The sequence below is a fragment of the Pseudomonas sp. JS425 genome (assembly GCF_018223845.1).
Taxonomy (GTDB): Bacteria; Pseudomonadota; Gammaproteobacteria; order Pseudomonadales; family Pseudomonadaceae; genus Aquipseudomonas; species Aquipseudomonas asiatica.
Map to the genome: position 1 here is coordinate 2619014 of NZ_CP073661.1, position 222167 is coordinate 2841180.

At 59.3% G+C, this 222167-nt stretch carries 234 protein-coding genes and 9 pseudogenes (2 of these 243 running past the window's edge); 114 read left to right on the forward strand and 129 right to left on the reverse strand.

The window, feature by feature from the left end:
• The 4 genes from KDB76_RS11960 to KDB76_RS11975 form a co-directional block, all read left to right on the forward strand.
• Positions 1 to 510: the final stretch of a sugar ABC transporter substrate-binding protein gene (locus tag KDB76_RS11960; protein ID WP_038410395.1), read on the forward strand. The gene continues 732 nt to the left of window position 1, outside the view; only the last 510 of its 1242 coding nucleotides appear in the window; the start codon falls outside the window, past its left edge; its stop codon occupies positions 508 to 510.
• A 53-nt stretch (positions 511 to 563) separates the two neighbouring features.
• Positions 564 to 2075 carry a sugar ABC transporter ATP-binding protein gene (locus KDB76_RS11965; RefSeq protein WP_013972196.1) on the forward strand — a complete coding sequence of 504 codons (1512 nt, stop codon included), beginning with the start codon at positions 564 to 566 and terminating at the stop codon, positions 2073 to 2075.
• On the forward strand, positions 2068 to 3108 hold the full coding sequence (locus tag KDB76_RS11970; RefSeq protein ID WP_013972197.1) for an ABC transporter permease: 1041 nt from the start codon (positions 2068 to 2070) through the stop codon (positions 3106 to 3108). Before KDB76_RS11965 ends, KDB76_RS11970 begins: the two co-directional genes overlap by 8 nt.
• A gap of 118 nt (positions 3109 to 3226) precedes the next feature.
• A complete protein-coding gene (locus KDB76_RS11975) occupies positions 3227 to 3904 on the forward strand; it encodes a GntR family transcriptional regulator (RefSeq protein ID WP_013972198.1) in 678 nt (225 codons plus the stop codon).
• 171 nt (positions 3905 to 4075) lie between these two features.
• On the opposite strand, the gene KDB76_RS11980 is transcribed toward KDB76_RS11975, so the two are convergent.
• Complete coding sequence (locus KDB76_RS11980; RefSeq protein ID WP_013972199.1) at positions 4076 to 4864, reverse strand: formate/nitrite transporter family protein; 789 nt, start codon at positions 4862 to 4864, stop codon at positions 4076 to 4078.
• A 912-nt stretch (positions 4865 to 5776) separates the two neighbouring features.
• On the opposite strand from KDB76_RS11980, the gene KDB76_RS11985 reads away from it, so the two are divergent.
• Complete coding sequence (locus KDB76_RS11985; protein ID WP_038409376.1) at positions 5777 to 6391, forward strand: hypothetical protein; 615 nt, start codon at positions 5777 to 5779, stop codon at positions 6389 to 6391.
• A gap of 472 nt (positions 6392 to 6863) precedes the next feature.
• Here the strand turns inward: KDB76_RS11985 and KDB76_RS11990 are convergent, their stop codons facing one another.
• The gene (locus KDB76_RS11990) at positions 6864 to 7094 is read right to left on the reverse strand and encodes a hypothetical protein (protein ID WP_003257675.1); all 231 of its coding nucleotides are present in this window, start codon (positions 7092 to 7094) and stop codon (positions 6864 to 6866) included.
• 292 nt (positions 7095 to 7386) lie between these two features.
• Here KDB76_RS11990 and KDB76_RS11995 point away from each other — a divergent pair, with 292 nt between their 5' ends.
• Positions 7387 to 7629, forward strand: coding sequence for a hypothetical protein (locus tag KDB76_RS11995; RefSeq protein WP_003257678.1), 243 nt, complete (start codon positions 7387 to 7389; stop codon positions 7627 to 7629).
• Positions 7626 to 8420 carry an exodeoxyribonuclease III gene (gene xth / locus KDB76_RS12000; protein WP_013972201.1) on the forward strand — a complete coding sequence of 265 codons (795 nt, stop codon included), beginning with the start codon at positions 7626 to 7628 and terminating at the stop codon, positions 8418 to 8420. The genes KDB76_RS11995 and xth overlap by 4 nt, the downstream gene beginning before the upstream one ends.
• An 18-nt stretch (positions 8421 to 8438) precedes the next feature.
• On the opposite strand, the gene KDB76_RS12005 is transcribed toward xth, so the two are convergent.
• The 8 genes from KDB76_RS12005 to KDB76_RS12040 all read right to left on the reverse strand — a co-directional run bounded on the left by KDB76_RS12005 (position 8439) and on the right by KDB76_RS12040 (position 12622).
• Positions 8439 to 8867: a hypothetical protein gene (locus tag KDB76_RS12005; RefSeq protein ID WP_013972202.1), complete on the reverse strand. Its 429-nt coding sequence runs from the start codon at positions 8865 to 8867 to the stop codon at positions 8439 to 8441.
• Positions 8868 to 8893: 26 nt separating this feature from the next.
• A complete protein-coding gene (locus KDB76_RS12010; protein WP_013972203.1) occupies positions 8894 to 10003 on the reverse strand; it encodes a mechanosensitive ion channel family protein in 1110 nt (369 codons plus the stop codon).
• Between the two features lie 86 nt (positions 10004 to 10089).
• Positions 10090 to 10233 (reverse strand): hypothetical protein, encoded by a 144-nt coding sequence (locus KDB76_RS12015; RefSeq protein WP_024086842.1) that lies wholly within the window; start codon positions 10231 to 10233, stop codon positions 10090 to 10092.
• 45 nt (positions 10234 to 10278) lie between these two features.
• On the reverse strand, positions 10279 to 10524 hold the full coding sequence (locus KDB76_RS12020; RefSeq protein WP_013972204.1) for a hypothetical protein: 246 nt from the start codon (positions 10522 to 10524) through the stop codon (positions 10279 to 10281).
• Positions 10524 to 10988, reverse strand: a complete 465-nt coding sequence (locus KDB76_RS12025) for a hemerythrin domain-containing protein (RefSeq protein ID WP_004376291.1) — start codon at positions 10986 to 10988, stop codon at positions 10524 to 10526. Before KDB76_RS12025 ends, KDB76_RS12020 begins: the two co-directional genes overlap by 1 nt.
• Positions 10989 to 11136: 148 nt before the next feature.
• Entirely contained in the window at positions 11137 to 11580 is a 444-nt protein-coding gene (locus KDB76_RS12030) for a YetF domain-containing protein (RefSeq protein ID WP_004376294.1), read from the reverse strand.
• A gap of 9 nt (positions 11581 to 11589) precedes the next feature.
• Entirely contained in the window at positions 11590 to 12096 is a 507-nt protein-coding gene (locus KDB76_RS12035; RefSeq protein WP_013972206.1) for a hypothetical protein, read from the reverse strand.
• A gap of 22 nt (positions 12097 to 12118) precedes the next feature.
• Positions 12119 to 12622: a CinA family protein gene (locus KDB76_RS12040; protein ID WP_013972207.1), complete on the reverse strand. Its 504-nt coding sequence runs from the start codon at positions 12620 to 12622 to the stop codon at positions 12119 to 12121.
• Between the two features lie 186 nt (positions 12623 to 12808).
• Between KDB76_RS12040 and KDB76_RS12045 the strand changes: the two genes are divergently transcribed.
• Entirely contained in the window at positions 12809 to 13042 is a 234-nt protein-coding gene (locus KDB76_RS12045) for a PLDc N-terminal domain-containing protein (RefSeq protein ID WP_004376302.1), read from the forward strand.
• A 297-nt stretch (positions 13043 to 13339) separates the two neighbouring features.
• On the opposite strand, the gene KDB76_RS12050 is transcribed toward KDB76_RS12045, so the two are convergent.
• Positions 13340 to 14539, reverse strand: a complete 1200-nt coding sequence (locus KDB76_RS12050; protein WP_013972208.1) for a zinc-dependent alcohol dehydrogenase — start codon at positions 14537 to 14539, stop codon at positions 13340 to 13342.
• A gap of 218 nt (positions 14540 to 14757) precedes the next feature.
• On the opposite strand from KDB76_RS12050, the gene KDB76_RS12055 reads away from it, so the two are divergent.
• Entirely contained in the window at positions 14758 to 15453 is a 696-nt protein-coding gene (locus tag KDB76_RS12055) for a DUF2238 domain-containing protein (protein WP_038409378.1), read from the forward strand.
• Between the two features lie 200 nt (positions 15454 to 15653).
• Entirely contained in the window at positions 15654 to 16139 is a 486-nt protein-coding gene (locus KDB76_RS12060) for a YMGG-like glycine zipper-containing protein (RefSeq protein ID WP_013972210.1), read from the forward strand.
• A gap of 48 nt (positions 16140 to 16187) precedes the next feature.
• Here the strand turns inward: KDB76_RS12060 and KDB76_RS12065 are convergent, their stop codons facing one another.
• Positions 16188 to 17018 (reverse strand): cupin domain-containing protein, encoded by an 831-nt coding sequence (locus tag KDB76_RS12065; protein WP_013972211.1) that lies wholly within the window; start codon positions 17016 to 17018, stop codon positions 16188 to 16190.
• Positions 17019 to 17148: 130 nt separating this feature from the next.
• Between KDB76_RS12065 and KDB76_RS12070 the strand changes: the two genes are divergently transcribed.
• Positions 17149 to 17667 carry a peroxidase-related enzyme gene (locus tag KDB76_RS12070; protein WP_013972212.1) on the forward strand — a complete coding sequence of 173 codons (519 nt, stop codon included), beginning with the start codon at positions 17149 to 17151 and terminating at the stop codon, positions 17665 to 17667.
• 13 nt (positions 17668 to 17680) lie between these two features.
• A complete protein-coding gene (gene grxC / locus KDB76_RS12075) occupies positions 17681 to 17935 on the forward strand; it encodes a glutaredoxin 3 (protein WP_024086844.1) in 255 nt (84 codons plus the stop codon).
• A gap of 120 nt (positions 17936 to 18055) precedes the next feature.
• Here grxC and KDB76_RS12080 read toward each other — a convergent pair whose 3' ends face one another.
• From KDB76_RS12080 to KDB76_RS12090, 3 genes are all read right to left on the reverse strand, one after another.
• A complete protein-coding gene (locus KDB76_RS12080; protein ID WP_023660545.1) occupies positions 18056 to 19072 on the reverse strand; it encodes a GlxA family transcriptional regulator in 1017 nt (338 codons plus the stop codon).
• A 223-nt stretch (positions 19073 to 19295) separates the two neighbouring features.
• Positions 19296 to 20681 (reverse strand): GABA permease, encoded by a 1386-nt coding sequence (gabP, locus tag KDB76_RS12085; RefSeq protein WP_013972215.1) that lies wholly within the window; start codon positions 20679 to 20681, stop codon positions 19296 to 19298.
• Positions 20682 to 20764: 83 nt separating this feature from the next.
• On the reverse strand, positions 20765 to 21538 hold the full coding sequence (locus KDB76_RS12090) for a creatininase (RefSeq protein ID WP_038409380.1): 774 nt from the start codon (positions 21536 to 21538) through the stop codon (positions 20765 to 20767).
• Positions 21539 to 21869: 331 nt separating this feature from the next.
• On the opposite strand from KDB76_RS12090, the gene KDB76_RS12095 reads away from it, so the two are divergent.
• Together KDB76_RS12095 and KDB76_RS12100 are read left to right on the forward strand one after the other, a co-directional pair.
• Complete coding sequence (locus tag KDB76_RS12095) at positions 21870 to 22433, forward strand: hypothetical protein (protein ID WP_013972217.1); 564 nt, start codon at positions 21870 to 21872, stop codon at positions 22431 to 22433.
• A gap of 199 nt (positions 22434 to 22632) precedes the next feature.
• Positions 22633 to 23844 (forward strand): M24 family metallopeptidase, encoded by a 1212-nt coding sequence (locus KDB76_RS12100; RefSeq protein WP_013972218.1) that lies wholly within the window; start codon positions 22633 to 22635, stop codon positions 23842 to 23844.
• A gap of 92 nt (positions 23845 to 23936) precedes the next feature.
• Here the strand turns inward: KDB76_RS12100 and KDB76_RS12105 are convergent, their stop codons facing one another.
• A complete protein-coding gene (locus KDB76_RS12105) occupies positions 23937 to 24317 on the reverse strand; it encodes a cupin domain-containing protein (protein WP_013972219.1) in 381 nt (126 codons plus the stop codon).
• Between the two features lie 110 nt (positions 24318 to 24427).
• Here KDB76_RS12105 and KDB76_RS12110 point away from each other — a divergent pair, with 110 nt between their 5' ends.
• Positions 24428 to 25279 (forward strand): LysR family transcriptional regulator, encoded by an 852-nt coding sequence (locus KDB76_RS12110; protein ID WP_013972220.1) that lies wholly within the window; start codon positions 24428 to 24430, stop codon positions 25277 to 25279.
• Between the two features lie 99 nt (positions 25280 to 25378).
• On the opposite strand, the gene KDB76_RS12115 is transcribed toward KDB76_RS12110, so the two are convergent.
• Positions 25379 to 26278 carry a LysR family transcriptional regulator gene (locus KDB76_RS12115; protein ID WP_024086846.1) on the reverse strand — a complete coding sequence of 300 codons (900 nt, stop codon included), beginning with the start codon at positions 26276 to 26278 and terminating at the stop codon, positions 25379 to 25381.
• Positions 26279 to 26384: 106 nt separating this feature from the next.
• Between KDB76_RS12115 and KDB76_RS12120 the strand changes: the two genes are divergently transcribed.
• Entirely contained in the window at positions 26385 to 27386 is a 1002-nt protein-coding gene (locus KDB76_RS12120) for a zinc-dependent alcohol dehydrogenase family protein (protein ID WP_024086847.1), read from the forward strand.
• A gap of 123 nt (positions 27387 to 27509) precedes the next feature.
• On the opposite strand, the gene arsJ is transcribed toward KDB76_RS12120, so the two are convergent.
• The 5 genes from arsJ to KDB76_RS12145 all read right to left on the reverse strand — a co-directional run bounded on the left by arsJ (position 27510) and on the right by KDB76_RS12145 (position 32024).
• Positions 27510 to 28733, reverse strand: coding sequence for an organoarsenical effux MFS transporter ArsJ (gene arsJ, locus KDB76_RS12125; protein WP_013972223.1), 1224 nt, complete (start codon positions 28731 to 28733; stop codon positions 27510 to 27512).
• Between the two features lie 9 nt (positions 28734 to 28742).
• Positions 28743 to 29747: an ArsJ-associated glyceraldehyde-3-phosphate dehydrogenase gene (locus KDB76_RS12130; RefSeq protein ID WP_013972224.1), complete on the reverse strand. Its 1005-nt coding sequence runs from the start codon at positions 29745 to 29747 to the stop codon at positions 28743 to 28745.
• A gap of 23 nt (positions 29748 to 29770) precedes the next feature.
• Entirely contained in the window at positions 29771 to 30487 is a 717-nt protein-coding gene (arsH, locus tag KDB76_RS12135; protein WP_013972225.1) for an arsenical resistance protein ArsH, read from the reverse strand.
• 4 nt (positions 30488 to 30491) lie between these two features.
• Positions 30492 to 31553, reverse strand: coding sequence for an ACR3 family arsenite efflux transporter (arsB, locus tag KDB76_RS12140; RefSeq protein WP_013972226.1), 1062 nt, complete (start codon positions 31551 to 31553; stop codon positions 30492 to 30494).
• Between the two features lie 114 nt (positions 31554 to 31667).
• Complete coding sequence (locus KDB76_RS12145) at positions 31668 to 32024, reverse strand: metalloregulator ArsR/SmtB family transcription factor (RefSeq protein ID WP_013972227.1); 357 nt, start codon at positions 32022 to 32024, stop codon at positions 31668 to 31670.
• 384 nt (positions 32025 to 32408) lie between these two features.
• Here KDB76_RS12145 and KDB76_RS12150 point away from each other — a divergent pair, with 384 nt between their 5' ends.
• From KDB76_RS12150 to tcuB, 3 genes are all read left to right on the forward strand, one after another.
• Positions 32409 to 33329 (forward strand): LysR family transcriptional regulator, encoded by a 921-nt coding sequence (locus tag KDB76_RS12150; RefSeq protein WP_013972228.1) that lies wholly within the window; start codon positions 32409 to 32411, stop codon positions 33327 to 33329.
• A gap of 148 nt (positions 33330 to 33477) precedes the next feature.
• Positions 33478 to 34932, forward strand: coding sequence for an FAD-dependent tricarballylate dehydrogenase TcuA (gene tcuA / locus KDB76_RS12155; RefSeq protein WP_024086848.1), 1455 nt, complete (start codon positions 33478 to 33480; stop codon positions 34930 to 34932).
• Positions 34913 to 36094: a tricarballylate utilization 4Fe-4S protein TcuB gene (gene tcuB, locus KDB76_RS12160; RefSeq protein ID WP_024086849.1), complete on the forward strand. Its 1182-nt coding sequence runs from the start codon at positions 34913 to 34915 to the stop codon at positions 36092 to 36094. The genes tcuA and tcuB overlap by 20 nt, the downstream gene beginning before the upstream one ends.
• A gap of 60 nt (positions 36095 to 36154) precedes the next feature.
• Here tcuB and KDB76_RS12165 read toward each other — a convergent pair whose 3' ends face one another.
• Positions 36155 to 37048 (reverse strand): LysR family transcriptional regulator, encoded by an 894-nt coding sequence (locus KDB76_RS12165; RefSeq protein WP_013972231.1) that lies wholly within the window; start codon positions 37046 to 37048, stop codon positions 36155 to 36157.
• 147 nt (positions 37049 to 37195) lie between these two features.
• Between KDB76_RS12165 and KDB76_RS12170 the strand changes: the two genes are divergently transcribed.
• The 4 genes from KDB76_RS12170 (at position 37196) to KDB76_RS12185 (ending at position 42402) form a co-directional block, all read left to right on the forward strand.
• Complete coding sequence (locus KDB76_RS12170) at positions 37196 to 38275, forward strand: 4-oxalomesaconate tautomerase (RefSeq protein WP_015270082.1); 1080 nt, start codon at positions 37196 to 37198, stop codon at positions 38273 to 38275.
• Positions 38276 to 38348: 73 nt separating this feature from the next.
• Positions 38349 to 39662, forward strand: a complete 1314-nt coding sequence (gene dctA, locus KDB76_RS12175) for a C4-dicarboxylate transporter DctA (protein WP_003256769.1) — start codon at positions 38349 to 38351, stop codon at positions 39660 to 39662.
• Between the two features lie 123 nt (positions 39663 to 39785).
• Positions 39786 to 41090 carry a citrate:proton symporter gene (locus KDB76_RS12180; RefSeq protein WP_013972233.1) on the forward strand — a complete coding sequence of 435 codons (1305 nt, stop codon included), beginning with the start codon at positions 39786 to 39788 and terminating at the stop codon, positions 41088 to 41090.
• A 58-nt stretch (positions 41091 to 41148) separates the two neighbouring features.
• Complete coding sequence (locus KDB76_RS12185; protein ID WP_038409385.1) at positions 41149 to 42402, forward strand: OprD family porin; 1254 nt, start codon at positions 41149 to 41151, stop codon at positions 42400 to 42402.
• Positions 42403 to 42450: 48 nt separating this feature from the next.
• Here the strand turns inward: KDB76_RS12185 and KDB76_RS12190 are convergent, their stop codons facing one another.
• The 3 genes from KDB76_RS12190 to KDB76_RS12200 form a co-directional block, all read right to left on the reverse strand.
• Entirely contained in the window at positions 42451 to 43350 is a 900-nt protein-coding gene (locus tag KDB76_RS12190) for an EamA family transporter (RefSeq protein WP_023660554.1), read from the reverse strand.
• Between the two features lie 24 nt (positions 43351 to 43374).
• Complete coding sequence (locus KDB76_RS12195; RefSeq protein WP_023660555.1) at positions 43375 to 44886, reverse strand: sensor domain-containing diguanylate cyclase; 1512 nt, start codon at positions 44884 to 44886, stop codon at positions 43375 to 43377.
• A 160-nt stretch (positions 44887 to 45046) separates the two neighbouring features.
• Positions 45047 to 46147 carry an SDR family oxidoreductase gene (locus tag KDB76_RS12200; RefSeq protein ID WP_023660556.1) on the reverse strand — a complete coding sequence of 367 codons (1101 nt, stop codon included), beginning with the start codon at positions 46145 to 46147 and terminating at the stop codon, positions 45047 to 45049.
• 73 nt (positions 46148 to 46220) lie between these two features.
• On the opposite strand from KDB76_RS12200, the gene KDB76_RS12205 reads away from it, so the two are divergent.
• The 7 genes from KDB76_RS12205 (at position 46221) to KDB76_RS12235 (ending at position 54121) form a co-directional block, all read left to right on the forward strand.
• On the forward strand, positions 46221 to 46607 hold the full coding sequence (locus tag KDB76_RS12205) for a MerR family transcriptional regulator (RefSeq protein ID WP_023660557.1): 387 nt from the start codon (positions 46221 to 46223) through the stop codon (positions 46605 to 46607).
• 93 nt (positions 46608 to 46700) lie between these two features.
• On the forward strand, positions 46701 to 47225 hold the full coding sequence (locus KDB76_RS12210) for an RNA polymerase sigma factor (RefSeq protein WP_013972239.1): 525 nt from the start codon (positions 46701 to 46703) through the stop codon (positions 47223 to 47225).
• Positions 47222 to 48055 (forward strand): FecR domain-containing protein, encoded by an 834-nt coding sequence (locus KDB76_RS12215; RefSeq protein ID WP_013972240.1) that lies wholly within the window; start codon positions 47222 to 47224, stop codon positions 48053 to 48055. Before KDB76_RS12210 ends, KDB76_RS12215 begins: the two co-directional genes overlap by 4 nt.
• A gap of 77 nt (positions 48056 to 48132) precedes the next feature.
• Positions 48133 to 50571 (forward strand): TonB-dependent receptor, encoded by a 2439-nt coding sequence (locus KDB76_RS12220; protein WP_038409389.1) that lies wholly within the window; start codon positions 48133 to 48135, stop codon positions 50569 to 50571.
• 91 nt (positions 50572 to 50662) lie between these two features.
• Entirely contained in the window at positions 50663 to 51172 is a 510-nt protein-coding gene (locus KDB76_RS12225; RefSeq protein WP_024086851.1) for a GNAT family N-acetyltransferase, read from the forward strand.
• 241 nt (positions 51173 to 51413) lie between these two features.
• Complete coding sequence (leuA, locus tag KDB76_RS12230) at positions 51414 to 53111, forward strand: 2-isopropylmalate synthase (RefSeq protein ID WP_038409391.1); 1698 nt, start codon at positions 51414 to 51416, stop codon at positions 53109 to 53111.
• Between the two features lie 293 nt (positions 53112 to 53404).
• Positions 53405 to 54121 carry an SDR family oxidoreductase gene (locus KDB76_RS12235; protein WP_023660562.1) on the forward strand — a complete coding sequence of 239 codons (717 nt, stop codon included), beginning with the start codon at positions 53405 to 53407 and terminating at the stop codon, positions 54119 to 54121.
• Positions 54122 to 54232: 111 nt separating this feature from the next.
• Here the strand turns inward: KDB76_RS12235 and ftrA are convergent, their stop codons facing one another.
• Complete coding sequence (gene ftrA, locus KDB76_RS12240; protein ID WP_038409393.1) at positions 54233 to 55192, reverse strand: transcriptional regulator FtrA; 960 nt, start codon at positions 55190 to 55192, stop codon at positions 54233 to 54235.
• Positions 55193 to 55287: 95 nt separating this feature from the next.
• Here ftrA and KDB76_RS12245 point away from each other — a divergent pair, with 95 nt between their 5' ends.
• A complete protein-coding gene (locus KDB76_RS12245; protein ID WP_038409395.1) occupies positions 55288 to 55722 on the forward strand; it encodes a rhodanese-like domain-containing protein in 435 nt (144 codons plus the stop codon).
• A 124-nt stretch (positions 55723 to 55846) separates the two neighbouring features.
• Here KDB76_RS12245 and KDB76_RS12250 read toward each other — a convergent pair whose 3' ends face one another.
• From KDB76_RS12250 to KDB76_RS12260, 3 genes are read right to left on the reverse strand one after another with little or no spacing between them, the layout of a single operon-like run.
• Entirely contained in the window at positions 55847 to 56155 is a 309-nt protein-coding gene (locus tag KDB76_RS12250; protein WP_047932587.1) for a chorismate mutase, read from the reverse strand.
• 36 nt (positions 56156 to 56191) lie between these two features.
• Positions 56192 to 56620 (reverse strand): MAPEG family protein, encoded by a 429-nt coding sequence (locus KDB76_RS12255; RefSeq protein WP_038409399.1) that lies wholly within the window; start codon positions 56618 to 56620, stop codon positions 56192 to 56194.
• Positions 56617 to 56931 (reverse strand): DUF2834 domain-containing protein, encoded by a 315-nt coding sequence (locus tag KDB76_RS12260; RefSeq protein WP_024086856.1) that lies wholly within the window; start codon positions 56929 to 56931, stop codon positions 56617 to 56619. The genes KDB76_RS12255 and KDB76_RS12260 overlap by 4 nt, the downstream gene beginning before the upstream one ends.
• A gap of 108 nt (positions 56932 to 57039) precedes the next feature.
• Here KDB76_RS12260 and KDB76_RS12265 point away from each other — a divergent pair, with 108 nt between their 5' ends.
• Together KDB76_RS12265 and KDB76_RS12270 are read left to right on the forward strand one after the other, a co-directional pair.
• A complete protein-coding gene (locus KDB76_RS12265; protein WP_038409400.1) occupies positions 57040 to 57861 on the forward strand; it encodes a helix-turn-helix domain-containing protein in 822 nt (273 codons plus the stop codon).
• Positions 57862 to 58002: 141 nt separating this feature from the next.
• Complete coding sequence (locus tag KDB76_RS12270; protein ID WP_024086858.1) at positions 58003 to 58452, forward strand: GNAT family N-acetyltransferase; 450 nt, start codon at positions 58003 to 58005, stop codon at positions 58450 to 58452.
• Between the two features lie 163 nt (positions 58453 to 58615).
• Here the strand turns inward: KDB76_RS12270 and KDB76_RS12275 are convergent, their stop codons facing one another.
• Complete coding sequence (locus KDB76_RS12275) at positions 58616 to 59527, reverse strand: LysR family transcriptional regulator (RefSeq protein ID WP_015270098.1); 912 nt, start codon at positions 59525 to 59527, stop codon at positions 58616 to 58618.
• Positions 59528 to 59620: 93 nt separating this feature from the next.
• Here KDB76_RS12275 and KDB76_RS12280 point away from each other — a divergent pair, with 93 nt between their 5' ends.
• The 5 genes from KDB76_RS12280 to aroE are packed head-to-tail and all read left to right on the forward strand — an operon-like array spanning position 59621 to position 63459.
• Positions 59621 to 60568: a ketopantoate reductase family protein gene (locus tag KDB76_RS12280; protein ID WP_023660573.1), complete on the forward strand. Its 948-nt coding sequence runs from the start codon at positions 59621 to 59623 to the stop codon at positions 60566 to 60568.
• A complete protein-coding gene (locus KDB76_RS12285) occupies positions 60565 to 60963 on the forward strand; it encodes a VOC family protein (protein ID WP_015270100.1) in 399 nt (132 codons plus the stop codon). The genes KDB76_RS12280 and KDB76_RS12285 overlap by 4 nt, the downstream gene beginning before the upstream one ends.
• Positions 60960 to 61415: a MaoC family dehydratase gene (locus KDB76_RS12290; protein ID WP_003256790.1), complete on the forward strand. Its 456-nt coding sequence runs from the start codon at positions 60960 to 60962 to the stop codon at positions 61413 to 61415. Before KDB76_RS12285 ends, KDB76_RS12290 begins: the two co-directional genes overlap by 4 nt.
• Entirely contained in the window at positions 61412 to 62644 is a 1233-nt protein-coding gene (locus tag KDB76_RS12295; protein WP_024086859.1) for a CoA transferase, read from the forward strand. Before KDB76_RS12290 ends, KDB76_RS12295 begins: the two co-directional genes overlap by 4 nt.
• On the forward strand, positions 62641 to 63459 hold the full coding sequence (aroE, locus tag KDB76_RS12300) for a shikimate dehydrogenase (RefSeq protein ID WP_024086860.1): 819 nt from the start codon (positions 62641 to 62643) through the stop codon (positions 63457 to 63459). The genes KDB76_RS12295 and aroE overlap by 4 nt, the downstream gene beginning before the upstream one ends.
• A 53-nt stretch (positions 63460 to 63512) precedes the next feature.
• Here aroE and KDB76_RS12305 read toward each other — a convergent pair whose 3' ends face one another.
• From KDB76_RS12305 to KDB76_RS12335, 7 genes are all read right to left on the reverse strand, one after another.
• Positions 63513 to 64232, reverse strand: coding sequence for a proteasome-type protease (locus KDB76_RS12305; RefSeq protein ID WP_015270103.1), 720 nt, complete (start codon positions 64230 to 64232; stop codon positions 63513 to 63515).
• Positions 64233 to 64273: 41 nt separating this feature from the next.
• The gene (locus KDB76_RS12310; protein ID WP_023660575.1) at positions 64274 to 65053 is read right to left on the reverse strand and encodes a transglutaminase family protein; all 780 of its coding nucleotides are present in this window, start codon (positions 65051 to 65053) and stop codon (positions 64274 to 64276) included.
• Positions 65050 to 66000: an alpha-E domain-containing protein gene (locus tag KDB76_RS12315; protein WP_015270105.1), complete on the reverse strand. Its 951-nt coding sequence runs from the start codon at positions 65998 to 66000 to the stop codon at positions 65050 to 65052. Before KDB76_RS12315 ends, KDB76_RS12310 begins: the two co-directional genes overlap by 4 nt.
• 3 nt (positions 66001 to 66003) lie before the next feature.
• Entirely contained in the window at positions 66004 to 67413 is a 1410-nt protein-coding gene (locus KDB76_RS12320) for a circularly permuted type 2 ATP-grasp protein (protein WP_015270106.1), read from the reverse strand.
• A gap of 608 nt (positions 67414 to 68021) precedes the next feature.
• Entirely contained in the window at positions 68022 to 69287 is a 1266-nt protein-coding gene (locus KDB76_RS12325; protein ID WP_023660577.1) for an MFS transporter, read from the reverse strand.
• 33 nt (positions 69288 to 69320) lie between these two features.
• Positions 69321 to 70391, reverse strand: a complete 1071-nt coding sequence (locus tag KDB76_RS12330) for a TIM barrel protein (RefSeq protein WP_038409403.1) — start codon at positions 70389 to 70391, stop codon at positions 69321 to 69323.
• A gap of 111 nt (positions 70392 to 70502) precedes the next feature.
• Entirely contained in the window at positions 70503 to 72008 is a 1506-nt protein-coding gene (locus KDB76_RS12335) for a PLP-dependent aminotransferase family protein (protein WP_038409405.1), read from the reverse strand.
• A gap of 934 nt (positions 72009 to 72942) precedes the next feature.
• On the opposite strand from KDB76_RS12335, the gene KDB76_RS12340 reads away from it, so the two are divergent.
• Together KDB76_RS12340 and KDB76_RS12345 are read left to right on the forward strand one after the other, a co-directional pair.
• Positions 72943 to 73179: a hypothetical protein gene (locus tag KDB76_RS12340; RefSeq protein ID WP_015270586.1), complete on the forward strand. Its 237-nt coding sequence runs from the start codon at positions 72943 to 72945 to the stop codon at positions 73177 to 73179.
• A 664-nt stretch (positions 73180 to 73843) separates the two neighbouring features.
• Positions 73844 to 76387 carry an EAL domain-containing protein gene (locus tag KDB76_RS12345; RefSeq protein WP_038409407.1) on the forward strand — a complete coding sequence of 848 codons (2544 nt, stop codon included), beginning with the start codon at positions 73844 to 73846 and terminating at the stop codon, positions 76385 to 76387.
• 22 nt (positions 76388 to 76409) lie between these two features.
• On the opposite strand, the gene KDB76_RS12350 is transcribed toward KDB76_RS12345, so the two are convergent.
• On the reverse strand, positions 76410 to 77324 hold the full coding sequence (locus KDB76_RS12350) for a LysR family transcriptional regulator (RefSeq protein ID WP_015270113.1): 915 nt from the start codon (positions 77322 to 77324) through the stop codon (positions 76410 to 76412).
• A 199-nt stretch (positions 77325 to 77523) separates the two neighbouring features.
• Between KDB76_RS12350 and KDB76_RS12355 the strand changes: the two genes are divergently transcribed.
• The 4 genes from KDB76_RS12355 to hutH all read left to right on the forward strand — a co-directional run bounded on the left by KDB76_RS12355 (position 77524) and on the right by hutH (position 81785).
• Complete coding sequence (locus KDB76_RS12355; RefSeq protein WP_015270114.1) at positions 77524 to 78492, forward strand: ABC transporter substrate-binding protein; 969 nt, start codon at positions 77524 to 77526, stop codon at positions 78490 to 78492.
• Positions 78493 to 78567: 75 nt separating this feature from the next.
• Entirely contained in the window at positions 78568 to 79419 is an 852-nt protein-coding gene (locus KDB76_RS12360; protein WP_038409409.1) for a proline/glycine betaine ABC transporter permease, read from the forward strand.
• The gene (locus KDB76_RS12365) at positions 79416 to 80249 is read left to right on the forward strand and encodes a glycine betaine/L-proline ABC transporter ATP-binding protein (protein ID WP_023661493.1); all 834 of its coding nucleotides are present in this window, start codon (positions 79416 to 79418) and stop codon (positions 80247 to 80249) included. The genes KDB76_RS12360 and KDB76_RS12365 overlap by 4 nt, the downstream gene beginning before the upstream one ends.
• Before the next feature lie 12 nt (positions 80250 to 80261).
• A complete protein-coding gene (hutH, locus tag KDB76_RS12370; protein WP_023661494.1) occupies positions 80262 to 81785 on the forward strand; it encodes a histidine ammonia-lyase in 1524 nt (507 codons plus the stop codon).
• Between the two features lie 146 nt (positions 81786 to 81931).
• On the opposite strand, the pseudogene KDB76_RS12375 reads toward hutH, so the two are convergent.
• Together KDB76_RS12375 and KDB76_RS12380 are read right to left on the reverse strand one after the other, a co-directional pair.
• A pseudogene (locus KDB76_RS12375) lies at positions 81932 to 82126 on the reverse strand (general stress protein); the annotation flags it as partial.
• Positions 82127 to 82350: 224 nt separating this feature from the next.
• Entirely contained in the window at positions 82351 to 83676 is a 1326-nt protein-coding gene (locus KDB76_RS12380) for an SDR family oxidoreductase (protein ID WP_038409413.1), read from the reverse strand.
• A gap of 360 nt (positions 83677 to 84036) precedes the next feature.
• Between KDB76_RS12380 and KDB76_RS12385 the strand changes: the two genes are divergently transcribed.
• Positions 84037 to 85665: a mechanosensitive ion channel domain-containing protein gene (locus KDB76_RS12385; RefSeq protein ID WP_023661498.1), complete on the forward strand. Its 1629-nt coding sequence runs from the start codon at positions 84037 to 84039 to the stop codon at positions 85663 to 85665.
• Between the two features lie 125 nt (positions 85666 to 85790).
• On the opposite strand, the gene KDB76_RS12390 is transcribed toward KDB76_RS12385, so the two are convergent.
• From KDB76_RS12390 to KDB76_RS12400, 3 genes are read right to left on the reverse strand one after another with little or no spacing between them, the layout of a single operon-like run.
• On the reverse strand, positions 85791 to 87029 hold the full coding sequence (locus KDB76_RS12390; protein ID WP_038409415.1) for a DUF4010 domain-containing protein: 1239 nt from the start codon (positions 87027 to 87029) through the stop codon (positions 85791 to 85793).
• Positions 87014 to 87835 (reverse strand): helix-turn-helix domain-containing protein, encoded by an 822-nt coding sequence (locus tag KDB76_RS12395; protein WP_023661500.1) that lies wholly within the window; start codon positions 87833 to 87835, stop codon positions 87014 to 87016. Before KDB76_RS12395 ends, KDB76_RS12390 begins: the two co-directional genes overlap by 16 nt.
• Before the next feature lie 2 nt (positions 87836 to 87837).
• Positions 87838 to 88086, reverse strand: coding sequence for a hypothetical protein (locus KDB76_RS12400; RefSeq protein WP_031324572.1), 249 nt, complete (start codon positions 88084 to 88086; stop codon positions 87838 to 87840).
• A gap of 372 nt (positions 88087 to 88458) precedes the next feature.
• Here KDB76_RS12400 and KDB76_RS12405 point away from each other — a divergent pair, with 372 nt between their 5' ends.
• Positions 88459 to 89385, forward strand: a complete 927-nt coding sequence (locus tag KDB76_RS12405; RefSeq protein WP_038409417.1) for a universal stress protein — start codon at positions 88459 to 88461, stop codon at positions 89383 to 89385.
• Positions 89386 to 89412: 27 nt separating this feature from the next.
• Here KDB76_RS12405 and KDB76_RS12410 read toward each other — a convergent pair whose 3' ends face one another.
• Positions 89413 to 89961 carry a GNAT family N-acetyltransferase gene (locus tag KDB76_RS12410; RefSeq protein ID WP_024086871.1) on the reverse strand — a complete coding sequence of 183 codons (549 nt, stop codon included), beginning with the start codon at positions 89959 to 89961 and terminating at the stop codon, positions 89413 to 89415.
• Positions 89962 to 90147: 186 nt separating this feature from the next.
• Here KDB76_RS12410 and KDB76_RS12415 point away from each other — a divergent pair, with 186 nt between their 5' ends.
• From KDB76_RS12415 to KDB76_RS12435, 5 genes are all read left to right on the forward strand, one after another.
• Entirely contained in the window at positions 90148 to 91062 is a 915-nt protein-coding gene (locus tag KDB76_RS12415; RefSeq protein ID WP_038409419.1) for a universal stress protein, read from the forward strand.
• 2 nt (positions 91063 to 91064) lie between these two features.
• Positions 91065 to 92432 carry an MBL fold metallo-hydrolase gene (locus KDB76_RS12420; RefSeq protein ID WP_038409421.1) on the forward strand — a complete coding sequence of 456 codons (1368 nt, stop codon included), beginning with the start codon at positions 91065 to 91067 and terminating at the stop codon, positions 92430 to 92432.
• Between the two features lie 55 nt (positions 92433 to 92487).
• Positions 92488 to 93096, forward strand: a complete 609-nt coding sequence (locus KDB76_RS12425) for a hypothetical protein (protein WP_023661505.1) — start codon at positions 92488 to 92490, stop codon at positions 93094 to 93096.
• 62 nt (positions 93097 to 93158) lie between these two features.
• Entirely contained in the window at positions 93159 to 93863 is a 705-nt protein-coding gene (locus KDB76_RS12430) for a phosphoribosyltransferase (RefSeq protein ID WP_038409423.1), read from the forward strand.
• Positions 93856 to 94515: an alpha/beta family hydrolase gene (locus KDB76_RS12435; RefSeq protein ID WP_038409425.1), complete on the forward strand. Its 660-nt coding sequence runs from the start codon at positions 93856 to 93858 to the stop codon at positions 94513 to 94515. Before KDB76_RS12430 ends, KDB76_RS12435 begins: the two co-directional genes overlap by 8 nt.
• Positions 94516 to 94533: 18 nt before the next feature.
• On the opposite strand, the gene KDB76_RS12440 is transcribed toward KDB76_RS12435, so the two are convergent.
• The 3 genes from KDB76_RS12440 to KDB76_RS12450 all read right to left on the reverse strand — a co-directional run bounded on the left by KDB76_RS12440 (position 94534) and on the right by KDB76_RS12450 (position 97082).
• Complete coding sequence (locus KDB76_RS12440; RefSeq protein ID WP_038409427.1) at positions 94534 to 95901, reverse strand: erythromycin esterase family protein; 1368 nt, start codon at positions 95899 to 95901, stop codon at positions 94534 to 94536.
• A gap of 95 nt (positions 95902 to 95996) precedes the next feature.
• Positions 95997 to 96566, reverse strand: a complete 570-nt coding sequence (locus KDB76_RS12445) for a GNAT family N-acetyltransferase (protein WP_015270127.1) — start codon at positions 96564 to 96566, stop codon at positions 95997 to 95999.
• Positions 96567 to 96623: 57 nt separating this feature from the next.
• Positions 96624 to 97082, reverse strand: coding sequence for a hemerythrin domain-containing protein (locus KDB76_RS12450; RefSeq protein WP_038409429.1), 459 nt, complete (start codon positions 97080 to 97082; stop codon positions 96624 to 96626).
• A gap of 234 nt (positions 97083 to 97316) precedes the next feature.
• Here KDB76_RS12450 and KDB76_RS12455 point away from each other — a divergent pair, with 234 nt between their 5' ends.
• Positions 97317 to 98048: a helix-turn-helix domain-containing protein gene (locus tag KDB76_RS12455; RefSeq protein ID WP_038409431.1), complete on the forward strand. Its 732-nt coding sequence runs from the start codon at positions 97317 to 97319 to the stop codon at positions 98046 to 98048.
• On the opposite strand, the gene KDB76_RS12460 is transcribed toward KDB76_RS12455, so the two are convergent.
• Entirely contained in the window at positions 98023 to 98748 is a 726-nt protein-coding gene (locus KDB76_RS12460; RefSeq protein ID WP_023663331.1) for a hypothetical protein, read from the reverse strand. The genes KDB76_RS12455 and KDB76_RS12460 overlap by 26 nt on opposite strands.
• A 194-nt stretch (positions 98749 to 98942) precedes the next feature.
• Here KDB76_RS12460 and KDB76_RS12465 point away from each other — a divergent pair, with 194 nt between their 5' ends.
• The 3 genes from KDB76_RS12465 to KDB76_RS12475 all read left to right on the forward strand — a co-directional run bounded on the left by KDB76_RS12465 (position 98943) and on the right by KDB76_RS12475 (position 102451).
• Positions 98943 to 99503, forward strand: coding sequence for an Hsp20/alpha crystallin family protein (locus KDB76_RS12465; RefSeq protein WP_023663330.1), 561 nt, complete (start codon positions 98943 to 98945; stop codon positions 99501 to 99503).
• A 63-nt stretch (positions 99504 to 99566) separates the two neighbouring features.
• A complete protein-coding gene (locus KDB76_RS12470) occupies positions 99567 to 100031 on the forward strand; it encodes a CBS domain-containing protein (RefSeq protein ID WP_003256840.1) in 465 nt (154 codons plus the stop codon).
• A 44-nt stretch (positions 100032 to 100075) separates the two neighbouring features.
• Complete coding sequence (locus tag KDB76_RS12475; protein ID WP_023663329.1) at positions 100076 to 102451, forward strand: phosphoketolase family protein; 2376 nt, start codon at positions 100076 to 100078, stop codon at positions 102449 to 102451.
• 7 nt (positions 102452 to 102458) lie between these two features.
• On the opposite strand, the gene KDB76_RS12480 is transcribed toward KDB76_RS12475, so the two are convergent.
• Genes KDB76_RS12480 through KDB76_RS12490 form a run of 3 tightly spaced genes read right to left on the reverse strand, consistent with a single transcriptional unit; the run spans position 102459 to position 105428 of the window.
• Positions 102459 to 102884, reverse strand: a complete 426-nt coding sequence (locus tag KDB76_RS12480) for a potassium channel family protein (protein WP_003256841.1) — start codon at positions 102882 to 102884, stop codon at positions 102459 to 102461.
• 27 nt (positions 102885 to 102911) lie between these two features.
• Positions 102912 to 104753 carry an ATP-dependent zinc metalloprotease FtsH gene (gene ftsH / locus KDB76_RS12485; RefSeq protein WP_038409434.1) on the reverse strand — a complete coding sequence of 614 codons (1842 nt, stop codon included), beginning with the start codon at positions 104751 to 104753 and terminating at the stop codon, positions 102912 to 102914.
• Positions 104754 to 104780: 27 nt separating this feature from the next.
• Positions 104781 to 105428, reverse strand: a complete 648-nt coding sequence (locus tag KDB76_RS12490) for a BON domain-containing protein (protein WP_003256842.1) — start codon at positions 105426 to 105428, stop codon at positions 104781 to 104783.
• A gap of 197 nt (positions 105429 to 105625) precedes the next feature.
• Here KDB76_RS12490 and KDB76_RS12495 point away from each other — a divergent pair, with 197 nt between their 5' ends.
• From KDB76_RS12495 to KDB76_RS12510, 4 genes and pseudogenes are all read left to right on the forward strand, one after another.
• The gene (locus tag KDB76_RS12495; protein WP_024086880.1) at positions 105626 to 105880 is read left to right on the forward strand and encodes a hypothetical protein; all 255 of its coding nucleotides are present in this window, start codon (positions 105626 to 105628) and stop codon (positions 105878 to 105880) included.
• Between the two features lie 5 nt (positions 105881 to 105885).
• Positions 105886 to 108168, forward strand: coding sequence for a heavy metal translocating P-type ATPase (locus tag KDB76_RS12500; protein ID WP_038410398.1), 2283 nt, complete (start codon positions 105886 to 105888; stop codon positions 108166 to 108168).
• 110 nt (positions 108169 to 108278) lie between these two features.
• Positions 108279 to 109891: pseudogene (gene groL / locus KDB76_RS12505) on the forward strand (chaperonin GroEL).
• A 28-nt stretch (positions 109892 to 109919) separates the two neighbouring features.
• Entirely contained in the window at positions 109920 to 110810 is an 891-nt protein-coding gene (locus tag KDB76_RS12510) for a universal stress protein (RefSeq protein WP_023662712.1), read from the forward strand.
• A 15-nt stretch (positions 110811 to 110825) separates the two neighbouring features.
• Here the strand turns inward: KDB76_RS12510 and prs are convergent, their stop codons facing one another.
• A complete protein-coding gene (gene prs, locus KDB76_RS12515; RefSeq protein ID WP_038409436.1) occupies positions 110826 to 111785 on the reverse strand; it encodes a ribose-phosphate diphosphokinase in 960 nt (319 codons plus the stop codon).
• A gap of 154 nt (positions 111786 to 111939) precedes the next feature.
• Between prs and KDB76_RS12520 the strand changes: the two genes are divergently transcribed.
• Positions 111940 to 112431, forward strand: a complete 492-nt coding sequence (locus tag KDB76_RS12520; protein WP_023662714.1) for a BCAM0308 family protein — start codon at positions 111940 to 111942, stop codon at positions 112429 to 112431.
• Between the two features lie 55 nt (positions 112432 to 112486).
• On the opposite strand, the gene KDB76_RS12525 is transcribed toward KDB76_RS12520, so the two are convergent.
• Complete coding sequence (locus tag KDB76_RS12525) at positions 112487 to 113476, reverse strand: universal stress protein (RefSeq protein WP_031325551.1); 990 nt, start codon at positions 113474 to 113476, stop codon at positions 112487 to 112489.
• Between the two features lie 69 nt (positions 113477 to 113545).
• Here KDB76_RS12525 and KDB76_RS12530 point away from each other — a divergent pair, with 69 nt between their 5' ends.
• Positions 113546 to 114436: a universal stress protein gene (locus KDB76_RS12530; RefSeq protein ID WP_023662716.1), complete on the forward strand. Its 891-nt coding sequence runs from the start codon at positions 113546 to 113548 to the stop codon at positions 114434 to 114436.
• Position 114437: 1 nt separating this feature from the next.
• Here the strand turns inward: KDB76_RS12530 and KDB76_RS12535 are convergent, their stop codons facing one another.
• The gene (locus KDB76_RS12535) at positions 114438 to 115013 is read right to left on the reverse strand and encodes a phosphoribosyltransferase family protein (protein ID WP_023662717.1); all 576 of its coding nucleotides are present in this window, start codon (positions 115011 to 115013) and stop codon (positions 114438 to 114440) included.
• Positions 115014 to 115284: 271 nt separating this feature from the next.
• Here KDB76_RS12535 and KDB76_RS12540 point away from each other — a divergent pair, with 271 nt between their 5' ends.
• The 3 genes from KDB76_RS12540 to KDB76_RS12550 are packed head-to-tail and all read left to right on the forward strand — an operon-like array spanning position 115285 to position 118760.
• Positions 115285 to 116478 (forward strand): cation:proton antiporter, encoded by a 1194-nt coding sequence (locus KDB76_RS12540; RefSeq protein WP_023662718.1) that lies wholly within the window; start codon positions 115285 to 115287, stop codon positions 116476 to 116478.
• A 39-nt stretch (positions 116479 to 116517) separates the two neighbouring features.
• Entirely contained in the window at positions 116518 to 117849 is a 1332-nt protein-coding gene (gene potE, locus KDB76_RS12545; protein ID WP_038409439.1) for a putrescine-ornithine antiporter, read from the forward strand.
• Positions 117846 to 118760 (forward strand): transporter substrate-binding domain-containing protein, encoded by a 915-nt coding sequence (locus KDB76_RS12550; RefSeq protein ID WP_023662720.1) that lies wholly within the window; start codon positions 117846 to 117848, stop codon positions 118758 to 118760. The genes potE and KDB76_RS12550 overlap by 4 nt, the downstream gene beginning before the upstream one ends.
• Positions 118761 to 118869: 109 nt before the next feature.
• Here the strand turns inward: KDB76_RS12550 and KDB76_RS12555 are convergent, their stop codons facing one another.
• The 5 genes and pseudogenes from KDB76_RS12555 to KDB76_RS12575 all read right to left on the reverse strand — a co-directional run.
• On the reverse strand, positions 118870 to 119865 hold the full coding sequence (locus KDB76_RS12555; protein ID WP_232108990.1) for a hypothetical protein: 996 nt from the start codon (positions 119863 to 119865) through the stop codon (positions 118870 to 118872).
• Positions 119866 to 119923: 58 nt separating this feature from the next.
• Entirely contained in the window at positions 119924 to 121342 is a 1419-nt protein-coding gene (locus KDB76_RS12560) for a DUF2252 domain-containing protein (RefSeq protein WP_232108991.1), read from the reverse strand.
• Positions 121343 to 121677: 335 nt separating this feature from the next.
• Positions 121678 to 122325 (reverse strand): annotated as a pseudogene (locus tag KDB76_RS12565) (divalent metal cation transporter); the annotation flags it as partial.
• Between the two features lie 2 nt (positions 122326 to 122327).
• Positions 122328 to 122531: pseudogene (locus KDB76_RS12570) on the reverse strand (SDR family oxidoreductase); the annotation flags it as partial.
• Positions 122518 to 122667: pseudogene (locus KDB76_RS12575) on the reverse strand (NAD(P)H-dependent oxidoreductase); the annotation flags it as partial. The pseudogenes KDB76_RS12575 and KDB76_RS12570, both read right to left, overlap by 14 nt.
• An 895-nt stretch (positions 122668 to 123562) precedes the next feature.
• Between KDB76_RS12575 and KDB76_RS12580 the strand changes: the two are divergent.
• Both KDB76_RS12580 and KDB76_RS12585 read left to right on the forward strand, forming a co-directional pair.
• On the forward strand, positions 123563 to 123772 hold the full coding sequence (locus KDB76_RS12580; protein ID WP_016488107.1) for a hypothetical protein: 210 nt from the start codon (positions 123563 to 123565) through the stop codon (positions 123770 to 123772).
• 13 nt (positions 123773 to 123785) lie between these two features.
• Positions 123786 to 123992: a hypothetical protein gene (locus tag KDB76_RS12585; protein WP_038409440.1), complete on the forward strand. Its 207-nt coding sequence runs from the start codon at positions 123786 to 123788 to the stop codon at positions 123990 to 123992.
• 332 nt (positions 123993 to 124324) lie between these two features.
• On the opposite strand, the gene KDB76_RS12590 is transcribed toward KDB76_RS12585, so the two are convergent.
• A complete protein-coding gene (locus KDB76_RS12590; RefSeq protein WP_038409441.1) occupies positions 124325 to 124885 on the reverse strand; it encodes a hypothetical protein in 561 nt (186 codons plus the stop codon).
• Between the two features lie 119 nt (positions 124886 to 125004).
• On the opposite strand from KDB76_RS12590, the gene KDB76_RS29765 reads away from it, so the two are divergent.
• The 6 genes and pseudogenes from KDB76_RS29765 (at position 125005) to KDB76_RS12620 (ending at position 133042) form a co-directional block, all read left to right on the forward strand.
• Complete coding sequence (locus tag KDB76_RS29765) at positions 125005 to 126042, forward strand: hypothetical protein (RefSeq protein WP_235208038.1); 1038 nt, start codon at positions 125005 to 125007, stop codon at positions 126040 to 126042.
• Between the two features lie 289 nt (positions 126043 to 126331).
• Positions 126332 to 126662, forward strand: a pseudogene (locus KDB76_RS12605) (transposase); the annotation flags it as partial.
• A 651-nt stretch (positions 126663 to 127313) separates the two neighbouring features.
• Entirely contained in the window at positions 127314 to 127550 is a 237-nt protein-coding gene (locus KDB76_RS29770; RefSeq protein ID WP_080708154.1) for a hypothetical protein, read from the forward strand.
• Between the two features lie 924 nt (positions 127551 to 128474).
• A complete protein-coding gene (locus KDB76_RS12610) occupies positions 128475 to 128735 on the forward strand; it encodes a hypothetical protein (protein ID WP_049870807.1) in 261 nt (86 codons plus the stop codon).
• Positions 128736 to 128792: 57 nt separating this feature from the next.
• Positions 128793 to 130097 carry an IS1380-like element ISPa33 family transposase gene (locus KDB76_RS12615; protein ID WP_038409882.1) on the forward strand — a complete coding sequence of 435 codons (1305 nt, stop codon included), beginning with the start codon at positions 128793 to 128795 and terminating at the stop codon, positions 130095 to 130097.
• 1202 nt (positions 130098 to 131299) lie between these two features.
• Positions 131300 to 133042: an AAA family ATPase gene (locus KDB76_RS12620; RefSeq protein ID WP_212632272.1), complete on the forward strand. Its 1743-nt coding sequence runs from the start codon at positions 131300 to 131302 to the stop codon at positions 133040 to 133042.
• Positions 133043 to 133079: 37 nt separating this feature from the next.
• Here KDB76_RS12620 and KDB76_RS12625 read toward each other — a convergent pair.
• The 6 genes and pseudogenes from KDB76_RS12625 to KDB76_RS12645 form a co-directional block, all read right to left on the reverse strand.
• Positions 133080 to 133933, reverse strand: a protein-coding gene (locus KDB76_RS12625) for an IS5 family transposase (protein ID WP_086005488.1) whose coding sequence is annotated in 2 segments (ribosomal slippage) — positions 133080 to 133589 and positions 133592 to 133933 — 852 coding nt in all. Because the reading frame shifts where the segments join, the coding sequence is not laid out codon by codon here.
• A gap of 207 nt (positions 133934 to 134140) precedes the next feature.
• On the reverse strand, positions 134141 to 134569 hold the full coding sequence (locus KDB76_RS12630) for a hypothetical protein (protein WP_144241762.1): 429 nt from the start codon (positions 134567 to 134569) through the stop codon (positions 134141 to 134143).
• Positions 134547 to 135413: a hypothetical protein gene (locus tag KDB76_RS12635; RefSeq protein ID WP_038409444.1), complete on the reverse strand. Its 867-nt coding sequence runs from the start codon at positions 135411 to 135413 to the stop codon at positions 134547 to 134549. The genes KDB76_RS12630 and KDB76_RS12635 overlap by 23 nt, the downstream gene beginning before the upstream one ends.
• Positions 135414 to 135805: 392 nt before the next feature.
• Positions 135806 to 136819, reverse strand: a pseudogene (locus KDB76_RS12640) (helicase/relaxase domain-containing protein); the annotation flags it as partial.
• Between the two features lie 39 nt (positions 136820 to 136858).
• Positions 136859 to 136975: pseudogene (locus KDB76_RS30155) on the reverse strand (transcriptional regulator); the annotation flags it as partial.
• Positions 136976 to 137067: 92 nt separating this feature from the next.
• Positions 137068 to 137805, reverse strand: coding sequence for a hypothetical protein (locus KDB76_RS12645; RefSeq protein WP_038409445.1), 738 nt, complete (start codon positions 137803 to 137805; stop codon positions 137068 to 137070).
• 384 nt (positions 137806 to 138189) lie between these two features.
• Here KDB76_RS12645 and KDB76_RS12650 point away from each other — a divergent pair, with 384 nt between their 5' ends.
• Positions 138190 to 138567, forward strand: a complete 378-nt coding sequence (locus tag KDB76_RS12650) for a hypothetical protein (protein ID WP_038410406.1) — start codon at positions 138190 to 138192, stop codon at positions 138565 to 138567.
• Positions 138568 to 138697: 130 nt separating this feature from the next.
• On the opposite strand, the gene KDB76_RS12655 is transcribed toward KDB76_RS12650, so the two are convergent.
• The 3 genes from KDB76_RS12655 to istA form a co-directional block, all read right to left on the reverse strand.
• On the reverse strand, positions 138698 to 139573 hold the full coding sequence (locus tag KDB76_RS12655; RefSeq protein WP_049870809.1) for an alpha/beta hydrolase: 876 nt from the start codon (positions 139571 to 139573) through the stop codon (positions 138698 to 138700).
• A gap of 939 nt (positions 139574 to 140512) precedes the next feature.
• Positions 140513 to 141268 (reverse strand): IS21-like element helper ATPase IstB, encoded by a 756-nt coding sequence (gene istB / locus KDB76_RS12660; protein ID WP_038408850.1) that lies wholly within the window; start codon positions 141266 to 141268, stop codon positions 140513 to 140515.
• Positions 141269 to 141285: 17 nt separating this feature from the next.
• A complete protein-coding gene (gene istA, locus KDB76_RS12665) occupies positions 141286 to 142800 on the reverse strand; it encodes an IS21 family transposase (RefSeq protein WP_038408847.1) in 1515 nt (504 codons plus the stop codon).
• Between the two features lie 222 nt (positions 142801 to 143022).
• On the opposite strand from istA, the pseudogene KDB76_RS29775 reads away from it, so the two are divergent.
• The 3 genes and pseudogenes from KDB76_RS29775 to KDB76_RS12675 all read left to right on the forward strand — a co-directional run.
• Positions 143023 to 143280: pseudogene (locus KDB76_RS29775) on the forward strand (IS5/IS1182 family transposase); the annotation flags it as partial.
• A 274-nt stretch (positions 143281 to 143554) separates the two neighbouring features.
• Complete coding sequence (locus KDB76_RS12670; RefSeq protein ID WP_080708156.1) at positions 143555 to 144466, forward strand: LysR family transcriptional regulator; 912 nt, start codon at positions 143555 to 143557, stop codon at positions 144464 to 144466.
• Positions 144467 to 145180: 714 nt separating this feature from the next.
• Entirely contained in the window at positions 145181 to 145810 is a 630-nt protein-coding gene (locus KDB76_RS12675) for a TetR/AcrR family transcriptional regulator (protein ID WP_158308188.1), read from the forward strand.
• Between the two features lie 496 nt (positions 145811 to 146306).
• Here the strand turns inward: KDB76_RS12675 and KDB76_RS12680 are convergent, their stop codons facing one another.
• The 6 genes from KDB76_RS12680 to KDB76_RS12705 all read right to left on the reverse strand — a co-directional run bounded on the left by KDB76_RS12680 (position 146307) and on the right by KDB76_RS12705 (position 152292).
• Entirely contained in the window at positions 146307 to 146933 is a 627-nt protein-coding gene (locus tag KDB76_RS12680) for an NAD(P)H-dependent oxidoreductase (RefSeq protein ID WP_235208039.1), read from the reverse strand.
• Positions 146934 to 147161: 228 nt separating this feature from the next.
• Positions 147162 to 148466, reverse strand: a complete 1305-nt coding sequence (locus KDB76_RS12685; RefSeq protein ID WP_038409882.1) for an IS1380-like element ISPa33 family transposase — start codon at positions 148464 to 148466, stop codon at positions 147162 to 147164.
• Between the two features lie 95 nt (positions 148467 to 148561).
• Positions 148562 to 148930, reverse strand: a complete 369-nt coding sequence (locus KDB76_RS12690) for a nuclear transport factor 2 family protein (RefSeq protein ID WP_080708157.1) — start codon at positions 148928 to 148930, stop codon at positions 148562 to 148564.
• Between the two features lie 54 nt (positions 148931 to 148984).
• Positions 148985 to 150421 (reverse strand): cytosine permease, encoded by a 1437-nt coding sequence (locus tag KDB76_RS12695; RefSeq protein WP_013972322.1) that lies wholly within the window; start codon positions 150419 to 150421, stop codon positions 148985 to 148987.
• Positions 150418 to 150570, reverse strand: a complete 153-nt coding sequence (locus tag KDB76_RS12700) for a hypothetical protein (protein ID WP_152953874.1) — start codon at positions 150568 to 150570, stop codon at positions 150418 to 150420. Before KDB76_RS12700 ends, KDB76_RS12695 begins: the two co-directional genes overlap by 4 nt.
• Before the next feature lie 63 nt (positions 150571 to 150633).
• Positions 150634 to 152292, reverse strand: a complete 1659-nt coding sequence (locus KDB76_RS12705) for an amidohydrolase (RefSeq protein WP_013972323.1) — start codon at positions 152290 to 152292, stop codon at positions 150634 to 150636.
• Positions 152293 to 152531: 239 nt separating this feature from the next.
• Here KDB76_RS12705 and KDB76_RS12710 point away from each other — a divergent pair, with 239 nt between their 5' ends.
• The 3 genes from KDB76_RS12710 (at position 152532) to KDB76_RS12720 (ending at position 155715) form a co-directional block, all read left to right on the forward strand.
• Positions 152532 to 153485: a GTP-binding protein gene (locus KDB76_RS12710; RefSeq protein WP_013972324.1), complete on the forward strand. Its 954-nt coding sequence runs from the start codon at positions 152532 to 152534 to the stop codon at positions 153483 to 153485.
• Positions 153486 to 153526: 41 nt separating this feature from the next.
• Positions 153527 to 154642, forward strand: coding sequence for a bifunctional 3,4-dihydroxy-2-butanone-4-phosphate synthase/GTP cyclohydrolase II (gene ribBA, locus KDB76_RS12715; protein WP_013972325.1), 1116 nt, complete (start codon positions 153527 to 153529; stop codon positions 154640 to 154642).
• 62 nt (positions 154643 to 154704) lie between these two features.
• Positions 154705 to 155715 (forward strand): Lrp/AsnC family transcriptional regulator, encoded by a 1011-nt coding sequence (locus tag KDB76_RS12720; RefSeq protein WP_080563773.1) that lies wholly within the window; start codon positions 154705 to 154707, stop codon positions 155713 to 155715.
• Between the two features lie 92 nt (positions 155716 to 155807).
• Here the strand turns inward: KDB76_RS12720 and KDB76_RS12725 are convergent, their stop codons facing one another.
• The 6 genes from KDB76_RS12725 to KDB76_RS12750 all read right to left on the reverse strand — a co-directional run bounded on the left by KDB76_RS12725 (position 155808) and on the right by KDB76_RS12750 (position 163841).
• Positions 155808 to 157310, reverse strand: coding sequence for an aldehyde dehydrogenase family protein (locus KDB76_RS12725; RefSeq protein ID WP_013972327.1), 1503 nt, complete (start codon positions 157308 to 157310; stop codon positions 155808 to 155810).
• Positions 157311 to 157334: 24 nt separating this feature from the next.
• Positions 157335 to 157637: an EthD family reductase gene (locus tag KDB76_RS12730; protein ID WP_013972328.1), complete on the reverse strand. Its 303-nt coding sequence runs from the start codon at positions 157635 to 157637 to the stop codon at positions 157335 to 157337.
• Positions 157634 to 158164 (reverse strand): flavin reductase family protein, encoded by a 531-nt coding sequence (locus KDB76_RS12735; RefSeq protein WP_013972329.1) that lies wholly within the window; start codon positions 158162 to 158164, stop codon positions 157634 to 157636. Before KDB76_RS12735 ends, KDB76_RS12730 begins: the two co-directional genes overlap by 4 nt.
• On the reverse strand, positions 158161 to 159228 hold the full coding sequence (locus tag KDB76_RS12740; protein WP_013972330.1) for an LLM class flavin-dependent oxidoreductase: 1068 nt from the start codon (positions 159226 to 159228) through the stop codon (positions 158161 to 158163). Before KDB76_RS12740 ends, KDB76_RS12735 begins: the two co-directional genes overlap by 4 nt.
• 912 nt (positions 159229 to 160140) lie before the next feature.
• Positions 160141 to 162084: a methyl-accepting chemotaxis protein gene (locus tag KDB76_RS12745; RefSeq protein ID WP_013972331.1), complete on the reverse strand. Its 1944-nt coding sequence runs from the start codon at positions 162082 to 162084 to the stop codon at positions 160141 to 160143.
• 452 nt (positions 162085 to 162536) lie between these two features.
• Entirely contained in the window at positions 162537 to 163841 is a 1305-nt protein-coding gene (locus KDB76_RS12750) for an IS1380-like element ISPa33 family transposase (protein WP_038409882.1), read from the reverse strand.
• A gap of 145 nt (positions 163842 to 163986) precedes the next feature.
• On the opposite strand from KDB76_RS12750, the gene KDB76_RS12755 reads away from it, so the two are divergent.
• Positions 163987 to 165219 (forward strand): aspartate aminotransferase family protein, encoded by a 1233-nt coding sequence (locus KDB76_RS12755; protein WP_249206223.1) that lies wholly within the window; start codon positions 163987 to 163989, stop codon positions 165217 to 165219.
• Positions 165220 to 165496: 277 nt separating this feature from the next.
• Here the strand turns inward: KDB76_RS12755 and KDB76_RS12760 are convergent, their stop codons facing one another.
• The 8 genes from KDB76_RS12760 to KDB76_RS12795 form a co-directional block, all read right to left on the reverse strand.
• Positions 165497 to 166126 carry a dimethylmenaquinone methyltransferase gene (locus KDB76_RS12760; protein ID WP_038409456.1) on the reverse strand — a complete coding sequence of 210 codons (630 nt, stop codon included), beginning with the start codon at positions 166124 to 166126 and terminating at the stop codon, positions 165497 to 165499.
• Positions 166123 to 166512 carry a RidA family protein gene (locus KDB76_RS12765; protein ID WP_038409457.1) on the reverse strand — a complete coding sequence of 130 codons (390 nt, stop codon included), beginning with the start codon at positions 166510 to 166512 and terminating at the stop codon, positions 166123 to 166125. The genes KDB76_RS12760 and KDB76_RS12765 overlap by 4 nt, the downstream gene beginning before the upstream one ends.
• 58 nt (positions 166513 to 166570) lie before the next feature.
• Positions 166571 to 167878, reverse strand: coding sequence for an OprD family porin (locus KDB76_RS12770; protein WP_038409458.1), 1308 nt, complete (start codon positions 167876 to 167878; stop codon positions 166571 to 166573).
• A 73-nt stretch (positions 167879 to 167951) separates the two neighbouring features.
• A complete protein-coding gene (locus KDB76_RS12775; protein WP_038409459.1) occupies positions 167952 to 169277 on the reverse strand; it encodes an MFS transporter in 1326 nt (441 codons plus the stop codon).
• A 139-nt stretch (positions 169278 to 169416) separates the two neighbouring features.
• A complete protein-coding gene (locus tag KDB76_RS12780; protein ID WP_038409460.1) occupies positions 169417 to 170643 on the reverse strand; it encodes a Zn-dependent hydrolase in 1227 nt (408 codons plus the stop codon).
• Positions 170644 to 170671: 28 nt separating this feature from the next.
• Positions 170672 to 171601 (reverse strand): glyoxylate/hydroxypyruvate reductase A, encoded by a 930-nt coding sequence (locus KDB76_RS12785; RefSeq protein ID WP_038409461.1) that lies wholly within the window; start codon positions 171599 to 171601, stop codon positions 170672 to 170674.
• Positions 171598 to 172353 (reverse strand): class II aldolase/adducin family protein, encoded by a 756-nt coding sequence (locus KDB76_RS12790; protein WP_013972357.1) that lies wholly within the window; start codon positions 172351 to 172353, stop codon positions 171598 to 171600. The genes KDB76_RS12785 and KDB76_RS12790 overlap by 4 nt, the downstream gene beginning before the upstream one ends.
• A 13-nt stretch (positions 172354 to 172366) precedes the next feature.
• A complete protein-coding gene (locus KDB76_RS12795; protein WP_038409462.1) occupies positions 172367 to 173662 on the reverse strand; it encodes an MFS transporter in 1296 nt (431 codons plus the stop codon).
• A gap of 156 nt (positions 173663 to 173818) precedes the next feature.
• On the opposite strand from KDB76_RS12795, the gene KDB76_RS12800 reads away from it, so the two are divergent.
• Entirely contained in the window at positions 173819 to 174796 is a 978-nt protein-coding gene (locus KDB76_RS12800; protein ID WP_013972359.1) for a LysR family transcriptional regulator, read from the forward strand.
• A 49-nt stretch (positions 174797 to 174845) separates the two neighbouring features.
• On the opposite strand, the gene KDB76_RS12805 is transcribed toward KDB76_RS12800, so the two are convergent.
• The 3 genes from KDB76_RS12805 to KDB76_RS12815 all read right to left on the reverse strand — a co-directional run bounded on the left by KDB76_RS12805 (position 174846) and on the right by KDB76_RS12815 (position 177272).
• Positions 174846 to 175079 carry a ribbon-helix-helix protein, CopG family gene (locus KDB76_RS12805; RefSeq protein WP_038409464.1) on the reverse strand — a complete coding sequence of 78 codons (234 nt, stop codon included), beginning with the start codon at positions 175077 to 175079 and terminating at the stop codon, positions 174846 to 174848.
• Between the two features lie 10 nt (positions 175080 to 175089).
• Positions 175090 to 176505 (reverse strand): amino acid permease, encoded by a 1416-nt coding sequence (locus KDB76_RS12810; RefSeq protein ID WP_013972360.1) that lies wholly within the window; start codon positions 176503 to 176505, stop codon positions 175090 to 175092.
• Between the two features lie 344 nt (positions 176506 to 176849).
• Positions 176850 to 177272: an Lrp/AsnC family transcriptional regulator gene (locus tag KDB76_RS12815; RefSeq protein ID WP_038409465.1), complete on the reverse strand. Its 423-nt coding sequence runs from the start codon at positions 177270 to 177272 to the stop codon at positions 176850 to 176852.
• 183 nt (positions 177273 to 177455) lie between these two features.
• Here KDB76_RS12815 and KDB76_RS12820 point away from each other — a divergent pair, with 183 nt between their 5' ends.
• The 4 genes from KDB76_RS12820 to KDB76_RS29780 all read left to right on the forward strand — a co-directional run bounded on the left by KDB76_RS12820 (position 177456) and on the right by KDB76_RS29780 (position 181110).
• A complete protein-coding gene (locus KDB76_RS12820) occupies positions 177456 to 178508 on the forward strand; it encodes an ornithine cyclodeaminase (protein ID WP_013972362.1) in 1053 nt (350 codons plus the stop codon).
• 77 nt (positions 178509 to 178585) lie between these two features.
• Complete coding sequence (locus KDB76_RS12825) at positions 178586 to 179479, forward strand: arginine deiminase-related protein (protein WP_038410415.1); 894 nt, start codon at positions 178586 to 178588, stop codon at positions 179477 to 179479.
• Positions 179480 to 179831: 352 nt separating this feature from the next.
• A complete protein-coding gene (locus KDB76_RS12830; RefSeq protein ID WP_038409466.1) occupies positions 179832 to 180716 on the forward strand; it encodes a DMT family transporter in 885 nt (294 codons plus the stop codon).
• A 313-nt stretch (positions 180717 to 181029) separates the two neighbouring features.
• Positions 181030 to 181110, forward strand: a complete 81-nt coding sequence (locus tag KDB76_RS29780; protein WP_235208047.1) for a hypothetical protein — start codon at positions 181030 to 181032, stop codon at positions 181108 to 181110.
• Between the two features lie 371 nt (positions 181111 to 181481).
• Here KDB76_RS29780 and KDB76_RS12840 read toward each other — a convergent pair whose 3' ends face one another.
• Complete coding sequence (locus tag KDB76_RS12840) at positions 181482 to 182747, reverse strand: integrase arm-type DNA-binding domain-containing protein (RefSeq protein ID WP_038409467.1); 1266 nt, start codon at positions 182745 to 182747, stop codon at positions 181482 to 181484.
• A gap of 151 nt (positions 182748 to 182898) precedes the next feature.
• Positions 182899 to 183813 (reverse strand): LysR family transcriptional regulator, encoded by a 915-nt coding sequence (locus tag KDB76_RS12845; RefSeq protein ID WP_038409468.1) that lies wholly within the window; start codon positions 183811 to 183813, stop codon positions 182899 to 182901.
• Between the two features lie 206 nt (positions 183814 to 184019).
• On the opposite strand from KDB76_RS12845, the gene KDB76_RS12850 reads away from it, so the two are divergent.
• The 3 genes from KDB76_RS12850 to KDB76_RS12860 all read left to right on the forward strand — a co-directional run bounded on the left by KDB76_RS12850 (position 184020) and on the right by KDB76_RS12860 (position 188295).
• Positions 184020 to 185042, forward strand: coding sequence for a zinc-dependent alcohol dehydrogenase family protein (locus KDB76_RS12850; RefSeq protein WP_038409469.1), 1023 nt, complete (start codon positions 184020 to 184022; stop codon positions 185040 to 185042).
• A 512-nt stretch (positions 185043 to 185554) separates the two neighbouring features.
• On the forward strand, positions 185555 to 186940 hold the full coding sequence (locus KDB76_RS12855) for a hypothetical protein (protein ID WP_013972369.1): 1386 nt from the start codon (positions 185555 to 185557) through the stop codon (positions 186938 to 186940).
• Positions 186940 to 188295 (forward strand): aminotransferase class I/II-fold pyridoxal phosphate-dependent enzyme, encoded by a 1356-nt coding sequence (locus tag KDB76_RS12860; protein WP_024086927.1) that lies wholly within the window; start codon positions 186940 to 186942, stop codon positions 188293 to 188295. The genes KDB76_RS12855 and KDB76_RS12860 overlap by 1 nt, the downstream gene beginning before the upstream one ends.
• A 188-nt stretch (positions 188296 to 188483) precedes the next feature.
• Here the strand turns inward: KDB76_RS12860 and KDB76_RS12865 are convergent, their stop codons facing one another.
• Both KDB76_RS12865 and KDB76_RS12870 read right to left on the reverse strand, forming a co-directional pair.
• Positions 188484 to 189794 carry an MFS transporter gene (locus KDB76_RS12865; protein ID WP_038409470.1) on the reverse strand — a complete coding sequence of 437 codons (1311 nt, stop codon included), beginning with the start codon at positions 189792 to 189794 and terminating at the stop codon, positions 188484 to 188486.
• 65 nt (positions 189795 to 189859) lie between these two features.
• On the reverse strand, positions 189860 to 191173 hold the full coding sequence (locus tag KDB76_RS12870) for an L-fuconate dehydratase (protein WP_038409471.1): 1314 nt from the start codon (positions 191171 to 191173) through the stop codon (positions 189860 to 189862).
• 101 nt (positions 191174 to 191274) lie between these two features.
• Between KDB76_RS12870 and KDB76_RS12875 the strand changes: the two genes are divergently transcribed.
• Positions 191275 to 192222, forward strand: a complete 948-nt coding sequence (locus tag KDB76_RS12875; protein ID WP_038409472.1) for a LysR family transcriptional regulator — start codon at positions 191275 to 191277, stop codon at positions 192220 to 192222.
• A gap of 84 nt (positions 192223 to 192306) precedes the next feature.
• On the opposite strand, the gene KDB76_RS12880 is transcribed toward KDB76_RS12875, so the two are convergent.
• The 9 genes from KDB76_RS12880 to KDB76_RS12920 form a co-directional block, all read right to left on the reverse strand.
• Positions 192307 to 193491 carry a DUF3596 domain-containing protein gene (locus KDB76_RS12880; protein ID WP_038409473.1) on the reverse strand — a complete coding sequence of 395 codons (1185 nt, stop codon included), beginning with the start codon at positions 193489 to 193491 and terminating at the stop codon, positions 192307 to 192309.
• Positions 193492 to 193660: 169 nt separating this feature from the next.
• Positions 193661 to 193837: a hypothetical protein gene (locus KDB76_RS12885; RefSeq protein ID WP_167506586.1), complete on the reverse strand. Its 177-nt coding sequence runs from the start codon at positions 193835 to 193837 to the stop codon at positions 193661 to 193663.
• Between the two features lie 38 nt (positions 193838 to 193875).
• On the reverse strand, positions 193876 to 194190 hold the full coding sequence (locus tag KDB76_RS12890) for a hypothetical protein (RefSeq protein ID WP_038409474.1): 315 nt from the start codon (positions 194188 to 194190) through the stop codon (positions 193876 to 193878).
• Positions 194191 to 194253: 63 nt separating this feature from the next.
• Positions 194254 to 194427 carry a hypothetical protein gene (locus tag KDB76_RS12895; protein WP_158491226.1) on the reverse strand — a complete coding sequence of 58 codons (174 nt, stop codon included), beginning with the start codon at positions 194425 to 194427 and terminating at the stop codon, positions 194254 to 194256.
• A gap of 46 nt (positions 194428 to 194473) precedes the next feature.
• Positions 194474 to 194659, reverse strand: coding sequence for a hypothetical protein (locus KDB76_RS12900; protein WP_038409475.1), 186 nt, complete (start codon positions 194657 to 194659; stop codon positions 194474 to 194476).
• Positions 194656 to 195060 (reverse strand): phage protein NinX family protein, encoded by a 405-nt coding sequence (locus KDB76_RS12905; protein ID WP_200873967.1) that lies wholly within the window; start codon positions 195058 to 195060, stop codon positions 194656 to 194658. Before KDB76_RS12905 ends, KDB76_RS12900 begins: the two co-directional genes overlap by 4 nt.
• Complete coding sequence (locus tag KDB76_RS12910) at positions 195057 to 195278, reverse strand: hypothetical protein (protein WP_226342908.1); 222 nt, start codon at positions 195276 to 195278, stop codon at positions 195057 to 195059. Before KDB76_RS12910 ends, KDB76_RS12905 begins: the two co-directional genes overlap by 4 nt.
• Positions 195279 to 195334: 56 nt before the next feature.
• Positions 195335 to 195598 (reverse strand): hypothetical protein, encoded by a 264-nt coding sequence (locus KDB76_RS12915; protein WP_038409476.1) that lies wholly within the window; start codon positions 195596 to 195598, stop codon positions 195335 to 195337.
• Positions 195595 to 195972, reverse strand: coding sequence for an HNH endonuclease (locus tag KDB76_RS12920; RefSeq protein WP_038409477.1), 378 nt, complete (start codon positions 195970 to 195972; stop codon positions 195595 to 195597). Before KDB76_RS12920 ends, KDB76_RS12915 begins: the two co-directional genes overlap by 4 nt.
• A gap of 181 nt (positions 195973 to 196153) precedes the next feature.
• Here KDB76_RS12920 and KDB76_RS12925 point away from each other — a divergent pair, with 181 nt between their 5' ends.
• Positions 196154 to 196453: a hypothetical protein gene (locus tag KDB76_RS12925; protein WP_038409478.1), complete on the forward strand. Its 300-nt coding sequence runs from the start codon at positions 196154 to 196156 to the stop codon at positions 196451 to 196453.
• Positions 196454 to 196500: 47 nt separating this feature from the next.
• Here the strand turns inward: KDB76_RS12925 and KDB76_RS12930 are convergent, their stop codons facing one another.
• Positions 196501 to 197211, reverse strand: coding sequence for a hypothetical protein (locus KDB76_RS12930; RefSeq protein WP_049870811.1), 711 nt, complete (start codon positions 197209 to 197211; stop codon positions 196501 to 196503).
• A gap of 90 nt (positions 197212 to 197301) precedes the next feature.
• On the opposite strand from KDB76_RS12930, the gene KDB76_RS12935 reads away from it, so the two are divergent.
• Positions 197302 to 198105: a DUF3825 domain-containing protein gene (locus KDB76_RS12935; protein WP_038409479.1), complete on the forward strand. Its 804-nt coding sequence runs from the start codon at positions 197302 to 197304 to the stop codon at positions 198103 to 198105.
• Positions 198106 to 198229: 124 nt separating this feature from the next.
• Here KDB76_RS12935 and KDB76_RS12940 read toward each other — a convergent pair whose 3' ends face one another.
• Positions 198230 to 198742: a hypothetical protein gene (locus KDB76_RS12940; RefSeq protein ID WP_038409480.1), complete on the reverse strand. Its 513-nt coding sequence runs from the start codon at positions 198740 to 198742 to the stop codon at positions 198230 to 198232.
• A 108-nt stretch (positions 198743 to 198850) separates the two neighbouring features.
• Here KDB76_RS12940 and KDB76_RS12945 point away from each other — a divergent pair, with 108 nt between their 5' ends.
• Positions 198851 to 199540 (forward strand): hypothetical protein, encoded by a 690-nt coding sequence (locus tag KDB76_RS12945; RefSeq protein WP_144241763.1) that lies wholly within the window; start codon positions 198851 to 198853, stop codon positions 199538 to 199540.
• Positions 199541 to 199565: 25 nt separating this feature from the next.
• Here the strand turns inward: KDB76_RS12945 and KDB76_RS12950 are convergent, their stop codons facing one another.
• The 15 genes from KDB76_RS12950 to KDB76_RS13025 form a co-directional block, all read right to left on the reverse strand.
• A complete protein-coding gene (locus tag KDB76_RS12950) occupies positions 199566 to 199760 on the reverse strand; it encodes a hypothetical protein (RefSeq protein ID WP_038409481.1) in 195 nt (64 codons plus the stop codon).
• A gap of 3 nt (positions 199761 to 199763) precedes the next feature.
• Positions 199764 to 200276: a hypothetical protein gene (locus KDB76_RS12955; protein WP_038409482.1), complete on the reverse strand. Its 513-nt coding sequence runs from the start codon at positions 200274 to 200276 to the stop codon at positions 199764 to 199766.
• A 7-nt stretch (positions 200277 to 200283) separates the two neighbouring features.
• On the reverse strand, positions 200284 to 200847 hold the full coding sequence (locus KDB76_RS12960) for a siphovirus Gp157 family protein (protein WP_038409483.1): 564 nt from the start codon (positions 200845 to 200847) through the stop codon (positions 200284 to 200286).
• On the reverse strand, positions 200844 to 201575 hold the full coding sequence (locus KDB76_RS12965) for a hypothetical protein (protein ID WP_038409484.1): 732 nt from the start codon (positions 201573 to 201575) through the stop codon (positions 200844 to 200846). The genes KDB76_RS12960 and KDB76_RS12965 overlap by 4 nt, the downstream gene beginning before the upstream one ends.
• Before the next feature lie 186 nt (positions 201576 to 201761).
• Positions 201762 to 202067, reverse strand: coding sequence for a hypothetical protein (locus KDB76_RS12970; RefSeq protein ID WP_038409485.1), 306 nt, complete (start codon positions 202065 to 202067; stop codon positions 201762 to 201764).
• Positions 202068 to 202368: 301 nt separating this feature from the next.
• Positions 202369 to 202584, reverse strand: a complete 216-nt coding sequence (locus KDB76_RS12975) for a hypothetical protein (RefSeq protein WP_038409486.1) — start codon at positions 202582 to 202584, stop codon at positions 202369 to 202371.
• Positions 202581 to 203156 (reverse strand): hypothetical protein, encoded by a 576-nt coding sequence (locus tag KDB76_RS12980; protein WP_038409487.1) that lies wholly within the window; start codon positions 203154 to 203156, stop codon positions 202581 to 202583. Before KDB76_RS12980 ends, KDB76_RS12975 begins: the two co-directional genes overlap by 4 nt.
• The gene (locus KDB76_RS12985) at positions 203153 to 203356 is read right to left on the reverse strand and encodes a hypothetical protein (protein WP_038409488.1); all 204 of its coding nucleotides are present in this window, start codon (positions 203354 to 203356) and stop codon (positions 203153 to 203155) included. Before KDB76_RS12985 ends, KDB76_RS12980 begins: the two co-directional genes overlap by 4 nt.
• Positions 203353 to 203769, reverse strand: a complete 417-nt coding sequence (locus tag KDB76_RS12990; protein ID WP_038409489.1) for a hypothetical protein — start codon at positions 203767 to 203769, stop codon at positions 203353 to 203355. The genes KDB76_RS12985 and KDB76_RS12990 overlap by 4 nt, the downstream gene beginning before the upstream one ends.
• A gap of 12 nt (positions 203770 to 203781) precedes the next feature.
• Positions 203782 to 204030 (reverse strand): hypothetical protein, encoded by a 249-nt coding sequence (locus KDB76_RS12995; protein ID WP_038409490.1) that lies wholly within the window; start codon positions 204028 to 204030, stop codon positions 203782 to 203784.
• A 250-nt stretch (positions 204031 to 204280) separates the two neighbouring features.
• Entirely contained in the window at positions 204281 to 204631 is a 351-nt protein-coding gene (locus tag KDB76_RS13005) for a hypothetical protein (RefSeq protein WP_049870812.1), read from the reverse strand.
• Between the two features lie 48 nt (positions 204632 to 204679).
• A complete protein-coding gene (locus KDB76_RS13010) occupies positions 204680 to 205291 on the reverse strand; it encodes a hypothetical protein (RefSeq protein WP_049870813.1) in 612 nt (203 codons plus the stop codon).
• Positions 205292 to 205704: 413 nt separating this feature from the next.
• A complete protein-coding gene (locus tag KDB76_RS13015) occupies positions 205705 to 206070 on the reverse strand; it encodes a hypothetical protein (RefSeq protein WP_038409492.1) in 366 nt (121 codons plus the stop codon).
• Positions 206071 to 206096: 26 nt separating this feature from the next.
• Positions 206097 to 206663 carry a hypothetical protein gene (locus KDB76_RS13020; protein WP_049870814.1) on the reverse strand — a complete coding sequence of 189 codons (567 nt, stop codon included), beginning with the start codon at positions 206661 to 206663 and terminating at the stop codon, positions 206097 to 206099.
• Between the two features lie 85 nt (positions 206664 to 206748).
• Positions 206749 to 206934, reverse strand: a complete 186-nt coding sequence (locus tag KDB76_RS13025; protein ID WP_038409493.1) for a hypothetical protein — start codon at positions 206932 to 206934, stop codon at positions 206749 to 206751.
• 429 nt (positions 206935 to 207363) lie between these two features.
• On the opposite strand from KDB76_RS13025, the gene KDB76_RS13030 reads away from it, so the two are divergent.
• Both KDB76_RS13030 and KDB76_RS13035 read left to right on the forward strand, forming a co-directional pair.
• Positions 207364 to 207690 (forward strand): DUF1654 domain-containing protein, encoded by a 327-nt coding sequence (locus KDB76_RS13030; RefSeq protein ID WP_038409494.1) that lies wholly within the window; start codon positions 207364 to 207366, stop codon positions 207688 to 207690.
• A 217-nt stretch (positions 207691 to 207907) separates the two neighbouring features.
• Positions 207908 to 208846 carry a sensor domain-containing diguanylate cyclase gene (locus KDB76_RS13035; RefSeq protein WP_038409495.1) on the forward strand — a complete coding sequence of 313 codons (939 nt, stop codon included), beginning with the start codon at positions 207908 to 207910 and terminating at the stop codon, positions 208844 to 208846.
• A gap of 29 nt (positions 208847 to 208875) precedes the next feature.
• Here KDB76_RS13035 and KDB76_RS13040 read toward each other — a convergent pair whose 3' ends face one another.
• The 4 genes from KDB76_RS13040 to KDB76_RS13050 form a co-directional block, all read right to left on the reverse strand.
• Positions 208876 to 209244, reverse strand: coding sequence for a hypothetical protein (locus KDB76_RS13040; protein ID WP_038409496.1), 369 nt, complete (start codon positions 209242 to 209244; stop codon positions 208876 to 208878).
• Positions 209244 to 210362 (reverse strand): hypothetical protein, encoded by a 1119-nt coding sequence (locus tag KDB76_RS13045; protein WP_038409497.1) that lies wholly within the window; start codon positions 210360 to 210362, stop codon positions 209244 to 209246. The genes KDB76_RS13040 and KDB76_RS13045 overlap by 1 nt, the downstream gene beginning before the upstream one ends.
• Positions 210363 to 210551: 189 nt before the next feature.
• Positions 210552 to 210806, reverse strand: coding sequence for a hypothetical protein (locus KDB76_RS29785; RefSeq protein ID WP_038409498.1), 255 nt, complete (start codon positions 210804 to 210806; stop codon positions 210552 to 210554).
• A 2-nt stretch (positions 210807 to 210808) separates the two neighbouring features.
• Positions 210809 to 211651, reverse strand: a complete 843-nt coding sequence (locus tag KDB76_RS13050) for a S24 family peptidase (RefSeq protein WP_038409499.1) — start codon at positions 211649 to 211651, stop codon at positions 210809 to 210811.
• Positions 211652 to 211747: 96 nt separating this feature from the next.
• Between KDB76_RS13050 and KDB76_RS13055 the strand changes: the two genes are divergently transcribed.
• From KDB76_RS13055 to KDB76_RS13065, 3 genes are read left to right on the forward strand one after another with little or no spacing between them, the layout of a single operon-like run.
• Positions 211748 to 211996 carry a Cro/CI family transcriptional regulator gene (locus KDB76_RS13055; RefSeq protein ID WP_016486618.1) on the forward strand — a complete coding sequence of 83 codons (249 nt, stop codon included), beginning with the start codon at positions 211748 to 211750 and terminating at the stop codon, positions 211994 to 211996.
• Between the two features lie 27 nt (positions 211997 to 212023).
• The gene (locus tag KDB76_RS13060) at positions 212024 to 212215 is read left to right on the forward strand and encodes a hypothetical protein (RefSeq protein WP_012053015.1); all 192 of its coding nucleotides are present in this window, start codon (positions 212024 to 212026) and stop codon (positions 212213 to 212215) included.
• 18 nt (positions 212216 to 212233) lie between these two features.
• On the forward strand, positions 212234 to 212422 hold the full coding sequence (locus KDB76_RS13065) for a hypothetical protein (RefSeq protein WP_038409500.1): 189 nt from the start codon (positions 212234 to 212236) through the stop codon (positions 212420 to 212422).
• Between the two features lie 121 nt (positions 212423 to 212543).
• Here KDB76_RS13065 and KDB76_RS13070 read toward each other — a convergent pair whose 3' ends face one another.
• Complete coding sequence (locus KDB76_RS13070) at positions 212544 to 212726, reverse strand: hypothetical protein (protein ID WP_158491227.1); 183 nt, start codon at positions 212724 to 212726, stop codon at positions 212544 to 212546.
• A gap of 29 nt (positions 212727 to 212755) precedes the next feature.
• Between KDB76_RS13070 and KDB76_RS13075 the strand changes: the two genes are divergently transcribed.
• The 15 genes from KDB76_RS13075 (at position 212756) to KDB76_RS13145 (ending at position 221127) form a co-directional block, all read left to right on the forward strand.
• Positions 212756 to 213346 carry a GIY-YIG nuclease family protein gene (locus tag KDB76_RS13075; RefSeq protein ID WP_049870815.1) on the forward strand — a complete coding sequence of 197 codons (591 nt, stop codon included), beginning with the start codon at positions 212756 to 212758 and terminating at the stop codon, positions 213344 to 213346.
• Complete coding sequence (locus KDB76_RS13080) at positions 213343 to 214353, forward strand: DnaT-like ssDNA-binding domain-containing protein (RefSeq protein WP_049870816.1); 1011 nt, start codon at positions 213343 to 213345, stop codon at positions 214351 to 214353. The genes KDB76_RS13075 and KDB76_RS13080 overlap by 4 nt, the downstream gene beginning before the upstream one ends.
• The gene (dnaB, locus tag KDB76_RS13085) at positions 214346 to 215722 is read left to right on the forward strand and encodes a replicative DNA helicase (protein WP_038409501.1); all 1377 of its coding nucleotides are present in this window, start codon (positions 214346 to 214348) and stop codon (positions 215720 to 215722) included. The genes KDB76_RS13080 and dnaB overlap by 8 nt, the downstream gene beginning before the upstream one ends.
• Positions 215723 to 215777: 55 nt before the next feature.
• Positions 215778 to 216128, forward strand: a complete 351-nt coding sequence (locus KDB76_RS13090) for a hypothetical protein (protein WP_049870817.1) — start codon at positions 215778 to 215780, stop codon at positions 216126 to 216128.
• A complete protein-coding gene (locus tag KDB76_RS13095) occupies positions 216128 to 216415 on the forward strand; it encodes a hypothetical protein (RefSeq protein WP_038409503.1) in 288 nt (95 codons plus the stop codon). The genes KDB76_RS13090 and KDB76_RS13095 overlap by 1 nt, the downstream gene beginning before the upstream one ends.
• Positions 216412 to 216585: a hypothetical protein gene (locus KDB76_RS13100; protein ID WP_158491228.1), complete on the forward strand. Its 174-nt coding sequence runs from the start codon at positions 216412 to 216414 to the stop codon at positions 216583 to 216585. The genes KDB76_RS13095 and KDB76_RS13100 overlap by 4 nt, the downstream gene beginning before the upstream one ends.
• Positions 216582 to 216758, forward strand: coding sequence for a hypothetical protein (locus KDB76_RS13105; protein ID WP_153811171.1), 177 nt, complete (start codon positions 216582 to 216584; stop codon positions 216756 to 216758). The genes KDB76_RS13100 and KDB76_RS13105 overlap by 4 nt, the downstream gene beginning before the upstream one ends.
• Positions 216751 to 217221, forward strand: a complete 471-nt coding sequence (locus KDB76_RS13110; protein ID WP_038409507.1) for a hypothetical protein — start codon at positions 216751 to 216753, stop codon at positions 217219 to 217221. The genes KDB76_RS13105 and KDB76_RS13110 overlap by 8 nt, the downstream gene beginning before the upstream one ends.
• The gene (locus KDB76_RS13115; RefSeq protein WP_038409508.1) at positions 217218 to 217823 is read left to right on the forward strand and encodes a recombination protein NinG; all 606 of its coding nucleotides are present in this window, start codon (positions 217218 to 217220) and stop codon (positions 217821 to 217823) included. Before KDB76_RS13110 ends, KDB76_RS13115 begins: the two co-directional genes overlap by 4 nt.
• Positions 217820 to 217966 (forward strand): hypothetical protein, encoded by a 147-nt coding sequence (locus KDB76_RS13120; protein ID WP_200873968.1) that lies wholly within the window; start codon positions 217820 to 217822, stop codon positions 217964 to 217966. Before KDB76_RS13115 ends, KDB76_RS13120 begins: the two co-directional genes overlap by 4 nt.
• The gene (locus tag KDB76_RS13125; RefSeq protein WP_038409510.1) at positions 217963 to 218508 is read left to right on the forward strand and encodes a hypothetical protein; all 546 of its coding nucleotides are present in this window, start codon (positions 217963 to 217965) and stop codon (positions 218506 to 218508) included. Before KDB76_RS13120 ends, KDB76_RS13125 begins: the two co-directional genes overlap by 4 nt.
• 92 nt (positions 218509 to 218600) lie before the next feature.
• Positions 218601 to 219134: a GIY-YIG nuclease family protein gene (locus KDB76_RS13130; protein WP_038409511.1), complete on the forward strand. Its 534-nt coding sequence runs from the start codon at positions 218601 to 218603 to the stop codon at positions 219132 to 219134.
• 164 nt (positions 219135 to 219298) lie between these two features.
• Positions 219299 to 219808 (forward strand): acyloxyacyl hydrolase, encoded by a 510-nt coding sequence (locus KDB76_RS13135; protein ID WP_038409512.1) that lies wholly within the window; start codon positions 219299 to 219301, stop codon positions 219806 to 219808.
• Positions 219809 to 220051: 243 nt separating this feature from the next.
• Entirely contained in the window at positions 220052 to 220705 is a 654-nt protein-coding gene (locus tag KDB76_RS13140; protein ID WP_038409514.1) for a hypothetical protein, read from the forward strand.
• Positions 220706 to 220746: 41 nt separating this feature from the next.
• Positions 220747 to 221127 carry a hypothetical protein gene (locus KDB76_RS13145; RefSeq protein WP_038409515.1) on the forward strand — a complete coding sequence of 127 codons (381 nt, stop codon included), beginning with the start codon at positions 220747 to 220749 and terminating at the stop codon, positions 221125 to 221127.
• Between the two features lies 1 nt (position 221128).
• On the opposite strand, the gene KDB76_RS13150 is transcribed toward KDB76_RS13145, so the two are convergent.
• Positions 221129 to 221347 carry a hypothetical protein gene (locus KDB76_RS13150; RefSeq protein WP_038409517.1) on the reverse strand — a complete coding sequence of 73 codons (219 nt, stop codon included), beginning with the start codon at positions 221345 to 221347 and terminating at the stop codon, positions 221129 to 221131.
• A gap of 188 nt (positions 221348 to 221535) precedes the next feature.
• On the opposite strand from KDB76_RS13150, the gene KDB76_RS13155 reads away from it, so the two are divergent.
• A complete protein-coding gene (locus KDB76_RS13155; RefSeq protein WP_038409518.1) occupies positions 221536 to 221910 on the forward strand; it encodes a putative holin in 375 nt (124 codons plus the stop codon).
• Positions 221911 to 222167: the 5' portion of a phage holin family protein gene (locus KDB76_RS13160; protein ID WP_029886756.1), read on the forward strand. 25 nt of this gene lie beyond the right edge of the window; 257 of the gene's 282 nt are visible here — the first part of the coding sequence; it begins with the start codon at positions 221911 to 221913; the stop codon falls past the right edge of the window.

Below are 222167 nucleotides of genomic sequence, written 5' to 3' on the forward strand. Positions count from 1 at the left end.
AAAGCCAAGGGCAGTTTCAGCTGGCCTGAAGGGGGCTTCAACGTGCTGGCCTGGGGCCGTGGCGAATGGACCGAGGAGGGTGGCCTGGCCGCCACCGAGGACATCCTCAGTGCCCATGGCGAGCGCCTGAACCTGATCCTGGCGGAGAACGACTTCATCGCCATCGGCGCCATCAACGCTGTGGACAATGCCGGCAAGGCCGGGCAGGTACGGGTCGCTGCGGCAGCTGGCAGCTTCAAGGTTGCGCTGGATCTGATCAAGCAGGGCAAGCTGCTGGTTAGCGCCAGTAACAGTGGTTCGCAGACCGGGGTGGCGGCCATCGAGCTGATCCACCAGATACTTGACGGCCGGCTGCAGGCCAACAACCTGCCGTTGGCGTCGTACTTCCCGGTGGAGCTGATAACCCCTGGCAACGTCGACCACTTCATCCAGCTCGAACAGGGCCCGGCCACGGTCGAGCGGCTACCCGCATTCCGCTCAATCGACCAGCTCAAGGCAGCCATGCGCTGACCCGAAGGTTGCGGCGCCTGCCTGGCAACGCGCCGCTTGCAGAGGTAAGACCGATGAATGCAATACACAAGACCGCCGTCGAGTTGCGCGACATTCACAAGGCGTTCGGCGGCATCAGTGCGCTCAGTGGTGCGAGCTTCAGCGCCAACGTGGGTGAAGTGCATGCGCTGATGGGTGAGAATGGCGCGGGCAAATCGACCTTGATGAAGATCCTCGCCGGCGCCTACGTGCGCGATGCTGGCGAGGTGCTGTTGCACGAGCAGCCGGCGAGTATCGGCAAGCCGGCCGATGCGCTTCGCCTTGGCGTATCGGTGATCTACCAGGAGTTTGCCCTGGCGCCGCACCTGTCGGTGGCGGAAAACATCTGCATCGACGACCTGGGCGCGAACAGGTGGCGGGTGCAGTGGCCGATGCTGCGTGACAAGGCGCGGTGCATACTCGATGAGCTGGGGTTTGCCAACATCGACGAACGCCGTGCAGTGGGCGAGTTGCCGGTGGCCCATCAACAGGCGGTGGAAATCGCCAAGGCCCTGTCGCGCAACGCCTCGGTGCTGGTGTTCGACGAACCGACCGCGGTGCTCACCACCCACGAGACCGAGCAGTTGTTTCGCATCCTGGCGGAATTGCGGCGCAAGGGCGTGTGCATCATCTATGTCTCGCATCGCATGGACGAGATCTTCCGCATCTGTGACCGCGCCACGGTGCTCAAGGATGGCCGTACCGTCGGCACCCTGCCGCTGTCAGCCATCGACGAGCGCGGGCTGGTGCAGATGATGATCGGCCGTGAGCTGAGCGACCTGTTCCCGCCACGCCAGGCAAGCATCGGCGAGGCCCGCCTGCGGGTCGAGGGGCTGAGCGCCGGGCCACTGGTACGCAATGTGAGTTTTCAGGTACACGCCGGTGAGGTGCTGGGCTTCAGCGGACTGGTCGGCTCGGGGCGCACCGAAACCATGCGCGCGCTGTTCGGCGCCGAGCGCAGCAGCGCCGGCACTGTTCACCTGGATGGCCGCCAACTGCGCAACCGCAGCCCGCGCGAAGCGATCGGCAATGGCATCGGGCTGCTGCCCGAAGACCGCAAGCAGCAAGGCGTGCTGCTGGAGATGTCGATCCGCGTCAACGCAGCTTTACGGCCCGGCTCGCCCTACACCAGTCGCTTTGGCTGGATCGATGGTGCCCGCGAGCGCGCCGGGGTCGAGGCGCTACGTCAGCAGTTGCGTCTGAAGACCGGCTCGATCGAGCAGGCGGTGGGCGATCTGTCCGGGGGTAATCAGCAGAAGGTGGCGCTGATGAAGTGGATCGACGCCGGCTGCCGGGTGCTGATCCTCGACGAGCCGACCCGTGGTGTAGATATCGGCGCCAAGACCGAGATCTACCGGGTCATCAACGAACTGGCCGAGGCCGGGGTGGCGATCATCCTGGTGTCCTCGGAAATGACCGAGCTGATCGGCATGTGCGACCGGGTGCTGGTGATGCGCGATGGTGCCATCGCCGGCGAGCTTGGCGGTGATGCAATCGAAGAACACGCAATGATTTGTCTGGCGATGGGAGTCGAACACCATGGATAACAACTTGAGCAAACTGGCCGCCCCCTCGCTGTCGGGCGAGTCCAGGCAGCCGCTGGGGCGCGTTGTGCGCCGGCTTTTTCTGCAACACAACGCACTGGTGATGCTGCTGGTGCTGGTGGCCGTGGCCAGCAGCCTGTCGGCGGACTTTTTCACCTGGCAGAACCTGGGTAACCTGCTGCGGCAACTGACGCCGCTGATACTGGTCAGCATTGGCATGCTGATCGTCATCCTCACCGCGGGTATCGACTTGTCGGTTGCCTCGGTGGCAGCGGTGGGCGGGGTGGTCGTGGCGATGAGCCTGAATCTGCTGCCGCTGGAGGACAGCCTCGGGTTGTTGCTGGCGGTGGCCATCGCGGTGGGGGCAGGGGTGTTGATGGGCCTGGTCACCGGCAGCTTCGTGGCCTACTTTCGCATGGCCCCGTTCATTTCCACCCTGGCGATGATGACCATTGCCCGAGGGCTGGCGTTTATCCTCTCCAACGGCCAGCCACAGCGGCTGGCCGACAGCCAATCGGCTGCCAGCCTGTTGCGAGACTTCGGTCGTCAGGCCGATGGAGTGTTCGGGGTGCCTTGGCCGGTGTGGCTGGCGGTGCTGGTGATTGGCATGTTCGCCCTGATCCTGCGCTACAACGCTTTTGGCCGGTTGATCATCGCCAGCGGCAGCAACGAGACTGCCGTGCGCCTGGCGGGGATTGCAGTGGAGCGCTACAAGCTGGCGGCCTATGCGATTTGCGGCGGGCTCAGCGCCCTTGCCGGGGTGGTCATCGCCTCGCGTTCCGGGGTCGCCACGCCCAGTGCCGGCATGGCCCTGGAACTGGATGCCATTGCCGCCTGCGTGATAGGTGGTGCGCTGTTGTCCGGCGGCAAGGGTAGTTTGTTCTACACCGTGGTCGGGGTGCTGGTGCTTGGTTTGATCGGCAACATCATGAACCTGCTCAGCGTCCCGGCGTACCCGCAACAGATCATCAAGGGCGCGATCATCGTGGTGGCGGTGCTGCTGCAAGGGGTGGGTCGACGCGACACGCGGATCTGAACCGTTCGCACGAGATGGCACGGCATGGGCGATGATGTATCATGCGTCTTCGCCATGTCGCCCAGTGTTTCCTCCGGCGGTTGGCCCTGTGCTATTCATCAGACAAGAGAGAACAAGCGTGACAGTTCACAAGCCACTGGATAAAGGCAACCTGAGCGAGCGGGTCTACAGCATCATCCGCACGGCATTGATGGACGGCCAGTATCAACCGGGTGACCGCCTGCGCATCAGTGCCTTGGCCGAGGAGTTTGGTGTGTCGATCACGCCGGTGCGTGAGGCGATCTTCCGCCTTGTCAGTGATCATGCACTGGACATGAAGGCCGCTACCTCCATCTATGTGCCGGAGCTGACCGTCAGCCAACTACGGGAAATCCAGCTGATCCGCCATCTGCTGGAGGGCGAGGCGGCGGGCATGGCGGCCGAGCGAATTTCCGCCGCCGAGCTGAAGCATCTGGAAGAGGTGCAAACGGCCTTCCAGGCGGCTGTCAGCACCGACTACAAACAGGCTTCGCTGCTCAACCGCGAGTTCCACTTCGGTCTGATTGCCGCCGCACGCATGCCGGTGATCTTCAAGACCCTGGAGAACATGTGGGTGATGATGGGGCCGCTGCTCAGCACCTTCCATGCCGAAGTGCCCAAAGCGGAACTGGCCAGCGCCAAGCACAAGCACTTCGAAGTACTCGAAGCCTTGCGCAAGCGCGATTCGGCAAAGGCCAAGGCGGCCCTGCAAGCGGATATTGCATGGGGGGAGTTGATGGTGGAGTGGTTGGAGCGCAAGTCGCTGGCCCAAGGTTGATGGCGGATGCCTTGATCGCCGTCCGGTCCCCAGTGAGTCGGCGATGACATGACCGCCGTCAGCATCCGGCCGAACATCGTGTCGCCCAGCGTGGCCCAAGGATAGTGACGAACGGTCAAGCAGGCTTGTGCAGGGCACATCACCTGCACAAGCGTGCCTGACCGCAATGCCTCACTGCACCTCGCACGCTTCCTGCGAAGGCACACCGTAGGACACGTAGTACGCCAACCCCACGAAGATCGCCCCACCCACCGCATTCCCCAGGAACACGGCCATCAGGTTCTCCACCAACTGCCCCCAGCTCAGGTAGCCGGCAAAGATCGCTGCCGGAATCAGGAACATGTTGGCTACCACATGCTGGAAACCGATGGCGACGAACGCCATGATCGGGAACCAGATGCCGAGAATCTTGCCGCTCATTTCACGGCTGGCATACGACAGCCACACTGCCAGGCACACCAGCCAGTTGCAGCCGATTCCGGACACGAAGGCGTGGAGGAAGTCGGCGTTGGTCTTGCTGGTCGCAGCCGCCAACACCTTGTTCAGGTAGGCCCCCTCGGTCAGGCCCAGCAGGTGACCGAAGCACCCGGCAACGAACAGTGCACCGAACAGATTGGCGACGGTCACCAGCAGCCAGTTGCGCGCCACGGCGCCTGGGCCGATACGCCGGGCGAACATCGCCAACGGCAAGCTCATCATGTTGCCGGTGAGCAGTTCGCCACCGGCCAGGATCACCAGGATCAGGCCGATGGGAAATACCGCGGCGCCCAGCAGCGTGCCGAACGAGGCCCACTGTACCGGGATCATGGTGCTGACGTGGATAGCCAGGAGAAACCCTAGCGAAATGAATGCACCTGCGAGGAACCCCAGGACCAGTGTCGCATGGGTGGATAGGTGGGCTTTCTTGACGCCGCTCTCGATGACGAGCTCGGTGATACGGGTGGGGCTATTGACGGACATTTCGGAAACTCGAACACGGTGACGGCGACGCGACTGGCGCGCACGCCGTGGTGGGGCTTGATCAGTACGGGGGTAGGCTACGCAACTGGTGCAAAGGTGTAACGCGCACCTTTGAGCCAGCGGCGAAGAGGGCGGCAAGCTACATGAGTCAATTTGACGCGGTCAAATCGATGGAATGGATGATCTGATAGACCGCGTCGATGAGGCTTGCAGGTCTGCGCGCATGGATCTGCTTCCCGGCAAACCAGGCCTGGAACATCACTTGGGGGTTCACCCAGGGCAAATTGAGCCCGCTGGCAGGCTGAAGATGACAGACGGGTTGCCGACCGCCCGTTATGATCGGAATGTAGCTTGCCGGGCCTGACTGATGGCACTTTAGGCACGGTCACCTGGAAAACGAGATCTGCGAAACAGCGGAATAGAGCATTCAAAGTCATTTGCGAAGTTTGGATCCAGTTGTCGATAAAACTTTCCGCTCGGTCAAATTACAACAACTTAGCAAACTAACTAACTTGATTTAGTGTACCGCCTGTCGGTCATTTTGCTCGAGAAATGAACGATTTGGGTGACGCTGACTCCTATTTGCCAGCAGGTGCCTTCAATGTGATTGCAACTCGCGCCTTTCCCCCAGAACTTATGGACGTTCAACCTCATTAGCATCGCAGGGATGCTCATGGGGCTTTTTTTCCTGAATAGTGGAGCAACGCCATGCCCAACCGAGGCTCTTCGGGTGAGCCACCGTGTGTATTGAATAATTATCTGCTTTTTCATTTAACGATTCGAATTTGGCTTTGCCACTGCGATTAAATCGTTCGCACGCCTATTGCAAGGTCATCTAGCGCTAACGCATTACGTGGAGAAAACGTCGTGGAGATTAATACAATTATTAGCCTGTTCGGGCAGAAAGAATCCATGGAGCTGGTGCGGTTGTCGGTGATTTACGTTCATTTATTGGCCTGTTGCATTGCCATCGGCCTGGTATTCGCCAGTGACGCCGAGATGGTCAGGAACTTGTTGAAAGGTCATAAAGAAGCCGGGCATGACAGTAAGCATATGACGAGCTTGCAGAAGTCCGTGGCCAATGCCCTGATATTCTTGTGGCTCACGGGCGCCGCAGTGATTGGAATTGACTACCTTGATAAAGGTATGAACTATTTTGCCAATCCGAAACTTCAAGCGAAGGTCATTATTGTCATGTTGCTGACCTTCAATGGCATGCTGTTGCATCGTTATGTATTGCCTGCCCTGCTCAAAGCGGGCAACTTGCTCGACCTTAATTTTGGCGTGCGGATGTTCGCACTGTTCTCCGGCGCACTGTCGGGTGTGTCCTGGTTGTATGCGGCGATGCTGGGCGTTGGCCGGCCACTGGCCTGGAAATACTCGCTGACCGAGTTGCTGCTGGCTTATCCGGTACTGATCTTGCTGGGCTTTGCCATGATGGCTGCCCTGACCCAGTGGGCACGCAAACGCAGCCAGGCCGAACCGGTTCCGGCGCCTGTCTGGCGACTGGCTGGTATTCCTACCTGATTGCCTGAGTAACGCTTCAATTACGCCGCGAACCGGGAAACCTGGTTCGCGGCGAGCTCGTTTCATGCGCAGCCTCTGGGCGGTTCGGCTGGCGGTTGGTAAAGGCCTGAAGTGATGTGTCGCCTGATCTGGCCTCTTCGCGGGCGCGCCCGCTCCCACAAGGTCCCGCGCAGTTCTGTGGGAGATCGCCCAGTCCTTTGGGCTGCGCTGTCGCGTAGGGAACTGAATCCGCAAACAGTGCGCGTACCCTGTGGGAGCGGCTTTAGCCGCGAAGAATCCAACGCGGTACATGGCACCGGCTGCGCCGGTGTTCGCGGCTAAAGCCGCTCCCACAGAGTCCCGGTTAATTCAATGAGTTATGTGCAGTTCTGTGGGAGCGGGCGTGCCCGCGAAAGGGCCGGAACAGGCAGTCGAGAAATTTCAGGACTTTCACTTCTACCAAGATTGCGAACCAGCCCCATCCGCTGACGGGTCAGGCGCGAACCAATAGAAATATCGCCGGTAGCAGCTGCCCATCGTCAGGCGGCAGGCCGCCTGCATTGGTTTTTTGCGCTCGTTGCAGCGTGGTGGCGATGGTGATTTCCGTTCGCGACTCGATACTCCGCGCCACACCTCCCACCGAGCCTTCACCGAAGCCCAGCAGCGAGCAGCCGTTGTTGATGAGCACGAAGAAAACGATCACCCAGAATGGGCCGCAGTTCATGGTGCAAGCCCCAGGGCGTCGATGGCTGCGCACGAAACGATGGAAACGCTATCGCCAAGGTCCGCTACATCAGCGCCTTGTCTCATTGAGTTGAAAATGGGGGAGGCCATGTACCCGCTCCAGATGTTGCTTGTGGAGCTAATGGTGACGGCGCGGTGATTCAATGAAAAACGATGCTCAGTGATCCAGGATATCGATCCGCTTGATCATTGAACGTAGCGATCAGCGTTGGATTTGAACGTCGCTGCATGGTTGAGGTTCTTAATGCAAAGGACACCGTGAGGGCTCCCTTATGAGCATTGAACGCAGCATCCCTGAGCTCGAAGCCTGGTACGCCCAATACGACGACATCAGTTACCGCCGTGAGTCGCCGGATGCCTACCACCATGAACTGCTACGCACGGCCGAGGCGCTGCGTGACGATGGTGCCATCGACTGGGACGACTGGCTGGCACTCAAAGCATTGGCCGATGACGCCCATGTGCGCGCCCTGGAAGATGCCGTGCAGGCCCATGTCAGCGACCCCGACGCATGAAAGCGCTGAAGATTGCCACGTTCAACATCAACGGCATTCGTAGCCGGCTGCCGGCACTGCTGGCTTGGCTGGAGCGGGAAAAGCCCGACATCGCCTGCCTGCAGGAACTCAAGGCGGCGGATCAGCAGTTTCCTCGCCAGGCGCTAGAAACGGCGGGTTATGGTTGCCTCTACCAAGGGCAGCCTTCGTGGAATGGCGTGGCCATTCTGGCACGGGGCAGCGAACCGCTGGAAGTACGTCGTGGCCTGCCTGGCATGGAGGACGACAACCAGAGCCGCTACCTCGAGGCAGCGGTACAGGGAGTGCTGGTGGCTTGCCTGTATCTGCCGAACGGCAACCCGCAACCGGGGCCGAAATTCGATTACAAGCTCCGCTGGTTCGAAAGCCTGATCGCCCATGTGAAAGGGCTGCATGACAGTGGCCATCCCGCGGTGCTGGCGGGTGATTTCAATGTGGTGCCTACCGACATGGATATCTACAACACGCGCTCCTGGATGAAGGACGCGCTGCTGCAGCCCGAATCACGCGCGTGCTACCAGAAACTGCTCCAGCAAGGCTGGCTCGACGCCATTCGCCATCTGTATCCGGACGAGCGCATTTACACCTTCTGGGATTATTTCCGCAACCACTGGGCACGCAACGCCGGGTTGCGTATCGACCACCTGCTGCTCAACCCCGAGCTCGCGCCTTACCTGAAGCGGGCTGGTGTCGATGCCTGGGTGCGTAACGAACCCAAGGCCAGCGACCATGCGCCCGTCTGGATCGAGCTGGGCACGCGTCGCCGGCCATAGGGCAGTTCGAGCGAACCTTCAACTACCGGAACCACCGCTGGAGCCCGAACCACCAGAGCCTCCGGTCCCGCTACCCGTCCCGGTGCCGCGTTCCGATCCACTGCGGTCACTACCGGATCGGTCGGTGGTGCCATCGCCACCGGTATTGTCAGTGTCATTGCCATCGGTTCCGCCGGAACCTGTCCCCATGGCATCCGCAGGCGTGCCGGAGCCGGTCGCTCCGCCTTGGTTGTTCATGTGCCCGCTGTCATGCGGCTGCGTGCCAGGAGCACGCTGATCGTTCAGGTCGGTGGCTGCCAGCACCACAGGTGCGCTGAGCCCCAGGCACAGCGCGAGCAGTAACGAATGAGGCTTCATGATCTTCATGGCGATACTCCGTTGCGGGTTGGTCACCTTCTGTTCGGCCTGCATCACCCACGGGCGTGCCGTGAAATCGACGGAATGCATGGAGCGCAGACATGCACGGGGACGGGTTACCCCACGTGAATACTTTGAGGCCCGCGCTTCGATTCCTCTGGCAAGGCCGTGACCTTGATCGCGCGTACCGGTACGGCGAATTTTGCACCTACCTTCGAGAAGCGCTCGAGCAGGTGGAAATTGATGGCTTGCTGGATGTCCATGTACAGGTTGTAGCCCGGGTCCTTGACGATATACACGCACTCGAATTCCAGCGCCTCCTTGCCGAAGCCGCGCAGGTGGGCACGGTCGAAGCGCACCTGCTGTTGTGCCTTGATCGCTTCCTCGACGATGGCGGGTGCCTTTTTCACGGCCTCGGTTGGCGTGTCGTACGACAGGCCGAACTCGAACACGATCCGTCGTTCCTGCAGGCGCTTGTAGTTCTGGATGGTGCTGCTGATCATGCTGGCATTGGCCATGACGATCTGCTCGCCGCCCAGGCTGCGGATGCGTGTGGTCTTCAGCCCTACGTGCTCCACCGTGCCGGCCAGCGGGCCGATGACGATGAAGTCGCCCACCTCGAACGGCTTGTCGACGGCGATGGACAACGAGGCGAACAGGTCGCCGAGGATGTTCTGCACGGCCAGTGCAACAGCGATACCGCCTACCCCAAGGCTGGCGACGAAGGCGGTGATGTTCACGCCCAGGTTGGACAGCATCGCCAGCAGCACCACTGACCACAACAGTACCCGCGCACCCCATGCCGACAGCGTGGCCAGCGCGCTGCCCTGGTTCAAGCCGTCGGTGCGATGCCGGGCGAAGTAGCGACTCAGGCCCAGGCCGATGGCGCGGTTGGCCCACAGCCCGATCTGCAATGCCGCGACCACGAACCACAGGCTACCGACCCGGGTCAGCCAGCGCTCGGGCAGGTCGAGCATGCTCAGGCCCACCAGCAGCGAGGCAAGGAACAGCAGAAAATTGCTGGTCCCGGCGAGCACCTTGGCCAGCACCTGGCTTAGCGCGCCGTCATGCTCGGACCAGCGCCTGACCCGATGCAGCATGAAACTGATGGCCGCCCGCGCCACGAGGAATGTCAACAGCGCTACCGTCAGTGCCAGCAACAAATTGAGAACGGAAACTCCGAACAGTGTGGTATCGGTGAACAAGGCGATGATGCGATCACTCATGAGACACTTGCCTCCTTCCATAGGATTGGGTGACTGGTGGAGCGGCATTGCCGGCGAAGCAGGCAATGCCGCTCGCCAGGTGAGCCTCAGCCGTCGGACTGCTCCTCTGGCGGCACCTGGCCTTCGGGCCAGTCGGGTGCTTCCTTCTCCTGTTCCTGTTCAGGCACAGGTTCGCCCGGGTTGTGGGGTACTTCGTCCACGTACGGGTCGGGTTGGTTGGGGTCGATCATGGTCTGGCTCCTCGCCGTTGGGCTTTCAGGCATGTGTCCGGGCGTTCAGCCCGACTCCGCGGCAGTGTTTTTCTTCCAGCCCCGCAGGTTCATGGCGCACAGGCAACCCTGCAGGATGATCAGCGCCCAGGCTTGCGCCTGCCACCCCCAGGCGGCCCACAGCACGTTGCTGGCAATGAAGCAGCAGAAACCCAGCTTGCGCCGGCCTGGGCGCCGTGAGCCGATGCACCAGGCGGCAAGTACCGTCAGGGCCATGGCAGGCCATTCAAGAAAGTCGATCCAGGCTTCCATCACGCAGCACGCTGTTCGCCCTTGAGCAGTTTTTTCTGCGCTTCCATGGCCTGGCCGAGCTCATCCAGTTGCTGCTTGCCCAGCAACTTGCGGGCGGTCGGAAACAGCTCGCTTTCTTCTTCCTCGATATGGTGTTCCAGCAGTTCCTTCATCACTTTGACCCGCCCGGCGAACTCGACGGTGCCGGTCTCGGTTTGCAGCAGGTCCGGCAGCACCAGGGAGTCCACGGTGCGGTGTTCCTCCTTGGCTTCGTAGTACATCTTCGCTTCTTCCTTGCCGCCGGCCTGCTTGATGGCCGGATACAGGATTTCTTCTTCCAGGGCGGTATGAATGCTCACCTCCTGCTTGATGCGTTCGAGCAACTCGGCGCGCTTTTTCACCGCGCGCTCAGTGGTGGAGGAGAGTTCCTCCAGCAGCTTCTTCACCAGCTCATGGTCCTGGATCAACAAATCGATAGCGTTCATGCGACACCTCTTCGGGGCTGAAAAAATCACGATTGCCTTCGATGGAGTAGGGGCCGCGCGCCAAGGTTCAAAGCGGATGATCAGCGTACTGCTGTCGCGAAAGGCGGCTCTCACCGGAATCCGCGCGGGTTGCGCCGGCCAGGCAGGGTCACTCCTGCGGAATGATCGAGATCTTGCCGTTGCGCTCGACGATGGCGAACTTGATCTGCCCGACGCTTTCGATTCCCTGGCTGTCCCGGGCGGACTCGAGAATGTCGTCTTCGGTCAGCCGCGCCCGCCGCATTCGGTGGTGGAGAAAGCGCCCGTGATCCACGACGAGTGTCGCGTGGCCGTCGACCAGCCGGGCCAGGCGCTTGGAGTTGAGCTTGGCCAGCGACAGGCCGACATCCAGGACGATCAGCGTGGCGATCACCAGCATGGCGTTGGTGAACGAGAAGTCCTCGCCGAGCAATGCCTGCTGGGTTGCTTCGCCGATGATCAGCAGCAGGACGAAGTCGAAGGTGGTGAGGTCTGCCAGCGAGCGCCTGCCAGCCACGCGAAACAGCAGCATCAGCGCGATGTACATGCCGGTCGCACGAAGAATGGAGTCCATGTCGCGCTCCTACGGGTAGAGAAAGGTGGAGAAACGCACTGCGCTGCCTGGGCCGGCGCTGACAATACCTTCGAGAGTGCCGACATGTTCGCTGCGCAGGGTCAGGTAGAGGGTGGCGATACCCTCTTTGCTGGTGCCAAGCTGGAGCAGGAGCGACCTGCCATGGGAAAGCGATACTTGCGGCTCTGGCTGCAGCGTTTCGATGCTGGCTTCGCGTAGCAAGGTCCCCCCGAGCAGCAACATCACAGGCTCCCCGGCATTGCCGCGAACCGTGATGCGCAGGTTGTCGGTGGTGCCGCTGCGGCTGAGGCGCTGATACTCCACATGCACCCGGCCGTCGTCGCTCATGACCTGGGCGTCACTGAGCGGACCGTTGCCGAACAGCCCGGCCAGGCCCAGCAGCATGACCAGCACCAGCGCGTACCATCCCACACGTTCGAAACGCCAGACCCGCTGCTGCATCCGCATGTCTTCCTCGACGGGATGGTGCCTTGAAGCCAGCTCGTCTTCGTCCATGCACCTAGCCCTCACGTAGCCCTCAGGCGCGCTCACCGCGCAGCCAGCGTTGGTGGTAATGGGCCAGGTGCGACAAGCCGTAGAGCGCGCCTTGGCGGATTACATCCGCGCGCTCGCCAAAAAAGCGCTGGCTGCGTGTGAATACCGCCAAAGGCTCGCCGGCAAAGGCCCAGGCAAAGCACACAGTGCCCGGGGCGATGCCATCCTGCGGCTGTGGCCCGGCGACACCCGTGCTGGCGATGGCGACGGTGGCGTCGCTGTCTTTCAATGCGCCGAGGGCCATCTCCCAGGCTACCGCCTCGCTGGTCAGGCCGTAGCGTTCGATAGTCTGTGGGCTGACGCCGAGCAGGCGTTTCTTGGCGCTTGGCGAGTACACCACGTAGCCGCTTTCCAGAACCTCTCCTGTCCCCGGCACTGCTGCCAACAGCGCAACCATGGCACCGGCCGTGCAGGATTCTGCGGTGGTCAGTACCAGCTTGTGGGCCTTGAGGTAATCAAGGGCCTCGAGTACGGGGTCGGTCGTCATGGCCGGTCACTCGTGCGTTGTTTTTTGGTGGACGTGTTTCCTGCGGGATTGGTTCATTGCTTGTGTGCCACCCATCAATGGTGGGGAAAGCTTCCTGAACTTTGTTCCGTTTGCCGGCTTCCTCTAGGTAGGAGGGCGGCGGTGCGGGCCTCGCGCTGCGGCCGGACTAACAGAGGAGAAGCGATCATGACCGAGCCTGTGACATATTTCTGGATCGCTGTTGCAGCGATCATCGTGTTGCTCGATCTGTGGGCCATCGTCAGTGTTTTCCGCAGTGACAAGAGCGACGTGACGAAGGCGATGTGGGCACTGTTGCTGTTGGCGTTGCCCATCGTCGGCCTGGCCATCTGGGGCGTGCTTGGGCCGCGTGGAATCAAACGCGGTACCGGGCCGTCGTCGCCTGAACATAGCAAGGGGTAGGAGGGTAGATGAAGAAAGGATCGGAGACACCTCGTAGCGGAACCCGAGGTGAAGAGGAACGGGACAATGATGCGCAGCGTCCTGATGGGTCAACTGGCACGTCCCATGATTCCACTGCGCAGAAAACAGCTCGTGATGAAACGCAACGCAAGCGTTGAGCAGGTCGGTGTGAAGAACTGAATTCGCAAGCGGTCCGCATAGCCTGTGGGAGCGGCTTTAGCCGCGAAGAATCCAACGCGGTGCATGGCACCGGCTGCGCCGGTGTTCGCGGCTAAAGCCGCTCCCACAGGGTCCCTGCTAATGGTCAGGTCCCAATGTACCGGCAGCAGCGCCCGGCACGAGGATGACCTTGCGACAGTCGTCCTGTTTCTGGTCGAACAACTTGTAACCCAAAGCCGCTTCTTCCAGGGCCAGACGGTGGGTGACGATGAGTTCCGGCTCCAGACGCCCGGCCTCGATATGTTCGAGCAGTTCAGGAAGGAACTTCTGCACGTGGGTCTGGCCCATCTTGAACGTCAGGCCCTTGTCGAAGGCATCACCAAACATGAAGGCGTGGATAAAACCCGCATAGACCCCAGGCACGCTGACCACGCCGCCCCGGCGCACCGCGGCGATACTCTGGCGCAGCGCCTTGCCGCTGCTGCTCTCGATCTTCAGAGTGGTCAGTACCGTTTCGGTGGTACTGCCCTTGGCCTCGAAACCGACCGCATCGATGACGGCGTCCACGCCGCGCATGCCGGGGGTCAGGCGGATGATGGTGTCGGCCGGGTCGTCATCCTGCTCGAAGTTGATCGGCACCACGCCGTAGGCATCGCGGGCGAACGCCAGGCGGTAGTCATTGTCGTCGACCATGAAGATCGTCTGGGCGCCCAGCATGCGCGCGCAGGCTGCGCTCAGCAGGCCGACCGGCCCGGCGCCATAAATCGCAACTGTCGAGCCTGAGCCGACCTGCGCATTGGTGACGGCCTGCCAGGCTGTGGGCAGGATATCCGAGAGGAACAGCACCTTGTCGTCCGGCAGGGCGGTAGGCACCTTGAATGGGCCGACGTTGGCCTTGGGCACCCGCACGAAATCCGCCTGGCCACCGGGCACGCCGCCATACAGATGGCTATATCCGAATAGCGCGGCCCCTGGCGGGATGCCTTTCTTGTTGATGATTGCACCCCGGCCGGTGTTGGTCGTTTCGCAAGCGGCGAACTGGTCGAGTTGGCAGAAGAAACAGCTGCCGCAGGCGATCACGAAGGGAATCACCACGCGGTCACCGACCTGCAGGTTGGTTACCCCGCGGCCGGTATCCTCGACGATACCCATGAACTCGTGGCCGAAGATATCTCCCGGCTCGGTCTGTGGAATCTTGCCATGGTAGAGGTGCAGGTCGGAGCCGCAGATGGCGGTAGCGGTGACCCGGAGGATTATATCGTCCTCGTCCTGGATAAGTGGGTCGGGGACATTGTCGACCCTGACGTCCTGGGTTCCGTGGTATGTCAGTGCTCTCATTGGTTCATCTCCTGGGGCCGGGTGGTCTATGCAGGGGAAGCCAAGGAGGGAGGTAAAGTTCAGGTGGAATCATCCATCGGTAATTTTCAGTGCTACTGGCCCCACCAACATCATGAAGAACTGTCGTTGAGGTGACATGGCAACAGGTGAAGCCGGCGCCCGGAGGAAACTTTAGCTGCCCTGCGAGGCTCAACCGTGCTCAAGCCGAGCGTAAAACCATGAACAGGAATCCAGCATTGCAAACAAGCTTTGCCCCTTCGGCCACGCCACGCCAAGCCGCGGGCTTGCTGACATCTGCCATGTTGCTGATGCTTGCCTCGGGGGTTGCGCCGCTTGATCGTGCGGATTGGTGGGTCGAAAACGTTTTGCCGCTGGCGCTTCTGCTCACCTTGGCTGCGACCAGCCGTTATTGGCGCTTTTCTCGGCATGCTTACCTGGCAATCGTGGTGATGCTGGCGATTCACGAGCTAGGAGCGCATTTTACCTATGCCAAAGTCCCCTATGACGCTTGGCTGCGTGCGCTTACCGACCACTCTCTGAATGCCTGGATGGGCTGGCAGCGCAACCAGTTCGATCGTCTGGTGCATCTGAGTTACGGCCTTTTGTTCGTCCTGCCGATCAGGGAGCTGCTCCAGCGCCAGGCCCGGTTGCGAGGTGGTTGGTTGGCGTTGTGTACCGTTTCCTTCGTCCTTGCCACATCGGCGCTGTACGAGCTGCTGGAGTGGATAGGTGGCCAATACCTGGGTGATGACCAGGCACAAGCCTTTCTCGCGACCCAGCAAGACCCTTGGGATGCACAAAAGGACATGGCCCTGGCTTTGCTTGGTGCACTTGTCACCTTGTTGATCCAGCGGTTTGGGGCAAGCAGGGTCTGGGGCAGAAGGGTAGTGAGTTTGGAGGGGGAGCACGGGTGACGGGTAGAAATAAAAACGCTTTTTTACCACTGGAAAGGCTTTTCGCAATCAGCCTGTGACCGTTGAAAATCCCTTAAGTTTCCATCGGGAAAACAATAACTTGGAGAATTTTTCCAAGTCGTGTCACTCGTCGGATTTCCATTGTAAGGCCCTGTCCAGAGCCTCAGGATCGCCTCCGTATCCCTCTGAGGCTTTCACAAATGAAGTACTCCTCGATTCTCTTGTTGTCACTTGGCCTGCTGAGCGGCGTTGCGTCGGCAGGCGGCAATACCGGAGCAGGTATAGGTGGCGCATTGGGTGGAGTATTGGGCTCGGTAGTCGGCCAGTCGATCGGCGGCAGCACCGGCTCGGCAATCGGCGCCGGCCTGGGTGGCGCGGCCGGTGGTGCGGTGGGTGCCGACAAGCACAGCCGTGGCGAGGCGGCCATTGGCGGCGCACTGGGTGCAGCTGGCGGCAACGTGGTGGGTCGCAAGATGGGCGGCACCACTGGCAGCATGATTGGCGCAGCAGCCGGTGGCGGTGTGGGTGGTGCCTTGGGCAACCACATGGGCCGGGAATACGATGACGAGAGCGGGCATCGCTACCGGGATTATGACGACGATGACGACGACCGGGGCTGGCGCCGTCACCGCCACGACCGTGGCCATCATTATGGCTGGCGCAACAATCACCGCTACGACGACTGATCCCCGCGTTACTGGCCCATCGCCGGGTTGGCTGCAGCTGTCACTCGGCTAGGCATCATGCGTGCTCTGCTGTAGCCACTCCCTCGGGCTTGCACCCACCTTGCGGCGAAAGGTGCGGGCCAACGCAGACGGGCTTTCGTAGCCGACCTCATCGGCAATCAGGGCGATGGGGCGGCCTTCGCGCAGCCGTTTCTGGGCAAGGCTGATTCGCCAGTTCGCCAGGTAATCGGCAGGGGTGATGCCCACGGTCTCGCGAAAGTGCGCAGCAAAGCTCGCGCGCGACATGCCTGAGCGGTCAGCCAACTCTGCCACGGTCCAATTGTGCTGTGGCTCGTTATGGATACCCACGAGCGCACGGGACAGCTGTGCATTGGCCAGCCCGGCCATCATCCCCGAAGCAATGCTGCGGCTGGCGATCAGATGGCGAAGTAGCTGAATCACCATCAACTCGAACAGCCGATTGAGAATGACATCCCGTCCACACTCGTCGCCGAAGGCTTCTTCGAACAGCCATTCGAGGGTGCCATCGAGGCCCTGCAATTCGCGCAACGGCTTGATGATGAAGTCCGGCAAGGCCTGGGTCAGCGGATTGTTGGCGCCACCATCGAACTGCAAGGTGGCGCACACCAACTCCGCTTCGTCTGCTTCGATCGCCAGCAACTGATGCTCCTGCGGACGTACCGCAAGTATCAGGCTTGGCTCCGCCAGCTCCATGAGCTGACCACGTTTGTCACTGAAGGTCAGGCGACCCGAACGAAGCAGGTGCGCGTGGCCGGAACTTTGCTGCCCATGAAAGCGGGTCGTTCCACAAAAACCACCGTGGTGGAAGGTAGACGCATGCAGGTTGAAGTGCTTGAGCAGTGTCGATAGTCGGTCCATGGGGCGCTCAGGTTTGGACGATCGGTTGCATAGATTCGACGATCTGAAGCCGAAAGGATAGTCGTCTTCCCTAGTATTGACTCCAGGCTTGATCGACAAGCTGGTTAATCACCCTACTGGAGAAACTACCATGACTCGTATCGCTGCTCTCTCGCTGGACCAGGCCCCTGCTGGCTCGCGCACTGCCCTTGAAGGCATTCAGAAAGGCCTTGGTTTCATACCCAACGCCTTCAAGACCCTGGCTCACTCCCCAGCCGCTCTCAATGGGTACCTGGGCCTCGCCCAGGCTCTGGGCAAGAGCTCACTGAGCGCCGCGGAGCGTGAAGTGGTTGCGCTTGCCACCTCGGAAATCAATGGTTGCGACTATTGCCTGGCCGCACACAGCTTTTTTGGTGCCAAAGCCGGCTTGAGCGATGAGGCCATTAGCCAGGCGCGTAGTGGCACGCTCAGCGCGGTCGCCGCGCTGGCGCATCAGATCACCGAAAGCCGCGGCCAATTGAATGACGATCAGGTCGCCGCAGCACGCGAGGCTGGTCTCAGCGATGGCAAGATCGTGGAGGTGGTGGCACAGGTCACGCTGTTGACCCTGACCAACTACCTGAACAACATCGCCACCACCGATATCGACTTCCCGCCGTTGGCACACTAGGAGGGCAACCGACATGAGCCAAGTGACAATCTATACCACCCAACACTGCCCTTACTGCGTGAGCGCCAAGCGACTGCTGGCGCACAAGGGGGTCAGTGCCGTGGAAATCGATATCGAGGCTTCGCCGAACCATCTGGCCGAGATGCTGCTGCGATCCAGGCGCAGGACCGTGCCGCAGGTCTTTGTGGGGAGTGTCCATGTGGGAGGTTTTGATGATCTGAAACGCCTCGATCAAAAGGGCGAGCTCGAAGTATTGCTCAGTGCCTGAAGGGCTGATTCAGCGATATTTGCCTTTGGCCGTTAGCCGCCCTTGGCAAGGGCAGCTAACGGTTCAAAGCGGTCACTTGCGATCCCTGTTTCACCGACGCTTTGTTGCATTCGTCGATGATCAGCACTGAGCCGCGGCAACCTGCTTGCGTTCACCCATGGGAGAGACGCCGAAGAAACGGCTGTAGCATTTGGAGAAATGCGCCGGCGAAACGAAACCACAGGCAAGGGCGATATCCCGTACTTGCGATTCGCTGTGCAGTAACAGTTGTCGGGCGCGCGACAGGCGTAATTCAAGGTAGTACTGGCTAGGGGTACTTTGCAGATGCTTGTGGAACAGGCGCTCCAACTGCCGAACTGAGATGTCGTTCAACTGCGCCAGTTCCTCCAGGGTCACAGGGTCTTCGAGATTGGCCTCCATGATGCTGACTACCTGGCTGAGCTTGGGTTGGGACGTCCCTAGCCGCTGTCGCAGGGGCACGCGCTGGCGTTCCTGCGAACTGCGAACGCGGTCGCACAACAGCAATTCGGCCGCATGTTCGGCAATCTCTCGCCCGCCGGGTTCGCGTGCGATCAGTTGCAGGCACATGTCCATTGATGCCACCCCACCCGAGCTGGTGTACCGGTCACGGTCAAGTTCAAACAACTGGCTGGAAATGATGATCCCGGGAAAGCGCTCTTTCAGCGCTTCGATATCTTCCCAGTGGATGGTGCAACGGTAACCCGTGAGCAGATTGGCACGCGCCAACAAATGGCTACCCGTGCAAATGCCACCCAATGCCACTTGGTCATGGGCCAGCTTGCGCAGCCAGTTCACGATGGCGCGGGTATTGTGGTCGGAGACGATGGGGTTTGGCCCTACCACAAACAGCATGTCCAGCTTGGGCGCATCCTTGATGGTGTATTCAGGCAGGATGCGCATGCCGTTGCTGGCGCTCACCGGCTCCATGTCGGCGGCGATGATGAGTGTCTGGAACATGGCCCTGCGCGCAGCAAGGTTAGCCATGCGCAAGGTCTCCACCGCAGAAGCGAACCCGATGGTGGTGAAATTGGGGATCACCAGAAACCCGACGATCTTGGGTGTGGGGGCATCGACAGGGTAACCCGTGGCCAGCGGGGAGGATCTCGGCGTAGCCATCAATACGACTCCTACAATGCAAGATGACGTGTTCAGCGCCTGTCTCCCGATACAGGCAATTTTTTGTGTAAAAGGGCTCCAAGCCTGCGGCGGCATACTACACGCAGCAATCAGGCTACAGGGTGCGCACTGGCCGATATTCGCCCTCTGTTTTCGGTTTGACGCAAAAAGGCGACACCCTGCGAACGCATAGCCTTCGCAGGGCGAAGCGGCTGAGCCAGCCTCAGGCCGATTTGGTTGCGACACGGGGTAGTGGGCGCTTCCTGGGCGAGAAGATCGAACTCATGCACACGATGGCAATTGCCAGCGCGCCGGTTGTCATTACTTCCATGCGGTGGCCGGGCATGATCAGCATCATTGCCAGAATCCCGATGATGGAGGCGACGACCAAGTAGCTCAGCCAGGGGAACAACCACATCTTGAAGGCCATGACCTCACCTCGACGAGCCATCTGCTTGCGCAGGATCAGTTGCGATACCGCGATGGCCAGGTAGACCAGCAGTGCCACGGCACCGGAACTCGCCAGCAGGAAGGAGAACACCTCGTCCGGCGCAAAGTAGTTCAACGCGGTGGTGAGGAAGCCTACAGCGGTGCTGGCCATGACCGCGACGAATGGCACACCGGCCGATGAGGTGCGCTGGAGAACGGCAGGGCCGTCGCCACGTCTGCTCAGCGAGTAGACCATGCGCGATGCGGTGTAGATTGCCGAGTTGAGGCAGCTGGCCACGGCAATCAGCACGACGACATCCACGATCATCTTGGCGTGAGGGATGTTCATCAGCTCAAGGGCCCTCTGATAGGAGCCGACCTGCACCAGCATGGGGTCGTTCCAGGGCACGATCGAGACGATCAGGAACACCGAGACGATGTAGAAGATGCCCATGCGCCACACGACCGAGTTGGTAGCGCGGGTGATCTGTCTGGAGGGGTCCTTGGATTCTGCGGCGGCGATGGTGACGATTTCGGTGCCCATGAAACTGAACACCGTGGTCAGCATGGCGCCAATCACCGCTGCCATGCCGTTGGGCATGAAACCGCCGAAGTCGTTGCTCAGCTTGGCCACGCCACTGACGCTGAGGTTTGGCACCACGCCGGTCAGGGCCAGCGCACCCAGGGCGATGAAGGCCAGTACGGCGATGACCTTGAGCATGGCGAACCAGAACTCGAACTCCCCGTAGCGCGCAACGCTGAACAAGTTGGTCAAGGTGAGCAGGGCAGTAACGGCCAGTGCGAATTCCCAGGTTTCGATCGCGGGGAACCAGGCATGCAGGATTGCCGCTGCGGCAATTGCCTCGATGGGAATGACCAGCACCCAGAACCACCAGTACAACCATCCAATGGTAAAACCGGCCGAACGACCCATTGCGCGTTCGGCATAGGTGGAAAACGAACCGGTATCAGGGGAAGCAACTGCCATTTCACCGAGCATGCGCATGACCAGCACAACCAGTGTGCCGGACATGATGTAGGCCAGGATGGCCGCTGGGCCGGCCGCTGCAATTGCATGCCCCGATCCGATGAAAAGGCCGGCACCGATAGCGCCGGCTATCGAGAGCATGGTGACGTGGCGCTGCTTGAGGCCGGGGGCCAGAGTTGAATGGCTGGACATTATCATTACCCTTGTTGTTATAGATGGCGGGTTAACAGCTAATGCGAATCGTGCTCTGGTAGATCAATGCGGTGTTGCGGCGCTTAACTGAATGCCTCGCGGACAGTGTTGCTGATGCCTTCGGTGCAGACACGCAGAATCAGTTCGCCTTTCTCGCGGCTGGCGCCTTTTGGCGATGACAAGGTTCCACACGCCGGCGTGCGCTCGGCAATGATCGGGAACACATCGTAGGGGGGGAAGGTGGCTGGCGGATGATCGACGGCACGGGTCAGGTCGACTTTCTCGGGGTGCAGGGCCAGCATCAACGAAGTCTCGAAGACGCCACCGTGTTCAATGTCCCAGCCGAGGAATCCGTCAGGGTAGAGTTCCTGGATGACCTCAGGCGCGTTGACGAAGTCCCAGTAGGACAGGACCACGACCTTGAAATCGGTGATGCCGGCATAACGGAGTTCGCGCAGCGCCAGGTCGATGCCTTCCACGATGAACATGGAGTTCTCGTAGTGCCCGTTCATCATCACCAGCTGACGCGCGCCGTGCCGGGCCAGCTCCCTGATGATGTCCTGGATGGTATGTGTCAGTGTTGCGCCATCCAGGCTGGTGGTGCCGGGAAAGTGGTTTCCGCCGCCCGATTTTTGCTGCGACTTGTAGCCGTAGGCCAATGCGGGGAGCACCAGGCCGTCGACATTGCGCGCTACGGCCTTGCACAGCGCGGTCGGTAGCAGTACATCCACTTCCATGCACATGTGGTGGCCGTGTTGCTCCAGGGCGCCTACAGGCAAGAATATCGGGCTGCCGGATGCAACACGCCGGGCGTACTCGGGCCAGGTGAGTTCGCCAATTACAACGCTATCGTTCATCGGGTGGTCTCTCTATGTTCTTGTAATTGCAAAAGCTCGTCCGGTTTGCAGCAGTAGCAGATGTCCCAATTTGATCAGATCGCCATCGGCTGGAATTGTCAGTTTCCGACCTGGAATTGACAAAAGCTGCCGTGGCTCTATCCCGTAGGTCACGGCATGAGTTGATTCACGAGTTCAGGGGCGGCGAAAACGTTCATGTCGGACGAACTGATTTGCTTGCCCATTCTGCCTGGCAATTAGGGGTCGAAATCTGACATATCTGGCCAGGCAACTACCGGGACAATATTACTGTTCGCAGTAGACGCTGCGTGGGTAAAGTTGGAGGTAGTACATGCAGCAATTGACCGAAGTGGGCCAGCCATTGGCAAGCACAGTGCGCATTGGTTTCCTGTTGAGTGAAGGGTTTGATTTCTATGCGTTGGCCGCCGCATTGGAGCCGTTGCGCATCGCCAATGAAATTGCCCGGTGCGAAGTGTGCCAGTGGCAGATCATCAGCCTTGGCGGCCGGCCGTTGAAGGCCAGCAACGGCATTTCCACGGCCACCGTGGAACTGAGCCAGGCAAAACCGCTGGATATACTCATTGTCTGCCCGGGTGATGAAATGCGTTCACGCACAGGCACCCCGCATCTGCGCCACCGTGTATCGGGGCCGAAGGTGCGCTGTGCGGCAAAACAGATGACGTGGTGGTTGCCCACCGTTGACGATCACGCAGACCTGCCTGTCGGCCAGATCAAATGTGTGCATGCACCGGCCAGTGTTTCGGAACAGGTCAAGAAGACCCTGGCTTTGTTCCCGCCGTCTACATCCCACCTGCTTGGAGTCAGCGAACTGGCAACGCTGATCGGCGTTTCGCGGCAGCTTCTCGAGCGCTTGTTCGCGCACCGACCCCACTGAATCCTCACTATCGGTTGATTGCGCTGGTGCCTCGGATTCTGCGTCGCCTTTGCGGTGTTTGGCCTCGTTTGCACGGCGACGGATCTGGTCATTTACGGGTCGGATTCGCGCAAAAAAGCATTCGGCTTATCTGGTCGAATGGTCACCAGTGGCACCGATAAACAAGTTTCTCCGCTGTTAACTACAAGGAATAAAAAACATGCAAATGCCAAAAACCATTCAGATCAAGAACGGCGAAAAAGTCAAACCGACGTTCTCGCAACAGGAATATGCCAACCGTCAGTCCAAGTTGCGCACTTACCTGGCACAAAACAATATCGATGCTGCGGTCTTTACCTCCTACCACAATATCAACTACTACAGCGACTTCCTGTACTGCTCGTTTGGCCGCCCCTATGCACTGGTTGTCACTCAGGAAGCCGTCGTGTCGATCAGTGCCAACATCGATGGTGGCCAGCCATGGCGCCGTACGGTCGGTACCGACAACATCATCTACACCGACTGGCAGCGTGATAACTATTTTGTCGCGATTCAGCAGGCACTGCCCAAGGCCGGGCGCATCGGCATCGAGTTCGACCACCTGAACCTGATGAACCGGGACAAACTGGCCAGCCGTTACCCGCAGGCCGAGCTGGTGGACATCGCCGCGCCGTGCATGCGCATGCGCATGATCAAGTCGGCTGAAGAACACGCGATCATCCGCCAGGGCGCCCGGGTAGCCGACATCGGTGGCGCTGCAGTGGTGGAGGCCCTGCGTGACCAGGTACCTGAGTACGAAGTGGCATTGCACGCTACCCAGGCGATGGTGCGTGAGATCGCCCGCACCTACCCGGACTCCGAGCTGATGGATACCTGGACCTGGTTCCAGTCGGGCATCAATACCGACGGCGCCCACAACCCGGTGACCTCGCGCAAGGTCAACAAGGGCGACATCCTCAGCCTCAACTGCTTCCCAATGATCGCGGGTTATTACACCGCACTGGAGCGTACGCTTTTCCTGGACCACTGTTCCGATGAGCACCTGCGCCTGTGGGAGGTCAACGTCAAGGTGCATGAGGCTGGCCTTGAACTGGTCAAGCCCGGCATGCGTTGCAGCGACATCGCGCTGCAGCTGAACGAGATCTTCCTGGAGCACGATCTGCTGCAATACCGTACGTTCGGTTACGGCCACTCGTTCGGTACGCTTAGCCATTACTATGGTCGCGAGGCAGGCCTGGAGTTGCGTGAGGACATCGACACCGTACTCGAGCCGGGTATGGTGGTGTCGATCGAGCCGATGATCATGCTGCCCGAAGGCCTGCCGGGAGCTGGCGGTTACCGTGAACACGACATCCTGATCGTCAATGAGCACGGCAGTGAAAACATCACCAAGTTCCCGTACGGTCCGGAACACAACATCATCAAAAAGTGATTGAACCCGCCGCACAGTCACCCTGTGCGGCTTTCTCCCTGCACCGGCGATTTGCGCGGTGCGCCTGAAGGCGTGAACCGCGGTTGACTGAATTACGCCGGATATAACTGCTCCTCTATCGAAACCGTGAGTGATGAAGTCTCTGCGCCGGTGTGGAGGGTGGTATCCGTTTCGATCAGCATGACCGCACATTCTTCCTCGGCAATCGGCCGGTGTCGCATTTGCTTTGGAATCACGCAGAATTCTCCTGCGTTCAGGACAATGGTGCGGCTTTCGAGCTCGATGCGAAGCGTGCCAGAGACCACCGTAAACATTTCGTCTTCATGTTCATGGGCATGCCAGACGAACGCGCCTTTCAATTTCGCAATCTTGATGAATTGGTTGTTGACGCGGCCGATGACCTTGGGCTTCCAGTATCCGGTCAGCGTATCCAGTTCATGTTGCAGGTTGATGCTGTCCACCGTGTTGATCATGCGCGTACTTCCTTCTGCAACTCAGTCTGAGGCTTGCAATCTAGAGCGGCGCGTGGCTTTTGCGTAGCGACGAATTACAATACCGGTATTAACACTGCTAATGGCCTGGCATGAACAAGAACCACACCCTTGATCTGGCGCTGCTCAGGGCCTTTGTCGAAGTGGCGGATACCGGAAGCATGAGTGTTGCATCGGTAGGGCTGCACCTGACACAAGGGGCTGTCAGCCAGCGAATCAAGCGGCTGGAGGCATTCCTCGGCTGCCCATTGCTGATGCGTGACACTCAAGGCAGTAGCCTGACCTGGCAGGGGAGGTCGTTGTTGCCCGACGCTCGTCGCCTGCTGCGGATGCATGATGCATTTTGCGCCAGTGTCGGGGCCAGGGAATCAGACGCCCCGGTGCGTCTCGGGCTCCCGTTCGATATGGCCGGCGCGCCGCTTGCTCCCGTGCTGAAGGCGTTCGGTGATGCCTTCCCCAAGGCCGAGGTAAAGATCTTCAGTGCTTCGTCCGTGGACCTCGACCAGGTGTTCGCCACGGGCGAACTCGATCTGGTGCTCAGCCAAGGCCCGGTTGATGTCGAGTTGGGCGAACGCCTGGCTGTTGATCAGCTGGTGTGGCTGGGCAACGAGACTGCATCGGCACGGCGCCCATTGGCTCTGTGCTTCCTGACGGCGAATTGCGCCTTTCGCGACACCGTTTTCCGGTGTCTTGGCGAAGCAGGTATCGTGGCAAAGGTGGTATTTGAAAATGCGTCGGTCGATACCACTTTGACCATGGTTCGCAACGGGCTGGCGGTTACGCCATGGCTGCAAAGTCTCGTTCCTGAAGATATCAGCCTGGCTGCACCTGAATGTGGGTTACCGACACTGCCCGCGTTCGCCGTGCGGTTGCAGACGGTCGAGGATGCCAGTCGTTCCGTTTCTGGCCTCGCGGACATTATCCGGGAACATTTCAAGCGCTGAGACGGCTGCGTTTCTCATCACTGCGAAGCCGGTCCAAATGAGCAGTGCCAGATTGTTTGTTGACGTTGCTCCACGCCTGTGCACCCGACTGACGCAGGCCTACGGCTCTTGCGCAAGACCGTGCAGGTGCTCGCGCAGAAAGTCGATGAAGGCCATCGCCCGTGCCGAATGTCGCCGCTCGCGGCTGAACACCGCGCTGACGGGCAGTGCCGTGGCTTTGTAATCGTCAAGCACGCTTAGCACGCTGCCGCGTTCAACGTCTGCTTTGAAAAGCCATTGTGGGGAGAGGGAGATGCCCAAACCGCACAGCACCATTTCCCGAATGGCCTCGCTGCTGTTGCTGGTGACGTTGCCTGTGATGGCGATATCGAACGCGTCCGACCCCCGTGTGAAGCGCCAGCGATCGTATTGCTCCAGCAACGTGAAGCCGATGCAGTTGTGGTTTGCCAGTTCGCCAGGCTCCAGTGGCAGGCCGTGGCGTTCCAGATAGGCAGGCGAGGCGTATACCTGCCGCAGGGTGTTGCCGAGCGGTACCGCCACCAGGCCCTCGTTTTTCACTACGCCTATCCGGATCGCCACATCTATGTCCTCCATGAGCAGGTCTTCGTTGTGATCGTTCAGCCGGAGGTCAAGCCGCACATCGGGATAGCGCTGCAGAAAAGTCCCGATCAGAGGCGCTATGCACAAGCGTCCGTAGCTGACCGGTGCGGCGACGCGCAGGGGCCCCGCTATCTGCTCCTGGCCACTGGCAAAGCTGCGTGTGGCACTTTCGAGTTGACCGAGAATTTCCTGGCAGTGGCGGTAGAAACGTTGCCCTTGGTCGGTCAGCGCCAGGTGGCGGGTGCTGCGGGCGAATACTGGCCCGCCCAGGTATTGCTCCAGCGCACGGACCTGCTTGCTGATTGCCGGCTGCCCCATGTTCAGCTCCCGGGCCACTGCCGAGAAAGACCCACGCTCCACGACGCGTACGAAGATGCGCATGCTGTCGAACAGATCCATTGCCACCTGGCCTCTACTGGGAATGAGTAATATGCAAATTCAGCTTCTTATCGGAATGGGTGAGGGGGCGCAACCTGTATGCATCCACTGAACAGAGGTATCCGTCATGAGTCAGACCATGCTTGCCGCCATCGCCGAGTCCGCCCAAGCCCCACTGGTCGTTCGCCGCATTCCTCGCCCGGTTCCCGCTAGAGGCCAGGTCCTTGTCAGCGTTCACGCCGCTGGAGTAAACCCGCTCGATACCAAGATTGCCTCTGGTGCAGGGGCGCACGCCCGTCAGGCGCTGCCAGCGGTGCTTGGTCTGGATCTGGCCGGTACGGTCGTCGAACTGGGCGAGGCGGTAGAGGGCTTCACGCTCGGCCAGGAGGTTTTCGGCATGGCCGGCGGAATCGGCGGGGCCCAGGGCACCATGGCCGAATACATTGCCGTGGATGCCCGGCTTATCGCAGCAAAACCGCACACTCTGGGCATGCATGAGGCAGCAGCCTTGCCTTTGGTGTTCATCACCGCCTGGGAAGGTCTGGTTGATCGAGCCAATGTCCGGGCTGGCCACACCGTGCTTGTTCACGGTGGTGCAGGTGGGGTAGGCCAGATGGCCATCCAGCTGGCGAAAGCTCGCGGGGCCAAAGTCTGTGCCACCGGTTCGGCCAGCAGCCTCGATTTCATACGTTCACTGGGTGCTACGGCGATCGACTACCAGGCGCAGAGCGTAGAGTCCTACGTCGAGCAACATACCGCAGGGGCAGGTTTCGACATTGTTTATGACACTGTGGGCGGTAGCACGCTGGATGCGTCATTCAAGGCGGTGAAGCCCTATACCGGTCACGTGGTGAGCTGCCTTGGTTGGGGCGAGCACAGTCTTGCGCCGCTCTCGTTCAGAAGCGCCACTTATTCGGGGGTGTTCACCCTGGCCCCGTTGCTCACGGGCCAGGGCCGCGAACACCATGGCGCAATCCTGCGCGAGGCGGCCGAGCTGGCAGATGCGGGGCAACTGACGATCCGGGTGGATCGGCAACGGTTCGCACTGGACGAGGTAAACGACGCCTTCCGCCAGGTCGCAGAAGGCCGCGCCAAGGGCAAGACAATCATCCAGTTGTTGAGCGAATAGAACCGAGAACGTTGAACGCCAAGGCATCCGCCGATGGGGCCGCTTTACCGAGCGGCCCCCTGACTTTGTCGTGCTGGAGAGCAGGTTTCGGGGGACGCGATTCTATGGCACACGCTGAGTGGGTCAATTGCAATCGCTGGCATGCCTTGGCAATGCACTCGATATCAGTGCTGCCAGCAGAACAAATACTGTGGAGATCCACAGGCAGGCCTCCAACCCGTAAGCCTGGAATACCCAGCCGGAAAGCAGCGTACCGACCAGCCGCCCTAGCGCGTTGGACATGTAGTAGAAGCCCACATCCAGCGATACCCCGTCTTCCTTGGCATAGCTGACGATCAGGTAGCTATGCAGTGACGAATTAACGGCGAACAGCACGCCGAACAGCATCAGCCCGCCAAGCACCATCACCTGGGCCGACCAGCCCGCCGACAGGCCCACGGCGATGAGCGCCGGCAGCCCGGCAAGGGCGATCGCCCAGATGAAAGCCGCGCGACCGTCGGGCACCTGGCCGCGTTTCTTGCCAGTGATGTGGGGGGCAAGCGACTGGACGATGCCGTAGCCGATTATCCATGCAGCCAGGAAGCCGCCGACCAGCCAGAAGTCCCAGCCAAAAGCCGTGGTCAGGTACACCGGCAATGCCACGACGAACCAGACGTCACGGGCGCCAAAGAGAAACAGCCGTGCGGCCGAAAGAATGTTGATGGCCCGGCTCTTGGACAGCATGTCGCGGAACTTCGGCTTGGCCTTGGCCTTGCCGAGGTCCTTCTTCAGCAGGATCAGGCTGCCGACCCAGATCAATGCCAGTACCGTCGCCATGGCCAGCACCGCCAAGGTAAACCCGAGCAGTGCGAGCAGTGCTCCGCCGAGGAAGAAGCCCACTCCCTTGAGTGCATTTTTCGAGCCCGTGAGGATGGCTACCCACTTGTAGAGGGTGCCTTGCTGGCTATCCGGCACCAGGAGCTTGATGGAGCTCTTGGCACTCATCTTGTTCAGGTCCTTTGCGATGCCGGACAGCGCCTGTGCCGCCATCACCCAGGGCACTGTCAGCCAGGCTGCTGGTACCGTGAGCATCAGCAAGGCCAGCACCTGCATGCCCAGGCCGATGTTCATGGTGCGGTTGAGCCCCAGGCGGGCGCCGAGGTAGCCGCCCACCAGGTTGGTGATCACGCCGAACACTTCATAGAACAGGAACAGCGCCGCGATCTGCAGCGGCGTGTAGCCCAGCGTATGGAAATGCAGTACCACCAACATGCGCAACGCACCGTCGGTGAGGGTGAAGGCCCAGTAGTTGCCGGTAACCAGCAGGTACTGACGCACGTGTGCAGGCAGGGCTGACAACGCCTTCATGATTGCCGGTTACTCCGCCGTGCCGACCATTCGGGCCAGTTCCGCTGCGCGGTTGGCGTAGCCCCACTCGTTGTCGTACCAGGCGTAGATCTTCACCTGGGTACCATTGACCACCAGGGTCGATAGCGCATCGATGATGGAGGACCGCGGGTCGGTGCGGTAGTCGATGGACACCAGCGGTCGCTGTTCGTAGCCCAGAATACCCTTCAACGGGCCTTCGGCAGCCGCCTTCAACAACGCATTTACCTCTTCGGCCGTGGTCTCGCGTGCCACTTCGAACACGCAGTCGGTCAGCGAGGCGTTGGCCAGCGGTACACGTACGGCGTGCCCATTCAGTTTGCCGCGCAGTTCAGGAAAGATCTCGGCGATTGCGGTAGCCGAGCCCGTGGTGGTCGGGATCAGGCTCATGCCCGAGGCGCGGGCGCGACGCAGGTCCTTGTGCGGTGTATCGAGGATGCTCTGGGTATTGGTCAGGTCGTGGATGGTGGTGATCGAGCCGTGGCGGATGCCCAGGTTCTCGTGAATCACCTTGATCACCGGGGCCAGGCAGTTGGTGGTGCAGGAAGCGGCGGTGACGATACGGTGCTGCGTCGGGTCGAACAGGTGCTGGTTGACGCCCATCACCACGTTCAGCGCGCCTTTCTCCTTCACTGGCGCGCAGACCACCACGCGTTTGACGCCCTGGTCCAGGTAGGCCTGGAGCACGGCCACCGACTTCATCTTGCCGCTGGCTTCGATGACCAGGTCACAGCCCGACCAGTCGGTGTCGGCGATCGTCTTGTTCGCAGTGACCTTGATGCGCTTGCCCTCGATCACCACCGAGTCGCCATCTGCCCCGGCTTCACGATCCCAGCGGCCGTGGACCGAATCGAAATTGATCAGGTGGGCGTGGGTTTCGGCGTCGCCAGCCGGGTCATTGATCTGGACGAATTCGAATTCCGGCCAGCCCCAGGACGCGCGTAGCGCCAGGCGACCGATACGGCCAAACCCATTGATGCCTACTTTGATTGCCATGGTCTTGTTCTCGAGTTGTGACTTCAGATGGATCGTTGATTGACACGCCTGGATAATTCCTCGGCCGACTCCTTGCGCTCGGAGTAGCGGTCGACGAGGTAGTCGGCGCGGTCGCGTAACAGCAGGGTGAACTTCACCAGCTCCTCCATGACATCGACGACACGGTCGTAGTACGGGGACGGTTTCATGCGGCCCGTTTCGTCGAACTCCAGGTAGGCCTTGGGCACGGACGACTGGTTAGGGATGGTGAACATGCGCATCCAGCGGCCAAGCACGCGCAACTGGTTGACCACGTTGAACGACTGCGAACCGCCACATACCTGCATGACCGCAAGGGTCTTGCCCTGGGTCGGCCGTACGGCGCCCATGCTCAGGGGGATCCAGTCGATCTGCGACTTGAACACGCCGGTCATTGCACCGTGGCGTTCCGGCGAGCACCAGACCATGCCTTCGGACCACAACACCAGATCGCGCAGTTCCTTGACCATGGGGTGGTCATCGGGCACGTCATCCGCCAGTGGCAGCCCGGTCGGATTGAAGATGCGCGTCTCGGCACCGAAGTGCTCCAGCAGGCGCGCCGCTTCTTCCGTCAGCAGGCGGCTGAACGAGCGTTCGCGGGTCGATCCGTACAGCAGCAGGATGCGAGGCTTGTGGGTGGACTGCTGCGCGATCGCCAGTTTCTCGGCTGTCGGCACATCGACCAAGTCGTTGTCGATGTTGGGAATGTGGTGTTCGGTCATGGTTTCACTCCTGAGACAAGGCGCCAGATGGCTGATCGAACCAGCGACGCTTGAGCCACCAGGCCACGCCAACCAGCGAGATCAGTACCGGCACTTCCACCAAGGGCCCGATGACGGTGGCAAACGCGACCGGCGAGGCGAGGCCGAAGGTGGCGATGGCCACAGCAATGGCCAGTTCGAAATTGTTGCTTGCCGCGGTGAAGGCCAGCGCAGTGGTGCGGGGGTAGTCGGCCTCCAGCAGCTTGCCCATCCAGAAGCTGAAGAAGAACATCACCACGAAATAGATGGTCAGCGGGATGGCGATGCGCAGCACGTCCAGCGGCAGTTGCAGCACCATGTCGCCTTTCAGGCTGAACATGGCAACGATGGTCAGCAGCAACGCCACGAGCGTCAGCGGGCTGATTTTCGGAATGAAGTGCTCCTGGTACCAGGTGGCACCTTTCCGGCTGATCAGGGTCTTGCGGGTCAGGAAACCGGCCAGGAACGGGATGCCCAGGTAGATCAACACCGATTGGGCTATATCGAGGAAGCTGGTCTCGATGACGCTACCTTCCAGGCCGAACAGTGGCGGTAGCAGGCCCAGGAAGATCCAGGCGTACACGCTGAAGAACAGGATCTGGAAAATGCTGTTGAAGGCGACCAGTCCGGCCACGTACTGGTTATTGCCGCCGGCGATCTGGTTCCATACCAGCACCATGGCGATGCAACGCGCCAGGCCGATGAGTATCAGGCCGGTCATGTACTCGGGCTTGTCGGAAAGGAACACTACTGCCAGCCCGAACATCAGCACCGGGCCGATCACCCAGTTCTGGATCAGCGACAGGGCGAGGATGCGCTTGTCCTTGAAGACCTGTGGCAACTCCTCGTATTTCACCTTCGCCAATGGCGGGTACATCATGACGATCAGGCCGATTGCGATGGGGATGTTCGTCGAGCCCACCGACAGCCCGTTCAGCCACGCTGGCAACCCCTGGAACAGGCTGCCGAGAGCGATCCCCAGGCCCATGGCCAGGAAGATCCAGACCGTCAGGTAGCGGTCGAGGAAGGAAAGCCGGCTTTTGCTCATGGTGTATCTCCCTGAACGTCAGTGCGTTCCGATGATCGCCAGCTCGGCCTTGAGCCCGGCGGCATCCAGTTGTTCGAAAGGCAATGCGAGAAATGCCTTTTTTCTCGGCAGTGGTCAGCAGCAGGCAGCGACGCGCTGAGGGCGGTCACCCATGGTGTCCAGTCGTTTGGCGCTGGTGCTCAACCATTCGCGATTGGCTTCCAGTGTGGTTACCAGAACATCGCGTACCCAGGCGGGAAGCTCTGGATGCAGGCGGTAGTAAACCCATTGGCCCTGCCTGCGGTCTTCAAGCAGGCCGCAGGTGCGCAATTGTGCGAGGTGGCGGGAAACCTTGGGTTGGCTTTCTTCCAGGGCACAGATCAGTTCACAGACGCACAGCTCTTCCTCGCGAGCGATCAGCAGCATCATCCGAATGCGGTTCTCGTCGGCGAGGCATTTGAAGACCTGGGTCGGGGTCAGCGAGTCAGTCATGGGCGTTCTCGGGGCGGGCAGCTGGTGCCTATGGCGGGGTATTCAATGTATATGTTTTTTCGAATATACGGATTTTCGAATGTATTGCAAGGCCGCCGGATCTGTTCTGCGCACCATGTGAAAGCAACGGCCTTGCTCAATTCCCAAAGCTGGCGCGATCCCTGTGGGAGCGGCCTTGTGTCGCGAAAGGGCCGCAAAGCGGCCCCAGGTTTGATGTGCAACAGTTGAAATTGCTGGGGCTGCTATGCAGCCCTTTCGCGACACAAGGCCGCTCCCACAAGGTCCTTGTCAACTTGATGAGGCACAGTGGCGTTCTGTCGATCCAGGCTGTGCAAATACGTTTAACATGCTCCAGGCCCGCCCTCATCGTTGAAAGAGAGTTGTATGGAGTTACGTCAGCTTCGCTATTTCCTGAGTGTTCTGGAGTACGGCAGCCTTGGCAGGGCTGCGGTCGAGCTAGGGGTTGGCGCCTCGGCTTTGAGCCAGCAGTTGTCGAAGCTGGAGAGCGAGGTGAGTACCCGGCTTTTGACGCGTTCGAGCACCGGCGTAGCGCCGACCGCGGCCGGGCTGGCCTTCGAATACCATGCGCGTCTTGCGCTTCGTCAGGCGGAACATGCTGTGCTGGCAGCTCAAAGTGGCCGCATGAGCGGCTATGCCAGTGTGGGGCTGGCACCGACCACTGCATCGATCCTTGGCTTGGCGTTGATCGACAGGATGCGCGAACGCTATCCCGACATCCGGCTGCACCTGGTGGAGATGCTGTCTGGTTATCTGATGAACCAACTCAATGCCAGGCACCTTGACCTGGCGGTGCTGTTCCAGGCAGAGACGGGGCCGCGCCTGGAGGTGCGGGGGCTGCTGACGGAGCGGCTGTTCGTGCTGGTTCCCGCACCGCTGGTCAAGGACGGCTGGGGCGAGTCGCTCACGTTGCAACAGATCGCGACGTTGCCGTTGGTGATGCCCAGCAACCAGCATGGATTGCGCACGACGTTGCGCTCGATTTTCGAGCGGGCAGGGCTGGAGGCCAGCATCGTCATGGAAGTCGATGGCCTGTCGCTGTTGATGGATTGCGTGTGTGCGGGCCATGCCGCCACCATCCAACCTGGTGCGACAGTGGCCCGGGCGCATCAGGCGGGCCTGCGCGTGTTTGCTGTCGACGAAGCCCTGGCGCAGCGTCGCAATGTGATTGTCAGCCTGACTGATGACGAGCTCTCACCGGCGGCGCTGGCTACGCGGATCGTACTGCAGGACGTTGCCCGGGAGCTGGTGGAGCAGGGCCGATGGCCAGGCGCACGGCTGCTTTGACCCAGGCGCCGGGTGCGCTTGTTCCGACCCTTTAGAAAAACTGAATGCCTCCCCCCGACCATCGCGTTTCGCGGTCTGCGGGCGCTCATTAAAGTCCCCGGTCACGAGGAGCAGCCGAACATTCGGCTCTTCGTGATCTGGAGGCGAAATGATCGATGTGCTAGTCATCGGAGGGGGCAATGCCGCCCTCTGTGCCGCGCTGATGGCGCGAGAGGCCGGAGCCAGCGTGCTGCTGCTCGAGGCCGCACCCCGCGCCTGGCGTGGTGGCAACTCACAACACACGCGTAACTTGAGGTGCATGCATGATGGCCCGCAGGATGTGTTGGTCGAGGCATACCCGGAAGAAGAATTCTGGCAGGACCTGCTGAAGGTTACCGGTGGCCAGACCGACGAAAAGCTTGCGCGGCTGGTGATTCGCGCGTCCTCCAGTTGTCGCGGGTGGATGCGCCGCCATGGCGTGCATTTTCAGCCCTCATTGTCCGGTGCGCTGCACACAGCAAGGACCAACGCCTTCTTCATGGGCGGTGGCAAGGCACTGGTCAATGCCTACTTTCGCAGCGCCGAAAACCTTGGCGTACAGATACGCTACGACACGCCAGTAGCCGACATCGAACTGCAGGGCGGACGCTTCGTCGCGGCCCATGTGCCGGCGCGTGAGGTTCAGGGGCGACACCTGCCTGCCGAGCGCATCGAGGCGCGTACCTGTGTGCTTGCCGCCGGCGGCTTCGAGTCCAACCGTGAGTGGTTGCGCGAGGCGTGGGGGCAGAACGAGCGAGGGGAGTGGCCTTCGGACAATTTCCTGATCCGTGGCACGCGCTTCAATGACGGGGTGCTGTTGCGCCGCATGATCGAACAGGGCGCCGACACGATTGGCGACCCGACCCAGGCGCACATGGTGGCGATCGATGCTCGTGCGCCGTTGTACGACGGCGGCATTTGCACGCGCATCGATTGTGTGTCGCTGGGCGTGGTGGTCAACCGCGATGGCCAGCGCTTCTACGATGAAGGCGAGGATTTCTGGCCCAAGCGCTATGCCATCTGGGGGCGCCTGGTGGCGCATCAGCCTGGGCAGGTGGGGTTCTCTATCATCGACCAGAAAGCCCTCGGGCGCTTCATGCCACCGGTTTTTCCAGGCGCCACTGCCGATAGCCTGGAGGCGTTGGGCGGCCTGCTCGGTTTGCCTGTGCAGGCCTTCCTGGAAACCGTGCATGCCTACAACCGAGCCTGCCAGGTGGGCACTTTCGACCACACCCGGCTGGACGACTGCCACACCGCAGGCCTGGAACCGGCGAAGAGCCACTGGGCGCGCCCGATCGATACGCCGCCTTACTACGGCTACCCGCTGCGCCCTGGCGTGACTTTCACCTACCTGGGGCTGCGCACCGATGAAACCGCCGCCGTCCATTTCGACGGGCGTCCCAGCCCGAACCTGTTCGTTGCCGGCGAAATGATGGCGGGCAATGTACTGGGCAAGGGCTACACCGCAGGCGTCGGCATGTCCATTGGCACCGCCTTCGGCCGTATTGCCGGGACCAGCGCTGCTGCGGCGGCGGGTTACGAACATCCAGAAAAAGAGAAGAGCCATGACTGCGCAACTGCCTGAGCCACGCCAGCCTGACACCGCCGGGCCGGCCCTCGAACTGATCCCGGTGTTGAACGTCGAGGAGCAGGAAGTGGACCGGCAAATGCGGATCTGCAATGCCTGCCGTTACTGCGAGGGCTTTTGCGCCGTTTTCCCGGCGATGACCCGCAGGCTGGAGTTCGGCAAGGCCGATATCCATTACCTGGCCAACCTGTGCCACAACTGCGGCGCCTGCCTGCATGCCTGCCAGTACGCGCAGCCCCACGAATTCGCGGTGAACGTGCCCCAGGCGATGGCCAAGGTGCGCGGGCAGACCTACGCCGAGTACGCCTGGCCGGCCCTCTTCGGGCGGCTGTACAGGCACAACGGCACCTATGTCGCCAGTGCATTGGCCGTAGCCTTGTCGCTGTTCCTGCTGCTGACCTTGTTCGTCAACGGCACGCTGCTGCCCGGGCGGTTGGCTGGGAATTTCTATGCGGTCTTCCCGCACAACACCCTGGCACTGATGTTCGGTAGCGTCTTTGCCGCTGCAGCGCTGGCCCTGGCGGTGGCGGTACGTCGCTTCTGGCGCTCGGTCTCGCCTGCCGAGGCGCTGGCGCAACCGGCCAAAGGGGCGGTGTTCGAGGCATCAAGCGCGGTGTTGACCCTGAAATACCTCGACGGTGGGCACGGCCAAGGTTGCAACAATGCCGATGATCGCTACACGCTCTGGCGCCGTCGCTTCCATCACTTCACCTTCTACGGCTTCATGCTGTGCTTTGCCGCCACGGTGGTCGCCACCGGTTATCACTACCTGCTGGGCCAGCAGGCGCCGTACCCGCTGCTGAGTGCACCGGTGTTGCTCGGAACCCTGGGCGGAATTGGCTTGATTGTCGGGCCGGCCGGGTTGCTGGCGCTGAACCTGCGCAGGGCGCCGGAGCAGGGCGATGTGGCCCAGCGCCCCATGGACCGGGCCTTCATTCTGCTTCTGCTGTTGGTCAGCGCCACAGGCCTCGCCTTGCTGGGCCTGCGTGATACCGCCGCGATGGCGATCGTGCTGGCGCTTCACCTGGGGACGGTGATGGCGCTGTTCATCACGCTGCCCTATGGCAAGTTTGCCCATGGCCTGTTCCGCAGCGCGGCACTGCTCAAGTTTGCACTCGAGAAGCGCCGGCCCAACAAGCTGGGCCTGGGCGGGGAGTGAACCATGAACTCAGCCCGTATTTCCCCTGCGCCGTGCCGAGCCGGAAGCAAGGCATTTCGTTCAACGGTTGGGCCACTTGTCCAGCAGGATCGACACGAACTTCTCCGCTGCCGGCGACAGCGACGCCCCTCTGCGGTAGACCAACCCCAGGGTGCGGGTTACCTGGGGCTCGATCAGCGGCACGCTGACCAGCGTCGGGTGGTCGGCGCTGGGCATGGCCAGGCTGGGCATGGCCGACACGCCCAGCCCGGCCTCGACCATGCCCAGCGAAGTGGACAGGTGCTGAACCTCATAGAACCACTTGGGCCGCAGGTTGAGCCCGGACAGGGCATGGTCCAGCAGCATCCGGTTACCGCTAAGCCGGCCTACGCCGATCAGGCGGTAGTCGGCCAGTTCTGTCCAGGTGACGGCCTCACGGTTCGCCAGCTTGTGGTCCCTGCGGCAGGCCAGCACGAAGTGCTCCTGTACCAAGGAGACGAACTCGATGTCCGGGTGCTGGCCACTCATCATGTTGATGCCGAAATCGGCTTCACCCCGCAGCACGGCTTCGAGCCCGTCGTTGGCACTGAGGTCCAGCAGACGAATGCGAATCTTGGGGTATTGCTCGTTGTAGTCGCGGATCACCGATGGCAGGAAATAGAACGCTGCGGTCGGAATACAGGCGAGGGTTACCTGGCCGGTCTGTCGTTCTGCGAGTTCGCGAATGCTCAGGATCGAGTCTTCGAAGTCATCCAGCAGGCGCCTGGCCTTGGGCAGGAAGTCACGCCCGACGCTGGTCAGGCTGACCCGACGAGTAGTGCGTTCCAGCAACGAAGTGCCCAAGCCTTCCTCGAGCTTCTTGATCCGTCGGCTCAAGGCGGGCTGGGACAGGTGCAGCGCTTCTGCGGCTTCGTGGAAGCTGCCGAGTTCGGCGATTTTCACGAAAGATCGTATGTCTTGCAGCTCATATTCCATCTCGGATCGCTCTTGGCATTGGGTTCGGTATTGATGCTTAAATCGGAACAATAACTACGATATTTGCATTGGATTGATTTATCCATCCCTGTCAATCTTTTGTCCACAGCATCAATGATGTCCATTGATCAACAAGAGTGCGAAATCATGCAACGAATTCCTTGCGTACTCATGCGCGGTGGCACCTCCAAGGGCCCCTTTTTCCATGCATGGGACCTTCCTGCCAATGTGGTCGAACGCGACGAATTGCTGATCAACCTGATGGGTTCCGGGCATGAACTGGAAATCGACGGCATCGGTGGCGGTAGCCCGCAGACCAGCAAGGTAGCGATTGTCAGCCCCTCGCTGCATGCCGACGCCGACGTCGACTACCTGTTCGTGCAGGTCATGGTCGCCCAGCGCCGGGTCGATACCGCGCCCAACTGCGGCAACATGCTGTGCGCCGTTGGCCCGTTCGCCATTGAGCAAGGTCTTGTCAAAGGCCAGGACGGCAAGACGCTGGTGCGTATTCGCAACCTCAACACCGGCACTTTCGTCAATTCGCTGGTGGAAACCCCCGGCGGCATCGTGCGCTATGAAGGCCGCACGGCGATCGATGGCGTACCGGGCACTGCCGCCCCGGTACACCTGACCTTCCTCGATGCGGTCGGCAGCAAGACCGGCAAACTGTTCCCGACTGGCAAGGCCAAGGATGTGATTGACGGCGTTGCAGTCACCTGCATCGACATGGCCATGCCGATGATGGTGGTGGAAGCCAGCCAGCTGGGCGTCACCGGCTCGGAATCCCCGGCCGAACTCGACGCCAACGGCGAACTGCTCGAGCGCCTCGAGGCGTTGCGCCTGAAGGCCGGCAAGGCCATGGGCCTGGGTGATGTCAGCGGCATGGTCATCCCCAAGCCTGTGCTGGTGTCCAAGCCCCGTTATGACGGCACGTTGCAGGTTCGCTACTTCATGCCGCACAACTGCCACCGCGCCTTGGCCATCACCGGAGCGATAGGGCTGGCGACTGCCTGCGTCAGCCCAGGTACGGTGATCGGCGATCTGCTGGGCGAGGGCGCCGTGCAGTTGACCGAAGTGCGTCTGGAACATCCAAGTGGCGGTATCGATGTCGCGCTGTCGCGCAGTGGCGCAGATGGCAAGACGATTCAGGCCTCTGTGGTGCGAACTGCCCGGCGGTTGTTCTCAGGCTTCGTTTACGCGCCTACATTCCGCAGGTTGGCGGGGTAGGCCCAGGCGGTAGTCCAGACCTGTACATTCGCAACAAGCGCATCCGCACAATTTCAACAATGGGTGATGCCTCATGAGACTCGCCAAATCGCTGTACTTCCAGATCCTCTGCGCCGTCCTGCTGGGCGTGGTGGTCGGTCACTTCTGGGCGCAACAGGCCGTTGCGCTCAAGCCCCTGGGTGATGCGTTCATCAAGCTGATCAAGATGATGATCGCGCCGGTGGTTTTCTGCACTATCGTCACCGGTATCGCCGGGATGACCGACAAGCGCTCCCTCGGGCGTTTGATGAGCAAGACCTTGCTGCTGTTCCTGGTATTGACTGTCATCAGCCTGATGATCGGCCTGGCAGCGGTATACCTGTTCCGCCCAGGTGTCGGCATGAACATCGACCCTGCCACTCTCAGCACTGCGGGGCTCGGCCAGTACGCCGCATCTGCGGCGAAGCTCAGCGTGGTCGACTTCTTCATGCATATCATTCCCGACACGTTCATCGGGGCGTTCAACAAGGGTGAAGTGTTGCCAGTGCTGTTCATCGCGGTGCTCAGCGGCTTCGCCTTGTCTTCGATGGGCGAGAAGGGCAAGCCGGTACTCGATGTGCTGGAGTCTGCCTCGACCATGGTGTTTCGCATCTTTGGCTACCTGATGCGTTTCGCACCGGTCGGCGCCTTCGGTGCCCTGGCCTTCACCGTCGGGCAGTATGGCGTGACGTCCCTGGGTGCACTGGCCAAGCTGGTAGGTACGCTCTACATCGCCTGTGCGTTTTTCGTGCTGGTGGTGCTTGGCGGCATCTGCCGTGCCCATGGCTTCAGCTTGTGGAAGCTGCTGCGCTATTTCCGCGAGGAGTTTCTGGTGGTGCTCGGCACCTCGTCCACCGAGCCTGTACTGCCGCGCATGCTGGAAAAGCTGGAGAAACTGGGCTGCAAGAAAGGTGTGGTCGGGCTGGTACTGCCAACCGGTTACTCCTTCAACCTCGACGGTACTGCCATCTACCTGTCGTTGGCGGCGGTCTTCATCGCTCAAGCTTGCAACATCGACCTGAGCCTTGGCCAGACGGTGACGATGCTGGCAATCATGCTGTTGTCGTCAAAAGGCGCGGCGGGTGTGACCGGTAGTGGTTTCGTTGCGCTGGCTTCGACCTTGACCGTCATTCACGACATCCCGTTGGCAGGGCTTGCCTTGCTGATCGGCATCGATCGCTTCATGTCCGAGGCGCGTGCCCTGACCAGCCTGGCCAGCAATGCCGTGGCCACGGTGGTCATCTCGCTGTCGGAGAATGCCTGTGAGCGGGAAACCTTGCTGCGCCGCCTGAACGGCATTCCGGCTGCACCGGACGAGGCGGATATTGCGCAGGCCGACTGGTCTGCCGAGCCTCGGCATCACGGCTGAAAAGCCTCTTCACCTTCCATAGTTGACTTAGAATCCCACTCAGCATCCCTGCGATGCCGAGTGGGGTAGGGGGCCGTCTGCCTTGCCGATGGCCGCAATAGAATAAAAACAAGAGAAAAGACCATGCTCGCACTCCTGGGCCTGATCATGGTGGTGACCTTCACCTACCTGATCATGAGCAAACGCCTGTCGCCAATCGTTGCGCTCACCGTGGTACCCATTGTCTTTGCAGTGATCGGCGGCTTCGCCCCCGAGCTGGGCAAGATGATGCTCGATGGCTTGAAAATGGTGGCGCCCTCGGCGGCCCTGTTGTTGTTCGCCATCCTGTTCTTCGGCCTGATGATCGATGCCGGCCTGTTCGACCCGCTGATCCGCAAGATCCTCAAGCGCGTCAATGGCGACCCGGTCAAGATCGCCATCGGTACCGCGCTGCTGTCGCTGCTGGTGGCGCTCGACGGTGACGGCACCACCACCTACATGATCACCTGCGCGGCCATGCTGCCGCTGTACAAGCGCATCGGCATGAACCCAATGATCCTGGCCACGGTATCCATGCTGTCGCTGAGCATCATGAGTGGCATGAGCCCTTGGGGTGGGCCGGCCACCCGGGCCATTGCCGCGCTCGGGCTGGATGCGACCGAGTATTTCATCCCGATGCTGCCGACCGTGATCGGCGGTGCGGCCTGGGTAGTGTTCACCGCGTTCCTGCTGGGCCGCGCCGAGCGCCGACGCATCGGTAACATCGCCCTGGAGTCGGGTGGCGGCAACTGCTACATCAAGGAAATCCTCGGCGAGAGCCCACATAAGCGCCCACGCCTGGCGTATGTGAACCTGGTGCTGGTGATTGCCGTCATGGCAGCGCTGGTGATGGGCGTGATGCATTCCGCACTGTTGTTCATGATCGGTTTCGTCGCGGCGCTGATGATCAACTACCCGCAGCTGGATCTGCAGAAAGAGCGCATCCTCGCCCATTCTGGCAATGCCATGACAGTGGTACTGCTGGTATTCGCCGCAGGCATCTTCGCGGGGATCTTCTCGGGTACCAAGATGGTCGATGCGCTGGCTCAGACCCTGGTCGACTGGATTCCCGAGGCGTGGAGCCACTGGTTCCCGCTGGTGGTGGCGCTGACCAGCATGCCGCTGACCTTCGTACTGTCCAACGACGCTTACTACTTTGGCGTGGTGCCGATCCTTGCCAACGCTGCGGCCGCCTACGGCATCGACCCGGTTGAAATCGCCCGCGCCTCGGTGCTGGGGCAGCCAGTGCACCTGATGAGCCCGCTGGTGGCCTCGACCTTGCTGCTGGTGGGCATGGTCGATCGCGACATCGGCGACTTCCAGAAGGCCACCGTGAAATGGGCGGTGCTGACATCACTGGTCATCACCGCACTGGCCTTGGTCACGGGTGCCTTGTCCTTCTTCGTCTGATCTGCTTCGGGCGCCGCTGGCGCCCACCTCATCCAAGAACAACAACAGAGTATCGAAAATGTCCCGAATTGTTTTCCGCCGGGCCACCTGTGGCCTGCTTTGCGGCTGGCTGCCTGTGGCCGGCGCTGCCGGATTCATCGACGACGGCAAGCTCAAGCTGCAGCTGCGCAACGTTTACTTCAACGAAAACTTCCGCGACGAACAAGGCATGAGCGCCCGCGCTGCTGCAACTGCAAAGAGCGAGCGGGTGGAATGGGCGCAGGGTTTTCTGCTCGACTACCAATCAGGGTTCACCCAAGGCCCGCTGGGCCTGGGGCTCGATGCCTTGGGGCTTGTAGGCGTACGGCTCGATTCGGGCCGCGGCCGCAGCGGTACCGGCTTGCTGCCGGTGCATGACGATGGCCGTGCCGCGGACGAGTTCGCCAGTGCCGGGGTAACCGCCAAAGCTCGACTGGGGCAGACCATCGTCAAGCATGGCACCTTGCTGCCCAAGACACCGGTGTTGGTGTACAACGATGCACGATTGTTGCCTCAGACCTACCAGGGTACGCAGCTGACCAGTACCGATGTCGATGGCCTGACCCTGACCGCCGGCCACCTGGACCGCTTCAAGCAGCGGGACTCCTCGGACAGCACCGGTCTGTTCCTGGATGGTTATGGTGGCGGCGAGTCTGGCGATTTCAACTTTGCCGGGGCCGACTATGCCGTCAGCAAGCAGCTGCGCCTGAGCTATTTCCACGGCCAGCTCGAACACTTCTATCGCCAGGACTATGCCGGCCTGGTACACGACCTGCCGTTGGGTGGAGGGGTGTTCACCACCGACTTGCGCTATTTCAAGAGCCGCGACAGCGGAGCCGCTCATGGCGGCCAGATCGACAATGACATGTTCAGCGGGCAGTTGTCCTATACCCACTCCGGGCACACTGTCGGTGCCGGTTACCAGGTGCTCGACGGCGAGGCAGGGCTGCCGTACATCAGCGGCGCGACGGTTTACTCGTTCAGTAACGTTGGCATAGGCAAGTTCATCGAGGAGGAAGAGAAAACCTGGATGGCGAGCTACGCCTACAACTTTGCAGCGGCCGGTGTGCCCGGGCTGACCTTCATGGCGCGTTACCTGAGCGGGGACAACGGTCGTTCCGGTGAAGCCGGGCTCAGCGAGTGGGAGCGTGATGTGGAGCTTGCCTACGTGGTGCAATCCGGGCCTGTGAAAGGTCTGGGTGTGAAGCTTCGCAACTACGTCTACCGCTCTGACTTTTCCCGAGGGCGCGACAGCAACCGGATCTACCTGACCTACGATATTGCGATCTGGTAATGCGGCCGTGCGAGCATGCATGCCTCGAGGTGCTTGCTCGCACGCGTTTCATGCTTTGGACGGCTGTGGCGCTTTCTTGCCAAGTCGGATCAGCTCATTGGAGAAGCACAGGCCGAAGAGAATCAGCCCGGCCCCCAGGTACAACGTGTCCCGCGGTACTTCATTGAGCACCACGAACGCCAGCAGTGCGGCAAACAGCGGCTCGGTCAGCTCCAGCGCCTGGACTTGCGAGGGTTTCAGGTACTCGATGGCCTTGGTGGTACAGAAGAAGCCGAGGATAGTCGGCAACGCAGCCAGCGCCAGCAATGCCAGGACCGCTCCCGGCGACAGTTCACCAATGATGAACCCATCGGTTGCAGCCGGCATCAGCAGGTAGAGGCTGCCGAAAAACAAGAGTTGCCGAGTGAAATGCAGCCCCCCGGAAACGCCCATGCGCTTCATGGCAACTGAAAATGCACCGTAGCCGCAGCCCCCAGTCGCAGCAAGCATTGCGCCTTGCAGCGTGAAGCCTTGGTCCAGGTCGGCTCCAAAAATCACGGCAATACCAGCTATGGTCAAACCGGCGCCTACTGTCGCATTGGCGGTGATTGGATCCTTGAGGACTATCCGTCCCAGTAATATCGAAGAAATGGAGGCGCTTGCCATCAGGATCACCACGACGCCTGCCGCGGCGTAATGGCTATAGGCCGAAGTCTCAAAGTGGAACAGCACAAAAATGCCGAGAAAGGCGCAAACGGCGGCATGGAACCATTTGGCCGTATGCAGTGGCCGCTTGAGGAACAGTAGCAGTGCTGACAGCAACAGGCAGCCGAGGACTGTTTTTATCAGGGCGATGCTGCTGGAGCTGAATCCGCTGTTCATCAATACCTTGCTGAGTACACCGATCGTTGCATTCAGTGCAGCGGCGCAGAGTGCAAAGAGCAAGCCTTTGCTGAAATGAGATTGCATTTATACATTCCTTGTTATTTGGTTTTATGTCTTCGCCCGGTCGACATGGAGGCGATTGCGGCCGGCCTGCTTGGCGATATAGAGCGCCCGGTCGGCGCGCTCAATCAGTGATGGCGCGCTGTCCAGGGCCGTACCTTCGGAGCAGGCGATGCCGATACTGGCGGTTATGTGTCCGAATGGGCTGCCGTTGTGAGGGATGGCTTGCAAGGCCAGGCGCTCGAGCATCAGCCTGGCGACGACGGCCGCTCCATCGTTGTCGGTATCGGGCAGGATTACCGCCATTTCCTCACCCCCGTAGCGTGCCAGCAGGTCGCGAGGGCGGCGAATGCAGGAAGAGAGCAGGGAGGCTATCTGCTGCAGGCAGGCATCGCCCGCCGGATGCCCGTAGGTGTCGTTGTAGGGTTTGAAATGATCGATGTCGATCATCAGCAAAGCCAGCGTGGTGCCATTGCGATGGGCCGTGCGGATTTCCTGAGTCAGCGCTTCGTCAAAGCAGCGCCGGTTGGCAAGCCCCGTGAGCGCATCGTGCATCGCCAGGCTCTCGAGCTGCTGGTTGCTGTCGAGTAGCCGTTGCTGGGTCAGTCGAAGCTCGCTTTCGACCGCATTTCGCCGGCTCATGGCGCGAATCAACAGCCAGCCAATGGCCCCGGTCAGTGCCAGCAGCACAGCGACCACCAGCGTTGACAGCAGCGCCTCGAGCCGCCAGGCCGAGAGTGCCTCCTGCTTGCCCAGCGCGACCGTTGTCACCAAAGGTAGCTTGTCGCTCTTGCGAAACGCATAGAGGCGCTCCACGCCGTCCAGGCTGGAGGTGAACGATGCAGTGCCTGCTGACTGGTCGACGAGATACTTGGTAAAGATGGGCGACTTCGAAAAGTTGCGCCCCATGTCCTGTTCCCGAAACGGGTAGCGCACCAGCATGGAACCGTCGGTATAGGCCAGCCCGATGGCACCCTCATGGCCGACATCGAGTTTGCCGAATAGCTGCAGGAAGTTCTCCACGCCAAGCGTCATGGCGACAACGCCGGCGAATTCGCCATGGTCATCGTTGAACCGCCGGCTGATGGTGATCACCCATTCCTGGTTGACGCGGCTACGGATTGGCAGGCCGATGAAAGGGTCGCGGGACGGGTCGTCACGATGGTGTATGAAAAAGGCGCGGTCGCTGCTGTTGGCACCGACGGGGGTCGGCTGGTTGGACGACATCAGCCAGCGTCCGTCCCTGGCGTAGATCATGATACCGCTCATTGGCGGCATCAATGGTTGCTGGCGCTTGACCAGTTGATCCAGCCGCTCGATCTGCGCAGGTCCCGAGCCCTCGGTTTCCAGGCGCTCGACCAGCCCGAGCAGCAGCATTGAGCTCTGACGGACAATACCTTCCGAATAGGTGGACAATGCCTGGGTCAGGTTAAGGCCATGGACATTGATGTCTTCCAGGGCACGCTCGCGAGAAGCCATGACCTTCCACAGCGTTAGCGAGGCGAGAGAACAACCGATGACCGATAGCAGTAGCACAACGAGGTGGATGTCACGCTTCACGTCAATTCACACGCCTTTTTCCCTAAAGACCAAGTTGAGCGTCGACACGCTTTAGCTAACCGGACGGTCAGAAAGTAACCAATCGGTTCATGTGCAACAATATAACACCGAAGTTGCTGGAATGTTCGACAGAATCACGCGTTCTGTCAGAACCCGTTTGTTATCTTCCGGCAGGATATGCAGAAGTATGAACATGACGATTGGGCAAGTAGCCCTCAACGTAGCGCACCGTCTTTTCCAAAGTTCGCGTCATGTCGGGATGGGCCAACTGATACTTTCGTTCCAGTTGCTGGCTGTCGTTCATGTCGAACCGCTGCGTCTGGATGAAGTTCAGTGACTCCGCGCTGATCGATAATCGGTTGGCCAGTCCTGGAATCGCCAACAGCCACTTCAGCAACCCTATGGGTACATGGCGGCGGGGGGGCTCTATATCCAGCGTTTGTGCCATTTGCTCAAGCATACCCTGCAGGTTCGGCGTGTACTCATACAGCGCCAGGACCTGCCGGTTGACCATTGATGGGTCGAACGCCACGCACGTCATCATCTTTACCAGGTAATCAACGCTGACCAGCGGCAACCAGTGCCTGGCGGAACCGGGGACAGCCTTGAACCGGCCCAGTGCCAGGTTTCTGATGAGGTCCACCAGAGGTTGACCTTCAGGGATATGCCCACTCTCGCTGTGACCACATACCGTAGCAGGATGAACGATCGAGTAATCTGCGCCTACCTCCTGCATGTAACGGATGACTGCGAAATGGGACTCCAGCTTGCTGCCTTCGTAGCCCCCGACACGGCCATATACTGCAGGCCAATTGGTGTTTTCAGGGTGCGCGTTATCAACCCCGATACTTGCAAGATGGGTAAGGTTCTGCAGCATATAACCGCCAGCCATTAGCAAGCGGATACGCTGGCTCGCCGCAAGCCTGGCGACCCTCAGCGCCCCTTGTACGTTGACTGCGCGGGCCTGTTCCATTGTAAGGCCCCAGGTAAACTGCGCCGCGAGGTGAAAGACCACCGCGGCCGAAGTTACGCATTGCCTGTCTGCTTCGCTGAGTCCAAGCCCATCCCTGCTGATGTCTCCTTCAACTGCGTTTAAATACGCGGGATTACCTCCCAGCTGGCCTACCTGCTCTTTGAGGCGTTCGATGTTTGCAGGGTTGCGCATGAGCACCCAGGTCTTGTGCCCTGTCGCGGTAAGATGGGCCAGCAGATGTTGACCCACAAACCCACTGCCGCCAGTGACGAAGCATTCCACGCTCATATCTGAATCCTTGTCTGGATGATCGGCGCAGGCTAAGGTGTAGAGCCTACTCTACAGTCAAGGAATTTTTATCGTGAATGTCGGAGAGTTGGAGCGCCGGAGTGGGGTGGGCCGCCATACACTGCGTTATTACGAGCAACTCGGGCTTATCGTGGCCCATCGCCAAGCCAACAATTACCGCAGCTACAGCGACCAGACCGTTGTTGACCTGGCCTTTATTCAAAGTGCCCAGAGCGGCGGTTTTTCGCTCGCCGAGATTGGCGACATCCTTGCGGCCAAGCGCGGTAACACGATCGATTGCGCCCAAGGCGCGATGTTGGTAGCCGGCAAGATGGCTGAAATTCAAGCGAAGATCAACACGCTGCAAGCCGCCTATGTCTTTCTGGATGCGGAGCGTGCAAAGCTGGAAGCCAGTGCCATTGCCAACGGTCTGACCATTCCTCGCCCTCTCTCGGTTTAGCATGGCTCGATGCTGTAGCTTGTTTATTCGCAATTATTTCTCATTTACACTTGTGTCTTGTTTTCGAGGCCTACCTCTTATCCAGGATGCATCGTGTCGTTCGATCCCGCCAAACCGTCGCTGCTGTCTACATTGGTCCGTCACTATGACGAGCTGGTGGACCACATTCGCCGACGCTTCGGCGACAGAAGCATGGCGCGCGATGTAGTGCATGACGTGTGTGTGCAGTTGCTTGAGCGCGGTGAGAAAGAAGACGTCAGAACCCCACTGGCCCTGCTACGAAAAATCTCCCACGACACCGCCGTGAGCCGCTATCGTAGCGATCGGCGCCGAGGCGCCTGGGTAGAGGCAATTTCCGAGCTGCCAGAGGTGGCCTGCCCGGCAGCCACCCCGGTGACCAGGTATGACAGCGCGCGCGAGTTTCAACTGCTCGTCAACGCTATCGCTGATCTCCCACCACGCTGCCAGGCTGTTTTCGTCATGCACAAGATTCACGAAATCCCCCAGGCAGAAGTCGCTGCGCGCCTCGGTATTTCCCTCAAGACTGTGGAAAAGCATCTGCGCCTGGGGTTGGCGGCGTGCAGGCAACGGCTTGGGCGCGATGAGGTGCATCCATGACCAAGCAGCCCGAACAGGTGCCATTGGACGAGGCACTGGGGCGACATCGTGAAGAGCTCAAGCAGCTGTTCCCCATGCCGCCGTCCAGGTCAGCGCCCTCCAAAGCGGTGAAGTCGGCCGGTATCACACTAGCGGTTGCGATCGCCTTTGCGGCCCTGGCGTGGCTGAACCCAGCCTACAAGAGCGAGCGTTTCTCTACCGCCATTGGTGAGCGGCGCGCTGTGCTGCTGAGCGATGGAAGCAAGCTGCTGCTCGACAGTGGCACGCATGTCGATATCAGTTGGCGTCTGCTCAGCCGCGAAGTCGACCTGCGCGCAGGGCAGGTGCTTTTCGATGTGTCCTCGGCCGTGTACCGCCCCTTCGTAGTGTCCGCTGGCATCGCGAAAGTCGAGGTGCTCGGTACGCTGTTCAATGTCCGCCGGCTGGATAACGACGCGGTGCGTGTGACCCTGGCCCGTGGGCGCGTGGACGTCACCGCTGCTGCAGCACAGGCGCCTGTCACCCTGACGCCAGGGCAACAGGTCGACTCGATTGGCGGGCAACTGATGCCGGTTGCAAAGGCTGACGCCTCCAAGGCGATGGCATGGAAAGATGATCGCATCGTGTTCGAGCAGACGCCGCTGGATGAAGCGGTGTCGTTGTTGCGCCACTATCGCAAGGCCCCCATCGAGCTGAGCGACCCAAGCCTGGCCGCACTCAAGGTGACGGGGGTGTTCGAAGCGCGCAATGTCGACCTGCTACTGGATCTGCTCCCCAGCATTCTGCCTGTCGCCGTGCTGCAGGTAGGGGACGGCAGTGTCCGGATTCAACGCAAACCGACAAGAAAATAATTCTCAGGCGCAGGTAGGGTTTCTCGATCCCCATGGCGGCTACTGAAAAAGCCCAACCACAAAAAGGAACTCGAGAAGTGCATTTTCCCCTCCGCAGTCGCCAGCTACGCCTGTCATTGCTTGCCAGTAGCCTGCTCATCGCAATGTCGGCCCAGGGCCGGGAAAAGGTGAACGTGGATCTCCCCGCCGCACCGCTGGGCGATGCCATCAACGCACTCGCACAGCAATCTTCGGTACAGATCATCTTCGCCAGCGATCTTGGTGCAGGCCGAAACGCGCCTGCGGTGAAGGGGCGGTTCACACCCGAGGAAGCACTTCAAACACTGCTAAAGGACAGTGGCTTGCAGGTACAGGCCAAGGATGAGCGCACGTTCGTCATTGTCGCGCAGGGTACCCCTGCATCAAGTGCTGGAATCCAGAGCGGACCCGTGGAAATGGCCCAGATGGAAATCACCGCCTCGCGCACCAGCAGCAGCCTGGTTTCCGCGACGCGGCAATCCACCATTCTCGAGCATGAACAACTGCAGGAGCTGCGCCAGGGGTCAGAGAGCCTGGCTACGGTACTGGCCAAGGCGGTTCCCGGCATGTCCGACTCCAGCCGCACCGTCACCGAGTATGGCCAGACCCTGCGCGGGCGCAGCATGCTGGTCATGGTCGACGGGGTGCCGCTCAATACCAACCGCGACTCCTCGCGCAACCTGGCCAACATCGACCCGGCACTGATCGAACGGGTCGAAGTCATTCGTGGCAGCAGCGCCATCTACGGCAGCGGCGCCACGGGGGGCATCATCTCCATTACCACACGGCCCGCGGGTGGTGAAAACCGCGCCGAAACCAGCCTGAGCGCGACGTCGCCGCTGACCCGCCTTGGCAGCGATGGCCTGGGGGGGCAGTTCCAGCAATATTTCGCGGGCTCTCAGGGTGCGGTGGACTACTCGTTCGACTTCGGTACCCGTCATATCGGTGCCTCGTATGATGCGCACGGTGACCGGATCGCCCCGGAGCCAAGCCAAGGCGACCTGTTCGATTCGAACATCTACAACATTGGCGGCAAGCTGGGGCTGCACATTGACGAGAACCAGCGAGTGCAGCTTGCAGTCAGCCACTACGATGCCCGCCAGGACACCGATTACGCTACCGACCCAAGCGTCGCGAAACTCCCTGCTGGCTCTGTGCCGGCCAATACGATCAAGGGCCTGGATCTTGACGAGCAGAACCGCATTCGCAACACGCTGGTGAACCTGGAGTATGAAAATCTCGACATCCTCGGGAGCCGGCTTTCTGCCCAGATGTACTACCGGGACTACTTCACACGCTTCACCCCGTTCGATGCCCGTGCCGTTGCTACCCGCGGCGGCAATGTTGACCAGATCATGCAAAACAGCGAAGTCTTCGGAAGCCGCCTGACCCTGCGCACGCCGATTGGCGACAGCGGCAGTACCGAACTGGTGTGGGGTGGTGACTATAACCAGGAGCGCAGCGACATGCCGCTCGATGTCTTCGACCCGGCGGCTTATGACGCCAGTGGCGGCCTGGTTTTCGACAAGACTGGCAAGCTCACGTACATGCCCCCGCTGAGGACGCGAAGCGCCGGTGCCTTCGCCCAGCTGCAGCATCGCTTCGATGAGCATTGGTCGGTCGACGGCGGCCTGCGCTACGAATACTCCACCGCCGAATTCGATGACTTCGTTCCGTTGTCCGAATCCACGGCTGCCTCCCCGGTGGCGGTGAAGGGTGGCGACATTGATTACGATGCGGTGCTGTCGAACCTGGGCATCGTCTACTCGCCGGTACTTGGCCAGGAAATCTACGCCTCCTTCAGCCAGGGCTTCCAGTTGCCCGACGTGGGCATCCAGCTGCGCAATGCGCGCCGTGGCTTCGACATCGGCGCATCGAACCTGGAGCCGGTCAAGACCAACAACTATGAGCTTGGCTGGCGAGGAGACCTGGGCAGCAACACACTCGGCACCCTGGCGCTGTTCTACACCACCTCCAAACTGGGGGATGTACAAAGTTTCAACAACGGCCTGATTCTGACCCGCACCAAGGAGCGTATCTACGGTGCTGAAGCCAGTGCCGATTGGCTGTCGGACGATGTTGTGTGGGGCGCAGGGGGGAGTGCGACCTGGATGCGCGGACGAGAAAAACCGGACGGTAAAGACTGGCAAGACATGACAGGCTATCGCGTTCCGCCGCTGAAGCTGACCGCCTACGTGCAATACAAGCCGACCCTGGATTGGAGCAACCGCTTGCAAGCCACGTTCTTCGATGCCAAGGACTACAGGCTCGATGGGGTGGACAGCTTTGGTCGACATCAGGTGAGCAGTTATACGACAGTCGACCTGGTCAGCCAGTACCAGATCTCCGCAGACGACAAGGTGAGCGTCGGCATCCAGAACCTGTTCAACCGCGACTACTACCCGCTCTACAGCCAGTTGCTGCGCAATAACAACAACACCAGCCACCTGCCGGCACCCGGCACGGTATTGACTGCCAGTTACACGCACAATTGGTAAGGTAGTGAAAACCCACCGGGCTCGATGTCGGCCCCGGTGGTCATTGTCATGTTTCACACCAATAGCTGGCCTGTAGGGTAGGGAGTCTACGATGGAACGGTCTTGCACCACTTATTATCTGGAAATGGTCTCGGCATCCGAGCTGAAGGAAAAACCACAGCTTCACGAACTCCAGATCATTGAATGTGAAGTGCCTCAGGCGGAATTCAATCAGTTTCTGTACAAGCTGGTAGGCACACCTTGGGAGTGGGGCGATCTTGACACCTGGGGGATTTCTGACTGGCAGGCACTCGTCGAACAGGATTGCCACCGTACCTGGGTTGCCTATTACCGTGGTGCGATAGCCGGCTATTACGAGCTCTATCGCCCCGATGGCAGTAACGCAGAGATACGCTACTTCGGGCTGGCACCTCAATTCCTGGGGTGTGGCTTCGGCGGAGCGCTCCTGAGTCACGCTGTTCGAGCAGCGTGGGAGTGGAGCGGTACAGAGCGGGTGTGGGTACATACCTGCACCTTCGACCATCCTGCCGCGCTTCTAAATTATCAGGCGCGAGGGTTCCATATTTTCAAGCAGGAGCAGGTGGTGGAGGCAAGCCAATAAGCCCTTTGTCCTGGAGCCGCATTCGTTTTTGACAGATTTCGGATGTGGCTGACTATTTTCATTTTTCGATATAAAATTCCATTTTTTCATTATTTATAGCAATAAATTTTCGCCGGTTGCCGAATTGATGCTGAATAACGCAATCGAGGTAAGCCAGGTTCTGTGTAAATTGGATCCAATACTTTGGCTTGTCCATCACGGGCAAGTACAAGGTGTTACACAGGCCCAGGAGAAAGCCGCCATGATGCTCAAGGATCCATCAATCAAATATCGCCACTTCGCCACAGTCGACCTGCCAGACCGCCAGTGGCCCAATCAGGTCCAGAAGGTCGCTCCCACCTGGTGCAGCGTCGACATGCGAGACGGTAATCAGGCACTGATCGAGCCGATGAACGCCGAACGCAAGCGTCGATTCTTCGACCTTTTGGTGAAGGTCGGTTTCAAGCAGATCGAGGTTGGCTTCCCGGCAGCATCGCAAACCGATTTCGACTATGTGCGTGAATTGATCGAGAGCGGTCGGATCCCCGAAGATGTGACTATCCAGGTCATGACACAGGCCCGTACACACTTGATCGAGCGTACCTTCGAAGCGCTCAAGGGGGCGCCACGGGCCATCGTTCATGTGTACAACGCAACGGCTCCCGTATTTCGTGATGTGGTGTTCGGCGTGGATCGCGCAGGTTGCATCGGCATCGCCACGCAGGCTACCCGGGAGATCAAGGCGCTGATGCAGGCCAATCCGCAGACGCAGTGGACTTACCAGTATTCACCAGAAACCTTCTGCTTCACCGAGCTCGATTTTGGCCTGGAAATTTGCGAAGCGGTGATCGACGTATTCGAACCGTCTCCCACCAACAAGATGATCCTGAACCTGCCTACCACCGTGGAAGTTTCGACCGCCAACGTGTTCGCCGACCAGATCGAATGGTTCTGCCGCCACGTACGCAAGCGCGATAGCGTGATCATCAGTATCCACCCGCACAATGACCGTGGCACAGGTGTGTCTACCGCCGAGCAGGCCTGCCTGGCAGGCGCCGAGCGGGTCGAGGGCACCTTGTTCGGCAATGGTGAGCGCACCGGTAATGTCGATATCCTGACCTTGGCCATGAACCTCTACACCAGTGGCATCAGCCCGGAACTGGATTTCTCTGACATCATCCATGTCCAGCGTGAGGTCGAGTTCTGCAACCAGTTGCCGACCCATCCACGCCATCCCTATGCGGGAGAGCTGGTGTTCACGGCATTTTCCGGCTCTCACCAGGACGCAATCAAGAAGGGCTTCGCCCAACGGCGGAAAAACCCCGACGGTTTCTGGGAGGTGCCGTACCTGCCGATCGACCCGGCCGACATGGGGCGCAGCTACGAGGCAGTCATCCGGGTCAACAGCCAGTCGGGCAAGGGTGGTGTGGCCTATCTCCTGGAGCAGCAGGGTATCGTCCTGCCGCGCCGGTTACAGATGGAGTTCAGCGGCCTGGTGCAGCAGGTCGCCGATAGTGAAGGGAGGGAGATCACCAGCGAAATGATCTTGTCGTGCTTCACCAGAAACTACCTGGAGCAGGGTAATCCCTACGCCTTGCTGCACCCCATGGTCACCACTGACGAAGCCTGCACTTACCTTGACGCTCAACTGCTGGTCGAGGGTGAACGCCTGGCGTTCGCTGGCAAGGGTAATGGCCCAGCGGCCGCACTGGTCCATGCGTTCGCCCAGCAGGGGCTGGTCTTCGATATTGCCGATTACCACGAGCACGCCGTGCGTGATGGTGCTGAGGCCGAAGCCATTGCCTACGTCGAAATACGTGTCAAGAACCAGTTGCTGTTTGGCGTGGGCAGGGACGGCAGCACACTCCAGGCATCACTCAAGGCTGTGGTGAGTGCTGTCTGCCGGGCCACGCGCCTGGGGCTGCTCGATACAGTGAAAAGCACGGTCGCCACGGCTTGAGGGATACTGGCTGGCGCTGCTCGGCGGTGTGGTGACCAATGCTGCTGCGGCCACGGCGAAAAAGGTGAAATGCCAGCTTTGTAACCCTGAACCGCTATTGACCTCGAGTTAACTCAAGGTTTTAGAGTGGCGGCACACTCGCTGCTTGCGCAAACGAACTCGCAAGCACCAGAAATGGACACTCCGACTTCACTGCTGGTTTTCCAGATTATCGGCTTCATCGCCTTGGGCCTGTCGAAGGCTATGACCGATCCAGTGAGGCCTGGAGCAGATCAGGGAAAGAGGAACAGCATGTGAAGACGATGATCGTAGGCGCCAGCAGAGGGCTGGGGCGGGCTTTGCTCGAAGGCCTCGGCAAGCCCGGGGACACGCTGATTGGCGTATCACGCAAACAGCCGAAAGATCTGGCCCTTGCGCCGGGCATCGACCTGTACTGGATCGATGCCGACCTTTCCAAGCCAGTGGCGGCTGTAGCACGGATCGCGGACCGAACACCTGCCGATCTGGACGTACTGATATACAACGTCGGCATCTGGGAAGAGCATGCCTTCAGCGAGCACTATGCATTCTCCGAAGACAGCGACGAATCGATCACCCGGCTGGTCGAGGTGAACGTCACCGCCACGCTGCTCCTTCTCAAACGCCTGATACCCAGATTGCTCGGTGCTCCCCGGCCGCAGTTGATCCTCACCGGCTCGACTTCGGCTCTTCGCCAGAGCGGGCGCCCGGAGGTAGCGTTCGGTGCCTCCAAGTTCGCCCTCAACGGCATGGCTGATGCGCTACGCGAAGGCTTCAGGGATGACAACCTGGCGGTGACCGTGCTTCAGCTGGGTTACCTGAATACCGATGACGCCCTGTCCACGCCATTGATGCAGGCTGCTGCGCGAGGTGAGCGGCGTTGGGTACCGGTACATGATGTGGTCACCATGGTCGATGCGTTGTTGCGCCTGTCAGGGGCTTCATTCGTACGGGAGTTGATCTTGCCCGCGATCGGGGATGAGCGCTTCTGACTCGCCCTGAGTCCGGATAGCAGCTGACGCGTACCAGGGCGCGACAGAATCGACATGCACGTGTTTCTGCTTCCTTGGCAGAAACGGTGTATCAAAGGTACCGCTGAACGGTCAGTGGTTGCCAAACTGCGCACGATACCTCATGGGCGCCAACCCCACGGTCTTGCGAAATGCTGCCCGGAAACTTTCCGCCGAGGCGAACCCGCAGCGTTCGGCGATTTGCTCATTGCTCAATGGGCTGCTTTCCAGCAACTCACGCGCCACGTTCATGCGCACCTGAAGCAGCCAGGTTTTCGGCGTGATGCCTGTCGCTTCGATGAAGCGTCGCAGGAAGGTACGTTCGCTCATCAGTGCCTTCGCTGCCAGCTGCTTGACCGTAAGCGGCCTGCCCACATGCAAGGTCGCCCACTCCAGCACCGCGGCAAGATCATCGCGAGGCTTCTGGGCAACGGGAGCGGGGAAGAACTGTGTTTGCCCTCCGGAACGCTGGGGTGCCATAACCAGGCGACGGGCAACGGTGTTGGCAACCTGGGTACCAAAGTCTCGACTCACCAGGTGCAGGCAGGCATCTATACCGGCAGCGCTGCCTGCCGAGGTAATCAGCTGGCCGCAGTCTACGTAAAGCACGCCAGGGTCAACTTCAATGAGTGGATAGCGTGCCGCGAGTTCGTCCGTATAGCGCCAATGGGTGGTGGCACGCTTGCCGTCCAGAAGGCCCGCAGCCGCGAGCACGAACACCCCCGAACAGATGGAAAGCAGCCGCGCCCCGCGTTGATACGCGGCGCGCAAGGCGTCCAGCAGCACCTGCGGCGGGCGCTCATCGCGGCTACGCCAGCCCGGAATGATAATGGTATGGGCATCAACGAGCGACTCCAAGCCGAACTCGGCAACGACCCGCATGCCACCTGCCGCGTGCATTGGTGCGGGATCGACGGCGACGATGCGATGCGTGTACCAGGCGAATTCGAACTCCGGGCGTGGCAGCCCGAAGATCTCCACGGCAATGCCGAACTCGAAGGTGCACAGCCCGTCATAGGCCAGCACGGCGACCAAACCAGGGTTCGTGAGCATTGGCGGAAAACTACCGGTGACTGTCGAGTGCGCCACTGTAGCGATACAGGCGGGCTTCCTACAATGGGCGCACTTTCAACCGAGGAGTGAAATCCATGCCAAGCCTGGTCAGCGAATATCCTGCCGCAAGCCCATCCGATGCCCTGCTTCATTTCAGCCGCCATCTGGCGTTCGAGACGGATTGTTCGGATGTTGAACGTAGCCAGCGGTCGGGTGATGTCGACTATGTGCTGGTAGATGTAAGGAGCAGCGAGGCGTTTGCGCAGGGCCATGTGCCGGGCGCGATCAATATTCCTGGCCGCACCATCAGCGCAGAACGCATGGCTGACTATGCGCGCCAGACGCTTTTCGTTGTTTATTGCGCGGGGCCGCATTGCAATGGCGTACATCGGGCGGCGGTTCGCTTGGCTGAGCTGGGTTTCCCGGTGAAAGAAATGATTGGCGGGGTTACCGGCTGGCTTGACGAGGGTTTTTCGTTGGTGGGGGTGGACGTCGCTGCACAGGGTAACGGCGTTTCCTGTGCATGTTGAGTCGAGAGGGCACAGTTCGAGCGGCATCACGCGATGACGTACCCGGCCTGATCGAGCAAATGCCGCTTTGAGTCAAAGATGGAAGGGGGAGGCGGCGGGGCTTCGGATGAGCCCCGCGTTGTCTTCAAGATGCTGAAGGTCGGTTGGCCGGCTGCGCATGGATGGCCAGTTCTTGAGTGATGAAGGCCGAAATCATCGCCCGGTAGACCTGCTCCACGACCTCGGCCGAGGCACCAGTTTCGTCAGCCATTTCACGAACCTTCCTTATCACTTGCTCGACCCGAGCTGGCGCACGCACATCATCGGTGGTTTTTTTGAAGACCGCTGCTTGCGTCACAAGACGGCCCCGTTTTGCGAGAAGCGAAACGAGATTGCGGTCGATTTCATCGATATCTGGATGTTGGGGCCGCGCTTGCAAAACTGAATCTCGCAGCAAATTCTGCCTGGGGCTTCTGGCATGAACCCAGGATCAGGGCACCCATATCGTCATTGTGAGCGACGTACAGAACCCCAAGAGGCAGAGTATCCCGATACCATAGTAAACCGTGCGCCATGGCTGGATACCCCTCAAGTAAACCACGGTATGCAGGACCCTGGCGACGGTGAACAGAATGCTCAACACTGCCGTGACGGTTGCAGGTGCATTCGTGGCAATGGCCAACCCACCGAGCGCGAAAAAAGTCGGGATGTTCTCCAGGTCGTTTGCCCAGGCCCTGCTCGCCCGATTCACTTGTACAAGCTCTGCTTCACGGGCAACCCGATTGAAAACAGCGGCGTCTTCTGCGTTGGTGAATGCCCTGTGCCGCAGTCGGAACCAACCTTGGTAACAGGAGACCGCAAACATCTTGAGGAACAGCACAACCACGCACAGCGCGTAGACGTTCAAGGCATCGTTCACACCTGGCGCCCCCGATCAAGGCCATTGACCGCCAGATAGAGCAGCGGCCCGACGGACACGAAAACCGCCGTGAGCAGCAAGTAGGGAAGCATTGCGATGAGCGACCTGCCCCGAGAGTGGTTGTCCTTCACCATCCAGACGCAGGCCAGCGCCGCCATCAAGTACAAGTCGATGACCACCTGGGCTGTGTCCGGTCGCGAAACAAGCTCGCGCCCAAAGGCCAGTAGCGATTGTTCGGCAATCAACATCGTCCAGCCACTGTAAATCGAAAAGAGCACCAACGATGCCAGCGCACAAATACGAAGAGCCATGATCATGTCCCTGATAGGTTTTCCTGGCACATTAGGGGTAGGATGGTCGACGCTCAATGACCTCTGAGGTCATTGAGCCGGAGCGCAAGGACGGGCTAGAGACGAAGCATGAGTTACCAACTGTTCCATCAAAAATCCCCCGCGCCGGCCACCTCCGCGGGCCAGCACTTGCGCCACCTGCGTCGGCAGGCGGGGCTCAGCCAGCTTGACCTGGCACTGATGGCCGGGGTTTCGCAGCGCCACCTCAGCTGTGTGGAAACCGGGCGTGCCAAAGTCAGCCCCGACACCTTGCATGCCTTACTGATGACCCTTGGGGCGCCACTGGATTACTGCAACGAAGTGTTTCTTGCCGCTGGCTACGCGCCGCGCTACGCCGCGACGCCACTCGATGCGCCCGCTATGGGTGTGGTACACACGGCCATCGAACATATCCTGCATGCAAACAATCCGGCGCCGGTCATCGTCATGGACAGCAACTGGGATATCACTGCCGCCAATGTGAGCACAGGTCTGCTGTTGGCGCTGGCGGGTGTGGCGCAGGACCTATCCTCAGGCGTCAACCTGCTGGAAACACTGTTATGCCCCGGCGGCCTGGGTGATCGCCTGGCCAATGCCCAGGAGGTCCGTGCTGCCGCGTGGCAACGCGCGGCCAGGGAGTCAGTCAGCAACCCTACGCTCGCAGAGCGCCTGAGCAGCCTCCCTCCGCCGGGCATGGCCTTGCACGCAGAGACTGCCAGCCCCGTGCTGCTGACACGAGTGCGCATCGCAGATGGCGAGTTGAGCTTTCTATCTACCTTCACGACCTTCGGGCTACCCCTGGACATCACTGTAGAGTCACTGCGAATCGAGCATTTGATACCTGCCGATCTATCGACCAGACAAAGGATGATGCAAGCTTTCGATGCTTGGAATGCGGAATACGGCGAATAGCGCATAGCAGCTATCGACCCGAAGCTGCCGGTCTGTAACGTTACCTCTCGCGCATGGTCTGTTAGCAGAGGCGTTGTTGCATATCTCTAAGTCGGATGTTCTGGTATAGAAATACCCCTACCCAAGTCACGGACGACGACCATGCAGATACGCAAGATGACTCAGGAAGACCTGCCAAGCGCCAACGCCCTGTGCTTGGAGGCGTTCATGCTAGCGGTTGCGCCATCGCTGTCGGCCCAGGGCGTGGAAACCTTCGCAAAAGTGGTTGCTCAGAAGGCGTTTGCCGAACGAATGGTAAGTGACAACCTGATGCTGGTTTGTGTCGCGGAGGGAACCCTGGTCGGGCTGATCGAGCTGAAGGAAGGGCGCCATGTGGCGATGCTGTTCGTTGCGCCGGCCTGGCAGCGCCACGGCGTTGGGAGGCGCTTGATGAATGCGGCTCTGGAGCAGGCCAGGACCAATGTAGTAACAGTTAGAGCGTCGCTATCTTCAGTGGCCGCTTATGAACGTTACGGTTTTGCGTTGGCAGGGGAAGTGGGCGAGCTTGCCGGGCTGATCTACCAACCGATGGAGAAGCGGTTGACCATTTGAAGCGCCGTCTACGACCCAGGCTGCTGTTCTTAATGACTTCAAATGGTCGTTAGGGGCCTTGCGCCAAGGGCCGTAATGGGTCGTTAGTCGCCGTTTGTGGACCAACGGCGGGTCAGCCCAGATCCATGGAGCGATGAGGCGAGCGAAGGTTTCGCCGTGAGTGCTAACCGGCCCCTGTTTGAAACAAGCCCCGCACCACCTCCCTGATCCAGCGATTCCCGCTGTCTTGCTGGTACCGTGCGTGCCAGTGCTGCTTGACCGTGAAACCTTCCACTGCAAACGGGCAATCGTGCACGTGCAAACCATGCATGTCGGCGAGTGTCTGGCCGATGTGCCGTGGCAACGTAGCCACCAGGTCGGTCGACCCGACAATCATCCCCAACCCCAGAAACGCCGGCAGCTCCAGCATGATCCTGCGTTCGATGCCGGCCCGCGCCAGGCCAGCCTCCAGTAACTTCTGCCCGGTCCCGGCACTGATTTGTACATGCCCCTCGGCCTGGTAACCCGCCACGCTCATGCCGTTGCTCAAACGCGGGTGTAGCGGGTTGCTCAGGCAGACCCAGTCCTGCTCGAACAACACTTGCTGATACATCCCCGCACCCAGCCAGGGCACGAAGCCGATGGCCAGGTCCGCCTCGCCCGACTCCAGCGCGCTCTCGGTATTGCCATCGATGCGTGCAGCTTCCAGGCGAATACCCGGCGCGTGGGTGCGCAGGTGGTTGAGGATGCTGGGCAGCAGGGTGATATGGCTGGCATCACTGACGCACAGGCGAAAGCGCCGCTGCGCCGTGGCCGGAACGAACTGCGGCTCCCAGGTAGTCAGGCGCCGCAGCGATTCCAGCACCTCGCGGCATGGCCCGATCAGCTGGTCTGCCCGCGGGGTTGGCGCCATGCCGCCTGGCGTACGCACGAACAGTGGGTCGTTCAACTCTTCACGCAAGCGCCCCAACCAGATGCTCACGGTAGGTTGGCTCTGGCCGAGCTGTTCAGCACTGCGAGTGACACTGCGGCATTGGTACAGCACATCGAACAGTTGCAGCAGCTTGGGGTCGGGCAAAGCGTCGAGCGCACTCATTATTGCGAAATCCAATAATTGTATTGAGTCCATTGTATAGCCGAAATAAGGCTCGCTGCATAAGGTAGTCGCAAACCACAGGAGGTCAGCGATTTGAAAATCTGCATTCTGGGCGCCGGCGCCCTGGGTTGTGCCATCGGTGCGGCCTTGAGCGAAGCGGGGCACGAAACCTGGCTGTTGAACCGTGGCCATGCACATGTCGAGGCGATGAACCTGCACGGGCTGCGGGTGCAGGACGAACGCGGCGAGCGGCAGGTCCGGGTGAAGGCAGCCTGCGACGCGGCAACCGTGGGCGTGGCCGACCTGGTGGTGGTGCTGGTCAAGTCATTCCACACCGGCGAGGCGATTGCCGGGGCCAAGGCGCTGATCGGGCCGCAGACGCTGGTGCTGTCACTGCAGAACGGTCTTGGCCATGAAGACATCCTGGCCGAGGCCGTGGGCCGTGAGCGGGTGCTGGCTGGCAAGACCTACGTCGGTGGCGTGCTGCTGGCGCCGGGTTCGATCCGCGCCGGTGTTGCGGGCAAGCAGACTTTCATCGGCGAGCTCGACGGCCAGAGGACGCTGCGTGTGCAGGCCATCGCCGAGGTCTTCAATGGTGCCGGGCTCGCCACCACGGTCAGTGACAACATTCTCGGCACCATGTGGGACAAGCTGCTGGTCAACGTCGCGACAGGCGCGCTCAGCGGCATCACCAGGCTCGGTTATGGCCAGTTGTACAGCGAGCCGCTGCTGGAAAGCACCGCCAAGGCAGCGGTGGCTGAAGCCATTGCCGTCGCTGAACGAGCAGGCATCCGCCTGAGCCTCACCAGCCCGGATTCTGCATGGCGGCTGGCCGCCGAAGGCCTGCCGGCAAGCTTCCGTACCTCGATGTTGCAGAGCCTGGAAAAGGGTTCGGTCACCGAGATCGATTTCATCAATGGCTCCGTCGTGCGCTGGGGCCAGCGCCATGGCGTGGCCACGCCGGTCAACGCGACCCTGGTGGCCTGCATCAAGGGCATCGAACGCGCCATGGCCGATCAGCAGAAGGGGAGTAATCCATGAGCCAGCCGAAAGCCTACCTTGAACACGTTGCGTTCTGGGTGCGCGACATCCAGTGGCACATCCGCTTTTTCAGCGAGGTGTGTGGCATGACCATGCGTGAAATACAGGGTGACGTCGAGCAGCCTGCACAGTACTGGACCCTTGGTGGCCTGCAGTTCATCCACCAACCGGACTTTGCCGGCCCGGAAGGGCGCATGGCGCACCTGGGCATCATGTGCGAGGACCTCGAAGCTACCCTGGCCGCCGCACAGCGTTTCGGCGTGAGCGAAATGCCCCAGGGCCGCAACTGGCTGCGCCTGCCTGACGGCCTTGCGGTCGAGTTCATTCAGGCATCGCCGGCGAAATGCGTTGCCCAGGCACTGGCCATCGACCCACGTGCAGAGGTGGTGGCATGAGCGTAGTGGAAAGATACTGGGACGATGCCCGCGAAGGCGATGAATGCATCAGCCCCACCTACACGGTGACCCGCGAACGTATCCTGGCCTACGCAGACCTCACCGGCGACCACACCCCCGTGCATGTCGACGAGGCCTACGCCAACGCCAGTCATTTCGGTTGCCTGGTTGCCCACGGCCTGTTCGGCCTGTCGATCGCCGACGGCCTGAAGACCCAGTGCGAATACCGCTTTGTGCCGGGCATGTCGCTGGGCTGGACCTGGGACTTCGTGCTGCCAATCAAGGTCGACGATGTGCTGCACGTGCGCATGCGCGTGGGGGCGATGCGCCCGAGCAACAGCCGACCGGGCTGGGGCATCGTGGTCTTGCCGTCGGAGCTGATCAACCAGCACGGCGAAGTCGTGCAGCGTGGCGAGCACCGGCTGATGGTGCCCCGGAGGGTGCAGGCATGAGCCAGGCATTGCCATTGGCAGGTATCCGCGTCATCGACTACAGCCACTTCCTCGCCGGGCCCTATGTGGGCCGCTGCCTGGCAGCACTCGGCGCCGAGGTGATCAAGGTCGAACGGCCGGGCAGCGGCGATGCCGGGCGCCAGCATGCATTTACCCTGGATGAGCAGCAGAGCGGTTACTTCCTGCAGCTGAACATGGGCAAGCAGGGCGTCAGCGTGAACATGAAGGACCCGCGTGGCAAAGCGTTCATGCAACGCCTGACCGACTCGGCCGATGTGTTCATCGAAAACTATCGCCCCGGCGCCCTGGACAAACTGGGCCTGGGCTATGCCGAGCTGTCGGCGCGCAACCCGCGTCTGGTGTACTGCTCCATCTCCGCCTATGGCCATACCGGGCCGGATGCCCACCGCGCCGGTTTCGGGCTGATCGCCGAGGCCAAGAGCGGGATCATGCAGATGGTCGGCGTGCCGGGCGAAGCGCCGCCGTTGCTGCGCATTTCCCTTGGCGACATGTACACCGGCATTCATGCCGTGGCGGCGATCAATGCGGCATTGCTGGGCCGGGTGAACAGTGGTCGCGGCCAGCACATCGACATGGCCCTGTACGACACGCTGGTGTCGATGCATGAATATGCGGTGCAGTGCTACACCTTGTCCGACGGCACCGTCCTGCCCGAGCAGGCCGGCCATGACATGCCCACCTCCACCCTGTACGGCGTGTTTCGCGCGGCCGATGGCGACCTGGTAATCGCCGCCCAGGTCGACGATGCCTGGCAGCGCTTTGCCGCGATGCTGGAAGCCAACGGTGGCCCGGCCGGGTTCGGCAGCGACAGCCGCTACCACAGCCTCAATGGCCGCAACGCCCATCGCCAGGCGATTCTGGCCGTGGTTCGCGACTGGGTCGGCGCGCGCCAGGTGGCGGATATCCTGCAGTTGCTCGATGACATCGATATCCCCAGCGCCAAGGTGCAGCGCATCGACGAGGTGGTGGCCGACCCGCAGATTAAGGCGCGCAACATGGTCATCGAGCAGCAGCACCCGCGCTACGGTACCTTGCGCCTGCCCAACCTGCCGTTCCGCTTTTCCGACTGCGACACCACGATCCACCAGGTGGCCCCGGACCTCGGTCAGCACAATGCCGAAGTGGCCGCCGGCCTAGGTTTCACCCCTGAAGAAATCACCGCCATGCAGGCAGACGGTGTGCTGTTCACCCACGGAGATGCACGATGAGCGACCGCTATGCAGTGATCGGCCGGCCGATCAACCACACCAAGTCCCCGTTGATTCATGGCCTGTTCGCCCAGGTTGCCGGCCAGTGCCTGGAGTATGGCGCGCTGGAGGGCGAGCTCGAGGGCTTCGAGGCTCAGGTACTGCAGTTTCGCAGTGATGGCGGGTTGGGCATGAACATCACCGCGCCGTTCAAGCTGCGAGCCTTCGAGCTGGCCGACCAGCGCAGCGAGCGCGCCCAGTTGGCGCGGGCGGCCAATGCGTTGAAGTTCGAGGATGGCCGTATCTTTGCCGAAAACTTCGACGGCATCGGCTTGCTGCGGGATATCGAGGAAAACCTCGGTGAGCCGCTGGCCAATCGACGGGTACTGTTGCTAGGCGCCGGTGGCGCGGTACGCGGTGCATTGCTGCCGTTCCTGCAGGCGGGGCCGAGCGAGCTGGTGCTTGCCAACCGTGACATGGCCAAGGCGCTCGCCCTGCGCAACGAACTGGATCATCCAAGGCTGCGCATCAGCCGTTATGAGGAGTTGGAGGGACAGTCCTTCGACATCGTGGTCAACGCCACCTCTGCCAGCCTCACCGGCGAGCTGCCGCCACTGCCTGAAGGCGTGCTGGGCGCGACGCAGCTGGCTTACGAGCTGGCGTATGGCAAAGGCCTTACACCGTTCCTGCGCATGGCCCAGGCGCAGGGGGTGGTGCACCTGGCCGACGGTGTCGGCATGTTGGTCGAGCAGGCGGCGGAGGCTTTCGCCTGGTGGCGCGGGGTACGGCCAGAAACCCGCGCCGTCATCGATCGCCTGACTATTCCGCTGGAGTAGGGCCAAGGCCACTGTGGGAACGGGCATGCCCGCTTCCACAGTGGCCCTGCCTATCAGTACGGCGGCGCTGGCAGTTCGGCCAACAGTCTTTTGAGCCCGTCGCTCCACTGCCTGCGTATCTGCTCGTAGTACACATCGTCGCTGGCGATACGCTGGCGTTTCGGTGTTTCCAGGCTGTCCTTCTGATACACCAGCAGGTCCAACGGCATGCCCACCGACAGGTTGCTGCGAATGGTCGAGTCGAAAGAGATCAGGCCGCAGCGCAACGCTTCATCGAGTGGCATATGGTAGCCGAGGTTGCGGTCGAGAATCGGCCGCCCGTACTTGCTTTCGCCCAGTTGCAGGAACGGGGTGTCCGGCGTGGCCTGGAAGAAATTGCCCTGCGCATAGACGTTGTATATGCCCATGGGGCCGCCGGCAATCTGGCCGCCGACGATGAACGAACTGCTCAGGTCGATTCCGGCCGACAGCTTGCTGCGATCACGGCTGACCACCTCGCGCAAGGTGTCGGCGACCAGTACCGTTGCATCGTAGAGCGTCGCAACGTTCAACAGGTGGGGGCCGGGGCCCTTCGTACGTTGCTGGAGCAGGTTCACCACCGATTGCGAGGTCGCCAGGTTGCCAGCGGTCTGCAGGACGATCAGGCGCTCCCCCGGCACGCCGAACACGAACAGCTTGGCAAAGCTGGCGATCTGGTCGATGCCCGCATTGGTGCGTGAGTCGCTGATGAAGACAAGCCCGTCCGCCAGGTGCATGGCGACACAATAGGTCATGCTGTTTCCCTTGTTTTTTTCATGAACGGATGCCGCACCTGTCATTGGCGGTGCACGTGTACGCTGGCCTGCATCGATTCGGCGCCGCCCCCGCGGCGCACGCCCCTGACCGGGCAGGCATCGAGGTAGTCCAGGCCCACTGCCAGCTTCAGGTGGCGTTCTGGCCGGGTCAGGCGGTTGGTGATGTCGAAGCTGTACCAGGCGTCATCGACCCAGGCTTCCGCCCAGGCATGGCTGGCCAGGTGCTGCTCGTCTTCGGTACATAGGTAACCGGACACATAGCGTGCCGGAATACCCAGGCTGCGCGCGCAGGCGAGAAACGCATGGGTATGGTCCTGGCACACCCCGGCAGCGCCGCTGAACGCTTCGATGGCAGTGGTGCCCACCGATGTGGCACCGGGGCTGTATGGCATGTGCTCGGCCAGGCCTTGCATCAGCCCGATCAGCGCTGCCCGGTCACGGTGCTTGCCACAATGTCGGCTGGCGAAGGCCTTGAGTGTGTCATCGGCCTGGGTCAGGTGGCTGCCGCGCAGGAAGGGCAGGGGTGAATGTTCGCCGGCCTCTTGCTCGCGATCCGGGTCGATTTCTACCTGGCCGCTGGCGGTCAGTGCCAGGTGGCCATGGGGTTTGTCCAGGGTCAATACATGCAGGATGTTGCCATACGGGTCGATCTGGCCGTTGACCTTGCAGGGCAGGTCGAGTTGCCATTCAGTGATGCGCTGGCGCTCGCTGCTGCGTGGCGTCAGGCGCAGGAACTGGATGCTGTTGCACACATCGCTTGCATAGCTGTAGGTTGTGTCGTGGCGAATGGACAGTTTCATACGACCTCCAGATAGGAGTGGTGGACCGCCTGGCCCAGTTGATTGATGCGCCCGATGAAGTCGCTCAACCACGGGTGCAACCCTGCTTCGAGTATTTCGTCGATCGCGGTGTAGCGCAGGCGAGCGTTGAGTTCGGCGGCCATGCGCTGGGCGGCGCGCCCGGTGCTGCCCGGCAGGCTGGCAAGGATCTGGTCCAGCTCCTCGATGCAGGCATGCAGCGAGCGGGGCACATCGACCCGCAGCAATAGCAACTCGGACACCGGTCGTGCACTGGGTGCGGCGCGATACAGTTCGTTGAAGGCTTCGTAGGAGGTCAGCGCGCGCAGCAAGGCGCTCCATTGGTAATAGCCGCGGGCAGAATCATCGCTGACTTCCTCGGAGGCCTCCCCGAACATTTCATAGCGTGCATCGAGCAGGCGCAGGGTGTTGTCAGCCCGCTCCAGGAAGGTCCCCAGGCGGATGAAGCTGTAAGCGTCGTTGCGCATGATGGTGCCTGAAGTAGCACCGCGGAACAGGTGCGAGCGTTCCTTGACCCAGTCGCAGAACTGGCTGATGCCATAACGGCCGAGGCCATTGCTGGCAATGTTGCGCATCTCGATCCAGGTAGCGTTGATGTTCTCCCACATGTCGGCAGTGATGCGGCCACGCACTGCGTGGGCATTGGTCCTGGCCGCCTGCAGGCAGCAATAGATGCTGCCGGGGTTGGTCGCATCCAGGGCGAAGAAGTGCAGCATGCGCTCGGTGTCCAGCTCGGTGTGCCGGCGGCGGTAGTCGTCCAGCGTTCCGGATGCCAGCAGTGACATGGCCAGCTCGGCATGGCCGTCGCTGCGGCCAGCCTGGGGCATCAGCGACAGCGAATAACTGACCTCGAGCATGCGCGCAAGGTTTTCTGCACGCTCCAGGTAGCGCGACATCCAGTAAAGGTCGGAAGCAGTTCTCGAAAGCATGGTTCAGTCCTCCACCACCCAGGTGTCCTTGGTACCGCCGCCTTGCGACGAGTTGACCACCAGCGAACCTTCCTGAAGGGCCACGCGGGTAAGGCCGCCTGGCACCAGTCGGGTTTCACTGCCGGACAGCACGAACGGGCGCAAGTCGATGTGGCGCGGTGCGATGCCGCTGTCGACGAAGGTCGGGCATGTGGAAAGGCACAGGGTAGGTTGAGCGATGTAGGCGTGCGGGCGGGCCTTGATGCGGGCGCGGAAGTCCTCGATCTGTGCGCTGGTCGCCGCAGGCCCGACCAACATGCCGTAGCCACCGGAGCCCTGGGTTTCCTTGACCACCAGCTCGGGCAGGTGGGCCAGGACATGGGAAAGCTCTGCAGGCCTGCGGCACTGCCAGGTAGGAACGTTGTTCAAGACCGGCTCTTCGCTCAGATAGAAGCGGATCATGTCGTCGACATAGGGGTAGATCGACTTGTCGTCTGCCACCCCGGTGCCTACCGCATTGGCCAGCACCACGTTGCCAGCGCGGTACACCGAAATCAGCCCCGGCACGCCCAGCATCGAGTCAGGGTTGAACGACAGCGGGTCGAGGTAGTCGTCGTCCAGGCGGCGATAGATCACATCCACCTGTTTTGGACCAGCGGTAGTACGCATGTAGACGTGCTCGTCACGGATGAACAGGTCCGCACCCTCGACCAGTTCGATGCCCATTTCCCGGGCCAGGAAGGCGTGCTCGAAATAGGCACTGTTGAAGCGGCCAGGGGTGAGCAACACGGCAGTGGGGTTGTCCAGTGGGCTGGCGCTCTTGAGCGTGTCCAGCAGCAGGTTGGGGTAGTGGTCGATGGGCGCGATACGCTGTGCGGCGAACAGCTCGGGGAACAGCCGCATCATCATCTTGCGGTCTTCGAGCATGTAGCTGACCCCGCTGGGGGTGCGCAGGTTGTCCTCCAGCACGAAGTAGCTGCCATCCCCGTCACGGACCAGGTCGACGCCAGCGATATGGGCATAGAGCCCGCGGTGCAGGCCCAGGCCCTGCATGGCGATCTGGTAGCCTTCGTTGGCCAGCACTTGTTCCGGCGGGATGATGCCGGCCTTGAGGATGCGCTGGTCGTGGTAGATGTCCTGCAGGAACAGGTTCAACGCCTGAACCCGCTGGATACAGCCGCGCTCGACCATGCGCCATTCGCTGGCGCGAATGCTGCGCGGGATGATGTCAAAGGGGATCAGGCGCTCGGTATCCTCTTTGTCACCGTACAAGGTGAAGGTGATACCGGCGCGGTGAAACAGCAGGTCAGCTTCGCGTCGGCGTTGCTCCAGCAACTCCAGCGGGGTGTTTGCCAACCAGCGGGCGAACTCCTGGTAATGCGGGCGGCAACTTCCGTTCGTATCATACATTTCATTGAAAAATGCCCGGGACATACCCACTCCTTGCCACCGTTGCCGGCAGCTTCATTGCGGTTCATCTACGTGTTTCAGGGTGCGGCCTTGCGGGTCGGTGGGTGTTTTGTCTGCGGTGAGCCTCGAATCCGATCAATTGCTGTGCGTTGTGCACGCAAGAGGCCATTGCAATGAAGGTGCCGAAAGCCGGGCACAGCTCTGGAGTGGCAACAGGCTGGCGGTAACACCTTGAAACTCTTGGGTTTTATTGCTGAATTCGATGACTGCGCCGCATGCAGCCGTGCGGGAACGTCGGGAGGGGGGGGCAGGCGCGCCTCAAAAAAAGGCGCGCTATGCACCGAGCTGCAGCTTTTGCTCCGAATTGGAGCGAGTCCATGGCGAGGCGACACTCCGGCCGCGCAAGCAAGGAGTAGTGCGTTTCGTTCCGAGTGTCAGGTTATGACGCAGTCCCCGACGCAGAATGTTCTGGACGTCGCTTGCAGATCGAAAACGGTCACTATCAATCAATGGATTTGGCCATTTCCGATGTTCCAGCCGCGTCGTTCCAGGATGAAAATGCATTTCGTCGAGTGGGCGGAGGAGGAGTCGGCATGATGGACGAATCCTCCTCCTGTAGTCCGTGACGACGATCAGGCTTGTACCGCGTCGGCCCCGCCAGAGAGCACGGATTTTTTGCGTACCGCTTGATAGAGAAGGCTGGACACCATGAAGCCTGCAATGGCCAGCACGCTCATCAGAATGAACACATAGTTGTAGCCCTGTTGACCAGGGAAGTGGTCGAGGATCGCGCCATAGATGACGTAGGCAAACATGCCAGGGGCATAGCCGATCAGGCAACCGATGCCGAAGGCCGAGCCGGTGATGTGCTGGGGAATGCCGACTTCGCCCATGGGTGCCCAGAACACGCCGCGCATCGAGAAAACAATCAGGGCGAAGGATAGGGTGGCCGCCATCCCCGCATAGATGAAGCCCGGGCTTTTAGGAATCAGCATGATCACGGCCATCAGCGGCAATAGCGCCAGAAATGCCCACTTCAGATAACGGCTGGTGCTCTTGAACTGCTTGTCGGCAATGAAACCGCCGGCAGGCCCGCCGAGGATTTTCAGGAAGTATTGATTGATGATGCCGTAGGCGCCTACCAACGCTACTGGCAACCCGTACATTTCCTTGAGGTAGGGGATGAAATAGGTCAGGCCGCAGTAGACGATGTAGACCATGAACACATTGAGGCTGACCAACCAGATACCGGGTACCTTGATAGCCTCCATCAGGTTTGCCAGACCGTTTTTCGGCTTGGTGGCCGATTGCGCATTACCGCCCTTGAGCAGGACCCAGGTCAGGGTGCCAGCCAGAATGTCGATGACCGAGTAGAACAGGATCGCCGATTTCAGGCCGGCTTCCCCCGAGCCCATGGCGACGAACACGCCCAGTGCGGAAAAGGCCACCAGCGTATCAACCACGCCGCGCCCGCCTTCCAGCAGGCCGAACAACCGGCCTTGCTCCTGATCGTCACCCAGATTGCGGATGGCCTTGAGCAGCGATGGCCAGAACAGGCAGTCGGCACAGACGGCCAACAGACTGAACACGATCAGCAAACTGCTGAAGGGCGGAAAGGTCGCCAGGTACAACCCCAGGCTCCCGGTCCCGATCAGGCCGAGGGGGATCAGTTTGCGCGTGTCGTAGCGATCGGCGAGCAGGCCACCAACCACGAACAGTGCAGTCGCGATGATCGCGTTGGCACTCAACAGCATGCCGATTTCAGTGTGGCTCAGGCCCATGAATTCCTGCATGGGGACATAGAAGGCGTCCTTGAGATTCGCCAGCTTGTAAATGGTGCCGCCACCAAGGATGAGAATCAGGAATCTGAGCCATTTGGCCTTGTTTTGAGTTGTCATTATTGTTCTCCGGGCGTAATCGGGTCGTCAGGTTCAGGCGTTGGAAGGAGCGGCCAGGGTCAGTTCAGCCAAGGTGCGCAGTTCGCCCAGCAAACCTCGGACATAGGCCACCTGATTGTTCGCCCAGCGGTGTTCGTCGGCCAGCATGCGCTCGAGCGAGTAGCCTTTCGGGAGCGGCGTTTCGCTCATCTCCCGGTAAGCAATGAATGGATCGGCTGCTTCGAGGCTCTGGCGGAAGGCCGGGGCCACGTAGTGATTTTCCTGCTCGAGAATGAACGCGATCACTTGCGGGGTTGCTTCGCCCAGCATCAACAGTTCGAACAGCATGCGGGCGCTGGGCAGATCGTCTTCGTCGCTGCCTTGCAACACGCCGTAATGGCCGAAGCCGTTTTGTTCGGGGACGATGCGTACGCCCTTGAGGTGAGCCTGGCGGATGTGCGGCGCCAGGTTGTGCAGGGCCTGCAGGGGCTGTTCGCAGGCATTGATCATGTTGCCGAAGTCGAACAGGGCATGCAGGCGAGGGTGGTTGACACGGTTGAGCAGCTGCGCGATTTCGCTGCTCTTGAGTTCTTCATGCTGCTCGAAGTCAAAGTACAGATCGTTGGCATCGGCCTGTTGTGCGAGGTAGTGCAGGTCGGTCTCGATCACGTCCATGACCCGCGACAGCGGACCCTCGTAACGTGAGTAGACACGGATGTTGCGCACGCCCAGTGCGTTGGCGATGGCGATCACCTGGTCGACATCCTTTTTCAGCGTGCTGCTGATTTCCAGATGCACATCCAGCCCCAGCGCCTTGGCCTTGCTGGCAAACACCTGGAGCTGCTCTGGCGACATCTGGCTCAGGCTGTTTTCCTCGCCGTCGAGCAAGTGCAGGCTCAGGCCTTGCAGCTCGTGGCGATAGGCGAAGTCCAGCATGTCCGCGGGTGTGACACGACCGTGGGTGAGGTTGGTCAGTAGCGGGTAGGCGTGGGCAAACAGGCGCAATTGCCCGAGACGCTCAAGCAACCGCTGGGCCAGTGCTTCTGTCAGCACTGGAGCAGCCACGTGTTCGACCACCTTGTGGCTCAGCAAGGCGTTGAATCGTTCCTGGATCTTGTTGTTCATTAGAGTTGTTCCTGGTTCAGGCACCGGTCTACCGGCGCAGCCTTTATCGCGCCAGCCAGGAACTCTCGATAGATCCATTATCAATTAATTGATAAGGCCACTTTCCACGCATCAAGTGGTCGGCGGAAGATAACCCAGCGTGTGCAAAGCCTGGGCCAGCTCCTCGACACGCTCCCGGGCCTGCTTTTCAGGCGTGCCGGCAAAACCGATCAACAGGGCAGGCGGCAGGTCACGCTTGATGCGGTAGTCGCTCAAGGCGTAGGTGTGGATGTTGTGTCGGGCCAGTTGCCGGGCGATTTCAGTGTCACTGAGTTCGGGGGGCAGCCAGGCGATCAGGTGCATGCCAGCATCCGTCGGAGTGATCCTGAAAAAGCTGCCGATCTGCTTTTCAAGTTGTTCGATCAACGCCTGCTGGCGCGCCTTGTACAGTGCACGCATGCGGCGGATGTGCCCCAGGAAGTGGCCTTCGCTCATGAAGTCGGCCGTTGTGGCCTGAAGCAGTGTGGGCGGGCTGCGATCCATGACCGCGCGCAGGGTGCAGAAGGGCTCGACCAGAGCCTGCGGCAGAATCACATAGCCCAGTCTCAGTGACGGGAAGAGCACTTTGCTGAACGTGCCGACGTAGATCACTCTGGCCATCTGGTCCATGGCATACAGTGCCGGAAGAAGTCGACCACTGTAGCGAAACTCGCTGTCGCAATCGTCCTCGATGATCCAGCTCTGATGCTTCGCAGCCCAGTCGATGAGTGCCTGGCGCCGCACATAACTCAGGGTGACACCCAAAGGATGCTGACGCGAAGGCGTACAGAATACCAGGCGCGCATCAGGGCACTCGGCAAGGCCTTGCTGGACATCGATCCCCTGTTCATCAATACGCAACGGAATGATCCGGGCCCCCTGGGCTTGCAACGCAATTCGCGCGGCGATGTGCCCAGGGTCTTCCATCCAGACACTGTCCTGCGGATTGAGCAGCAGCATGCCCAGCAGGTTGAATGCTTGCTGCGCGCCGGAAACGATCACTACCTGCCCGGCATTGCAGTCGATACCTCGCGCATCGAAGACATACTCGGCAATCGCTGTGCGAAACGCCTGCAAGCCTTGCAACTCGCCATAACCCAGGATCGCCTTGGTTGGCTTTAGCAAATGTCGGTTCATCAGGCGCCGCCAGATTGCTTGCGGAAACCCTTCATAGGTGCTGTGACTGGGCAGGAAGGAGGTCGGCGTCGCCGGATCCCAGTCGGCATAGGACACCCCGCGAAAATGATCGCTGCGCAGCGACAGCATCGACTGGCTCAGTTCGGACAGGCGCGGTGGCTGGCGCGGTTGCTCGTCCTCGATACTCCGGTTTTCCCACTCAGTACCGACATACGTACCTGCACCCGTGCGCGAGGCCAGGAAACCTTCGGCAATCAACTGATCGAAAGCATTGAGGATGGTGATCCGCGACAGCCCCAACTCGATGCTCAAGGTCCGCGTCGACGGCAGGCGCACGCCCCCCTGAATTCTGCCGTTGAGTATCTGTTTGCGAATTTGCAGATACAGTTGACGGTACAGAGGTATGGCACTGGCACGGTCCAGTTCGATAGCCGACAGCAGCAAACCTGTGGGGGATTTCATGACATGCTCGTCTGGTGAAATGGGACTTGACCTGGAAACCGTCAGGCGACGGGGCTTTCAGGGTAGCGAGCGATACCCGATAAGTCATCCGTCCGGCTTTGATGTCCGGTGCAGTTTGATGGCTGGATACTGCAGAAAAGACCGAATAAAGCGTCCGCTTTGGGTCGTTGACGCTCAGTCGCGAATGGCTGCTAACGATCCATTGCGGACACCTGTAACCGGGGCCGCTTCGCGGCCCATCGCCGGCAAGCGCGGCTCCCACAGGTACAGCGCATGCCTGAAAGTTGGTGATATTCCTGTGGGAGCCGGCTTGCCGGCGATGAGGCCGGTACTGACTACAGAGCTTTGGATCAGTGTCCGCCGTGGGTCGTTAGCCGCCATTCGCGGTCGATCGCTTTTGGCCCAAAGCGGACGCTAAAGGATAACTGGTTTCGTAAGCGCGACGCCGCTCCTGTGGGAGCGGGTTTACCCGCGAAGAGGCCGGTGCAGGCGACACAACATGGTGATCACTGCTGACTCGCCGGCCGGTGATGAGTGAGAGGCGCCAATGGAAGTGTTACTGCACATTCCCTTCGCTTGAAACGCTTCCCTGACACCGGTAGTCTTTGCCCGCTGCTGTAAGTCCAGCGGCCGGGTTTGGTCACCCGCAATCATCAAGGCGCACAAGCGCCCGCTCTGCGATACAGTTGGCGCTTTTTTGTGCCCGCTGTTTCGTTTTATGGCGGCTGTGCGTGGGGCGCCTCCGTGCGCGCCGGTTTCCTTGATTCCCGGTTGACCAACCCGCGTACAGTCGCCACCCATTCGTTTGGTCACGTTGTGTGGCGGCTCCAGTGAATCAAGGAGCGACACAATGACAAAAGGCTTACCCGATCCTCCCGTACGCGCCACCACGGCGTCCTCCAGTTTCTCCACGTGCGAATGCAGCCATCCGCCGTTGTTTGCCGTGCGTTCTGGGGTGGACTACGAAGATGCGCTGGTGCATCTGTCCACGCTGCTCAAAGGCGCTTTTGCGACCAATCTCAAGGCACTGGAGCTGGCCAAGGGAACCTGTCGTGATCTGTTGTTGAGCAATGACCATGGGCTGGATTCGGCCAAGGCGGTGGTGGAGGCGTTGCTGGATGGGGTGGAGAGACAGCAACTGGTTGGGCGGAAGACGGTACCGGGTGTCTGACGAGCGTTTGGGCTTTGTTTGACTCAAGCGGCAGCCGTGATTGACCTCGAGGGCCCCTTCGCGGGTGAACCCGCTCCCACAGGTTCAGCGCCAACTCGAAGCCCGCGCAGTATCTGTGGGAGCGGGCGCGCCCGCGAAGCAGGCGACGCGGTGGATGGCACCGGCTTTGCCGGTGTTCGCGGGCAAGCCCGCTCCCACAGGTTCAGCGCAAACTCGAAGCCCGCGCAGTATCTGTGGGAGCGGGCGCGCCCGCGAAGCAGACGACGCGGTGAATGGCACCGGCTTTGCCGGTGTTCGCGGGCATGCCCGCTCCCACAGGTACCGTGTGATCTCAAGTGCGACGCCGGCCCTGTGGGAGCGGGTTTACCCGCGAAGAATGCGACATGGTGCATGGCACCGGCTATGCCGGTGTTCGCGGGTAAACCCGCTCCCACAATGATCGCCGTTGGGCAAAACGACAGCTATGGGTCGTTATCCGCGGTACGCACCAGAACCGTTATCCAACCTGGCGGTCGTTCACCGCTGGCAGGCCCCCGCGCTGTACTGACCATAGCCCCGTATCAGGCTCTAGGTTGCCTTTCGCCAACCACCGATCGTCAGCTCCATCGACCTCCAAGCCTGCCGCCCGGTCAACCGGGAGACCCTAGGCCGCGATGGTGAACCAATGGACGTCCTTGCTGACAATGAAATGTCGACCCGTAGTCATGTGGTCGGGCAACTGATCGTGGTGTTTTCCTTGATTCTGCTGCTGGCCTTGTTACTGGGGCTGTTCTCCCTCTACCGCCTCGCCGAGGCGCTGGATGCCCGGCAAGTGCAGCAAAGCCGCTTCTATGCTGAATCCGCCATGGCCCAGTTGCAGAAAAACGACAAGACGTTCCTGCTGACCCATGCCAACTGGCAGGCCGCCTATGATCACTTGGGCGGGCAGGTCGATGCACATTGGGCATACGACGAGGACAACGTCGGCGCCACGCTCTATACCTCCGATGGGTACGAAGGCGTATATGTGCTCGATGACGACGGCACTCGGTACGCAATACTGGACGGTAAGCTCAGCCAGCAGGGCCTGGAGCATCATACTGTCAGTGCTGGCAAGATCCTGCAGGAGGCTCGGCAAGCAGCTCAGCACGATCAGGCGTCTTCAGGCTACCTGGTCTTTCGTGGCCAGCCGGCGGTGTACGTCGCTGCACTGATCCGCCCGCAGACCCAGCCGGCCCGCCCGCCGGGACCAACTGCGGTGTTGGTGTTCATTCGGGTTCTATCGCCACAGGTGCTTTTGCCGCTGGGCCAGGCGGCGGGGTTGTCCGGCCTGGCCGTGGACGATTCGGCCGATCAGCGCCAAGGGCGCGGTGCCCTGCCACTCGAAGGCAGCGGCCACGCCTTGACATGGGATATACCGCAGCCTGGCACCGAACTGACCCAGACGGTTATCGCGCCCTTGGCTATCGCTGTTCTATTCATCGCGTTGAGCATGGCATTGTTTGCACGCTATGCGATTCGGGCCAGCACCAGGATCGATCGTAGCCACCGTGCTCTGGTGACTTCCAGGGCTGCCCTGCAATCGAGTGAAGAGCGCTTCAAGGCCGTGGCCGAAGCCGCGTCGGACTGGATATGGGAAACTGATGTACTCCTTCGGCTGACCTACCTGTCGGACCGGTTCACCGCACTCACCGGGCACCCGGTCGAGGCGTGGCGACAGCGCCCGATTACCAAGTTGCTGTCGTGTGACACCAGTAACCTGCGGACCTCGCTGCACAGCCTGGCCGCGACAGGCTCTTCCGGCACGCTGCGTTGCCAGTACCAGGACCATCTCGGTCAACAGCGTATCTGCAGGATCGCATCTCGTGCGATCGTGGCAGAGGGCGTCTGTACCGGCTTTCGTGGCACGTGCAGCGACATCACCGACGAAGTGGCCGCCCATGCCCAGATTCAGCACCTGTCTTTGCACGACGCCCTGACCGGCCTGCCGAATCGCAACAAGCTGTTCCGTTTTCTCGAACAATCAACGCCTGGCGCCCAGCTGGCGCTGTTGATGCTGGACCTGGACAACTTCAAGCCCATCAACGACAGCCTTGGGCATCCAGCCGGCGACGCGGTGCTGCTCGAGGTAGCGAGCCGCCTCGGTCAAGCTACCCGTGACAGTGATCTGGTCGCCCGTCTGGGAGGTGATGAATTCATCGTCGTACTTACCCGGCCGGGCGATCACGAAGACATGGACCGGTTCTGCATGCGCGTGATCGAGGCGATCAAGCGCCCCATTCAGGTCGAAGGGCATGTCGTGCAAGTGGGGGTGAGCCTGGGTGTAGTGCTGTCGGCCGAATACCCCGGTACACCGAGCGACCTGATCCGGCACGCCGACGTGGCCCTTTACAGCGCCAAGCAGGCGGGCAAGAACACCTGGCGCTTCTTTTCGGCACAGATGAACGCAGCATTGATGGAGAAACGTGTGCTGGAAAGCGAGTTGCGCGAGGGTATACCGCGTGGCGAACTGGTGCTGCATTTTCAGCCGCGCTTCAAGGTCGATGGGGTCTCGATCGCATCGGCCGAGGCCCTGGTGCGCTGGCAACACCCTCGCTTGGGCCTGCTGCGCCCGGACCGTTTCATTCCACTTGCCGAGGAGTCCGACCTTATCGTGCTGCTTGGCAACTGGGTGCTGCATGACGCCTGCATCAAGGCGCGGGGCTGGCCGCAGGCGGTGATGGTTTCGGTCAACATGTCGCCGGCCCAGTTCAGCCGCAGTGATGTGGTCCGCGACGTCGGTAACGCGTTGCGCGCCACCGGGCTGCCAGCCCACCGCCTGGAGCTGGAAATTACCGAAAACGTCATGCTCAACGATGTCGAAGGCGCACTGCACACCATGCTTGCACTGAAGGAGCTGGGCGTGCGCCTGAACATGGACGACTTCGGGACCGGTTACTCCTCGCTGGGCTACCTGCGTACCTACCCGTTTGACAGCATCAAGATCGACAAGCGCTTCGTGCAGCACCTGGGCAAGAGCGGCAGCGACCGTAGCGTGGTCCAGGCCATCATCAACCTTGGCAATGCAATGGGCATGACGGTGACTGCCGAAGGTGTCGAGACCGCCGAGCAATTGGCCTTGCTCAGCGATGACCAATGCCATGAAGTACAAGGCTTCCTGCTCAGCAAACCGCTGGAAAACGAGGCACTGATGGGGATGATGAAAGACCAGGTGTCGTTAGCGCAATGACGCTTCGCAGAGGAGGGCAGTTTCATTCGGATGCAAACGACGGCCGTTCCGCGAACCATGCCACCGCCAGCTCCTTGAACGCCTCAGCCGAAGGCGTCAGCGGATAGCGTTGATCATGCGCCAGCACGATGCTGTGCGTTGGCAATTTCTCCTCGGTCGGCCGACACACCAGCGCTTGACCATCATAACTGCGGTCACCAAACGGCCGGGTGTAGATCAGCGCCACGCCAAACCCGTTGGCGACCAGGCTACGCTGCATCTCGAAGGTGCGCACACGGTGTACAGCGGCGGGCGAAAGATCGTAGAAGCTGAACAGATCCAGCACATGCTGCCAGCTGTGGACCTGATCGGTGACTACCAATGTGTATTCGGATAGCGCTTTGAGGCTGACGCGCGATTCCTTGGCCAACGGGTGATCGGCAGCCAGCAGTACCTGAGCGGTCAGCTGACACAGCTGGGTGCATTGAGTGTTCGGCGGCAGGCCCAGATCGTAGGTGATCGCCAGCTCTATCGCACCCTCACTCAGCCGCTTGCCAACATAATCGAAGCTGCCTTCGCGCATATCGACCGTGACCCTCGGGCAGGACTCCTGCATCCGGCGCACGATCTGTGGCAGGCAATAGGGCGCCAGGTCTTCAAAACACCCGACCACCAACTCTCCGACACACTCTCCCGCATTGGCATTGATCTCGGCAAAGGTCCGAGCCTCGCTCAGAACGCGGCGGGCCTGGACCATGACGGTACGCCCGAACGGGGTCAGCGATATGCCGAGGCCACGTTGGCGCACGAAAATCGATTGGCCCAGCACCTCTTCCAATTCGCTGATGGCCGCCGAAATGGAGGGCTGCGAAACATGAAGCTCCATGGCGGCAGTCGTGAGGTTCCCGTGCTTGGCCGCTGCGAGCGCGTAGCGCAGTTGTCGCAGTGTGAACTTCATAGGTTTTTCCGTTGTGATACATCAGGACATATTATTTTATCCTTTTTTGAGGTTGTGAAATATTTCCTCTGTGTAGTGGCAACCGATCACAGGTGCCACGCCGATGCCGATTGCAAGGCTGATCAGCCAGTTTGGCGACCCTCTTTGGGCCGGATGCCCTCGACTACTGCAATCCATGTTCTTGTTTGGGAGCGTCACAATGAAAATTACAAAGGCTCTGCTGACCACCACACTATCTTTCGGGCTGCTGGCGGCCGCTGGTGCCAGCCAGGCGGCCGGCTGGTGCGAGTCTGGCAAACCGGTGAAATTCGCCGGATTGAACTGGGAAAGCGGGATGCTGCTCACCGACGTGATGCAGTTCGTGCTGAAAAATGGTTATGGCTGTGAAACCGACAGCCTGCCGGGTAACTCCATCTCCATGGAAAACGCCCTGAGCAGCAACGACATTCAGGTGTTTGCCGAAGAGTGGGTAGGGCGCAGCGAGGTCTGGAACAAGGCTGCGGCCGCCGGCAAGGTCGTTGGCGTCGGCGCGCCGGTCGTTGGCGCAGTCGAAGGCTGGTATGTGCCGCGTTACGTGATCGAAGGCGACCCCAAGCGCAAACTCGAAGCCAAGGCACCGAACCTCAAGACCATCGCTGATCTTGGGCAATACGCCCAGGTATTCAAGGACCCGGAAGAGCCGGACAAGGGGCGCTTCTACAATTGCCCGGCCGGCTGGACCTGCGAGCTGGACAACAGCGAGATGCTCAAGCACTACGGCCTGGAAAGCAGCTACACCAACTTCCGCCCGGGCACCGGCCCGGCACTGGATGCCGCCGTGCTGTCGAGCTACAAGCGTGGCGAGCCGATCCTGTTCTACTACTGGTCGCCGACGCCGCTGATGGGCCTGGTCGACCTGGTCAAGCTGGACGAGAAGCCAGGCGTGGATAAATCCCTGACCATCAAAGTGGGCCTGTCGAAGGCCTTCCACGAGCAGGCGCCGGAACTGGTGGCGGTGCTGGAAAAGGTCAATCTGCCGATCGACCTGCTGAACCAGAACCTGGCGCGCATGAGCAAAGATCGCATCGAGTCGCCGGAACTGGCCAAGTTGTTCCTCAAGGAGCACCCCGAGGTCTGGCACAGCTGGGTCAGCGAAGACGCAGCCAAAAAGGTGGACGCGGCACTCTGAGCGTATGGGTTCGTCCGGCTCCTGCCGGACAAGGCACGCGACAGTCCGTTTCATGCACTTGCTCGAGAGAATTCCATGTTTCCCAAGAACTTCACGTTTTCCATTGCCGACTGGGTAAATGGCTGGGTCGATGCGCTTGTAACCAACTACGGTGACGTGTTCCGGCACATCTCCGACACCCTGCTGTGGGCCATCGTCAACCTCGAAGGCCTGCTGCGCGCAGTACCCTGGTGGCTGATGCTGGCCGTTGTTGCCGGTATCGCCTGGCACGCCACCCGTAAAGTCGTGACCACTGCCGTGATCGTCGGCTTGCTCTTTTTGGTCGGCGCGGTCGGCCTCTGGGACAAGCTGATGCAGACCCTGGCGCTGATGCTGGTCGCAACGCTGATATCGGTCCTGGTCGGCATTCCGCTGGGCGTGCTGTCGGCGCGCAACGATCGCCTGCGGGCGGTGTTGATGCCGCTGCTCGACATTATGCAGACCATGCCCAGCTTCGTGTACCTGATCCCGGTGCTGATGCTGTTCGGCCTGGGCAAGGTGCCGGCGATCTTTGCCACCGTCATCTATGCCGCGCCGCCGCTGATTCGCCTGACCGACCTGGGCATTCGCCAGGTGGATGGCGAGGTCATGGAGGCGATCAACGCTTTCGGTGCCAATCGCATGCAACAACTGTTCGGTGTGCAGCTGCCACTGGCGTTGCCGAGCATCATGGCCGGTATCAACCAGACCACCATGATGGCCCTGTCGATGGTGGTCATCGCCTCGATGATCGGTGCCCGCGGCCTGGGTGAAGACGTCCTGGTCGGCATCCAGACCCTGAATGTGGGCCGCGGCCTCGAAGCGGGCCTGGCCATCGTGATTCTGGCGGTCGTGATCGACCGCATTACCCAGGCCTATGGCCGACCACGGCATGGGGTGGGCAAATGAGCGCCAAACAGACAATGAACAAGATCGAAGTCAAGAATGTCTTCAAGATATTCGGTGCTCGCGCCGAAGATGCCCTGAAACTGATCCGCCAGCAAAAAGCCAAGGATCAGGTCCTGGCCGAAACCGGCTGCGTGGTCGGGGTCAACGATCTCTCGTTGTCCATCGGCAGCGGCGAGATCTTCGTGATCATGGGGCTGTCGGGCTCGGGCAAGTCGACCCTGGTGCGCCACTTCAACCGCCTGATCGACCCGACCAGCGGCCAGATCCTGGTCGATGGCGAAGACATTCTGCAGTACGACATGGACGCCCTGCGCGAATTCCGCCGGCACAAGATCAGCATGGTATTCCAGAGCTTCGGCCTGTTGCCGCACCGCAGCGTGCTGGACAACGTCGCCTACGGCCTGAAAGTCCGTGGCGAGAGCAAGGCCAGGTGCGCAGAGCGTGCCCTGCACTGGATCAACACCGTGGGCCTCAAGGGTTACGAAAAGTCGTACCCGCACCAGTTGTCGGGCGGCATGCGTCAGCGCGTCGGCCTGGCCCGCGCTCTGGCAGCCGACACCGACATCATCCTGATGGACGAAGCCTTCAGTGCGCTCGACCCACTGATTCGCGCCGAAATGCAGGACCAGTTGCTGGAGCTGCAGAAGACACTGCACAAGACCATCGTGTTCATCACCCACGACCTGGACGAGGCGGTGCGTATCGGCAACCGGATTGCCATTCTCAAGGACGGTCGCCTGGTCCAGGTCGGTACGCCGAAAGAAATCCTCTACCAACCTGCGGACGAATATGTAGATCGTTTCGTGCAGCGTCGCGTAGCTTCGCTTTAAGGAACCGGGTGTATGTCGTTTGCCGAAAGAATCATCATCGCCGACGCGCCAGTGCGTTGGCAGGACGTGGTGGCAGTGGCCCGGCATGGCGCGAAGCTTGAGCTGGCCCCATCGGCCTGGGCACGGATCGAGAACGCCCAGGCGATTGTCCAGCGCATCGTTTCCAGCGGTGACCGCGCCTATGGCGTCAACACCGGGCTTGGCGCCTTGTGCAATGTCTCGTTGCAGGACGAACAACTCAGCCAGCTGTCGCACAACACCTTGCTCAGCCATGCCTGTGGCGTGGGTACGGCGCTGTCGGACGAACAGACCCGGGCGATCATGTGCGCGGCGATCATCAATTTCTGCCAGGGCCGTTCCGGCCTGCAGCGCAAGGTGGTCGAGGCGCTGCTGACCTTGCTCAACCAGCACATCACACCGCAGGTGCCGAAGCAGGGGTCGGTGGGGTACCTGACCCACATGGCGCATATCAGCATCAGCTTGCTGGGCGTCGGCCAGGTCAGCTATCGCGGCCAGATCATGCCGGCGCAGCAGGCCTTGGCCGAGGTCGGCCTGGCGCCGGTCAAACTGGGTGCCAAGGATGGCCTGTGCCTGGTCAACGGTACCCCTTGCATGACCGGCCTTAGCTGCCTGTCCCTGGACGATGCCACGCGGTTGAGCCAATGGGCGGATGTTATCAGTGCCATGAGCTTCGAGGCCCTGCGCGGCCAGCTCGATGCCTTCGACCCTGAAATCATCGCGATGAAACCGCACCCCGGCATGCAGCGCGTGGGCAGTAACCTGCGGCGCCTGCTCGACGGCAGCGAAATCATTGCCAGCAGCCAAGGCATTCGCACCCAGGACGCGTTGAGCATTCGCTCGATTCCGCAGGTTCATGGCGCCGCCCGCGACCAGCTGGACCACGCTGCGCGGCAGATCGAAACCGAACTCAACTCCACCACCGACAACCCGATGCTGCTGGGTACGCCCGAGTCGTATCGGGTGGTTTCCCAGGCGAATCCGCACGGCCAGTCGGTGGCCATGGCGGCTGACTTGCTGGCCATCGCGGTGGCCGAGATCGGGGCGATTGCCGAGCGTCGTCTCGATCGCCTGATCAACCCGTTGGTCAGCGGTTTGCCGGCTTTCCTGGTCAGCCAGCCGGGAGTTAATTCGGGGATGATGATTGTCCAGTACGTGGCTGCTTCACTGTGTGCAGAAAACCGTCAGCTGGCACAACCGGCAGTCGTCGACAACTACGTCACCTCCGGCCTGCAGGAGGATCATCTGAGCATGGGCACCAATGCCGGGTTGAAGCTGCACCGCGCCCTGGAGAACTGCACGCAGATCCTCGCCATCGAATACCTGTTGGCGGCCCAGGCATTCGAGTTCCTCAAGGAGCAGCGCTTTGGCGCGGGTACCAACGTTGCCTGGCGGTTGTTGCGCGAACGGGTCCCGGCGTATGCCCAGGACCGTTGGCTGGCCCCGGATATCGCCAGCAGCGCATCGATCCTGAAGGATCCGGGCCTGCTTGGCGCTGCATTCCCCGAGCTGCTATGACCAATGCAAGGGCCACTCATGGCTTCGGCTCGTGAGGGGCAGGACCTGTGCAATCGGGGGGGGGGCAAATGCCCCCTTGATTGTGAACGACCAATATTCAGAAAAAAGGCCAGGGTGCCATGCACCCTGGCCGAGCTCATTTCAAGTTAGCGATTTTCGCTACCACGACCGCCGCCGTGGCTGTTCTGTCCGCCTTTACGTCCAGCCTCGGAGGCGCGTTCACGGTCGTTGGCAAAGTTGCCCCCAGAGCTCTGACCGCCTTTGCGACCTGCCTCCGATGCCTTCTCACGGTCATTGGCAAAGTTGCCTGGGTTGTTCTGTGCGTTACCACCTTGGTTGCCACGATTGCTTTGGTTGTCAGCCATGATCTTTCACCTCATGTCGTCACACAGGAAAGTCTGTGTTCAATTCGGACGTCAGGCAGAGGGGCGTTTGCTCTACTGCATTTTGTTCGGCCCGACGGGTTGCGCGAAAGAACCCGTGCGGGCGCCTGTGGTGCAGCAGAGCTTTGTTCGCCAACCTTTGGGAAGGACCTGGCTTGCATCGACTTTGACGGCACGGTTGTTCAGCTCCTGCGTCGTGAATGGGTGATTGCAAAGCCTACGATCATTCCAAGCGCCGCGGCGCCGATCAGGAGAGGCGTCTTGTCCTTTGGCTTCCTCCAGCCTCCGTCGACACTCCTCCTGCCGCTCGGCGGCTCAAAGAGGTTGCCAGATGATGTTTCGGCTTTGGGACTGCGGTTTATCCCCCGACGCGTCAGCCACCCCGATAACAGAGGCAGGCCCGGTACCAGGTAGCTGGCCAGATGCGCCAGGCGGGCTGTGGCACCGACCGTGGTGTGAGCGCGTGGTGAAATTGCACAGGCCACCATCGCCTTCGCCACAAGTTCGGGATCATATACAGGGCCCGGAGGCGTCAGCGCATGGCCTGTGTAGTTGCCGCCGTCTCGGAAGCCCGGTGTGTCCATGACGGCCGGATAGATATCGCACACGTGGATATCGGGAAACTCCGTCAGTTCCCCCCGCAGCGCCTCGGTCAGGCCGCGCAAGCCGAACTTGCTCGCCGAGTACGCGGCTGCATAGGGTTGGGCCACCCAGCTGCCCAGTGACAGCGTGTTGATCAGGATGCCGCTGCCCTGGGCTTTGAAGAGGGGGAGGGCTACGAACGCACCGCGCAGGTAACCCATCAGGTCGGTCTGAATGACCTGCTCGTGGGCCTCCAGCGGTGTTTCCTCGAAATTGCCGACCGCCCCAACGCCGGCGTTGTTGATCCAGATATCGATTCGCCCGTGGCCGAACTCTGCTGCCTGTGCGGCCAGCGCTTGCACCTGGTCGTTGCGGGTGACGTCGGTCGTGATCGCGATGGCATCGGTACCGCAGTCGGTGCATTCATCCAGCACGTCGAACAACGCCTCTTCATCGCGCGCAGCGAGCACCAGGCGAGCACCCTTGCAGGCAAATGCGTGCGCGGCGGCCCGGCCGATACCGCTGGAAGCGCCAGTGATCACCACGACTTTGCCGCGCAGTGGACCTCTGCTCTGAACGCCCCCGCGGGGCGCTTCCTGTTCTGTGCCAGATTTCTTGTGGTCGTCAAGTGGCGCGATCGTTTCGCTGGCCTCGATCCGAGAAAGCTCAAGAGCGGTGCCATCGACCAGGGTCAACCTCAGCCCTTCAATCGTGCCAGCCTCCCGGTTCGGAAACACGGGTTCACCCTCGGCATCCACGCTGTCGTAGATGAAGCGCGTGCCTTCGATCCACCCCACGGCGGTCAAAAGCTCAGGGCCGAGATAATACTTCCCGTCTTGAAAGAAGCCAGGGAACTGATGAGCCCGCTCCACGTTTTCCACGCGATAGCGTTCTCCTGGTTTCATACCTGTCGCTTGATCGATCATTTTGCAAACCCCTGTAGTTGGACCTCGGAAATGCCAGCCTTTGCTGTGCTAGTCAGAAGCAGGCCCGGTGCGCTTGACGCCGCGCGGGCCAGCAACGCTCCGGATACCAACGCGCTCGTTGGCACCTGCCCGGCAGGCGCATCTTTGCGTGTTGGATATGCAGGGGAAGCCAGGGCGGACGGCAAAGTTCAGACCAACAAGTCCGGTGGTACCAAACGGTGCTTCGTTGCATCCGTGTGTCACTGGATGATGTCCTGAACCGCCGCGCCCGTATTTCCGCTGGTTCCTCGGCCCTGGGCAGTAAACGCTGTGCTATCACTACCTGCATGGTTTTCGCCATAGGGGCCCGGGGATTTCATGATGAAGCGCCTTTATTGCCTGCTGTTGATTCTTTTCACCCTGCAGCCCTTGGCCGGGCACGGTATCGACGTTGCAGGCAGTGCCACAGATGGCGTACCCGGTGAACCGGCCGAGCTGACCATCGCCAATCGCAGCATCTTCATCTTCCACGCCACCTTGCTGGGGGAAACGCCGGCGGCGCGGGTGCAACGGGCCACAGCCGTGATCGAAGAGGCATTGCGCGGGACTGATGAGCTGAAGGTCAGCGTCGACCCCATCCTGAATAGCCACCTGGTGCTATTGGGAGAGCGGCGTGCCTTCATCATTGCGCCGCAGGACCTGGGCCTGGCCGGTGGCGATACTCGCGAAGCCGCCGAGCAGGCAGCCGCTATGCTGCGCCTGGTGGTCGACGAGACCGGTCAGGCCCGCAGCCTGCGCTTTCTGCTCAAGGCAGCAGGCTACTCGGTGCTGGCCACGTTGATCTACGTGGTGCTCATCAAGGGCACCAACCTGGCTCGGCGCAGGCTCCAAGGCCTGTTGCCGCAGCTGATGCGCGAGCGCGCCCGGCAGATACGGCTCGGGCAGATGCCGCTGTTGGACATGCAGCTGGTCTACACCGTGATCGAACGCCTGTTGCGGCTGCTGCACTGGGGCGTAGTACTGTTGCTGAGCTACCAGTGGCTGAGCTTCGTGCTGTCGCAATTCCCCTACACCCGGCCTTGGGGGGAAAGCCTCAACGTCCACTTGATCGACCTGTTACGTTATCTGCTCGACGGCATTTTGCAGGCAATTCCCGGCATCGCCGTGGCCATCATCATTTTTTTCATCGCCCGCGGTATCAGTGGCTTCAGTCGGCGCCTGCTGGAGCGCATGGCCCGGCCGGGCACCCTCAAGTGGCTGACCGAGGAAACCCTGCAGCCAACCACACGCCTGACCTCACTTGCCATCTGGCTGTTCGCCCTGGTGATGGCGTACCCGTACCTGCCGGGTTCCGGCACCGACGCCTTCAAGGGGCTGTCAGTGCTGCTCGGTCTGATGATTTCTCTCGGCGCCTCCAGCATTGTCGGGCAGGCGGCAGCGGGCCTGATCCTGACCTATTCACGCACCTTGAAGGCTGGCGAGTATGTGCGGGTAGGTGACCACGAGGGCACGGTGACCGAAGTCGGCATGTTCAACACCACGATCCGCACTGGACTGGGCGAAGTCTTGACCTTGCCCAACTCGATGATCACCGGCTCGGTGACACGCAATTTTTCACGTGTTGTACAGGGGCAGGGCTACATCGTCGATACTGTGGTCACCATCGGTTACGACACGCCGTGGCGCCAAGTGGAGGCGATGCTGGTGGAGGCGGCCAAGCGTACCGACGGCATACTGGAAAAACCCAGGCCGCAGGTGTTTCAGACCGGGCTTTCGGATTTCTACCCCGAGTATCGCCTGGTGGCGCAGGCGGTGCCGAGTGAGCCACGGCCTCGGGCAGAACTGCTGAGCCTGTTGCACGGCAATATTCAGGATGTGTTCAACGAGTACGGGGTGCAGATCATGTCGCCGCATTACCTGGGCGACCCCGCGCAGGAAAAGTGGGTGCCGCACGAGCGCTGGTTCACGGCACCTGCGCGGAAACCTGATGTTGGCCAGCAGGGGGAATAGCGTCATAACCGGCGATCACGGGGTCGCCATGCTGCCGACGGTGCTCCCGAACCCGCGTTGGCCAGGCCGTTGCCTTCCTGGCCGGCTTCGTTGCGGGCACGCCTCTTCAGGTTGCTGATACAACCTCATATCAAAAGCCCCAGCCACATTGCGCCGAGGATGACCAGTTGGCCGGGAACAAGGTATCTCCCGAAGCTGCAGCCGCCGCTACCGAGGGACAGAATACATTTGGTCAATGTATTGCCGGTCAATGCCAGTAAACCGGGTACTACCAGGCCATCTACACCGAGTCTACCGGCAACGACCAGTGAGGCGACCGACGCTGTCGCTACGTGAGCATCGGCCAATCCGCTGATGAAGGCCGCGATACTGACCCCGTTGTGGCCCAGATGGTGAAGTAGAAATGCACAGAACAAGGCGATTCCGGTCAGCGCGACGGTGATGATCAGGGCTGTGAAGAGATCGAAGGCACCATCGCCCTGATGCGCTGTTGAAGTGCCTTGGTCGCTGCGCCAGGGCGCAAGCAACAAAGTGCCGTAAACCACCGTACCCACGGTACCGAGCCCGATCGAGGCCACGAAAGGCTTCAACAGGTGTCGGTCGACGATGCCTAGCACCAGGGCGAATTGCGCGATGCTGGCGAGGTTCGACAGTACGGCAGCGGCGGCCAAGGGCCTCACGGCTGTGACTTGCCGACGTGCCTCATGGGCAAGCAGCGCAATGGTTGCCGTGCCGGAGGCGAAACCTGAGGCGATCGCGCTCAGGGGCAAGCCGTAGCGTGGGCCCACCAGACGCATTGCGATATGCCCCAGTGCACCGACGGTCATCAGCAGGACGACCAGCGTACAGATGGTGCGAGGGTTGAGTGCGCCATACGGCCCCATGAACCTGTCCGGTGTCAACGGTAGCACCACCAGCGCTACCGTCAGCAGCATCAAACCATCGCGCAGCTCTTCCTCGCTCAGCTGCTGGAGCACGGAATGGTGCAGCTCGCGGCGCAGTGCCAGCAGCACGGTCAACACCACGCCGACCGCCGTGGCAAGTTCTGGCTCGTCAAGGCTCAGTGCGCCCAGCGTCAGCACCAGTAGCAGAGCGATTTCGCTGGTGACTTCAGGGTCTTTGTCGGCGTGTTTGCGGTAATGCATGCACAGCATCAGAACCAGGCCCAGGCTGGCGACCCCGACCAGCACCGGCCCGGCCAGCAACATGCTGACGTAGCCCAGCAGGGCGGTGATGGCGAAGGTCCTAAGGCCAGCAGCGGCATGATCTTCATTGCGGCCTTTCTTGCGCTCGCGCTCAAGCCCCACCAGCATGCCGATGCCCAGCGCGATGGCACCGTGGCCGACATTCACCGCGTCGAGCATGGCGCCTTCGGGGTGTCCTTGGGGGTGACTTCCGCGCTGCCTTGCTCGAGGGCTATCAAGGCTGGCAAATCGAGTATCTCGACAAGCCTGCCACGCATGCTGACGATGCCCAGCGCGCGCAAGCGGGCGACCGAGCGACACACGGTTTCCAGGCGCAGGCCCAGGTACGAAGCCATGTCTTCCCGGGACATGCGCAGCATGAAGCCGTGGGCAGAGTAACCGCGGCTGACGAAGCGCTGTGACAACCCAACCAGGAAGCTTGCCAGGCGCTGTTCGGCGGTGAGGTTGCACAGCATCAGCACCCGCTCATGCTCACGCACGATTTCTCGGCTCATCAAACGGTTCAGGCTTTGCTGCAGGACGGGAAAGTCACGCGCCAATGCCTGCAGCCGGCGATAGGGGACAGGGCACACCTCGCTGTCTTCCAGGGCAATGGCATCGCATACGTGATGTTCGGTGGCGATGGCGTCGAGCCCAAGTACATCGCCCGGCATCCAGAAATTGATCACCACTCCCTGGCCTTCGGCGCTGTTCAGGCTGGTCTTGAAGCTGCCACAGCGCACGGCATAAAGCGTCGTCAGCGGATCGTTGGCGTTGAACAGCGCGGCGCCTTTGCGAATACGCATGCGCGGGCCGATCAGTGCGCCCAGGCAACTGTTGTCATGCACGGGTAAACCGGTGGGCAGGCACAGCCCGCTGACACGGCACTCTGTGCACAGGGTCGTCAGCGGTTTCAGGTGAATCGGTGTTGCCGGGCTCGACGCTGCAGGTTGGTCGAGCAAGGTCACTTTCAGTAGGCCAGTCATTTTCAGGCCTCCTTCGCGCATCGGAGACCTGCCTGGGCTGCCATCCCTGCATTGGTTTTGCCAACGCTGCCCATACCTGGGCGTGGTGACCAGTCGGCGAGCATGTCCCGCGAGTGGGGCGCGTTGAGGCGCGCATTCAACCGGTCGACAAAGGCTTGCGCTTCGGCGGACGTAACGAAGCTCACCCGGCAGTCGTCCATGCGGACCCACCAGCGGTTCTGCTGAGGGCTATTTTCGACGTAGATGTTCATGGAAGCCTCCAAAAGCATGCATGAGCAAACCAACTGCAAATCCATGCGAAAACGAAGGCATCCCTGCCGGCAACAGGGGTGTTCAGGGCGTGATGGCCATTTTCATCGCACTATCGCGCCGGTTGGCGAACGACCATAGGCGACACTCGATGGTTTTCATGAGCGCCATGGCACGCCTCCGGGGCATTCGATGATTGTTGTTGGTGTAGGGTCAGATTGCGCCGTTAAGGGCCAGGAGCTTTGACCAGCATCAAATTTTCGCCCAGCGGGCGTTGCCGTTTGTCCGCCCAGTGGTTCAGTTGATAAACATCAAATCCGCCAGGTGCGGGTGATGGATGATCCAGGAACACTTCCCAACCGCTGAGGTGCGCCATGGACAACCCGCAAAGACTCCTGCTGATCGCCTCGCCTCTGATGCGGCGCACCCCGGTCTACGACCGTGCGGCTGCGCTGGCCAAGGCCAAGGGCATGGCCCTGCATATCGTTGCTTTCGACTATCTCGAAGGCCTTGCCACGGCGGGCCTGGTCAACGACAAGGCACTGGCTGTGATGCGTGAAGGTTATGTACAGCAACACCGTGGATGGCTGGAAACCCAAGCGCTTTCGATGCGCCGTAACGGGGTCACGGTCACCACCGAAGTGGTATGGGTGCAGCATCCGCTGGACGAGATCCTCGTCCACCTGCGCGAGCAGCCGTTCGCCATGCTGATCAAGGCCTTCGAGCATGAGCCCTGGTGGGCGCGGGCGATGTTCACCTCGCTCGACATTCAGTTGCTGCGGGAAACCCGCATCCCCCTGCACCTGGTGCATCAGGCCAGCCACGCGCTGCCGCGCAAGATTCTGGCTGCCGTGGACCTGTCCCGCCCCGAGGACCAGTTCGAGGGGTTCAACGACCAGATCATCAGTGAAGCGCTGAAACTGGCATTACAGTGCAACGCCCAGATCGAACTGCTATATGCCTACGACCTGGGGTCCATGTACCTGGACTCAGGCGGCAGCCGCGAGCATTCGTTTCTGTTCGACTCCAACCTCGCCCAGACGCTGCACGAGGCGCAAAGCGAGGCATTCCAGGCACTGGCCGAACGTAACGGTATCGCCGCCGAACACCGCCACCTGCGGCTGGGAGACCCTGCCAAGGTGCTGGCGCTGTTCATGGAGAACAATGATATCGATGTGCTGGTCATGGGCAGTTACCACCATCGCGGCATTGGCTGGTTCATCGGTAGCACTGCGGAGCGGGTATTGCATCGGTTGTCCAGCAGCGTGCTGGTGATATCACCAGAGCATTCCCAAGGCTGAGAGACAAGGCCCGAAAGGGCCTTGCTTTCAGGCGTGAAGATCGAGCTCGTGAAGGATTTCGCTGACATCGCCACCCAGGTAGCGGGAGGTGAACCCCAGGGTCTTGGTCAGCCGGTGCATGGCGTAGTTGTTCGCCAGGTCCCTGGAGATCATGCAGTGGAAGCCATTGCGCTTCGCGGCCGCAATCAGGTGCTGCATCAGCAGCCGGCCCAGCCCCTTGCGTTGCCATTCTTCATTTACGGCTACCGCGCATTCGCACTGGAGGCTGCCGGGAACACTGGCATACCGGCTGACCCCGATCTGGCGCAACTGGCCATCTGCATGGACCAGGGCAACGTAGGCTTCGCACTGGTGATGATCCACTGGCATATGCTGCGCATCCAGGCTCGGCACACCGCCACTGAGGCCGGCAATGAAGCGGAAACGCCGGGCCTCGTAGGCGATCGTGCTGAGAAAGCGGCGGTCCCTTTCGCGGTCTTCCTCGCGCAGGGGGCGGATCAGTACGGCAGAGCCATCAGAAAGCTTTTCGATCCAATACTCGCACGCGTCTGGCTTTTCAGTCTGCTGCCTGTTCATGTCGCCTCCCGGACACCTGGTCGATGCTTGCCAGAGCTGTTGTACCGTGCTGGGCGGCGCCGGTTCTGACAATCGTCAAGTTCCGGCTCGGATGGTGGTTTTCTGATCTGCATCAAGCGCGAACAGGCCTGCTTTCGGACAATCGCCTACATCATCACGCCAGCCGCGCAAGCCCGGAGGTTCGCCATGGGTCAATATCGACAACTGCTGGTGCTGCTCACCGAGCTCGATCCGCATTCGGCCGCGCTGCGCCGGGCCCTGGCGCTGGCGCATGTCAGTGGTGCCAGTGTGCATGTACTGGGCTTGTTCGAACCGACGCAGGAGCACCTGCTGCGCGAAGAGCGATTGAACGAGGCCGATATCCGGCGTCAGTTCGACCACTACGGTTTGCGGCTGGCGGGGTTGGTCGAGCGTCACCGTGGCAGCGGCATCGCTCTGACGGTCGACACCTTGCAGGCAGATGACATCCGCAGCCAGGCCATCGACTACATCAGCGAACTGCACCCCGATATGGTCATCAAGGACAGCGAAGTGACGCCAACCATGGTGCGCCTGTTCAGCACGCCTCTGGATTGCGCGTTGATGCGGGGCTTGAAGGGCATCACGCACTTCGTACCGGAGGCGGCGGTGTCGCTGCCCCGGCGCGTGCTGGTCGCCGTGGACACCTCCTTCAGCGAAACCCCCGAGGACCAGGCGTCCTTCAACCGCAGGCTGATTCGTGCCGCGCAGGCGCTGGCACTGCAATGTGATGCACAGCTGCACCTGCTCTCGGCCTACAACCTGGCGGGCGTGTTCGCCTCGGACATGAACGTTACCCAGGCGTGGATCGATGAGATGCGCAATGCCTTGAAGGAGCCGTTCGACACCTTGGCGGATGCCGAGGGGGTCCCGGCCGATTGCCGCCACTTCCTGGAAGGTGGCCCGGTTCAGGTGATTCGCGAGCAAGTCGCTGCGCTGGATATCGACGCGGTGGTCATGGGCGTCGTGCAGCCAAAGGGCCTGGACAAACTGCTCGGCGACACCACTGAACGCATCGTCAGCCGCCCGCCGTGCAGCGTCCTTGCGGTTCACCCTCAAGCGGCCGAAACCTTGGAGCCCTAGCCATGCAACTGACATTCCTCGGTGGTACCGGGACCGTGACGGGCAGCAAGTTCCTGTTGACCCGCGACAGCAGCCGCGTGCTGATCGACTGTGGGCTGTTCCAAGGCTACAAGCAACTGCGCCTGCGCAACTGGGAACCGTTATCGGCGGCGCTGCGCGCGCTCGATGCCGTGGTGCTGACCCACGCCCACCTCGACCACAGCGGTTATCTTCCGGTGCTCGCCAAGGAAGGCTATACCGGGCCGATCTACGCAACACCGGCCACCTGTGCCTTGGCCGAAATCCTGTTGCTCGACAGTGCCCGGCTGCAAGAAGAGCAGGCAGAGCATGCCAACCGGCACGGCTACTCGAAGCATTCGCCGGCACGCCCGCTTTACACCGAACAGGATGCAAAGCGTGCCTTGGCATTGTTGCGCCCTGTGGAGTTGCGTCACCCGACCATGATTGCGCCGGGGATGGAGCTGCTGTTGCGCACGGCTGGGCACATACTCGGCGCGGCGACGGTACAGATCAAGGTCGACGGCCAGACCTTGGTCTTCTCTGGCGACCTGGGCCGGCCACAAGACCCGATCATGCGCGCGCCGGAACTGATCAGGACGGCAGACGTGCTGCTGGTGGAGTCCACCTATGGCGATCGCCAGCATCCAAGCGAATCGACCGAGCAGTTTCTGGCCCAGGTCATCAACCAGACTCTCCTGCGCCACGGCATCACCTTGGTGCCCTCATTCGCGGTTGGCCGGGCCCAGTTGCTGATGTATTACCTGTACAAGCTCAAGCGCGATGGCCTGATACCCGACATTCCGGTCTACCTCAACAGCCCGATGGCTACAGACGCAACCACCCTTTACCAGCAGTTCCGGAGCGAGCATCGCCTGACGTTGGCGGAATGCGCCGAAATGTGCAGGGGCACGCATATCATCCGTACCGTCGATGAATCCCGGCATCTGGATCAGCTGCGTGAGCCCGCGGTCATTATCGCCGCCAGTGGCATGGCGACCGGTGGACGAGTCTTGCACCATCTCAAGGCACTGGCACCCAACCCGCGCAACAGCATTCTGTTCTCTGGTTTCCAGGCCGGTGGTACGCGCGGTGCCGACATCGTCGCCGGTGCGCGCAGTGTCCGCCTGCACGGTGAAGACGTGCCTATCCGGGCCCAGGTGCATGCGATGGATAATCTCTCTGCGCACGCCGATGCCGACGAGATCATGGAGTGGTTGCGCGGTTTCGCCCGCCCGCCACGCCAGACCTATGTCATCCACGGTGAGCCGCACGCCGCCGACACGTTGCGGCGGCGGATCAGCATCGAGCTCGGTTGGCAGGTGTACGTACCCGAGTACCACGAAACGGTTGCTATTGACCCAGTGCGCTAGCCTGGGCCGGGAGGCTGTCATGGATACACAAGCAAGGGCGAAACTCCGGGCCTGGATGCATCGGCCACGGGGTAGCCTGGGGTTTATCGTGGCAATCTTCGCACTGCTCGTCGTGATCGCTGCCTACCGGTCGTTGAACCCGAACTGGCGCCTGCCGATGCAACATCCACTTATGCTGCTGGCCTTGCTCGCCCTGTGCGTGGCGTTGGGGTGGGTGGTGCAGCGTGGCGTGAAACGCACGGTAGGCAAGACCATATTCAACGGCCAGGCCACGGGCTGGCAGGCTCGGCTTGCCTTCCTGCGCTCGGTCACCCAGGAGTCGAACGTGCTCTTGGGCATGTTGCTGTTCCTGGCGTTGCTCGCTGGCGGCACGGTTTGGCTGGCGGGGCGCTCGGTGGACCGAATCGTGGAGAATTGCACAGACAGCCTGCAGGCCCGGGTGAACACCCCTGAGGATGAAAAGCTCACGGCATTGGTCGGCAAGCCGGTGTGTACCTGCCTGGCGCAAACGTTTCTGGACCGTAATGGGGTGATACGCCTGGCCTTGTTCGATACGCCGATGCGGGAAGTGAGCGCATACAAGGCGTTGACGGCAGACGATGAACAGCGCTGCCTCGAGCAGTTCGACCTGCTGCCTGAAGAGGCCCGGGCGACGCTGCCTTGAATGGCGGTAGTGCTTGCCAGTAGCTGAAACGACAGGCGCCCGTCGCGGCGCGGGAGGTTTCCATGTCGCATGATCTTGCTCGTCGCACCCTGTACCCCGACCGTGCTGAAGCCGGTCGCTGCCTGGTGGCGTCGTTGAGCCGATATGCCGGACGGGCTGATGTGATCGTGCTCGCCTTGCCACGAGGCGGCGTGCCGGTGGCTTACGAGGTCGCTACCGCCCTCAAGGTTCGCCTTGACCTGCTGGTAGTGCGCAAGCTTGGAATACCGTCGCACCCTGAATATGCCATGGGTGCGATCGCCGGGGGCGGGGTGAAGATTCTCAACGACGATGCACTGCGGGCTTACCCGGTCGATCGCACCTTGCTGGAAAGCGTGGTTGCCAGGGAAACCCAGGAACTGATACGTCGCGAGCGCGCTTATCGAGGTACCCGACCACCGCTTCGGCTCAAGGACCAGACCGTAATCCTGGTTGATGATGGCCTGGCAACCGGGGCCTCGATGATGGCGGCCATTCAGGCGACACGAGCGTTGTCCCCTTTGCGTATCGTAGTCGCGGTGCCAGTCGCGCCACCGGAAACGCTGGAGGCCATGTGGGGCGAAGTAGACGAGGTGGTCTGCCCGCTGGTGCCTGAGCGGATGGTTTCGGTCGGCTACTGGTACCAGGACTTTCCCCAGACGTCGGACGAAGAAGTCATCGCGCTGATGGACAAGGCCGGGCTCGCGGAGTCCTCCAGGGCGCGTGCCGGGGAGGCTGAAGATGACTGAGGTGCAGCTGCGTTCGATGAAATGGCCGGGCGTAGAACTGCTGGCGGACCTACGGTTACCTACCGACACCCGTGCCTTGGTCATTTTTGCCCATGGCAGCGGCAGCGGCCGGCTGAGCGCCAGAAACCAGTATGTGGCGGACGTGCTCGCCAGTCGCGGCCTCGGCTCGTTGCTGTTCGACCTGTTGACCGAGCAGGAGCTGAGGCTGGACAACCAGACTGCAGCGCTGCGCTTTGATATCCCGCTGCTGACGAAGCGGCTTACGGATGTCATCGACTGGGTGGAGCAGGACCCCGAGCTTCGCTCATTGCGAATCGGCGTGTTCGGCGCCAGCACGGGTGCGGCGGCGGCACTGTGTGCGGCGGCTGACCGCCCGGAGGTGGTGGCAGCGCTGGTCAGCCGGGGAGGGCGTGCCGATCTGGCAGGTGAAGCGCTAAGTCGTGTGCAAGCCCCAACCCTGCAGATCGTCGGTGGCAGGGACGTGCAGGTCCTGGAGTTGAATCGCCTGGCCAGCGAGATGCTGCGTTGCGAGCATCGCCTGGAGGTGGTGGCGGGCGCTTCGCATCTGTTTGAAGAGCCAGGTACCCTGACCGAAGTTGCCGTCCTGGCAGGCGACTGGTTCGTCACCCACCTGCAAGCCTCTTCCCCCTGAGGCTTGCAGGCCGGATATTCAGACACCGAACGGATAGGTTTCGTCTTCCGGTTCGAGGTGCTGTTGTTTCGGTAGTGGCAGGGCGTTGACCGGCTGGGTCTGTTCGATCCAGAGCATGGCATCGAATTGCTCGGCCAGCACTGCTTCGAAGTAATGGCTCAGCCGTTCGCTTTCCGGTCGGTAGATGACGCCGATCGCGCGCTCGAGCAGTGGCATGGACAAGATGCGACGCAACTCCTTGCGCTGTGGGTCTCGCCAGTCGGTCAAAGAAGCCGGTACGCCTGCCAGGCGGAACTGGTGCTCCCAGCTGTCCGACCGCGAAGGGCGGACGTCCTTGATCAGCATGTCGCCATCCCAGTCACTGGCGGCGGCCACTTGACCGCGGTCAGTGGTCATGCCGATCAGCACGGCCTCCCGGCCAAAGGCTTTACGGCACAGTTGGCCGATGTTGAACTGGCCTTTCCAACCCATTTCCGTGGCATCTGCGTTGCCGATGTGGGAATTGTGTGCCCAGACCACGGCTTTGGCGTGTGGTCCGCGATGTTCCAGCAGTGCGCGCAGGGTATCGAACATATGCCGGTCGCGCAGGTTCCAGGAGGCGGTCGAGCCTCGGTAGATCGCGCGGTAATATTGCTCCGCAGCGATGATCACCCGTGCGTTCTGGGTGGCATTGAAGAACGCTTCGTCATTGCGGATCAGGCCCGACAGCTGTTCGGCCAGCATCACATTCAGTTGTTCTACCACAGGCTGCTCGCACGGCATGACGCCACCGCGCTCGACGAAGTGGCCGTACAGGGCCGGGTCATCCTGCCAGGGCGTCAGGCAACCATAACGGTGGCGCGCTTCGCGGGCCAGGTGCGGATCTGCCCGGTCCAGAAAGGCCAGCACTTCATGAATGGAGTTGCGCAGGCTGTAGACGTCCAGGCCTCTGAACTCCACGCGGCGCTCGACGGCCAGCAGGCGATTGTGTCCATGCAGCCAGTGGGCGAATGCCTTGACCTCGCTGTTGCGCCACATCCAGGTTGGGAAACGGCTGAAAATATGGCGCTTCCATGCCGAATGGGCCAAGCCCCGCACGTACTGGTCGACGTGCCCGGCATCCGGCCAGTCGGCTTCGACGGCCACGATGTTGAAGCCGTGCTGTTCGATCAACCGGCGGGTAATTGCCGCGCGGGCGCGATAGAACTCGCTGGTGCCATGGCTTGCCTCGCCCAGCATCACCACACGGGCGTCGGCGTAGCGGTCGAACAGCGCAGCGAAAGCGGGGGAGTCCAGGTCAGGCAAGGGTTCGGCGAATTGATGCAGCAGGGGGGCGATCTCAGCGCTGTCGACCTGGTATTGCTTGCCGTAGAGCTTTTCCATCAGTTTCCGCGAATTACCGTTCATGGATACCCTCCTCGTGCGGATAGGGCCGGAGGTCGTGGGGCTTGCAGCGGGCGGGGCAGCACGGTGGCTGCCCCAGGCGCTGGCGCAGCGGCGCTTCAGGTCAGGTTGAGGCGATGGATGACCTGGGCCGGATCATCCGGATCGGTAGTGGTGGTGAATCCTGCCGCCTTGGCCAGGTCGCGCATCGCCAGGTTGGCGGCTGAGTCGATCGAGTACATCTGCCGCAGGCCTTTTGCCCGGGCATGATCGGTCAGGTGCTTGAGCAGCAGGCGGCCCAGGCCATGGTGCTGCCAGCTGTCGAGTACTGTCACGGCGCATTCGCATTCATCCTTGCCGGCAATGGCGGCATAACGCGATATGCCCACCTCCTGCAGCTCGCCGTCCACATGGGCGAGGGCGACATAAGCCGCTTGTCGGTCCTGGTCGACCGCCATCAACTGGTCGAGCATCGCCTCACCGGGCTCTTTGATCTGGCACAGGAAGCGAAAATGCCGCGACTGCGGTGACAGCCGTTCGATGAAGGCCCTCTCGCGCTCCCGGTCCTTGGCTTGCAGCGGCCTGATCAGTACATGGGTGCCATTGTCGAGGGCTTCGATCCAATGTTCGCCCGCAGGCTTGGGAAACGAGGGCGCGGTATGTTGACGGGAAGTATCAGCAGAAGCCATGGCAGTATCCTCGTGTGATTGAGATGGGGCGGTTGGGCGCTTGAATTTGCAATCCGGTTAATGCCATTGATGTTTTATTTCCAGCCATTGACTGTTTGAAAGCCATTTGTCTGCAGCTGGAAAGAATATGTTTTCCTCCGACTCCATGTGGTCGTAATATTTTTCGATATAGTCATCGACAGTGTCAGCGATAACTTTCGTGTCTTTTGCCGTAGCCGCTAATGTCTTCAATTGCCCAGCAATGCGCGCAAATGCCTGGTGATCTCGCTCGATATCCAGGATCCGCGGGTGGATCGGCGCCTCCGTGGCCAGCAAGGCTCGCCGAATGATTTCTTCATTCTCATGGTGGTGCCGCTCTGCGTTGCTGTGCAAGGCCTCCAACATTTCGAACAAAAGCTTACAGTCATCAGTGGCATCGGGTTCATGCTTTAGCTTTTTCAGCAACTTCCTGATCTGGCTTATCTTATTGGCCATGTCATGATGATAGGCGTGAAGTTCGTTCAGTAAGGTATTCATGACACATCCTCTTCACGTTACCAGACAATGCAGATTTATAAGGCCCAGGGGCCTTCAGACAGGAACACGGGTTGAAGGCTGTCTAAGTCGAGCATGAGGGCAGCGCATTGGCCTGACTTGATCTTGATCAAGCTTTAGTGGGGCACCACCATGACCCTTGGTCAGTTGCCTCAGAAACCTCGGGCGAAGCGGCTAGCGTTTATAGAGCCCGCAAGAAAAAGCGGAGACATCGTCATGTCAGGCCCTGAAGATATGGGTATAAAGCCCCAGGTAAAGTGCCTTGCGTGCTCTTTGAGCCGACTGTGCCTGCCCGCCAGCCTAAGCGTCGATGAAGTGGAAAAGCTGGAGCGTATCATTCGCCGTAACCGCCCTTTGAAGAAGGGCGAGTATCTGTTCAAGGCCGATGAGCCCATGGGGCATGTGTTTGCCCTGCGCTCAGGGGTCATCAAGAATTTTCTGATTGATTCCGAGGGCAACGAGCGGGTCACCGGCTTCGTTCTGCCGGGCGAAATCTTGGGGCTGGACGCTATCGGGGCAAGTCATTATCGGAGCTATGCGTTGGCGCTGGACGTTTCGCTGGTCTGCTCGATCCGGCTGGACCAGTTGGTTGATCTGTCGGGGCAGATACCCGGATTGCGCTATCAACTGTTGCACATGCTCAGCCTGGGTATTCAAGGCAAGGACGAACACCTGCGCTGCTGCCACGGGCGAGCCGAGCAGCGCCTTTCGCTTTTCCTGTTGGGCATGGCGGCGCGTTATCAAGAAAGAGGTTTGCGTGCAGACGTCCTTAATCTGCCCATGTCGCGAGGAGATATCGCAAACTACCTGGACCTTACCCTGGAAACTGTCTCCCGGCTGTTCAGCCGGTTCAATCAGGCTGGGCTCCTGCAATGCGTTGGCCGGGAAGTCCGACTCATCGATCAACAGGGCCTGCTCAAGCTCAGTCGGATGGAGGAGCCGAATTGAGGGCCTCGAGAATCCTGTCATAACGTTGCACAGGCCCATTCAGAGGAAATTGACAATTCCAGAATGGACGCGACACATGGTCTGCCCGCAACCAGATACGCTGTATCGGGACACCTTTTTGCCAACAGATGCGCGCGGCATGCCTTGCCACCAAGGATGGCGCGCAGCAGTAGACAGTGTCCGGCTTGAAATCCTCCAGCTGTTCAGTCAGTTGACTCCAAACGCTTCTGCTGTTGCGCGGCACCGAGGTAAACGCTGAGATCCATGGCTTACATTCAGCGGGCAGGTGCTCCTGCTCAAAGCTTTCGTGCAACAGCCTCACCTCTACCCAAGGTAGCCAACAGCGAACCTCATCCAGTGTGCAAAGTAGCGCCAAAACCCCCTCACCGTGAGTGATAGCCAGCAGTCGCACAGTCTGCAAGGGCACCGGCCATGCGCTGCCCAGAGGGCCTGAGTACTCGAGCAGATCTCCGACCTTCAATGCCAGGACGCTGCGGGTGGCGACCATGAACCGACCTGCTGCGCCAGGCATGCTGATGTAGTTGCAGGTCCAGCGCTGGGTTTGATTCGTCAGTTGGCAATACTGGCCTGGCATCGCCTCGCTGCGTTGCGGGTTGCACAGCATCAGGCGAAGGTACTGTATGCCGGGCCCCGGCAATGTTTCCAGCAAACGGACACACTCACTGTCATCCTGGTCCATATGCGTCTCGAACAGGTTTGGGCGGGCCACGTTCCATATAAGCTAAGCCCCTGCGATGGCAACACTTTGATCAGGATCAAACCGACAGAGGATGGTGGCCGCATCCTGATTGATAAAGGTCAAACGGGGGCTTGCCTGCCAGCGCAATATCGAGGCGTCTCCCAGGGAGGCATTACTCATTAGAGGAGGTCGCCATGTCCGAAACAGCGAAGAAAGTACCTGTCACTTCCGCAACCACCCAACCTGCCAAGGCTACGCCGCCAAGTACCGAGCCATCGGACCTGTGGCGCCCATTCCAGCAGTTGCGGCGTCAGATCGACAGCCTGTTCGACGATTTCGGTCGCCGGCCATTGCGCATGCCGTTCAGCCATACCCCGTTCGATGTCGAGCCATTCTGGCGCCGTGAACTGTTCAGCCATGGCATGCCGGCGATGGATATCAGCGAACTGGCCGATGAGTTTCGCATCAGCGCCGAACTGCCTGGTGTGGACGACAAGGACATCGAGATCAAGCTGGTCAATGGCAACGTTGTGATCCGCGGCGAGAAGCAGGAAGAGGTTGACGAAAAACGCAAGGAGTACCACTTGTCAGAGCGGCACTACGGCAGCTTCGAGCGGGTTTTCCAGCTACCCCGTGAAGTAGATGCGGAAAAGATTAATGCACAATTCGCCAAGGGCGTGCTGCTGGTGCATCTGCCCAAGCGTGCAGAAGCGATTCACCCTGAGAAAGTGATTCCTATCAAAAGCAGCAAGTGATTGACCTGACCGATTTCAGGAGCAGGGACGCTCCGTCTTCGCATTCCAAAAAGGTGAAGCATCATGTCCATCGGCAAATACTGCAACCGGGATGTGGTCACTGCGCTCCCCAGCATTTCGATCTTCGCCGCAGCGCGGATGATGAGTCGGTACCACGTCGGTGACCTGGTGCTGGCCGAGCCTGTCGATCGAGACCGTTACCGGCCTATCGGCCTGATCACCGACCGTGACCTTGCGCTGAGGATCATCGCCTGCAACCCTCCTGACCAGGAAGACCTCCAGGCCATCGATGTCCTGCCACGCCCATTGATTACCGCAAACCAGAATGAAGACCTGTTCGATGTGATTCTGAACATGCGACGGGCCAACATCAGGCGGATCCCGGTGGTCGATGACTTTGGCCTGTTGGTCGGCATTGTCACTGCAGACGACCTGGTGGGGCTGTTGGCCGACCACCTGCACGAGCTGACCTTGCTGATCCGTCAGCAGAGCCGACGGGAAGAAGATATCCGCGCCGGGGATATCTGAACGCGTACACATACGCGTGCGCGCCATCGACAGAGAGGGCGATCATGAACGATTATCCAGGTACCGAGGAACTCGAATGGCTGGATGCCTACTGGCGGGCCGCGAACTACCTTACCGTTGGCCAGATCTATCTCCAAGGCAACCCCTTGCTGGCCACCCCGCTGAAGTTGGCCGACATCAAGCCTCGGTTGCTGGGGCACTGGGGCACATCGCCGGGGCTGAACCTGATCTACACCCATCTGAACCGGCTGATCCGCCATTACGATCTCAACATGCTCTTCGTCACCGGCCCTGGCCATGGCGGCCCGGCCATGGTTGCCCAGGCGTATCTGGATGGTACCTATACCGAGCTGAACCCTGCGATAGAACGCAATGCGCAGGGGATGGCACGGTTGTTTCGTCAGTTTTCATGGCCGTATGGCATTGGCAGCCATGTCGGCCCGCATGTTCCGGGTTCTCTGCACGAGGGTGGCGAGCTTGGCTATGCCCTGGTCCATGCCTATGGCGCTGCCCTGGATAACCCGCAGTTGATCGTGGCCTGCGTCATAGGCGACGGCGAAGCGGAAACCGGCGCGCTGGCCGCAAGTTGGCATTGCAACAAGTTCCTCAATGCCGCGCGCGACGGTGCGGTACTGCCGATCCTGCATCTGAACGGCTACAAGATCGCCAACCCGACGGTGCTGGCGCGGATCAGCGAGGACGAGCTGACCAGCCTGATGTATGGCTATGGCTATGACCCCTATTTTGTCGAGGGCGACGAACCGATGGAAGTTCATCGGGCGTTGGCCAGGACGCTTGATGTGATCTACGAGAAAATCTGCCAGATCCAGCGCCTTGCCCGGCACACCGAATCGGGCGTAGCCATCGACCGGCCGTTGTGGCCAATGCTGGTATTGCGCACCCCCAAAGGCTGGACGGGGCCGAAATTCGTCGATGGGCAGCGGGTAGAAGGGACCTGGCGCTCCCACCAACTGCCCCTGGGTGATCTTCGCAAGCCGCTGCACTTGCAGCAATTGCAGCAATGGCTGGAAAGCTACCGCCCTCATGAGCTGTTCGATGCCCAGGGCGCGTTGTTGCCGGAACTGGCCGCACTGGTCCCGACCGGACGGCGGCGCATGAGCGCAAACCCTCATGCCAATGGCGGGCTGCTGTTGCGGGCGCTCGACCTTCCGCGCTTCAGCGATTACAGCGTGAAGATGGACGCACCTGGACAGGTGCGTGCAGAGGCGACGCGGGTTCTTGGCAGTTACTTGCGCGATGTCATGAAGAACAGCCTGGTGTCCCGCGATTTCCGCCTGTTCGGGCCTGACGAGACGGCGTCCAACCGGCTGGACGCCGTGTTCGAGGCGACCAGCAAGGTCTGGCTGGATCCCCACGGCGTCGAAGATAACCACCTCGGGCCAGACGGCAGGGTAATGGAGATACTCAGCGAACATATATGCGAAGGTTGGCTGGAAGGTTACCTGTTGACCGGTCGGCACGGCCTGTTTTCCTGCTATGAAGCATTCATTCATATCGTCGATTCGATGATCAACCAGCATGCCAAATGGCTCAAGACCGCCGCCGAAGTGCCTTGGCGCAAGCCGATCGCCTCGCTGAACATCCTCCTGACTTCGCATGTCTGGCGCCAGGACCACAACGGCTTCTCGCACCAAGACCCAGGTTTCCTCGACCTTATGGCGAACAAGAAGGCCGACCTTGCGCGCATCTACCTGCCACCGGACGCCAATTGCCTGTTGTCCGTGGCTGACCATTGCTTGCGCAGCCGTGACTACATCAATGTGATCGTTGTCGGAAAACAGCTGGAATGGCAGTGGCTGGATGGGCAGGCGGCGAATCTGCATTGCCAGGCCGGCATCGGGCGTTGGGCATGGGCCAGCCATGATGATGACCTGCCGGAGGTGGTCCTCGCCTGCGCAGGCGATGTGCCGACGCTGGAAGTGCTGGCGGCCGTGACCCTGCTTCGTGATTACGTTGGCGACCTGCGGGTGAGGGTGGTGAACGTGGTTGACCTGATGGCACTGCAATCACCGCAACAGCATCCGCACGGGTTGCCCGACAGTGACTTCAACGCGCTGTTTACCGAAGAGCAGCCGGTGATCTTCGCCTTCCATGGTTATCCTGCCCTGATTCACCGCCTGATCTACAAGCGTGCCAACCCGCAGCGCTTCCATGTGCATGGTTTCCGTGAAGAAGGGGCCACCACCACGCCGTTCGACATGGCAGTCATCAACAACCTCGACCGCTACCAGCTGGTTCTCGATGTGTTCGAACGCGTGCCTCGCCTGCGAGCACAGGTGGAGCAGGCGCGAACCCGCTACTGGTCGACCATGGAAAGGCACAAGCTGTACCTCATCGAGCATGGCGAAGACATGCCTGAGGTTGCGCAATGGCACTGGACGCCACACCCAGACGCCTGAACAGGCGCTATTTGGCTTTCCAGTATTTCTGCATTTCGAGGAACAGGAACGACGCGGTCCAGGTGATCAGCACCAGGCCTGTCAACGCTTGCAGGCCGGTGAGGTACTTCAGATGGCCGTTAGGCGCGATGTCGCCAAAGCCTATCGTGGTGTAGGTAGTGAAGGAAAAGTACACGCAATCCAGGAAGCTGCCGTCGAAGTTGCCACTGAGCGTGCCCCAGCCTTCGGCGTGAATCATCAGGTAATACACCAGGGCGAAACACCAGACCTCCAGCGCATGAGCCAGCAGCGCGCCGAATACGCCTGCTACGATCCGGAATCGGCTCCACAGTTTCAGCCGCGGTAGCCAGTCGTTCAGGCGCAGCAGGCATTCGTAGTGGATGATCACCACCAGGATCACCACCAGCATGTTGATCAATGTGACGGTGAGCATGGTCGGTACTCGGACTGGATCGGAGTGTCATTTGGCCGCATCGACCAGATTATAGGTGGCAGGGTCCTTGGCCACCGGCAGCAGCGCCGGGAATTCTTCCGGGGTGATGGTTTCCCTGGCCAACAATAGGCGTGCCCCAGTGTCCAGGTCGGCGCGTCGTTGCTCGAGCAAGGTCCGGGCACGGGCGTAAGCGTCTTCCAGCAGGCCTCGAATACCCAGGTCGATTTCGCGCGCGGTCTGCTCTGAGTAGTCCTTGCGCTCCTGGCGCAACAACGATTCGCCCAGGTAACTGGCCTGTTGGCGCTCCAGCACTGCCTGGCCCAGTTCCGTGCTCATGCCGAATCGGGTGATCAACTGGCGGGCGATGTCGGTGGCGCGTCGCAGATCGTCGGCAGCCCCGGTGGACACCTGGCCGAATACCAGGCTTTCGGCGGCTCGCCCGGCCATCAGCACGACGATCCGGTCGCGGAGCATCTGCGCGCTGATCAGGTAGCGGTCATCGGTCGGCCGTTGCAGGGTGAACCCCAGCGAGCCAGCGGCCCTGGGGATGATCGACACCTTGTGCACCGGGTCCATCGCCGGCAGGCTGCTTGCGGCCAGCGCGTGGCCCATCTCATGGTACGCCACGACCTGGCGTTCATCGTCGCGCAGCACGTTGCCCTTGCGCTCCACGCCTGCCACCAGGCGCTCGACGGCAGCGGTGAAGTCCTGCAGCTCGACCCATTGGCTGGCACGTCGGGTGGCGACGATGGCGGCCTCGTTCACCAGGTTGGCCAGGTCGGCGCCGGTCAGGCCGGGGGTGATGTCGGCGATGCGTTCGCAGTCCAGGTCGTTCTTGTAGACGATCTTGTGCAGGTGCACCTTGAGGATCGCCAGGCGACCCTTGCGGTCAGGCCGGTCGATCAGGATCTGCCGGTCGAACCGTCCGGCTCGCAGCAGCGCGGGGTCCAGTATCTCAGGGCGGTTGGTCGCCGCCAGCAGCACGACGCCTTCGCGTGGGTCGAAGCCATCCAGTTCGGCCAGCAGTTGATTGAGCGTCTGTTCCTTCTCGTCATTGCCACCCAGGCTGCCGATGCCACGCATCTTGCCCAGGGCATCCAGTTCGTCGATGAAAATGATGCAGGGCGCGGCGCGTCGGGCCTGGTCGAACAGGTCGCGCACCCGCGCCGCGCCCACGCCGACGAACATCTCGACGAACTCGGACCCGGAGATCGAGAAAAAGGGTACCGCCGCTTCGCCGGCGATCGCCTTGGCCACCAGGGTCTTGCCGGTGCCCGGGGGGCCGACCAGCAATGTGCCCTTGGGCACATGCGCCCCCAGACGGGCATAGAACGCCTGGTTCTTGAGGAAGGACACCACTTCGGTGAGTTCGCCCTTGACGTCGTCTATGCCCGCCACATCGGCGAAGGTGACCTTGATGTCACGCTCGACGTAGACCCGGGCGCGCGACTTCCCCACACCCATCAGACCGCCCAGGCCTTGTTTATCGGTTACCCCACGAAACAGGAAGAACCACAGCGCCAGCATCATTATCAGCGGCATGAGCCAATCCACCATGGCAGCCAGGTTGCTGTCCTCGGCAACTCCGGTGAACGTCACGCCCGTGCGGCCCAGTTGCTCGCTCAGTTGCGGGTCGATCCGCACCGTGGAGAACATCGAGCGGCCGGCGATGGGTTCCTGCAGCTTGCCCAGGATACGGTCGTGTTCGACCCGAAGGTCGCTGACCTTTTGCTGCTCCAGCAATTGCAGGAACTGGCTATAGGAGATGGTCTGCACGGCCGCACGGTCGAATAGGCCGAACTGAATGGCGGCCAGCACGGAAAGCCCGATCGCCAGCAAGTACAGCTTCCAGGGCTGATCTTTGTTCATGACCATATCTCGTGGTGGGTAGCCGGGTCAGGCGATCAACAAGTAGTCTTCGACCTTGCTCACGCCCGGCACCGCCCAGGCGGCGCGCTCGACCAACTCCCGTTCGCGAAGCAAATGCACCTTGCCTTCCAGCCTGACCACACCACCGTTGACGGTGACGCGAATGCCTTCGGCCTGAATCTCGGCGCTGCGCTTGAGTGCCTGTTCGATGTGGTGGCGAATATCGCTGGCATCGGCCCGCGCCTTCAAAGTGATGCGGTTCTGCACGCTGATCACGCCCGACAGACGCCACACCGCCTGTTCGATCACTTCCTTCTGGTATTGCCAGTCCAGTTCGCCTTCCAAGGTCACCGTGCCTTTGTGAACGGTGACCTTGATGCCCTCGACATTGGCATCCGAGCTCCAGGCGATGATCTTCAGGGCACGGCTGGCAATGGTATCGTCGGCGGTGCCTTCGAGTTTGTTCAGCCGGACTTCGATTTCCTCGGCCAGCCCACGCACGCCTTTCATGGCTTTTACGGTGCGCTCGGCACTGATCTTCTGGGCATAACTGCTGACATGGCCTGACAGTGTGACCACACCGTCCTGCACCGTCACACCGATGCTGGCGGCATTGATGTCAGGTTGAAACGCCAACTCTTCGAGCACCAGGTCGCGCAAATCAAGGTCGTTCATGATGGTCTCCGCTATCCATTGGAAAGGTGGGCTGAGATGTTCTCAGCCCATGTTTCTACCCCCCAGCGGTATTACGTGATTGACAAAGGTCAAAACCGGCGCGCTATCGCACGCTGGGCGAGATTGATAAATGTCAGGCTGCGCTGAGTGGCGATGCCGATACTGAGGGTGTCTTGGGCATGCGCGAGGGCACCAACATGCAACGCTATCTGCTTGCCGGATTGTCCAGTCTGCTGCTGGCATCGGCTTCGGGCTGTACCCCTTGGCACGCTGAAGAATACGACGCGCGCCTGGAGTCGGCCGAGAACAACGCGGCTACCGCCCGTTTGCGGGCCGACCAGGTGTGCTACCGCATCGACCTGGTCGAGCAGACCGCCAACGAGGCACTGCGCAGAGCGACCCAGGCCCAGGAACAGGTCCAACAGTTGCTGCAGCAGGCCAAGCGTAAGTGACCGCCATGTCACGTCGATGGCTGGACCCAAGCCTGTTGCTGGTCTGCGTCCTGGCCTTGCTGCTCGGAGGGCTGGCCTATGCGGCGCAGCAGCCGACCTGGGCTGCGCTGATCTGGGCCGCCGGCAGCGCGATCATGGCAGCGGTGCTGGCGGTGGAAATGGCCCGGCGCCTGGCCAGGCGTGAGGCGGGTATTGACCTGATCGCGCTGATGTCGATTGGCGCGGCCCTGGCCCTTGAGCAGATGCTGGTAGGCGCCGTGGTTGCGCTGATGCTTGCCTCGGGCCGTACATTGGAGACTCTCAGCTTGCGTCACGCCGAGCGCGAGTTGCGGGCACTGATCGACCGGGCCCCTCAGCGGGCCTGGATTCAAGAGCAGGATGGTTTGCGTGAGGTACCGGTGGACGAAGTCCGCGCTGGGCAGAGTGTACTGGTGCGCCTGGGTGAGATCGTGCCGGTGGACGGGTGGTTGCAATCCGAGCAGGCGACCCTGGACGAAGCTGCGCTGACTGGCGAATCGTTACCGGTTACCCGCCATGCCGGTGAGCCGGTGGCCAGTGGTGTGACCAACTCCGGTGCGCCGCTGCTGTTGCTGGCCACGCATACCGCGGCGCAAAGCACTTACGCTGGCATCGTGAAGCTGGCCGAAGCGGCACGTCAGTCACGGGCACCTTTCATGCGCCTGGCCGACCGCTATGCGCTGGCGCTGATCCCGCTGACATTGCTCATTGCTGCGCTGGCGTGGTGGGCCAGTGGCGATGTGCAGCGAGTGCTTGCCGTGCTGGTGGTCGCCACGCCTTGCCCGCTGATACTGGCGGTGCCAATTGCCATCATCTCGGGTATTTCGAGGGCTGCACGGCGCAACATACTCGTGCGTGACGGCGAGGTGCTTGAAGCCCTGGCAGGCATCCGCCAGGTGTTCCTCGACAAGACCGGTACCTTGACCAGTGGTCATGCCCAGTTGCAGTCGATCGAACTGAAGGGGCAAGGCGCGCCGTTGCAGATGCTGCAGTTGGCCGCTTCGTTAGCCCAGTCATCGACCCATCCGATTGCCCAGGCCATCGTTCATGCTGCCCGCCTGCGCAACCTGACGCTGACCGCGCCCGAGCAGGTGCAGGAAAGCCCCGGCCAGGGGCTTGCCGGGATCGTTCAAGGCAAGGCTGTACGCTTGGGCGCCCTGGCCTATGTGCAGAACGAGAAGGACGATGGCCAGTGGGCACAGGCACGTTTGCAGCAACTGGACTACCTGGCCAACAGCGGCAGTTTCGTGGCGGTTGACGGTGAGTTGAAAGCGGTACTGCGGCTGGCCGATGACCTGCGCCGGGAAACCCCCCAGACACTGCGCCGCCTGCGGGCGCGCGGGATCGAAAAGGTCGTCATGCTCACCGGTGACCGCCCGGAAACGGCGGAAATGGTTGCGCTGGCGGCGGGTATCGATGAGCTTCGCTCGGGGCTCTCGCCAGTCGACAAGATTCGCCTGGTGCAGGACGGCTGCCGCATGGCGCCCTCGCTGATGGTCGGCGATGGCATCAACGATGCGCCAGCATTGGCGGCGGCCGATGTCGGGGTTGCCATGGGCGCTTCTGGCGTCACGGCCTCTGCCCAGGCGGCCGGTGTGGTGTTGCTGATCGATCGTCTCGATCGATTGGTCGATGCCTTGGATATCGCCCGGTACGCCGTGTACATCGCCCGTCAGGGGGTATGGGTGGGCATGAGCCTGTCGTTGCTGGCCATGCTGGTTGCTGCCGCCGGCTACCTGCCCGCGTTGCTGGGGGCGGTGTTGCAGGAAGGTATCGACCTGTTGATCATCGTCAACGCCTTGCGTGCGCTGGGCCCCTTGACGGCCGGACGACGCAGCGGGCTTGCCGTCGAGGACCTGGATCGGTTGCAGGATGAGCATCGGCAACTCGACGGGTTGCTGACGGAGCTGAGCCAGATGGCCTGCGATTTCGCCAAACGTCCCATCGAGCAGGCGCGGGACGACCTGGGCAAACTGGTCACCGGCCTGCATGACCTTCTGGAACGCCACGAGCGCGATGACGAGCGTCGTTTGTATCCGCTGCTGAGCCGCTTCATGCAGGGCGAAGATCCGCTCTCGGCGATGAGCCATACCCACCGGGAAATCTTCCGCCTCATCCATCTTCTTTCCTGCATGAGCCAGGATTTCAACCGGGCGGCAGCGAGCCCGAGCCCTGACGACATCCAGCACCAGCTGATACGCCTGGACACCTTGGCCAAGTTGCATTTCGACCAGGAAGAAGCCCTGTACCGGTACCTGGATCAACGCTGAGCGCGGCGTTCAGCGCCCTGTAGGGTTGATAAAAATCAAGCACACAACACGGTGCAGCGGGATGCTGGCAGCAGTTGTTCTCTGCCCTGGCCTGAACGGGAGGCAATACCATGCCCCACAGCAAAATCCTGTTTCGCTCCGCAGCGCGGGAGAAAATCCTCAGTGGTGCCACCCAGCTCGCCGATGCCGTGCGCGTTACGCTAGGGCCCAAATCGAAATCGGTACTGATGCAAAGCAGTTGGGGTAAACCGACTGTCTGCAACGATGGCGTGACCATCGCCAAACGCGTCTTTCTGCAGGATCCGGAGGAAAACCTCGGCGCACAGATGCTGCGCCAGGCGGCCGAGCGCACTGGTGAAGCGGTGGGTGATGGCACCAGTACCGCAACTGTGCTCGCTCACGCGATCCTGGCCGACGGCGTGCGCAACGTGGTGGCCGGAGCCAGTGCCATCGATCTCAAGCGAGGCCTGGACAAGGGCTTGGCGCTGGTCATCAAATCGTTGCTGGCGCAGTCACGACAGGTCTGCACTGCCAAGGAAAAAGCACAAGTGGCGACGTTGTCAGCGCACAACGATCCGTTGATTGGCCAGTTGGTCGCCGATGCCCTGGAAAAGGTTGGCGTGGAAGGTGTGGTCAGCATCGAGGAATCCAAGACCACCGAAACCAAGGTCGAGATCATGGATGGCATGCGCTTCGACCGAGGCTATGTGTCGCCTTACTTCGTCACCGACACCGAGAAGATGCAGGTCGAACTGACCGATGCCTGTGTCTTGCTATGCGATCACAAGATCGGCGCACTCAACGATCTGCTACCCCTGCTGGAACAGGTGGCGAAAAGCGGTCAGTGGTTATTGCCGAGGACATCGACGGCGAGGCCCTGACCACGCTGGTAGTCAACCAGATCCGCGGCGTACTGCGCGCGGTGGCGGTGAAGGCTCCTGGGTATGGCGACCGGCGCAAGGAAATACTTCAGGACATCGCGGTGCTCACGGGGGCGACCCTGGTGTCGGCAGAGCTTGGCGTCACGCTCGATCAGTTGCAGCTGTCCCAGCTTGGCCAAGTGCACCGTGCGGTGGTGTTGAAGGACAGCACCGCGTTGATTGGAGGCAGTGGCACGCAGCAAGCGGTGGCTACCCGCGTTGCGCATATCCGCGCCCAGATCGAGGCCAGCACCAGCGATTATGATCGGGAAAAACTGCACGAACGCCTGGCCAGGCTTGCCGGCGGTGTGGCAGTGATACGTGTCGGGGCACCCTCCGAGGCGGAGATGAAAGCGCGCAAGGACGCATTGGACGATGCCCTGGCCGCCACCCGTGCAGCCATCGCCGAAGGCATCGTGCCTGGCGCCGGCCTGGCTTTGCTGAAGACTGTGTCGGTGTTGCTCGCTGAAGAGGAGAACAGCGAAGGCGATATGCGTACGGGCCTGCAGATACTGCGCCGTGCGCTGGAGGCCCCGGCGCGGATGATTGCCGATAATTCCGCGGTGGACGCGGGTGTGGTGGTGGCACGCATGCTCGCCGAAACGGGCAGTATCGGGTTCGACGCGGCGGCCAACACCTATGTCGACCTGTACGAGGCCGGCATCATCGACCCCACCAAAGTGGTGCGCATCGCCCTCGAGAATGCTGTTTCCGTCGCCAGCATCCTGCTGCTGACCGAGGCAACCATGACCGATATCCCGGAAAAACCAGCACCTTTGATGCAACCCCCAATCCCTGAGTGATCAGGCGAACCGATCATTGGAGGCTACCATGAGCCACTATCAACGCCTGTTGCTGATCCTGCGCCCGGCATTGTGCCAGTCCTGTGCCTTGGAACAGGCTGCCGCCCTGGCCAGGTCAAGTTCGGCAAGCCTGCACATAGTGGGTTTGCTGGAGTCGCTGGACAAGCTCAGGTTCCTGGAGACAGGTGACCCTCGGAGCGAGCGGCAGGCTTACCTGCAATCCCAGCAAGACCAGCTCGAGGCTCAGGCCAAGGTGCTACGAGCCTCGGGTGTGCAAGTGACGACGGAAGTCGCCTGGAGCAGCGATTTGCAGGCGGATATTCTCGAACATGCCCTGGAGATGCAGCCGGATGTACTGCTCAAGCAGGTCGAGCACGAGCCGGTGCTCAAGCGGGCCTTCTTTACCCCGTTGGACTGGCAGTTGCTGCGCCATTGCCCGATCCCGGTCTACCTGTTGGGCGCCGCCAGGCCGGCCTTGCCTCGCCAGATCGTCGCGGCGGTGGACGTGGCCGATCAATCACCCGAGGGCCAGGCGCGCAATAACAGCATCGTCCAGCAGGCCAATGCGCTGGCCTTGCAGACCGGCGCGCAACTGGACCTGCTGTTCGCCTGTGACCTGACCATGGCCTACATGGGCGACATGGGATATGGCGCCTGGGCTATTGGCGACGTCGGCGAGTCCTTGCGCCACGCCCTGGAGGACGATTTCAAGGCGCTGGCCGACCGCTACGGTGCGCCGGCCGAACGCAGGCACTTCCTGCTGGGCCGCCCGGTCGCGGTGCTGAGTGAATATGTCGAGACCCACCCGGTGGACGTCATCGTCATGGGCAGGCCGCTTGCCCGTGGGCTGGACCGACTGTTCGGCAGCACCACGGAGCATGTGTTGTACCAGATACCCTGCAATATCCTGGCGGTGTAGGGCGATGTCTGGGGTTCATGCTCCCCAGCCCCGGCGGTTGGCAAGCAACTCGGCGACCAGGGCGCTGGTATCGACGATATCCAGCCGCTGCAGGCATCGCACGGGCAGGCGAAAGGGCGCGATGCTGTCGGCCACCAGTACCCGTTCGAATACCCCGCTGTCGAATAGCTCGCCACCAGTGGTGAACAGGCCATGGGTGGCAGCGGCCAGCATGCGGCTGGCTCCGGCCTGTCGGCAGGCCTGGGCTGCGCGCAGCAGCGTCTGCCCCGTGCTGATCAGGTCGTCGAACACGATGACAGTGCTACCTGCCACGTCACCCACCAGGTGTTCACCGCTCAGGCCCGCCTGCTGGCGGTGCTTTTCCATCATGGCCACAGATACCGGGCGCCCGAGCAGGTCCGCCAGAACCTGGCGAAACTGCTCGGCGCGTTTGATGCCGCCAATATCCGGCGACACGACCGTGACTGTCTGCTCACCGAGCAGCGGGGCCAAGTGTTGGGCGAACAGCTCGGTGCATTGCAGGTTCCAGCTCGGGATTCGGTAGGCGTTGTCGAAGGCGCTGGGGTTGTGTACGTCCAGCGCCACCACGCGGTCGACACCGATGCTTTCCATCAGGCAAGCCACATGGCGGGTGATGGTCGCATCCTGAAACTCCACCTTGCGGTCCTTGCGGCCATAACACAGGTAAGGCGTGATTGCTGTCACCTGGCTGGCACCGGCGTCCTTGAGCGCACCACAGAAGAACAGCAACCGGCACAGCTTGTCGTGTGCGCTGTGGTGCGCGTCGCCATAGAGCGAGTGAAAGACGATGACCGATCGACCGTCGACCGATTCGCCAGGCCAGCATTTGTGTTCTCCGTCCTCGTAGTCACGCTCTTCATGTGCTGACAGTGTCCACCCCAGGCGTTGCGCCACGGCATTCCCATAGGCCTGGCTGCCTCGCAGGGCGAACAGTAACGGCGGTGTGTCATTCATGCCCTGCGCTCCATTGGTCGTACATAGCAACATAAGCTGAGTTGGACTGTGGGGTTTGACGTTTATCAAGTCGAGCATAGCCAGCAGGCGGACACTGGGCAGGTCAGAGCATGCCAAGGCCTGCGCACCTATACCCTGCACGGAGAGTACGCCAATGGACAAATACCAGAAAAGCCACAAGGACAAACTGTTCAAGCCACACCCGTTCGACCCCTATGCCACGCCGCTTCGTTCTGGCGGCAGCGCGCGTTGTCCGCAATGTGGCGTTGTCTACCACGGAGGGGAGTGGCACGCCTATGGGGCGATGGGGCCTGGGCCGGTGGATTCGATTGTCTGCCCCGCATGCCGACGTATCGAGGACCGTGCCGCTGCCGGACAAGTGCGGGTGTCGGGCCGTTTTCTGGCAGCGCACGAAGAGGAGATTCGCAAACTCATGCATAACGTGGAGCAACAGGAAAGGCAAAGGCATGTTCTTGAGCGCTTGATAGCCATCGAGTACCAGCAGGATCAACTGGTAGCAACCACCACTGGTACCCACCTGGCCAACCGCATCGGTCATGAGCTGGAGGCCGCCTACGATGGAACTTGCAGCTACCGTTACAGCGACAGCGATGTGTACTTGAGTATCGACTGGCATCGCGACTGAGGTCAGTTCGCCTGGTTTCACTCCAGGGAGAAGGTGAAACCAGGCAGGTGATCGTTCAACCGTGGATCGCCAGAATGCTGGAGTGAACCTTGTACAGGGTTTGCTCTGTAGTACTGCCAACGACCTTGCTCACCCCCTCGTGGTAGAGCGTACCCATCACTACCACATCGAAGCCATGCTTGTTCGCGTAGTCGCTGACCACGTTACGGGCAGCGCCTCGCACCAGGTGCAGATGATCTGGCTTGATGCCGTAGCGGCCGCCGAACGTCGCCATGCGCTCGCGCGCGCGACCAGATATTTCCTCTACCAGCTTGTCAGTCCAGGCCACGGGTGCGGCGGCATAGGCAACGAAGCTGGTGCTGGGTTCATAGGCCTGCAGCAGGTGCAGTTGCGCCTTGCATCGCTGTGCCAGTGCCTGTGCCGATTGCAGGATGTGGTCGTTGAGCCTGTCGATCACCGGGTCGTGCTCGACAAGATCCACGGCGACAAGGATGCGCGCTGGCAGCTTGGTTTCAGCCTGGGCCACCAGGTGCATCGGGATCGGGCAACGGCGCAGCAGTTGCCAGTCCAAGGGGGTGAGCAGGGCACGGCTCAAGGCGGTTTCGTGCCTGATGTCCTTGATCACCATCTCCACCCGGTGCAGTTGGGCCAGCCGGATCAAGTCCTTGAGCGGGTCTTCATCGTCCAGTGTCTCGGCGTAGGCGGTAATGCCCAGTTCGCCCAGCGCCTTCACCTGGTCGGCGAGCCAAGCCTTGCGGTGCTCGGCGTCCTGCTTGCGGGCATTGCTGCGCAGCACCTGGTCCAGGGTGGCCAGGCGTGAGGGCAGTTGACTGAGCACCACCAGGTGCAAGGTGGCGCCTGTCGTACTGGCCAGCGCCTGAGCACGCGTCAGGGCAGGCGAGGGGTGCAGGTCTGGATGGCAGATCAGTAGCAGTCGCGAGTAAGCGTTCATGATGGCCTCCACGGCGATGGCAGCCTCGATGAAGGCCCACCGGTACAGGCCAAGGGTGACGCACTGGGGCTTGATGGCCTTGATATTTATCAAGATTGGCTGAGCGGCAGCTTCGATAATGACAGCGGTGCGGCACCCCATATTCGCGCCAGGAGGTGGCTGATGAGCCCGTACCGCCGGATTCTTCTGGTCATGACCAAGGTCCAGGCCCATGCCGCGATGCATCGGGCCATGGCATTGGCTCGAGCGTCAGGTGCCTTGTTGCACGTACTGGGCATCCACGCCACCACTGAGCCTGGCCTGCCCGAGCCAGGGCAGCAAGCTTCACAACCTTCAGCCGCGTTCGCGCACTTCAGTGCCGGGCTAAAGGCTTTGCTCGACGAGCAGGCGCCCGCAGGGTTGCACACCACCTTCGAAGCGCTGGAAAGCTCCATGGCGCGTGACCTCGTACCGGCGTGCATTGCACGCTTTGCGCCTGACTTGGTGATCAAGGGGCTACCCGCCAGTCCGGTACCTGGCCTGAACGACAAATCCTCGGTTGACCATGTGTTGCTGCATACCAGTAAGGTGCCATTGCTGCTCGTGCCTGCCGAGGCCAGGGCCATGCCCGCGAACATACTGGTGGCCGTGGATGTGGCCAAGGCCGACCTTGCGCAGCAAGCGCTGAACCATGCGCTGGTGGAGGCAGGCCGGCAACTGGCGAGCCCATGCAACGGCCAGGTCCATCTGCTGTCGGTCTACGATCTACCGTTGGCCATGCTGGCCAATCCCGACCTGGCAGCGCCATGGGCGGAGCAAGTGCGCGAGTCACTCCAGCTACCATTCGATGAACTGGCCGATATCCATGGCATTCCCTATGCGCAGCGCCACTTTATCGAAGGTGCGCCGCTGCGCGTCATTCAGTCTCTCGTCCCCACGCTGAAGATCGATGTGGTGGTGGTCGGCGTGGTGCAGCCCAGACGTTGGGCCAAGCTGATCGGCGATACTACCGAACGGCTCGTCAATCATGCCCCGTGCAGCGTTCTGGCAGTCAGGCCCCCGTCAGCCGATTGATTCAGGCGGTATCGCCGGCTCGGCCGTGGCGAATCACTTCCACGCTGAAATCCGCTTCGAAAGGCGGCACATGACATTCGACGATGTCCTGCTCGGCGACTTGCAGGTGTATGCCCACGATGTGTGCATGCACGGGTTGGCGGCAGGCGTGACGGTCAACGAGCACCGCGCTGAGTACCCGTCGCGCCCCAATCTCAGCCAGGTAAGCGCAGGTGCGCAGCAGGGAGTGCCCTTCGTACAGCACGTCATCGACCACCAGCAAGGTGGTTTCGGCCAGATTCAGTTTGGCCAGCTCAGGGTTCTCGGTGAGCTGCGTATGGGCATGCAGGAGGCTGAGGTCGTCGGCGTAGCGCTTGACCTTGATCGGGTAGAGCGGCAGTGGCGCGGCACTTCCGGTCAGTTGCTGCAAGTGCAGTTGCAAGCGCCGCGCCAAAGGCTCACCTCGGCGTTGAATTCCCACCAGTACCAGGGGCTGCGCAGGCATCAGCGCCAGGGCCTGATACGCCATTGTACGCAGCACGCTATCGAGATCTTGTTCGTCATACAGGCGAACGCGTGAGGGAGCGGGGCGGTTCATGATTCTTGTCCGTAGCCGGCCAATGGTCATTGGCAAATTACGCTGCCACCGCCAATTGGACTTGATAAAAGCCAAGCACAGGTCAGTTCCATGACAATGCTTGCGGTCGATGTCGAGGGCATTGGGGCTGGCACCGCCCGATGCGCAGCGGTCTTGCAGGTTAATTACTTCAACTGTTGACCTAAGATAACTTCTGCCGCCTTTGGGATCGCCGCGCCACGGACGCAGTGGTAGCGTTTTTATACAGTCGTGTCGATCACGGTGGGTTGTCATGTATCAGAATCTGGCTGTCCTGGCTGCCTTGCTGGTGCTTTACGCCAACCTGGCCGGCGCGCTCGAATCCAGACCCGTCAACGGGCCCCTGTTGTTCCTGCTGGCGGGCCTGGTGGCCGGCCCGGCCGGGCTCGGGTTACTGAACCTTTCCCTGGACCGCCATGATCTTCGGCTACTGGCCGAGCTTACCCTGGCGATCGTGTTGTTCAGCGATGCTGCCCATGCTGATCTGGCTCAGTTACGCCGCAACCGGAGCCTGCCGCTGCGCCTGCTGGCGATCGGCTTGCCGCTGACCCTGGTCGCCGGTTGGCTAGCTGCGTGGCTGATGTTTCCACGCATGCCCTGGCTGGAAATGGCCCTGTTGTCGACAATCCTGGCCCCCACCGATGCCGCCCTTGGCAAGGCAGTGGTGACCAACCCCCTCGTGCCAGCCAGCGTGCGTGAAAGCCTGAATGTCGAAAGCGGGTTGAACGATGGCATTTGCGTGCCGGTGCTGCTCTTGTTGCTGGCATTGTTGATGGAGAGCCGCTCGACGATGCCTTTTGCCCTGGGGGGATACTTCTTGTTTGAGGAGTTGGGTATCGGCGCACTGACGGGGGCTGTGCTGGCGCTGATGGTGGGAGGGTTGTTGCGTCTTTCGCAGCGCCGCTGCCTGCAGGTGGAGTCTTGGCAACAACTGGTAATGCCCGCCCTGGCGTTGCTGAGTTTCGCCAGTGCCCAGGCAATGGGCGGAAGCGGTTTCATCGCGGCATTCTGCGCAGGATTGCTTACGGGGTACCTGTTCAATCGGGAAACGCAACTGCTGCTCAAGACCGGCGAATCCTGCGGTGAAGCGCTTTCGCTGCTGACCTGGGTGGTGTTCGGTGCCTACGTTGCGCCCAAGGCCTCGCAAATCCTGTCGCCCTCGGTATGGTTCTACGCGCTGCTGAGCCTGTCGCTGGTGCGTATGGTGCCTGTCTGGGTCAGCCTTGCCGGGAGCGAACTGACTGCCGATAGCCGTCTGTTCATTGGCTGGTTCGGGCCGCGTGGTCTAGCGTCTATCGTTTTCGCTGTGCTGGTACTCGATGCACGGTTGCAAGAGGGCAGCACGATCATCGCCACGACTATCGCTTGCGTCGTGCTCAGCGTGGTATTGCACGGCATAAGCGCTGCACCTGGGGCCCGTCGGTTGGGACGCAGCGTTGGAAAGTGACGATCGGTTCTTCGACAGGCTTTCGCGGAGGTTGCCGCCATGCGTGAAAAAGCAAAGAAAATGGGCCTGGTCGGACTGACGACACTGGTCACGGTAAACATGATGGGGTCCGGCATCATCATGCTGCCGGCGAGCATGGCGCAGATCGGCGCTGTCTCGCTGTTGTCCTGGGTGATCACGGCCATAGGCTCGATGGCTATCGCCTACTGTTTCGCGCAATGCGGCATCTACTGCACGCAATCGGGTGGCATGTCTGCCTACAGTGAACAAGCCCATGGCAAGTCTGCTTTCTTTCTGTGCTCCTACCTTTACTTTCTGTCACTGATGATTGGCAACGTGGCCATCGCCATTTCCGCCGTGGGCTACCTCACGCCTTTCATTCCCTGGCTTGGCAGTGGCGGCGGGCCGCTACTGGCAGGAGCGGTGATGTTGATCTGGTTTACCACCTTGTCCAACCTGGGTGGCGCCGAGGTTACCGGTCGTATTGGCGCGGTCAGCGTGTGGGGTGTCATCGTCCCGGTTGCCGGCTTGAGCTTGATCGGCTGGTACTGGTTCAGCCTCGCAACCTTCCAGGACGCCTGGAATCCAGGTCAAATGCCGGTGGCTCAGGCCATAACCAACAGCATTCCACTGACCTTGTGGGCGTTCCTGGGTATGGAATCAGCTGCGCAGAACTCCGACGCGGTGGAAAATCCGAAGCGCAATGTGCCTCTGGCATGCTTGCTCGGCACCCTTGGCGCGGCCGTGATCTATATCCTCTCGACCAGTGTCATCCAGGGCATCGTGCCGAATCCGGAGCTTGCCAACGCCAGCGCGCCCTTCGCCATGGTCTATGCACAGATGTTCAACGACTCCGTCGGCAACGTGATCATGGCATTGGCGGTGATCGCTTGCGTCGGTTCGTTGCTTGGCTGGCAGTTCACCTTGGCTGAAACCGCCAGGGTCACCGCCGGGCAGGGGCTTTTCCCAACGCTGTTTACACGCACCACGGCCCGTGGCGTGCCACTGGCGGGCATGCTGACCTGCGCGGTGCTGCAGAGCCTCATTGCCCTGTCGACGCTCTCGCCCAATGCCAGCGCCCAGTTCAGCAAACTGGTGAACCTGGCTGCCGTGACCAACATCATCCCCTACATCACCTCGCTGACCGGGCTGTTGGTGATCATGTACAAGGCCCAGGTACAGGCAGCCATTTTTCGCCGTAACAGCGCAATCATGGTGGTCGCGGTTTGCTATTGCTTCTACGCACTGTACGCCTCGGGCCTGGAAGCCGTATTCGGTGCGGCACTGATCATGGCGCTGGGTTACCTGCTGTTCGGCTTCATTGCCAAACGTTTCGTCAAGGCGCTGGACATGATCGGAGGTGCGCCATGAAGCGCGGATCGAAAGTGACCGGTTGGTGTCTTTTCAGTTTGCTGTCGTGCGCGTCAGCGGACAGCACCGTCGCCGCTGCCGACACGTTGGGCCGGTTACGCCAGGAGCAGGTGCTGAACCTCGGATTCATGGAGGGGTTCGCACCCTTCTCATCAGGCAGCGATCAGGCTCCGGAGGGGTATTCCATCGACCTTTGCCAAGCAGTCGTCGCACGTATTCGGGAATTGCCAGGGCTCGCTGGCTTGCAGGTGCGCTGGCACTCACTGGCAGAGCCAGAGGCTGTTCGGGCCGTGGGCAACGGGCAGGTCGACCTGCTGTGTACACCGATGGTGGAAACCAAAACCAGACGAGGCACGTTGGATTTTTCCATTCCGGTGTTTACCTCCGGCCTCGCGGCTTTGGTCAGGCGCGATGCACCTGCCAGCTTGCTCAGCCCCCTCAGCGGTAGCACGGACAATACCGGCCCGCGCTGGCGCGCGACGATCAATGCAGGGCTGAGCAAGCACAGTTTCGCCGTATTGCGTGGCACCTTGAGCAGCCGCTGGGCCCATGAGCGGATCCGCCAGCTTGGCTTGCAATCCACGCTCGAGGAAGTGTCGACGTACGAGGAGGGGGTGCAACGGGTGGCCGACCGCAAGGTCGACGCGTTCCTCGGAGACAGGGTGGTCCTGCTGGCCCACCAGGCCCGGCAAGCCGAACGCGACCAGCTGTGGGTTCCGGATCACCTGTTCGTCATGAGCCGGGTGGCGTTGTCGATGCCAAGGGGAGATGTTGATTTTCGCTTGTTGGTGGATACCGCCTTGAGCCAGGCCCTCTCGGGCCCGCAAGGTGAGGCGCTGTTCGTTCGCTACCTAGGTCCACAGTCCGCACAGGACCGCTTGCTGCAAAGCCTGTATCCGCTGCCGGACTAGTTGGCGGGGATGGTGATGACTGGTGTTTCCGGCGCGACGCCGGTTTCGGCAAGGGACAAGAGCACAAGGATGAACAGAAACTCGGACTTGGACCTCAGGTCGCGATCGTCTATCCAGAACCAGTGATCGCGATAGCGCACGGCCGTATAGGCATTATCTGGCTTGTGCTCGCTTGAGAAGATACGCACCAGTGGCGCGTCCCACTCGCTGGAAACCACAGGAAGGGCAGGCGCGGGGTTTGCCCGCCCTTCTTGCACATGGATGGGCGGGCGTCGATGGTGGCGGCAATTTCCGAGAAGATCTCCGACATCGAGCGCGTCAGCAAGGCCACTTCGGAATCGTTCCGCTGCACCGAGCCGAAAGTGAGGTGCAGTACCTCCGCATCGGGTCGAAGGTGCAGCGACTGACGCACCAGCTGGCGGTCTTTTTCGACGATCTCCGACCTGGTGTCGGCAATCAGCAGCAGCTCACTGTCAGCCCCAGCACGTTGACTGATCCGCATACCCAGCTTTTCCGAACGCTGAATCCGCCGAAGTGCATCCAGCACCGCATAGAACTCGGGGTCTGCTGAACGTAGCCGAGACGGGGAGGTAGACCTGTTGTACAAGCCGTTTGCAGCACGCGTGGTCAGGTGCAGCACGCGATCGACCGGATAGCCCGCCTGAATCAGCGAGAATATCGCCGCTGGCGAAAGCGGCGTGAGCAGATAGCGGGAAAAGCGTTCACCGGATAGCGGGGTGTAGCTGATGGTAGGGCGATCCGTATAAAGGCCGGAAGCGCCCAATGTCTGGCTGTTACCCTCGGCTGGTGAACCACTGAACCAACTTGCGGAAAGGTTTACCTGGCTTTGGATGGCCGTGGAACTGATCACCGATGACACCTCCAGATACACAGGGGCATCGGCGTAGCGCAACTTGACGATGTTCAACAGGGTCTGTTCTTTCCAGGTCGTGGCTATGACGGTCGCGTAATCGCTTCTATCGCGCTCGATAGTAGAGGGGCCGAGCGTGGAACAGGCGGTCAGCATCAGTGTGGCCGCGACGAGAGCGGTTCTGTTGAAACGGAAGGAGCTTGAATGCGCAGTGGAAACACGATTTTCATTCATCTTCTTGAATCCAGATAAATGCAGTTGGGTCACTCCCGGGCATAGGCCATGGCAGTGCTCAATCGTCTTCCTCGCGAAACGCTTTTATCCTGCCTTTTTTCTCGGCGTTGACCAGCGCCGCGTAGTCCCTGGCATTCTGCTCGGCATAAGCCAGGGCAAACTTGCCAAGGGCCTGATCGAAGGCGTCCGACTTGCCGAGATATCCGCTGATCAGTGCTGCGTCCCCTGACTTGGCATGCGCCCGCGCCAATGTCATGCCGCACACCTGCGCATACATGTTCATCTGCTCGAAAGACGCACCTTCCACCGGCAATGACATCTTCATATCGCGCAGTTGTCTGACGAAAAACTGCCGGCCCTTGCTGCTTTCGGTCCAGCCCAGAAAGATGTCGCTGGCGGACTGCGAAAGGCGCTGGCCGGTAACCACGCGCTGACCTTGATTGGCAAATTCGCTCTTGCCGGCATAGGGCGCCAGCACTGATGGGCAGGCTTCCTTGAATTGCAGCAGCAGCGGATGGTTTTCGGCTGAAAAGAACAAGCCAACGAAGCAGAACGTGCCCACGCTGCCGATGCCTACGGCTTTTACTGCAAAGTCCTCGAGGCGATAACGGTCGTAGAGAAATCTGCGCTCGGGTAGCAATGAGCTGCGGTAATCCTCAAGAGCCAGCTTCACGCGCTTGGCAAAACCGGCTTCATGGATATGGAACAGGATTGGCGGCTGGTCGACCAGGCGCCGCCTACCGCCCACTTCATCACTGATCTGGGGATACAGGTAGTCCCCAATGCGCGTTCTGGCCCTGGCTATCAACTCTTGCCGCGCTTTGCGGTATTTCATGCTGGGTGCCATGTCGATGATCGCTTGAGCGTCCAAGCGGTCGTACCAGACGTCAAGCGGACTCATCTCCGACAATTCACGCATGCGTTTGCGGTAGGCCTGCACGCAGGCCATGGCCAGTTGTCCTGCCTCCTTATCGTTCAGCCGATTGTCTTGGGCGGCGACGGCAAAACTGACCGCCAACCGTTTGATGTCCCATTCCCAAGGTGCAGGGAGCGTCTCGTCGAAGTCGTTGATATCGAAGATCAGGTTGCGTTCAGGGGTGGCGAACAAGCCAAAATTGAGCAGGTGGCAATCGCCGCACGCCTGGACGCGTACGCCGGTGCAAGGCAGTGTGGCGAGGTCGCGTGCCATCAGGCCGGCCGAGCCGCGCAAGAAGGTGAATGGACTGCGCAGCATTCGCCCGTAACGCACAGGCACCAGTGCCGGATGTCGGTCACGGTTGGACAGCTCGAGCAAACCGACAGGATCACGCTGCCTGGGCTTGCATTTCCACGTTGCTTGAGCCGCCCGCGGCATGACATCTCGTAGACGTTTGCCGGCCTCCAGTCTCTCCTTGAGCGAGTGAAAATTCTTATCTTCACGGATGTCGTCTATTACCCTGGACAACCGTTTGGTTGAACGCTTCTTGAACTCAGCCATGTCGGCACCTTGGATGAGCAAAGGGTGGGCCCGACCGACAACGGAACTCGTCTGTGATGAATCACTAATGCGGCGTCGAATATTCCCGGACAGCTACTGAAAAGCGTAGCAGTAATTCACTTATCCCAAATTGGCCGTGCAGCTACCAGTCTGTTGAGGCGGGCAGTGGCGTGACAAGGAGCGGTAATTGCCTTCGACACTGTGTTCAATGCTGTTGTGTTGTTGTTTGTCGTGCCTGCGCCGCTGCTGGTTTGCATCAAAGTGGTATTGGCGCGCAGGGCCAGAGGCGCACAAAGAAGCCCTGGCCAACATTGAGCCAGGGCCGCCAATTACCTTCAGGCGATAAGGTCCACTGCAAGTTGGAGGGCTACCCATAACGCCAGGCCAGTGGCGAATGCCAGCGCGATGTTTTCAAACCAGTTGTTGCGGTACGCCTTGCCCAGCAGCGATTTCTGGTTGGACATGATCAGCAGGCCCAGCGAGATCACCGGCAGGCCGATGATGTTCAGCGCGCTGACACCGATGGTAAGGGTCACGAAGTCGGGCATGCCCGGGATCGACCAGACCAGTGGCGTCACCAGGATGAACAACATGAACCACTTGTGCATCGGGTCGTTGTGGAATTCCTTTCCATAGCGTTCGCGCCGTTCGGGCTTCACATGTTGGAAAGCGTCGGTGATCAGCATGGGGAACGCAGTGGTCTTGCCGGAAATGCTGGCGAACAAAGTGGCGAATACGCCTACGAAGAAGATGTACCAGCCGATCGGGCCGAAGAACAGTTCCAACGCCTTGCCCAGGTCGCCGAGCGTTTTCACCTCGATGCCGTTGGGCCGCAGGATTTCCGCGCCGACGATCCAGATCGCCAGGTTGATGACGATACCGACGAATACCGCGAACAGCAGGTCGTTGCGCTGGATGCGTTTGTGTTGCGGGCCGACCCAGCCTTTTTCACGCATGACATAAGGGTGCACGAAGTTGGCTACCGGACGCGCCCCAAGGGAATCTGCGATGCCAGGTAGTCCAGCAGGCCTTGCTGCTGAGCTGCGTCCGGGCCGGCGAGGTCTACCAGACCCGGGGTGCGAGTCGCGCCGGGGCTTATGGTGTTTACCCGGATGTTGCGATCTTTCAGGTCGAGGATCCAGTTACGGGCGAAGGCACGCACTGCAGCCTTGGAAGACCGGATCGAAAACCAGGGTGTCCAGGCGCAGCAAGCGCACCTCATGGCCTGCTTGCGTGGCGGCCTCGACGTAACGTTCGGACACAGCGCCGCAAAAGCTGTCGTTCGAAGGGTGGCCGAGGATTACGAGCATGCGTTTGCTCTTCATGACAAACTCCAGGTAATGAAGTGCCAAGGGTAAAGTCTGCCCCTTACGGTAGAGTCAAGCGTTGCCGGTTAGCGGTAGAGACAAACAGTTCAGCAGCGCTCGGGTGTAGCCCGGCAAACCGTCGAATGAGTGGGCAGGAACGTAATGTTTCAGGGTCCCCGAAGAACATTTGGATTAGCCTTTAGGGCGGTGTTTTCAGCTAGAAAAACTAAAAATATACCCGTAAAAATACCCTCGATACCCTCACATGGATCCGCGATCTGGAACGGCGATTTCTGACGGCTGCCGAGATGGAACCAGATGGAGCTCAGTGTACCTCCGTGGCGAGGGCGGCGGAACCGAGATGGATCCTGTTCGTATGCGATCGCTTGGCCGGGGCAGGCTACCATCGCTGGTAAAGTGTTCCGTGCGGGGGGACAGAAGCTGCCAACGGATGTGTGATGGTTTCTGGGTTCGAATCCCTACGCTTCCGCCACTAATTCTCATTAAAGCCCTGATTTTTTGGGGCTTTTTTGTGCCTGTGTGTTTTTGGTCCCCCATCTGGTCCCCCATTTTTAGTGTGGCTTATGCTGGTTTGCTGCGGATTGTGATGGACATATGGCCTAACAACTCACGTTTGGAAGGGAGCGATTTTTCCAAGGCAGCCTAGGTATGCTTGGCTCTTGCCGGCAGCTATCGACCCGGCGCCTGAATATTGGGGTCGCTTCGCGACACATCGCCGATACGCGCGGCTCTCACAGAGGCTGGCGCAGGTCTGGAAGCTGGTGATATTCCTATGGGAACCGGTTTGCCGCGATGAGGCCTGAACTGCTAAACACAAGGCCTTGGATCGATGCCGGCCATCAGACCGTCGCTATCGTCCTATGATGGATCAACATAGCAGAATGGGCAGAGCATGAAGCGAACCTTGGAAGGCATGGCCAAAGCCGGCGAGCCGCTACTGCGCGAAGCCCTTGATGCGATAAGGGCGCATCAGGCCGCGCAAGATAACGGGGCATCTCCAGAGACAATCGAGCGGCTTAGAGTGTTGGCTGACTCCGTTTATCACGCGGTAGTGGATTTCCAGGTGCTTGAAGCCGGCAGTTTGTCTGAATCAATTCACTGATATCGAGGCACTGATGCCCAAACAGTCGAAGATTTTGCCGCCCGACCACCCAGCCTACACCGAGGCAATTGAGGCAATGCGCCGCTACCACGAAGCGCAGGATACCGGCGCGCCTGCGATAGAGGTGGAAAGATTACGCCTGATAGCTGAGTCTCTGTTCCAAGCTGTAACCGACTATCAAATGAAAGCCTTTGGCCACGGCGGCGGAACTATTCACTGATTGGCAGTTGCGCGGAAGATGGTACGTCCTGAGAAAGTCTGCTTTCGACCCAAAGCAGACATGCCGCTCGAATGTTACGGGGTGGGTAACCCAACGCGGTGTGCTTCAGCGCTTCCACTCATCGGTTTCCCTTTAGCACCGGCTTATACCCGAGCAGGGCAATGGCCGGTTCAAGGCTCTCGTCCAGAGGTACCAGCAGGTCGTGAAGGCTATCAACGCTTGCCCTGCTGCGCTCGGCTAGCAGGCCCTGCGCCGCGTAGAGAACGTCGTGATGATTCAGGCGGCCGGGCAGCGATCATGCCAGAGGCCTCTGATGGTCAAAGGCGTGCCAGCTAGCGTAGCGACATGACTGCGTTTTGCACGGGTAACCGGGATTGCTCCGGGTGCTGCTGCATGAAATGCTTGATCGCTTGGCCCTGCCGGTCCACGACGCACACGTTCACGGTAGCGTGAGGGACCGTGCATTCGTCCAGTGCGAGAAATCCGCAGTTCATCACGCCGTAGAGCGCGACCGGCTGAGCGACGGATGAGCAGTCATACACCATCTCCCCAAGGTAGTTGAGCTTCCCTTGATTAACGGTGAACCGCAGCGGGCTGGAATACGGGCCCATGACCCCGCGGCGGTGCCCCAGGCGAGTGACTTCATATTCCCCGGCGGGCAACCACGCCGAGTAATCGTCCTTGGGCCCCCAGCCATAGGTCTTGTGACTATTGATGTCCTGGAATTCCAGGTAGGTGCCATAAGGGCCACCTCCTATCAGCGCGCCGATCACAAGGCCGGCATTTTGCGCGTTATAAGTGGTTGAATCCAATGCCATCTCAGTGGGTATTTGCGAGCAACCGGCCAATAGTCCTATCAGGCCGATTGCGACGATGTGGTGCGAGCAAAGCATTCCATTACCTCGGTGAAAAAAAGGAAACGCTGTTGGAATAGGCGCGCTAGACGGCCGCTACCGCCTTCACTAGGATGGCGGCCTTTCGCTTTCCTGTGAATCAAGGACGATACATCAACATGTTCGATCTCTACCAATGGCGCATGTTTGGCGCCGTCAGCATCGCCGCCCTTTCCCTCAGCGGGTGCAGTATCAACGGTACCTATCCAGACGCCACCGAGCCCGACGCGGCAAAGCTGCGCTTCATCAGCAGCAATCAAAATTCGACGATGGATGTGTTCGACGCTGCCCATTGTGGCGGACAGACCACAGGGCTGCTCAACAACCTGTTCACCGCCAACACCCGACGTCGCGCAGCCATGAGTATCCCCGCGCCAAACGACGCCAAGGCTTATCTGGAGGTGCGGCTACAACCGGGCCGCGAGTTGTTTGTTCGTGCCAATACATTGGGCTCCGCCAGTGTCTGCACCGTCGCGTTCAACTTCACGCCTCAGAGCGGTGGCGAATACGAAGCGAACTTCCGCTACGTGGGTAACAATTGCCTGGTCACGCTTAACCGGCTGCGTGAGATCGACGGGAAGGCGGTGCGTTCGCCCATCGCGCTAACCAACAAAGGCCTGCCCGCCTGCTCCGGCAGCAACCCGATTTTCCCCAAACCCACCCAGGCACAACCGCAGTCAGCAGAGCGTATGGCCTTGATCAGTCAGATCGTGGACGCCAGCGTCATAGCCAAGATGAAGTACGCTCCTGCCGACACCACTGCGCAGACAGCGTTATTCGATAAGGGAACTGAGGAGCGCAAGCGGCGCCTGGGCTTCACCCTGCCGGATGCCTACTGGACCGAATACCGCCTTAACCTGGAGCAATCGGCCAACGACATGGCGAGTAGCCATGCGCGCTCGTTGCAGCTGTACAAGGATTACTACAGCAATAAACTGGGCCTGCTCGACACCCCGTCGATCAAGGAACTGCTTCCGGACAGTGAGACCGCAGACCGCAGCAAGGCGATGATCACCAATAACACTATGCTGGAATATTACTACCGGACCCTGCGGGAACTTCAGAAAGAAGCATTCAGCGCACATCAAGCACGCATGGCCGATCTGGACCAGCGCTTTGAAGTATGCAAACGTTACCCGGCGTGCTGGCAGAACTAGGTCGGGCCCAAAACGCACGATACGTGTGTTTCTGGAGCGGTCGGTCATTTGAGTGAGTCTATTGGATAGTCGCGGCGAGTATCGCCTTGGCCAGCATGTCCTGCTGCTCTTCTGGCTCAATGAGCTCCAGGCTGACCTGACGCTTCGCTTAGAGCATCTGCCATAGCTGCTGATCGATGTTGTTCTCGACAAGGGGGATCTTCACGATCACGGTTCGAAGCTACCCATTCCGGTACGCCCGGTCCTCAGCCTGATCCTGTTGCGTGACCTACCCAAAATCGCCAAGCTGATGGAGCAGTTCGGCGAGGGCCTGCTGTCCGCGGAAGCTATCGAGGATGCCTCTGCGGCGTTCAAGAAGGCCCACATCGAACGCGCTTTGAGTGCCGCACTTGGCCACCCACCTGGGTTAACCGCCGGGCGCGCAGCGCCCAGAGGATGAAACCAACCAGCGTAACGGCAAGAGTGGGAAGACGGTTTTGACGGGTTATGGCCCGTTGCGACTGGAAATACCTCGCGATCGAGACGGCAGTTTTGAGCCCATTCTGATCCCCAAGCATGAGCGCCGTTACACCGGATTCGATGACAAAATCATCGCCATGTACGCCCGTGGCATGACGGTCACCTGTTTGCATCCGACTTGACCAGCCATTCGCATCGAATGTGACCTGTGCACGGGCACGTCTTGACCGGCGGAATCGACCCAGAGCAGCCGCTGAAAAACAACTGATTTCGTGAGCGCGACGCGCACTCTGTGGGAGCGGGCGTGCCCGCGAACACCGGCGCAGCAGGTGCCAGGCTCCGCGTTGGATTCTTCGCGGGCGCGCCCGCTCCCACAGGGATTGCTGTGCGGCTCACCAGCAGTAATGGGTCAGTAGCAGCCAATCGGGACTGACCGCCATCGACCCATTGCGGCCCGTCGGCATCGGCAGAAACCGGTCAGAATTAGCCGGCCTGCAGGGAGTTAAGGGCCATCGATTTAAGGCTGAAGGTATCTGCCAAACCGTGGGCGATTCAGTCCAGCCCACTTGGAATCGTCGCAATCCCCTCGCAACGAGCGCTTTTTCACCCCCCTTTCTGTACTCGACACCTCACGGATCGTCTCAGAGCTGCTGGCGATGCTGACAGTACGCTCCAAAATGAGGGGAGTTGAAAGTTAGAGCAAGCATTCAAAATAATACGCAGAAAGATTTCGGGCGAAATTTATTGTGAGCCCTCTTGCGTCTATGTATGAGCCTGGCTATTACTTAGGTCTCCAAGGGGGAGATGGCAAAATGCAACCAAGATTCGTTATCGTTCCAGCAGTACCTATAGAAAACGAATCATTTCAGATTGGAAGTCGGTTTTACGCCGCTACCACTTCGGGAGGGTTCGACATCTACGACAATCAAGAAAAAATAAGAATAAAGCGGAATTTTCCGAATAAATCGCTAGCCATAACAGAATGCGAAAAGATGATTTCTGATTCGCGCAACCCGTCCGAGCTATTTCCAATAATGCGAACGGAATGACTTTCTACCGGAGATAGCCCCATGGCCCCATCCACGGACAAGACATTTTTTTATTACGGCGCTATCGCAATCGTAGCTGCCTTTGTATTCATATGCATGGCTTATGAATTTTCGGAGGCACATCTGATATGGGCAATCATACGTCAATATTGGAGTGGCTGATGATTCTGACAGGGTCAATAGTAGGTGCCGGGCTGGCAGCACTTCTATTTGACTGGGTCATATAGCTACCGAGCATTGAGCACCTTGTGCCACCCATTTTTTACCCTTCCGCTGCAGCACTGGAGTTTTCACATGCCTAGCAAGCAGATTGCAAACGAGCAGGCAAAACAATACAGCGATGATGAGCGTGTGACCCTTGTAAGAAAATTCTGGAGCTCAGGCCGACCACTAAATGATTTCTGCACAATCAAAGGCCACCCTTCTTATCATGAAAGCGACCACTTTCGAGAGTTCCAATAGTGCGAGCTTAAGCCGCAATACACTCATGGCAAACCAGTTTGATCACGAGCAATTGAATTCAATTGTCAGCACCCTAGCGCAACTGCACATCCGCCTAAGACTGATCATGGAAGAAACCGAGTCACTTATGAATGGATTGCGCGCTACGCGACCTAATAAATAGTTATCACCCTTTATTTGCAGGAGCGCCCCATTTAACCGCGTAGCCGACCAACAGGGATAAAGAGGAGCTTAACTGTGATCAGCCGCGCTGTTAAACGCTCATTATATTCTGGGATTCACGATTCGCGCACAAAAATTTAGACAAGCCAATTCATCAGAACTTATACGGCTTTTATTTTTTGTACAAGCAAATCCCCGGCAGTCGGGTTAGATGCACATCATGCAGAAAACCGTTGCACGCGCCGTTTCCTCCGCTATGGTGGAGTGACAACACAAGACTAAAGTCGTAGGAGGACGGGCATGCGCATTCGCGGCGATGTGTTTTGGAACTGGGCTGATCCTACGCTCCATCATCGGACACATGACGAGACGCTGGACCAAGGCATCACGATTGACGTTCAAGTGCGTCTCTCACGGACGGGCAGCACACAAATGTTCATCGGTGTGTATGCAAGCTCCGGCATGGCCCTTCACGAAGAAGCATTCGACTCCCGCCCAGGTGAATCCATGACCCGAGCGTTAGCCCGGATTTCTCATGACCGCATAAACAAAAACGGCTGAAAGCCTTATGATTCTTGTCGCCAAACAAAGCCCCATAAGTCTTCAGCCGCGCACAAAATGCTACCAGAAAAACTCCACTTTTCACCCCTCTCTCGCCGCCTCGTCGAGGCCTCTTTCACCGGTGGTCACATCACCTCGGATGCGGGCTTGTTGCTGCTGCGCGAGGTCGACCAGCAACATGGCTTGACCCGCCGCCTGGCCAAAATCGTTCCCGATCGGCGTGATCCTGGGCGTGTCCAGCACGGACTGCAGACACTGCTCGCCCAGCGTATCTATGCACTGGCCGCCGGCTACGAGGATCTCAACGATCATGACGGCCTGCGCCATGACTACGCGCTGCAGACTGCGGTCAACCGCCTGCAACCGCTGGCCGGCAAATCCACTCTGGGGCGCCTGGAACAGCAAGCCGATCGCGAAACGGTGGTGCAAGCCCATCGCCTGCTGTGGGAGCACTTCATCGCCCAGCATGACCAGGCGCCGGCTGAGATCGTGCTCGACTTCGATGCGACCGATGTGCCGGTGCATGGTGATCAGGAAGGGCGCTTCTTCCATGGCTATTACGACCATTACTGCTTCCTGCCGCTCTATGTGTTCTGTGGTCGCCATCTGCTGGTGAGCTATTTGCGCCCGAGCAACATCGATGGCGCCCGACACAGTTGGGCCATCCTGGCACTGCTGGTCAAGTTCATTCGCCGCTTCTGGCCAGAGACCCGCATCGTGTTCCGCGGTGACGGCGGTTTTTGCCGACATCGCATGCTCGACTGGTGTGACCGCAAGCAGGTGGATTATGTGGTGGGTCTGGCCCGCAACACCCGCCTGCAGCGGATGGCGGCGCCGGCCATGCAAGCTGTCGCCGAGGCCTACCAAGAAACCGGGCAGAAGATGTCCGGCGTGTATCGCTTCCTCTATCAGGCCGGTAGTTGGCGTAGGCGCCGCCTGGTCGTGTCGCGCCTGGAACATGGCGAGCAGGGTGCCAATCCACGCTTCATCGTCGTGTCCCGCTTTGCCGAGGATGCTGCCCAGCAGTACTACGAAGACTACTGCGGCCGTGGCGACATGGAGAATCGGATCAAGGACCAACAGTTGGATCTGTTCGCCGACCGCACCTCCAGCCCACGCTGGTGGACCAACCAGTGGCGGCTGATGCTGTCGGCCTTTGCCTATGTGCTGTTCGAACGGCTACGCGATCATCTCCAGGGCACCGCATTGGCGCGCATGAGCATCCATAACCTGCGCTTGAAACTGCTCAAGATCGGTGCGGTGATCATTCGCAACAGCCGGCGCATCCGCGTGCTGATCAGCGAGGCCTATCCGCATCAGGAACTCTTTGCGGGGCTGGTTGCCCGCCTCAAGCCGACCTGAACAGGCGGGCGCCCCCGGCCCGGCTCAATGGGGGAAAGGGGGCAGTGCGCCCCATACGCGGGAATTGAATAAAAAACGATCAATTTTTAGCGGTGGAAGGCAGGTTGTTGATACACCGAGGCTTCACCGGCCACGCCTGCCGGCCTCATGAGAAATCCGGGTTAGCTTGGGGTGTGGGGCGCGCACGCCGCCTAGCGTCAAATCGGGTGAGCGCCCAATCCGTGGCCTGATGCCCAACTTCTACCTCAAGGGTCAATGAAGGTTGTGGCATCGAAAGCCACGGCCACATCGATCCGTGGGCGTACATAACGGCCCTCAACGCCTCCCCCTACTCCAGCGTCCTTACGGTGTCCGGCACCACGTAAGCCGTGATGTAGCCCCCGGATGAACGTCTCCGTCATCCTATTGTGGTAGACGGCTAAGCTTCCTACCCCAAATCCTCATGCCACGTTAAAGCGTCCCAGTGAGTTTAGCTGTCTTTCGCGAAAGGCAGCTATGGGTCGATAGCGGACCCTCATCAGCGACCTGCTATCTCCAGGTGCTAGCACGGGACCGTCGAAAAATATTTCAAATTGCAGTGGGGGGCAGTGCTGCGGCGGGAAGCTTGGTGGGGGCGTCCACCGCTAGATGTTGTGCTGCCGGAAAATTTCGAGGCCACTTTGTCCGCATTGATACGGGGAGGACCATCAGCGTAACTAGCCTCTTGTCCATCTCTCCTTGCATGGGGTGCAAGGGGTCGAGTGTTCGAATCACTCCGTCCCGACCAAATAACTCCAAAGAATCCAGCCGCTTAGCAGTGGCTGGATTTTTTTTATGGGCGATGGATTGTACTGGATGTAGGTTTTTACCCCACTTTTTACCCCACCGAATTTTCACTACTCGAGCATAGTGGGGTTAGAGCCCATGGTTCAGAAGGCGTGCTCGGATTGACGACCTTCACGCCGTCAGCCTTCCTGACCTACACGCTCCGCATGCCTGTGATCAGGAAACTCAAGCAGAAAGCTTATTGATAGTCGTAGTAGAGGTAGATCTTGCTCTGTGGTCACTCGCTATGAACGTCCTCAGCAGACATTCGGTACCGGTAAACAGCTGAAAACATTTGAAATGATGTCATATTGACATGTCTGATGGTGGCGATGATATTACCCTGACCCAAAGTCCAGCAGTCTTGGGTATCAAATTACGATTACAGGGATTTGTGTATGGCCAAGAAGCCCGCAGTAGCTGAAATTGTTTCACTGATTGAAGAAGGTACACCTCGCCCAAGACTGCATAAACTCATCATCCAAAATTTTCGTTCAATTGGGTCAATCCCGGTAGAGATCGAGCTAGATGACATCGTTGTACTGGTTGGTGCGAACAACGCTGGTAAGAGCAGTATCTTGCGAGCCTATGAAATCGTAATGTCTCATGGATCTAGCGCCGGCAAACTCAGTATTAGTGATTTTCCCAACGGCGAGGTCGACAGGGAAGCGCTCCCAACCATCGAGCTCCAAACTATCGTCTTCAGTAATGCGCCGGGAGATAGATGGCTTGGCGTGCAGGCCAACGGAGAGTTCCTGATCCGCGAGCGTTGGATCTGGGACAGCCCTGCCAGGGAGCCGGTGCGCCAAGGCTTCGATGTGCAAAAGGGTGACTGGGATGCGCAGGTGCCTTGGGGGGCTCCAAACGTGGCCAACGCCAAGCGTCCGCGTCCCCATCGCATAGACGCATTTGCTTCGCCAGATGCCCAAGCGAATGAGATTGTTAACTTGATCAGCTCCTTGCTGAAGGAGCGCGTCCAACAAATCAAGTCGGATCCGGCTCAAGAGCTTTCTGACTACGAACTTGTGATCGAGAAGATCAAAAATCTGCAGACAAAAGCCGTGGAGGCGACTGAAGCAGAGGTGGCTTCCATCGAGTCAGAGATTACCCAGTATCTCGATCGGCTTTTCCCAAACCACCATGTGAAGTTCGATGCCAAACCTGAGTTGGACATCGAAAAGGCCTACACCCCATTCAAAACCACCGCCGACCTGCTGATGGGCCCGAAGGATGGTTACCTGTCAGGTATTGCCAACCAGGGGAGCGGAGCCCGTCGAACGTTGCTGTGGGCCGCCCTGAAGTACCTGTCGGAGGCGAAAGATAGCGAAGGGACAAGGCCGCACGTTTTGCTGCTGGATGAACCAGAAATTTGTCTGCACCCCTCTGCCATCCGGGAGGCCAGAGCAGTGCTTTACGATCTGCCTCAGACGGGCAACTGGCAGGTGATGATTACCTCGCACTCACCGATCTTCATCGATCTGTCCAAAGACAACACCACGATTGTTCGCGTGTACCGTGGTGAAGGTAACGAGGTGGAAAGTACGACCTTGTACAGGCCTACTCGCGCCAAATTGGACGATGACGACAAGAAAAACCTCAAGATGCTCAACGTTTGTGATCCCTACGTAAACGAGTTCTTCTTCGGTGGACGGCAGATCATCGTAGAGGGCGACACCGAGTACACGGCATTCTCGATCATCAGGGACATGTATCTCGACGAGTACAAGGATGTTCAAATCATCCGTGCTCGTGGTAAGGGAATCATTCCTTCCCTGGCAAAAGTCCTACTGCAGTTCTCCAAGCAGTTTACGATCCTCCACGATACCGACTCCCCGCTTACGGTGGCCGGTAAAGGCAACCCAGCCTGGGGCATGAACGGCACCATAGCCTCCGTGCTTAAGCTCGACAACGCAGTAGGGCGCGTTAGGCTTGTTGCGTGCCGTACATGCTTCGAGACAGCGTTATTTGGAAAAGAGTCCAAGGACGAGAAGCCATATCGAGCCTTTGTCCGTATCCAAGAAGATGCAGAATCTGCTGAGAAGGTGAAAGCATTGTTAGATTATCTGCTTGACTCCTCTAAGCAGATACCGGGTAACTGCCTCGAGTGGACAACAATAGAACAATTGGAAGAGGCCGGTTGAGGCGCGCATTTGGAGGGCGCTGCGCTTGTAACTTACACTAGGCTCTGTACGTAAAGTATTGTCGCAAGCACCGCATAGCGCAGGCCAATGAGACCATCGCCGCAAAACTTGTTGCGAGCTTGTCGAAGCGCGTCACGATGCGACGGTTCTCCTTCAGCCAGCCAAACATGCGTTCGATGATGTTGCGCTGCCGATATTTGGGGCGATCAAAAAGTCGAGGCAATCCTGGCTTGGTTTTGCGCTTCATGCTTCGCAACGGAATGACTGGCTGCATGCGATAACGATCACAATACTGGCGCAGCGCTTCAGCGTCGTAACCCTTGTCAGCCAGCAACCAGCGGCAACGCTTGCGTGGGCGACCGCGCAGGCTGGGTATGCAAGCCTGATCGAGTAGCGGTTGGGCATAGGCTATATCGCTGGCTTGTCCGCCTGACAACAGGAAACGCAGAGGCACACCATTGGCGTCGCACAGCATGTGAATCTTGGTCGTCAGGCCACCCCGGCTGCGCCCGAGCGCGTGGTCTTGCGGTTCTTCAAATCCCCTTTTTTCCCGGCACCTGATGAGGCCCGGGTTGCTCGTACGGCAGTGGAGTCGATCATCCATGTTTCCAAGTCAATCAAACCCTGCTCATTCAATCGGATATGAAGACGCTTGAGCATCTGATCAAAAGCTCCGCAATCACGCCATCCCCGGAACCGTTGATAGATCGTTGACCAAGGGCCGAATCGTTCGGGCATGTCTCGCCAGGCTGCGCCAGAGCAAAGCACCCAGAGAATACCGTTTAGCATCAGGCGATCATCGGCCCGAGGGCGCCCGGTGCGCTGATTTTTGGTGAAGATATCTGCAACCAGATCCCAGGCTGCGTCGGGAAGTTCATACCGCTTTGCCATCTTGGCCTCCTGGCTTTAATGGCGGTGTATTTTACAGAAAATCGTATTTCTTGGGTTTACGTACAGAGCCTAGTGTTCATCGTTCTTAGTGTTACAAAGGCCTCAGCCATAAGCCACTCGAAAATTATTAAGGTCGGGTGGCTTTTTGAGGAAGGCTCGGAATTTTTCACGAGTCCTCTACAAGAAAATTCCTCGCGGAGAATGTACTCACACAGTAGTCAAGGTTCTGTGTTCGATTGCTTTCGCAGCAACGCCATCTTTGAAATGAAAAAGGCTTGCTAATGCGAACAGTCCAAGCTGTCCAAATCCAAGGCACAATGTAGGTTTAGTAATCATGCCAAAGTAAACCAAGAGGGACATGGCTACCAAGAAGAAACGTTTGGATGAGTACCAAGAAAAGTGTCGATCATCTACTGTGCGGTTTTTAATGGCGGCGCGGGACGTCCTTACCGCGATTTGACCAAATATAATGCATGACACTAGCGACCAGTCGGCAGCTAGAAATATATCTTTCCATGAGTATGCGTATAGCTTTATCGCTACCAAAAAAACGAATGGAGTTACGATAAAAAGGTATTCGGAGCACAGCTCTGCTAGGATTGCTTTCTGCTCTTTAGAGCAAGGGTATTGTTTCATGTTGCAATCCCACGTTTCGATGGATATCAATAATTTTTACAATTTTGGCATTTGATATATACGGTTTGCCTTGGCCAGGAGGAGGGGTGTAGAGCTGGAACGAGACTTCAGCTTCCATGACATCCTTCGGCCCGATGGCGCGCACCAAGCCATTTTGATAGTCATCAAGCCACTTTATATCAATAATGTTGGCGTTGTACCGACTACCTGTTGTAACACTTACCATCGACCAGGCACCTTTGCCTATGTTAACTGGGGCGCGTACGTAAAGCCGATCTGAGCCATTGAAGCTTGTTGTAATCCCAAGGAACATATTCTTTGGATTAGCGTTGAAGCGCCAGTGGGTGTTGATGGGGGTGACATTCTCTGTATCCGCCAGGGACGTTAGGACGGTTTCGTCCGGGAGAAGCTTCTTGTTGGCCTCAGAGAATTTCTGGAGAGCGAACGCGAGCTCTTTCCTGTCAATTTTAGGGTGAATCATCTGCGGGTTATCGTTTTTGGTCAGCTCGTTCTCAAGTACAGAAGCGATCGCATCGACCTCGCCTTCAGTGGCCGTACTCTCAACTCCTGAGAGGGCATCAGCGAGTGTGAAGCCCGACTCAATGATTGCGGAGGACATCCATCCTTTGAGCCGACCAGGCACAGCTTTGATGAAGCTAGCAACTGAGCCCGCCTCAACGCACTCGAGCTGTAGCGCGAAGTCTTCCGGGTCTCCTAGCGCGTTGACCAACACTTGGCCGAGTGCTTGGTAGGCCTCGATGTAGCCGCTCATTGCCTGGAAGACCTCTGCCGGACGCTGACGCTTTTCGGCGAAGTCGATTTTGATTTTCAGCGTTTCGGACATGCCAGACTGCTTCCTTGAGAATGGTTGATGCTGCCAGCTAAGAACGCACGAATCACAGCTGGCATGAGTGTCTAGTGCCAACCGGAAATCGCTGGGAGGGAAGATTCTACAGCCGATGGTGGCAAAATGTCCTCAGTCGAGTTGCTCTATCGTTTTTCCATCTTAGTGGAACAGACCTAGCGGAGGATTGGCGCTGAGCTGCCGGCGTGTTGAGGAGGCTGCCGCTTTGCGGCCAGGCTATCGTGAACCGAGCCTCGGCGTGCTGCCTAAATCGGCATTTTACTTTCAAATCTTCGGCCATCCTGGTCTACGCGCTCCGCTTGACGGCACAAGGGCCCGTAACGCTTATGGTCATGCCGGTTCGAAGACTCTTTTCAACGCGGGTAAAAAGCTCAAGACATCAACGTTAAAAAAGGATTGTTGGCAGGAGGCTCTCCTGAAATTGTCCTGGAGTCGTTTAGCAAGTAGCCATTCAACGAGCTGGCGCTTCGAGGGCCTCTAACTGTGCATGTCCAAATGTTCTGGCCATTGGGTGTCTTCAAATGTACATGCAGCTTCTCAAATTGACGTTGTATGCGCCGCCAGGCATCGCTCTTAGAGTATGCGTCAGCCAAGTCTGGGTGCTCTGCGGCGTAGCGCTGGAAAATGCCCGGCGTGACTAGGAAAAAAGTGCCGTTCACGGTGTGGACCTTGGCCTTGCTGTCGTTGACCACTAAGCGATGATTGAGAACCCCTTTGCGAAGCCATTCGAGGAAGGCCAGCCCCTCGGCATCCTTGGATGGTGCAGTGGAGGATTGAGGACTTCCCGCGCCTGGCCCAGTTTCGGCCTCGCTCCGTTCTTGCAACATGTTCATCAAATCGTCGAGATAGTCGAAATCCTCTCTCTGGGGAGAGGCGGTTGGCTGCTTTTCATCTTCAGCAGTTTGCGGCCTAACTGTCTTCGCTTCACTGGTCCGCAGTGGACCATTCATCATCGGTTCGATCCTGCCACAGAAACAGTCTGGCCGAGGTTCATTTGCCCAAATAAGGCTCGGCTGCAGGCGGAGAAAGGTAAAGCGATGTTGCCAGTCGTCTTCTGTTACGGTGGCGCTCCATACCGCTTTGCCCTCTGGGGTCGCATCCACCAATCCATGCGACTGCAGTTCATCGAACAAAGCGATGTTGGAAGAGGGGATGCCATCCACGGCCTGAGCCAGCAGGTAGGCGCGCAGTTTGTCGGTGGCGGTTTTACTGACCAACCACAGATGGTCTTCGGTGAGCCAGCCGGCTGCACCGGGCTGGTTGAATTTGAACTCGTTTTTAACCAGGTGACGCAGGCCCGTGAGCAGGTGATGCTGCAACGAGTGTTTAGGTGCCAGCATGGCCTTAGTGGGATTGGCGCCGATGTTCTGCGCTGTAGAGATGCGTCGGCATTGCGGGAATAGTCCGGCCTTCATCAGGTTGTAGATGTGTGAGCGTTTGAAGCCGGTTTTTTGTTCCACCTCATCGCGGCGCATGATGTGGCGATCGGCGGAAGCTGGGGCAGGGCTGGCAGGTTGCATGGTGTCACTCCTTAGCGCCATGTGGCGCGCAGTGGGATGTGACAGTCATTGAAGGTCCGTGGGGGTGAAAAATCATTGCCAGGCAATGGCCGTCATTGCCTGGCTATTCGGCGCTAGGCATCTACCGCCTGGGCAATCCGACGGCGCGCCTGCGCAAATTTCCGATCAAGGGTGCGTTTGCTCAACCCAGCAACACCTGGGAACAGCGTAGTGATGGCATCGACTACCGCAGACTGGGTCTTGTAGATTGACCGCGGTTGGCCGCTCTTTGACTTTTCAAGCATTACCGCTAGCAGGGCTCCGATAATCGTGTGGTGCACCTTGGTGGATGTCTCGGATGCAGGCCCAACTCCCTCGAGCTGTGCTGCCAATTCGTGCTCTTGCTCTTTATACGCAGCCATCTCTTTGGCGAGGGAATCAAAAGCCTGATGCATTTTTTCGTATTCGCGCGCGTAGAAGTCTCGCTCAGCTTGCACTGCCATGAAAACGTTGAGATTCACGCACTCGAGGTGGTCAGTGTTCTTTGGAAATAGAAACTCGGGCTTATCCTCTGGGTGGTTTAGAGCGGACCATACTCTCAGATCTGTACGGCGGATGGACCAATACACGCGTTCGACGTGGTCATTAGGCGTGATGGGTCCGCCGAGGAAAGTTGCAGCCAACTCCCCAGAGGCGATGGCGTCGTAAATTCGCTCTACATGGAACTGAAGGTTGGGCCATTGTGGAAAATGTTTGAGCAGTTCACCTGAGTGAGAGATCTCTACTTGCAGGATCTCTGTAGAGTGATCGGTGAGGTTGCACCAAAGGATCGCGGCATCAATGGGGTGGTAGCAGCTCTTGATCGAGTCCATGTCAATCAGCCTCCTGCTATGGTCATCCTAATCGCTGGCGGGGGCTGCTGATTCGGGCCCTCTGTCGAGCGGAGGATCCAAATGGATTTTCGGATCCAAAGGCAGTGACTGTGAAATGGTCTTTTGGTTCGGCTGAAGAGAGCCGATCGCGACAGGTTTCGACGCTATTCATTTTTGCCAGAATCTTCTCTCAAAACTCTACTTATATACACACTTTTTTCGATTTGATTTTGTCCTGGATAGGCAGTCCGAAGGTCTAGTCAAGTTGTGCGACGAGGCTTGAAAAGTCCATGCGAGAAGCTTACGTTCGAGAGTACGGATTTCCGGAAGCTGACGGACGTTTTTGATGGATTGCGCGCTTGAGTGCTGCATGCGGGAGGTTACGTGAGCGACGCAGATCGGTATCGGCTGGCGGCATGCCGGGCTGGCTACGCCCAGACCATCGAGCACCTTGAAGGGTGGAACTGCTGCCGGCGTCAGTGTGCTGCGCTCCTAGCGGCCTACGGTGCACGGCTGTCTGCCGGCACGTTGCGCATACACCTGGGGGCGCTCGCCCACTGGCACCCGCAGCGCGGCTTTGTCGACCCGACCAAGGCGGCGCAGGTGCGCGATACCCTGCGCGAAATCCAAGTGCTGCACCCACAACCTTTCAAGCAGGCGCCGGCCTTGCAACTGCAAGTCCTCCAGGCCGCCATCGAAGGACTAGGTGGTGACCTGCAGAGTGGGCAGCCGGTGCTGCGATTGTGGGCTTCGTGTGACTAGGCGTTAATCCTGCTGATTTTGCGTTGGAAGCCCAGACTTTCGGCTGGGCTATTTTTGTTGAGGAGGAGTTTTGCGGCTAGAGGGGTGTGCTAATAGATGCGGTGCTGGAGAGCTAATGCATTCTGAAGATTTAGTTTAAATTACCCAGGAATTTCTCCAGCGGAATATTAAATTGCTCCGGATGCTCCCAGAAAGAAATGTGTTTGTCCATAAGCGCTATTGACGCAGTCGGTGTGTTTTCTTTGCTCCACTTAGGTACGGAATGCTTCCAATCTTGGCGTACTACGTAAAGCAGTGGTACTTTATTTTCCAAGTCGCGAAGATCCGCTCGGTAATCTTGATAAAAACTGTTCGCATTGGTCAGTGCAGCCACGCCGTCGCTAGTCATGTTGGAAATTTTGGTAATCCAGTTCATGTACTCTGGAGTAGGGTTAGTCACCATCCAGTGAGCAAATTCGGTGTTCATCTTCTGCCGATCATTTAAAGAACCTTGCGTGAGCTGTTCACAGAAGTGATCGTTATCGTCTCGGGAATACCAAGCCCACTCACTTGCATTACTTGTTGCGTTTCCTGTCGGCGCTGCATCTAGCATTACAAAGCCAGCCAGCCTGTCGGCGCCAAATTGGTGCACGTAGGAGAGCGCGTCAAATCCACCGTTTGACCAGCCGACTAACACAAATTTATTCAGATTGAGCTTTACGATCAGGGCGTTAAGATCACGCCCATGCTGCTCGTAATAATTGCCTTCATTAGTATGTGTTGAGAGGCCTTGGCTGCGAGGGTCAATAGCAATCAACTTGTACTTCTTTGAGTCTTTAAAATAGGAAAGTTGCTTTTCGAAGACGTCTGCGCTCATAATCCAGCCAGGGACGAGCAAAACAACTCTTGGGCCCTCTCCAGACGTGAGGTAGTGGATGTTGAGGTCATCGGAAACCTTAACGTATTCAGCGTTGGCCATGGACGCCCACAGTGCAGAAGCGAGGAGCCATTTGCGATATTTTCCCACTTAGTACTCCTTATGGTTGTTTTTTATATTTTTAAACTGACTTGAGCCGCACGGTGCCTATTGGGCAAACGGTCTCGAAGTCGCTTAGAGTATCTATCGTCTGTACTGTGTTATGAGTGTGGGGCAGGTGATATTAGGTGATTAGTTCTGTAATGCCTATGGCTGAAAATTTACTGTTGGACTCTAGCGAGATCTGAAATTTTTGCATTGCTTTTTTGGTTTTATTCTGGATTTTAGTGTGTTTCAGTAATCTCCGCTGGGGTGTGTCAAGTACACGTATTGCTCGCTGGAGTGATAGGTCCAGGCAGTGTTTCTGTATCCTGGCGACGTCTGCGAAAAGCTGACCTTAGCGGTTGGCGGTGTTATATTCTAGTGTTTGAATTTTGCACCGAGCGGCCGGGCTGATGTGGTTCTTGGGTTTGAGTGCTCGTTTGCTACGATTCACAGTAATATGGTGAAACTATGTGACTGCCAGAAACTGGATGCAACCTAAAAAAACTAATTGGCCCATTAGTTTTTTTAGGCAGGGAATTTCAGTCAAGGGGTCGGAGAAGCTGGCATAAGCTTGGCAGTTTGAGGTTAAGGCAGTGGTGTATGCTGCCCAGCTCGACCAAGAATAAGGAAGGCAAGCGCATCAGATGATGAAGGGCAGCCAGTGCTATTCAGCATGAGGGCCATAATGGCGTAACTGGTCCTTCACGGTCATGGCACTACTACGAATAACGCCGACGTGGTAGAAGTCGCAGTGCTTGCTGCATGGTCAAGAACATATCGTCCGTGCACAAGCGGGGGGGGGGATGCTGATGTTGAAAAGCGACCCGGGCGTGGAGGGGGTGCGGATTCCACGCCATTCGGACACTCAGCCCACGCTGATCCGGACACCTGTTCCACGATCATTCGGACAGGCAGTCGGAGCGCAGCGACGCAGGGGTTGCATTGTTAGTCTGAGGCGCCCGGCGCCGTCAATTTCTTCACCCGCTTTCTCATCGACTCGCCCTTGAGGTTGATCCGGTAGGCGTTGTGCACCAGGCGGTCGAGGATGGCATCGGCCAGGGTTGGATCGCCGATCAGTTCGTGCCAGTTGTCCACGGGCATTTGGCTGGTCACGAGGGTCGAGCGCTGGCCGTAGCGGTCGTCCAGTAGCTCCAGCATGTCGCGGCGCTGTTCGGCGGTGAACGGGGCCAGGCCCCAGTCATCAAGGATCAGCAGGTCGGTCTTGGCATAGCCGCTCATCAGCTTGGCGAAGCGCCCGTCGCCATGGGCTAGGCCCAACTCTTCCAACAGGCGCGGCAAGCGCAGGTAACGCACGCTGTAACCCTCTCGGCAGGCCTGGTGTGCCAGGGCGCAGGCCAGCCAGGTTTTACCCACGCCGGTGGGCCCGTTGATGATCAGGTTGAGTCCGTCGCGTAACCACTGACCGCTGCTCAGCTGGAGGATCAGCGCCTTGTCGAGTCCGCGCGGGCTGCGGTAGTCGATGTCTTCGAGGCAGGCGTTGTGCTTGAGCCGGGCCTGACGCAGGCGGCTGCTGAGGCGCTTGTCGTCGCGTTCGGTCAGTTCGCGGTCGACCAGCAGGCCGAGGCGTTCCACGAAGCTCAGGCTGTCGATGTCGGGGGTTTTCAGTTGCTCGGCGAGTGCCTTGAGCATGCCGGTCAGGCGCAGGGTCTGGAGCTTGTCCAGGGTCGGATGGGGCAGCATGGTGGGATTCCTTGTGTTCAGTGGTAGTAGCCGGGGCCGCGCAGATTGGCGTGGTCGTCCGGCAGCAGGGGCAGGTTGGCTTGAGCCAACGGCAGGCTTTCCAAACCCTGGCGCAGGATCGATTCGAGGCTCTTGTAGCTGCACGCACCGAGGCTGAGGGCGCGACGGCAGGCCAACTCCAAGCGCACTTCGCCATGGGTCTTGCCCAGGCGCAGGATGCCCAGGCAGGCCCGGTAGCCTTGGGTTGGGTGGATGCGCCGTTCGAGGATGTGGCTGATCACGCCGGCCGTGTTCGGCCCGGTCTGCTCAGCCCAGCGGATCAGCCGTTGTGGCGTCCACTCGGCGTGCTCGCGATGGCTCTTGGGCATGTGCTCGGCCTGTGTGCTGTGCCGGCCCTTGTGCGGTGAGCGAAGATGGCTGGCCACCCGCTGATTGGCGTGGAAGCACTCCACCGTGCGCGCTGTCAGGCGTACTTCCAGTTGTTTCTTCACCAGTTGGTACGGCACCGAGTAGTAGTGCCCATCAACCTCGACGTGGTAGTCGATGTGCACACGCGCCTTCTTCCACTCGGCATACACGTAGGGTTGCTCCGGCAGCGGCCGCAGCACCGGACGATCCAGGGCTTCGAAGGCCGAGTGCCGGGAGCCCGGCAGCTTGCGAAACGGTCGTCGGTTGAGGCGCTCCAGCAATAAGGCGATGGCGCTGTTGAGTTCGTTCAAGGAGAAGAACTGGCGGTTCCTCAGCGCGGCGAGGATCCAGCGCTCGACCACCTGCACGCCGACCTCGGCCTTAGCCTTGTCGCGCGGCTTACGCGCCCGCGCCGGCACCACCGCCACGCCATAGTGCTCGGCCAGATCGCGGTAGCTCGGGTTGATGTCCGGCTCGTAGCGATGGCTCTTACTCACCGCGCTGCGCAGGTTGTCCGGCACCACGATCTCCGGCACGCCCCCGAGGAAGGCGAAGCAGCGGGTATGCGAGCCCAGCCAGTCCGGCAGCTGCTGCGACCAGGTGGCTTCGGCGAAGGTGTAGCTGGAGGCGCCGAGCACCGCGACGAACACCTGCGCCTGGCGGATCTCGCCGCTGTGCCGGTCGATCACCGGCACCGTCTGCCCGGCGTAGTCGACGAACAACTTCTCGCCGACGCGATGTTCCTGGCGCATCACCACGTCCAGCTTGCCCTGCCAGGCCCGGTAGTGCTCGCAGAACCAGCTGTACTGAAAACCCTGCGGCTGGCTCAGGCGATACTCCTGCCAGAGCAGCGCCAGGGTCACGCCGGGGCGACGCAGCTCGGCGTGCACCCAAGACCAATCAGGCAGTGGCCGCTGCTCACTGGGCACCGCAGGGGCCAGTGGGAACAGTTGCTGTTCCAGTTCGGAATCGGACAACGAGCAGGGCCAGGCTAGACCGCTGGCGGCAAAGCGACAGAGGTAATCACCGGCACTGCTGTGGCCTATGCCCAGACTGCGGGAGATCTTACGGACAGACAGCCCGCAATCGAACTTGAGGCGCAACACCTCACGGATTTTACGCATGGACAAACGCTCCACGACGACCTCTCTGCTTCGAAAAAGAGGTCGATGGTAGTGAATAAATCCTGCGTAGCTGCCTGCCTGGAAAGTGTCCGGATGGCCGTGGAATCGGTGTCCGGATGCTCGTGGAATGAGTGTCCGGATCAGCGTGGAATCACTGTCCGGATGTGCGTGGAATGGGTGTCCGAGTCAGCGTGGAATCCGCAGAGGGGGTAAGTGACCTAGCAGATCGCAGCCCGGCGCGGTACCTACAAACACCTGAGCAAATGCAGTGCGCTTTACAAGGCCAGACGAAGGATCGAGAAGGACAAAGCTGTGACGGGCGAAGGTCGAACATCCCTTCTGTGGGGCTGTGGCAGTACCGTTTATGGAAGACTTGCCTCTATGGCATGGTCGCCAGCCCCGCTGAGCACCCCGTTTGCGCTGCCGAAACTATGGATGGATCGCTGGTACTTATTAAGTACTGAGGAGCAGCACGCCTGAAAGGCTTACCAAGCAAGGCTCTGTGCCGGGAGATACACATATTTTCGTCTGAAAGTCGAGCTGTGTTTGGACAGAAAGCCGGTCATTACCGATCGCTGAGAAACTTGATCAGAGTTCGCCTTGAATGCGGAAAAGGCGCTCAATTATTTTATGATCGTTGCCCTGTGCGCGAAAAATCTGATCAGTTCGCGCTATTGAATAAAATATCCTATAAGGTCTAGCATAGATGCGTAGAGTTGGACGGCTGACAGTTTTTGGCGAGGTATAGGTTCCCATGAGTAGAAGACTTCCATCGCTATTAGCGATCCGTTATTTTGAGGCAGTTGGTCGCAATCTGAGTTTTACCATGGCGGCTAAAGAACTAAATGTGACACAGGCGGCGGTTAGTCATCAAATTAGGAAGCTGGAAGAGAAAATCAACATTCGGCTATTGACTCGAAAGCACCAGGGGGTTGAGTTAACACTCGAGGGTGAAATTTTACTGAGGTCAAGTGTTGAGTGTCTTGATAAGCTTGCCGACACATTTGAGGTGATTGCCAATTTATCAAGCGCGAATAATAGATTGGTTCTAAGTGTTACACCGTTGTTGTCCGCAAATTGGTTGCTTCCTCGGCTGAACGGTTTCGTTTCTAATCGCCCTAATGTCGACGTTGTACTGCATAGCTCTTTGAGTTTGCCAGTGGAAAATAGGGAGAAATTTGATTATAAGATTTTTTACTCAAGAGAGGAAATGGAAGATGCTGATCATGAGCTTTTGCTCGTCGACGAACTATTACCGATCTGTAGTCCGTCATTAACTAAAGGCCTCGCGTCACTTCCGCTTCAGGAGCTTTCAAATTTTAGCTTGATTCACGAATTTGACAGAGAGTGGTGGGCAGCTTGGTGCGAGTTGGCAGGAATTGACCCAAGTCTAGCTCGGCGAGGTATGGTTGTAAAGGATCCTGCTCTTTTGGAAAAGGCTGCATTAATTGGAAGTGGCCTAATTCTTGGGTCTTCTTTGTTTATGAGGGATAAGGTTAAATCTGGTGAGCTTATAACGCCATTTGGAAATGCACTGTCATTAAAGGTCTATTATTATTTGTGTCAAAGTCCGACGGTCAGAGGGGAGGGGGCAAACCAGTTTCGTAATTGGCTGGTTTCTGAGTTCTGTCATGCAAGAAGAGTGCAAAAAGTTGGGGGTGACTGAGTTTTTAGTGCTGATGCTGAACTTGCGGGGTTGTGGGCTAAAACAAAAAATTGCTTAATCTTGTCTCAGTTGATTGAAGGTTGTTGTGTTCTGTGGGGGATGAACTGAAGGGGGTGAAAGAGTAGCTTTCATTCCTAGGGTGGACTGAGTTGTGGTTTCTGCTTAATTGTTTTCAGAGGCTTGCCCTGCTGTCTTTTTATCGATGTAGCCCTATGGTTTGCGTTTGCGTTTGCGTTTGCGTTGTCTTGGCTCGTATTGTCTAAGATAAAGGTCGTGTATCTTACATAGTGGATAAGTATCTATTCTAGATTAAGTTGTAATTGTTATGCCGGTTTCAGATGTTATAAAAAATAATAGGCCTATTATTTCTTTTTTCTTGCGATCGTCATGCTCTGAGAGCATCGTGTTAGCGGGGTTTAGCAACTGTGCTCGGTGCGGGATTCGTTTTATGATCGAGAGTCGAGGTTTTATCGGTGCGACCTGAGAAAAGCAAAATGCAATACTTGCTAGAATCCTGCCCACAGGCCAGTGAGTGGTTGGTTAAGGTGGGTAATGCACTAGATTCTTAAGTCAATGATTTTATGGTGTTTTTAGAGCATCTGGTGAGTTTTTTGTCAGAAATTTCTTGCGCGAAATCTGCGTAGTCACAAACTTAGGTCTGCATAAAAAATGAACAGAGCGATTCACCCCGCTGCGTTGTCGGAAGAGGAATGCTTGATTGCTTCCGTAGAAACCGCTGGTTCGCGATTTGAGGAGATTCGCAATAAGGCACTAGAGTTATTTGCCGAGAGAGGATTTGCAAAAGTCGGTATGCGCGAACTTGCACAGCATTTGGGGATGGGGCCGGGATCAATCTATCACCATTTTGCGAGTAAGGAGCAGTTGCTCTTTGAGGCAATTGAAGAACTTTACGAAGACATATTGGAGGCGGCGGCTATAACAAAGTATGTCGCCGGTGACGGTTTCCAGGCATTGCTCTATGCGCATGTAGATTTGCACGAGCATCGACGTATTTGTTTCTTGCTGAGTGAACAAGAGTTTCGTTATCTCGCACCCAAGCATCGGCAATTGATATTGCTGATGCGTCGCCGCTATGAGGATATCTTGTTGCACCGATTAATCGACAAAAGAGCGCAGCCCGTTACTCCTGTGTTGCGTGCAACTGTGCGTGGCATTGTTGCTTGGTTGAATAACATTTCGGCCTGGATGAATTTAGATGAGTTGGAGCCTTGTGAAAGGTGTGAAGTAGTTGATAATTTCGTGAAGGCAGCACTGGCTGCTGCCTTTCAGCAAGAGATATCGGATAAAAAGTTGCCAGTTGAAGTGGGTCGCGTTTATCGCTGAGTTGTTTAGGTATGGGGTGGTGAGTGTATTTTTAATAGGCGCCAATGTTTAGGTTGTTGCAAGTTTTCTTTCTGATTCATGATCTATTGCCTCTAATAAAATAAGCCAACAGACTAGAGTGGTCGTGCTTGACCCCTGAAAAACGCGATTTGCAGGCCCAATTACTGAGTGGGTTGATAATGATCTAGTGATTCATTAATTACAAGGAATCAACCTGCTTGGTACTCTCCTGGCCCAAGGTGTCAGGATTTTGTCCATATTGAACACCGCACGGATGCATCAATGATCAGTTATTATCACTGCCAATCGTGAAAAAACGATATGACGACGCTGTGGATCAATTGGACGGTATGGTCCGTATCCCTTTGTGCGGTTAAAATAGCGATGGTTTATAGTCAGCGTCTTAGATCTGGAAAAGGACAATATCTCTAGCAGCGCGGTTGTGAGATGGACCTCCAATGTATTTGTTTTAATTAAAATTTTTGAGTCTGTATTTTTATTTGTTTTCAGGGTCCTTTAGCTTTCTTAAAAATTGAATGTAATCTCGGGAGCTGGCTTTTGTTATTTCAGGGTTGGTATCCTCTGTGATCCCGTAAAGTGCGAAAACTCCTTTGTAGCGAGCTCCAACATAGTCAAAGGAAACCTTGAAAGGGGTGAGTATTTCACTCAGACTATACTTGTAGCGCCCATTTTTTTGAAAGTCACTCTCGGATATACCAGCTGAGACCGCGATTGCTGTTGTCCGTCCTTTCATGCTTTCACCTTTTTTGCCATAGGCCCACCCATATGTAAACACATCGTCAAGCCATTTCTTTAGCAGTGGTGGGCAGTTAAACCAATATAGAGGGAACTGTAAGACTAACTCGGAGTGCGACTCAATTAATTCCTGCTCTCTGCGGACGTCTATTATGCCGTCGGGATATTCTTTATATAAGTGGTGGGTTGTGAACTCGTTTTGGTAGGTTTCAAGTTCGGTTGTCCAGGCGCTGTTTGCGATGCCCTGATCAAGATTTGGGTGTGCTACGACGATTAGTGTTTTATTCATTTTTTCATTAAGCTGATGGGTTTGTGTTAGGTGTGAGTCTTGTTGGTTACATGACTTTCCCTGTTTTTTGTTTTGCAATGGCTGACTTTTGAATTGCTGGACTTTAAGGTTGGTTCGACTTCGGGTGTGGTGTGTATGGTCCTAGCCCGGATTTCTCATGAGGCCGGCAGGCGTGGCCGGTGAAGCCTCGGTGTATCAACAACCTGCCTTCCACCGCTAAAAATTGATCGTTTTTTATTCAATTCCCGCGTATGGGGCGCACTGCCCCCTTTCCCCCATTGAGCCGGGCCGGGGGCGCCCGCCTGTTCAGGTCGGCTTGAGGCGGGCAACCAGCCCCGCAAAGAGTTCCTGATGCGGATAGGCCTCGCTGATCAGCACGCGGATGCGCCGGCTGTTGCGAATGATCACCGCACCGATCTTGAGCAGTTTCAAGCGCAGGTTATGGATGCTCATGCGCGCCAATGCGGTGCCCTGGAGATGATCGCGTAGCCGTTCGAACAGCACATAGGCAAAGGCCGACAGCATCAGCCGCCACTGGTTGGTCCACCAGCGTGGGCTGGAGGTGCGGTCGGCGAACAGATCCAACTGTTGGTCCTTGATCCGATTCTCCATGTCGCCACGGCCGCAGTAGTCTTCGTAGTACTGCTGGGCAGCATCCTCGGCAAAGCGGGACACGACGATGAAGCGTGGATTGGCACCCTGCTCGCCATGTTCCAGGCGCGACACGACCAGGCGGCGCCTACGCCAACTACCGGCCTGATAGAGGAAGCGATACACGCCGGACATCTTCTGCCCGGTTTCTTGGTAGGCCTCGGCGACAGCTTGCATGGCCGGCGCCGCCATCCGCTGCAGGCGGGTGTTGCGGGCCAGACCCACCACATAATCCACCTGCTTGCGGTCACACCAGTCGAGCATGCGATGTCGGCAAAAACCGCCGTCACCGCGGAACACGATGCGGGTCTCTGGCCAGAAGCGGCGAATGAACTTGACCAGCAGTGCCAGGATGGCCCAACTGTGTCGGGCGCCATCGATGTTGCTCGGGCGCAAATAGCTCACCAGCAGATGGCGACCACAGAACACATAGAGCGGCAGGAAGCAGTAATGGTCGTAATAGCCATGGAAGAAGCGCCCTTCCTGATCACCATGCACCGGCACATCGGTCGCATCGAAGTCGAGCACGATCTCAGCCGGCGCCTGGTCATGCTGGGCGATGAAGTGCTCCCACAGCAGGCGATGGGCTTGCACCACCGTTTCGCGATCGGCTTGCTGTTCCAGGCGCCCCAGAGTGGATTTGCCGGCCAGCGGTTGCAGGCGGTTGACCGCAGTCTGCAGCGCGTAGTCATGGCGCAGGCCGTCATGATCGTTGAGATCCTCGTAGCCGGCGGCCAGTGCATAGATACGCTGGGCGAGCAGTGTCTGCAGTCCGTGCTGGACACGCCCAGGATCACGCCGATCGGGAACGATTTTGGCCAGGCGGCGGGTCAAGCCATGTTGCTGGTCGACCTCGCGCAGCAGCAACAAGCCCGCATCCGAGGTGATGTGACCACCGGTGAAAGAGGCCTCGACGAGGCGGCGAGAGAGGGGTGAAAAGTGGAGTTTTTCTGGTAGCATTTTGTGCGCGGCTGAAGACTTATGGGGCTTTGTTTGGCGACAAGAATCATAAGGCTTTCAGCCGTTTTTGTTTATGCGGTCATGAGAAATCCGGGCTAGGTGTGTTTGTAATATGTATCTTTTCGCATGATTTTTCCCTCCGAGAATTCCCAGATGTCACAGCCAATGGCATCTAATTTTTTTCCAGTTGGAAGGGTGGCTTTGACTCGGAACTCAGATACCGCTTTGTGTCCTGATATCCAGGTTTTACATTCACTCCAGTTGATGTCTGGACATGATGAAAATCTAGAGCGCAACGCCATGCCGATCGCTTCTTTGCCCTGTATATACGTTCCGCGACAATTGTCGCCGCCGGAACTAATCATGATGCCGTTATTGCTGAAGTAGCTGAGTACTTTTTCAACATCATGTTGATTGAAGGCATGAATGATGTCATCAATGATTGTTGATGTGAGTGCGGGCATAAGTGTTACCTTGTTTTGAATTGTGGCCCGCTGGATGAGCGGGCCGGTTGAGACTCAGAAGGGAGATAGGCTCTTGGTGCTGACGGGGCGGGCTATGTTGTCGTAGCCCCCCTTTTTAGCCGGTATTACAAACAAACGTGTTACTAGTAAAAACACCAAGCTCGCAGTTCCGGCGGAAAGAATTGAGGCTGGAACCAGTGGGTAAGGGAAGTTTGATACGTAAGTCAAGGGGTTGAGTGCGTAGATATAAGTGCCAATTCCCGCCACCATTCCCAAGACTGCAGCCGGGTTTACGCCTTTCCAGTATCTATAGCTAGGTTCATTTTCGTCAAATAGTCCACGGACGTTGATTTTTCCGCGCCTTAGCAGGTAATAGTCGATGATCTGTATGCCGCACAATGGAGCAAAGCCCACCCCGATGAAGGCCAGGAAAGTCGAGAAATTGTTGAAGAATAAGTTCGGAATCGCCAGGCCAACAATCGCAATCGGGGTCACTATCAACACCAACAGCACTTTCCACGATATCTGTTCAAGCGCCTTGTAATGGCGAAGACCCAATGCGGAGCAGTAGATACCTGCGACCGCGGTACCCAGATTGGCTGCAGTCACGAACGCAAGTGAGATGATTGCATACGTGGGGCCGCCAACAGTTCGTAGCCATTCGGAGGGGTCGGAAACTTTCAATACCAGCACGCCCGCCACGCCGATCAGGCTCAACGCTGCGACTGAGCCGCCTAGTCCAATTAGTGCAGGCACTGCTGCTTTGCGACCATTTGGTACCATTCGAGACATAGCGCCCACGTAAGGCCACCAAGACAGCGAGGAGGCGATTCCCAACTCAAGACCTGTGACGAAATTCCACAGAGGATCGGGCGATGCGGAGGCTGGTTTGGCCATCGCGAGATCCTCCCAACGCTCATTGACGATGATGTAGAGCATCCAAAGGCCTACGAACACGTGAGCGACCAGAATTTTCGCTACCCTATCAACACCCCCGGACCCCTTGAGCAGCAGCAGCATTACAAGGATGCAGGCAAACAGTGTCGCGCAAGGCTCGATGATTCCACTTTGTTCAGGTGTGGCCAAGCCGACCGCGACAAGAAACTGTGCAGCGGATTTACCAAAGAAAATCAGCAAAAGGCAGTTCCAACCGAGAATGGAAAGAAACTGCAAGGTTGCCGGTATTACCCAGCCTCTGGAGCCGAACGCGGGTTTGCTTGACGCAATCGAGTCAACCCCGAAACGGCAACAGATTGGCAGTGCTGCGAGTACGGTCAGCAACATGCCGAACATGCAGCCCGCCGTCAGAGCGGCAAAGCCCTGTTTAAAGTTCAGGTAGTAGCCAACGTACTCACCAATGATATAGCACCATGTTGCTGCACCCGCAGTGGTCAGGGCGATCAGCAACTGCCAGCTCCCCCAGACGCGTTCGGCCGGGAGGAGCGGCCATGCGGATGTATCAGCCGCGACGTCCAGCGTATCTTTGCTCATGCCCACCCCCAGACTGCGACGGCAACCGGAAGGATGACGCCCAGGACGATGAGCCAGAACCAGGCCGTGGCGTCAAAGTCGGCACCCTGGTTGTGTTCTTGTTCCAGCAAACTTATTCTTCTTTCAAGTTCCAGCGGTAATGCACGCATTTTTGTATCTCCTGCAACCTTTTCTTGTGAGGACCGGCTATTGCTAGCCGGCTGAATTGGCAGTTAACAGGTAAGGTTAAGAGCCGTGCGTCCTTGCGTGAGCACGTATTCCACTTTTAGTTTTCTAAGGTCATCAACGGGTACTGCAAAGGGGTCGCGATCCAAGGCAATAATGTCGGCCAACTTGCCAGGCGTAATGCTGCCTCGGATGTCTTCTTCTCCCATGGTCGCTGCGGCATCCAGTGTGTGCATGCGCAAAGCTTGCTCCAAGGTGACGGCTTGCTCAGGGTCAATGAAATTGCCGGAGTAGGTTTCGCGCTTGACACAGCACCAGACACTGAACAGCGGGTTGGTGGCCTCGCGTTCTGAGCCAATCCAGACATCCGAACTGCCGGACAGGCGCCAGCCTTGGGCAAGCAGATCTTTGAACGGGAAGCGTCCGATTCGGCCAGTTTCACCCAGATAATCGGGGAAGTACTCCCCGAAGGTGTAGATGAAAACTGGCTGCGGGACGGGAATGATGCCGGCGGTTGCCCACGCTTCCATGGTTTTCTGGCGAGGCATGAAGTTGCCAGCATGCTCGATGCGCATACGAGTGCGACCACTGCTCGCGCCGCCCATGGATTGCACCAGTTCGCATAGCCATTCTTGGGCACGATCGCCGTTTGCGTGAACCGCCAACTGCAGGCCGCTTTTTTGCGATTGCTCGTACGCCCTGCGGAAGAAGTACTTGGGGAAGGCGATTTCACCACATTGGCCATTCATGCCAAGGTAAGGGCAGCTCACGGCGGCGCTTTTGGCTGAGAAACCACCGTCGGCGAACAGCTTGATGCCCTGCATGCGGATCATGTGTTCCGATGCATTGAGTTGGAATTTGTCTTGCCAATTGCAGGCGTCGTCGAGCTCCATCGTGCCTGGCGCCCAAATGTACACACGCATGGCAACTGGCAATTCACCTTCACATGCCATTTCATCCATGCATTGAATACCCTCGACGGTCTCGGAGATTTCTCCGATTGTCGTTACCCCAAAGCGGGTGAAGTATTCGAACAAACCTTCCTTTAGCGCGCTTTTCAGGGTCGAGCGGTCGCAGCCCGGAAAGGGCAGCAAGGTGTCCATTTCCTTCACCACGCCGGTGGGGTCACCGTGTTCATCTCGTTCGACGATCGGCAGGCCGGTCACACTGAATTCGGGGGCGACATAATTGCGGTCGATGCCGGCCACTTCGAGCGCCTTGCTGTTCAGCACGGTAATGTGTCCACCGGCGCGCACGGCAATCGGTGAATCTGTACTGACGGCATCCAGCTCGGCCTTGCTGGGAAGGCGGCCTTCCTTGAGCTTGCGGTCAAAGAACAGATTGCCTTGGCCGACGATCCATTCGCCGGGTGCTCGCTCATCACGGGCTTTTGCCAAAAGCGCGCACACCTCTTCAATCGAAGAGCACTCAGGTGCTCGGCAATCGATGGTGTTGAAGGTGGTGCGGCAAACCACTTCCGCATGGGCATGCACATCAACGAAGCCTGGCATCAGCGTGCGGTTGCCCAGGTCGGTTACGACTGTCGATGCCGTACGGAACTGCTCGACTTCGTCGCGACGGATCAACCTTACGATCCTGTCGCCGCGAATGATCACGCCTTGCGCTTGCGGATCTGCATCGGGGCTCATGGCAATCACCTTCCCGCCCAAAAGAATTCTCTCGGCCGGTGCTTCTCTTTCGATCATCGTTGCTTCTCCATTGCGGAGTTCTCAAGAAACTAACGCTACAGACGTCGCGCTGCAGCAGCCGTCTATCAGGTTCGGAAAACGTGCTTTCCGTCTTGAAAATTTCCGCTTTTGTTTTTTTTCTTAGCGAGATGATACATAATCAGCAACGAAAGTAGATGTCAACGTCTTTTTCCCCGGTCATGCCTGGTTTCCGCCGGGCGACACCGTTGCTGTAATCTGCCGATGGAGCAAACACGATGAAAATTCCAGTCACTGTATTGACGGGCTATCTGGGGGCAGGGAAGACGACGCTGCTCAGGCGCATGCTTGCAAATCCAGGCGGGAAGCAATTTGCAGTCATCGTCAATGAATTTGCCGAGCTGGGGATTGATTCGGAGCTGATCGAGAGCAGCGATGAACAGGTCATCCAGCTCAGCAACGGATGTTTGTGCTGCTCCGTACGAGGAGACCTACTGAGAAGCTTGGAGCTCTTGGTGCAAAAAGGGGGCTTCGATGCGTTGATTATCGAGACCACCGGGTTGGCTAACCCTGCGCCAATTGCCCAGACGTTCATGCTGGATGACGACCTGAATGATGAGCTGATCCTTGATTCCGTCGTGTGCGTCGTGGACGGTGCGCATATCCAGGGGTATTGGAAACGCCACCCGGAAATCGTTCACCAACTGGCATTTGCAGACACGGTGGTGCTGAACAAGGCAGAACTGCTGTCTGGCAGCAAGGCCCAGCTGGTAGAAGACTTGTTGCGCCGCTTAAGCCCCAGGGCTGAGCTTATCCGCACAAGTCACTGTGATCTTGATGTGCTCGCTCTGGCAGGGCGCGCTGCCTACAGCTTGGACGATACTCGGTTCGACGCCGCATTGCCGCAGACGCCTGTTCTCTTGCATCGGCATGATGATGAAGTCGTGAGTGTCTCGTTGGCTACAGACAGAGATGTAGTCCCAGATCGCTTCATGAAGTTCATACAGACGCTGCAACAAGCCTACGGTGAAGATCTCCTGCGCTACAAAGGCGTACTGTCTCTTACCAACGAACCTCGCCGGTTCGTTTTCCAAGGCGTCCAGGCCATGGCCGATGGCGATGTTCAGCGCCGTTGGGCGGATGACGAACCGCGCGCCAGCAAGCTTGTGTTCATAGGGCGCAATCTCGACGCCCAGGCACTGCGCACTTCCTTCGAAGCCTGCCTGCGCTAGCGCAGGCAGGCATACACGTACAGGCCAAAGAAGACAACAATATGCCTTTTAATACAATCGAATCGATCCTCGAGGACTATCGCCAAGGTAAGCTGGTCCTGTTGGTCGATGACGAGGATCGCGAAAATGAGGGCGATCTACTGATCGCCGCAGAGAAATGCACCCCTGAGGTCATCAATTTCATGGCCCGTGAGGCGCGTGGGTTGATCTGTCTTACCCTGACTGACGAGCATTGCCTGCGCCTTGGGCTCGAGCAAATGGTGCCGAGTAACGGTGCTGCATTTTCAACCGCGTTCACGGTCTCGATTGAGGCGGCTCACGGAGTAACCACGGGGATTTCCGCGGCTGACAGGGCTCATACGGTGCTCACTGCGGTTCGTCCTGGTGCTACCTCTGATGACCTGGTGCAGCCTGGTCATATCTTTCCGCTGAGAGCACGTGAAGGTGGGGTTCTGACCAGGGCAGGTCACACCGAGGCGGGATGCGACCTCGCCCGCATGGCTGGACTCACGCCGGCCTCCGTGATCGTCGAGGTCATGAATGATGACGGAACCATGGCTCGACGCAATGACCTGGAACGATTTGCCGAAAAGCATGGCATCAAGATGGGTACCATTGCTGACCTGATTCACCACCGGCTTGCGACCGAGCACACCGTTGTGCGGATCGGCGAGAGGGAGTTGCCCACGGTTCACGGCACCTTCCGCCTTGTGACGTATGAAGATGTGATTGAAGGCGGCGTTCATATGGCGATGGTCATGGGCGATGTTTGTGGTGACGAGGCGACGTTGGTAAGGGTGCACGCGATTGACCCACTGTGTGACCTCGTTGGTGCTGATTGCGTGACGCCCAGCAGTTGGACGCTTTGGGGTGCGCTGGAAAAGGTGGCATCCGTGGGGCATGGGGTCGTCGTGATTCTGGCAACGCACGAATCTTCGCAAGCGCTGCTCGAGCGCGTTCCACAACTGACCAAACCTAACCGATCGTGCCAGCGCAGTCATTCGCGCACCTATGCGGAACTGGGCACTGGAGCCCAGATCCTTCAGGATCTGGGGGTAAGGAAGTTGCGAAACATGGGGTCTCCTGCCAAATTCCTGGGGTTGGCGGGTTACGACCTTGAAGTGGTCGAGGTATTGGCTGTAGAGGCCGAGTGTTAACACTTGCCCGATAGAGGTGGCGGTGGATAATACCGCCATCTGCCTTCTAGACCGTCAACGACATGAACATAGCCGATCTGCGAGAAGCACCTTCCGTTACACGACTTCAGCCGACGGGGCATGGGCCGCTTTCAGAGCAGCCCTTGTCCGCGACCGATCGAGAAATCATTGCACATCTGCAAGAAGATGGACGCCGCCCCTTTGTCGCCATCGCACGTGAACTGAACATTTCCGAGCGGACAGTCCGCAATCGAGTGCACCAATTGCTGGAGCAGAACGTCATTCAGATCGTGGCACTGACGGATCCCGCTTCGCTGGGGTTCCAGGCAGGTGCGCTGATGGGTATTAGCTTGGACCTGACAGCACCGGTCTCCGCCGTGGCGGAGGCGCTGATAGGAATTGCCGAGGTCGATTACGTTGTTACCACCACTGGTCGTTTTCCGCTTTTCGTGGAAATCATCTGTTCAGACATGGGGCGGATGCAGCGGATTCTGGATAGCCAGGTCGCCGTATTACAAGGCGTTAAGGGCATTGAGGTCTTTCCCTATTACAGCGTTTTTTACCAGAGGGCGCAGTTCTTCGGCCGTGCGCCGACTTCGCAGACGCCGGGCGTCTTGAGCAGGGAGATGGATGAGGTTGACCGCAAGATTGTGCGAGAGCTCAGTTTCGATGGTCGAGCCCCCCTGAAGAACATCGCGATCGCGCTGGACATCTCTGAATCCCAGGTTCGGGGGCGGCTGAATGCGCTTCTCGAATCGGGGTTGCTCAATATCATGGCGATCACCAGCCCAATGAACCTTGAGCAGAGAGCGCTGGCTTGGGTGGCGATTACCGTACGCCCCGGGGTGCGTGTCAAGGATGTGGCTGAGCGTCTGCGGGCGCTCGATAATGTTTCCTACATCACGATTTGTGCCGGCAGATTCGACCTATTTGTTGAAGTGGTGTGTGCGTCGCGGGCGTCCCTGTTCGAGTTGATTGACGACTCCTTACGGATGGTGGAGGGTATCGAACGAATCGAAAGCTTCCCGTACATCGATCTTCTGTACAAGCGGCTAGGGTCTGATCGAGTCTGAAAAAAAGCCGACCAGGTGGTCGGCTAAAAGGGTGATTCAAGCTCCTGCGAAGACGTATCGGAGCCATTCGTGGGAATGGCTCCAGCACGGTATCAATTACAGTTGGTCCATACAGTCTTGGTCTGAAGGAATTTCTCGATGCCTTCCGCTCCGTTGTCACGGCCATAACCAGACTGCTTGTAGCCCCCCCACGGCGCAGCACAGTCGAAGTTGCCGTAGGTATTGATCCAGACCGTACCAGCCTGCAGCGCGGCAGCCACCTTATGTGCTTTGCCGACGTCGCGCGTCCAGACACCGGCCGAAAGGCCAAAGCCGGTGTTGTTGGCGCGGGTGGTGAGTTCGTCGATCGAGTCGAATGTCTGGACCACTAATACCGGGCCAAAAATTTCGTCGGCCACGACCTCCTGGTTATCGGAAGCATTCAGCAGGATGGTTGGCTCCAGGAAGTGTCCGTCGGACAGTGCACCACCTGCTTTGTTGCCGCCCATCACGCACTCAATGCCTTGTGCTTTTGCGCGCTCGACAAAGCCGCTGACCCTGGAGAACTGATCTGCCGAAATAAGTGGGCCAAGGAACGTATCTGGAGAAAGGCCATGCCCAACTTTGAGCTTCGCTGTTTCAGCCATGACGATTTCCAGCACCCGCTCGTAGACCTTGCGCTCAACCATCAGCCGTGAGCCGGCGGCGCAAACTTGGCCGGAGTAGAAGAAAATCGCCATCGCAGCGCTTGCTGCAGCCTTGTCCAGATCAGCATCGGCAAAGATGACGTTGGGGTTCTTGCCGCCCAGTTCCATGGACACGTGCTTGAGATCGCTGGCGGCAGTGCGCACGATGTGCTTGCCCACGGCTTCGGAGCCGGTGAAGGCAATCTTTGCTACGCCAGGGTGTTCCACAAGTGCTTGTCCTGCCACTTTTCCGAAGCCAGGCAGCACGTTCAGTACACCAGGTGGAAGGCCCGCCTCGATTGCCAGATTAGCCAGGAACAGAGCGGACAGAGGAGTCTGCTCGGCAGGCTTGAGTACGACAGTGCAGCCGGCTGCCAATGCAGGAGCCAGCTTGAAGCAGGCTTGGCAGAGTGGGAAGTTCCACGGCACGATGGCCGCAATTACCCCCAGCGGTTCGCGACGTGTATAGACGTGCATTTCCGGAGCGCTGACCGGAATTGTCTGACCGTGCAGTTTGGTTGGCCAGCCAGCGTTGTAGCGCAGTGCGCCAATCGAAAGTTCAATGTCTACTGCGCGGATTTGGGCGGCAGGTTTGCCGCTGTCCAGGCTCTCGATCTGGGCGAGGTCATCGGCGTGTTTTTCGATAAGGTCGGCCAGCCGGCGGATAATCGCTTCTCGCTCGTTTGGCAGCATTTTCGCCCAAGGCCCAACCAGTGCACGGTTGGCGGACGCAACCGCTACTTCTACATCGGCGATCCCTGCTTCGGAAACATTAGCGATCAGCTGGCTGGTCGCAGGGTCATAGGTAGGAAATACTTTACCTTCGCAAGCGTCTACGAACTGATTGTCAATCATCAGCTTCATTGGCTGCTTCAAAAAGGCCCGAGCGTTGACGCTCAGGTGTTTCAAAGGGTCCAGTGGTAGATTCATGGCAAGGCCTCACTCTGATTGTTTTTAGAAGCTTTCAAATTCGCAGGTGTAGATCTGGCAGCCGCCGCTAGCAAAATTGCCAACGTCCTGAACGGCGGCAACGCCTTCGGGGGATGCCAGTGAAGTGTCCAGATCGGCCTGGTTGCGGTAGGTCAAGATCGCGATGGCATGCCAGTTCTCGGCATCGGCGCCTGCATCACTGAGGCTGGCTTCGAAGCCGGCCAGCAGAGGCATTTGCTTTACCAGCGGCACGTGCACGTCGCGGTAGTGGCGCTCGAATGCGCACGTGTCTTGGGGAATGCCATAAACCACCACCACCCGCTTCATGCTTGCGCTGCCTGTTGTGGCACGCCGAACATTTTGCGGCGGTGATACAGAAGCGGTAGCTGCTCGCGGTTATGGTCGATATGGCGGATGTGTCCGGTCACTATCAGGTGATCACCGCCTGGCAAAACATCTGCGACCTCGCACGCCAGCGCGCAATTGGCGTCGCTCAGTGTTGGCAGGCCAAGTTCACCTCGGTGCCAGCTGACAGCAGCGAATTTATCTGTGGACTTACCCGCAAACAGCATGGCCAGTTCTTCCTGGCCTTCGCCCAGCACGTGAATCAAAAAGGGCTTGCCTGCTTTCAGGTATTCAAGGGTCTTCGACTTGCGATCGAAGCACGCCAGCATCATTGGTGGGGAGGCAGACAGCGACGAGACGGCGGAGAGCGTCGCACCGACCGGTTGGCCATTATCGTCCCAAGTGGTGATGATCGTGACCGCTGCCGGAAAGTCGGCCATGGCATCCTTGAATACCTGAAGGTCGATACCTGCCGCCTCGATTGGCGCTTTCAGTTGGACTTGGCTCATTTGCCACCCCCATTGATGACAGGCATGACCTCGCGACCGATCAGTTCGATGGAACGCATGATGTCTTCGTGTGGAATGCCATCGATGCGCAGCAGAATTTCGTCAATGCCCATTTGTTCGAGTTGGCGGATGCGCTTGATGAAGTCATCCGGGTCGCCAACCATTACCGAAGGCGTTTCCGAAATCAGGAAGTCCATGTCGCCTTCGTGTTCGAGCAAGCGCAGCATGCGGCCATCCAGGTACTCGTAAGAGCCCTTCTTACCGAGCGGGGCATACAGGTCGATGATGAACTTGAAGTAGCTGGTGGTGACATTGCGGGCGATGTCTACCGCACGAGCACGCGTGGTGTCGCAGAAGGCGGTGGCAACATACAGCCCGGCTTGCTCCGTGCGGCGTGGAATGGTGCTTTTGTTGGTGGCCAGGCCGGCACGATAGGCATCGATACATTCCTGGAGGTAGTCGAAGCCGAAGTAGTTCTCGAAGCTCAGTACGCCGATACCGCGCTCACCCGCGTTGCTGTGGGTCTGGACGCTGGAAGCCGAGACATAGATCGGCGGGTGTGGAGTTTGCAGTGGGCGTGGAACGATGGTGCGAGGAGGAATGTTCCAGATCGGCCCTTCATGTTGCAGTGTTTCGTCGGCAAAGGCCTTGACCAGCACTTCCATGCCATCTTCCCACTGCGCGCGGGTGGTGCTTGGATCGACGCCAAAGGCTTCAAGGGTAACCAGGTTGTTGGAGCGAGCAGTTGCAATTTCGGCGCGGCCGTTGGAGACAATATCCAGTGTCGAAGTGCGCTCGGCCACCAGGATTGGATGGTTCCACTGCAGCATGACCGCGCACATGGTGCGCAGTTTGATGTCCTTGGTTTGCGCGGCGATGGCTGCATAGAGCACTTCAGGTGCGGAAACCGTGAATTTTGGAGGGTTGAAGTGTTGCTCAGATGTGCCCCAAGCGTAGAAGCCAAGCTTATCGGCTAGGCATGCCTCAGCGATCATTTCCTGATAACGCTGTGCAACACTGACGCCTTGGATGGTTTCGCCTTCTTGCAACAGGCTGATCTTCATTTTTCGTCTCCAGGTTGGTTTTTGTTTTCCGGTTTCCGCAGATTAGTCTTGAAATATGTCCTGTTTCAAGTTTTTTGTGTTTTTTTTTGGCGTTTTCTGTTTTCTGTTTTCTGTTTTCGCTGCCTGGCTGCCGCCCAGTGCAGTGCGGGGTGCAGGATGAGAGAGGGGGAATGGGGGGGAGGGGAGGCTGGATTCGGATGGGCGTTCGACAACCCCATACTCTTGGCCTGAGGAGGTGGGGAATTGCGGGAGATCGACTCAGCGTTTACCTGTCCAGTTCATCCCCTGCGGATTTTGGGCGGAAAGTGCCAGGCTTTTCCTGGGTACACGTCAAACGTCAAGCTTGTAACTCGATCGACTCCTCACGGCGGAGCTGATCAATCAGCGCAAGCGCTCATGCTCCTTGGTCATCAAGTGCGCAGTGGCTTTTTAACTAGATTTTCCCATGGCAAGCTGTTGATCCGAGCCTTCAGCCCGTAAGTCCTCTGCTGCTTGGGTGTCAGCACTTTGCTCGTTGGCTAAGTAAAGCCGCGCTCTGATAGGGGTTGACTCATCCGGCGGCATTGCACCGACTCGATCAGGCCCTGTGACCGTGCGGCTTTTAAGTGGCTGTAGCCCTGATCGAGAACTAGCTTGGTAGTTTTGCGCTTAAGCTCGGGTGTGGAGGTGCGTCGTTGCCTGCTTATCAAGCACCCTTGGGTGGCGGTCATTTCCCCCTAAAGGTGTCCGAGGTCAGTAAGGCTCTACGCGGTGCATTCATTAAATGGGCTGAACATACTAGGGTTAAGTTTTCTGAGACCTCGGCAAGGAATGGCATCCCAAATTAGTCGATTCCTTCGACCTGCCTCGTCCCTAAAGAAGCGATCCCTCTGAGAGGGCAACTGTTACCAGGAAGTTACATGCACGGTGCTATCATGTTCGGAACCTGCGCACGAGCGCATCCAACTCATTGGACAATCCGGCCAGGCTCTCCGAATCCACCCGTGCGGCCTGGGCCAGTTCGGCCACCAGTTGGGCGTCCCCGTGAATCTGGCTGATGTGCCGGTTGATGTCCTCGGCCACTTGGTGCTGTTCCTCGGCGGCCGTGGCGATCTGCGTGTTCATGTCGCGGATCACATCCACCGACTCACGGATTTGCCCGAAGCTGTCGCGGGCCAGGCCGATTCGGCTTACCGACTGCTGCGACACTTCCAGGCTGGCATGCATCTGATCGGCCACTTCGGCCGTGCGGCTGGCCAAGTTGCCGAGCAGGCCGTCGATTTCGGCGGTGGAGTCGGCAGTGCGCTTGGCCAAGGCCCGCACTTCGTCGGCGACCACGGCAAAGCCACGGCCTTGCTCACCGGCACGGGCGGCTTCGATGGCGGCGTTGAGCGCCAGCAGGTTGGTCTGTTCGGCAATCGAGCGGATGGTGCCGAGGATTGATTGGATAGCGTTGCTGTCACGTTCCAGTTGCTGGATCGACTGCGCCGACTGCTCGATCTCTTGGCTCAAGCGGTCCACGCTGTTTACCGCCGCATCGATCTGTTGCTGGCCTTCGCGGGCCTGTTGTTGGCCGCTGTCGGCCGACTGTGCTGCCTGGCTGCAAGAGCGTGCCACTTCGTTGGCGGTGGCAACCATTTCGTGGAAGGCGGTGGACACCATGTCTACGGCTTCACGCTGGCGACCGGCGGCTTCAGCCATGTCGCTGGAGACGCGGGTGGAGCTGTTGGAGGTGCTGAGGATTTTGCCGGCGGCGGCACCGATGTGCTGAATCAGGGTGCGGATGGACCCCAGGAACTGGTTGAACCAACTGGCCAGTTGCGCGGTTTCGTCGCGGCCACGGATTTCCAGGTTGCGGGTCAGATCACCCTCGCCTTGGGCAATGTCTTCCAGGCCGTTGGTGACGCTGTTGATCGGGCGCACGATGAGCTTGGCGAAGGCCGCACCGACCACGGCGAACAGCACGGCCAGCACCACGGCGATGGCGCCGATCAGCCAAGTCAGTCGTGTGGTGGTCTGCATCACTTCGCTTTGTTCGATCAGGCCGATGAAGGTCCAACCCAGTTGTTCGTCGGGGTAGACGTTGGCCATGTAACGTACGCCATTGAGTTCGATCTCCACCAAGCCTTTGCCGGCCTTGGCCAGTTCGGCGTAGCCGTCACCGAAGCTGGCCAGTTGCTTGAAGTTGTGGTTGGCGTCACGTGGATCAACCAACACATTGCCGTTCCCTTCCATCAGCATCAAATAGCCCTTCTCGCCCAATTTTATCTCTTTGACGATTTTGGTAAGCCCTTTGAGAGATACATCAATGTTGATTACGCCCCCGGGGTTACCAAGCTGGTTGGCTACAGTTCGTACGGTACTGACTAACACCGCATCATCTACGGCAAAATAATAAGCTCCCGTACGAAGGGTTTTGCCAGGGTTTGACATAGCCAGCTGATACCATGGGCGTACGCGAGGATCGTAGTTGCTTACCTTCTGGCCGGCTGGCCAGCCAACGTAACCACCGTCGCTAGTTCCATAGGATATATAGGCATAATTAGGGTGTGTTTCTGCTAGGCGAGTGAAAACGGTAAGTAATTTTTTGTCCTGCTCGCCCAATTCGTACGACGGGTTAGCGTTCATGAACTTGTTCAAATCGCTACCAGTGACGCCGACTAAGGGTTGTGCCGCTAGGTAGTCGACGTTCTGCTGGATGCTCTGGAAGAAGATGCTCATCGCGTTGCTGACCTGGCGCATTTCGCGACTGCTGCCATCAATGAACTCTTCACGGGCTTCGCCGCGTAGGTTGAGAACTACTAGGGTGGCTACAAGGACGACGGGCAGGCATGCAATAACCGCAAATGCCCAGGTTAGTTTCTGTTTGATGTTCATTGATGCTCCCCAAATTGTTATTTTCCATACGTGCGGCAGATGTCGATGGTATCGATAGTGTTCAATTTTTGTTTTTAAAAGTAAACTTGATTATAACAAGGAGTGCGTGCTTTTTGACGATTGTCTAATTTGGCGAGCCGTGTGCGGTCTTCTACTGTTTTTAATTTTAGAGTGCGTGCCTATGAGCCCTAATTATGCCTTTGGGGTGTTATCGATTAAGGCTGTATGTTTTCATGGTCTCAATGGTTTTAAATTTGTTGGCTTTGGCTCTTCAGGTTTTAGAGGTGCTAGCCCGGATTTCTCATGAGGCCGGCAGGCGTGGCCGGTGAAGCCTCGGTGTATCAACAACCTGCCTTCCACCGCTAAAAATTGATCGTTTTTTATTCAATTCCCGCGTATGGGGCGCACTGCCCCCTTTCCCCCATTGAGCCGGGCCGGGGGCGCCCGCCTGTTCAGGTCGGCTTGAGGCGGGCAACCAGCCCCGCAAAGAGTTCCTGATGCGGATAGGCCTCGCTGATCAGCACGCGGATGCGCCGGCTGTTGCGAATGATCACCGCACCGATCTTGAGCAGTTTCAAGCGCAGGTTATGGATGCTCATGCGCGCCAATGCGGTGCCCTGGAGATGATCGCGTAGCCGTTCGAACAGCACATAGGCAAAGGCCGACAGCATCAGCCGCCACTGGTTGGTCCACCAGCGTGGGCTGGAGGTGCGGTCGGCGAACAGATCCAACTGTTGGTCCTTGATCCGATTCTCCATGTCGCCACGGCCGCAGTAGTCTTCGTAGTACTGCTGGGCAGCATCCTCGGCAAAGCGGGACACGACGATGAAGCGTGGATTGGCACCCTGCTCGCCATGTTCCAGGCGCGACACGACCAGGCGGCGCCTACGCCAACTACCGGCCTGATAGAGGAAGCGATACACGCCGGACATCTTCTGCCCGGTTTCTTGGTAGGCCTCGGCGACAGCTTGCATGGCCGGCGCCGCCATCCGCTGCAGGCGGGTGTTGCGGGCCAGACCCACCACATAATCCACCTGCTTGCGGTCACACCAGTCGAGCATGCGATGTCGGCAAAAACCGCCGTCACCGCGGAACACGATGCGGGTCTCTGGCCAGAAGCGGCGAATGAACTTGACCAGCAGTGCCAGGATGGCCCAACTGTGTCGGGCGCCATCGATGTTGCTCGGGCGCAAATAGCTCACCAGCAGATGGCGACCACAGAACACATAGAGCGGCAGGAAGCAGTAATGGTCGTAATAGCCATGGAAGAAGCGCCCTTCCTGATCACCATGCACCGGCACATCGGTCGCATCGAAGTCGAGCACGATCTCAGCCGGCGCCTGGTCATGCTGGGCGATGAAGTGCTCCCACAGCAGGCGATGGGCTTGCACCACCGTTTCGCGATCGGCTTGCTGTTCCAGGCGCCCCAGAGTGGATTTGCCGGCCAGCGGTTGCAGGCGGTTGACCGCAGTCTGCAGCGCGTAGTCATGGCGCAGGCCGTCATGATCGTTGAGATCCTCGTAGCCGGCGGCCAGTGCATAGATACGCTGGGCGAGCAGTGTCTGCAGTCCGTGCTGGACACGCCCAGGATCACGCCGATCGGGAACGATTTTGGCCAGGCGGCGGGTCAAGCCATGTTGCTGGTCGACCTCGCGCAGCAGCAACAAGCCCGCATCCGAGGTGATGTGACCACCGGTGAAAGAGGCCTCGACGAGGCGGCGAGAGAGGGGTGAAAAGTGGAGTTTTTCTGGTAGCATTTTGTGCGCGGCTGAAGACTTATGGGGCTTTGTTTGGCGACAAGAATCATAAGGCTTTCAGCCGTTTTTGTTTATGCGGTCATGAGAAATCCGGGTTAAAGGTCTTGATCGCGAATATGTGTTTCACTCATGGTCGACTCAAGGTTTGCTCAATCCTCTGGTTATCGCAGGAGGGGAAGGGTGCACAGTATGGGATTACGACGGAAAACGTTATCTGGATTTTTCTAGCCAGCTAGTCAATACCAACTTGGGTCACCAGCATCCTGCTGTCATCGCTGCGATTCAAGAGCAAGCAGCTACGCTGGCCACTATCGCTCCAGCGACAGCTAACTTGATGCGAGGCGAAGCCGCCAAGCGGATCATCGAGCAGGCACCGAAGGGCTTCAAGAAAGTTTTCTTTACTAACGGCGGTGCTGACGCGAACGAAAACGCGATTCGTATGGCAAGGATTTTCACCGGGCGAGATAAGGTGCTGTCGTCTTACCGGTCGTACCATGGCAATACTGGCTCTGCGATTGTCGCCACTGGTGATCCGCGTCGTGTGCCGAATGAATATGCACGTGGTCACGTACATTTCTTTACGCCCTATCTGTATCGCAGCGAGTTTAGTGCTCAGACTGAGCTCGAAGAAACAGAACGCGCGTTGCGCCATCTTCGTCGGGTCATCGAGAGTGAAGGTTCAAACTCGATTGCAGCTATTCTGCTCGAAAGCCTGCCTGGTACTGCCGGTATCCTGATGCCATCTGCCTCTTATATCCAGGGCGTTCGCCAGTTGGCGGATGAGTTTGGGATCCTGCTCATTCTCGACGAAGTCATGTCTGGTTTCGGTAGGACCGGCAAGTGGTTCGCTCTAGAGCATTATGGCGTGGTGCCTGATCTGATCACTTTTGCCAAGGGCGTGAACTCGGGCTATGTACCTGTTGGTGGCGTGGTGATTTCGGAGAGACTCAGTGCTTACTTTGATACTCATTTCTTCCCAGGTGGTTTGACTTACTCTGGGCATCCGCTTGCTATGGCCTCGATTGTCGCTGCAATTGACGCTATGCGTAAAGAGCGTGTCGTAGAGAATGCGCTAGATATTGGGATTAACTGCCTGGGCCCACGTCTAAGGGAGCTCCAGAAACGTCATTCAGTCATTGGTCAGGTACGTGGTGCTGGCGTCTTCTGGGCTATGGAATTTGTCGAAGATAGGGAAACTCGGGCGCCGCTTGCCGCAGGCAAGATGCAGTTGTTGAAATCCAAGCTCATCGAACGTGGACTACTGCCGTTTGTTGTCGAGAATCGCATCCATGTGGTACCGCCTTGCATAGTCAGCGCTGAAGAGGTGGAAGCGGGTATTGCAATTCTCGACGAAGTGATTGAAGCGGTGTTGGGCTGATACGATCGATATAATTAGGTGCAGGAAGGCGCTGCAGATTTTGCAGCGCTTGGAGGCAGATCTCACTACAAATTTTTCCCCCGTATTATTTTTCTATGTAGGCGTAAACTATTACGATTGAGGTTTAAGTCAAGTTTTCAGCCAGGTTTAGATGTGTGGGCTGCGAGTCTTGGGCTTAATGGAAGCTGATTTATTTGTGTCGTGTTTTGGTTGCTAAACATTTTTATTGGATACCCAGTTTTTGTGGGGCGGTAGAACAGTTTATTAGTTTGCTTTCTTAGGGTTGGCTGGCTTGAGCGCGTATGGTCAGTACTTCCGGCAGCGGTTCGCCACTGAGTAATCGCGCCATCAACTCAGGCTCGTAAAGGTCCGATTGCAACGCTTTGTCGATCACCGTTGTGAGTTCTTGTGCCGGCAAGATCAAGATGCCGTTGTCATCGGCCAGGACAAAATCTTCGGGGTGCACCTCTACTCCAGCGCAATTCACGGGCACGTTCACCTGACTTGTTTGGCCGCCGATCAGCTTGGTCGTCAGCTGAGTGGTGCCACGAGCGAACACCGGCAAGTGGCAGGTACGCAGTTCGTTGATGTCGGTTACTACGCCGTCGACGATGATGCCGGCGGCACCCGCGCAGCGAGCCGCAAACTGCGTGACCGCCCCGACACAAGCGTGGGCATGGTCACCCGCCATGTCGATCACCAGGACATCGCCTGGCTGAAGGGCGATAAGGGCGCGGTTGACGGCGATGGCATCGGGCTCGGCCAGGCGAAGCGTCACGGCGCGCCCAATAATGCGACCGCCAGGCACCATTGCGCGGACTTCATGGCTGACGAACCCGCGCTCGAGGAAGTGGCCCAGCGTGGCGAAGCTCACCTTCTGTAGTTTTGCGATCAGGTCGTCGTTCATTTCCCTACCTCCATGTCAATCAGCTCGGCCACACAGTCGATTTCCAAGCTCACGCCCCACAGCTGCACGCAGACGGTTGTACGAGCGGGTGGTGCATGGCCGAGGATTTCCTTGTATGCCTCGTTGAAGGGCACCAGTTGATCGGGGTCTGTCAGGTAGGCGTTGACCTTGACGATGTGGGAAAGGCTGGAGCCCGCCGCTTCGAGGATCGCGGCCAGGTTCGCGAACGTCTGCCTGACCTGGTCTTTGAAATTGTCGGGCTGCTCTTCCAGGCTGCCCAGCGATGGGATCTGGCCGGCGGTGAACACCAGGTGGCCGCTGACCACGGCTTGAGAATACGGGCCTACTGGGCTGATGGTGCCAGGGGCGCTGTGGATGCGTTTCATTGAGAGCTCCTTGAAGCGAAGATGTGCCACCGGCTCGCCGGCAGCACGTGGTCAGAGATCAGAAGAGCGCCAGGGTGTAGCTGGCGATGAGTCGGTTCTGCTCTTGGTTGGGGTCGATTTCGGAGTGCAGCAATCCATGGCGCCAAGACAGGCCGAGGCCTTTGAGCGCACCGTCCTGCACGACATAGTCCAGGCCCACATCCCGTTCCCACTCGGACGCGTCATTGCCGCTGGTGGTGCGGATGTCTTCACCCTTCAGGTACATCAGGGAGAATTTCAGGCCAGGTACGCCGGCAGCGGCGAAGTCATAGCTGTACTGGGCAAACGCGGTACGCTCGCCCGCTCGGTTGAAGCTCGCGAGCATCCGGTCGGTGTAGAGGTAGACACTGGCACCACCTGCGCCCTTGCCGCTGAGGGAGCCCTGGTTCGGTTGGACGAAGTTGCTTCCATCCGACACCTCCTGATAGCCGGCCATGAGCGCGTGGCCCTGGACGGAATAGGTCAGCGCTGCGCTCCAGGTGTGGTTATCGATCTTGCCGTCACCGTCCTCGGTGTAACCGCCCACGCGGTATCCACTTGCGCGACCAGCAGCAGAGTCGTTGGCTCCATCGGCGAAGGTGCGGAAGTAGCGCAGATCAGTTCGCAGCGATTGCCCTTCGGAGAGTGGAAGCGTGTGGGTGAGACCAACGAAGTGCTGGGTGTAATAGTCCTCGAGGTTGGCAACGTAGTATTGCGCCGTGAGTTGTTTGCCGATCCGGTAGTCGCCACCCGCGAAGAGGAACTGGTCGCTCTCACGGGTGCCGCCGGCTACGGCCAATCCAGTACGGTCACTGGAGGCACGGCCCGTAGCACGATTGAGGCGCCCGCCGGTAAGGGTCAGGCCATCCAGGTCGGTTGAGGTGATCTGGGCCCCCTCGAACGTTTGGGGCAGCAGGCGACCATCGTTGTAGGTCAGCACCGGCAGCTTGGGCATCAGCGTGCCGTATCGCAGTTCGGTGTTGGCGACTTTCAGCTTAGGTGTCAGGCCCAGGCGGCTCCACTGTTGGGACGCGCCACTGCCTTCGTCGGGGATCATGCTGCTGCCCCGGTGGCGACCATCGCCGCTATCAAGCGTCACGCCCATCAAGCCTAGGGCATCCAGGCCGACTCCGATTGGCCCTTCGGTGTAGCCGGATTTGAAGTCGAGCACGAAGGCCTGGGCCCACTCTTCGGTTTTGCTTTGGCCGAGGCTACCGGCTTGGTCGCGAAAGTCGTTGTTGAAGTAAAAATTGCGCAGGCCAAGGTTCGCATGGCTGTCGCCCACCAGATCGGCTTGAGCGAAAGGGGACAAGGCGAAAACGCCTGCACTCATCAGGTATTTTTTCATCTGGAAACTCTTCAAACGGAAGTAGGAAACACTCGCCTGGTTGGCGAGAGAAACTCGGGGGTACAGCACGGAATTACTGCCGTGCTTGGTCGATATCCCGTTTGAAGGTCTCAGTGAGTAGCAGCAGCGCGATCAGAGAAACAACGGCTGAGCCGATCATGTACCAGGCAATCGATGAGCCTTTGCCAGTCCACGACAGCAATGCGGTGGTAACCAGAGGCGTTGCGGCGCTTCCGAGCAGGCCGGAAAGCATGTAGCTGATCGACAGGCCCGAGTAGCGAACTCGAGTGCCGAATAACTCCGCGAGGAATGTGGCAATGGGGCCGTAGTTGGCCGCGAATGCCGTCATCATCAGCATGTAACCGGCAAACGCCAGGCCGAGAACTTTGGAATCCATCAGCCAGAACATCGGGAAGGCTACGAGTGCCTCGGCGATGATCCCGCCGATAATGATCGGCTTGCGGCCAACCTTGTCGGAGAGGGCGCCGAAGAACGGCAGCATAGCGATACAGGCAGCGCAGGAAACCAGCACTACCGTGAGCATTTCTCCACGTGTGAAGCCCAAGGTCTGGGTGCCATAGGTCAGGCCAAAGGCCACGATGAGGTTGTAGGAGGTGCCAGTGGACATAGTTGCCACACCACCCAGGACTACCTGCTTCCAGTATTTGCGGAACACTTCGAACAGCGGCACTTTGACCTGCGTGCCTTTATTTTCCACCGCTTTGAACGACGGTGTCTCATGGATGTTGAGGCGGATGTACAAGCCCAATCCGATCAGCAGAACGCTGAGCAGGAACGGCACACGCCAGCCCCAGTCCAGCAACTGCTCGTTGGTCAGCGTGGTGGCGAACATCAGGAACACGAGGTTGGCCAGCATCGTCCCCGCCGGTACGCCGATCTGAACCCACGAGCCATAGAGTCCGCGTTGATGCTTTGGCGCATGTTCCACCGCCATCAGCACGGCGCCGCCCCATTCTCCGCCCAGAGCCAGGCCCTGGATGATGCGCAGTGTAAGCAGCATGATCGGTGCCCAGATGCCGACCGACTCATAGCTCGGCAACAGGCCGATGGCGAAGGTGGCCGCACCCATGGTCAGCAACGAGATGAGCAGCATCGACTTTCGGCCCAGGCGGTCACCGAAGTGACCGAAAAGCGCGGCGCCGATCATCCGGGCGCCATAGGCTGAAGCAAAGGTGCCGAAAGCGAGGAGGGTGCCTACCAGGGGATCAAAGCCTGGGAAGAAGATCTTGTTGAATACCAGGGCCGAGGCCGTGGCGAAGAGGAACAGGTCATACCACTCAACGGTGGTGCCGATCACACTGGCGACCGCGACTTTTTTCATGTCGGCGGTGCGTTGTGGTTGCGCGCTGGCAACCTCGGTGTACGCAGGGCTGGTCATTGCCATTTTCTCCCGAAAGATGGGTTCTGGTTGTTGTTGGCAGCTGAAGGCGGAGCGGCTATTTCTTGTTTTTGGGCAAAGCGTTCCCGTGGGCCCAGCTTTCTTGAATTGGCTGGGCGCCTGGGTGGATCGGGTTAAGTCAGCGTCTGTCGGCGCGGGTCAGCACGGCGTTGAGCAGTACGTCGCAGCCCATGGTCACGTCGTGGGGCAAGGCGTCTTCGGCTTCGTTATGGCTCAGGCCGCCGACGCAGGGGATGAACACCATGGTGGTCGGGCAGTGGCGGGCGAGATGAATCGCATCATGGCCGGCGCCGCTGACGATTGGCTGGTACGGGTAGCCCAGGCCTTCGATGGCTTTGCGTACTGCATCGATGCAGGCCGGGTCGAAAGGCGTGGCCGGGCTCAGCCAGTGACGATTGATCTGGACTTCCAAGCCACGCTTGGTGGCGATTTGGTCGATGAGTGCACGGGCGCTGGCTTCCATGTCTGCGATGGCGGCATCTTCGTGGTGGCGAAGATCGAGGGTAAACGCCACGTGGCCAGGGATGGTGTTGCGGGAAGAGCGAGCGATCTGCAATTGGCCAACGGTAACAAGGCCTTTGGGCGCGAAGTCGCGTGACAGTTGTTCCAGTGCGGTGATCATTTCCCCTACGCCGAACAAGGAGTCGCGGCGTAGAGGCATTGGCGTGGTGCCTGCGTGAGCGGCCTGGCCACTGATCTCGATGTCCAGCCAGCAGATCGCTTGCCCACCCGTGACCAACCCTACGGGCAGGCCGGCGTCTTCCAGGATTGGGCCTTGCTCGATGTGTGCTTCGAAGTACGCGTCGAACTCACGGCCCAGAGGTAGCTCACCTGCGTAGCCGGTTTGCTCCAACGCTTCGGCAACGCTGACGCCTTCAGCATCGCGGCTGGACAGCGCTTGCTCGAGGGGCAGCTCGCCCGTGAACACCGCCGATCCGAGCATGGCAGGAGTGAAACGAGCGCCTTCTTCGTTCGTCCAGACCGCGATTTCCAATGGGCGCTCGAGCTGCAGGCCTTTGTCCTGAAGGCTACGTACCACTTCCAGGCCGGCAAGTACGCCGTAGATGCCATCGAAGCGACCGCCCTTCGGCTGGGTGTCCAAATGGCTGCCCATGACCACCGGGGGCAGGGCGTCATTCCGACCTGGCAGGCGTGCGAATAGGTTGCCGATGGCATCAACATGGATGCTCATTCCGGCCTCGCGACACCAGCTTGCGAACAGCTCGCGTCCGTCTCGGTCTTCTTTCGACAGTGCCAAGCGGCAGTTGCCGCCTTTGGCGGTTGGGCCGACCTTGGCCATGTCCATGAGGCTGTCCCACAGCCGTGTGCCATTGCATGTATGCATGATGTGAATCCTCAAACAGGCGGTGGGATCAGTATCCGAGCGCGGGGTCTACTTGGTTCAGGAGTGGTTCAGCACAGGCCAGACGTCGAGCGTTCTCGGCTACTTGCTGGGCAATACAGTCGTGGGAAGCGCATGAGGCCATGTGGGGTGTGACGACGATTCCCGGCGTGTTCCAGAGGCGGCTGTCCAATGGCAGCGGCTCTTTCTCGAACACATCGAGAAGCGCACCGCGCAGTCGGCCACTGTTGACGGCGTTGACCAGATCATCCACCTGCAGGTGCTGCCCGCGTCCGCAGTTGATCACTGCCGCGTTTGGCGCCAAGGCTTCAAAGGTCTTCTGGCAGAGGATGCCGCGAGTGGCATCGGTCAATGGCAGCAGGTTGATCAACAGGTCGAGGCCATCCAGGAACTGATCGAACTCCGCTGGGCCCGAGAATGTGCGCACGCCGCTCAGCTGCCTGGCACTCCTCGACCAACCTCGGACAGCATATCCGGCCTCGGCCAACTCGCCGGCAATAGCCCCTCCAAGGGAGCCGAGCCCCATGACGCCGATGCGGTATTCACCAGCGAGGCGTTGAGGATGACGTTGCCATACCTGTTGCTGCTGTTGGGCAAGTGCTCGGTCGAAGTCCCGGTGGTAGTGGATGACCGCCCAGCGAACATACTCCGCCATGCCTTGGCGGTGAGCTGGGTCTACGACTCTGCACACTGGCAATGCTGGCTGGCTCGGGTCGTTGGCCAGGTGATCAACACCAGCAGCCACTGAGTGGATCAGCTTCAGGTTGGGTAATGCGCTGAGGCTGCCTACGGGAGGGAACCAGCAAGCGGCTACCTGTGCCTCCTGAGCTGCGGGATCGTTGGCCAGCACTACGCGTAACTGGGGAGCACTGCGAGCGAAGGCAGACTGCAGTTGGCCCAGAAGTGCCTGGTCGGTTGAAAGTAGTACCAGCGGTTTCATGAGCAGTACGACTCGCGTTGGTGTTCGATCAAGGTCAGGGCGGCGTTCCAGCTCAGGCTGATGATTTGCGCTGACTCGTCGCGTTGGAACTGCGCGGCGGTGTGGCGGCAGACTTCTTCGCTGGGGTAGATGAGCTTGCTGCCGCTGGCCAATGCCTGTACTTGCGCCTGGCAGGCGCGCTCCAGGAAGTGAATCTCGTGGAAGGCCTCGGCAACACTGGCTCCGCCGGCCAGCAGGCCGTGGTTTCGCAGGATCATTGCTTTGTGCGTGCCGAGGTCGGCGATGAGGCGCTCGCGTTCATCCAGAGACAGGGCGATGCCTTCGTACTGGTGGTAGGCCAGCTTGCCGTAGAACTTCAGCGCGTGCTGGCTGATCGGCAGCAACCCGTGCTCCTGAGCCGAGACGGCGATGCCGGCTGCGGTGTGGGTGTGGATCACGCAGTGCATGTCCGGTCGTGCCATGTGGATCGCCGAGTGGATTACGAAGCCAGCTGCGTTCACCCGGCGCTCGCCATTGGCCTGGTCGACCACATTGCCATGTTGGTCGATGCGTACCAGATCACTGGCGCGCATCCGGTCGAAGATCACGCCGTATTGGTTGATCAGGAAGTGATGCTCAGGCCCAGGAATACGCAGGGTGATGTGGGTGTCGATCAAATCGGTCATGCGGAAGTGTGCAACCATCCGGTACAGCGCGGCCAGTTCGCAGCGTGCCTGCCATTCGACATCGCTAATGTTGTGCGGCTTGCTCATGAAAACTCCTGATTTAACGAGCGATGGCGGGGGTGGGTTGCTGCTGCTCGCCACGCAGGCGAGAGAGGCCACAGACGCCGATCAAGGAAAGCGTGGAGAGCGCGGTGAAGAACACGGCGAGTGGCAGCCACTGGCCGGCGAAGCGGTCGGCCAGCAACGTGCCGATGATCGGCGTGCTGCCCCCCGCGATGGCGCAAATCAACTGGTAGGCCAGAGAGATCCCGGAGTAGCGCAAGTGAGCAGGGAAGGCCTGGGTCATGTAGCCGGCGATCACCGCATACAGTGCCGAGAGCGTGACCACTGCCATCGCGATGCCGGCTGTCATCAACACCAGGTTATGGGTGCCGACCAGCATGAACATGGGGTAGGGCACAGCCATGCACAGCAGGGCTACCAGCTTGAGGAAGCGGCCTTCGCCAATGCGTTCAGCCAGCAGCGCGGCCAGTGGCTGGGTCAGGAACTGCAGGATGGTCACCAGGAACAGGCAGTCGAGGATGGTTGCTCGAGGGATACCCTGGTAGGTGGTGACGTAGGTGATCATGAAGGTGTTCGTGAAGAAGAAGCCGGCGGAGCCGATGGTCACCGCCAGGGCGGCGAACAGGATCTGTCTCCAGCAGTCACGTACCACTTCCAGCACCGGGTATTTGACGACCTCTTGCTTGGCCTTGGCTGCCTGGAACTCAGGGCTTTCCTCGACCCCGAAGCGGATAGCCAGACCTACCAGCATCAGGATGCCGCTGGCCAGGAACGGCAGACGCCAACCCCAGCTCAGGAACTCTTCGGGCTCTAAGGAAGACACTAGGCGGAATGCGATCAGCGCGAGCAGCAGGCCAGCCGGGCTGCCGAGCTGAGCGAACGAGGCGTAGAACACTTTGCGTTTGGCCGGCGCATGCTCACTGGCCATCAGGACGGCACCTCCCCACTCACCACCGACGGAGATCCCCTGGACAATCCGCAGGGCAATCAGTCCGATGGGGGCCCAGATACCAGCAGTGGCGTAGCTGGGCAGCAGGCCAATGCCTGTGGTGGCCAGGCCCATCAGCACCATGGTGACCAGCAGCATTTTTTTGCGACCCAGACGGTCGCCCAGATGGCCGAAGACCATGCCTGCCATTGGTCGGGCAACGAAGCCTACGGCGAACGTGCCGAATGCCGCCAAGGTGCTGAGCAAGGGGTTGCTGCTCGGGAAAAACACCTGACCCAGTGCGAGTGCAGCCGCCGTGGCGTAGATGTAGAAGTCGTAGAACTCGATGGTGGTGCCGACAAATGCGGCAGCCGCAGCACGACGCGGCTGGTTTGACGTATGCATGCAAGGCCCTTCTTAGAGTTATAGGCAGGTGGGCAGGGTTGGCTAAACCGGTCGCGCTCTGTTCGGCGCTTTCGAGATTTATCGCCTTGGGGCTATGATTAGTCAATTTGCTAATTCTTATCCGTCGGATTAGCAGCGCTACTAATGGGCCCGTAAATGAATCCGCCAACTTCAAGATCTGATGCTTTGGTCAACAAATGGGAAGGGCGTCGATTTCTGAACGACCGCCTGGACTGGAACCTGCTGCGTACCTACCTTGCGATTGGCCAAGAGGGCAGCATCAGCAGGGCTGCAGCAAGGTTGCACGTGACCCAGTCAGCGGTTAGCCAGGCGCTCAGGCGTCTTGAAGAGCAGCTTGGCTGTGCCCTCATTCTTCGAGGTGGCCCGCGCTTCGACCTGACGGCTGCCGGGGAGGAGGTGCTGCGTATCGCCATCGATATCTATGGCGACGTGTCGCGCATCAGTGCGGCTGTTGAAAAAGAGAGCGATGAGGTCGTCGGGAAGGTGCGGATCCTGAGCGTCAGTCGCGTGCAGTCGCGGGTATATGACGATTTTCTGGGGGATTTCCACGAGGCCCACCCACGAGTCGAGCTGGAGATTGATGTCATGCGCAGTGCCGACATCATCAGTTCTCTGCTGCAGAAGACCGCCACGGCAGGTGTTGGCCTGTGTCGTATACCCCAGCCCAAGCTGGAGCAGCGCCTGTTGCTCAATCAGCGCTATGCGTTCTTCTGTGGTGTGCGACATCGGCTGTTCGGGCGCACCGATGTCAGCCTCGAGTCTCTGCGTGGGGAGAACTTTGTGAGCTTCGTAAGCGACCAATTGGGCGGCAACCTTTCGCCGCTTGCGATGTTCCGCGATCAGCATGGTTTCACCGGGCGCATCGTTGCTTCCTCGCCGAGCGTTGAGGAAGTCCAGAGGCTGGTGTGTGCCGGCTACGGAGTGGGTTGCATGCCTGAGCACCTTCTCCATGAGGATCTGGAGAAAGGCTTGCTCTGGCGGCTGCCGCCCTACGAAGGGATTGTCGATGTGGACTTGCACCTGCTCTGGAACAGGGAGCAAAGGATGACCATGGCGGAGACGGTGTTCTTGGAGAGCTTTCAGCACTGTCTCGCTCAGGCCTCGCTCGTTTGAGGGGTCCAAGTGAGACGACCGCAGCACTGGCTGCGGTCGTTACCTTTTGCTAGTCGGCGTTCAGCAATCGCTGCCGGGTCAGTACGCTGTTCAGCCGATGATCGTCCTTGAGCTCGACCTCGTTCAGCATGTCAGCAACGCTGGCTCCTGCTTCAACTCGCTCCAGCCAGTACATCACGGCCTTTTTCATGAACCAGTGAGGCGTCCGGTCAAGCGAGCCTGCTGCTTCCCTGATGCGCTCCTTGGTCGGCGCGTCAAGTTTGATGCCTGTAGTCGAACTCACGGGCGCCCCCTCACAACGCCGATACGGCTACAGGGCCGGATGCCTTCGCGCTGCGCTGATAGGCCAGCAGCAAGCCGATGTACCAGACAGGCATCACATACAGGGCGGTGCGGGTATCTGCTTCAAGTGCCAGCAGACACAGGACGAACATCAGGAACACCAGTGACGTCACCGCAGTGAGCTTACCGCCGGGGAGCTTGAAGGTTGATCGCTGATGGGCTTCAGGGCTGCTGCGGCGGTAGGCGAGGTACGACAGCAAGATTAATGACCAGGTCACGATCACCATGACCGCCGAGATGGTAGAGACCAGGGTGAAGACCGCCATGACGTCAGGGATCACGAACAGCAACGTCAGCGCGATAGTCATGCACAGGCCGGAGAACATCAGTGCCCGGATGGGAGTGCCAGAACCTGACAAACGTCCGAAGGACTGGGGAGCCTGCTTGTTGTGCGACAGGCCGTAGAGCATGCGAGAACCTGAGTATACGCCGCTGTTGGCCGAGGAGGCCGCAGATGTCATCACCACGAAGTTGATCATCCCGGCTGCAGCTGGCAAGCCACCCAGCAGAAACAGCTCGACGAAAGGGCTTCGGTTCGCAGGTACGTGGGCCCAAGAGATCACGCTGATGATGCAGGCGAGCGCAGCGACGTAGAACAGCAGGATCCGCAGCGGGATGGTGTTTATGGCCTTGGGGAGCGTTTTCTCGGGGTTGTGGGCCTCAGCTGCAGCAGTACCGATGAGCTCGGTGCCTACAAACGAGAAGATGGCGATCTGGAAACCGGCCAGGAAGCCCAGCACGCCGTGCGGCATCATCACGCCCGGCTCAATCAGGTGGCTGAACGACGCAGTCACACCGCCTGGAGAGGTGTAGGAGGTGGCAACCATGTAGAGACCGGTGAGCACGAGGGCAACGATGGCGATGATCTTGATCAGGCCGAACCAGAACTCCACCTCGCCAAATGCTTTGACGGCGAGCATGTTGAGCGCCAAGAGCATGAACATCGCGCCGAATGCCGGAATCCAGGTGGGAAGATCTGGATACCAGTATTGAAGAAATCCGGCGACCACCACCACATCACCGACTGCGGTGACCACCCAGCTGAGCCAGTATGACCAGGCGAGGATGAAGCCGGCGCGTGGGCCCAGGTGGTGGTGGACGAGCTCAGCGAAGGAGCCCATTTCAAGATTGGCGAGGAGCATCTCGCCCATCGCTCGCATGATGCAGAAAACGAAGAATCCAATGATCGCGTAGACCAGGATGATTGACGATCCGGAGAGGGCAATCATCTTCCCGGATCCCATGAACAGGCCTGTGCCGATGGCGCCGCTGATGGCAATCAGCTGGATGTGTCTGTTTTCCAGCCGTCGCTTAAGTGTTCGACCGTCGCCATGAGTCGCGTCTTGCGAGTTGCACGATTGATTCATAAATGACCTCTTATTCTTTTTCTGTGAAACCTGTCCCATCCCTCCTAATGGAAGGTTGTTTATAGGCACGAGGCGGATGGGTCGGTTGATACGCAGACGAGGAAAAGTAAATCCAGAAAGAATAATCTGACCAAGTTGTCAGATAATAAATTTGGAAGCGCTATATGGTTGTCTTTCTTGTTGGCATCCACCTTGGCGGTATGGAAGTTGCCATTTTGCCAGCCGTAGTTGTCAACAGGAACGTTACAAAATGTCAGCCATCAGGGCATCTTTTAGCACTTTGCGCACCCTATGGAGCATTTTGATTGGGTGCACAGTCATGGTGCAAAAGCCAGGTCTTTCCCCTACATCTTGAAGGTCGACAGCAGGATGCTGGTCTCGGTGTTCTCGATGTGTGGGATGGATCGGATGGTGTTCAGCGCTTTGTCAAAGGCCTCGAGCGTCTCGGCGCGAAGCTCTGCCATGAGATCCCAGCGGCCATTGGTGGTGTGGATGGCGACCACGTTGGGATGCCCGCGCAGCGCGTGCTTGACCTCGGAAGCATGGTGGCCACTGATACCGATACTTGTGATTGCCCTGACCCCGCGCTCAATCGCATCTGACTGCAGGCGAATCGTATAGCCCATGATAATACCGCTCTCTTCCAGTCTGGTGAGGCGGTTTTGAACAGTCGCGCGAGCGACCTTGAGTTTCTTGGCCAAGGTCATGACGGGGGTTCGAGCGTTGTCCCTCAGGAGGGCGATGAGCTCTCGATCAATGCTATCCATGATACTACGCTATCCATACTGCTAGATTGGGTGAGCAAAGTGTCTAAAAAACCGATAAATATGGCAACCTGTATGCTTCAATTTGTACCACTATTTCATCAGACTTTTGGAGGTGGCAAGAATTTACACTCGACGCTCGCTATGCACTGATTGAAAGCGGGCGCACTCACAAGGTGCATAACAATGACGCATTTCATCGACGTTCCAACGATGTCAGACCTGGTTCATGACATTGGCGTAGTCCAGTTTCTGGGAGAGCTTTCCGAGGTTATCCGCGACGATTTCAAGCGTTGGCCGGACTTTGATAAATCTGCCCGTGTCGCCAGCCACTCTGATGTTGGGGTGATCGAGTTGATGCCTGTGGCTGATACCAGCCAATATGCCTTCAAGTATGTGAATGGGCACCCATCCAACACGTTCAAGGATCTCCACACGGTGATGGCATTCGGGGTGCTGGCCGATGTCGATACGGGGTATCCGGTGTTGCTGTCCGAGCTGACGATTGCAACGGCTCTGCGTACCGCTGCGACCTCGCTGATGGCGGCCAAGGCTCTCGCTCGCCCGAACGCTCGCAAGATGGCGTTGATCGGGAATGGTGCCCAGAGCGAATTCCAGGCCTTGGCGTTCCATAAGCATCTCGGCATCCAGGAGATCGTCGCCTTCGACACCGACCCTCTCGCCACCGCGAAGCTGATTCGCAACCTTCAGGAATACCCAGAGCTCAAAATCACGCGTGCCCAGAGCGTTGCTGAAGCAGTGCGGGGTGCGGACATCGTCACCACTGTGACTGCAGATAAGGCCTATGCAACAATCATTACGCCGGAGATGCTTGAACCGGGCATGCACCTGAACGCCGTAGGTGGTGACTGCCCCGGTAAGACCGAGCTCCATGCCGACGTTTTGCGCAAGGCCAGGGTTTTTGTGGAGTACGAGCCCCAGACCCGTATCGAAGGCGATATCCAGCAACTTGAAGCGGACTCGCCTGTCGTCGACCTGTGGCGAGTGCTAACGGGCGAACAGGAAGGGCGCCAGAGCGCTGAACAGGTGACGGTGTTCGACTCCGTGGGCTTTGCGCTCGAGGACTATTCGGTACTGCGCTACGTGCTGCAGCAGGCTGAGCAGCGTGGTGCGGGAGCGAAGATCGATCTCGTGCCTTGGGTTGAGGATGACCCCAAGGATCTGTTCAGCCACACCCGCGGTCGCGCTGCCAAGAAACGCATCCGACGCGTTGCATAACTCCAAGATCAGACACACATCGGAATTTCGAGATGGCATTTCCTACGCGTTCGATTCAAGCACCTGCAGCGGTGGTGATGGTCAGGCCACATGCCTTCACCCCCAACCCGGAAACGGCAGCAGATAACTCGTTCCAGAGCATCAACTCAGATATCGCCGCTCAAACACTCTCCGAGATCGCTCGGGACGAAGTCACGCAGGCCGCTCGCCGACTTGAAGCTGAGGGTGTGCGGGTTCACCTGTTTGATGACTTTGGCGAGAACGACACCCCTGACTCCGTGTTCCCGAACAACTGGTTCTCGACCCACCCAGGCGGCCATGTGGCGATTTACTCCATGTACTCCCCGAATCGTCGAAGGGAAAGACGAGTGGACGTCATTGAGATGCTCAAGCAGGAGTACCGGGTTCAGGATGTGATCGACTACTCGGGGCTTGAGCAGGATGAACTGTTCCTTGAGGGCACTGGGGCCATGGTGTTCGACCACATGTCCAGGGTCGCTTACACTGCTCGCTCGAACCGAGCTGACCCGATTGCCTTGGAACGGTTCAGCACCCACTTCAATTTCGAGCCGATGGTGTTCGATACCGCGGACGTGAAGGGGGCGCCGATCTACCACACCAACGTGCTGATGTGCGTGGCGACCGAGTTCGCGCTGGTGGGCTTCGAGACGTTCACAAACAAAGCACGTGCTGAAGAAGTGCGCATGCGACTGATGGAATCAGGGCGAGATGTCATCGACCTGACTCACCAGCAGATCGGCGAGTTTGCTGGTAACGCTATCGAGCTTTCAGGGCGTGACGGCCGAATCCTGGCTCTGTCACGCAGGGCGTTCAACAGCCTCACGCATGCACAGAAGCAGCGAATCGAACACTCGGCCAGGTTGGTTCCCTTACAAGTGCCTACCATCGAGATGGCTGGCGGCTCGGTACGATGCATGATCGCTGGAATTCATCTTTCTCCTCGTGACTAATCCACAAAAAACGCCGAGGTGGTTTTTTGAGCGCCGCACTAGGTTTTCGTAGCCCTGAAGTGGGCTGTCGCCAAAACTCTCCGAAATTGGGGCGGAACTCCGGAGTCCAAGCAGCCATTGTGCGGTTCATTCAATCTGACTGAGCATCGGCACCGACACTGGTGCCGATATGGGCCTTTATACCGAAATAGTACTGCCTGCCCTAATCCGATGGTCAGTACGGTGCGAGAAAAGGCTCGATGCGTAGAAGGTTATTCTGCAGGGATCTCTGCCTACATCCCAACCGACTGGCAACCCCAAAAAGCGAATCGTGGTAAACTACGCGTTTTTTCCACCGTATAGGCTCTTTTTAATGCAACAGCGCGATATCGCCACCTACATGTTCCTAGCCATCGCCTGGGGACTTTCCTTTCTGGTTATATTGAAGGTCGTGCATGCGTTCGGATGGGTTGGTGCGGTCAGTTTACGTGCGCTGATTGCCGGCAGCACTTTGGCGATCATCGGGTTCCTATTTGGACGAGCATTGCGCCTGCGAGCGCTGCTCAAACCCTTGCTGGTAGTCGGAGCAACCACTGTGGCAGGGCAACTGATCGGCCTGTCCTATGGTACTCCACGTGTTGGTACAGCCATGGCGGCAATCTTTGTGGCAACCATTCCGCTATTCTCGATGATCATCGGCCGCATATGGGGGTTGGAGAAGATTTCTTCCCAAGGCCTAGTAGGGTTGCTTTTGGGTTTAGTAGGAATCGTCATGCTGGTCGGTTTTCCGGCCCAAGCAGTCACCGCTGATTTCATTCACGGCTGCATTGCTTTACTTCTCGGTTGTGTCAGCGCGGCATACGGTAGTAACTATGCAAGCCTGCACTTGCGGGGTGATGACCCGTGGACGGTGACGGGCGGAGCTTTCCTCTGCGGAGGGGTTTTGACGCTGCCACTATTACTGTTGGTGCCCATTACGCAGGTGCCTCAGACTATTGACTGGCTGTATCTATTGGTCAGTGGCTGCTTGATGAGTGCCACCACTTATGTGCTGTATTTCGGATTGGTAGAGCGCATCGGCGCCACCCGGGCAATCAGCGTCGAGTTCGTTGTAACACTGGTTGCGGTCGTGGTTGGTGCACTGTTCCTCAACGAAGCACTGAACCTGCTTCAAATGGTAGGCGGCCTAGTAATTCTGCTGGGCTGTGTTCTGGTTCTGGGGTTGGTACCTGGTCGAAAGCGCCGTTTGCCAAGTTGAGGCTGAACTTACGGCAGCTTGACTCTGTTAGGGTTTCAAGGCCATGGTCATCTATTGTCGTTGGGAACTTCGGCATATCCTTCGTATACATGCTCGCCAATGCGGTGAAGCTTTCCAAACCCTAATGTGGTGTTTCAGAAATACTGCTGAAAATTTTTAGCTGGGCTCTGTAGATAATAATTCATCAAGATTTGTGTATCGACATGGGTCGACCAGCAATTGTTATTGTTCTTTCTAAATCCGAAAAGCGGACCTGTTACGCCGGGTAAAGCTCCGCAGGGGCGCCCAAGATACTCGCCTGCGTGCTGAGATAATCCTTGCGTATGCGGCTGGCAGGTCAGACAAAGACATTGCTCAGCGCTTGGGTGCCAACAAGGATGTGGTGTTACGCTGATGACAATGCTTCTCAATATAGGGACTGCTACGTTTGAACGATGAGCCGCGTTCTAGCCGTCCTTGCACTATGTCGGATGAGTTGGTTCAGCAAGTGATAAATCAGTTATTGCAGGGTATCCGATGATTCCAGTCACTGGGGTAAGCGCCCTTTGAGCCGTGAGACGGGTATTCAGTCCTGAGCTTCCCCTGCACCATATGCGCTCCCGTTGCAACCCTTAAAGAATGAGTCCAGAATTAAGGCCATTCCCAATTTTGGGATGGCTGAAAGCTCTTAGATTTCAACAGCTCGCAAGCCCGATGCGAGTCTCGTTTCCCGCTTCGCACTCATCGTTCTCAACAGTGCTTCAACCCCCGCATGCGCACCTGAACTTACTCAGCGAGTGCAGCATTTTTGCGTAACCGATCTAAGTAATCCGTCCATTGCTGTGCGGCCTCCCGACGCTGCGGCAGCAATTGCGCGCGGGCATACACGGCACCCAGTGCACCTGGCATGCGGTGCGATAACGACAACTCCAGTACAATCGGATCGATACCTAAATGCTCGTGAGCGATAGTGCGGTAGGTGGCGCGGAAACCGTGCGCAGTGATGCGGTATTCCGGCCAGATCCGCTGGTAGGCCTTGGCCAGGGATGTGGCGTCCACTGGATAGCCTGGGTAGACCGGCGATACAAAGACCCAGCCATTGCCCGCTTCATCCACCACCCGCCGTTCATGTAGTTCACGCAACAGCACAAGGGCTTGCTCCGGCAGTGGCACGATGTGTTTGCTCTTATCCAGATGGCGTGTTTTCCCTACTACATAGCGCCAGTCGGCGCTGACCAGATCGATGTCTTCCCAACGCATTTTCACCAGCTCGCCGGGGCGCACCGGCAGCATGACCAGCAAACGCATCGCCATGCTCACGCTGCTCGGGCTGAGCTCATCCAGACGAAGCAGAAGGTGACCCAAATCGGCTGGACGTTCGATCGCTGGATTACTGGTCACCACATGGCGAACCTTGAGCTCTTCGGTGTTGCTCAGGGCCACGTTACGCTCCACCCAGCCGCGGCCCTCAGCGAAACCGAGCACGGCACGGATGATGGTACGCACGCGCTTGGCCATGGCCAGTGTGCGTGCTCGGCGCAAGGTAGCGATGATCTCGATGATGTGGTCCAGTTTGATCTCGCTGACGGGAATGTTGCCGATCGTGGGCAGGATGTGATTGTTCAAAGCGCCGCGAAAGCCCGCGAGGGATTTGCTCACGAGGTCGTGTGACTTGAAGGCCAGCCACTGTTCGGCGACGTAACTGAATGAGCGTTCCTCATTAAGTAGCTGCTCGGCGATTTTCTTGCGTTTGGCCTTCAGCGGGGCGACGTGATGAGCTACGTTCTGGCGCGCGGCTCGGGCCAGGTCGCGGGCGTCTTTCAAGCCAATGTCGGGATAACGGCCAATCGCGTACACGTTCTCCTTGCCGTTCAGGCGATACCTCATCCGCCAGTATTTTGCTGCAGGCTTGTTCGACTTCTGCGAGGCCTGAACATGCAGGTAAAGACCGGGTACCTCGCCGTCGGCGTACTTGCCGGGGTCAGCAATGGCACGCAAGAAGGCATCGCTGAGTTTACGCCGCAATGCAGGCGTGGGGAGGGAAGTCGTCATGTGCGGGTACTTTTTTTCGAAACGGAAAAAGTACCCCAAAATATACCCGCAGGCGTATTGGAAATGAGCGGAATACGACGGACGGCCTTAGATGTAGACTCAGGTTAAGATACTGATTTTATTGATTTTTGCGGATCTTGATGGAAGTCGGTCACAAGCTATCGGGATCCCCGAAGAACATCTGTATCCGCGACCGCAACCACCGCTCTGCCGGGTCATTGTCCTGCGCCCCGCGCCAGGCCATGTGCAGCTCGAAACTACGCACATCCAGCGGCAGATCCTCAGCCCGCAACCCACCCGCCGCGGTCAACGCATCCGCCGTGTAATCCGGCACCGTAGCGACAATATCGGTGCCCGCGAGCAAGCTCCCCAGCCCGTTGAACTGCGGCACCGCCAGCACCACGTGGCGCTTGCGGCCAATCTCGTCCAGCGCCTCGTCGATGAACCCCGACAGGTCCCCGGCAAACGACACCAGCGCATGCGGCCGCGCGCAGAAGTCGTCCAGGGTGATAGCGCCGGGCACGCTGTCGGCGCGCAGCAGTTTCGGCATGCTGCGGCGCAGCACCTTGCGCTTGGCGTTGGCTGGCAGTTCGCTGGTGTAGCTGACCCCCACCGAGATCTCGCCCGAGGCCAGCAGCGTCGGCATCAGCAGGTAATTGACCCGGCGTACCACCAGCACGATACCCGGCGCTTCGGCGCGGATGCGCTTGAGCAGCTGCGGCAGCAGGGCGAATTCGGCGTCGTCCGACAGGCCGATGCGAAACACCGCATTGCTGGTGGCCGGGTCGAATTCGGCAGCGCGGCTGACGGCGGTGGAAATCGAGTCCAGCGCCGGGGACAGCAGGGCGAAGATTTCGTGGGCCCGGGCCGAGGGCTCCATGCTGCGGCCGGTGCGCACGAACAGCGGGTCGTCGAACAGGTTGCGCAGGCGCGACAGGGCCGCGCTGATGGCGGGCTGGCCGAGGAACAGTTTTTCCGCGGCACGGGTCACGCTGCGCTCGTGCATCAGCGTTTCGAACACGATCAGCAGGTTGAGGTCTACGCGACGCAGGTCGTTTCGATTCATCGGTGCGCTTCGCCTAAAGTGGGGCAGAGGTGAATCTTAAGGCCAAAGGCTGGTACCCTGCACGGGTTTAGGGGGACCAATCGCAGGGAAAGTCAGGTGCCCAATCGATGACAAGCATGTCGACTATTAATGACCACTGATGGTCTAACCGGCAAAGCCCGGATAAAGTCCGTGGTAATTAGAGGTTCACAAAGGCGAGGTATGCGATGTCCCGCATGATCCGTTTCCACAAGTTCGGCGCTGCCGATGTGCTCCGTTGCGAGGAGCAGGCCGAACCGTCACCTGCTGCCGACGAGGTACAGATCCGCGTCGAGGCGGTTGGCGTCAGCTGGTATGACGTGCTCTGGCGCCAGAACCTGGCACCGTCCCAGGCACGCCTGCCGGCGGGGATCGGCCACGAGATGGCCGGGGTGGTGACCGCGGTCGGCGAAGGGGTCGAGGATATTGCGGTGGGTGACCGGGTTGCCAGCTTCCCGGCCACCAGTGCCAACGACCACCCGGTGTATGGCGATGTCATCGTGCTGCCGCGTTCGGCCATTACCCGTTATCCGGATGTGCTCACCCCGATCGAGGCCAGCGTGCACTACACGCCGCTGCTGATCGCCTATTTCGCCTACGTCGACCTGGCCCGGGCCAAGGCCGGGCAGACTGCGCTGGTCACCGACGCCAGCCACTGCGCGGGCCCTGCCTTCGTGCAACTGGGCAAGGCCCTGGGGCTGAAGGTGTTTGCCGCCACAAAAGAGGCGGATCAGCGTGAGTACCTGCTGGGCCTGGGCGCCGACAAGGTGATTGTCACCGAAGAGCAGGACCTGTTGCTGCAGGTTGGCAAGTACACCGATGGCCGTGGCGTGGACATGGTCCTCGATGGCATGGGCGGGCCGCAGATGTCGCTGCTGGGCGATGTCCTGGCACCGCGTGGCAGCCTGGTGCTGTATGGCCTGCAAGGCGGCAATCAGACGCCGTTCCCGGCTTGCGCGGCGTTCCAGAAGAACATCCAGTTCTATGTGCACTGCATCGGCAACTTCACCGGCAAGCCGGAGCTGGGTATCAGCCAGGACCAGGTGGCGCTGCAGCGCGCCTTGCGCGATATCAACCAGTTTACTGCCGACCAGTTGCTGACACCGCAGATCATCAAGGTTTACCCGTTCGAGCAGGTGGTCGAGGCGCATCGCTACATGGACCAATGCCCATGCGGCGGGCGCGTAGTGCTGGACATGGCGCAACACTGACAGCGGTCTGCGTCATCAGGAAGCCCGGGCAGAGTCCCGGGTTTTTTGTGTCTGGTACATCATGATTGATGTTCAAAAAAGGAAATTTCCTACAATAAAAAGAGATGGGGATTATATTTAAGCTATCACCGGAGGTTGGTCGAAATATCCGGCCAAGCTTTTTGCCTTGAATTGTTATTCCCTCGCGGTCAATGTGTTTTCTCACTTCTTCTGAATGGTTTTTTTACCCTGATCTGTATCTTCTATTCGCCTTGCATCCCTCGATAATGGCTCAATGATAGTTTGCGCAAGGAGCGTGGAATGAGCATGGCTATGCCCAGGCCAGGGCGGTGTATGGCAGCGGCGGGGCGTCGCTACGATGCGTTTTTCTCGATGTCTTGGCGACAGTGACTGGTTACGTCATTACTTCCAATTAGTTGTAGGAAATTTCTTCTGGAAAAGTTCAGGGCATGTTGATGTTCAGGTTCTCTGATCAACGTGCGCTGGCTGCATGAAGTTGATGAGGTGATTTCGTGACTGCTATTCACGACCAGGCAATGCACTATATCTACCAGCAAGTACTCGAGCGCTTGCTCAGTCATATGTCACAGGCGCAGCGTGCTTCCTTGCAGTTGCTGATACAACGGCTGCTGGTTGCTGCAGGCGGGCCAGAATACATCGGCACCTACCGCTTGCTGGTGCTGCAAGGCAACGATCACCGCAGCGCCCGGCTGCTGGCGATGCTGCGTGCCGCACAACTGAGTATCGCCCTGCGTGCGCCGGTAACCTTCCAGCTGCGGGTGCTGGTAGTGAGCCTGCCCGTGGCTGACAGTGCCACGCTCGAATGCCATGAGCGCGGCTTCAATGCGCTGTTCTTGCAGGATGACCCGCGGGTGCAACTGCAGATGATCAGGGGGCGTGAAGTAGTACCGTTCAGCCGGCATGCTCCTGCCGCACCCGAGAGCTGGCTGTTGGCGAGGGACGCCATGCTGATGTTCGGTCACCTGGTCGACGCCAGCCCCGAAGCGCTGCTAGGGAGTCGTCTGCACCTGGAGTTGGCGGCCGCGGTGGGCTTTGCGCTGCAGGCCCATACCCCTGCGGATGTATTGATCACCGCCATCCCGGCGTGCCAGCGCCGCCGGTACCTTGCCTGGGCACGGCGCAGCTTGCGCCTGGCAGGGGAGCGGGGTTCGCATGCGGTGCACCAGTGCCTGGCGACGCTGGCACAGGGGCTCAGTCGCCTGCACGGCAGCATCGGGGGCCCATCGAGCGCCCTGGCGGAACCGGCCGTGGGGGCGGCGCCGCAAAACACGCCGGTGCGGTTGATTGCCATTGACGACCTGCTGCCGCCATTGCTCGAAGAACAACAGCTTGACCTCATGCTCGGTTGCCGCTTCGAGGGGGGCCAGGACGCCCGGCCATTGGCCGCGTTCGTCGAGCCGTTGGCCCCGGCGCAGTTGCAGCAACTGCACGCGCGCAGTCTCGAACCGCAGGCAAGTCGCCCGGCATTGCGGCTGGCTGGCCAGCCGGGCGCCAACAAGCGGCGCGATGTGCATCAACTGCAGTTCGGCAGGGCATACGGCATCAACCAGATCCAACAGGTGTGCCTGCTGTTCAGCCCGTTTGCCAGGCAGGGGAAGAACCTGGAGCGCTTTCTGCAGTGCTGGCATGCCGACATGCTGGTGGCGCTGCCATATCTGCATCGGGCCTTGCAGGGTAAACCCTGCCCTGAAGCGGTGAAAAACTGGCTGGTGAACACCAGCGGCCTGCCGCTGGGGCAACTCAGGTTGATCTATGGCGGGGGCCTGCCGCTGGCCTCCTGGCGCCTGATGAGCCATCTGGCCCGTCGCGATGTACAGCTGAGGTTGCTGCCGCGGCGGGCAGCGGGGCGGCGGCGTGGTCATGCGGGGCCGCCTTGATGGAGCAATCGGGCGCCGGAGAGTTCGCCTATCGCAAGGTCTATCGCTACCTGGAAGCCTTGATCGACCAGGCTCCACGAAGTGGCCCCTGCCGTTTGCCGTCGTTGCGCGAGTTGGCCCGGCGGTTGCGGGTGTCATTGGCCACCGTACAGAGTGCCTACAGCCTGCTGGAAGAGGAGGGCCGCGTGCAATGCCTGCCCAGGTCGGGCTATTACGTACAGGGCGCTGCCAAGGATGCTGCAGCGGCCATGCCCCTGCAGGCCCCCCTGCCGACACAGCCGATGCTGGAGCGAACCCTGCTCAGCCACGAACGGCGCCTGGCACGTCAGCGCACGCACAATGGTGCCCCTTGGGACGCGCCCGGCAGCGCCCGCCTGCGCAATGCCGTCGCAGAACGCTATACCCGTTCCTCCAACCGGTACTGGCGTGCCGAGGACGTTCAGTTGGCTCCGGATGTGCAGGCGTTGCTGGAGACCTTGCTGGCGGCGTTGGCTGTGCAAGGTGGAACCGTGGTGGTGCACTCGCCCTGTTGCTGGCAGGTACTGCGCGCGTTGGCCCGCGCTGGCATGCGAGTGTTGGAGGTACCACTGGATACCTGCGGCAACCCGGACCTGCGCGCCCTGGCCTGGCTACTGGATAGCGAGCCGGTGTGCATGCTCGTGATGCCGTCGTGCCTTGGCATGCCGCAGGGGCGGCTGGTATCACCGCACTATCAGCAGCAGCTTGGCCAGATGCTTGGGCAGCACTCTGTATGGGTGCTGGAAAACGACCTGGACAGTGAGCACTGTTACAGCGGGCCGCCGAATATGCGCCTGCGCGATTGGGTCGACCCCCGCTGGCTATTGGTGATGGGGGCGTTCGATGCCGCAGTGGGGAGCGAGGCGCCCTATGCCTACTTGCTGGGCCATGATGCCGGGCTGGCCAAGGCTTTCGCGGAGCGTGCGTTTCGGCTTGCACCGCTTCGCCTGCAAGCGCTGGCGCACATGTTGGGCAAAGGCGAGATCGAGACGCAACTGGTGCGGCTACGTACGGACCTGCAAAAGCGTATGCAATGCCTGGCGCGTGAGTTGCAGCTGCAGTTCGGCCAGCGGGTGGTGTTGGAAATGCCGGAGGGTGGCCGGACACTGTGGGTGCGCTTTCGCCAGCCACTGCCGTGGGCGGATATTGCCGCGTCGTTGGCGGGTTCAGCGCTGCATGCAATGCCGGGCGAGCAGTTCAGCTTGCAGGGGCGCTACCAGCAGTGCCTGGCGATGGCCTGGCTGGGTGATCACCCGGGGGAGCTGCAACAGGCGGTAGAGCGCCTGGCCCAGGTGCTGGAACTGCGCTGTGGCCGGCCCGCCGGGGTTACTCCTTGAGCCGTCGGGGTTGCTCGGGCTGCGCTGTCGTTCAGGGAACAATGCTCAAGAGCGTGTCACATTCCCTGTGGGAGCGGGCGTGCCCGCGAAGCGTACAGCTCGGTGTATGGCACCGGCTTCGCCGGTGTTCGCGGCGGTTCGACGCCTCGACATGCCCGCTCCCACAGTTGTTCCATGAGCGCCTCCTGTCAGCGATTCGCTTGCTCCTGCCCTTGCCGCAAGCGGGTACTGACCAGCGCTGCCATCACCAGCAACGCGGCGATGATCCACAAGCCATTGCGGGTACTGCCGGTGGCCTGCTCGATCAGGCCCATCACCGATGGGCCGACGAAACCGCCAAACAGGCCGCAGGTGGTGACAAAGGCCAGTCCTGCCGCCAGGGCGCTGCCACTCAGGCGGCTGGAGGGGAAGACGAAGATGATCGACTGCACCACGAACAGCATCAGGGCAGTCAGCGAAAACCCGATCAGGCCGATGAACGAGTTGGCCAGCGACGCCAGCAGCAGCCCGGCCGCCATGGTCAGCAGGCCGCCGAACAGCAGGGTGCGGCAACGGCTCGGCGAGGTGGCCAGGCGCGGGAAGGTGGCGGCGCCGATGGCGGCAGCAATCCACGGTACGGCGGTCAGCAGGCCGACCTGGAAGGGCGACAACGCGCCGTAGGTGCCGATGATGCCCGGCAGGAAGAAAATCACCGTGTAGATGGTGATCTGGTGCACGAAGTACACCACGATCGCCAGCCAGATCTGCCGGTCGCGGAACATCTGCCCCAACTTGCTCTGCTGCGGTGCGGCGGCCCGCTCCGCAGCCAGACGGCGCTCGATGTCCTCGGCTTCGGCGGGCGAGAGCCAGGGCGCCGAGGCCGGGCCATCGGGCAGTTTCTTCCATACCACATAGGCCAGGGCCACTGCCGGCAGGCCCTCGAGCACGAACAGCCATTGCCAGCCGTGCCAGCCCAGCACACCGTCCATTTCCAGCAGCGCACCCCCCAGCGGGCCGCTGAGGATGTTGGCCAGGCACACGCCCAGCAGGAAGTAACCCGTGGCGCGGGCACGCTGTTCACGGTCGAACCAGTAGGTCAGGTACAGCATCACGCCGGGGAACAGGCCCGCTTCGGCGACCCCGAGCAACAGGCGCATGACGTAGAACGAGGTTTCGCCCTGGACGCAGGCCATGCCCGCCGAGAGCAGGCCCCAGGTGATCATGATGCGGGTGATCCAGAAGCGTGCGCCCACCCGATGCATGATCAGGTTGCTGGGTACTTCGGCCAGGGCGTAGGTGAGGAAGAACAGGCCGGCGCCCAGGCCGTAGGCCGCTGCCGACAGGCCGAGGTCGATGCCCATGCTGGCCTTGGCCAGGGCAATGTTGGTCCGGTCAAGGAAGCTCATCACGTAGACAACGATGAGCAGTGGCATCAATTTGCGCAGCAGCAGGCCGTTCAGGCGCTGTTCGGTGGTGGCTGCAGGGGCGGGCGCCGCTGCAGTACCGGTGAGGATTGTCATTGTTTTTTCCCCGTGAAAAGTGCTGGTGGCGTGCCGCGCAAAGGCGGCACACCCAGGTAGGTGGGTCAGGAACGGTTGATGTCGAGCCACACCGCGCCGTTGGGGTACTGGTAGCGTTCCAGGGTCTCGGCATGCATTTCGATGCTGTAGCCCGGGCGTTGCGGTGGCATGTAGCGCCCGCGGCGGATCACCACCGGGTCGATGAAATGCTCGTGCAGGTGGTCGACGTACTCCAGCACCCGGTTGTGCAGCGAGGCCGATACCGCGATGTAGTCGAACAGGGCAATGTTCTGCACGTATTCGCACAGGCCGACACCGCCGCCGTGCGGGCACACCGGTACGTCGTACTTGGCCGCCATCAGCAGCACGATCAGCACTTCGTTCAGGCCACCCAGGCGGGCCGCGTCCAGTTGGCAGAAGTCCAGCGCGCCGGCCTGGAACATCTGCTTGAACATCACCCGGTTGTGACAATGTTCACCGGTGGCCACGCCAATCGGCGCAATGCGCTGGCGGATGGCGGCGTGGCCGAGGATGTCGTCCGGGCTGGTCGGCTCCTCGATCCACAGTGGCTCGAAGGCGGCCAGGCGGCGCATGTTGGCGATGGATTCCTCGACGCCCCATACCTGGTTGGCATCCATCATCAGGGTGCGCTCCCAGCCAATTTCGTCGCGCAGGATGCTGGCGCGGCGAATGTCTTCCTCCAGGTCCGCACCGATCTTCTGCTTGATGTGGGTCCAGCCATCTTCCACCGCCTCGCGGGCCAGCTTGCGCATCTTTTCCTCGCTGTAGCCCAGCCAGCCCGGCGCGGTGGTGTAGCCGGGGTAGCCTTCGCGCAGCATCTGCGCTTCGCGCTGGGCCTTGCCCGGGGCCTGGCGGCGCAACAGGGCGATGGCTTCTTCGGGGGTGAGCACATCGGTGACGTAGCTGAAGTCCAGGCAGCGCACCAGTTGTTCGGGCGTCATGTCGGTCAGCAGCTTCCACACCGGCTTGCCTTCGTGCTTGGCCCACAGGTCCCACACGGCATTGATGATGGCGGCAGTAGCCAGGTGGATCACGCCCTTTTCCGGGCCCAGCCAGCGCAACTGGCTGTCGCTGACGGTGAAGCGGTGCCAGAAACCGCCCATGTCGGCCGTGATTTCCTCCAGGGTAAGGCCGACGATCAGCGGCGCCAGCGATTGCACCGCCGCCGCGCAAATCTCGTTGCCTCGGCCGATGGTGAAGGTCAGGCCGTGGCCTTCGAGGGCCTCGGCGTCGGTGTGCAGCACCACATAGGCCGCTGAATAATCGGGGGCGCTGTTCATGGCGTCGGAGCCGTCCAGCGACAGCGAAGTGGGGAAACGAATGTCGCGAACGCTCAGGTGGGTAATACGTATGCTCATGGTCGGCTCTTGTTCTGTTCAAGCACTGGGGGACCTGACTGTAGGTTGTCGAGCGATACAGGCATAATCGCCAAATCTTAACCAGCGATACCGGATTCGATATGTCTCGATTGCCACCCGACAGCGCCCAGGCGCCTGCCAGCCTCGGCGCATTGAAGATCTCCAGCCGGCAGATCACGCTGCTCAACGCCTTGGGCGAGTTCGCTAACCTGCGCCGTGCTGCCGCGGCGATGCACACCACGCAACCGGCAGCGAGCCTGTTGCTGCAACAGCTCGAGGAACGTCTTGGCGTACGCTTGTTCGAGCGTTTGCCACGGGGCATGCAAGCGACGCTGTATGGCGCAGTGATGATCCGCTATGCGCAGAACGCGCTGCATGAGTTCGAGCACGCCCAGGCGCAGATTGCCGAGCTGGCGCGCGGGGCTCAGGGCCTGGTGAGGGTGGGCAGCGTCATGGGCCCGGTGCCGGGTGTGCTGACCAGGGCGGTACTGGCCTACAAGCGCGATCACCCCAAAGTGCGCATTTCCCTGGAGGTTGGCACCAGCGACACCTTGCTGCCGGCCTTGCTGCGTGGCGACTTCGACATGGTGGTGGGGCGCCTGCCGGACCAGAGCGACAGCCAGGAATTGAACATCGAACTGTTCGAAGGCGGTGAGCAGATGCGCGTTATCGCCCGCGCAGGCCACCCGCTGGCCAATGCCACCGGGCTGCAACTGGCCGACCTGGTGGCGTCGACCTGGATACTGCACCCGATCGGCAGCCCGATGCGCCGCCGCGTCGAAAGCGCGCTGCAGGCCGGCGGCATGGTGCAGTCACTGGATATCGTCGAAACTGCCTCGATCCTGGCTACCACCGCCATGCTCGAAGCCTCCGAGATGATTGCGGTGGTGCCCGATGATGTGGCCAAGCATTATGCCCGCTATGGCATGGTCGCCATCCTGCCGGTGGAACTGCCGCTGGCCATGGCCAACCTGGGCGTGCTGACCCTGCGCTCGCGGCCCAACTCGGTTGCCCTGGACACCTTGCTGCACTACCTGCGGGCGCAATAGCCCTGCCTTTTCACTTGCCTGAGGCCCTGCGTCAATGCCGCCGGACATGACCCATTCCAGCTTTTGCAACTTGATCTTTTCGGCTTACAACGCGGGGTCTAGAGATGATGTTGTCATAACGCTGGCATTACTCGCAAAAAGAGCCTCTGCGCGGCCTCCGGCTCCTACGTCAGCGGATGGCATCCAGCGACCATAAACCTTGGCGATCATGGTCCAGTCTTTGTGGCCCATTTGCTGAGCAACCCACATTGGATTTTCGCCAGCGCTGAGCATCATTGAGGCGTATGTGTGTCGGCTCTGGTAAGGGCGCCGCCACCGTACGCCTGCTTTTTTCATTGCGGGAATCCAAATCACTCGGTAGATATAGCCGGCATGTCGCCATGGTTCGCCAGTGATGGTGTTCAGAAAAACATGCTTTCCGGCCAGGAAGGTCAGCTCCTTTTGCTTGAGCAGCGCCTCTCTTGCAGGGCCGAGCAGCTTAACCGTTCTCCGGCTAGATGCGGTTTTGGTAGACTCGGGAACCTTGGCGGCCCTGGTCTTGGCTCGAACAATTCGGACTTCCCCGGCGATCCAATCAATATCCCCCCACTCCAGCGCGATTAGCTCACTAGGACGAAGGCCCGTCCAGAACGCGAACTGCAGCTGAGCCCAAGTCTCCCCCCGTGCCGCCCTTAGCAGAGCCTCTTGCTCCTCCCGGGTGAACGGATCCACATCATCCTCCTCCTTGATCTCCTCCCGATTCTTGTATGCCCATCCCGAAAGAGGGTTGCTCTCAATGATTTCGTCCTCTACTGCATCATTGAGCGCCGACCGAAAGCAGGTCTGAACTGTGGTCAGCCTACTGTTCGAAACCTGGTAATCGGACAACTGATCCTTGATTACCTTCTTGTTGAGCTCTCCGAGCGACAGATTCCCAAACATTGGCTTGAGTATCGATCTGATGATTGACCGGTATAGGGCCGTGGTGCTCGATTTGAAGGTCTTCGTTTTCCGCTCCAGCCATTCGTCCAGGTAGACGCCGACATTCTGGTTTGAGCTGGCCCTGGCAAACTGGGCGGCGCGCTTTGATCGCGGGAATGTGGCGGCGTAATCGAATGTGCCATTTGATATGGCATACTCGATTGCAGACTTGTGCTGCTCCGCCTTTTTCAGGTTAGCGGCGGTGGGCTTGAGCTGGACCCGCTCCCGGCACCGGACGCCCTGGTATTGGAATGTGATTTCGATACTACTTGAAGACGCGGGCCTGACGCCTCCCCCATCTCTACCCATGAGTAATACCCCTCAACGTCAATTAAGATTCTTCCGTCAGGCGCTTTGCGCCAGACCATGTGCTTCGGCCATTTGCCGTCGCGAATTTTGGTCCTTATGGCGTCAGGTGTGTAGCCAGATTCTCGGGAGAATTGTTCCACGGTCTTGTATCGGACCATTGCGCGCCTCCTCAGGCCGTGAAGTGGTATCCGACCTTCGCCGCGCGGGCGGCTTCCTCGGTGCGGAACATGAGCCGGGTGGTGCTGACGCTGCCCCAGCTGTTGTATTCGACATCGACCCACCAGGCGCCGAACTTGCGGTACGGCTCGCCGAGGATCTTCGTGACGTAGCAGTCGATCAGGTTCATGGATGGTCTCCACGCCGCCGGTGGCGGCAGGTTAGTGGTCAGTCGCAGGTGCTGGAGCTGGATCCGCTGTCGCTGGAACTGCTGCTATCGCTCGACGAGTAGCTGCTGCCGCTGTCGTAGCTGCTGTAGTCCCGACTGGTACACGAACTGCTCGAGCGAGCCGGCTCGTAGCTGTCCGCCAGATGTATGGGATGCATAGGGCTGACCGGGCTCATGGGGTTGAGCGGGTCGAGCATCGGGTCTTGCCGGCCAGATGCTGGGCTTTGCCCGCGGGAATACCCGGTGGGGCCTAGCGCGCTACGTTGTTTCGGCTTCTTCTTACGCTTGAACAGGCGGGTCAAGAAATTGAGCATGAGTCTCTCCATGCCCGCGCATGTCGGCGGGCTTGAGTAGTTGGGGGAGGGTTTAGGCTGGAGTCAGCCGCAGCGGACTCGCGGCGAATGGAAGGTCTGCGGGCGCGCAGGGCGAACGGCTTCGAAGTACAGCGCCCACATGTCGTCCCAGGCTTCCTTCATGGTGGTACCCTGGCCGGTGCAGCCCATTCGCCGGCACCACCAGGAGCCGTTCCAGTAGGTCATGCGTGCTTTCATGGTCGCGGCCCCCTGTAGATCAGGTAGGCCATGTAGGCGAGGGCGATCATGGCTGGATGCTCCAAGCGATTGCCATCGTGATAACGCCAAACCATCCGGAGATGGCCAGGGCTCTGTAAATGATGCGGTCACGCTCAGCCTTCAAGGCTCTACGCAGCCATTCGGACTTCTCAGTGATGAGCTGGTCGGCGAACTCGCAAGCGCGCTGGAACTGTTCGTCAGAAACGCTCATGGCATCAGCTCCTTCGGCACCTGCACGGTATCGCCGAGCTTGTAGCGGACTAGGCCTCGGCAGAATGCGATAAGTGGCGTGGGGCCGTAGCACCAGACCGCATCACCATCTGGACCCGCGCTATAGCGGGTGCTAAGGGGTACTCCTCGATCGTGCTGAACGCTGCCTCCATGCTTGTCGATCAGCGGGCCGCCGCAGTGCCAGCAGCTTGAAGGGGTGTAGCTCGATTGGTCTTCACCTCCAACGCTGAGAGCCAGAGAGCCGAACAGTGCGAAGGGCTTTGGGGGCTCGTCCTTCCGGGGCGACAGCATGATTGTGCTGATGCCCTCAACCTGCGCCACAGCCCAATCCAGCGCCGCGCCGACCAGGTTGGATACCCTCACTTCGATCAGGTCGGTCATGGCTGCACCTGCGCCGGGTAGGGCGGTTGGGTTGAGATGGACAACGAGCCGACCAGCGGAAGCCGCGCCCAGGCGCCAAAGTGGCCATGGCCAACGAAGTACTTGGTACCTGCCGCCATGGATGGCCCGAAGGCCGGAAGGCACAGCGCTTTCTTTGGCTTACGCCACCAGATCGCCCACCGCCAGTAGCCGCACTTCAGCTCCCAGCTCAAGATCACAGCTTGGTCTTTCGCGCCGTAGCACCACTTCAGTCCGATAAAGAGCCTTCCAATTTTCACAGTTGATACCTCTCATCAATCCAGCGCCCAGGCGCCAGAGCGGGTGTAGGTTCGGGTTGGGTTTCGTGCGGGGAAAGCTGGCGCTGGTTGCCGGCCTGCAGCTGGCTGTCGGGGATGCAGCTGATGCCGACCCCATTCAGCAGGTAGCAGGTGACGCCGCGCTGGCTGTCGTGCTGCACGCCGATGATGTTCTCTTGGGGGTGAGGTGCTGCGCTGGCGCCGGTGGCCAGCAGCAGGAGGCAGAGGGCGAGGCGGGTCATGGCTGCTGCACCTTTTCGAAGTGGAAGACGACCTCGGCCCCTGTCTCGGCGATCAAGCCGTAGGCCTTGGCCAGGCGGTAGATGGGGTGGTACTGGTTGAGGCTGTTGACGTGTCCTGCCAGCCAGCGGCGCCAGTCCTCAAGCTGCATGCGGTGCTTGCTCAGGTTGCAGGGCACGCAGGCGGGCATCATGTTGGCCAGGTTGTGGTTGGCTGGCCGGAGGGCCGGGACCGTCTTCGCCGCTTCGCCAGTGTTGCGGACGACTGGCTCGAAATGGTCGGCGTGCCAGCGCTCGCCCAAGGCGTTGCCGCAGTAGGCGCAGCGGCCGCCGTATTTCAGGCGGATCTGCTCACGCTCAGCTTTCTTCAGGCGCACGGGTGCTCCTTGGCCGCCATATCGCGGCAGTGAGTTGTACAAGTGGTTGGGTTCGGTCCAAGAAAATCGGCCGGTGGTCCGATTCAGTTCTCAAACTAGGCTTCCGCGGTTGTGTGCCACCTGGCCTTAGCTATGGTGAGAGTTCACCCGTGGCATACAACTAAAATCGTAGGAGGCCGACATGAGGATTCGCGGTGAAGTTTTCTGGCAATGGGCTGATCCAACGCTTCACCACCGTGCTCACGACGAAACCCTCGGCGATGGAGCGCACATTGATGTTCAGGTGCGCCTGTCTCGAACGGGTAACACGCAGATGTTCATCGGCGTGTATTCGCCAAACGGGTTGGCGATCCACGAAGAGGCTTTCGATTCCCGACCTGGCGAGTCAATGACCAGGGCGCTGGCCTGGGGAGTGGGGCGGGCTCGCCGGATCGCCACCGATACCCAGCCGAAATTCGATAAAGTCGCCTGCTCGAAATAGAGGGGACAGGGGCTACAGCTGAGTGGAGTACAAAAGTACTCCAGTGGTCAGGAGGGCTTGCGATCCAGGGCGGCGCGGGCTTGCCCTAATTTCCTCAGCCCCTGGTGGACCGGGCAAGGACCAGCAGCCCAAACTCCGTTATATCCTTTTGGTGGGCAGCAGCAGCCTTTATGGCGCTCGTCGATCTCAACCGGCGCGCTAGGCTCTGCGCTGGCGGATAGGGACTTGATCTTGTCTGCCAATTGCAGATAGCTGGTTCCTGCCGCATCGCCTCGGCCAGATTCATATTCAACTGCCGGTAGGGCCTCACGCAGCAGCGCATCCCGGTCGGCCAGCTTTTCCCCGACCTCATGCAGATCGTTGTGCAACTGGGTGAATGCGGCTTCGACCTTGCTGGACACCGGGCCGGTGCCGGCGTGTTCCGCCCATTCGCGCTCGGCAATCATCGCGGCCATGGCTTCGCACTCCGCCAGCTGGGCGCGCAGGGCGTCGCGCTCTTGCTCGACGCTGGCGCATAGGCTAGCAACCTCATGCAGTCTTGCTTCGCACCGCTCAACCTCGCCAGGATCGGTGTGGTGCTGCGGTTCTGGATGCGTTTCGCGGTAGCCCGCCAGGAACAGCAGGTAGTCGCTGTGGGTGCGCTGGTCTTCGAAGCCGGTGCTGTCCTTGCGCAGCTCCGCCTCGCCCAGGCCGAGCGGGTTGAGCCTGATGAACACATCGCGTGGGTCGGTGTTGCTGGATCGGTTTTCTGTGGGCATGGGGGTACCTGTGAGTGGTGGCATTCTGATGGCTGAGGTGATAGCTTCAGTCTTTTGACGGAACACCACTGGCTATCAAGGAGAGCAGCGTTGAACATTGAAAAACTGCAAGCGGATATTGGAGATCCATACACTCAGCGACTGATCAAGAGGCTTCATGACTTCGCTTATATCCCAGCAGTCGTGCTTGAAGAGTTAAAGCGAAGCGCGCTCACTGAGAACTGGGGTAGTGACCTCGGTGCTTTAAAGAAGTACTTGGCGGTTAACGTTGCTTGGAGCATTGAACAAGGCCGCGTTACGTTCGGACAAGATCAGTTTTATATGACCGCCGGTAACTTGCAGACCCGCTACGGAACACCGCTATATCTGGTGTTCATGGCTGGTGAGGAGGAAGAAGGACGGTCACCATGGAAGCTTATAAAAGCGGGCTCTCACATCAACGCCCCATCACTGCCGTCCCCACCCGATATTCCGGAGGGGGCAGAGATTCCGAAAGGTGCAGAAATTGTAATGCACCATGATCACATGCTTCAGGATAACGCAGACCGAGTAGGATTCTTACAAGATGTTCCCCCAGTAGCCCAGATGTGCGCAATATCTGGCGCAATCCAATGGTCGTTGAACCGCAACCTGCAGCTTCGATACTGGTACTACGGGCGCATGAACTACTTGGTTCCTCTTTATTTACGCGATCGTGAAGATATCACTGCTGCTCCGGACCTAGTTGCGCCTATTCAAATTACCAACGACCAAATACTGGTTCGGACTGTTCTAGAGCCGCACATGCCTTATTCCAATGCGCGGGTTGGAGTGAAAAGGCACGACCTTTTGCCCTCTTGGATGCTCCGAACCTGGAATGAGCATGCTGATGCTGTCCCTAACGGAGACGAATGAACAGCTCTCCTGCCCGCACTTCTGAAGATTTAACCAGATGGGCTAATGGTGATCCTCAGTAGCGGACCGCCCGCCGGGGAGGCGTTATCGTTGAATAGGGGAAGGCGCTGGCAGGCAGCGCAGGTCAGGCTGGTGCGAGTATTTCGTCGCCTGGGTCTTGCTGAATCATCAGCATGCTCTTCCTGTCGAAGGCCATGGCCAGTCTCGGAGATATGCTGATTTTGTGCCGCGGCGGGGTGAGAAACTTCGCCGCGTGCAGCCTGCCCAGGGCGTGGATGCCGTGAATCAGCGCTTCGATCATCTGGCTGTACGTGGCGTCTGCCCAGCCGCATATGGCGCGCAGGTGCTGGCCGGTTCGCTTCCTGGCTGACAGCCGCAGTGGCTCAGTCCGCACCACAGACCGGTGAGCCTCGATTTCGTGGCGCGCGATCCTGAACAGCGCGTGATGCCCGAGCGCTTCGATGTGATGAATCATCAGCGTCATCGCCTCGCCCTGTTCCTCGATCCCGGCCCACTCCATCAGCTCCAGCAGGGCCTGTTTAGTCCCTGGTCGAACCTTCAAGCGCAGGTCTTCTTCCTGCAGGCGCTCTGCCTTGGCGCGGCGCTTCTCGTCGCGGTCCTTCTGAGACATCGCCATACGGCACCTCCTTCAATCCTCAGGCGGTTTAGGTTTTGAAACAGCATGGATGGCCCCTAGGCGCTGCTGCTAGAATTCGTGCGAACAGATCTTGGAGATATAGGTCGCATGGTTAATGTTCGAATAGCTCTGCTGGGCGTGAGCCTTGGACTGGCCGGGATGGCTGCACAAGCTGAGCCGTTATGCGACTGCAGCAAAATAGTTGGGCAGTGCGCGGCTTCAATCAAAATGAAATCGTTGAGTGGTTCGAAGCCATCGTTCACAGCAAACTATACGATCACCTCGACAACGGCGAGTTGCTCGAAAGTCTCCTACAACATTGATGGTACTCCTTACTTCAACATTCTGGCGGGCACGAACAGTGTTGAAGAAAGCACCTTCGGTACCGAACCGATCTCCATGAAGAACTTCTCCGCCCTACGCTGTGAGATCTGTGCATCAGCAGCGAATCAGCAAGGGAATGAAGGTGCTCGTCCTCCTTCTGTCAATCAAATTGACCCAAGAATTGCTCGCTTCGTGGGTAGCTGGAGAGGAACGCTGAAATGGATGCTCTTCTCAGACCCGGTTACTATCGAACTAGAGGTGCGGCAAGGACGCCTGACTGGGCGGGTGATTGGAAAAAGTGGCACATCTGAGTTCACCAGCGTTACCGTCCACGGCAATTCCATTACTTACGGCTTCATTGGTATGGATGGAGGCACCTATTCCTACACAATGGCCCTTCAGAGCGAACACTCTGCAAAAGTGACCAGCAACGGCAGTCTGACCTTTGACGGAGTTGTACGACGCAGTAACTAGTCTGCTGGGCGGTAGGTTGAACTGCTCACGCCGCCTTGTTCTTTGCAGCGCGCTTCGGATTTTTCTGTTCAATCTCAAGATCCATGTCGTTCCAGCCGGCCAAGAACCAGGAGCCGTGGAACGTGTGAGAGGCGAATGGGTTGGCCATCTTGCCGCCACCGTTGCGGCGGCATTCCCGGCCAAGGTAGTAGACGCTGGGGTGCTCGCCGTGGTCGCTCATGGCCTATCCCCTATGTCGCTGAAGCGGGAAGTTGATCTTGTATGCAGCCAGGATGCGCTCCAGCTTGCGATTTCCGATTCCGAGTACTGCGGTAGCCCGGCAGCGGGACATACCCTCATCACGCAAGGCAATGATCCGGTCTGCCAACTCCCGATCAGCAGTCTCTTGAGCGGCGGCATCCTTCACTGGCTGGACCTGGCGTGGCGGCTTGCAGAACCTGAACCCTTCGCGAGCGGCTACGCCCCAAAGCGCGCCCTTGGTCTCGCCGAGGAGTTTCGCTACCTCGCCACAGGTCATGGTCTTGGCGAGTTCGGCGATCTGTGCTGCGCGAGTCCTGGCCCGGCTTTGTTGCGGGTGTTCCGACTTATGCGCAGCAGGCTTGGCCCGCTTCGGCTTGGGCTCAGGGTGCTTGCGCTGCGGCAGCGGCCGGTAGGTGAAGCCCTCCAGTACGATCAGCTGGCCGCCAGACGCGAAGAAGGCCGCTTTGGCGGCCTCCAGGTCGATTGATTGGTTCATGCTCGCCTCACTTGATGCGGATCGAGCTCTCGCCGCGCTCCAGATGCGCCCAGCTTGGCTCAGGGATGAGTTCGTCTTCGCAGTCTTCGCCGGCGGCCATGCGCTTGCGGACCGCCTCGTTGTGCTCACGCCATTCCTTGAGTTTGGCGGCGATGGCGTTCTTGTCCGGCGCGATCTTGGTCACCACAGAAGTCAGCTCGTCCGGTACCGCCTGCTCGTTGTCGACGATTACCTTTTCCTTGCCGGTGACCAGGCTGATGGTGAACAGCGGACGCTTGATCGACTTGATGTTGGCCGCGTCCATATTGCGGCGCAGGTAGTCGGTGATAGCCGTGACGCTGTTGGCCTTGATGCGCTTGAGTTCGTTGAGGCGGTCGATCTCGGCGTCGATCGCGCCGATGTCCCCTTCGATGTTCCGGCGCAGCATGACGATGTTGTCAGCCTTAACCTCGAACTCGCCTTGGATGCCGGCCATGGTGTCCTGAATGGCCTGCTTGAGGCCTTCGTCGTCGGTGTCGCACATGGCGGCCAGTTCGGCCATCTGTCCGGTGAGTGCGTAGAGCTGGGTCATGCTGCGGCCTCCTGCGGTTTTCCGGCTTCGAGGTTCTTCAATTCAAGGGAGATTCGGGCGGCGCCTTTCTCGTCCTTGCGGCCGATGAGCTTGCGCACGGCATGGTCGTGGATCTTCTTGCGCTCATGCGGCGTGACCGCCTTCTGCATTGTCTCGATCGTGTCCTTGATGAAGTCCAGGCGCTCCTGCTGCTGGCGCTCGATCTCGGCCTGCCGGTCTTCGGCCTGTTCGATCGCCTGCTCGGCCTGCAGCTGCTGCACGTAGTTCACGTCATCGAACATGCCCAGGAACACGTCGGCGCTGAAGCCCAGCATGGAAAGAGCCTTCTTGATGGCGTCGGTCAGCGACTTTTTCGGTGCCTCGCCATCGGTGGTGGTGCCGTACTTCGACTTGTAGAGGTACTGGGTGCACCCGTACTGCTCGATCTCGCCGCGCTGGCCGTCGAGCACAAACCAGAAGGTGATTTTGATGGTGTGGTTTAGCTCGAAGCCCAGGCTGACGCGCTTGTCGCCTTCGCCGCTGAACATCTCGGCGCCCTTGTCGAAGCGCTCCTCAACCACGTTCCAGCCGAAGCCGATGCCGGCCGGCCCGAAGACCTCAGTGGCCTTCATGATCATGGCGGTGCCGTTCAGGCTGGTGATCTGCTGGCCGCCGACCTTGGCGTCCTTGGTGAATCGGGTGTCGGTCGTCTGGACCTTCTCCCAGATGCGCATGTTGGTAGTGGACATTGGAAAACCTCGCGCCAGGCCGGCGCCGTCAGTTGAAAGGGGAAATGCCAGATCACCCAGGCACGGAGGTACGCTCCAGGCCCTGGCTGCGGTGGATGGTTGCGCGCTCTCGCCGCTTACGCTCCCGAATGGGTACGGTTATCCCGAAGGCCCGCCGTGCTCGGCTACGTGATTCTGGCCAGGGGATCATTCGCCGCTGGTGTAGTCGCTGATCCACTCCCGAATTCGCTCGATGCCGATGGCATTCAGGGCTTCGTAGAAATCGCCATTGGCCTCAACCCATGCAGAGAAATGCTGTTCGCCCATGGCATTGAGGAGATTGACTGGGCCGGCTGTTTCTACGATGTCGGACGGCTCCACATCGTGCAGTCGATCTGATACTGGGATTTCCTCGACAACGGTGGTCAAGTCCGCCTCAACCGTTACCAGCATCGTGTCGCCGCAGTAGGCTTGGAGCTGAACGTCGTGCGCTCGGAAAGTGATGCTGCTCATTTGATTTCCTCAGGAAGTGATGGAGCCGGCCCAGGCGCTCGCAAGCATCCAGGCGGTGCAGATAAAAAGGGTGGCGAAGCTGCCACGCCAGGTGGCGATGCGGCGGGCGCGCTGGAAGCTGGTCATTTCAGTTCTCTCCACCCCAGCACGCTGCCAATGAAGATTCCGTCATGGGTAGCCCATCGACCTTCATTGGAGTGGAATCGACATCTCCATCGAACGCGTGATCCGTTGTCGAGTTGGCGCAGCGCTTGGACCACTCGGTCGCTATCAGGAACTCCTGATTTCCAGCCAACCACCTTCATGCCCGCACCTCGTAGGCCAAGGTGCACATGCCGCAGAGGTAGGCCCGGCCCGACCAGGCCGCAGGGTTCTCGATGTGAGCCATGCGCGCCTGATTCATGGCGTCTTCCATGGTCAGGCCCTTGAACACCATCAGGATGCGGTCATCTGGCACGGCCTGGGCAACCTCGGCCACCTGGTCGTCGATGATCGACGGAAAAATCGGCGTGGTCATGATGCCTCCTGCTTGCGGTAGCCGGCGCTGATGGCGTTGAAACATGCGCGCCACCTTGGATTGCACGGTTCGCACTCGTGAAGAGTTTCGTTTGGCCACATGGTCATGAATAGATCATCGGTGGCCTTATTCTTCTCTTCCGCCGCGATCTGCTCTGGCGTAGGTATGGGCCTAGCCATTTCAGCCCTGAAAACCTCACAACCAAGATCAGGTCCGCCGTCGACAGCAATCATTTCGGCGCCTGACCCCATTCGGAAGTGCGCTCTAACCACGACCTTAGCGCCAATGAACCCTTCCGATTCCTTGCGGATACACCATCCACCTCGCTGAATCTCGACTTCAGAGCCGATAGTGGGCAAACCTTCTCCGGTCCAAGGTTCAGGCCTGATGGAAAGGCTTGATACCTTGGGGAATACACAGCTGTCAGTTGCCTCGATCCAGGCGCTGCCGTCTTCGCTGTAAGCGAGGATCTGGTCACCCTCGACCTTGTACCAAGCGGAGAAGTAGAACTCGTTTTCGAGGCCGAAGTGCGTAGCGCCGTCCGGCGCGTTGCTCCAATCAATCCCGCTCATGCAGCCTCCTTGCGCCGAACGGCAATACGCCGAATGCGCTCGCAGTAGTGTTTGAACTCGTTGGAGTCGATGACGAGGATGGAGAAGTAGGCGACGACCATCGTCTCAGCCTTCGCATCCTCCACCGGGCCAGAGCCCGGCAGAAGCATCGTCTTGATTGCGGCCTCGATGGCGCTGGTAGCGATGCTGTGAGGGCTCATAGCCTTGCCTCGTCGGCGTCGTAGCTCAGGCCCTGGTCGACGTACTGCTCAAGCATTGCCTCGGCGATCTCGTACAGCTTGCCGTTTGCGTGATTGCTCTGGCCGACGATGTTCTCGACCATGCTTTTAACCGGGCCGCCGGTCAGGGCCTGTAGAAGAAGCTGGGCAAGGGCGGTGATGTCGTCCTGCTCGGCTTCCTGCAGCGACCGAAGGTGCTCGGCGACCTTGGCCACGAACTGCTCTTGGCGCACGCCCACCGGGCCGCCAAAACGCTGCGGGATCAGAACATCGCAGCCGCCGACCAGCTCCTCGGCCTTGCTCTCGATCCAGTTCTGCGCCGCTTCCTGATACGCCGAGTCGTCTTCCGGCTCAGCATGGTCGTACTGCCATTGTGCTGCTCGAAGTGCGCCCATGGTCGCCTCCAGTTACGGTTGGGATGCCCGATAGCGCCGCATGAGGCCTTTCGTCAGGCGCTGCATGATTCGCGGGTATCGGTCGGGGTGGTGAAGGCGGCAGTAGAGGTGCTCTCTGCCATAGCCTTCGTGATCGCAGTAGTCGCAATCGCAGTGCTTCTTGAGTAGCTCGCGTGCCTCTGCCGCGCATGCAGCACGCAGCGTGAACCAGCGACGACCACCGCCACGGAAGACGGCAGCAGTCTCGACTGTGACGGCCATGGTCGCCTCCAGGTGGTGGGTTACTCGGTGGGTGGGGAAGGGAGGGGCTGCCAGTGGGTCGGTTTCCAGCTTGAAGCCCAACTGCTTTGCGGCTCTTCCCACGAGAAGTACGGCGGATATCCGAGGGAGTGAGCAATCGAGCCCTTGCCGTATTCGCGGTAAAGCGACTCACGGGCACCGTATTGTTCGTTCCAAGCAAGAACCCTGGTCCCAACCTCCGGCAGCCTGTCGCTGCACTTGATCCAGCCGCTCATGGCTTCACCCGGGCGGCGAGCATGGCGCGTGCCATGGCGTAGGAGATTTCAGCGACGATGCGCATTTGCTCTCCTGAGCTATCGCCGGTGTCATCCAGTTCCTTCGCCTGCCATGCATTGGCCAGGTAGCCGTTCATTGCCTTGGCTGCGAAGTAGTCGATGATCGTCAGGCCAAAGCAGGTGCCGTGTCCGCCGTACTCGCTAGCTTGCACGGGGAAGGCTGGCTGCTCGCCGGCCTCTGTTGGCTGGCACTCGAAGCAGATACCGCCGACCTGCTCGGATTCTTCGATGCAGCTTGCACAGCGCAGGCAGCGGCCTACGCCAGATGGTTCTGGTGGCTGGTACATGGGTGATCCTCAGGACCGCATTGGCCAGGAGCCAGGCGGTCAGGTTGGTTAATTGGCGCACTGCAGGAGCAGCTGGTCGACCCGGCGGGCCTCGGCCACGTAAAGGCGCAGCAGGCCGATGGTGACCTTTGGGTTGGCCTCAGGCGCGACTCCGTAGCGCTCTATCCGCTCCTTGATCACAGCCAGTCGATACTTCCTGTACGCAGCGTGAGCATGCTCCGGCGTCTCGTAGTAGCCGATGATTTCGGTGTGCGTGTCGTGCTTGTACCTGGCCTTGTAGCGCTTTGAGTGCGGCGCCACGCCCATTGGAAGCGCGCCACCTCGAGGCACCATGTTCGACAGGAAACTGTTCACCCACACCGGGACGAAGACGCATGTCTCGGCGCTGTAGATCCTGTTTCCGGGTACGAGAAGGTCTTTATCCAGCACCAGGCCTTCGTGCTTTTGGCCGTCTGCCCAGGCCTTGAACCGCGATAGGCGCAGCCATTCATCGCTCACAGAGCACCCCTCGTAGGAGGGATTCTTGCGCTGATACCGATCTGAGTAGCAGCGCTCCAAAATTCCACGCCAGGCCAGATAAAACGGCGCTCGTCCTTTGCCTATGGCTCCTGCTGGCAGATCGTTTACGCCCATCCCGTAGATGAGCCGAGATTCGCGCATAAGAAGTCCTCAGGCGGGTGACCAAACCCACCGTGAAGGTGGCCTGGCGCCTGCCGATGCGGTCGTATGTGAAGGGAAGGTGTGAAGCGTGAAAGCCCGAGTACTGCCCGGGCTTTCATCAGAGGTATTGCTCTCTGAGGCAGTGCCGAGCTGGAAGGCCTCGGCGCGCTGTCCTGTTACATGGCGAATCCTCCAGTGATCGCACGCTGGAATCGCAGCGGCACTCAAGAATGGGATGCGGGATGCATCGGTGGCCACTCTCCGGGGCAAACCGGGTGTCGGGACGCCTCACCATGCGGCGAGACGCTACCCACGCTCACAATTCGCGGCGATCAACTCGCGTTCAGAGTGGCCGCCGATGCAGCCAGCGATGGGGAGCAGGGCATCGGGCCGTCTTTCCGGCTGTCAGGGAATTACGCTGGCTCGTAGGTGGCGGCGAAGATGTCTGGCTTGCAGGGGTATCGCTCACCCTTCACGCCGGTGATGATCCAGTCAGCAGGGCAGACGATATGACCGCCTTCCAGCGTCTCGATCCATCCATGTTCGTGCATGGTCTTGCCGCAGTGCTTGCACTCGGTATTTCCGTCAACATAGGGGTCGCGGAAATAGCGCACCACATCACCCTCCCAGCCATTCGCCTTTCGTTCAGCGGCCTTGAAAATGCGCATCTCGCCATTTTCAAGGCCGTCATGGTCTTTGCTGTAGTCGTCCGGGTGATCGCCATTCTTAAACCACTGTACTGCTTCGATTACGACTGGCTTTTTGCGATATGACGGCATCGTCTTGCCCTCCAGGGCGGTTGATTTCAGGTCGCGACGAGCCTGGCAGCCCTATCCAGCAGGGCAGTGCAGACACGCTCATCAAATCGGTCAGTGGTGCGGTATTGGTCCACCGCTTGCCGGATTACGCCGGCCTTGGCTGTAGCCCAGGCCCTGTGCGCTTCGTGCGGGCAGTCGAAGCTGCCGATGAAAAGGCGTTTGCCATGACCATCATGCGCACGAGCTATGTAGCGTTTGCGGAACAGGTACACGCCTGTCGGCAAAGCGCCTGAGCTTGCAGCGCAGTCGTTAAGCAGCGTGTTGATCCATATCGGCACGAAGACACAGGTGTCAGGCGAATAGCGTTTCTCCTGAGGCCTGAGAATGTCCTTGTCCAGGTGATTTCCTTCCCAAGGCTTGTCCTGCATCCAGCGCTTGAACACGCTAAATCTCAGCCACTCCGAATCAACCGAACAGCCTGCATAGCGAGCTGCTTCGTTCTTGCCGGGAGCGAAGCACCTTCTGATTACGCCCTTCCATCGGTTGTAGAAGGGGCATCCATTCGTGGTTCGCTCGTCGTTGATGCCCACGCCGTAGATAATGCCTTTTCGCATGGTCGTTCCTCTTGTCACCAAAACCACCTGGTGCAAGTGGCTTTGGTGAGCACCCGGTCGCCAAGGTGCTTCAGTGAATCGCCGGTCATGCTGCATTGCTGTAGTAGCTGGCCTGCAAGCCCCAGTGCACAACGTCCTGCTGAGCCAGGCGGTGCTGCACCCAGTCGGCTTCATCGCCGCTGACTTGCGCCTTGAGCTGCCAGCGGCGGGATTCGGCCTGGGCAAGATCGCGCTGGTGGTTTGCGTTGCGGAGCGCTTCACGGTTGGTCATTTCGGTGATCTCCAGTTGATTTCCAATGCCGGCTCAGTGAACCGGCATCAGTAAATCGTTCTGTTCTCTCTCAGGCCCCGGTCGCTCACCCGGTATCGCGCTTCCTGCATCTGTCGAGGCATGCGCGCCGCTTGGATGCCGCTCTATTGCGGCACACCTGATCGCACCAGAGCCCTGCGGGGATGGTGGCCTGCTATGCCTGCAGGCTCGGCGGTCTTGGTTGTTAAAGAGCGGTTAGGCTTGAGGGCCTCCCGAGGTGCTGTGTGGCGCCTCGATGGAATGAACGATAAGCCAATGCCTAATTCTTGTAAATAGTTAATGCCTAACTTTTTTCATTTGCGCCTAATCAGCTATTCGGGCTTGCATCGTTCGATGGCTCGGGTAAGCTCTGCCTAATACTGGATGGATGTACAGTTAACGGAGGAAGGTATGGCCAAGCAGAAGAAGTCGAACCCGCAACCTCGCCAAGAGATGACCGCCCTTGAGCGCTTGGGCCTGCGGGTGTCCTCGATGATCAATCACCCGATCGCGCAGTCGCAGCGCTGGGTGACAATCCATCGCCTGGACACGGATGGAGACATGGAGTGGGAGGAGGTGATGGGCCTGCTGGCCGAGACGCCGGAGCTTGACCTAACGTTCAACGACGACGAGAGCGTGACAGTGCGATGGGAGCTGCAGAGCGTCGAGGATCGCGACGACCTGGTCGTAGAGAGGGATTGGGTGGAGGAGAAGCTTGAGGAGGAGGCGCCTTTCTGACGAGCACAAAAAAGCCCGCACTGCTATGCGGGCTAACGTAGGGAAATCGGATGAGCCTTCACTGTGCAGGGCAGGGCGTGAAAAAAGCGTGAAGTCATAAAAACGCCCCTCTGAGCCTAAGGATTGGCCTTATAATCTGCCCCCGCAGGGAGGCTGCCCTTCACGGCTGCACCTGCTCCTGGCTGCATATCGCATTGTGCGCTCCCTGAGGTCTGTCATGAATAATTTTGAAAGCGCGTCTATCAGAGCGCTGACTTTTCTGCGTCAAAAGCTCGGCTTCCAGTTATGTATGGTTACTCGTGCAGAGGGTAACGATTGGACTGTATTGCACAGTGACGATAAAGGCTACGGAGTTGTCCCAGGTGATGTTTTCAACTGGGATGATTCCTTCTGCTGCGAGATGGTCAAAGGGCTGGGGCCGAACATAGCCGCTGACGCAAACCAGGTGCCGGCGTATGCTGCAGCCGAGATTGGTCGAAAAATTCCGATCGGCGCCTACATCGGCGTTCCCCTGAGATTCGCGGATGGTCGTTTGTTTGGGACATTGTGCGGAATTGATCCATCAGTCCAGCCGGACGATATATGCGAGCACCAAGAGCTGATCGAGGTGCTTGGTGAGATGCTTAGCACCATTTTGCAGATGGAACTGAGAGTCGACGAGGAGGAGAGGCGTGCGGAGCGATTCCAGGCCCAAGCCCTCACTGACGCCCTGACCGGACTATACAACCGGGGTGGCTGGGAGCAACTGCTCGCCAAAGAAGAGGCGCGCTATCAGCGGTACCGGCAATCATCTGTCGTGATAGTCGTCGATCTGGATGAGCTGAAAACCGTCAATGATCTCCAGGGGCACGCGGCGGGTGACTCTTTGATTAAACGCGCCGCGTCCGCATTACAGGCAGCCTCCAGGTCTGAGGATGTGGTTGCCAGGTTGGGAGGCGATGAGTTTGGGATTATCGGCGTTGGCTGTGACTTGGCCGCTGGCCATGCGCTCTGCAGTCGACTAGAGGCGGCACTTGACGCTGAAGGTATCAAGGCATCGTATGGCCTTGCCGTCACAACCAGAACTACTCGCATAGCAGCAGCATTGACCATTGCAGACAATGAGATGTACGAGCAGAAGCGTCAGAAGAAAGCGGCGGATCTGCTGGAGGCATGAAAAAGCCCGCCGAGGCGGGCTACTGCTCGTTAGGGCTTGTAGAGCCAATCGCGAGCCTCAGCGAGTGACCTTAATTCTTTGGACTTTCGCCTGATATCACTCTTTCCATTGCCTTCAAAATTTATGATCGCATGCTCCTTGAAAGGCGCTGGATCAGGTAGGGCTGGAAGCTCCAGGGCTTGGCATTCATCAGCTGTGACTGCTAGCACCCCGACCGAGCGGAGTCCAAGAGTATTGACGAAATGCTCGTGAGCCTGAGGCGGATCAATCAGATCCCCATCGTAGCAAGAAAGCTTCATTTCATCTTTGGGCGTGGGGCTGAAAGCCTGAGATGTGATCCGGCCGTCCTGAATCCAATTCGGATTAACCTGGCGTAAAAGACGTGTGTTTCCTTTCATTAAATCTCTCCCTTAGCAGCCTTAGAAATCAGGTCAATCAGACTTTGCAGGTGCTCAGGGTCACTCAAGTCAAAAACTTCTGCGATTTCTTGCTTGGTCTGGGTGTTGAAACAATGCACATCACCCTGGCGCGCTCCGAGGTCAATGTCCATGCTCATGTCTTGGTTAGCCGTTCTCCACTCAAGCAAAATCCCTCCATCCTCGGTCGGATAGATGTAGGGCGTCGGCAGAGTGGCCGGGTAGCTTGAAGCGAAAAACGACTCGAGCCAATCGAACTCAGATTTGCTAGGGACGGCGCCGATTCCGTCGAGCCATCCAGGCTTCAGAAGTCTGAGATCGTCGATGCGAGCCAAGGGATCATTGGTGTCGATGATGACGGCATCCTCAATCATGTCAAATGAGTCTAGCCGCTCATGCCGGTCAAATCGAGCTACACCAGAAATCGAGACCTTCACGCCTTTCCTGTAGCCGCTCGTTGCTTCGAGGATGGTATCGAGGTGGATCGCATCCACAGACGACGTGATCTTCCGACCAGTCGGCAATTGAAGCTCAAAACTCATTTTCGCTTGGTCAAGCTCTGAAACCAGCCCGCGAACGGTAACCTCCTCAGTGATTTCCTCGTTCTGGGAAGCTAGCAGTAGGCGCCTGCGCGTCAGCTTAGTGAGCCTTGCCGGTCTCGCTTGTCCAGGGAAAAACTCAAGGATCTCACCGTCGCGTAATCCTCGCCCAAAGCGATCAAAGTATCCGAGAAGATTTGCCGGGAGCTGGGTGATGGGTTCGTTGTGTTCCGCTGCATCAATTGCTCTGCCAATAGCGTCTGCGGCCCGGTAGAAGAAGTCTTCATTGGCAGCTGGGAACAGCCCAGCTGAAGGATCTTCGTACTCGATGACTATTGCTGGACAGGCGCTGCCTTTTTTCACCTCAGCCAAAGCAAGCGTAAGCGGGCTTGTGAAACCCTTGGGTGTACGCTGCCGGCTGTTGTCCTGGACATAAATCCACTTCGCTACTGCAATCAGAAACTCCTCTAAAACCGCAAGGTCTTTGAGAATTTCTAAGGGAATCGTATGGTCATCGAACCTTTTGCCGACCAGCCTTGGCTCAATCAGAGGGCGCTTCATGAGTTATCCGTTTCTCGTAATTGTTTTGAGTCCACCTTGAGGTGGGATGGGATCTGCCGGCTCATACCAAATGAGCATTCCACACCAGCAGCACCCAGTCCTGCCATTACGCTTGCTCTCTGAGGATAAGTCCCGCCTTCACCTCATCCCCATACCCCACCAACCGATCCTCCCCAGCCCGGCGGATCCTCACTCTGGCACCTCGCAAGGTGTCTTTACCCGGACAATTAGCCCCAGGTGGGTTTCCTCTGCATATCCGGCAAGCCTTTCCTCGGCGTCCTGAAAGGACCGGCACATCCTCAGTACGGCTTGAGCATCTGGGTCATTCCCGGACAGGCTGATGCGCTCAGCAATCCGTTTCAGCTCGACCGCTGACCATTTCAGGTCAGAGGCCAGGCCCTGGAGGTCGCGGCGTAGTTCTTGGTTGGGCTTGGTTAGGGGCATGGCTATACCAGGTGTGCGTTCCAGACCAGCAGCACCCGGGCCTGGATGTAGGTCATATCCCTGCGGATCAGCCGATCCTTGTGCCTCGGGTTGTCCGAAATCATCTCGTAATGCTCCTCATCAGCCACCTGCAGGCGCTTGATATAGAGCAGGTCATCCCAGACGAATAGGTACACCCCATCGCCCACGAAGTCGCGGACGTTGATGTTCACGATCAGCGGGTCGCGGTGCTTTATGGTGGGCTCCATCGACTGGCCCCAGCCGGTGACCACCTTCAGGTGGTAATGCTCTTCGAACTCGACGCCGATTTCCCGCAGGTGACTGGGGCTGACGCGAATATCCTTGAGCATTTCCGGGTAGTCGTGCGGGATCTGGCCGCCCCCCATTGCAGCGCGGATATCGTAGTGGGCTATCCGAACCTCGTCCCCGACCAGGCCGGGTCGGGTGAAATCTACGGTAATCACATTTCCTTCATCGGTCGCTTCGGCGGCTGCAATCAACTGCGCGCGCGCCGAATCCGACAAGTTCTTGCCTTGCTTGGCGAGCATGGCGCGAACCATGTCGGCAGCTGAGGTTGGCGCCGGCTCTGCGACAGGCTCCGAAGTGACGTCCTGGATGCTCTCGTAGGAGAAGCCAGGGCGAAGCCCCCAGTGCTCGGGACCCACTACGTCAGAAAAGTAAGCGATCACGTCCATCAGCTTGGACTTGTCGATCCTGCCGTTTTTCACCCAGCCCTGTACCGACGGAGGCTTCACCTGGAAGTCGTCTGCGAGCTGTTTCTTGGATACGCCTTTGGCGATCCGCGCAGCATCAATGGCTGCACCTAATTCTGGTCCGGTAAGCATTGCCTAATTAGGCCTATCGCCAGCGCGGTTAGGCAATGGCTTGTACGAAATAAGGTAATGCCTTATATTCATCGGTAAATCTCCAGGAGAGAACTCATGAAATCAGCAGAAGCAGCCAAAGAAGCATCCCGCGTGCTGGGCAGCCAGGCGGAATTGGCGCGCCGGCTGAATGTTGCGGCACCAACCGTCAACCAATGGTGTTCAGGAGAGCGCACGGTCCCAGCCAAGCGCGCACTACAGATTGAGGCGCTTACGAATGGCGCTGTGAATCGTGCCGACCTGTGTCCTTCGTTCCCATGGAGCCAGATCGACAGCAATCCGACCCACGCGCTTTCCGCCGCTTAATCACTTTCAACCACAAAGGAACCAACCGTGTCGTACTTCGACCCCGACCACCTGCACAACAAGCCCACCAAGGTTCGCTTGGATGAGGCTGCCGACGACTTGCTTTCGGCGATGGCTCGTTTCAAGCGCACGCAAAAGGCTGTGCTCGCCAGGGAAATTCTGGAGCGCGGTCTCGACCAGATGATGCAAGAGCTTAACGCGAAGACTGACGTGGCCTGAAGTGGCCGAGGAGGCCCTGTGCCAGAAAGCAAAGAGCTGGAGATCCAGCTCGACGGGAAAGGCAATTCAGATCTGGCGTATCTCGCCAGGCAGAAGGGCTTAACCCCTGAGCAACTGGCGGCACAAATCATCAATGAGGCTCTGAACCGGATGACGAGAACCGAGCCTGGCCGAAGCAATGTTCGGTCGTTTCGCAAGGGCTTATAAGCCCCTGAGGGACTCATGAGGAACTGCCGTTGAAAGCAGAAAAACCCAAAAAGCAGAAACGAAAAAGCCGACGGGCTAGGTCGGCTGATTCAACTGCATTCGTAACGCTTGTGTGAGGTCATCATATATGCATCAGACCATCCAAAGCAATACCGTGGCCCTCGCGCCACAAAATGCGAACCACGATTTCGTGGCGCACAACAAAGCATTCCACCAATCGGCAGCTATGCATGCCGCCAGGATGATCCGTTTCCAGTACAGCCCATCTGCCAAAAGCGAGTGCCGTCGCGAATGCGTCGAGCATCTTCGTGCGTCTCTGGCAGGGGGTGAGGCATGAACTACGGATTTATCTATTGCTTGGGCAATCAGGCAATGCCTGGAATCTACAAGATCGGCATGACGGAGCGCGCCCCAAGTCAGCGCTGCCTTGAGCTTTCGAACTCGACTAGCGCCCCACTTCCTTTTGATCTCCTTTTCTACGGGGAGGTTGCGAACCCGCAGGCCGTTGAGCGCGAAATCCACGACTACTTCTCGCTTCAGCGAGTAAACGACTCTCGGGAGTTCTTCAGGGGGTATGCCCACGAGTTCCATGAAGCGCTGTCAGGCTGGTGCAACTCGGTCTGCACTACGTCGGACGGGGGCTATTACCTGTCAGTTGAAGATATCGTCGTAGGCATGACGCTTGCCGAGAGCGATGAGCGCCGCGTTGAGCTGTTTTGCCAGTTCGCTCGTCAGGAAGGCATTGTCATGTGGAATGACCAGGGCGTCGTTCGTTTCAACGTGCCTTCACTAGAGATGATCCCGCGCTGGATCGTAATGGTTGCTGCAACCTCGAAGAGCATTCTGCTCAAGCATCTACCAACTGAATTCATTGGCAGGCCGAAACTAGTGCTGGCCGCTTCCAATCCGGAGGTGGTGGCATGAGCAAGGTTGCCGTTCTCAGAGGCCAGAACACTATGCCGCTTCAAGCCATGCTTGATCGGCCGGTTGCCTATCACAGTGCTTTTGCAAAGCTCGGAGCCGGCGCTACGGGCGCCCTGATGCTTTCTCAGGCGGTTTACTGGTCGAGCCGTACCAATGACTCTGAAGGCTGGTTTTACAAGTCCCAGGTCGAGTGGGAGGCCGAGACAGGCCTTACCCGTTATGAGCAGGAGAGCGCACGCAAGAAGCTCGTGAAGCTTGGCTTCATGCAGGAGAAGAAGCAGGGCCTGCCATGCAAGCTTTACTACCGTGTCGACCTCGAAAAGGTTCAATCATCCTTGGATGCGGAAAACCAGCAAACTAGTTTGGGGAAAACCAGCAAACTAGCCTGTGGAGAACCACCGAACCAGTCAGGGGAAAACCAACACGCTATTACAGAGAATACAACAGAGACTACTTCAGACTCTGCTCAGGCGGGCGTGGCCGACATTTTCGAAGGCTCCAGCTACCGCCCGATGACCCTTGGCTGGAAACCGGACCAGAAGGCCCTGAAGTCCTATGCCTTTGCTCAAGGCGTAAGCGTATCCCTGTTCACACCTGAACTGATCGCCGCTTTCACTTGCCACCATTCGGCTCATCCAGAAACCCACGATACCGCTGCGGGCTGGACCAATAAGCTGGTCGGCTGGGCAAGGCGCGAGCGTGTGCGCACCGAGGCCAAGCCGGCGCCAATCGCAGCTCCGTACCAGCAGATTGTCGACCTGTATCACGAGCGCTGCCCTCGTTTTTCTGTCGTGACGGTGCTCGACGCGAAGATCCAGGGCCTAATCGCTGAACGCTGGGTCGAGCATCCCGTGCACCAGGACCTGTCTTTCTGGGCTGATTACTTCGAAGAGGCCGCCAAGCTGTGCGAGGTTTTCTACCGCGGCATGAAGCGCTTGCCGTTTCTTGAGGCCTTGGTGAGCCGTGACGTGTTCCGGGATGTGATGGAGGGCCGCGCAAATGCGTGATCCATACAGCCTTGAGGCAGAGCACGGCCTGCTCGGGGCAATGCTCCAGCGACCGGAACTGATTGAAACGCTGTCTGACGACATCACCCCAGAGTCGTTCTACTTCCCGGAAAACGCTGCGGTGTATCGCGGGATCATGGCAGTCCGCGCTGACGGCGGTTCGGTTGATTTCTTGACGGTTGCTGATCGCATCGGGCATTTGCCGACTGGCGACAAGGCGCTTTCCTATTGCGCCGAGATCGTAAAGAACACGCCAAGCGTTGCCAGCGCCGGCACATACGCAGGGATTGTTCGTGATCGAGCCATTGAGCGCGAATTGTACGACTTGAGCGCAAAGACGCTCGATATCGTCCAAGGTGAAGGCGACATTCAATCGAAGATCGTGGCCGTACAGGCTGCCGCTATGGCAATCGATGCTGGCGTTGATGGCGACGACGTGGTTATGGCGAGCGATATCCTCGATGAGCAGCTTGAGGTATGGCAGGCGCGTCATGACCGGCACTGCCGGGGCGAGGCGCTTATCGGCTTGTCCACCGGATTGAATGACCTGGACGAGAAGATCGGCGGCCTTCAGCCGGAGCAACTGATCATTGTTGCTGGCCGTCCAGCCATGGGCAAAACCACTCTGGCGATGGGCTTCGTGATCGACGCTGCTATCCGCCAGGCGAAATCTGCGCTGGTGGTAAGTCTTGAGATGAGCAAAGGCCAACTGATTGATCGCGCCATGGCGTCAGAGGGCCGCATCCCGCTCAGCCTGATCAAGAACGGCACTGCCTGCCAATCGCACGGAACTGAAATGGGCGTTGCTGCCAGGAAAATCAAACAGTCTGGGCTGTGCATTGCTGACCGGGCCGGGGCGACTGTTGGTCGCATCAGATCCCTGGCTCGTCGGCACAAGATGCGATACGGCCTGGACCTTCTGATGGTCGATTACCTACAGCTGATGGAGGGAGAGGGCGGCAACCGCACCGAGGAAGTCAGCAGCATCAGCCGTGGTTGCAAGCTTCTGGCTCGTGAGCTTGGCATCCCAGTCGTGCTGCTCAGTCAGCTATCCCGCAAGTGTGAAGAGCGCCCGAACAAGCGCCCTGTGCCTTCCGACCTTCGCGAGTCAGGTGCCATTGAGCAGGATGCCGACGTGATTCTCTTTGTGTACCGGGACGAGGTTTACAACGAGAACACCGAACACAAAGGCGTGGCTGAGATCATCGTCGGCAAAGGCCGTGATGTGGAAACCGGCACTGTCCGTGCCGCTTTCCTTGGCCAATACAACCGATTCGAAAACCTCGCCGCAGGCTGGAAGCCAGAACCGTCCGACCAGACGAGCAAAGTCACAAGCCTGGCGTCGCGCTACGGGAAGGAGAAGTTTTGATGGCCAAGTTGAACATCAAGCGCGCCGGGCAGCCGGCCGGGGAGGGGGTGTGAGCATGTCCGATCAACAACTGCTGGATCTGGCGGCAAAGGCTGCTATGCGCGCCGGACTCAAGCTGGAATGTCCAGATGAACTTGATGGGGTGTACGTATCTCGCTGCTCTGGCCGCAATGGATACACATGGAACCCGCTGGAAGATGACGGCGATGCGCTGCGCCTGGCCATGAAGCTTGGCATCTGCATCCAGTTCATCCCTGAGTGCGACACAGCATGCGCCTACCAAGAGCGCTCAACCACTGGCGAACCGTTCAACGTGCATGTAGCCGGCCTGGGCGACATCGAGACGCGTCGAGTAATCGCGCAAGCCGCCGCCGAGATCGGCAAAGCCATGCAGGAGAAGCACTGATGGACACCAACAAGATGCGCGAAATGCGTGAAGCCTTCGAGCGCACCAACTCCCGCGATCACCGCCGCCTGCCTCCGAAGGGCAACAACTACATCGATCCTATGGCCCAGGCTGACTGGGAGTCGTTCCAGCAGGGCTGGCAGGCCTCCCGCGAGGCCGTGGTGGTGGAGCTGCCGCGCGAGCCTTATCAATCACAAGGGCTGTACCAGCCTACCTACGAGGCAGCGCTGAAGGACTGCCGGGACGCTATCGAGGCCCAGGGCCTGAAGGTCGAGGTGAAGCCATGATCGCTGCCTACTTCCTGATCGTTCTGTTCACCGCCGGCAAGGATTCGGCGATGACCTCCGTGCCGATGGAGTCTGCCGAGGCTTGTCAGCAGGCGGCTGTGCAGGCCAAGGCCGACCTTGAGGGCACTTTCAGCATCGTGCGCACCAGCTGCGTAAGGGGTAAGCCATGACCATGAATAATTTCGCTCAACTCGTTGGCTACGCGGTCATGGGCGCTGGTGGTGCGATGTTGGCCATGTACGCGCTGTACCTGGCCTGGGCGATGTTTTGCGGAACTGCCAGCGGCTTCGTCAGGGCGGCCAGGGTTATCAGGGCGGCATGCAAGGGGGTGAAGCGTGGCTGAGAAAATCTCCGTCAACTCCCAGGCCAAGCTGTCCGAGGCCGTCACCATGCTCACCCGCCTGTTCCGCGACAAGAAGTTCGTCGTGGTCACCATGCGCCCCGGCAAGGACCGCACCCTGGACCAGAACGCTCTGTGGTTCGCCATGTACGACCGCATCGCCAAGAGCACCGAGATGGGCGACATCGAGGATGTGCGCCGGTACTGCAAGCTGCACTTCGGCGTGCCGATCATGCGTGCCGGCTGTGCCGAGTTCCGCACCGGCTGGGCCGAGTCGTTCATCCACCTGCCGTATGAGGTGAAGCTGCGCCTGATGGGGCCGTGCGCGATGTTCGGGCCGGATGGATTCCCCGTGACCAGGCTGTTCGACCGGGCCCAGGGCTGCCAATACACGGACCGCATCGTGGCCGAGTTCGCGCCGCAGGGTGTGGTGTTCAGCGATCTGCTGAGCGAGGAGGCGGCATGAGCCTGACCAAGGAGATCAAGCCGAAGAAGTGCAAGGCACCAGGTTGCGGCCAGCGCTTCAAGCCGACTATGACCACGCAGAAGATATGCAGCATCGCCTGTGCGCTGGCCATGTCGAAGGATTCGAAGGTGCAGAAGGTTGCGGCCAAGGCCATCACCAAGCAGGCCCGGGAAGACCTCAAGGAGCGTCGGGAGAAGCTGAAGACCCGTCGCGAGCACATAGCCGAGGCCCAGACCGCGTTCAACGCCTACATCCGCGAACGCGACGCCGGCCTGCCGTGCATCAGCTGCGACTCGCTGCCGAGCGACCACGACCTCATCACCGGCAGCCGCTGGGACGCCGGCCATTACCGATCGGTGGGTGCTTGCCCGGAACTGCGGTTCGAGCCGCTGAACGTCCACCGCCAGTGCGTTAAGTGCAACCGGAACCTGTCGGGGAACGCGGTCGAGTACCGCATCCGGTTAGTGAAACGCATCGGTGCCGACCAGGTTGATTGGCTCGAAGGGCCTCATAAGCCCCAGCGCCTGACCATCGAAGACCTGCAGGCCATTAAGGCCCTGTACAGGCAAAAACTCAAAGACCTACGGAGGGTCGCAGCATGACACCAGCATGGGGATTCCTGATTTTGGCCGCCCTCATGGTGGTGGGTGGTTTATCGCTGTCATGGGCCGGCGCAGTGCGCCGCAAGCGCAGCTACGAAGAATTCATTTTGAGAAAGGCCAAGCGGGCAGGGGGTGGACAGTGAACTATCAGAACGTGGTATCGGCAGTGGTCCGCGCCCTGGCGGCCGAGACGATCAACAGCGCGGGCGGTTGCGACTTCGAGCCGAAGGTCCAAGCGGCGAAGCAGAAGGGCGCCATCGTGGGCAAGGAGGCTGCCTTCCTCTTCGACTGCATGGTGTTCAGCCGGCTGCACAAAAACCTCACCTCGGAGCACTGGCGGCACTTGGTGGCGAAGTATTCGACGCACGTCGACCGCAAGCACGCCGCGATCGAGGAAATCACCCGCTCTCATCGCTCGCCGGCACCGGAGCGTTTCCGCCACTGCGCGATCCTGACCTGGGCCATGCCCAAGCTGCCAGGTGTGGACGGTAAGCGCAGTACCAGCGTCCTGCCAGCCGCCTGGTACGAGATGGACAACTGGAGCAACGAGCCACACCCAATCAAGACCCAAGAGCGCTGGAGGCGGGATATCCGCAAGGCTCTGGAGCGCGAGGTAGACGCCGCCCTGGTCGAGGCCCAGCACATTCTCGAACATGAAGGCCTTTTGGTGGCAGATGTCGCTTGACGCCGATTGAGCCAATGAGCCAATATACGTCCATCCTGTGATTCCTGCGCCTGATGATGGCGACGCCGAACGCAGGATGGTCTGGAGATTTCATGACCCAGATCCATCGCTTCCCCTTCATTGAGACGTCCAGTCTCCCCAGCTACAACATTTGCCAACGAGCACGCTGCCTCCGAGACGCCTTGGAAGGCACGCATTACTGCGCAGCACATCAGCCAAAGCCGAAAGCTCCTGATGCCGCATGGGCTGGCAAGAAGGTCGTCTACATCATCGGCGCTGCTGGTGATGAATTCGTTAAGATTGGCTACGCCACAGACCTGAGCGCCCGCCTGGTCAACATGCAGGTAGGATCAGCGCGAGAGCTGCTGGTGCACTGCGTGCTGGAGGGTGATATCAAGGTTGAATCAATTCTTCACCTGGAGATGCAGCAGCATCACGTGCGTGGAGAGTGGTTTAAGGCAGAGCCGGTAAAGGCGTTGTGCGAGAAGCTCCAGAAATGCCGATACACCAGGATGAGGCTCAAAGTAGAGTCGGTCATCAGCGAGTGGAACGAGTCTGGCCACCCTTGGGATGGCCGGGGAGTAGCGCAACGCCGTAAGCGACCAAGATTCACAATTAGCACCTAATCAAGGCCCGGCCCCAAAAGCCGGGTTTTATTGCCCAATGAGGCCCTCAAGAGGCCCGACGCCACCTCTGGCGAGGTCAGATTTTTTTTGTGTAGCACGGAACGTTTTGATGGCGCTATGATTCTGATAGGTTGCTAACTAAACAAACATGGAAGACCGTGATTATGAAAACCGTTCTAGCTGCTGCAGCACTGTCCCTTGTCGCTGCGTCTGCCGGAGCAGCTGAGCTTTCCGGGGCGCTGGGTGCGACAAGTCAAGGCGGCATTACGGCGCGTGCAGGCGTTGGCTTTAACTGGGACAAAAGCTGGTTTGAATCCAGTACTGGCCGTCTAACCGGTTACTGGGATGCTGGGTATACCTATTGGGAAGCAGGAGATGCTTCCGGTGGCGCTCACTCGCTGTCCTTTGCGCCAGTTTTCGTTTACGAGTTCGGCAGCGGTAACGTGAAGCCATTCGTTGAGGCTGGCATCGGCCTGGCGGTCTTCTCTGGTACGTCCGCAGGTGACCAGGACTTTGGTTCGGCCTTCAACTTCGAAGACCGCATCGGTGCGGGCTTGAAGATCGGCGAGACGCAGAAGGTTGGCATCCGAGCGATTCACTACTCCAACGCTGGCATTAAGCAGCCCAACGACGGTATCGAGTCGTACTCGCTGTTCTACAGCCACCAGATTTAAAAAAGCACGATCCCTCTTTGCCCGCCCTGTGCGGGCTTTTTTATGCGGATGACACGCTCAGGCAGCTGGGCTAAGTCGGTAGTGGCGTCGATCAAAGCCGTGCGCTCCCTGATCGACTACGCGATGAGAGTCTGGGGTACGTGACCCAGCGAGCCAGACCAGCAAGCCGGGTACGCACCGGCCCTCCGCACCCATTCTGAGCCTCGGTACATGCCGGGGCTTTTTCGTATCTGGAGCATGCAAATGTCCGAAACCAACGAAACCCTCGCGTCATTGCGCTCCAGCATCGAAGCGCTGCACAGCTTTAGCGTCACTCTGCAGATGATGCTCTCGAGCAAGGCAGAAGCCTCTTTCGTTTCAGAGCTTGCATCCCGCGTCACTGCCTGCGAGGGCCGGGTCGCCACCTGCGGAAGTCAGGTCGCAGCCCAGGGCGCGCTGATTGCTGCTCAGGGGCACGCTATTACCCCCCCTTGGCCGCGGATTACCAGCGAGGACAGCGCCAAGGTGAATGCAGACAACGCTCTGGCTACTCCTTTCGTTGTTGTCGATGGCCAGACATTCATCTGCCAGGCAGCTATCGACAGTCTTCTGTACGTCAAAGATCCTGACCGATTAAAGGTGAAGCTGAGCATTAACGAGCAAGGGCAGTACGTCGCTGCCGGCATCGGCATTGGCGTTCAAGACGCTGAGCAACCGAAGCAGCCCAGCGTTACCGACCTCTTGGATCAGATCAAGGCTCAGCTCAGCGAATCACAGCTGGCCACCGAGCTGGAAAGCAGGATCGCACTGATTGAGCAGAGCGATGCTGCTATCGCCGAGCGCCTAACTGAGCTTTCCGTTAAGGTTGATCTTGTTCTGAGGGGGATGGCAGGGAAAGGGGACGCAGCCAGCATTTAGCCATATACTGCCCACCATTTCAGCCTTGATGAGAATCTGGCATGGCAGAGTACGATAAACTAATTAGTGCGATGGCAGAGCGTATGAGCGCATTTGAAGAGCGGATAATTTCATTCGAGCAAAGGCTTGATCGAACTGAGTCTTCAATCGAAAAACTGACCTCGAAGGTCGACAATCTGATCATAGCGATTGGCGAGCAAGCGTCGGATGCACGTCATCTAAGAACAATTTTTGAAGGCTTCGAGAAGATATGTGAAGAGCGCTTCAGAAACTCCCCCAGTAAGCTAGATCTGCGGGAGGAGCTGGAGCGCTTTTCTGAGCGATCTCAAAAGAGGCGCGGGCAAAGCATCACTCTTTGGATCTCGCTTGCTTCTCTCCTGGCATCGATTTGCCTCGTGGCATTCACCGTCTACAAAGGCTAGATCAATCTTCCAGTCCCACGTCTTTCCGTACTTGCCCAATCAGCAGCGCTTTGATCTGGGCGATTGTCATGTCGTCAAGCCCCTCTGGTGCCGGGAAACTAGTAGTCAACGTGGTTCCGGACCCGGCTTTGACCGAGCCGAAGACCGTTGGCTTGAATGGCGGATTTGGGATTAGGTTCTGGAGATTGATCGAGTCAACCTCGAATGTACCTTTGGTCATATTTCACCTGGACTGGATTTTGAAAGTCGCCGGCGGCAATAAATCTTGCCTCCTCACCCGGCAACCCGGCTGAGGCTATGTGAACGGCTAGCCAAACGCCTCGAGCAAGCGATCTGCTCTCGAGCTTTGAGTAAATTAACGCATTCCCTCCCAACAAGTAAGCAATCTATTGATTTGGAGCCCTTTCAATGGCCGAACCGAGCACCGGCGCCCTTGCAGTGACCGGCTTACTTGCCAGCGTCGGCCTGGGCGCTTTCTTCCCTGAACTGGACCTGGCCACCCTGGTGGGCGCGTTTGGCGGGGCTTTCTTCTACGTCGTCTATGCCAAGGACATTGGCATGCTTCGCCGCATCGGCTACCTGCTGGCCGGCTGGATCGGTGGCTACCTTGGTGCCGCTGAGATGCTGGGCAGGGCCTGGACGCAAACCGCAGGCTTCAGCGCCTTCGTGTGCGGCGTGCTCTGCGTCGTCACGTTCTCTGGCTTGCTGGAGTGGATGCAGACCGGGCAGATGCCCCGGTGGCTGCAATGGGTCTTCCGCCTGCGAGCCAGGAAGGAGGGTTGAATGGTTGCCGTTATCCAGGCCGCACTGTGCGCCGTCATCTTCGTGATGATCGGCTTGCGCTACCGGCCATACCCCGATGCCCGCTACAAGCTGGGCGTATCCCTGATGGCCTGGGCTGCCTGCGCGGTGACCGGCATGCAGTGTGTCAGCCTCATCGGCCGCATGGTGCTCCATGACGAGTTCGCTGATGTGTCGTGGTTCAACACTGCGTTCTACCTTCTGGCCGCCATTCTGGTGTGTCGGGCCAAGGGGAACGT

Coding starts and splice junctions, on each gene's coding strand:
- KDB76_RS12460 (WP_023663331.1), bottom strand. CDS start 98,748: ATGGACCAGGATGACAGTGAGTGTGTCCGTTTGCTGGAAACATTGCCG.
- KDB76_RS11990 (WP_003257675.1), bottom strand. CDS start 7,094: ATGAACTGCGGCCCATTCTGGGTGATCGTTTTCTTCGTGCTCATCAAC.
- KDB76_RS12760 (WP_038409456.1), bottom strand. CDS start 166,126: ATGAACGACGACCTGATCGCAAAACTACAGAAGGTGAGCTTCGCCACG.
- KDB76_RS12435 (WP_038409425.1), top strand. CDS start 93,856: ATGACTGAGGTGCAGCTGCGTTCGATGAAATGGCCGGGCGTAGAACTG.
- KDB76_RS12215 (WP_013972240.1), top strand. CDS start 47,222: ATGACCAAGCAGCCCGAACAGGTGCCATTGGACGAGGCACTGGGGCGA.
- KDB76_RS12895 (WP_158491226.1), bottom strand. CDS start 194,427: ATGAAAGCACGCATGACCTACTGGAACGGCTCCTGGTGGTGCCGGCGA.
- KDB76_RS13130 (WP_038409511.1), top strand. CDS start 218,601: ATGACCCAGATCCATCGCTTCCCCTTCATTGAGACGTCCAGTCTCCCC.
- KDB76_RS12170 (WP_015270082.1), top strand. CDS start 37,196: ATGCAACGAATTCCTTGCGTACTCATGCGCGGTGGCACCTCCAAGGGC.
- KDB76_RS12465 (WP_023663330.1), top strand. CDS start 98,943: ATGTCCGAAACAGCGAAGAAAGTACCTGTCACTTCCGCAACCACCCAA.
- KDB76_RS12480 (WP_003256841.1), bottom strand. CDS start 102,884: ATGCTCACCGTCACATTGATCAACATGCTGGTGGTGATCCTGGTGGTG.
- KDB76_RS12330 (WP_038409403.1), bottom strand. CDS start 70,391: ATGAACAACAAGATCCAGGAACGATTCAACGCCTTGCTGAGCCACAAG.
- KDB76_RS12950 (WP_038409481.1), bottom strand. CDS start 199,760: ATGAGCGACCACGGCGAGCACCCCAGCGTCTACTACCTTGGCCGGGAA.
- KDB76_RS29785 (WP_038409498.1), bottom strand. CDS start 210,806: ATGCCCCTAACCAAGCCCAACCAAGAACTACGCCGCGACCTCCAGGGC.
- KDB76_RS12535 (WP_023662717.1), bottom strand. CDS start 115,013: ATGAACCGCCCCGCTCCCTCACGCGTTCGCCTGTATGACGAACAAGAT.
- KDB76_RS12810 (WP_013972360.1), bottom strand. CDS start 176,505: ATGAATCAATCGTGCAACTCGCAAGACGCGACTCATGGCGACGGTCGA.
- dctA (WP_003256769.1), top strand. CDS start 38,349: ATGAGACTCGCCAAATCGCTGTACTTCCAGATCCTCTGCGCCGTCCTG.
- KDB76_RS12165 (WP_013972231.1), bottom strand. CDS start 37,048: ATGGAATATGAGCTGCAAGACATACGATCTTTCGTGAAAATCGCCGAA.
- KDB76_RS12960 (WP_038409483.1), bottom strand. CDS start 200,847: ATGACCCAGCTCTACGCACTCACCGGACAGATGGCCGAACTGGCCGCC.
- aroE (WP_024086860.1), top strand. CDS start 62,641: ATGAGCGACCGCTATGCAGTGATCGGCCGGCCGATCAACCACACCAAG.
- KDB76_RS12400 (WP_031324572.1), bottom strand. CDS start 88,086: ATGAACATCTACGTCGAAAATAGCCCTCAGCAGAACCGCTGGTGGGTC.
- KDB76_RS12730 (WP_013972328.1), bottom strand. CDS start 157,637: ATGAAGCGGGTGGTGGTGGTTTATGGCATTCCCCAAGACACGTGCGCA.
- KDB76_RS12725 (WP_013972327.1), bottom strand. CDS start 157,310: ATGAATCTACCACTGGACCCTTTGAAACACCTGAGCGTCAACGCTCGG.
- KDB76_RS12955 (WP_038409482.1), bottom strand. CDS start 200,276: ATGAACCAATCAATCGACCTGGAGGCCGCCAAAGCGGCCTTCTTCGCG.
- KDB76_RS12015 (WP_024086842.1), bottom strand. CDS start 10,233: ATGATCGACCCCAACCAACCCGACCCGTACGTGGACGAAGTACCCCAC.
- KDB76_RS12740 (WP_013972330.1), bottom strand. CDS start 159,228: ATGAAGATCAGCCTGTTGCAAGAAGGCGAAACCATCCAAGGCGTCAGT.
- KDB76_RS12615 (WP_038409882.1), top strand. CDS start 128,793: ATGCTACCAGAAAAACTCCACTTTTCACCCCTCTCTCGCCGCCTCGTC.
- KDB76_RS12040 (WP_013972207.1), bottom strand. CDS start 12,622: ATGACGACCGACCCCGTACTCGAGGCCCTTGATTACCTCAAGGCCCAC.
- xth (WP_013972201.1), top strand. CDS start 7,626: ATGAAAGCGCTGAAGATTGCCACGTTCAACATCAACGGCATTCGTAGC.
- KDB76_RS12020 (WP_013972204.1), bottom strand. CDS start 10,524: ATGGAAGCCTGGATCGACTTTCTTGAATGGCCTGCCATGGCCCTGACG.
- KDB76_RS12860 (WP_024086927.1), top strand. CDS start 186,940: ATGGAGCAATCGGGCGCCGGAGAGTTCGCCTATCGCAAGGTCTATCGC.
- KDB76_RS12890 (WP_038409474.1), bottom strand. CDS start 194,190: ATGCTCAATTTCTTGACCCGCCTGTTCAAGCGTAAGAAGAAGCCGAAA.
- KDB76_RS13080 (WP_049870816.1), top strand. CDS start 213,343: ATGAGCAAGGTTGCCGTTCTCAGAGGCCAGAACACTATGCCGCTTCAA.
- KDB76_RS12050 (WP_013972208.1), bottom strand. CDS start 14,539: ATGAGAGCACTGACATACCACGGAACCCAGGACGTCAGGGTCGACAAT.
- KDB76_RS12060 (WP_013972210.1), top strand. CDS start 15,654: ATGAAGTACTCCTCGATTCTCTTGTTGTCACTTGGCCTGCTGAGCGGC.
- KDB76_RS12975 (WP_038409486.1), bottom strand. CDS start 202,584: ATGACCACGCCGATTTTTCCGTCGATCATCGACGACCAGGTGGCCGAG.
- KDB76_RS12245 (WP_038409395.1), top strand. CDS start 55,288: ATGCCAAGCCTGGTCAGCGAATATCCTGCCGCAAGCCCATCCGATGCC.
- potE (WP_038409439.1), top strand. CDS start 116,518: ATGCGTGAAAAAGCAAAGAAAATGGGCCTGGTCGGACTGACGACACTG.
- KDB76_RS13075 (WP_049870815.1), top strand. CDS start 212,756: ATGAACTACGGATTTATCTATTGCTTGGGCAATCAGGCAATGCCTGGA.
- KDB76_RS12815 (WP_038409465.1), bottom strand. CDS start 177,272: ATGGATAGCATTGATCGAGAGCTCATCGCCCTCCTGAGGGACAACGCT.
- KDB76_RS12390 (WP_038409415.1), bottom strand. CDS start 87,029: ATGCTCGACGCGGTGAATGTCGGCCACGGTGCCATCGCGCTGGGCATC.
- KDB76_RS13010 (WP_049870813.1), bottom strand. CDS start 205,291: ATGCGCGAATCTCGGCTCATCTACGGGATGGGCGTAAACGATCTGCCA.
- KDB76_RS13100 (WP_158491228.1), top strand. CDS start 216,412: ATGATCGCTGCCTACTTCCTGATCGTTCTGTTCACCGCCGGCAAGGAT.
- KDB76_RS12700 (WP_152953874.1), bottom strand. CDS start 150,570: ATGCGTGCATTACCGCTGGAACTTGAAAGAAGAATAAGTTTGCTGGAA.
- KDB76_RS12980 (WP_038409487.1), bottom strand. CDS start 203,156: ATGAGCGGGATTGATTGGAGCAACGCGCCGGACGGCGCTACGCACTTC.
- KDB76_RS12120 (WP_024086847.1), top strand. CDS start 26,385: ATGAGTCAGACCATGCTTGCCGCCATCGCCGAGTCCGCCCAAGCCCCA.
- KDB76_RS12510 (WP_023662712.1), top strand. CDS start 109,920: ATGAGCCACTATCAACGCCTGTTGCTGATCCTGCGCCCGGCATTGTGC.
- KDB76_RS12750 (WP_038409882.1), bottom strand. CDS start 163,841: ATGCTACCAGAAAAACTCCACTTTTCACCCCTCTCTCGCCGCCTCGTC.
- KDB76_RS11970 (WP_013972197.1), top strand. CDS start 2,068: ATGGATAACAACTTGAGCAAACTGGCCGCCCCCTCGCTGTCGGGCGAG.
- KDB76_RS12645 (WP_038409445.1), bottom strand. CDS start 137,805: ATGGACTCGATCAAGAGCTGCTACCACCCCATTGATGCCGCGATCCTT.
- ribBA (WP_013972325.1), top strand. CDS start 153,527: ATGCCTTTTAATACAATCGAATCGATCCTCGAGGACTATCGCCAAGGT.
- KDB76_RS12145 (WP_013972227.1), bottom strand. CDS start 32,024: ATGACTGACTCGCTGACCCCGACCCAGGTCTTCAAATGCCTCGCCGAC.
- KDB76_RS12670 (WP_080708156.1), top strand. CDS start 143,555: ATGAGTAGAAGACTTCCATCGCTATTAGCGATCCGTTATTTTGAGGCA.
- KDB76_RS12800 (WP_013972359.1), top strand. CDS start 173,819: ATGAATCCGCCAACTTCAAGATCTGATGCTTTGGTCAACAAATGGGAA.
- KDB76_RS12315 (WP_015270105.1), bottom strand. CDS start 66,000: ATGCTTTCGAGAACTGCTTCCGACCTTTACTGGATGTCGCGCTACCTG.
- KDB76_RS12630 (WP_144241762.1), bottom strand. CDS start 134,569: ATGAAACAATACCCTTGCTCTAAAGAGCAGAAAGCAATCCTAGCAGAG.
- KDB76_RS12995 (WP_038409490.1), bottom strand. CDS start 204,030: ATGGCCGTCACAGTCGAGACTGCTGCCGTCTTCCGTGGCGGTGGTCGT.
- KDB76_RS13115 (WP_038409508.1), top strand. CDS start 217,218: ATGAGCCTGACCAAGGAGATCAAGCCGAAGAAGTGCAAGGCACCAGGT.
- KDB76_RS12795 (WP_038409462.1), bottom strand. CDS start 173,662: ATGCATACGTCAAACCAGCCGCGTCGTGCTGCGGCTGCCGCATTTGTC.
- KDB76_RS12405 (WP_038409417.1), top strand. CDS start 88,459: ATGGACAACCCGCAAAGACTCCTGCTGATCGCCTCGCCTCTGATGCGG.
- KDB76_RS12520 (WP_023662714.1), top strand. CDS start 111,940: ATGGACAAATACCAGAAAAGCCACAAGGACAAACTGTTCAAGCCACAC.
- KDB76_RS12865 (WP_038409470.1), bottom strand. CDS start 189,794: ATGACAATCCTCACCGGTACTGCAGCGGCGCCCGCCCCTGCAGCCACC.
- arsB (WP_013972226.1), bottom strand. CDS start 31,553: ATGAGCAAAAGCCGGCTTTCCTTCCTCGACCGCTACCTGACGGTCTGG.
- KDB76_RS12500 (WP_038410398.1), top strand. CDS start 105,886: ATGTCACGTCGATGGCTGGACCCAAGCCTGTTGCTGGTCTGCGTCCTG.
- KDB76_RS12705 (WP_013972323.1), bottom strand. CDS start 152,292: ATGATCGAAAGAGAAGCACCGGCCGAGAGAATTCTTTTGGGCGGGAAG.
- KDB76_RS12270 (WP_024086858.1), top strand. CDS start 58,003: ATGCAGATACGCAAGATGACTCAGGAAGACCTGCCAAGCGCCAACGCC.
- KDB76_RS12495 (WP_024086880.1), top strand. CDS start 105,626: ATGCAACGCTATCTGCTTGCCGGATTGTCCAGTCTGCTGCTGGCATCG.
- KDB76_RS12320 (WP_015270106.1), bottom strand. CDS start 67,413: ATGTCCCGGGCATTTTTCAATGAAATGTATGATACGAACGGAAGTTGC.
- KDB76_RS13030 (WP_038409494.1), top strand. CDS start 207,364: ATGGCCAAGCAGAAGAAGTCGAACCCGCAACCTCGCCAAGAGATGACC.
- KDB76_RS12875 (WP_038409472.1), top strand. CDS start 191,275: ATGTCTCGATTGCCACCCGACAGCGCCCAGGCGCCTGCCAGCCTCGGC.
- KDB76_RS13040 (WP_038409496.1), bottom strand. CDS start 209,244: ATGAAAGGAAACACACGTCTTTTACGCCAGGTTAATCCGAATTGGATT.
- KDB76_RS13120 (WP_200873968.1), top strand. CDS start 217,820: ATGACACCAGCATGGGGATTCCTGATTTTGGCCGCCCTCATGGTGGTG.
- KDB76_RS12590 (WP_038409441.1), bottom strand. CDS start 124,885: ATGCTTTGCTCGCACCACATCGTCGCAATCGGCCTGATAGGACTATTG.
- KDB76_RS12940 (WP_038409480.1), bottom strand. CDS start 198,742: ATGGCGATGTCTCAGAAGGACCGCGACGAGAAGCGCCGCGCCAAGGCA.
- KDB76_RS12790 (WP_013972357.1), bottom strand. CDS start 172,353: ATGAGCAAGCCGCACAACATTAGCGATGTCGAATGGCAGGCACGCTGC.
- tcuB (WP_024086849.1), top strand. CDS start 34,913: ATGACTGCGCAACTGCCTGAGCCACGCCAGCCTGACACCGCCGGGCCG.
- KDB76_RS12010 (WP_013972203.1), bottom strand. CDS start 10,003: ATGAGTGATCGCATCATCGCCTTGTTCACCGATACCACACTGTTCGGA.
- KDB76_RS12115 (WP_024086846.1), bottom strand. CDS start 26,278: ATGGATCTGTTCGACAGCATGCGCATCTTCGTACGCGTCGTGGAGCGT.
- KDB76_RS13140 (WP_038409514.1), top strand. CDS start 220,052: ATGTCCGAAACCAACGAAACCCTCGCGTCATTGCGCTCCAGCATCGAA.
- KDB76_RS12555 (WP_232108990.1), bottom strand. CDS start 119,865: ATGAATGAAAATCGTGTTTCCACTGCGCATTCAAGCTCCTTCCGTTTC.
- istA (WP_038408847.1), bottom strand. CDS start 142,800: ATGCGTAAAATCCGTGAGGTGTTGCGCCTCAAGTTCGATTGCGGGCTG.
- KDB76_RS12200 (WP_023660556.1), bottom strand. CDS start 46,147: ATGAGCGTGGAATGCTTCGTCACTGGCGGCAGTGGGTTTGTGGGTCAA.
- KDB76_RS12770 (WP_038409458.1), bottom strand. CDS start 167,878: ATGAAAAAATACCTGATGAGTGCAGGCGTTTTCGCCTTGTCCCCTTTC.
- KDB76_RS12610 (WP_049870807.1), top strand. CDS start 128,475: ATGCGCATTCGCGGCGATGTGTTTTGGAACTGGGCTGATCCTACGCTC.
- KDB76_RS12395 (WP_023661500.1), bottom strand. CDS start 87,835: ATGACTGGCCTACTGAAAGTGACCTTGCTCGACCAACCTGCAGCGTCG.
- KDB76_RS12030 (WP_004376294.1), bottom strand. CDS start 11,580: ATGGACTCCATTCTTCGTGCGACCGGCATGTACATCGCGCTGATGCTG.
- KDB76_RS13055 (WP_016486618.1), top strand. CDS start 211,748: ATGAAATCAGCAGAAGCAGCCAAAGAAGCATCCCGCGTGCTGGGCAGC.
- KDB76_RS12720 (WP_080563773.1), top strand. CDS start 154,705: ATGAACATAGCCGATCTGCGAGAAGCACCTTCCGTTACACGACTTCAG.
- KDB76_RS12295 (WP_024086859.1), top strand. CDS start 61,412: ATGAGCCAGGCATTGCCATTGGCAGGTATCCGCGTCATCGACTACAGC.
- KDB76_RS12035 (WP_013972206.1), bottom strand. CDS start 12,096: ATGGACGAAGACGAGCTGGCTTCAAGGCACCATCCCGTCGAGGAAGAC.
- KDB76_RS12915 (WP_038409476.1), bottom strand. CDS start 195,598: ATGACCCGCCTCGCCCTCTGCCTCCTGCTGCTGGCCACCGGCGCCAGC.
- KDB76_RS29770 (WP_080708154.1), top strand. CDS start 127,314: ATGCAACCAAGATTCGTTATCGTTCCAGCAGTACCTATAGAAAACGAA.
- KDB76_RS12025 (WP_004376291.1), bottom strand. CDS start 10,988: ATGAACGCTATCGATTTGTTGATCCAGGACCATGAGCTGGTGAAGAAG.
- KDB76_RS12685 (WP_038409882.1), bottom strand. CDS start 148,466: ATGCTACCAGAAAAACTCCACTTTTCACCCCTCTCTCGCCGCCTCGTC.
- KDB76_RS12635 (WP_038409444.1), bottom strand. CDS start 135,413: ATGTCCGAAACGCTGAAAATCAAAATCGACTTCGCCGAAAAGCGTCAG.
- KDB76_RS12290 (WP_003256790.1), top strand. CDS start 60,960: ATGAGCGTAGTGGAAAGATACTGGGACGATGCCCGCGAAGGCGATGAA.
- KDB76_RS12585 (WP_038409440.1), top strand. CDS start 123,786: ATGCCCAAACAGTCGAAGATTTTGCCGCCCGACCACCCAGCCTACACC.
- KDB76_RS12840 (WP_038409467.1), bottom strand. CDS start 182,747: ATGACGACTTCCCTCCCCACGCCTGCATTGCGGCGTAAACTCAGCGAT.
- KDB76_RS13035 (WP_038409495.1), top strand. CDS start 207,908: ATGAATAATTTTGAAAGCGCGTCTATCAGAGCGCTGACTTTTCTGCGT.
- KDB76_RS12785 (WP_038409461.1), bottom strand. CDS start 171,601: ATGAAACCGCTGGTACTACTTTCAACCGACCAGGCACTTCTGGGCCAA.
- KDB76_RS12055 (WP_038409378.1), top strand. CDS start 14,758: ATGAACAGGAATCCAGCATTGCAAACAAGCTTTGCCCCTTCGGCCACG.
- KDB76_RS12285 (WP_015270100.1), top strand. CDS start 60,565: ATGAGCCAGCCGAAAGCCTACCTTGAACACGTTGCGTTCTGGGTGCGC.
- ftrA (WP_038409393.1), bottom strand. CDS start 55,192: ATGCTCACGAACCCTGGTTTGGTCGCCGTGCTGGCCTATGACGGGCTG.
- KDB76_RS12260 (WP_024086856.1), bottom strand. CDS start 56,931: ATGGCTCTTCGTATTTGTGCGCTGGCATCGTTGGTGCTCTTTTCGATT.
- KDB76_RS12325 (WP_023660577.1), bottom strand. CDS start 69,287: ATGACAACTCAAAACAAGGCCAAATGGCTCAGATTCCTGATTCTCATC.
- KDB76_RS12965 (WP_038409484.1), bottom strand. CDS start 201,575: ATGTCCACTACCAACATGCGCATCTGGGAGAAGGTCCAGACGACCGAC.
- KDB76_RS12990 (WP_038409489.1), bottom strand. CDS start 203,769: ATGGGCGCACTTCGAGCAGCACAATGGCAGTACGACCATGCTGAGCCG.
- KDB76_RS12985 (WP_038409488.1), bottom strand. CDS start 203,356: ATGAGCCCTCACAGCATCGCTACCAGCGCCATCGAGGCCGCAATCAAG.
- KDB76_RS12580 (WP_016488107.1), top strand. CDS start 123,563: ATGAAGCGAACCTTGGAAGGCATGGCCAAAGCCGGCGAGCCGCTACTG.
- KDB76_RS12550 (WP_023662720.1), top strand. CDS start 117,846: ATGAAGCGCGGATCGAAAGTGACCGGTTGGTGTCTTTTCAGTTTGCTG.
- KDB76_RS12470 (WP_003256840.1), top strand. CDS start 99,567: ATGTCCATCGGCAAATACTGCAACCGGGATGTGGTCACTGCGCTCCCC.
- KDB76_RS29765 (WP_235208038.1), top strand. CDS start 125,005: ATGTTCGATCTCTACCAATGGCGCATGTTTGGCGCCGTCAGCATCGCC.
- KDB76_RS12095 (WP_013972217.1), top strand. CDS start 21,870: ATGCAGCAATTGACCGAAGTGGGCCAGCCATTGGCAAGCACAGTGCGC.
- KDB76_RS13020 (WP_049870814.1), bottom strand. CDS start 206,663: ATGCGAAAAGGCATTATCTACGGCGTGGGCATCAACGACGAGCGAACC.
- KDB76_RS13155 (WP_038409518.1), top strand. CDS start 221,536: ATGGCCGAACCGAGCACCGGCGCCCTTGCAGTGACCGGCTTACTTGCC.
- KDB76_RS13105 (WP_153811171.1), top strand. CDS start 216,582: ATGACCATGAATAATTTCGCTCAACTCGTTGGCTACGCGGTCATGGGC.
- arsJ (WP_013972223.1), bottom strand. CDS start 28,733: ATGAAGGCGTTGTCAGCCCTGCCTGCACACGTGCGTCAGTACCTGCTG.
- KDB76_RS12455 (WP_038409431.1), top strand. CDS start 97,317: ATGTCAGGCCCTGAAGATATGGGTATAAAGCCCCAGGTAAAGTGCCTT.
- KDB76_RS11980 (WP_013972199.1), bottom strand. CDS start 4,864: ATGTCCGTCAATAGCCCCACCCGTATCACCGAGCTCGTCATCGAGAGC.
- KDB76_RS12065 (WP_013972211.1), bottom strand. CDS start 17,018: ATGGACCGACTATCGACACTGCTCAAGCACTTCAACCTGCATGCGTCT.
- KDB76_RS12410 (WP_024086871.1), bottom strand. CDS start 89,961: ATGAACAGGCAGCAGACTGAAAAGCCAGACGCGTGCGAGTATTGGATC.
- KDB76_RS12775 (WP_038409459.1), bottom strand. CDS start 169,277: ATGACCAGCCCTGCGTACACCGAGGTTGCCAGCGCGCAACCACAACGC.
- KDB76_RS12045 (WP_004376302.1), top strand. CDS start 12,809: ATGACCGAGCCTGTGACATATTTCTGGATCGCTGTTGCAGCGATCATC.
- KDB76_RS12475 (WP_023663329.1), top strand. CDS start 100,076: ATGAACGATTATCCAGGTACCGAGGAACTCGAATGGCTGGATGCCTAC.
- KDB76_RS12275 (WP_015270098.1), bottom strand. CDS start 59,527: ATGAGTGCGCTCGACGCTTTGCCCGACCCCAAGCTGCTGCAACTGTTC.
- KDB76_RS12310 (WP_023660575.1), bottom strand. CDS start 65,053: ATGAAACTGTCCATTCGCCACGACACAACCTACAGCTATGCAAGCGAT.
- KDB76_RS12430 (WP_038409423.1), top strand. CDS start 93,159: ATGTCGCATGATCTTGCTCGTCGCACCCTGTACCCCGACCGTGCTGAA.
- KDB76_RS12100 (WP_013972218.1), top strand. CDS start 22,633: ATGCAAATGCCAAAAACCATTCAGATCAAGAACGGCGAAAAAGTCAAA.
- KDB76_RS12080 (WP_023660545.1), bottom strand. CDS start 19,072: ATGGCTACGCCGAGATCCTCCCCGCTGGCCACGGGTTACCCTGTCGAT.
- KDB76_RS12620 (WP_212632272.1), top strand. CDS start 131,300: ATGGCCAAGAAGCCCGCAGTAGCTGAAATTGTTTCACTGATTGAAGAA.
- KDB76_RS12735 (WP_013972329.1), bottom strand. CDS start 158,164: ATGAGCCAAGTCCAACTGAAAGCGCCAATCGAGGCGGCAGGTATCGAC.
- KDB76_RS12355 (WP_015270114.1), top strand. CDS start 77,524: ATGAAAATTACAAAGGCTCTGCTGACCACCACACTATCTTTCGGGCTG.
- KDB76_RS12190 (WP_023660554.1), bottom strand. CDS start 43,350: ATGCAATCTCATTTCAGCAAAGGCTTGCTCTTTGCACTCTGCGCCGCT.
- KDB76_RS11965 (WP_013972196.1), top strand. CDS start 564: ATGAATGCAATACACAAGACCGCCGTCGAGTTGCGCGACATTCACAAG.
- gabP (WP_013972215.1), bottom strand. CDS start 20,681: ATGTCCAGCCATTCAACTCTGGCCCCCGGCCTCAAGCAGCGCCACGTC.
- KDB76_RS12880 (WP_038409473.1), bottom strand. CDS start 193,491: ATGGGTAGAGATGGGGGAGGCGTCAGGCCCGCGTCTTCAAGTAGTATC.
- prs (WP_038409436.1), bottom strand. CDS start 111,785: ATGAATGACACACCGCCGTTACTGTTCGCCCTGCGAGGCAGCCAGGCC.
- KDB76_RS12870 (WP_038409471.1), bottom strand. CDS start 191,173: ATGAGCATACGTATTACCCACCTGAGCGTTCGCGACATTCGTTTCCCC.
- grxC (WP_024086844.1), top strand. CDS start 17,681: ATGAGCCAAGTGACAATCTATACCACCCAACACTGCCCTTACTGCGTG.
- KDB76_RS12825 (WP_038410415.1), top strand. CDS start 178,586: ATGGTCAGGCCACATGCCTTCACCCCCAACCCGGAAACGGCAGCAGAT.
- KDB76_RS12440 (WP_038409427.1), bottom strand. CDS start 95,901: ATGAACGGTAATTCGCGGAAACTGATGGAAAAGCTCTACGGCAAGCAA.
- KDB76_RS12445 (WP_015270127.1), bottom strand. CDS start 96,566: ATGGCTTCTGCTGATACTTCCCGTCAACATACCGCGCCCTCGTTTCCC.
- KDB76_RS12110 (WP_013972220.1), top strand. CDS start 24,428: ATGAACAAGAACCACACCCTTGATCTGGCGCTGCTCAGGGCCTTTGTC.
- KDB76_RS12560 (WP_232108991.1), bottom strand. CDS start 121,342: ATGGCTGAGTTCAAGAAGCGTTCAACCAAACGGTTGTCCAGGGTAATA.
- KDB76_RS12425 (WP_023661505.1), top strand. CDS start 92,488: ATGCATCGGCCACGGGGTAGCCTGGGGTTTATCGTGGCAATCTTCGCA.
- KDB76_RS13015 (WP_038409492.1), bottom strand. CDS start 206,070: ATGCCGTCATATCGCAAAAAGCCAGTCGTAATCGAAGCAGTACAGTGG.
- hutH (WP_023661494.1), top strand. CDS start 80,262: ATGTCGTTTGCCGAAAGAATCATCATCGCCGACGCGCCAGTGCGTTGG.
- KDB76_RS12710 (WP_013972324.1), top strand. CDS start 152,532: ATGAAAATTCCAGTCACTGTATTGACGGGCTATCTGGGGGCAGGGAAG.
- KDB76_RS12945 (WP_144241763.1), top strand. CDS start 198,851: ATGGTTAATGTTCGAATAGCTCTGCTGGGCGTGAGCCTTGGACTGGCC.
- KDB76_RS13005 (WP_049870812.1), bottom strand. CDS start 204,631: ATGTACCAGCCACCAGAACCATCTGGCGTAGGCCGCTGCCTGCGCTGT.
- dnaB (WP_038409501.1), top strand. CDS start 214,346: ATGCGTGATCCATACAGCCTTGAGGCAGAGCACGGCCTGCTCGGGGCA.
- KDB76_RS12490 (WP_003256842.1), bottom strand. CDS start 105,428: ATGAACGACCTTGATTTGCGCGACCTGGTGCTCGAAGAGTTGGCGTTT.
- KDB76_RS12305 (WP_015270103.1), bottom strand. CDS start 64,232: ATGACCTATTGTGTCGCCATGCACCTGGCGGACGGGCTTGTCTTCATC.
- KDB76_RS12745 (WP_013972331.1), bottom strand. CDS start 162,084: ATGAACATCAAACAGAAACTAACCTGGGCATTTGCGGTTATTGCATGC.
- KDB76_RS12345 (WP_038409407.1), top strand. CDS start 73,844: ATGGACGTCCTTGCTGACAATGAAATGTCGACCCGTAGTCATGTGGTC.
- KDB76_RS12180 (WP_013972233.1), top strand. CDS start 39,786: ATGCTCGCACTCCTGGGCCTGATCATGGTGGTGACCTTCACCTACCTG.
- KDB76_RS13135 (WP_038409512.1), top strand. CDS start 219,299: ATGAAAACCGTTCTAGCTGCTGCAGCACTGTCCCTTGTCGCTGCGTCT.
- KDB76_RS11985 (WP_038409376.1), top strand. CDS start 5,777: ATGGAGCTGGTGCGGTTGTCGGTGATTTACGTTCATTTATTGGCCTGT.
- KDB76_RS12450 (WP_038409429.1), bottom strand. CDS start 97,082: ATGAATACCTTACTGAACGAACTTCACGCCTATCATCATGACATGGCC.
- KDB76_RS12420 (WP_038409421.1), top strand. CDS start 91,065: ATGCAACTGACATTCCTCGGTGGTACCGGGACCGTGACGGGCAGCAAG.
- KDB76_RS12850 (WP_038409469.1), top strand. CDS start 184,020: ATGTCCCGCATGATCCGTTTCCACAAGTTCGGCGCTGCCGATGTGCTC.
- KDB76_RS12350 (WP_015270113.1), bottom strand. CDS start 77,324: ATGAAGTTCACACTGCGACAACTGCGCTACGCGCTCGCAGCGGCCAAG.
- ftsH (WP_038409434.1), bottom strand. CDS start 104,753: ATGAACAAAGATCAGCCCTGGAAGCTGTACTTGCTGGCGATCGGGCTT.
- KDB76_RS12905 (WP_200873967.1), bottom strand. CDS start 195,060: ATGACCGACCTGATCGAAGTGAGGGTATCCAACCTGGTCGGCGCGGCG.
- tcuA (WP_024086848.1), top strand. CDS start 33,478: ATGATCGATGTGCTAGTCATCGGAGGGGGCAATGCCGCCCTCTGTGCC.
- KDB76_RS12540 (WP_023662718.1), top strand. CDS start 115,285: ATGTATCAGAATCTGGCTGTCCTGGCTGCCTTGCTGGTGCTTTACGCC.
- istB (WP_038408850.1), bottom strand. CDS start 141,268: ATGCTGCCCCATCCGACCCTGGACAAGCTCCAGACCCTGCGCCTGACC.
- KDB76_RS12005 (WP_013972202.1), bottom strand. CDS start 8,867: ATGCATTCCGTCGATTTCACGGCACGCCCGTGGGTGATGCAGGCCGAA.
- KDB76_RS12930 (WP_049870811.1), bottom strand. CDS start 197,211: ATGCCCACAGAAAACCGATCCAGCAACACCGACCCACGCGATGTGTTC.
- KDB76_RS12765 (WP_038409457.1), bottom strand. CDS start 166,512: ATGAAACGCATCCACAGCGCCCCTGGCACCATCAGCCCAGTAGGCCCG.
- KDB76_RS13045 (WP_038409497.1), bottom strand. CDS start 210,362: ATGAAGCGCCCTCTGATTGAGCCAAGGCTGGTCGGCAAAAGGTTCGAT.
- KDB76_RS13150 (WP_038409517.1), bottom strand. CDS start 221,347: ATGACCAAAGGTACATTCGAGGTTGACTCGATCAATCTCCAGAACCTA.
- arsH (WP_013972225.1), bottom strand. CDS start 30,487: ATGACCGAACACCACATTCCCAACATCGACAACGACTTGGTCGATGTG.
- KDB76_RS12225 (WP_024086851.1), top strand. CDS start 50,663: ATGGAACGGTCTTGCACCACTTATTATCTGGAAATGGTCTCGGCATCC.
- KDB76_RS13090 (WP_049870817.1), top strand. CDS start 215,778: ATGTCCGATCAACAACTGCTGGATCTGGCGGCAAAGGCTGCTATGCGC.
- KDB76_RS12925 (WP_038409478.1), top strand. CDS start 196,154: ATGAGGATTCGCGGTGAAGTTTTCTGGCAATGGGCTGATCCAACGCTT.
- KDB76_RS12900 (WP_038409475.1), bottom strand. CDS start 194,659: ATGAGCGTTTCTGACGAACAGTTCCAGCGCGCTTGCGAGTTCGCCGAC.
- KDB76_RS12885 (WP_167506586.1), bottom strand. CDS start 193,837: ATGAACCTGATCGACTGCTACGTCACGAAGATCCTCGGCGAGCCGTAC.
- KDB76_RS12265 (WP_038409400.1), top strand. CDS start 57,040: ATGAGTTACCAACTGTTCCATCAAAAATCCCCCGCGCCGGCCACCTCC.
- KDB76_RS11995 (WP_003257678.1), top strand. CDS start 7,387: ATGAGCATTGAACGCAGCATCCCTGAGCTCGAAGCCTGGTACGCCCAA.
- KDB76_RS12780 (WP_038409460.1), bottom strand. CDS start 170,643: ATGCATACATGCAATGGCACACGGCTGTGGGACAGCCTCATGGACATG.
- KDB76_RS12185 (WP_038409385.1), top strand. CDS start 41,149: ATGTCCCGAATTGTTTTCCGCCGGGCCACCTGTGGCCTGCTTTGCGGC.
- KDB76_RS12695 (WP_013972322.1), bottom strand. CDS start 150,421: ATGAGCAAAGATACGCTGGACGTCGCGGCTGATACATCCGCATGGCCG.
- KDB76_RS12380 (WP_038409413.1), bottom strand. CDS start 83,676: ATGATCGATCAAGCGACAGGTATGAAACCAGGAGAACGCTATCGCGTG.
- KDB76_RS12415 (WP_038409419.1), top strand. CDS start 90,148: ATGGGTCAATATCGACAACTGCTGGTGCTGCTCACCGAGCTCGATCCG.
- KDB76_RS13070 (WP_158491227.1), bottom strand. CDS start 212,726: ATGCTCGACGCATTCGCGACGGCACTCGCTTTTGGCAGATGGGCTGTA.
- KDB76_RS12530 (WP_023662716.1), top strand. CDS start 113,546: ATGAGCCCGTACCGCCGGATTCTTCTGGTCATGACCAAGGTCCAGGCC.
- KDB76_RS13095 (WP_038409503.1), top strand. CDS start 216,128: ATGGACACCAACAAGATGCGCGAAATGCGTGAAGCCTTCGAGCGCACC.
- KDB76_RS12105 (WP_013972219.1), bottom strand. CDS start 24,317: ATGATCAACACGGTGGACAGCATCAACCTGCAACATGAACTGGATACG.
- KDB76_RS13050 (WP_038409499.1), bottom strand. CDS start 211,651: ATGCTTACCGGACCAGAATTAGGTGCAGCCATTGATGCTGCGCGGATC.
- KDB76_RS12690 (WP_080708157.1), bottom strand. CDS start 148,930: ATGCCCGCACTCACATCAACAATCATTGATGACATCATTCATGCCTTC.
- KDB76_RS12820 (WP_013972362.1), top strand. CDS start 177,456: ATGACGCATTTCATCGACGTTCCAACGATGTCAGACCTGGTTCATGAC.
- KDB76_RS12090 (WP_038409380.1), bottom strand. CDS start 21,538: ATGAACGATAGCGTTGTAATTGGCGAACTCACCTGGCCCGAGTACGCC.
- KDB76_RS12365 (WP_023661493.1), top strand. CDS start 79,416: ATGAGCGCCAAACAGACAATGAACAAGATCGAAGTCAAGAATGTCTTC.
- KDB76_RS13145 (WP_038409515.1), top strand. CDS start 220,747: ATGGCAGAGTACGATAAACTAATTAGTGCGATGGCAGAGCGTATGAGC.
- KDB76_RS12385 (WP_023661498.1), top strand. CDS start 84,037: ATGAAGCGCCTTTATTGCCTGCTGTTGATTCTTTTCACCCTGCAGCCC.
- KDB76_RS12845 (WP_038409468.1), bottom strand. CDS start 183,813: ATGAATCGAAACGACCTGCGTCGCGTAGACCTCAACCTGCTGATCGTG.
- KDB76_RS12335 (WP_038409405.1), bottom strand. CDS start 72,008: ATGAAATCCCCCACAGGTTTGCTGCTGTCGGCTATCGAACTGGACCGT.
- KDB76_RS12970 (WP_038409485.1), bottom strand. CDS start 202,067: ATGAGCAGCATCACTTTCCGAGCGCACGACGTTCAGCTCCAAGCCTAC.
- leuA (WP_038409391.1), top strand. CDS start 51,414: ATGATGCTCAAGGATCCATCAATCAAATATCGCCACTTCGCCACAGTC.
- KDB76_RS12360 (WP_038409409.1), top strand. CDS start 78,568: ATGTTTCCCAAGAACTTCACGTTTTCCATTGCCGACTGGGTAAATGGC.
- KDB76_RS13025 (WP_038409493.1), bottom strand. CDS start 206,934: ATGACCAACCGTGAAGCGCTCCGCAACGCAAACCACCAGCGCGATCTT.
- KDB76_RS12150 (WP_013972228.1), top strand. CDS start 32,409: ATGGAGTTACGTCAGCTTCGCTATTTCCTGAGTGTTCTGGAGTACGGC.
- KDB76_RS12830 (WP_038409466.1), top strand. CDS start 179,832: ATGCAACAGCGCGATATCGCCACCTACATGTTCCTAGCCATCGCCTGG.
- KDB76_RS12070 (WP_013972212.1), top strand. CDS start 17,149: ATGACTCGTATCGCTGCTCTCTCGCTGGACCAGGCCCCTGCTGGCTCG.
- KDB76_RS12130 (WP_013972224.1), bottom strand. CDS start 29,747: ATGGCAATCAAAGTAGGCATCAATGGGTTTGGCCGTATCGGTCGCCTG.